197 protein-coding genes and 1 pseudogene (2 of these 198 cut by a window edge) are annotated in these 230,686 nt (G+C 63.7%); 96 read left to right on the top strand and 102 right to left on the bottom strand.

Annotated features, from left to right (window positions below; all coding sequences use genetic code 11):
• The 6 genes from OPIT5_12430 to OPIT5_12405 form a co-directional block, all read left to right on the top strand.
• Positions 1 to 651: the end of a hypothetical protein gene (locus OPIT5_12430; protein ID AHF94334.1), read on the top strand. 801 nt of this gene lie to the left of the window's left edge; only the last 651 of its 1,452 coding nucleotides appear in the window; its start codon lies beyond the left edge, outside the window; the stop codon is at positions 649 to 651.
• 64 nt (positions 652 to 715) lie between these two features.
• Positions 716 to 3,562, top strand: a complete 2,847-nt coding sequence (locus OPIT5_12425) for a hypothetical protein (GenBank protein ID AHF94333.1) — start codon at positions 716 to 718, stop codon at positions 3,560 to 3,562.
• Between the two features lie 117 nt (positions 3,563 to 3,679).
• Positions 3,680 to 5,155 (top strand): beta-N-acetylhexosaminidase, encoded by a 1,476-nt coding sequence (locus OPIT5_12420; GenBank protein AHF90894.1) that lies wholly within the window; start codon positions 3,680 to 3,682, stop codon positions 5,153 to 5,155.
• Between the two features lie 35 nt (positions 5,156 to 5,190).
• Positions 5,191 to 6,795: an ABC transporter substrate-binding protein gene (locus OPIT5_12415; protein AHF90893.1), complete on the top strand. Its 1,605-nt coding sequence runs from the start codon at positions 5,191 to 5,193 to the stop codon at positions 6,793 to 6,795.
• 22 nt (positions 6,796 to 6,817) lie between these two features.
• Positions 6,818 to 7,006, top strand: coding sequence for a hypothetical protein (locus OPIT5_12410; GenBank protein AHF94332.1), 189 nt, complete (start codon positions 6,818 to 6,820; stop codon positions 7,004 to 7,006).
• A 238-nt stretch (positions 7,007 to 7,244) separates the two neighbouring features.
• Positions 7,245 to 7,784 (top strand): GNAT family acetyltransferase, encoded by a 540-nt coding sequence (locus OPIT5_12405; protein ID AHF90892.1) that lies wholly within the window; start codon positions 7,245 to 7,247, stop codon positions 7,782 to 7,784.
• 116 nt (positions 7,785 to 7,900) lie between these two features.
• Here the strand turns inward: OPIT5_12405 and OPIT5_12400 are convergent, their stop codons facing one another.
• Positions 7,901 to 10,036, bottom strand: coding sequence for a heparinase (locus OPIT5_12400; protein AHF90891.1), 2,136 nt, complete (start codon positions 10,034 to 10,036; stop codon positions 7,901 to 7,903).
• 35 nt (positions 10,037 to 10,071) lie between these two features.
• Positions 10,072 to 10,800, bottom strand: coding sequence for an N-terminal cleavage protein (locus OPIT5_12395; protein ID AHF90890.1), 729 nt, complete (start codon positions 10,798 to 10,800; stop codon positions 10,072 to 10,074).
• A gap of 172 nt (positions 10,801 to 10,972) precedes the next feature.
• Between OPIT5_12395 and OPIT5_12390 the strand changes: the two genes are divergently transcribed.
• Positions 10,973 to 11,260 carry a transcriptional regulator gene (locus OPIT5_12390; GenBank protein ID AHF90889.1) on the top strand — a complete coding sequence of 96 codons (288 nt, stop codon included), beginning with the start codon at positions 10,973 to 10,975 and terminating at the stop codon, positions 11,258 to 11,260.
• 126 nt (positions 11,261 to 11,386) lie between these two features.
• On the opposite strand, the gene OPIT5_12385 is transcribed toward OPIT5_12390, so the two are convergent.
• Positions 11,387 to 12,310: an anchor protein gene (locus OPIT5_12385; GenBank protein ID AHF90888.1), complete on the bottom strand. Its 924-nt coding sequence runs from the start codon at positions 12,308 to 12,310 to the stop codon at positions 11,387 to 11,389.
• A 532-nt stretch (positions 12,311 to 12,842) separates the two neighbouring features.
• On the opposite strand from OPIT5_12385, the gene OPIT5_12380 reads away from it, so the two are divergent.
• Complete coding sequence (locus tag OPIT5_12380) at positions 12,843 to 14,255, top strand: 30S ribosomal protein S12 methylthiotransferase (protein AHF90887.1); 1,413 nt, start codon at positions 12,843 to 12,845, stop codon at positions 14,253 to 14,255.
• Between the two features lie 101 nt (positions 14,256 to 14,356).
• Here the strand turns inward: OPIT5_12380 and OPIT5_12375 are convergent, their stop codons facing one another.
• Together OPIT5_12375 and OPIT5_12370 are read right to left on the bottom strand one after the other, a co-directional pair.
• On the bottom strand, positions 14,357 to 15,763 hold the full coding sequence (locus tag OPIT5_12375; GenBank protein ID AHF90886.1) for a hypothetical protein: 1,407 nt from the start codon (positions 15,761 to 15,763) through the stop codon (positions 14,357 to 14,359).
• Complete coding sequence (locus OPIT5_12370) at positions 15,760 to 15,963, bottom strand: hypothetical protein (GenBank protein AHF90885.1); 204 nt, start codon at positions 15,961 to 15,963, stop codon at positions 15,760 to 15,762. Before OPIT5_12370 ends, OPIT5_12375 begins: the two co-directional genes overlap by 4 nt.
• Positions 15,964 to 16,068: 105 nt before the next feature.
• Between OPIT5_12370 and OPIT5_12365 the strand changes: the two genes are divergently transcribed.
• Together OPIT5_12365 and OPIT5_12360 are read left to right on the top strand one after the other, a co-directional pair.
• Entirely contained in the window at positions 16,069 to 16,737 is a 669-nt protein-coding gene (locus OPIT5_12365; protein ID AHF90884.1) for a hypothetical protein, read from the top strand.
• 22 nt (positions 16,738 to 16,759) lie between these two features.
• Positions 16,760 to 17,650 (top strand): hypothetical protein, encoded by an 891-nt coding sequence (locus OPIT5_12360; GenBank protein AHF90883.1) that lies wholly within the window; start codon positions 16,760 to 16,762, stop codon positions 17,648 to 17,650.
• Positions 17,651 to 17,721: 71 nt separating this feature from the next.
• Here OPIT5_12360 and OPIT5_12355 read toward each other — a convergent pair whose 3' ends face one another.
• The 4 genes from OPIT5_12355 to OPIT5_12340 form a co-directional block, all read right to left on the bottom strand.
• Positions 17,722 to 21,891: a hypothetical protein gene (locus OPIT5_12355; protein AHF94331.1), complete on the bottom strand. Its 4,170-nt coding sequence runs from the start codon at positions 21,889 to 21,891 to the stop codon at positions 17,722 to 17,724.
• 145 nt (positions 21,892 to 22,036) lie between these two features.
• Positions 22,037 to 22,717, bottom strand: a complete 681-nt coding sequence (locus OPIT5_12350) for an N-terminal cleavage protein (protein AHF90882.1) — start codon at positions 22,715 to 22,717, stop codon at positions 22,037 to 22,039.
• A gap of 101 nt (positions 22,718 to 22,818) precedes the next feature.
• Entirely contained in the window at positions 22,819 to 23,526 is a 708-nt protein-coding gene (locus tag OPIT5_12345) for a hypothetical protein (GenBank protein AHF94330.1), read from the bottom strand.
• Between the two features lie 62 nt (positions 23,527 to 23,588).
• On the bottom strand, positions 23,589 to 23,861 hold the full coding sequence (locus tag OPIT5_12340; GenBank protein AHF90881.1) for a GntR family transcriptional regulator: 273 nt from the start codon (positions 23,859 to 23,861) through the stop codon (positions 23,589 to 23,591).
• Between the two features lie 358 nt (positions 23,862 to 24,219).
• On the opposite strand from OPIT5_12340, the gene OPIT5_12335 reads away from it, so the two are divergent.
• From OPIT5_12335 to OPIT5_12325, 3 genes are all read left to right on the top strand, one after another.
• Entirely contained in the window at positions 24,220 to 25,593 is a 1,374-nt protein-coding gene (locus tag OPIT5_12335) for a transcriptional regulator (GenBank protein AHF90880.1), read from the top strand.
• A gap of 257 nt (positions 25,594 to 25,850) precedes the next feature.
• Positions 25,851 to 26,078, top strand: a complete 228-nt coding sequence (locus OPIT5_12330) for a hypothetical protein (protein AHF90879.1) — start codon at positions 25,851 to 25,853, stop codon at positions 26,076 to 26,078.
• On the top strand, positions 26,075 to 26,344 hold the full coding sequence (locus OPIT5_12325) for a hypothetical protein (protein AHF90878.1): 270 nt from the start codon (positions 26,075 to 26,077) through the stop codon (positions 26,342 to 26,344). The genes OPIT5_12330 and OPIT5_12325 overlap by 4 nt, the downstream gene beginning before the upstream one ends.
• A gap of 83 nt (positions 26,345 to 26,427) precedes the next feature.
• Here OPIT5_12325 and OPIT5_12320 read toward each other — a convergent pair whose 3' ends face one another.
• From OPIT5_12320 to OPIT5_12295, 6 genes are all read right to left on the bottom strand, one after another.
• Entirely contained in the window at positions 26,428 to 27,477 is a 1,050-nt protein-coding gene (locus OPIT5_12320; protein AHF90877.1) for a LacI family transcriptional regulator, read from the bottom strand.
• 196 nt (positions 27,478 to 27,673) lie between these two features.
• Positions 27,674 to 30,196 carry a hypothetical protein gene (locus tag OPIT5_12315; GenBank protein ID AHF90876.1) on the bottom strand — a complete coding sequence of 841 codons (2,523 nt, stop codon included), beginning with the start codon at positions 30,194 to 30,196 and terminating at the stop codon, positions 27,674 to 27,676.
• Between the two features lie 98 nt (positions 30,197 to 30,294).
• The gene (locus tag OPIT5_12310; protein AHF90875.1) at positions 30,295 to 30,969 is read right to left on the bottom strand and encodes an N-terminal cleavage protein; all 675 of its coding nucleotides are present in this window, start codon (positions 30,967 to 30,969) and stop codon (positions 30,295 to 30,297) included.
• A gap of 34 nt (positions 30,970 to 31,003) precedes the next feature.
• On the bottom strand, positions 31,004 to 31,690 hold the full coding sequence (locus tag OPIT5_12305) for an N-terminal cleavage protein (GenBank protein ID AHF90874.1): 687 nt from the start codon (positions 31,688 to 31,690) through the stop codon (positions 31,004 to 31,006).
• A 49-nt stretch (positions 31,691 to 31,739) separates the two neighbouring features.
• Entirely contained in the window at positions 31,740 to 34,889 is a 3,150-nt protein-coding gene (locus OPIT5_12300) for a hypothetical protein (protein ID AHF90873.1), read from the bottom strand.
• A 30-nt stretch (positions 34,890 to 34,919) separates the two neighbouring features.
• Positions 34,920 to 35,744 (bottom strand): glycosyltransferase family 1, encoded by an 825-nt coding sequence (locus tag OPIT5_12295; protein AHF90872.1) that lies wholly within the window; start codon positions 35,742 to 35,744, stop codon positions 34,920 to 34,922.
• Positions 35,745 to 35,895: 151 nt separating this feature from the next.
• On the opposite strand from OPIT5_12295, the gene OPIT5_12290 reads away from it, so the two are divergent.
• The gene (locus OPIT5_12290; GenBank protein AHF90871.1) at positions 35,896 to 36,915 is read left to right on the top strand and encodes a LacI family transcriptional regulator; all 1,020 of its coding nucleotides are present in this window, start codon (positions 35,896 to 35,898) and stop codon (positions 36,913 to 36,915) included.
• A 58-nt stretch (positions 36,916 to 36,973) separates the two neighbouring features.
• Positions 36,974 to 37,339, top strand: coding sequence for a hypothetical protein (locus OPIT5_12285; protein ID AHF90870.1), 366 nt, complete (start codon positions 36,974 to 36,976; stop codon positions 37,337 to 37,339).
• A gap of 58 nt (positions 37,340 to 37,397) precedes the next feature.
• On the opposite strand, the gene OPIT5_12280 is transcribed toward OPIT5_12285, so the two are convergent.
• Positions 37,398 to 38,879, bottom strand: a complete 1,482-nt coding sequence (locus OPIT5_12280; protein ID AHF90869.1) for a tryptophanase — start codon at positions 38,877 to 38,879, stop codon at positions 37,398 to 37,400.
• 403 nt (positions 38,880 to 39,282) lie between these two features.
• On the opposite strand from OPIT5_12280, the gene OPIT5_12275 reads away from it, so the two are divergent.
• Together OPIT5_12275 and OPIT5_12270 are read left to right on the top strand one after the other, a co-directional pair.
• Positions 39,283 to 40,152 carry a haloacid dehalogenase gene (locus tag OPIT5_12275; GenBank protein AHF90868.1) on the top strand — a complete coding sequence of 290 codons (870 nt, stop codon included), beginning with the start codon at positions 39,283 to 39,285 and terminating at the stop codon, positions 40,150 to 40,152.
• A 134-nt stretch (positions 40,153 to 40,286) separates the two neighbouring features.
• Positions 40,287 to 41,516, top strand: coding sequence for an MFS transporter (locus OPIT5_12270; GenBank protein AHF90867.1), 1,230 nt, complete (start codon positions 40,287 to 40,289; stop codon positions 41,514 to 41,516).
• Positions 41,517 to 41,596: 80 nt separating this feature from the next.
• Here the strand turns inward: OPIT5_12270 and OPIT5_12265 are convergent, their stop codons facing one another.
• From OPIT5_12265 to OPIT5_12245, 5 genes are all read right to left on the bottom strand, one after another.
• Positions 41,597 to 45,121 carry a glycoside hydrolase family 2 gene (locus tag OPIT5_12265; GenBank protein ID AHF90866.1) on the bottom strand — a complete coding sequence of 1,175 codons (3,525 nt, stop codon included), beginning with the start codon at positions 45,119 to 45,121 and terminating at the stop codon, positions 41,597 to 41,599.
• A gap of 209 nt (positions 45,122 to 45,330) precedes the next feature.
• Entirely contained in the window at positions 45,331 to 45,777 is a 447-nt protein-coding gene (locus OPIT5_12260; protein ID AHF90865.1) for a hypothetical protein, read from the bottom strand.
• Between the two features lie 164 nt (positions 45,778 to 45,941).
• Positions 45,942 to 46,046 carry a hypothetical protein gene (locus OPIT5_12255; protein ID AHF94329.1) on the bottom strand — a complete coding sequence of 35 codons (105 nt, stop codon included), beginning with the start codon at positions 46,044 to 46,046 and terminating at the stop codon, positions 45,942 to 45,944.
• The gene (locus tag OPIT5_12250; protein ID AHF90864.1) at positions 46,043 to 47,167 is read right to left on the bottom strand and encodes a hypothetical protein; all 1,125 of its coding nucleotides are present in this window, start codon (positions 47,165 to 47,167) and stop codon (positions 46,043 to 46,045) included. Before OPIT5_12250 ends, OPIT5_12255 begins: the two co-directional genes overlap by 4 nt.
• A 335-nt stretch (positions 47,168 to 47,502) precedes the next feature.
• Entirely contained in the window at positions 47,503 to 47,697 is a 195-nt protein-coding gene (locus OPIT5_12245; GenBank protein AHF90863.1) for a hypothetical protein, read from the bottom strand.
• A gap of 191 nt (positions 47,698 to 47,888) precedes the next feature.
• Here OPIT5_12245 and OPIT5_12240 point away from each other — a divergent pair, with 191 nt between their 5' ends.
• The 6 genes and pseudogenes from OPIT5_12240 to OPIT5_12215 all read left to right on the top strand — a co-directional run bounded on the left by OPIT5_12240 (position 47,889) and on the right by OPIT5_12215 (position 53,634).
• Positions 47,889 to 49,313, top strand: a complete 1,425-nt coding sequence (locus tag OPIT5_12240; protein AHF90862.1) for a hypothetical protein — start codon at positions 47,889 to 47,891, stop codon at positions 49,311 to 49,313.
• 164 nt (positions 49,314 to 49,477) lie between these two features.
• On the top strand, positions 49,478 to 50,368 hold the full coding sequence (locus OPIT5_12235; GenBank protein AHF90861.1) for a hypothetical protein: 891 nt from the start codon (positions 49,478 to 49,480) through the stop codon (positions 50,366 to 50,368).
• Between the two features lie 37 nt (positions 50,369 to 50,405).
• Positions 50,406 to 51,190: pseudogene (locus OPIT5_12230) on the top strand (N-terminal cleavage protein).
• A gap of 140 nt (positions 51,191 to 51,330) precedes the next feature.
• A complete protein-coding gene (locus OPIT5_12225; protein ID AHF90860.1) occupies positions 51,331 to 51,435 on the top strand; it encodes a hypothetical protein in 105 nt (34 codons plus the stop codon).
• A 151-nt stretch (positions 51,436 to 51,586) separates the two neighbouring features.
• Positions 51,587 to 53,296 carry an acetolactate synthase gene (locus tag OPIT5_12220; protein ID AHF90859.1) on the top strand — a complete coding sequence of 570 codons (1,710 nt, stop codon included), beginning with the start codon at positions 51,587 to 51,589 and terminating at the stop codon, positions 53,294 to 53,296.
• Between the two features lie 53 nt (positions 53,297 to 53,349).
• Positions 53,350 to 53,634, top strand: a complete 285-nt coding sequence (locus OPIT5_12215) for an acetolactate synthase (protein ID AHF90858.1) — start codon at positions 53,350 to 53,352, stop codon at positions 53,632 to 53,634.
• Positions 53,635 to 53,825: 191 nt separating this feature from the next.
• Here the strand turns inward: OPIT5_12215 and OPIT5_12210 are convergent, their stop codons facing one another.
• From OPIT5_12210 to OPIT5_12200, 3 genes are all read right to left on the bottom strand, one after another.
• The gene (locus OPIT5_12210; GenBank protein AHF90857.1) at positions 53,826 to 54,590 is read right to left on the bottom strand and encodes an alpha/beta hydrolase; all 765 of its coding nucleotides are present in this window, start codon (positions 54,588 to 54,590) and stop codon (positions 53,826 to 53,828) included.
• Between the two features lie 169 nt (positions 54,591 to 54,759).
• On the bottom strand, positions 54,760 to 56,961 hold the full coding sequence (locus tag OPIT5_12205) for a thiol:disulfide interchange protein DsbD (GenBank protein ID AHF90856.1): 2,202 nt from the start codon (positions 56,959 to 56,961) through the stop codon (positions 54,760 to 54,762).
• An 88-nt stretch (positions 56,962 to 57,049) separates the two neighbouring features.
• On the bottom strand, positions 57,050 to 58,519 hold the full coding sequence (locus OPIT5_12200; protein AHF90855.1) for an excinuclease ABC subunit C: 1,470 nt from the start codon (positions 58,517 to 58,519) through the stop codon (positions 57,050 to 57,052).
• Between the two features lie 315 nt (positions 58,520 to 58,834).
• On the opposite strand from OPIT5_12200, the gene OPIT5_12195 reads away from it, so the two are divergent.
• Positions 58,835 to 60,169 carry a hypothetical protein gene (locus OPIT5_12195; protein AHF90854.1) on the top strand — a complete coding sequence of 445 codons (1,335 nt, stop codon included), beginning with the start codon at positions 58,835 to 58,837 and terminating at the stop codon, positions 60,167 to 60,169.
• A 15-nt stretch (positions 60,170 to 60,184) separates the two neighbouring features.
• Here the strand turns inward: OPIT5_12195 and OPIT5_12190 are convergent, their stop codons facing one another.
• The 3 genes from OPIT5_12190 to OPIT5_12180 form a co-directional block, all read right to left on the bottom strand.
• Positions 60,185 to 61,306 carry a 50S rRNA methyltransferase gene (locus tag OPIT5_12190; protein AHF90853.1) on the bottom strand — a complete coding sequence of 374 codons (1,122 nt, stop codon included), beginning with the start codon at positions 61,304 to 61,306 and terminating at the stop codon, positions 60,185 to 60,187.
• A 256-nt stretch (positions 61,307 to 61,562) separates the two neighbouring features.
• The gene (locus OPIT5_12185) at positions 61,563 to 63,146 is read right to left on the bottom strand and encodes a copper transporter (protein ID AHF90852.1); all 1,584 of its coding nucleotides are present in this window, start codon (positions 63,144 to 63,146) and stop codon (positions 61,563 to 61,565) included.
• Positions 63,147 to 63,260: 114 nt separating this feature from the next.
• A complete protein-coding gene (locus OPIT5_12180; GenBank protein AHF90851.1) occupies positions 63,261 to 63,431 on the bottom strand; it encodes a hypothetical protein in 171 nt (56 codons plus the stop codon).
• Between OPIT5_12180 and OPIT5_12175 the strand changes: the two genes are divergently transcribed.
• A complete protein-coding gene (locus OPIT5_12175) occupies positions 63,430 to 63,588 on the top strand; it encodes a hypothetical protein (protein AHF94328.1) in 159 nt (52 codons plus the stop codon). The genes OPIT5_12180 and OPIT5_12175 overlap by 2 nt on opposite strands.
• 147 nt (positions 63,589 to 63,735) lie before the next feature.
• Entirely contained in the window at positions 63,736 to 64,062 is a 327-nt protein-coding gene (locus OPIT5_12170; GenBank protein AHF90850.1) for a membrane protein, read from the top strand.
• A 78-nt stretch (positions 64,063 to 64,140) separates the two neighbouring features.
• On the opposite strand, the gene OPIT5_12165 is transcribed toward OPIT5_12170, so the two are convergent.
• Entirely contained in the window at positions 64,141 to 65,061 is a 921-nt protein-coding gene (locus OPIT5_12165) for a ribosomal protein L11 methyltransferase (GenBank protein ID AHF90849.1), read from the bottom strand.
• A gap of 316 nt (positions 65,062 to 65,377) precedes the next feature.
• Here OPIT5_12165 and OPIT5_12160 point away from each other — a divergent pair, with 316 nt between their 5' ends.
• Positions 65,378 to 66,604: an argininosuccinate synthase gene (locus tag OPIT5_12160; GenBank protein AHF90848.1), complete on the top strand. Its 1,227-nt coding sequence runs from the start codon at positions 65,378 to 65,380 to the stop codon at positions 66,602 to 66,604.
• A gap of 65 nt (positions 66,605 to 66,669) precedes the next feature.
• On the opposite strand, the gene OPIT5_12155 is transcribed toward OPIT5_12160, so the two are convergent.
• Positions 66,670 to 67,740 (bottom strand): LacI family transcriptional regulator, encoded by a 1,071-nt coding sequence (locus tag OPIT5_12155; protein ID AHF90847.1) that lies wholly within the window; start codon positions 67,738 to 67,740, stop codon positions 66,670 to 66,672.
• Between the two features lie 90 nt (positions 67,741 to 67,830).
• Here OPIT5_12155 and OPIT5_12150 point away from each other — a divergent pair, with 90 nt between their 5' ends.
• From OPIT5_12150 to OPIT5_12120, 7 genes are all read left to right on the top strand, one after another.
• A complete protein-coding gene (locus OPIT5_12150) occupies positions 67,831 to 68,577 on the top strand; it encodes a hypothetical protein (GenBank protein AHF90846.1) in 747 nt (248 codons plus the stop codon).
• A 314-nt stretch (positions 68,578 to 68,891) separates the two neighbouring features.
• Positions 68,892 to 68,999, top strand: a complete 108-nt coding sequence (locus OPIT5_12145) for a hypothetical protein (protein AHF94327.1) — start codon at positions 68,892 to 68,894, stop codon at positions 68,997 to 68,999.
• A 414-nt stretch (positions 69,000 to 69,413) separates the two neighbouring features.
• Positions 69,414 to 70,061, top strand: coding sequence for an N-terminal cleavage protein (locus tag OPIT5_12140; protein AHF90845.1), 648 nt, complete (start codon positions 69,414 to 69,416; stop codon positions 70,059 to 70,061).
• A 43-nt stretch (positions 70,062 to 70,104) separates the two neighbouring features.
• Positions 70,105 to 71,991 (top strand): hypothetical protein, encoded by a 1,887-nt coding sequence (locus tag OPIT5_12135; protein ID AHF90844.1) that lies wholly within the window; start codon positions 70,105 to 70,107, stop codon positions 71,989 to 71,991.
• A 344-nt stretch (positions 71,992 to 72,335) separates the two neighbouring features.
• Entirely contained in the window at positions 72,336 to 74,441 is a 2,106-nt protein-coding gene (locus OPIT5_12130; protein ID AHF90843.1) for an anchor protein, read from the top strand.
• A 46-nt stretch (positions 74,442 to 74,487) separates the two neighbouring features.
• Positions 74,488 to 75,126, top strand: coding sequence for an RNA polymerase subunit sigma-24 (locus tag OPIT5_12125; GenBank protein AHF90842.1), 639 nt, complete (start codon positions 74,488 to 74,490; stop codon positions 75,124 to 75,126).
• Complete coding sequence (locus OPIT5_12120; protein AHF90841.1) at positions 75,123 to 76,259, top strand: hypothetical protein; 1,137 nt, start codon at positions 75,123 to 75,125, stop codon at positions 76,257 to 76,259. The genes OPIT5_12125 and OPIT5_12120 overlap by 4 nt, the downstream gene beginning before the upstream one ends.
• Before the next feature lie 145 nt (positions 76,260 to 76,404).
• Here OPIT5_12120 and OPIT5_12115 read toward each other — a convergent pair whose 3' ends face one another.
• The 6 genes from OPIT5_12115 to OPIT5_12090 form a co-directional block, all read right to left on the bottom strand.
• Positions 76,405 to 77,232: a 16S rRNA methyltransferase gene (locus OPIT5_12115; protein ID AHF90840.1), complete on the bottom strand. Its 828-nt coding sequence runs from the start codon at positions 77,230 to 77,232 to the stop codon at positions 76,405 to 76,407.
• A 244-nt stretch (positions 77,233 to 77,476) separates the two neighbouring features.
• Entirely contained in the window at positions 77,477 to 78,388 is a 912-nt protein-coding gene (locus OPIT5_12110; protein AHF90839.1) for a lipoyl synthase, read from the bottom strand.
• Positions 78,389 to 78,485: 97 nt separating this feature from the next.
• Positions 78,486 to 79,412 (bottom strand): hypothetical protein, encoded by a 927-nt coding sequence (locus tag OPIT5_12105; GenBank protein AHF94326.1) that lies wholly within the window; start codon positions 79,410 to 79,412, stop codon positions 78,486 to 78,488.
• A gap of 82 nt (positions 79,413 to 79,494) precedes the next feature.
• Complete coding sequence (locus OPIT5_12100) at positions 79,495 to 81,186, bottom strand: hypothetical protein (protein AHF94325.1); 1,692 nt, start codon at positions 81,184 to 81,186, stop codon at positions 79,495 to 79,497.
• 173 nt (positions 81,187 to 81,359) lie between these two features.
• Positions 81,360 to 82,091, bottom strand: a complete 732-nt coding sequence (locus OPIT5_12095) for a lipoate--protein ligase (protein AHF90838.1) — start codon at positions 82,089 to 82,091, stop codon at positions 81,360 to 81,362.
• Positions 82,092 to 82,289: 198 nt separating this feature from the next.
• Positions 82,290 to 83,321 (bottom strand): D-lactate dehydrogenase, encoded by a 1,032-nt coding sequence (locus OPIT5_12090; GenBank protein ID AHF90837.1) that lies wholly within the window; start codon positions 83,319 to 83,321, stop codon positions 82,290 to 82,292.
• A 114-nt stretch (positions 83,322 to 83,435) separates the two neighbouring features.
• On the opposite strand from OPIT5_12090, the gene OPIT5_12085 reads away from it, so the two are divergent.
• On the top strand, positions 83,436 to 84,341 hold the full coding sequence (locus OPIT5_12085; GenBank protein ID AHF90836.1) for an AraC family transcriptional regulator: 906 nt from the start codon (positions 83,436 to 83,438) through the stop codon (positions 84,339 to 84,341).
• Positions 84,342 to 84,761: 420 nt separating this feature from the next.
• Here the strand turns inward: OPIT5_12085 and OPIT5_12080 are convergent, their stop codons facing one another.
• Complete coding sequence (locus tag OPIT5_12080) at positions 84,762 to 85,910, bottom strand: transcriptional regulator (GenBank protein AHF90835.1); 1,149 nt, start codon at positions 85,908 to 85,910, stop codon at positions 84,762 to 84,764.
• A 266-nt stretch (positions 85,911 to 86,176) separates the two neighbouring features.
• Between OPIT5_12080 and OPIT5_12075 the strand changes: the two genes are divergently transcribed.
• The 7 genes from OPIT5_12075 to OPIT5_12045 all read left to right on the top strand — a co-directional run bounded on the left by OPIT5_12075 (position 86,177) and on the right by OPIT5_12045 (position 98,868).
• Entirely contained in the window at positions 86,177 to 87,088 is a 912-nt protein-coding gene (locus OPIT5_12075) for a hypothetical protein (protein AHF94324.1), read from the top strand.
• Between the two features lie 127 nt (positions 87,089 to 87,215).
• Positions 87,216 to 90,836 (top strand): hypothetical protein, encoded by a 3,621-nt coding sequence (locus OPIT5_12070; protein AHF90834.1) that lies wholly within the window; start codon positions 87,216 to 87,218, stop codon positions 90,834 to 90,836.
• Positions 90,833 to 91,504, top strand: a complete 672-nt coding sequence (locus tag OPIT5_12065) for an N-terminal cleavage protein (GenBank protein ID AHF90833.1) — start codon at positions 90,833 to 90,835, stop codon at positions 91,502 to 91,504. The genes OPIT5_12070 and OPIT5_12065 overlap by 4 nt, the downstream gene beginning before the upstream one ends.
• A gap of 19 nt (positions 91,505 to 91,523) precedes the next feature.
• Positions 91,524 to 93,518 (top strand): sodium:solute symporter, encoded by a 1,995-nt coding sequence (locus tag OPIT5_12060; GenBank protein AHF90832.1) that lies wholly within the window; start codon positions 91,524 to 91,526, stop codon positions 93,516 to 93,518.
• 71 nt (positions 93,519 to 93,589) lie between these two features.
• Positions 93,590 to 96,157: a glycosyl hydrolase gene (locus OPIT5_12055; protein ID AHF90831.1), complete on the top strand. Its 2,568-nt coding sequence runs from the start codon at positions 93,590 to 93,592 to the stop codon at positions 96,155 to 96,157.
• The gene (locus OPIT5_12050; GenBank protein AHF90830.1) at positions 96,154 to 97,494 is read left to right on the top strand and encodes a membrane protein; all 1,341 of its coding nucleotides are present in this window, start codon (positions 96,154 to 96,156) and stop codon (positions 97,492 to 97,494) included. The genes OPIT5_12055 and OPIT5_12050 overlap by 4 nt, the downstream gene beginning before the upstream one ends.
• A 15-nt stretch (positions 97,495 to 97,509) precedes the next feature.
• The gene (locus tag OPIT5_12045) at positions 97,510 to 98,868 is read left to right on the top strand and encodes an acyl-CoA thioesterase (GenBank protein ID AHF90829.1); all 1,359 of its coding nucleotides are present in this window, start codon (positions 97,510 to 97,512) and stop codon (positions 98,866 to 98,868) included.
• Between the two features lie 276 nt (positions 98,869 to 99,144).
• Here OPIT5_12045 and OPIT5_12040 read toward each other — a convergent pair whose 3' ends face one another.
• From OPIT5_12040 to OPIT5_11995, 10 genes are all read right to left on the bottom strand, one after another.
• Positions 99,145 to 100,173: a 2-hydroxyacid dehydrogenase gene (locus tag OPIT5_12040; GenBank protein ID AHF90828.1), complete on the bottom strand. Its 1,029-nt coding sequence runs from the start codon at positions 100,171 to 100,173 to the stop codon at positions 99,145 to 99,147.
• 45 nt (positions 100,174 to 100,218) lie between these two features.
• The gene (locus OPIT5_12035) at positions 100,219 to 101,226 is read right to left on the bottom strand and encodes a dehydrogenase (protein ID AHF90827.1); all 1,008 of its coding nucleotides are present in this window, start codon (positions 101,224 to 101,226) and stop codon (positions 100,219 to 100,221) included.
• Between the two features lie 48 nt (positions 101,227 to 101,274).
• A complete protein-coding gene (locus OPIT5_12030) occupies positions 101,275 to 101,943 on the bottom strand; it encodes a hypothetical protein (protein AHF90826.1) in 669 nt (222 codons plus the stop codon).
• 20 nt (positions 101,944 to 101,963) lie between these two features.
• Positions 101,964 to 104,297, bottom strand: a complete 2,334-nt coding sequence (locus OPIT5_12025; protein ID AHF90825.1) for a heparinase — start codon at positions 104,295 to 104,297, stop codon at positions 101,964 to 101,966.
• Positions 104,298 to 104,355: 58 nt separating this feature from the next.
• The gene (locus OPIT5_12020) at positions 104,356 to 105,876 is read right to left on the bottom strand and encodes an MFS transporter (GenBank protein AHF90824.1); all 1,521 of its coding nucleotides are present in this window, start codon (positions 105,874 to 105,876) and stop codon (positions 104,356 to 104,358) included.
• Positions 105,827 to 106,948, bottom strand: a complete 1,122-nt coding sequence (locus OPIT5_12015; GenBank protein ID AHF90823.1) for a D-mannonate dehydratase — start codon at positions 106,946 to 106,948, stop codon at positions 105,827 to 105,829. Before OPIT5_12015 ends, OPIT5_12020 begins: the two co-directional genes overlap by 50 nt.
• 20 nt (positions 106,949 to 106,968) lie before the next feature.
• The gene (locus tag OPIT5_12010) at positions 106,969 to 107,982 is read right to left on the bottom strand and encodes an aldo/keto reductase (GenBank protein ID AHF90822.1); all 1,014 of its coding nucleotides are present in this window, start codon (positions 107,980 to 107,982) and stop codon (positions 106,969 to 106,971) included.
• A gap of 115 nt (positions 107,983 to 108,097) precedes the next feature.
• On the bottom strand, positions 108,098 to 108,943 hold the full coding sequence (locus tag OPIT5_12005; GenBank protein AHF90821.1) for an anchor protein: 846 nt from the start codon (positions 108,941 to 108,943) through the stop codon (positions 108,098 to 108,100).
• 128 nt (positions 108,944 to 109,071) lie between these two features.
• Positions 109,072 to 110,160, bottom strand: coding sequence for a LacI family transcriptional regulator (locus tag OPIT5_12000; GenBank protein ID AHF90820.1), 1,089 nt, complete (start codon positions 110,158 to 110,160; stop codon positions 109,072 to 109,074).
• 116 nt (positions 110,161 to 110,276) lie between these two features.
• Positions 110,277 to 111,629, bottom strand: coding sequence for a beta-glucosidase (locus tag OPIT5_11995; protein AHF90819.1), 1,353 nt, complete (start codon positions 111,627 to 111,629; stop codon positions 110,277 to 110,279).
• 235 nt (positions 111,630 to 111,864) lie between these two features.
• Here OPIT5_11995 and OPIT5_11990 point away from each other — a divergent pair, with 235 nt between their 5' ends.
• From OPIT5_11990 to OPIT5_11980, 3 genes are all read left to right on the top strand, one after another.
• Complete coding sequence (locus tag OPIT5_11990) at positions 111,865 to 113,346, top strand: FAD-linked oxidase (protein ID AHF90818.1); 1,482 nt, start codon at positions 111,865 to 111,867, stop codon at positions 113,344 to 113,346.
• Positions 113,347 to 113,494: 148 nt separating this feature from the next.
• Positions 113,495 to 113,605, top strand: coding sequence for a hypothetical protein (locus tag OPIT5_11985; GenBank protein AHF94323.1), 111 nt, complete (start codon positions 113,495 to 113,497; stop codon positions 113,603 to 113,605).
• A 37-nt stretch (positions 113,606 to 113,642) separates the two neighbouring features.
• On the top strand, positions 113,643 to 113,903 hold the full coding sequence (locus tag OPIT5_11980) for a hypothetical protein (GenBank protein AHF94322.1): 261 nt from the start codon (positions 113,643 to 113,645) through the stop codon (positions 113,901 to 113,903).
• 30 nt (positions 113,904 to 113,933) lie between these two features.
• On the opposite strand, the gene OPIT5_11975 is transcribed toward OPIT5_11980, so the two are convergent.
• Positions 113,934 to 114,989 carry a LacI family transcriptional regulator gene (locus OPIT5_11975; protein AHF90817.1) on the bottom strand — a complete coding sequence of 352 codons (1,056 nt, stop codon included), beginning with the start codon at positions 114,987 to 114,989 and terminating at the stop codon, positions 113,934 to 113,936.
• A 112-nt stretch (positions 114,990 to 115,101) separates the two neighbouring features.
• On the opposite strand from OPIT5_11975, the gene OPIT5_11970 reads away from it, so the two are divergent.
• The 10 genes from OPIT5_11970 to OPIT5_11925 all read left to right on the top strand — a co-directional run bounded on the left by OPIT5_11970 (position 115,102) and on the right by OPIT5_11925 (position 126,715).
• On the top strand, positions 115,102 to 117,132 hold the full coding sequence (locus OPIT5_11970) for a heparinase (protein AHF90816.1): 2,031 nt from the start codon (positions 115,102 to 115,104) through the stop codon (positions 117,130 to 117,132).
• Positions 117,133 to 117,161: 29 nt separating this feature from the next.
• A complete protein-coding gene (locus tag OPIT5_11965; GenBank protein ID AHF90815.1) occupies positions 117,162 to 119,099 on the top strand; it encodes a heparinase in 1,938 nt (645 codons plus the stop codon).
• 294 nt (positions 119,100 to 119,393) lie between these two features.
• Entirely contained in the window at positions 119,394 to 119,711 is a 318-nt protein-coding gene (locus tag OPIT5_11960; GenBank protein ID AHF90814.1) for a plasmid stabilization protein, read from the top strand.
• An 87-nt stretch (positions 119,712 to 119,798) separates the two neighbouring features.
• Positions 119,799 to 121,223, top strand: a complete 1,425-nt coding sequence (locus OPIT5_11955) for a polysaccharide pyruvyl transferase (GenBank protein ID AHF90813.1) — start codon at positions 119,799 to 119,801, stop codon at positions 121,221 to 121,223.
• Positions 121,224 to 121,301: 78 nt separating this feature from the next.
• Positions 121,302 to 122,240, top strand: coding sequence for an anchor protein (locus OPIT5_11950; GenBank protein AHF90812.1), 939 nt, complete (start codon positions 121,302 to 121,304; stop codon positions 122,238 to 122,240).
• 14 nt (positions 122,241 to 122,254) lie between these two features.
• Positions 122,255 to 123,010, top strand: a complete 756-nt coding sequence (locus tag OPIT5_11945; GenBank protein ID AHF90811.1) for a type II secretion protein — start codon at positions 122,255 to 122,257, stop codon at positions 123,008 to 123,010.
• Positions 122,923 to 124,302 carry an N-acyl-D-glucosamine 2-epimerase gene (locus OPIT5_11940; GenBank protein AHF90810.1) on the top strand — a complete coding sequence of 460 codons (1,380 nt, stop codon included), beginning with the start codon at positions 122,923 to 122,925 and terminating at the stop codon, positions 124,300 to 124,302. Before OPIT5_11945 ends, OPIT5_11940 begins: the two co-directional genes overlap by 88 nt.
• Positions 124,303 to 124,453: 151 nt before the next feature.
• Positions 124,454 to 125,116, top strand: a complete 663-nt coding sequence (locus OPIT5_11935; GenBank protein ID AHF90809.1) for a metal-binding protein — start codon at positions 124,454 to 124,456, stop codon at positions 125,114 to 125,116.
• Positions 125,113 to 126,015, top strand: coding sequence for a hypothetical protein (locus tag OPIT5_11930; protein AHF94321.1), 903 nt, complete (start codon positions 125,113 to 125,115; stop codon positions 126,013 to 126,015). Before OPIT5_11935 ends, OPIT5_11930 begins: the two co-directional genes overlap by 4 nt.
• A 43-nt stretch (positions 126,016 to 126,058) precedes the next feature.
• Positions 126,059 to 126,715 (top strand): lysine transporter LysE, encoded by a 657-nt coding sequence (locus tag OPIT5_11925; GenBank protein ID AHF90808.1) that lies wholly within the window; start codon positions 126,059 to 126,061, stop codon positions 126,713 to 126,715.
• Positions 126,716 to 126,737: 22 nt separating this feature from the next.
• Here OPIT5_11925 and OPIT5_11920 read toward each other — a convergent pair whose 3' ends face one another.
• The 6 genes from OPIT5_11920 to OPIT5_11895 all read right to left on the bottom strand — a co-directional run bounded on the left by OPIT5_11920 (position 126,738) and on the right by OPIT5_11895 (position 130,953).
• The gene (locus tag OPIT5_11920; GenBank protein AHF90807.1) at positions 126,738 to 127,574 is read right to left on the bottom strand and encodes a shikimate 5-dehydrogenase; all 837 of its coding nucleotides are present in this window, start codon (positions 127,572 to 127,574) and stop codon (positions 126,738 to 126,740) included.
• An 82-nt stretch (positions 127,575 to 127,656) separates the two neighbouring features.
• Positions 127,657 to 127,761, bottom strand: a complete 105-nt coding sequence (locus OPIT5_11915) for a hypothetical protein (GenBank protein AHF94320.1) — start codon at positions 127,759 to 127,761, stop codon at positions 127,657 to 127,659.
• A gap of 31 nt (positions 127,762 to 127,792) precedes the next feature.
• Positions 127,793 to 128,896, bottom strand: coding sequence for a peptidase (locus tag OPIT5_11910; protein ID AHF90806.1), 1,104 nt, complete (start codon positions 128,894 to 128,896; stop codon positions 127,793 to 127,795).
• Between the two features lie 133 nt (positions 128,897 to 129,029).
• Positions 129,030 to 129,623: a LemA family protein gene (locus OPIT5_11905; GenBank protein AHF90805.1), complete on the bottom strand. Its 594-nt coding sequence runs from the start codon at positions 129,621 to 129,623 to the stop codon at positions 129,030 to 129,032.
• Positions 129,624 to 129,741: 118 nt separating this feature from the next.
• Complete coding sequence (locus OPIT5_11900; GenBank protein ID AHF90804.1) at positions 129,742 to 130,497, bottom strand: hypothetical protein; 756 nt, start codon at positions 130,495 to 130,497, stop codon at positions 129,742 to 129,744.
• Positions 130,498 to 130,662: 165 nt separating this feature from the next.
• Positions 130,663 to 130,953: a calcium-binding protein gene (locus tag OPIT5_11895; protein ID AHF90803.1), complete on the bottom strand. Its 291-nt coding sequence runs from the start codon at positions 130,951 to 130,953 to the stop codon at positions 130,663 to 130,665.
• Positions 130,954 to 131,035: 82 nt separating this feature from the next.
• On the opposite strand from OPIT5_11895, the gene OPIT5_11890 reads away from it, so the two are divergent.
• From OPIT5_11890 to OPIT5_11875, 4 genes are all read left to right on the top strand, one after another.
• The gene (locus OPIT5_11890; protein AHF94319.1) at positions 131,036 to 131,272 is read left to right on the top strand and encodes a hypothetical protein; all 237 of its coding nucleotides are present in this window, start codon (positions 131,036 to 131,038) and stop codon (positions 131,270 to 131,272) included.
• Positions 131,273 to 131,537: 265 nt separating this feature from the next.
• Complete coding sequence (locus tag OPIT5_11885; GenBank protein AHF90802.1) at positions 131,538 to 132,305, top strand: HAD hydrolase; 768 nt, start codon at positions 131,538 to 131,540, stop codon at positions 132,303 to 132,305.
• Positions 132,306 to 132,535: 230 nt separating this feature from the next.
• Positions 132,536 to 133,300, top strand: coding sequence for a hypothetical protein (locus OPIT5_11880; protein ID AHF90801.1), 765 nt, complete (start codon positions 132,536 to 132,538; stop codon positions 133,298 to 133,300).
• Between the two features lie 106 nt (positions 133,301 to 133,406).
• Positions 133,407 to 133,631 (top strand): Hydrogenase expression/synthesis hypA family, encoded by a 225-nt coding sequence (locus OPIT5_11875; protein AHF90800.1) that lies wholly within the window; start codon positions 133,407 to 133,409, stop codon positions 133,629 to 133,631.
• 15 nt (positions 133,632 to 133,646) lie between these two features.
• On the opposite strand, the gene OPIT5_11870 is transcribed toward OPIT5_11875, so the two are convergent.
• A complete protein-coding gene (locus OPIT5_11870) occupies positions 133,647 to 134,690 on the bottom strand; it encodes a LacI family transcriptional regulator (protein AHF90799.1) in 1,044 nt (347 codons plus the stop codon).
• A gap of 118 nt (positions 134,691 to 134,808) precedes the next feature.
• On the opposite strand from OPIT5_11870, the gene OPIT5_11865 reads away from it, so the two are divergent.
• The 3 genes from OPIT5_11865 to OPIT5_11855 all read left to right on the top strand — a co-directional run bounded on the left by OPIT5_11865 (position 134,809) and on the right by OPIT5_11855 (position 140,141).
• A complete protein-coding gene (locus OPIT5_11865) occupies positions 134,809 to 135,687 on the top strand; it encodes an anchor protein (protein AHF90798.1) in 879 nt (292 codons plus the stop codon).
• Positions 135,688 to 135,722: 35 nt separating this feature from the next.
• Entirely contained in the window at positions 135,723 to 136,475 is a 753-nt protein-coding gene (locus tag OPIT5_11860; GenBank protein AHF90797.1) for a hypothetical protein, read from the top strand.
• A gap of 123 nt (positions 136,476 to 136,598) precedes the next feature.
• Positions 136,599 to 140,141: a hypothetical protein gene (locus tag OPIT5_11855; protein ID AHF90796.1), complete on the top strand. Its 3,543-nt coding sequence runs from the start codon at positions 136,599 to 136,601 to the stop codon at positions 140,139 to 140,141.
• A 190-nt stretch (positions 140,142 to 140,331) separates the two neighbouring features.
• On the opposite strand, the gene OPIT5_11850 is transcribed toward OPIT5_11855, so the two are convergent.
• A complete protein-coding gene (locus OPIT5_11850; GenBank protein ID AHF90795.1) occupies positions 140,332 to 141,279 on the bottom strand; it encodes a glycosyltransferase family 1 in 948 nt (315 codons plus the stop codon).
• An 89-nt stretch (positions 141,280 to 141,368) separates the two neighbouring features.
• Positions 141,369 to 142,466: a LacI family transcriptional regulator gene (locus OPIT5_11845; protein ID AHF90794.1), complete on the bottom strand. Its 1,098-nt coding sequence runs from the start codon at positions 142,464 to 142,466 to the stop codon at positions 141,369 to 141,371.
• Between the two features lie 89 nt (positions 142,467 to 142,555).
• On the opposite strand from OPIT5_11845, the gene OPIT5_11840 reads away from it, so the two are divergent.
• The 3 genes from OPIT5_11840 (at position 142,556) to OPIT5_11830 (ending at position 147,695) form a co-directional block, all read left to right on the top strand.
• Complete coding sequence (locus OPIT5_11840) at positions 142,556 to 143,326, top strand: N-terminal cleavage protein (GenBank protein AHF90793.1); 771 nt, start codon at positions 142,556 to 142,558, stop codon at positions 143,324 to 143,326.
• Positions 143,327 to 143,521: 195 nt separating this feature from the next.
• Positions 143,522 to 145,465: a hypothetical protein gene (locus OPIT5_11835; protein ID AHF90792.1), complete on the top strand. Its 1,944-nt coding sequence runs from the start codon at positions 143,522 to 143,524 to the stop codon at positions 145,463 to 145,465.
• Between the two features lie 115 nt (positions 145,466 to 145,580).
• Positions 145,581 to 147,695, top strand: a complete 2,115-nt coding sequence (locus OPIT5_11830; protein AHF90791.1) for a 9-O-acetylesterase — start codon at positions 145,581 to 145,583, stop codon at positions 147,693 to 147,695.
• Between the two features lie 198 nt (positions 147,696 to 147,893).
• Here the strand turns inward: OPIT5_11830 and OPIT5_11825 are convergent, their stop codons facing one another.
• Complete coding sequence (locus tag OPIT5_11825) at positions 147,894 to 148,877, bottom strand: dehydrogenase (GenBank protein AHF90790.1); 984 nt, start codon at positions 148,875 to 148,877, stop codon at positions 147,894 to 147,896.
• 98 nt (positions 148,878 to 148,975) lie between these two features.
• Positions 148,976 to 150,022 carry a LacI family transcriptional regulator gene (locus tag OPIT5_11820; protein AHF90789.1) on the bottom strand — a complete coding sequence of 349 codons (1,047 nt, stop codon included), beginning with the start codon at positions 150,020 to 150,022 and terminating at the stop codon, positions 148,976 to 148,978.
• 11 nt (positions 150,023 to 150,033) lie between these two features.
• Between OPIT5_11820 and OPIT5_11815 the strand changes: the two genes are divergently transcribed.
• Positions 150,034 to 151,122: a glycosidase gene (locus tag OPIT5_11815; GenBank protein ID AHF90788.1), complete on the top strand. Its 1,089-nt coding sequence runs from the start codon at positions 150,034 to 150,036 to the stop codon at positions 151,120 to 151,122.
• 124 nt (positions 151,123 to 151,246) lie between these two features.
• Here OPIT5_11815 and OPIT5_11810 read toward each other — a convergent pair whose 3' ends face one another.
• From OPIT5_11810 to OPIT5_11800, 3 genes are all read right to left on the bottom strand, one after another.
• Positions 151,247 to 151,936, bottom strand: a complete 690-nt coding sequence (locus OPIT5_11810) for a hypothetical protein (GenBank protein AHF94318.1) — start codon at positions 151,934 to 151,936, stop codon at positions 151,247 to 151,249.
• 129 nt (positions 151,937 to 152,065) lie between these two features.
• Positions 152,066 to 152,890, bottom strand: coding sequence for a hypothetical protein (locus tag OPIT5_11805; protein AHF94317.1), 825 nt, complete (start codon positions 152,888 to 152,890; stop codon positions 152,066 to 152,068).
• Positions 152,891 to 152,949: 59 nt separating this feature from the next.
• Positions 152,950 to 156,471, bottom strand: coding sequence for a hypothetical protein (locus OPIT5_11800; GenBank protein ID AHF90787.1), 3,522 nt, complete (start codon positions 156,469 to 156,471; stop codon positions 152,950 to 152,952).
• Positions 156,472 to 156,555: 84 nt separating this feature from the next.
• Between OPIT5_11800 and OPIT5_11795 the strand changes: the two genes are divergently transcribed.
• Together OPIT5_11795 and OPIT5_11790 are read left to right on the top strand one after the other, a co-directional pair.
• Positions 156,556 to 156,828, top strand: a complete 273-nt coding sequence (locus OPIT5_11795; protein AHF94316.1) for a hypothetical protein — start codon at positions 156,556 to 156,558, stop codon at positions 156,826 to 156,828.
• A 23-nt stretch (positions 156,829 to 156,851) separates the two neighbouring features.
• The gene (locus OPIT5_11790) at positions 156,852 to 157,010 is read left to right on the top strand and encodes a transcriptional regulator (GenBank protein ID AHF90786.1); all 159 of its coding nucleotides are present in this window, start codon (positions 156,852 to 156,854) and stop codon (positions 157,008 to 157,010) included.
• A 113-nt stretch (positions 157,011 to 157,123) separates the two neighbouring features.
• Here the strand turns inward: OPIT5_11790 and OPIT5_11785 are convergent, their stop codons facing one another.
• Positions 157,124 to 157,879 carry an exodeoxyribonuclease III gene (locus tag OPIT5_11785; GenBank protein AHF90785.1) on the bottom strand — a complete coding sequence of 252 codons (756 nt, stop codon included), beginning with the start codon at positions 157,877 to 157,879 and terminating at the stop codon, positions 157,124 to 157,126.
• A 193-nt stretch (positions 157,880 to 158,072) separates the two neighbouring features.
• Between OPIT5_11785 and OPIT5_11780 the strand changes: the two genes are divergently transcribed.
• From OPIT5_11780 to OPIT5_11765, 4 genes are all read left to right on the top strand, one after another.
• Positions 158,073 to 158,630 (top strand): hypothetical protein, encoded by a 558-nt coding sequence (locus tag OPIT5_11780; GenBank protein ID AHF90784.1) that lies wholly within the window; start codon positions 158,073 to 158,075, stop codon positions 158,628 to 158,630.
• A 142-nt stretch (positions 158,631 to 158,772) separates the two neighbouring features.
• On the top strand, positions 158,773 to 160,398 hold the full coding sequence (locus OPIT5_11775) for a peptidase S8 (protein ID AHF90783.1): 1,626 nt from the start codon (positions 158,773 to 158,775) through the stop codon (positions 160,396 to 160,398).
• A gap of 278 nt (positions 160,399 to 160,676) precedes the next feature.
• On the top strand, positions 160,677 to 162,254 hold the full coding sequence (locus OPIT5_11770; protein AHF90782.1) for a Cys/Met metabolism pyridoxal-phosphate-dependent protein: 1,578 nt from the start codon (positions 160,677 to 160,679) through the stop codon (positions 162,252 to 162,254).
• A gap of 121 nt (positions 162,255 to 162,375) precedes the next feature.
• Positions 162,376 to 162,546: a hypothetical protein gene (locus tag OPIT5_11765; protein ID AHF94315.1), complete on the top strand. Its 171-nt coding sequence runs from the start codon at positions 162,376 to 162,378 to the stop codon at positions 162,544 to 162,546.
• A gap of 14 nt (positions 162,547 to 162,560) precedes the next feature.
• Here the strand turns inward: OPIT5_11765 and OPIT5_11760 are convergent, their stop codons facing one another.
• Positions 162,561 to 162,746 carry a hypothetical protein gene (locus OPIT5_11760; protein ID AHF90781.1) on the bottom strand — a complete coding sequence of 62 codons (186 nt, stop codon included), beginning with the start codon at positions 162,744 to 162,746 and terminating at the stop codon, positions 162,561 to 162,563.
• A gap of 14 nt (positions 162,747 to 162,760) precedes the next feature.
• Here OPIT5_11760 and OPIT5_11755 point away from each other — a divergent pair, with 14 nt between their 5' ends.
• Positions 162,761 to 162,883: a hypothetical protein gene (locus OPIT5_11755; protein ID AHF90780.1), complete on the top strand. Its 123-nt coding sequence runs from the start codon at positions 162,761 to 162,763 to the stop codon at positions 162,881 to 162,883.
• Entirely contained in the window at positions 162,880 to 163,572 is a 693-nt protein-coding gene (locus OPIT5_11750) for an alanine racemase (protein ID AHF90779.1), read from the top strand. The genes OPIT5_11755 and OPIT5_11750 overlap by 4 nt, the downstream gene beginning before the upstream one ends.
• A gap of 116 nt (positions 163,573 to 163,688) precedes the next feature.
• On the opposite strand, the gene OPIT5_11745 is transcribed toward OPIT5_11750, so the two are convergent.
• Both OPIT5_11745 and OPIT5_11740 read right to left on the bottom strand, forming a co-directional pair.
• Positions 163,689 to 164,858: a molecular chaperone DnaJ gene (locus OPIT5_11745; protein ID AHF90778.1), complete on the bottom strand. Its 1,170-nt coding sequence runs from the start codon at positions 164,856 to 164,858 to the stop codon at positions 163,689 to 163,691.
• An 84-nt stretch (positions 164,859 to 164,942) separates the two neighbouring features.
• Positions 164,943 to 165,626, bottom strand: coding sequence for a molecular chaperone GrpE (locus OPIT5_11740; protein ID AHF90777.1), 684 nt, complete (start codon positions 165,624 to 165,626; stop codon positions 164,943 to 164,945).
• A gap of 161 nt (positions 165,627 to 165,787) precedes the next feature.
• Here OPIT5_11740 and OPIT5_11735 point away from each other — a divergent pair, with 161 nt between their 5' ends.
• Complete coding sequence (locus OPIT5_11735; protein ID AHF90776.1) at positions 165,788 to 166,540, top strand: methyltransferase type 11; 753 nt, start codon at positions 165,788 to 165,790, stop codon at positions 166,538 to 166,540.
• A gap of 273 nt (positions 166,541 to 166,813) precedes the next feature.
• Here OPIT5_11735 and OPIT5_11730 read toward each other — a convergent pair whose 3' ends face one another.
• The 10 genes from OPIT5_11730 to OPIT5_11685 form a co-directional block, all read right to left on the bottom strand.
• Positions 166,814 to 167,269: an acetolactate synthase gene (locus OPIT5_11730; protein AHF90775.1), complete on the bottom strand. Its 456-nt coding sequence runs from the start codon at positions 167,267 to 167,269 to the stop codon at positions 166,814 to 166,816.
• A gap of 244 nt (positions 167,270 to 167,513) precedes the next feature.
• Positions 167,514 to 167,921, bottom strand: a complete 408-nt coding sequence (locus tag OPIT5_11725; protein AHF90774.1) for an ATP synthase F1 subunit epsilon — start codon at positions 167,919 to 167,921, stop codon at positions 167,514 to 167,516.
• 57 nt (positions 167,922 to 167,978) lie between these two features.
• On the bottom strand, positions 167,979 to 169,418 hold the full coding sequence (locus tag OPIT5_11720; protein AHF90773.1) for a F0F1 ATP synthase subunit beta: 1,440 nt from the start codon (positions 169,416 to 169,418) through the stop codon (positions 167,979 to 167,981).
• 59 nt (positions 169,419 to 169,477) lie between these two features.
• Complete coding sequence (locus OPIT5_11715) at positions 169,478 to 170,383, bottom strand: ATP synthase F1 subunit gamma (GenBank protein AHF90772.1); 906 nt, start codon at positions 170,381 to 170,383, stop codon at positions 169,478 to 169,480.
• A 47-nt stretch (positions 170,384 to 170,430) separates the two neighbouring features.
• Positions 170,431 to 171,960, bottom strand: coding sequence for a F0F1 ATP synthase subunit alpha (locus tag OPIT5_11710; protein ID AHF90771.1), 1,530 nt, complete (start codon positions 171,958 to 171,960; stop codon positions 170,431 to 170,433).
• Positions 171,961 to 172,019: 59 nt separating this feature from the next.
• Entirely contained in the window at positions 172,020 to 172,412 is a 393-nt protein-coding gene (locus tag OPIT5_11705) for an ATP synthase F0F1 subunit delta (protein AHF90770.1), read from the bottom strand.
• Between the two features lie 26 nt (positions 172,413 to 172,438).
• Positions 172,439 to 173,008, bottom strand: coding sequence for an ATP synthase F0 subunit B (locus OPIT5_11700; protein ID AHF90769.1), 570 nt, complete (start codon positions 173,006 to 173,008; stop codon positions 172,439 to 172,441).
• Between the two features lie 148 nt (positions 173,009 to 173,156).
• A complete protein-coding gene (locus OPIT5_11695; GenBank protein AHF90768.1) occupies positions 173,157 to 173,366 on the bottom strand; it encodes an ATPase in 210 nt (69 codons plus the stop codon).
• An 88-nt stretch (positions 173,367 to 173,454) separates the two neighbouring features.
• A complete protein-coding gene (locus tag OPIT5_11690; protein ID AHF90767.1) occupies positions 173,455 to 174,330 on the bottom strand; it encodes an ATP synthase F0 subunit A in 876 nt (291 codons plus the stop codon).
• 184 nt (positions 174,331 to 174,514) lie between these two features.
• On the bottom strand, positions 174,515 to 175,177 hold the full coding sequence (locus OPIT5_11685) for an S-adenosylmethionine-dependent methyltransferase (protein ID AHF90766.1): 663 nt from the start codon (positions 175,175 to 175,177) through the stop codon (positions 174,515 to 174,517).
• Between the two features lie 178 nt (positions 175,178 to 175,355).
• Between OPIT5_11685 and OPIT5_11680 the strand changes: the two genes are divergently transcribed.
• The 5 genes from OPIT5_11680 to OPIT5_11660 all read left to right on the top strand — a co-directional run bounded on the left by OPIT5_11680 (position 175,356) and on the right by OPIT5_11660 (position 178,565).
• Complete coding sequence (locus tag OPIT5_11680) at positions 175,356 to 175,736, top strand: 30S ribosomal protein S30 (protein ID AHF90765.1); 381 nt, start codon at positions 175,356 to 175,358, stop codon at positions 175,734 to 175,736.
• A gap of 361 nt (positions 175,737 to 176,097) precedes the next feature.
• Positions 176,098 to 176,256, top strand: a complete 159-nt coding sequence (locus tag OPIT5_11675) for a hypothetical protein (protein AHF90764.1) — start codon at positions 176,098 to 176,100, stop codon at positions 176,254 to 176,256.
• 57 nt (positions 176,257 to 176,313) lie between these two features.
• Entirely contained in the window at positions 176,314 to 176,961 is a 648-nt protein-coding gene (locus OPIT5_11670) for a hypothetical protein (protein ID AHF90763.1), read from the top strand.
• A gap of 82 nt (positions 176,962 to 177,043) precedes the next feature.
• Complete coding sequence (locus OPIT5_11665) at positions 177,044 to 177,361, top strand: hypothetical protein (protein AHF90762.1); 318 nt, start codon at positions 177,044 to 177,046, stop codon at positions 177,359 to 177,361.
• Positions 177,362 to 177,395: 34 nt separating this feature from the next.
• The gene (locus OPIT5_11660) at positions 177,396 to 178,565 is read left to right on the top strand and encodes a ribosome small subunit-dependent GTPase A (GenBank protein AHF90761.1); all 1,170 of its coding nucleotides are present in this window, start codon (positions 177,396 to 177,398) and stop codon (positions 178,563 to 178,565) included.
• A 47-nt stretch (positions 178,566 to 178,612) separates the two neighbouring features.
• Here the strand turns inward: OPIT5_11660 and OPIT5_11655 are convergent, their stop codons facing one another.
• A complete protein-coding gene (locus OPIT5_11655) occupies positions 178,613 to 179,500 on the bottom strand; it encodes a cobalt-zinc-cadmium resistance protein (GenBank protein AHF90760.1) in 888 nt (295 codons plus the stop codon).
• A gap of 315 nt (positions 179,501 to 179,815) precedes the next feature.
• Here OPIT5_11655 and OPIT5_11650 point away from each other — a divergent pair, with 315 nt between their 5' ends.
• Positions 179,816 to 181,099: a flavoprotein gene (locus tag OPIT5_11650; protein AHF90759.1), complete on the top strand. Its 1,284-nt coding sequence runs from the start codon at positions 179,816 to 179,818 to the stop codon at positions 181,097 to 181,099.
• A gap of 59 nt (positions 181,100 to 181,158) precedes the next feature.
• Here the strand turns inward: OPIT5_11650 and OPIT5_11645 are convergent, their stop codons facing one another.
• Positions 181,159 to 182,343 (bottom strand): UDP-N-acetylglucosamine:LPS N-acetylglucosamine transferase, encoded by a 1,185-nt coding sequence (locus tag OPIT5_11645; protein AHF90758.1) that lies wholly within the window; start codon positions 182,341 to 182,343, stop codon positions 181,159 to 181,161.
• 188 nt (positions 182,344 to 182,531) lie between these two features.
• Between OPIT5_11645 and OPIT5_11640 the strand changes: the two genes are divergently transcribed.
• Positions 182,532 to 183,497, top strand: a complete 966-nt coding sequence (locus OPIT5_11640; GenBank protein ID AHF90757.1) for a UDP-glucuronate 4-epimerase — start codon at positions 182,532 to 182,534, stop codon at positions 183,495 to 183,497.
• A 145-nt stretch (positions 183,498 to 183,642) separates the two neighbouring features.
• Here OPIT5_11640 and OPIT5_11635 read toward each other — a convergent pair whose 3' ends face one another.
• Positions 183,643 to 184,917 carry an Alginate lyase gene (locus OPIT5_11635; protein AHF90756.1) on the bottom strand — a complete coding sequence of 425 codons (1,275 nt, stop codon included), beginning with the start codon at positions 184,915 to 184,917 and terminating at the stop codon, positions 183,643 to 183,645.
• Between the two features lie 283 nt (positions 184,918 to 185,200).
• Between OPIT5_11635 and OPIT5_11630 the strand changes: the two genes are divergently transcribed.
• Entirely contained in the window at positions 185,201 to 185,302 is a 102-nt protein-coding gene (locus tag OPIT5_11630; protein AHF90755.1) for a hypothetical protein, read from the top strand.
• Positions 185,303 to 185,626: 324 nt separating this feature from the next.
• On the top strand, positions 185,627 to 186,478 hold the full coding sequence (locus OPIT5_11625; GenBank protein ID AHF90754.1) for a metal-dependent hydrolase: 852 nt from the start codon (positions 185,627 to 185,629) through the stop codon (positions 186,476 to 186,478).
• Here the strand turns inward: OPIT5_11625 and OPIT5_11620 are convergent.
• From OPIT5_11620 to OPIT5_11595, 6 genes are all read right to left on the bottom strand, one after another.
• The gene (locus tag OPIT5_11620) at positions 186,473 to 187,045 is read right to left on the bottom strand and encodes an Iojap family protein (protein ID AHF90753.1); all 573 of its coding nucleotides are present in this window, start codon (positions 187,043 to 187,045) and stop codon (positions 186,473 to 186,475) included. The genes OPIT5_11625 and OPIT5_11620 overlap by 6 nt on opposite strands.
• Positions 187,000 to 187,632 carry a nicotinate-nucleotide adenylyltransferase gene (locus tag OPIT5_11615; protein ID AHF90752.1) on the bottom strand — a complete coding sequence of 211 codons (633 nt, stop codon included), beginning with the start codon at positions 187,630 to 187,632 and terminating at the stop codon, positions 187,000 to 187,002. The genes OPIT5_11620 and OPIT5_11615 overlap by 46 nt, the downstream gene beginning before the upstream one ends.
• Before the next feature lie 501 nt (positions 187,633 to 188,133).
• Positions 188,134 to 188,895 carry a Dimethylmenaquinone methyltransferase gene (locus OPIT5_11610; GenBank protein ID AHF90751.1) on the bottom strand — a complete coding sequence of 254 codons (762 nt, stop codon included), beginning with the start codon at positions 188,893 to 188,895 and terminating at the stop codon, positions 188,134 to 188,136.
• A gap of 183 nt (positions 188,896 to 189,078) precedes the next feature.
• Entirely contained in the window at positions 189,079 to 189,870 is a 792-nt protein-coding gene (locus OPIT5_11605; GenBank protein AHF90750.1) for a short-chain dehydrogenase, read from the bottom strand.
• Positions 189,867 to 190,838 carry a mannonate dehydratase gene (locus tag OPIT5_11600; GenBank protein AHF90749.1) on the bottom strand — a complete coding sequence of 324 codons (972 nt, stop codon included), beginning with the start codon at positions 190,836 to 190,838 and terminating at the stop codon, positions 189,867 to 189,869. The genes OPIT5_11605 and OPIT5_11600 overlap by 4 nt, the downstream gene beginning before the upstream one ends.
• Before the next feature lie 154 nt (positions 190,839 to 190,992).
• Entirely contained in the window at positions 190,993 to 191,751 is a 759-nt protein-coding gene (locus tag OPIT5_11595; protein ID AHF90748.1) for a transcriptional regulator, read from the bottom strand.
• Between the two features lie 321 nt (positions 191,752 to 192,072).
• Here OPIT5_11595 and OPIT5_11590 point away from each other — a divergent pair, with 321 nt between their 5' ends.
• The gene (locus OPIT5_11590; GenBank protein ID AHF90747.1) at positions 192,073 to 193,833 is read left to right on the top strand and encodes an ABC transporter; all 1,761 of its coding nucleotides are present in this window, start codon (positions 192,073 to 192,075) and stop codon (positions 193,831 to 193,833) included.
• The gene (locus OPIT5_11585) at positions 193,820 to 195,694 is read left to right on the top strand and encodes a multidrug ABC transporter ATP-binding protein (GenBank protein AHF90746.1); all 1,875 of its coding nucleotides are present in this window, start codon (positions 193,820 to 193,822) and stop codon (positions 195,692 to 195,694) included. The genes OPIT5_11590 and OPIT5_11585 overlap by 14 nt, the downstream gene beginning before the upstream one ends.
• A 32-nt stretch (positions 195,695 to 195,726) precedes the next feature.
• On the opposite strand, the gene OPIT5_11580 is transcribed toward OPIT5_11585, so the two are convergent.
• Positions 195,727 to 196,518, bottom strand: coding sequence for a transcriptional regulator (locus OPIT5_11580; protein ID AHF90745.1), 792 nt, complete (start codon positions 196,516 to 196,518; stop codon positions 195,727 to 195,729).
• 93 nt (positions 196,519 to 196,611) lie between these two features.
• Here OPIT5_11580 and OPIT5_11575 point away from each other — a divergent pair, with 93 nt between their 5' ends.
• Entirely contained in the window at positions 196,612 to 197,802 is a 1,191-nt protein-coding gene (locus tag OPIT5_11575; protein AHF90744.1) for a glucarate dehydratase, read from the top strand.
• 43 nt (positions 197,803 to 197,845) lie between these two features.
• Positions 197,846 to 199,246: a glycoside hydrolase family 28 gene (locus OPIT5_11570; GenBank protein AHF90743.1), complete on the top strand. Its 1,401-nt coding sequence runs from the start codon at positions 197,846 to 197,848 to the stop codon at positions 199,244 to 199,246.
• A gap of 23 nt (positions 199,247 to 199,269) precedes the next feature.
• Here OPIT5_11570 and OPIT5_11565 read toward each other — a convergent pair whose 3' ends face one another.
• The gene (locus OPIT5_11565; protein ID AHF90742.1) at positions 199,270 to 200,235 is read right to left on the bottom strand and encodes an anchor protein; all 966 of its coding nucleotides are present in this window, start codon (positions 200,233 to 200,235) and stop codon (positions 199,270 to 199,272) included.
• Positions 200,236 to 203,489: 3,254 nt separating this feature from the next.
• Positions 203,490 to 204,137: an N-terminal cleavage protein gene (locus OPIT5_11550; GenBank protein ID AHF90741.1), complete on the bottom strand. Its 648-nt coding sequence runs from the start codon at positions 204,135 to 204,137 to the stop codon at positions 203,490 to 203,492.
• A gap of 89 nt (positions 204,138 to 204,226) precedes the next feature.
• Between OPIT5_11550 and OPIT5_11545 the strand changes: the two genes are divergently transcribed.
• Positions 204,227 to 205,273, top strand: a complete 1,047-nt coding sequence (locus tag OPIT5_11545) for a LacI family transcriptional regulator (protein ID AHF90740.1) — start codon at positions 204,227 to 204,229, stop codon at positions 205,271 to 205,273.
• Here OPIT5_11545 and OPIT5_11540 read toward each other — a convergent pair.
• Both OPIT5_11540 and OPIT5_11535 read right to left on the bottom strand, forming a co-directional pair.
• Entirely contained in the window at positions 205,268 to 206,410 is a 1,143-nt protein-coding gene (locus OPIT5_11540) for a hypothetical protein (GenBank protein AHF90739.1), read from the bottom strand. The genes OPIT5_11545 and OPIT5_11540 overlap by 6 nt on opposite strands.
• Before the next feature lie 9 nt (positions 206,411 to 206,419).
• Positions 206,420 to 207,292: a hypothetical protein gene (locus OPIT5_11535; GenBank protein AHF94314.1), complete on the bottom strand. Its 873-nt coding sequence runs from the start codon at positions 207,290 to 207,292 to the stop codon at positions 206,420 to 206,422.
• On the opposite strand from OPIT5_11535, the gene OPIT5_11530 reads away from it, so the two are divergent.
• A complete protein-coding gene (locus OPIT5_11530) occupies positions 207,285 to 207,386 on the top strand; it encodes a hypothetical protein (protein AHF94313.1) in 102 nt (33 codons plus the stop codon). The genes OPIT5_11535 and OPIT5_11530 overlap by 8 nt on opposite strands.
• A gap of 12 nt (positions 207,387 to 207,398) precedes the next feature.
• Here the strand turns inward: OPIT5_11530 and OPIT5_11525 are convergent, their stop codons facing one another.
• The gene (locus OPIT5_11525) at positions 207,399 to 208,043 is read right to left on the bottom strand and encodes an N-terminal cleavage protein (GenBank protein ID AHF90738.1); all 645 of its coding nucleotides are present in this window, start codon (positions 208,041 to 208,043) and stop codon (positions 207,399 to 207,401) included.
• A 59-nt stretch (positions 208,044 to 208,102) separates the two neighbouring features.
• Here OPIT5_11525 and OPIT5_11520 point away from each other — a divergent pair, with 59 nt between their 5' ends.
• Positions 208,103 to 209,125 (top strand): LacI family transcriptional regulator, encoded by a 1,023-nt coding sequence (locus OPIT5_11520; GenBank protein ID AHF90737.1) that lies wholly within the window; start codon positions 208,103 to 208,105, stop codon positions 209,123 to 209,125.
• A 75-nt stretch (positions 209,126 to 209,200) separates the two neighbouring features.
• Positions 209,201 to 209,665, top strand: a complete 465-nt coding sequence (locus OPIT5_11515; GenBank protein ID AHF90736.1) for a hypothetical protein — start codon at positions 209,201 to 209,203, stop codon at positions 209,663 to 209,665.
• A 67-nt stretch (positions 209,666 to 209,732) separates the two neighbouring features.
• On the opposite strand, the gene OPIT5_11510 is transcribed toward OPIT5_11515, so the two are convergent.
• From OPIT5_11510 to OPIT5_11490, 5 genes are all read right to left on the bottom strand, one after another.
• A complete protein-coding gene (locus tag OPIT5_11510) occupies positions 209,733 to 211,268 on the bottom strand; it encodes a glycoside hydrolase family 37 (GenBank protein ID AHF90735.1) in 1,536 nt (511 codons plus the stop codon).
• A 121-nt stretch (positions 211,269 to 211,389) separates the two neighbouring features.
• Positions 211,390 to 212,094, bottom strand: coding sequence for an N-terminal cleavage protein (locus OPIT5_11505; GenBank protein ID AHF90734.1), 705 nt, complete (start codon positions 212,092 to 212,094; stop codon positions 211,390 to 211,392).
• An 18-nt stretch (positions 212,095 to 212,112) separates the two neighbouring features.
• A complete protein-coding gene (locus OPIT5_11500; protein AHF90733.1) occupies positions 212,113 to 214,185 on the bottom strand; it encodes a glycosyl hydrolase family 39 in 2,073 nt (690 codons plus the stop codon).
• A gap of 24 nt (positions 214,186 to 214,209) precedes the next feature.
• Entirely contained in the window at positions 214,210 to 215,067 is an 858-nt protein-coding gene (locus OPIT5_11495) for an anchor protein (GenBank protein AHF90732.1), read from the bottom strand.
• 170 nt (positions 215,068 to 215,237) lie between these two features.
• A complete protein-coding gene (locus tag OPIT5_11490) occupies positions 215,238 to 216,272 on the bottom strand; it encodes a LacI family transcriptional regulator (GenBank protein AHF90731.1) in 1,035 nt (344 codons plus the stop codon).
• Here OPIT5_11490 and OPIT5_11485 point away from each other — a divergent pair.
• From OPIT5_11485 to OPIT5_11475, 3 genes are all read left to right on the top strand, one after another.
• Positions 216,271 to 217,263 carry an NAD-dependent deacetylase gene (locus OPIT5_11485; GenBank protein AHF90730.1) on the top strand — a complete coding sequence of 331 codons (993 nt, stop codon included), beginning with the start codon at positions 216,271 to 216,273 and terminating at the stop codon, positions 217,261 to 217,263. The genes OPIT5_11490 and OPIT5_11485 overlap by 2 nt on opposite strands.
• Before the next feature lie 264 nt (positions 217,264 to 217,527).
• A complete protein-coding gene (locus tag OPIT5_11480) occupies positions 217,528 to 218,679 on the top strand; it encodes a DNA alkylation repair enzyme (GenBank protein AHF90729.1) in 1,152 nt (383 codons plus the stop codon).
• Between the two features lie 212 nt (positions 218,680 to 218,891).
• Entirely contained in the window at positions 218,892 to 220,217 is a 1,326-nt protein-coding gene (locus tag OPIT5_11475) for a hypothetical protein (GenBank protein ID AHF90728.1), read from the top strand.
• A gap of 248 nt (positions 220,218 to 220,465) precedes the next feature.
• Here the strand turns inward: OPIT5_11475 and OPIT5_11470 are convergent, their stop codons facing one another.
• The 6 genes from OPIT5_11470 to OPIT5_11445 form a co-directional block, all read right to left on the bottom strand.
• On the bottom strand, positions 220,466 to 221,779 hold the full coding sequence (locus OPIT5_11470) for an ATPase AAA (GenBank protein AHF90727.1): 1,314 nt from the start codon (positions 221,777 to 221,779) through the stop codon (positions 220,466 to 220,468).
• Between the two features lie 237 nt (positions 221,780 to 222,016).
• Positions 222,017 to 223,573, bottom strand: a complete 1,557-nt coding sequence (locus tag OPIT5_11465; GenBank protein AHF90726.1) for a hypothetical protein — start codon at positions 223,571 to 223,573, stop codon at positions 222,017 to 222,019.
• A gap of 90 nt (positions 223,574 to 223,663) precedes the next feature.
• The gene (locus OPIT5_11460; GenBank protein ID AHF90725.1) at positions 223,664 to 225,292 is read right to left on the bottom strand and encodes a hypothetical protein; all 1,629 of its coding nucleotides are present in this window, start codon (positions 225,290 to 225,292) and stop codon (positions 223,664 to 223,666) included.
• A gap of 45 nt (positions 225,293 to 225,337) precedes the next feature.
• Positions 225,338 to 226,843, bottom strand: coding sequence for a transporter (locus tag OPIT5_11455; protein ID AHF90724.1), 1,506 nt, complete (start codon positions 226,841 to 226,843; stop codon positions 225,338 to 225,340).
• Between the two features lie 95 nt (positions 226,844 to 226,938).
• Positions 226,939 to 227,658 (bottom strand): N-terminal cleavage protein, encoded by a 720-nt coding sequence (locus tag OPIT5_11450; protein ID AHF90723.1) that lies wholly within the window; start codon positions 227,656 to 227,658, stop codon positions 226,939 to 226,941.
• A gap of 95 nt (positions 227,659 to 227,753) precedes the next feature.
• The gene (locus OPIT5_11445) at positions 227,754 to 228,674 is read right to left on the bottom strand and encodes an AraC family transcriptional regulator (protein AHF90722.1); all 921 of its coding nucleotides are present in this window, start codon (positions 228,672 to 228,674) and stop codon (positions 227,754 to 227,756) included.
• An 8-nt stretch (positions 228,675 to 228,682) separates the two neighbouring features.
• Between OPIT5_11445 and OPIT5_11440 the strand changes: the two genes are divergently transcribed.
• Positions 228,683 to 230,020, top strand: coding sequence for a glycosyl hydrolase (locus tag OPIT5_11440; GenBank protein AHF90721.1), 1,338 nt, complete (start codon positions 228,683 to 228,685; stop codon positions 230,018 to 230,020).
• Positions 230,021 to 230,168: 148 nt separating this feature from the next.
• Here the strand turns inward: OPIT5_11440 and OPIT5_11435 are convergent, their stop codons facing one another.
• Positions 230,169 to 230,686, bottom strand: the 3' portion of a protein-coding gene (locus OPIT5_11435) for a glutamate synthase (protein AHF90720.1). It continues 4,162 nt past the right edge of the window; the window shows 518 of its 4,680 coding nt (coding positions 4,163–4,680); its start codon lies beyond the right edge, outside the window — the gene reads right to left on this strand; it ends in the stop codon at positions 230,169 to 230,171.

Below are 230,686 nucleotides of genomic sequence, written 5' to 3'. Positions count from 1 at the left end.
AAATGGATCGAGCCCGAGAATACCCGGACCTACACGGAGTATCTGAAGCGGCTGCGCGCCCAATTGGCGGAGAAGGGGCAGGGTCGCATCGGATTGACGGTGCTGGAATGGAACATCGCGCTGCCCAAAGAACCGGAACCCTCCATACCGCCCGCCGTCAGGGCGCTGGCCCAGGGCGAGATGTTTTTGCAGATCGCCGGAGGTGACGCCCATATCGCCTGCATGTGGCCAATGTTCTGGCAGGTGGAGGCGCCTCCCGGCCTTGAAGGCGGGGTATCCTATCCGCCGACACGCCCTCGCCGCTGGCGCGGTCTCTTCGAGATGACCCCGCCTTACCGGCCTACGCCCGGCTATGAGGTGTTCCGCCTGTTGAAAGACCTGCCCGGCTCGCGGTGGGTGGACGCAAGCAGCTCCGACCCGGCGGTGATCGTCTCGGCGGCGCGCGATGGGCAGGGCGCGCTGCACGCCTGGGTGCTGAACAAGTCCGGCGAGATCAGGACGGTCGCACTGGAGAAAGTCCCGGACGGACGGCTGGAAGTCGCTGGCTCGATCGACGAGGCCGGCAATACCGGCGGAGCCGTCGCCACCGGCCCCTTTTCCTCCTCCCTGCCTCCCTGGTCGCTGACGCATCTCCGCGTCCTCCCCCGATAATCCTCATCCGTATCGCCGAAAAAGCGGAGGCGACCGCCGATCTGAACTCGTAGGGATTCTTGATATGAGGCATCTCTTTTCCATTTGGTTTGGCGTGGTGGCCTGGGCTTCCGTCCAGGCCGCCACCGACATTCCCTTTCCCGATCCCGGCTTCGAAAACGGCCCCGATGGCTGGATGGTGGCGGCGGCGGACAAGGGAATGAGCCGGATCATTCCCGAAGCAGCCCACAGTGGCAGGCTCGGGCTCCGGGTAACCGACGATGACGAGACCAGCGGCAGCAGCCTGTTTTCCCAAAAGCTGCCCGTCACGCCCGGCAACGACTACAAACTCACCTTCCATGCCAGAATCGTGCAGGGCGCCGGGATCGGAGTTTATCTGCGTTTCTTCGACGCGAAGGGAAACCGGATCGACACACCAAAACAGTTCGTGAAGTCGATCCCCGAGTCCGCCGGATGGGCAACTTATTCACTCGTGGCGATCGCTCCCGAACAGGCAACACGTATGGCGGTCTGGATACACTCCTTCGATCACGCCAAAGTCGTTGCCGATTTCGATGATTTTTCCCTGATCGAAAATCCGGACACAGCCTCCTCCGCGGCAATCCGGACTGCGTTCGCGCGGGCCAGTCAACTTCACACGCTGGAGACCGATCGTATTCAGAACAGCCGCCGGGAGGCCGGCCCCGATTTCGATCTGCTGCTCGGGCGTCTGGATGACCGCGCCCGCCTTTTTATCCAAAACCCGCTCCCTCACATCACTTCGGAAGGACTACACAAGGGACGCGAAGGCTGGACCATCGCCTACCGGTGCGTTGACCTGCATGCGATGGTGATAGCTGCCGTCACTCCCGGAAGCCGTTTTTTCCAGAAAAACGAAGCCATCGTCCGGGTCAGGGAAGGCGTGGACTGGATTCTCTCGCACTATGGAGAACCGGGCACCCTGCGCACACCCGATCCGAATGTTGACCGGTTTGTCCTGCCCAATTTTTTTGACACGGTCATTCTTGCCTGGCCATTGCTGACAGAGGAGACACACGAGAAGTTCGCCCGGCTTTACTGGCGGGCCTGTGCTTTCCAGAAAGAGACATATGGGCGGGAACTCGTTTTTGGTCGCTTTGCGGGCTACCCGAACATGGACGCCGCCTACCTCCTCATCCTCAGGCAGGCCGCCGAGTTGTTTGACGACGCACAACTCCGGGCGGAGTCCGTGGAGAGGACTCGTCTTCTCGGCCAGTGTTTCACAGGGAGCACCTGGGACTATCTCAAAGGTTGGCCGCCGGCGCCCCATTACACGAAAATCACGCTGCACTACCTGGGACGGTATTGGCAATTGAGTGACGACCCCGAGGCACTCGCGCAGATCAAGCGACACCAGGAGTATTACGAAAAGTTTCTCGAACCCGGCGGCATGATGGATTGCGGCATGTCGCCCTACGCAAAACACATGTGGCACACAGCGCCGTTCTCCACCAGCAACGCCGCGCTCGAACTGGTTTTTCAGGCGACCCGATCCCCCCTTCTCAGAGGGCGCATCAGGGAACTGCGCAACTACATCGAAAAATCCAACCGGCGGGTGGTTGACCCCTTGTCCTTTTACTGGCTGAGCAGCGCCCGGGGACTCGTGGAGCCAATCCCCACAAATTTCCTGCGTCCGGCTCCGGAAACCGCCGGATGGCAGATGCGGCAAACAACGCCCCTGGGGACATGGACGGTCAATCTCTCCGGCCGTCATTCATCACTGGATACACGGGTGTCGGCCCTGACGACGCCGGATCGCCCCGATGACGGTCTTTCATCAGACGATATTGATGCCGCTCCGTCCTCCGGTTTGGCGGGTGTGTTCGTGGAACTTTTTCAGAACGGGCAATCCTGGTTCCTTGGCGAGATGGCTCCCCACATTGACCAGCAAGCCAGCAAGGATGGACGGACGGTGACCATCACCACCCGGCAAACCCGCATGTCGGCTGGACAGACCGCCCGCCCGATGCTGTTTGGCCGGCCTGTGGGCAAGATAACAGGGGGCACATGGTCGGGGGGGCTCCCCGCCCGGCTTCCTGTCGAAACGGTCGAACGTTGGACGCTGGGCCTCGGACGTCTCGACGGGGAAATCACAGTGACCACAACGGAGGCCTGCCATCTGGACGATGTGCGGCTGTCTCTTGCCCCGGTTTTGCCGCGAGTGGATGAAAAACGCCTCAACGGGCGCACGCTGTCCGCCCGTTACGGTTCGCTCTGCGTGGGCGTCACGGCGATGACGGGCGCATGGAGGCCGGAAGCACCGGCGGGAACGGAGAATCAGGCCCCCCTTCATTTCCGCATGGATCTCCCCAATGCCTCTTACAATGTTACGCTGGTGAGCGGCGATGCCGACAATGAGACGGCTCCGTTTCGGATTGATGCCAACGGCGTGGACCCGGGCATCCTCGTCAAGGCGCGGGCAGGCGAGTTTGCCGAACGGACATTCCCGGTTGTTGTCCGCGATGGCTCCCTCCGTTTGCGATTCAAACCCTCTCCCTCGCAGCATTGGAAGGTCAACGCACTCATCATCACCCGCGTCGCGGACGGCGCCCCGGTCCGGTTGTTCGACGTGGGCCCTGCGAACATCCAACCCGCCGCCGGCTATGAACGCCTCTCCGGGAGCATGGTTTACAACAAAGATTCCGGTTTTGGATGGATGAAGAACCATGCGAACGACGAACGGGTTCGCAGCACCACGGCGGGAACGCGCGATGCGACCTTGATCACCTCCGGAGACGCCGGACCGGTTGAATCGCCCCTGCTCGTCCTGACGGAAGCCCCATCGGAAGCTGGCGGACACTCCGCGCGTGCGAGGCCTGCGGGGGAGACCTGGCGGGCCGTCATACGTGTGCGTCAGGCTGCCAGTCTGGATGATTTTGAAAAACTCCCGTAGTCATTGATCATGCAAAACCGCTCCGACAGCCGTGCCGTCTGGCTATGTTCCCTCCCCCCCTTGGCCTGATTATGACCGGACACTCGTAATTTCAGTATCAATACTGACGATCCTCTCATGACAACCATACCGCTTCCGGTTTCCTCCGAATCACGTGAAGGCAGCTATGCCCTGCCGTCCGCCCATGCCGATATTCCGACCGCCGACATTCATTGCCGGCTCATGTCAGCCGCTTCCGACGACCTGGCGTCGGACGAGGCCTACACGCTCGAAATCACTCCTGATGCTCCCGCCACCCGCGGTCGCATCACGCTCGCCGCGAGCACCGAACGCGGTCTGTTTTACGCTCGGCAAACCCTTCGGCAACTCGTCGCCAACGCCCGGGCTGCCAATGCCACCGCACTCCCTGCCCTGTTTATCGGCGACCAGCCACGCTTCGCATGGCGTGGCGTCCATGTGGATGTCGCTCGTTACATGAAGACTGCGGATGAGCTCAAGCGCTTCCTCGACCTGATGGCGCTGCTCAAGTTCAACGTTTTTCACTGGCACCTCACCGACGACCAAGGCTGGCGCATCGAGATCAAAAAATATCCCCGCCTTACCGAAGTCGGCGCATGGCGGGCCGAGTCGCCTCTCCTCCACGACCGCACGCAGGGCGACGGAAAACGCTACGGTGGTTTTTATACGCAGGACCAAATCCGCGAGATCGTCGCCTATGCCGCCGAACGTCACATCACTGTAGTGCCCGAGATCGATATGCCCGGCCACGCCTCCGCCGCCATCGCCGCCTACCCCGAGTTCGGCAACCAGGACGCGCCGGACTTCAATCCCGCCGTGCAAACCCGCTGGATCATCCACCGCTACACCTTCGCGCCAACCGAAGCGGTTTTCCGATTTCTCGAAAACGTGCTCGACGAGATTCTCGACCTGTTTCCCTCCCCCTGCATCCACATCGGTGGCGACGAGGTGCCGAAGGACCAGTGGCTCGCCTCCCCGACCGCGCGCCGCGTGATGTCCGCGCACGGGCTCGCCGATGGCGACGCCCTGCAAAGCTGGTTCGTGCGCCGCATCGAAACCTTCCTCCGTTCGCGCGGCCGCCAACTCGTCGGCTGGGACGATATCCACGAAGGCGGCCTCTCGCCGACCGCCGTCGTGATGTCCTGGCGCGACGACACCGCCTGGATGCAGGTTGCGTTCGAACAGGGCAACCCCGTAGTCATGACCCCGTCCAGTCACTGTTATTTCGACTACGCTCAGGGCGACCACGCGACCGAGCCACCAGCGATGGGCTCGCACATCACCACATTGGAAAAAGTTTACGGCTATGAACCTGTCCCTGCCGGCCTCGACCCCTCCCGGCACAACCTCGTTCTCGGCGTGCAGGCCTGCCTCTGGAGCGAGCTTGTTCCTGAGTATTCCGATCTCGAATACATGGCATTCCCGCGTCTGTGCGCTTTGGCGGAAGTCGCCTGGACAACTCCCGGGCGGAAAAATCCGGCCTCCTTTCGGAACCGTCTTCGCACCCTGCTCGCCAGTGATCTTTTCCAGGGCGTCAATTACCGTCCCTTATCACCTGATCCGACAGATGAGTAATCCGGAGCTTTCAAACGAAAGCCATCCTCTTCTCGATGAAACGCGAAAACCTCGGCAACATTATCGGCCTCCTCCTGCTCCTCGGCTGCTTTTCCTTTGCCCTCTTCAAAGTCTTCGGACGCGCCCGCGCCGGGGCTCAAGGCGGCGAGATCATCCGCTTCGCCCACTGGCAGCTCGAAGGCGGCCTGCGCAAGGCGTTCGACGCCCTCGCCCGTGACTACGAAAAACTCCACCCCGAAGTCAAAATCGAACAACTCGCCATCCCCGAGCGCACCTATGCCCAGTGGATACAGACCCAACTCATCGGAGGCACCGCCGCCGACATTCTCCAGATTGGCGGCCTCTCCGCCGGCGAGGATGAAATGCTCTCCCGCTTTTTCCATCCGCTCTCCGATCTCGTCGAGCAACCCAACCCCTATAACCAGGGCACCGACCTCGAAAACACCGCATGGCGCGACACCTTCATCGACGGCCTTGTCGGAGGTTACCGTCCCAACCTCCTCGAATACTATGGCGTCGGGATGTCCATGCACACCGTTCGCGTCTATTACAACGCCTCCCTCTGGAGACGCATCCTCGGCGACACCCCCGTCCCCGCCGACTTCGACCAGTTCATCGCCATCTGCGACCGTGTCCGCGACTACGCCGGGAAAACCGGCGCCAAGGTCATCCCCGTCGCCGGTTCCAAGGCCAACGGTCCCCATCTCATCGACAAACTCGCCGCCAGCCAGACCCAGCGCCTCGCCCGTTCTGTCCTGCGCAATTATTCCATGAAGCAGGACCCCGCCGAGGTTGGCATTGGCTATCTGCGTGGCGACTGGTCCCTGGACACCCCTGCCATCGAAAGCATGCTTTCCATCACCCGTGACGTCGGCCTGCGTCTTCAGCCCGGCTATATGTCCGTCACCCGTGAGGATTCCGCCTTCTACTTTGTGCAAAGCCGCGCCCTCATGATCGCGGCTGGCAGTTGGGATGCCCCCAGCTTCCGTCAGCAGGCGTCCTTCGAAGTCAAGGTATTTGAAATCCCGATACCCTCGCGTTCTCATCCCGAATACGGAGCCCATGTGTACGGCCCCGCTTCCGAAGCCGCCACTACCGTCAGCCTCAGCTTCGGCATCTTGCGCCAATCCCGCCACCGTGAACGCGCCATCGACTTCCTCCAGTTTATCACCTCCAGGACCTCCAACGCCAAATTCACCCGGTTGAGCGACTGGCTTCCCGGCATCGTTGACGTGGAGGCCCCGCGCTTCGTCCAGCCTTTTCTCCCCCGCACCAACGGCTACGTGGACGGCTTCAACATCCGCACCATCGGTGGCAATACCAGGCGCATCCTCGAAAACGCCAACAACAACCTCGTACAACCCTCCGGCTCCGTCGAGGAATTCAAGTCCATCGTCAATCCTCGCCTGCCCGCCGCCGTTCGTCAGGACCTCGCCCGCCAGATCCACATCGCCCGCCTCAACATCGGGCGCCAGGACCTCATCCTCGCGGCCAACAACGAACTCCTCTTTTATCCCGGCACCGACAACAATGTCCTCCTGCGTCACATTAGTGAGACCATTGAGGCGCAAAACCAGCAGGAAGGCACCCGCGCCTGGATACAAAGCGAGCTCGACCGCAAGTCGGGACGTGCTAAATGAAAAATGCCCGTAGTCATTGATCATGAAAAACCGCTCCGACAGCCGTGCCGTCTGGCTATGTTCCGCCCGCCCCGGCCGGATGTTCCATTACCTCGACAAGCCCGCCAGCAGCAAGGCCGCCTCCGCCACCCCGCCAGGCGAATGGAACCGCCGCGTGGACAGTCTCGACGTCCCGCGATTTGTTCGCCTGGTGCGCCAAAGCGGAGCCTGAGCCATCTCGGCGACGGGTGGGGACAGGGGGCTCCGCGTTTTTCCGATGATCTGGCCCGTGCGTGCACACGTTCTGTCTGCGATGCGGAGGCGGCGTTGACGCGGGATGTTCCCGTTACCCCTGCAGGCGACATCCCGTCTGCCTTCCTGCATCAGCTCGATCGCATCGGTAGTTGAAAACGAAAACGTTTTTCACCCGGTCTTGACAGACCGGTTTCGCGTCACCCTGCATCACGCGGATGTCATCCGCCACCACGTCCAACCCTCCCTCCCCTGCCCTGCGCCAATGGCGCGACAATGACTTCGATTCCTTCGCGGCAATGTGTGCGGATGCGGAGGTGATGCGGTTTTTCCTGAAACCGCTCACGCACGAGGAAAGCGGTGCATTCATGCAGCGGATGCGCAACGACATCGACCGCCGCGGCTGGGGACTCTGGGCCGTCGAGGTGGACGGCGAGTTGGCCGGGCTCACCGGCTTGAACGAGCCGGCGTGGGAAACGCACTTCACGCCCTGCGTCGAGATCGGCTGGCGTTTCCACAAAAAATTCTGGGGCCGCGGCATCGCCTTCGCCGCCGCCTCCATGGCGATGACTTATGCACGTGACACGCTGCGCCTGCCGGAGCTGGTCGCGTTTACGACTGAAAGCAACTTCCGCTCGCGCCGCCTGATGGAGCGGCTCGGTTTTTCCCGCAACCCGCACGACGATTTCCCGCACCCCGCCGTGCCGGAAAATCACCCGCTGCGTCCCCATGTGCTGTATCGCAAGCGGTGGGAGTGACCCGACATCGCGGACAGCAGCGCCGCGCCGGCCGGCCGGCAAGACGAGCGTTGCGGGCCCGAGGATGGCGGCGACAAAGATGGCAAGGGAAGGTCGGACTGGCGGGAGGTGTTTTGTTAGCGGGTCTCCGAAACGGTGACGGGGGTGTCGGGATCGGTGCCGGAGGCGAGCGAAAGGATGCGGCCGTCGGCGAGGGTGACGCGAACGGCGCCGCCACCGGCAGGCTCGATGGTTTTGATGATGGGATTGCCGGGCCCGGCATCGGCGCGAAGCGGCAACAGCAGCGTGAGGAACGATTGCCGACCGGAACCGCGCCGCGTGTGCGTGACGGTGGTGGCGGGGACGTTTTGCGGAACGGTGTCCTTGCGCACATCCCAGCCGAGCAGTTCGGGCTCGGTCTGGCCCGAAACGGCGGCGACTTCGAGCCCGTCGGCGAGGAGCGGGACGATGGCGAGATTGGGCTGGCCGGCGTCGGCGGTGACGACCGCGCCGGCGCCGGCATCGCGACGGGTCTGCGTGGTGAGCAGGTGCCAGCGCGCCTGATACGTGTGCTCCGCCGTGTCCGCCGGGGTCAGCGTGTCGGCCACGACAAAGACGTCGGGCTTGTGAAAAGACACCCGGCGCACATGCGTGGCGATGCGGTCGGTTTCGTTGCCGTAGCCATCGCTGTAAACGCCGCGGGCGTAATCGTGCGCCGGCGTGCTTTCCCAGCCGACATCGAGCGGCACGCGGGAGACATTGGCCTCGCGGTTGCGCGTCGGTCGCCGCTGCGGCTTGCCGTCCACGAGAACGGTGTTGTGCGAAAACGTATCCACTCCATAGCTACGCCAGCGGCTGCGCTCGTAGGAACCGCCGCCGCCGTCGAACAACAGTTCGCGGCCCCACGCCCACAACACCAGGTTGAGCTTGTCCTGGTGCACATGGCCGTAGCCGAGGGGACCGGCGTCGAAGAGCGCATAATTGGCGTCGGTTCCCCAGCCGGAACGCATCACGAAATAACCCGCATACGGCAGGGCGTGCGAGGCGAGGTTGTCCGGAGAAGGCGGGCGGCCTTCGCGCCCGTCGGTGGCGATCCAGCGAAAATCGTCGCGTTGCGGAAAAAACTCCCGCGCTCCGCGCAGACTGGAGCGGACATTGACCGGCCAGGAATCGTTGAGCTCGGGCAGGGAGCGGTCGGGCGTCATCATCCGGAGATTAAAATCGTAAGCGCGCTCCGTCTGCGCGATGTAGTCCGCCGGGAATTCGTCGCGCCGCCCCACCGTCTGGCCGGTGCGCAGCAGGCCGACGATGTTGCCCAGCGCCACCTGATGATAGCCAGGCGTCAGTTCGTAGTGCGCGCCATCGGGCAGGAATTGCGTTTGCACCTCGGCGTGCAGCCGGTCGATGGCCTGCCGCCGCCAGGAGGCGGCTTCGGCGAACTCGGGAAAGACGACACCGATGGAGTAGAGGCCGTTCATTTCCATCGTCAGCCAGTTGCCGCTGGTGGGAAATTTTTCCAGGTAACGGGCGTGCTCCAGGCTGGCGTGCAGGTAGAGCAGCAGGTCCTCGTCGCTGACGGAGGGGCTGAGCAGGAAACTGTGAAACGCCGCCGGCCAGGAACCGGACATGCGGATGCCGCACTCGATCGTGCGCCAGGCGGAGCCCTGCCCGTTGCGCTGGCGGTCAGGTGCGGGGCATTGCTCGATAAAGGAACGGAACTGCGTCACCCAGGCGCGGGCGTAACGCTCGTCGCCGGTCGCCCGGTAGGCCGAAGCAAGGTCGCCCCAGAACGCCATGCGGCAAAGCTGCCATTGCCACTCGGGATTGAAGGGTACGGCCTCGCCGTGTTCGGCGCGGACGCGGGTCTCGTTGCGCAGCCAGTCGATGCGGTTGCCGGGAAAATTCGCTTCGAGGGCGACGAGTCCGCCGACCACGCGGCCTTCGGCAGCGGCGTTGGCCCGGGCAGCATTGTAGCGCACGGAGGCCGCATCCGGATACGGAGCGCGGTGCGGCACGATTTGCCACGTCCGCAGCGTGCGCGTGCGCAGATAACCGGCCAGTTCGCGGCGCGCGGTTTCGTAGTTTTTTTCGGTTACGGCGGCGTGCACAGGCGCGAGGGCGGGCCATGCGGGATCGAGCGCGGCAAAGAGGGCTTGCTGTTTTTCCTCGGTGAGCAGCGGCGTCTTCGCGTCCGCGACTGCCTCCGTCGCCGCCGGGGCGGCCGGCATCGACAGGGAAAAGAGCAGGAGGAAAATCAGGGGGAATGGGCGCATGTCGGAAGAGGATAGAAGGCTGCGACGGGAGAAGATCAATCACCGGCGAGGAAATTGCGGCTCCGGAGCGTTCCTTTTTTGAAGGCGCGGACGCTCGCATCGACCATGACGACATGCGTGCTGTCGCCGCCGTGCCGGTAATCGATCATGGAATCTCCGTAAGTTACGGAAACCGCCTGATCGGGATCGGAGGTACTGACGTTCAGGCCGGCGCCGCCGGTCTCCAGGACGGCATGCGCCTGGGTGTTCACCTGATCGGTGCGGAGACAGCCATCGGCGATCATGACAACCAGGCTGCGATTTTCCACACGATCCATGCCGAGGGGACTGTTGCTGGCGGAAAACAGGAGCTTGTTCGCGCTGTATTGCGGATCGGGTGTGTCCGGCTGGACGGCGGACGAAGGGCAGACCACGAGCCAGCTTCGTTGCGAATCTTCGTAGTTGGTTTCGGCGCGGCCCAGGTAAGGGATGAGGGCCTTGTCCCAGGTGATGCGGGGGATGCCGTTGACGGGATCGGGGGCGATGTTTCCGCCGGGGAAGAAATTTTTGTGTTCGCCGGCATAGAGATGCACGGCCACGCCGAGTTGGCGGAGGTTGCTCTTGCAGCGCACGTCGCGAGCCGTCTTGCGGACGGCGCCGACAGTCGGAATCAGGATCGCGGCGAGGATGCCGATGATGGCGATAACGGTGAGCAGTTCGACGAGGGTGAAGGCGTGACGGACACGAGTCGCGGCAGGGAGCCGGATGCATGGGGAGGGTTTCATGAGGTTCGAGGGTTGGGAAAAGGGAGAGCAGGTAGCGGATTCCGGAATAAACAAATGGGATGGCCGAATCAGTCGGGCAGAATCAGCCAGACCTAAATACAGTGATCGGTCAAGGTGTTTTTCACGATGCCACTTCATTACGATTCCGGCAATGCCATCCGCTTATCCTCTCATGCGACGTATTGCCCGAACCTTGCGCGAAACGCAGGGCCTGACGCAGGAAGAATTCGCGGAGAAAGCGCAGCTCGACTACAAATATTACCAGCTTTTCGAAATCGGCCGCACCGGCTCTCCTTCGATCCGGATGCTCGAGAACCTGGCCAAGGTGCTAAACCTGAAACCATGGATTCTGCTTTGTGACGACATCCCTCTGGTTTCCAAGCTCACAGGAATTTCCGCAACGGAGTTGACCCAGCGCATCAAATCCAAGCCCGGCAGGCCCCGGAAAACAGCCGACTGACCTGCCAGCAGTTTCCGATCTCCCTTTGCCTGATCCGGGTGCCTGCCCACAGGATGGTCACAACTCCGGACTCTTCCCCCTGTCCAGTGACGTGGAGAACAACCCGGACCAACGTTCCCGGTCCACTCAGATACGGCGTGCGCGTCCGGCCCTCCAGCCTCGCCGCGCACAGACCAGAGCCAGCACAAGCGCGCCCGCCATCATGCCCACGGTAGCCGGCTCGGGAATGGCGGCGGCGGTGGAGAAATTGATATACTGCCCAAAGCCGGAATCGTTGGTCACAAGTCCATGGAAAAGCAGGTCGCCCGTATCCGAGTAGCCCTCCAGCCACGTCTCCGACCGCATGTGAAAGTCGATACTGAGGCCATAGCTGCCGCCGGCTACCAGATCGACGCCCGACAGATCGATCTCCAGGCGATCTCCGTTGATGGTCGCGAACAGTTGCTGCGACTGGCTTCCGTCCCACAACCAGATCTGGAAGTGATCGGCCAGCCACGGATCCATGTAACCGCCGCCGTACATCTGGAATGACAACAGGCTCGTGTCGGCGGACAGAGGCTCGCTCTCCAGCCAGCTCGTATCGAGGCCGTGGAAGAAGAAACCCTCCTTGCCGGTTCCCCATACATTCACATGGCCAACCGTGACCGGACTGCCGTCCCGGGTCATGCTCCAGTTGGCGCCGTTCCAGAGCTCCGAACTGACCAGCCAGTTGTAGTCCCACTGGTACGGACCGCTCGCTCCGATGCTTCCGGGCGCGTTGATATCGAGCATGCCATCTCCGCCCCACGGGTCCGTCAACCGGAGCGAAACTTCGCCGTCCCGGGACCATGCCCAGCCGTCCCCGCCGTACCAGCCGCCATGATAGTGCATTTCGAACTGGATGAGCGGTTGCGCCACCAACCCGCCCGCAAACACGAACGGGATCAGGGCCAGCGCCATCCGCAACCGGCGAAAATCGCCGGTATGGTTTGCGGCGCGGCAGGGATGCGCAGCCGGCGCAGGGCACGGCGTGACGTGATCGATATGATCGGAGACAAGAGGCTGTTTCATGAGTCGGTTTCTGTAACGGATCTCACATTACCAGCACCGGATGCATACCGGATAGTCGGGTAAAACCCGTATTCTTCCCCCGATACAAGTCCGGATCATACCCCCCCGACTGTCTCCCGTCCGCGGCGATTTCCGGGGACGGGAAACGAACCCCTGATTCCCCCAATCCTTTTCAGATTAAATAGATAAAATGAAATTCATATAGAAAGGACGACACCGCCGAGGCAGGCGGGTGACAACGTGAAACGGACAAGGCATGCCGTCGCGCTTGACTCGGCAAATCCCCTGCGCCCTCCTTGCCGCTCGCTCCGCGGCCCGCGATCCCGCATCGCGCCGGAAACCGCCGCCGGAGCCCGAACAACGACCACGACCGCCACAGGACCACGCTCAACGACCAACACCACACGCCAGTACGGTCTCCCGATCTTTCCGGGAACCGCGGCCCTCCGTAGCCGCGGTTCTTTTGTTTTTCCGGTCCCGCCCGTCTTCGGTTTCCCGCCATCGCTCACTGCCGGCACCCGCCTTTTCTTCCATGCTCAAAGTCAGTCTCGTCTCACTCGGTTGCGCCAAGAATCTCGTCGATAGCGAGATCATGGTCGGCCATCTCCACAAGGCCGGCATGACGGTCGTGCCCGAAACGGAGAAAGCCGACGTCGTCATCGTCAACACCTGCTCCTTCATCGACTCGTCCAAGGAAGAATCGATCAACCACATCCTCGCCGCCCACCAGGCCCGCGGCCTCTCCAAACGCCGTTCGGGACAAAAACTCATCGTCGCCGGCTGCATGTCGCAGCGCTTTTCGAAAGAGCTGCCGTCCGCCATGCCCGAGGTGGACGCCTTCATCGGTCTCGACCAGCTCACGCAGGTCGCCCCCATCATCGAGGAGATCACCGGCCTCAAACGTGGCAGGAAAGACGCTCCCGCCAACTACATCCAGGGCCGCTCCACATACATTCCCGACTACGACACGCCGCGCTTCCGGCTCACCCCCAAACACACCGCGTACATCAAGATCGCCGAGGGCTGCAACCACCCCTGCGCCTTCTGCATCATCCCGCAAATCCGCGGACGCCACCGCTCGCGCACCGTCGAAAGCGTCGTCGCCGAAGCCCGCCAGCTCGTCGCCGAGGGCGTGAAGGAGATCAACCTGATCTCGCAGGACACCACCTACTTCGGCATGGACACCTGGGAGCAGCGCCCCAACCCGCGCACGCCCGTCGATTCCTCGCGCGGCACCGCGCTCACCACGTTGCTCCGCGAGCTCAACGCCATCGAAGGGGATTTCTGGATACGCCTCCTTTACACGCACCCCGCGCACTGGAGCGACGAACTCATCCGCACCATCGCCGCGTGCCCCAAGGTCGCCCGCTACATCGACATCCCGCTCCAGCACATCAGCGACCACATGCTCGGCCTGATGCAGCGCGAGACGAGCGGCGACTACATCCGCGACCTCATCGCCCGTATCCGCGCCGGCATCCCGGGTATCGCGGTGCGCACGACCTTCATCGTCGGCTTCCCCGGCGAGACGGAAGACGATGTCGAGGAGCTGTGCCGGTTTATCCGCGACACGCAGTTCGAGCGCCTCGGCGTCTTCCGCTACTCGCAGGAAGAAGGCACGAAGGCCGCCCGCATGGCCGACCAGATTCCGTTCAAGGAAAAGGACGCCCGCTGGCACCGGACGATGAGCCTGCAAAAGGAAATCGCCGCGCAGGTCAGCGAGCGCCATGTCGGCCAGAAACTTCGCGTTCTGGTGGAGGAGCCCGGCATCGCCCGCGGCGAAGCCGACGCGCCCGACATCGACGGCCGCGTGTACGTGCCGCGCGAATTGCCTGTCGGCGAATTCGCCGATGTCACCATCACCGGTTTCGCCGACTACGACCTGCTCGCCCTCCCGCAAGGCGAAGCCCCGCGCGAACGCAAGGTGGCGAAGCAGGCGCAGTGATTCCCGGCCGCAATGTGGCACGGGCATCCCTGCCCGTGAACGTTGCCTCTCCGCGTGGCACGGGCTTCCAGCCCGTGTCTGGAGTTTGGCGGACCGGAGAGTCAGTTATGGGAGTAGAACAGGGCGGAGGCGAGGTCGGTGGAGGGTTTATGCGACTTGGTGTTCGAGGAGGAGCGGGAGCAGAAGTGGGATAAACTCTCGCGGCGGAGGTGGCGGGCCCAGAGTTCGACGCGCAGTTGGTTGATGAGCAAGCCGGTGGTGGCGCGGCGCGGGGGCTCGCGGCGGCGCCATTTGGCCAAGGGCACCGACGGGGGCAGTTTGTCCGCGCCATAGGTGTGATGCGCGGCAAGCAGCAAAAGGGCATACGCGGCCACCGCGCAGGCAGGCTGGCGGCGCACCGCCTCCGGCTCCCTGACCTGTGCCTCGCTTACGCCCAGCAGACACTTTTCATCCCGGAAGTTCACCTCGATGTCCCAGCGCCAGAGGTATTCCTGCAGGATGTCTTCGAGCGGCACGTCCGGGTTGGTGCAAATCAGGCAGGCTGGCTGGCGGTAGAGCAGCTTGCCTGCTTTTTTCAACCGGTAGCCCAGGGGGGCGATCACCATCACCCGGACCAAGGTATCGACTCCGGTGATACGGGCCAGCACCGGCCCCAGTGTTTTGATCTTGAAATCGTGGCGCTTTTCCGCCGCGAAGGCCGGCACCCGGCTCCACCCGACGGTCTGGTCGGTGCGCAACTGTTCCGGCGTGGGCAGGGTGTCGCCATACTTGCGGGGGCGTCCCTTTTTGCCGGGCCGCGCCTGGCAGGGCGCGTAGAGCACGGTGTCTTTGCGCACCCGGCCGATCAGGACGGTGTTCTCCGGCAGCTGGCGCAACACCGTGCGGTTGGTGAAGCGTCCGTCGCTTACCCAGTGGATAGGGCGCGCGGTCGCGGTGCGCAGGTGCGCCATCCGCCCGGCGGCGACTTCGTTGATGTTGGCCTGTTTGCGGGCCTCGACGTAGGCCTTCTGCGTTCGGGTATCGGCGTGGCGCGAAGGTTTTTTGGGCAGCGGGGCCTCCTGCCAGTCCACCGGCACCAGCCGGGCCGAACCGTCGGCGGCGGGGAGGGCCGCGCAGAACTGCAGCACACGCTGGCCCCAGACAAAGTTGAGGTTGAACGGCGGGCCGAGCGGATCCTTGCGCCAGCCGCAGCCGGGGATGCAGCGGCCGGTTTTGCGGGTGATGGAGTCATCCAGCGCGACCACCCAGGGCCGGGCGGCATCGGTGGCCGCCAGCGCCTCGTGTTGCACGTGCGCGAAGACCGGATCGACCGGCAGGCGTTGCAGCAGGCGATACTGCGCCGACCAGTCCCGGTGTTGCGCCCCGGCCGTGCTCAGGGCTCCGGTCACCGTGTGGCGACCCAGATTAAGCAGACCGGCCAGCCACTGGGTGCGCGCCCGGGTAAAATCCCCGGGCGAGCCGAAGGCGGGGGCCAGCCCGTCGAGCAGGGAATCGAAGGCTTCGCTCAACGACGCTTTTTTTTTACCGGGACCGGATCGGGCGGAACCTCGCGCCGGGAAACGATCAGGTGGCCCTTGTCGTGGATCGTCCACTCGACCGTCTCGCCCTTGGCGAAGTCCATCGCCTGCGCGATGGGGGCGGGGAAGTTGATGTAATACTGCGCGGTTTCCTTGCGCTGGATGCATTGAACTTTGGTTGGATAGCCCATAAAGGAAACTAGTATTATAACTAGATATTTAATCAAGCCTTTCCTGCTGCAAAACTAGTCAGCGCCAAACTCCAGGCACGGGCTTCCAGCCCGTGTTCCGAACACATGGCCAAGATGGCCATGCCACGCAAACCCACGGGCTGGAAGCCCGTGCCACCCCTCGCGTTCATTATCGCCAAACGCAAATCCTTCCGCGCACAATCCGCACCCGTCCTTGCCGGAATGAAAACCGCCCTCACCATCGTTGTCACCTTCATCGCCACCAGCCTCTTCTGGCTGGCAGGCATCGCGCTCTGCACGTTCCTGTTTCTGGTTCCCTTGCTCCGGGAGGCCGGCGTCATGCCTTCGCTCCTGTTTTCATCGTCCGATGATCCGCCTTCGATCGTCGCGTCCGATTCCGGCCCCTCCGCCGACCTGCCTCCCTTCCAGGTGCAGGTCGATTACCCCGCCCGCGTCGCCCATGGAGAGACATTCAGGCTGGCGATCCGCACGGCCAATCCGCACACCTCCCGGACCACACTCGAAAGCATCGACATCTACGACAGCCTCCTGTCGGGCTTCGAGATTGTCGAGGTCTCCCCGGCTGCGGAAGCCCCGCAAAAGACGCTCGATTTCCACTCCTTCTATTTCAACCGTCCGCTGCCGCCGTCCGATTCGCTGGACGTCGTTTTCACGCTCAAGGCGAAACGAAAAGGTTTCCACGGAGGCGATATCGACGTCTGCACCCCCGCACAGGATTTCGCCACCCTCTCGACCGGCATCGTGGTGGAATAAAAGCATCAGCGCCTGTATCACAATGGTCTTTGCCGACGACACCCCCGCGACTCCCTCCGCCTCCACGATTACCGACGAGATGCTCGGCGGGTTTCTCGGCTCGCCCGCCCCCCGCGAAATCCCGCCGGCGCTGCGCAAGGCCGCGCTGCGCTCCTCCGCTCCGCTCGCCGTCGGTATCCTCGGGTTGATTTTCTTTCTCTTCGGCCTGCCCTTCCTCTGGCTCTTCTTTCCATGGACGCTTCCCCGCGAATGGTCGCTGGCACGCTCGCACGTCGAAACGCGCGGCAAGGTTGTCGGCGTCGCCGAGACGAGCATGAGCATCAACGACGTCAAGGTGGTGCGCTACACCTTCGAATTTTCTCCCGCCCCCGTCCTGCCGGAGAAACCCGGCACCGGCGGCAACAGTCCAGCAGCCCCTGCCGCCGAAGCTGCGCTTCTCACCGGCGAGTGTTTCACGACCGGCCAACGCTGGCAGCCCGGAGCCGTTGTGACGGTGCGTCACCACCCTGCCGACCCTTCGCTCGCCTGCATCGAGGGCGCGCGCCTGAGCCAGGGTAGCGCGGCATCAGGCTTTGTCGTCATTTTCCCGGCTGCCGGCGCGTGCTTCATCTGGTTCTGCATTCGGTCCCGCCGCCGCGTGCTTTGGCTGCTGCGCCACGGCACGCTCGGCGATTTCCGGATCGCCGCCATCGACGGGACCAACACCCGCATCAACAACCAGCAAGTCTTCCGCGTCACACTCCGGCCCGAAGATCGCCCGGATGCGCCCTCTTCCAGTCTGCGTCTTTACCTGGAAAAACCGCTCGCCTTCGTACGCACCCGCAAGGAGTCAGGCAAACCGGTCTTCGGCCTCTACGATGCCCGCCGCCCGCGCAGCAACCGCGTCCTCCTGCCGGAAATGTGGCTGGAGTGAAGTGCGGCGAAACGTCCGCCGGCCTTTGTCCTGTCGGTCCGCCCCGCCCCAAACCCGGTCCGGTCGGGGGTTCATTCTATTTTCAGAAAAACCGGTGTCATCGGCAGCAATTCGATGCGCCCCGGATCCACCGGTTTTCCGCTGACCAGGTCGCGTGCCGAACCTTCGAGTGACAGGCGCACAACCTGCGGCTCACGCAACAGATTGGTCAGTGGCACGAGAAAGCCGTCCGGCGTCCTGACGATTCGATACTCGATTCCCCAGGCCAGTGCTCCGGTTTCCGAACGAAGTCCGGTTTTGTCAGCCTCGTTACTTCCGCCGCCGAACGCGTCGCGCAATGCATGCATCAGCCGTTCATCGGAACCCTCGCCTCCAACCCGGACAATCTGTTCGTCGAATATCTTCGGAAGGCTTTGCGGACGTGCGTACTCATCGTACGCCAGATTGCCCGGGCCCACCGCCACGAGCTGACCGCCATCGCGCACGAACGTCTCCAGCCCGCGAACCGCATCAGCCGACACGTGCGTCGCGTGCGACACCACGATCCGACGGGCATATGCGTTGGCCGGGGAACGGATGCCACCGGCCAACTGACGTTCGCTGATGAACGTCACTTTCTTTCCCATGAAGGTCAGGGCCGTGTAGGCCGATGTGAGGGCGTCGATGTAGTCCGGATTCCAGAACGTGGATGGCATCGAATACAACAGCGCCACCTCCGCCTTCGCCTGATTGACGGCGGCGAACGCGGGAGCGAGGCGATTCATGTCGAGCATCGTTCCGGCAGCGGCAAACGTATTGGCCGGCCGCAGCCAGATGCTGCCGGAAAGCGCGGGGGTACGCGGTTGTTCCCATACCCACAACGCCGTCGCCCATTGATGATGCAAGCCGCCCTGCCAGATAACCGTGCGTGTATGCTCCGGCGGCACATGGCGCGCCGGAAAACCGTCGGGGATGAAGTGGTTTTCCGAGTTAAAGACCGGCTGACCCCGAAACGAATGCAGCAGATCGTACCACATTTGCTGACGCTGCCAGGCAAAAGCATATCCGTAACGGGATTCAAAATACGAAGAAACATCGTTGCCGGCGATGTCGGTAAACTCCGCAAACAATTCGGCATCGATGCCGTCCACCAGCCGGCTGCGCTCAAGCATCACCGGCATCAGTTTCGCGTGCAAGAGCACGTCCGGAGCCATCTCCCGGATAACATTCGCCATCCATTGATGCCAGGCGGCAAAGTTCACCTGGTTGAATCTGACCCAATCGTAAAACGCCCGGCGTGCCTCGACGCCTTCAGGCATCGTCAGCGCAGGAACGGGAACTTCGTCAAAATCACGCCACGAGGTTCCGTAAAGCGTATTTAACGAGCCGATGCTTTTATGCCGTTTGCGCAACCATGCGATCCATTGCGGGCGGCTGTGAGCATCCTTGCCGCTGAAAACGTAGGCGGGTTCGTTGGAAATGCACAGGCCGAAAAGCGCCGCCGAATCCTTGACTGCGGGAACAATGGTCCGCAGCCATTGTTCGATCACCCGGCGCGCCTCCGGGTGATCGATATTGAACCGAATAAAACCCTTCGAGTCGGCGGAACGCAGACGGATATCCGGATGCGCGTCGAGCACGCGGCGTGGAAAATAGTGAGGAGAAAGCAACAGGTCCACCATGACGCCGGTCGATTCGGCTTCCCGCAGGGTTTTCACGATCGAATCCACACCGGGGCCCGGCCTGCCATCCGCCAGCAAGTCCGATGGGCCACGTTCCTGCTGGATCAGCCTCGCGCCGATTCCTGCCAGAAATGGCAGATCGCGTGCAACCGCGTCAAAGTGTCCGAAGCCGTTAAAAAAAGAAGGTCGGGATGCATCCGGAATGCCATCGGTCGTACGGACCAGAACGCCGTCGCTGATTCCGGTTTTTCCGACAGCGGGTGACGGCATCTCGCCTTTTCCCTGCTGCGATGACATCGCCGCGATGCTCTCGCGGTTTCGTTCTTCAAGCTCATCCAGAATAGCCTGCACCTCTTCCAGTTGCAGAAGGCTCCATTCCTTGTTTTTTTCGAAGTGATGCTCCTCCTGCTCGCCCGAAAGACGGCGCAGAAAATGTCCGGCGATGCTGTCACCGGCATTGAAATACAGGTCATCCCGCTGGCCGGGCTTTCCCGTTTTTTCATGCCGTGCTTTCACCGTCTCGAACAAACCGGCCAGCCGGTCGCGCATGTTGATGCGTCTCAAATCGGCTTCCGCCAGCACGGGCGTTGCCGTGCGCGTCACATCCCTCCCGCCTGCCTTGCGCGCGAACACCTGCCACGCGCCCTGCCGGTCAAACTGCGCGTTGCCTGCCGAAAAAAAAACACTGCGCGCCTCGCCTTGTGCCACGGCAGGCAGCACCACCTCGCCAACAACAACCGGGTCTTCTCCCCGGGCGGATCCCGCTGCCTCCGCTGGCTCGCTCGTCACCCGCCGCGCCCCGAGCACCACCTTTTCCGACACCAGCGCCTGATGCGCGTATTCGATCAACGTCCCGGAAACCCGTTCGCCGGCGTCGTGAGTGGTTTTGTCGAGGCGAAGCAAGGCCACCGACGGCATCCGGGATTGTTCCAGAAGCGCGATTGCGAAGGCCGCCGGGTTTTTCTCGTGCGCGATGCCCGGAGTCCACTCGGCGGCCTGACGCACGCCGCCTTCGCCTTCACTGTTGAAAACGACATTCAGGCCAAGCACAGGAGGCGGGTTTCGGGCATCCACCTTGAGCACATGCCAAGGGATGGTTGTGGTAATGCGATAACCGCTCTCGGTTCGCACGCCGGTGGTGGTGGCGGCGATGGAGGCGTAATCGAAATCGGGGTCCTGGCCGGTACGCCAGGCATGGATGCCAACCTTGCCGGCCGGCAGAAGCGCGAATCCGATCTCATACCATGGCGCAGTGCTGCCATCCGGCCGCTCGGCGGTTTTCAGGTCGATGGCGACCTGAACGCTGTCGCCTCGCCACATGGATTCGCCATCAATGACTTCCCCTCGATGTTGTCCGGATGCATCGAATACAAAATGCAGGCCGAGTGTATCATGGGTGATGCGAACCGTGCCGCCGCCGCTGCCATCGCGTCCGGCCTTGTCGGGCAGGAGAGTGAGCGGTGGGGCGGAAGCGGAAGCAAGGGCATGCTGAAACACAGGGTAAAAGGCGAGTGACGGAGCAAGGTTGTCCCACACGGCGGGAGGGGAAATACGAGGGACGGTGGCAGTCTGGTGGACGTCGTCGAGGGCAATGATTTCCACGTCGTCGATCCACAATGCCTGCGTTGGCCCGGCGGCAATGACGATGACCTGAAACGCGGTTTTGCGGTCGGTGGTAAAATCGAAGGAAAACTCCTGCCAGTCGTAGGTGCGGGCGGGGATATTTTTGCGCATCTTCCAGCCTTCCCCGAGGGCGACCACGCATTTGCTGACAGACTGCCCTTTGATCCACATGCGGAGGCGGTACTTCCGGCCGGGCTCCAGACCGTCCACGAGTTGGCGGAGACGGCCGTAGGTGTTGCGGGTTTCGGGTGTCTGGTTGGTGATCCTGAAGGAGTGGCGTCCGCTGCGTTTCACGGAGGCATCAAGGTCGCCGCTCGCCTCGGGCGCAGGCTTGCCGGCCAGCGACCAGTCCCACCAGGCAAGACCAGGTTGATCGAATCCGCCGTTGCGCAGGCCAGTGCGTTCGATGGGGCCTTCGACGGCCTCGACCTCGGCTGTCTCGACGAGTTCGATGTCGTCCACCCAAAGCGCCCCTACGGTGGAATCCGCGATGACGATGACATTGAAATCGCCCGGGGAAGAACCGGTCTCGAGATCAAACACAACGCGGCGCCATCCATACGTGCCGCGAGGCAAGTTCATGCGTTTGTCCCACCGGACACCACAAACGAGAACAGCACTGGAGACATTCTCCCCCTTGACCCAAAGGCGCACCTGGTAAGCAGTGTCGGGCTTCAAACCCTTCACGATCTGGCGGAGGCCTCCATAAACGTCGGGAGCACGAGGAGTGGCGTTGGTGATCCTGAAGGAGCGATGTCCGGAAAAACGGGTTTCGGAATCGGGTTCACCCGAGGCTTGAGCCCCGCCGGAGGTCGCCCAGCGCCAGGGAGCGACGGATGTAGCCGCGGATTCGAAATCGCCGTTCTGCAGGTGATTTGTCACGGAGGTGACACTTTCAGCGGCAGTGGCGGCAACTGACCCGGGCGATGCGGATAACAGACCGATGGCCGCAACCATCAGCAGGGAAAGAAACGCGCCTCGTGCAGACGGGCCAGCGCATGGTCGTATTGTTCTCATTGCAAATTGGAGGGATGGAGATAATCGAAAGCCGGATCACCCTTCGGTGGACAAGAAACGGAGGCCGGAAGAGACGGCCATCATCTTACCGGTCATACTCCGCCGTGGCGAAGTGTTGGGTTTCGTGCCCGTTGGTGTAGCTCGGGGTGCTGCGGGTGAATTGCGCCCAGGTCATCTGGCTCACCAGCCATGCTTCGACATGTCCGTCGAGAAAACCGACGTTGATTTTTTTGTTGTGAGGTTTGGGAACGGCCTTCCGCAAATCGGCTTCGCCGGTCGAGCTGCTCAGGGTTGTCGCATTGATCCAGCGGCTTTTCTCGTCGATGATATAGGCGAGGCGCGAGGGTTCGCTGATTTGGGACAAGGGCAGTTTGCTCACGTACGAGTTGAAACCGTAGATCCAGCTATCGACGGCACACATCTTGTCCTTGGTCATGTTGAAGACCTTCCATGATGCTACGTCAGGCGGGATCGAAAACATGTAAGGCGCCAGGATAACGCGAACCTCCACGACGTTGGTAGCGTTGTCAGGGTTGTCGGGATCCCGGTAAGTCGAGACGGGCAGGCGTCCGCCGTTTTCGATCGCGTAGAGGGGCACCGCGTTGAGGAAACCGCGCATGTGCGTCGTGCATTTTGCATGACGTGCCTTCTGGCGAACCATGCCGACCGTCGGAATGAGGATGGCTGCGAGTGTGCCGATGATGGCGATGACGGTAAGGAGTTCGACGAGCGTAAAAGCCGTACATTGGCGGAAGTGTGTTTTCATGGGGAAAAATCGAAAAGCCGTACTGCCGGGAAAGTCGGGGCGGGAATCGCCGCCCGTCCCTGTTTTCGGATGAGCAGCCACGCTGGCAAGCGCCGGCATGTTCAGCGCAAGCGACGGCCAAGGCAAAGAGCGACGAGAAGAACGGAGAGTCCCGACAGGAGAGCGACCGTTGCAGGCTCGGGAACGGCGGCGACATCGAAGGTGACGGTGAACGGATTGTCAGTCGAATTGATACGATTCCATTGATAACGCGTGCTCGCCGTTCCTTTTTCCACATCAAACACGACCTTGTACCAGAAGGTTTCGGCAAGTTCCGTAAGGGTGATGCTTGCGGCGGTGTTGTACCCCCGGTTTGTCGTTGAACCGGTGAACCCTTTATTGTCGGAGCTTGTGATCAAGGTCCAGTCGTCATCGTTTCCGGTCAGGCTGTAATAAATCGAAACGGTGCCGACAATGTTTCCGGTGGTATCTCCGAAAAGCCGTCCCGTACCCGCTATATCTACTTTCTCGATACGAAAATTCGTATCACTGAAATCGAATTTGTAGATGAAATTCGCCGAGGTGTCTATCGCGCGAACATATTTCCAGTTATCTTCCGTCGAGAGCGCAATGTTGCTCCAAGACCAGACGTCCTCGAAAAATTGGCCCGTGGACGGGCTTGTCGTAGTCATGTCTGCGAAGGTCAGGTCGTATATGTACTTGCCGTCCTGAATGTCCGCATCGGAGATGGAGAGAGCGGCGTGGAGCACCGCAGGCAGTCCCATGAGGACGGCGAGCAAGGTGGCGATTTGGATGAATCGGGTCTTCATATGATTCTGGTTGGGTTGGAACTCGGGTTTTCGAGACAGGTACTCAAGTATCGGTTATTAAACTACGAATTTCCTTCCATGTTCGTCCTGTTGCTCACATATACGCCTTTGCCCTGGACTCCGCGAAGGAGTCCCTCTTCGATCAGGACCTTGAGGACGCGGCGGACGGTGGGCCTGCTGATGTCATTGCAGAAATGGGCGATGTCGCGCGCGGTGGGAAGCAGGTCGCCCGGTCCGTAACGTCCCGTGTTCAGCCAGGTACGGATGAGGGTTTCCACCTGTTGGCGGGGCGGAAGCTCGGCAAGCGTGTCGGAAGTGACGGTAGTGGCGGACATCGGAAACGGTGATGGAAACAACAGGGAAGCGATGTGACGGGGAGGTGGTGAAGGTTTCCGCAAACCTGCCCTCGTCTCCCGGAAAATGAAAGCGTCATGATACTGGACACGTCCACTGACCAGAGGCACAACTCCGGTTACCCTTATCTTGTCTTGTCCCGATTTGTCGGAGTCCGCCAACAAGCACCAGAGACTGCCGCCCGCGCAGCCACCGCGTCCTCCTGCCGGAAATGTGGCTGGAATGAAGTGCGGCGAAACGTCGCCCCTGCTCTTCGGCCCGCCGGTCCCCCCCCCCGGACCGGGCCGCCCGACTCGGAAGGCTTGACGCTTCCGGGCTTCCTAGTTCCATTTCCTAGTTATGGACATCGCCGCACTGCTTCGCCAACCCGAGGGCAAGACGCTGGAATTCAAGCGCGACCTGTCTTCGCCCGACAACGTGCTCAAGACGATCGTCGCCTTTGCCAATACGGCCGGAGGCATCATGCTTGTCGGTGTTGACGACAAGACCAGGAAAACCGGAGGCCTCGCCGATCCGCTCAAGGAAGAGGAACGCCTCGCCAGCCTGATCGCCGACCGCATTTCCCCGCGGCTCGTTCCCACTCTCGAAATCCTTTCGTGGCGCGGAGCCCAGCTCATGCGCATCGAGGTTTACCCTGGAAACAGCAGCCCCTGCTTCCTCAAAAACCTCGGTCCGGAAAACGGCGTGTTTGTCCGCCTGGGTTCCACCAACCGCAAGGCCGACATCGCGCTCATTCGGGAAATGCAGCGCCTGTCCGCAAGCGAAACGTTTGACGAGATCCCCCTCCCTGAATTCGGTCGCGCCGATCTCGACCTCGAAGCGGCCGCAGCCCTGTTTTCCCCCCGCATCAAACTCACCTCCGCAACGCTCCAGACCCTCCGGATTCTCGTCCGGCACGCCCGGCGCGAAGTTCCCTCTACCGGCGGTTTTCTTCTCTTCGGGCGTGACCACACACGCCGCTTTCCCGACGCATGGATTCAGTGCGGGCGTTTTTCCGGAACGGACAAAACCCGGCTCGCCGATACGCTCGAATCCACCAAACTCCTCCCGCAGGCGCTCGAGGAGGCATACGGTTTCATCCGGCGGCATTCGAACCGCCCTGTTCGCATCGACGGGCTGCGCAACACACCCGGTGAAAGCATTCCGCTGCGCGCCGCCCGCGAATTGCTGGTCAATGCCATCGTGCATGCCGATTACTCACAGGCAGGAGCGCCCGTCCGGGTGTCGCTGTTCGACGACCGCCTCGAAATCGAGAATCCCGGGATTCTCCTCGCCGGCCTCACCATCGAGGACATCACGCAAGGAGTCTCGCGCCTCCGCAATCGCGTGATCGGACGCGTCTTCAAGGAACTCGGCTACATCGAGCAGTGGGGCAGCGGCATCCAGCGGGCCGTAGCCGCATGCGCAGACGCCGGCCTGCCTCCGCCGCGCTTCGAGGAACTGCCCTTCCGTTTCCGGGCCATCCTCCCGCTTGTCCCGGTTGCGATGACGGCTCCGGCGCTCGATCCCGCAGGGGAACAAATCCGTCAACTCCTCATCTCTCATGAAGCTGCCGATGGCCTGGCGCCGAAGGAAATCGCCACTGCGCTGGGTGTCACAACCCGCACGATCCGTACCCGCATGGCCAGGCTGGAGCGGCTGGGCCTTGTCATTCCCGTAGGGAAAAACAACCGCGATCCCCGACGACGGTATGTCTGGAAAAACCCGGCGTAGCCAAAACCGCCATTCCCGCTTTTACCTTCATTTTCGGGAAAACCGGTGTCATCGGCAGCAATAACGCCCGGAGCGGAGAACTCCCGGGGGCGTAAACGAATGGACCGGAGACGGGGAGCAAAGGCGGAATGAGCGCGCACGGGGTGGAGCAGAACACGGACAGCACAGGCGGGCAATGGCAGCCGGTTCGGGTTCGCGCGACCCTCCCTCCCGCCCGGCCTCTTGACCCGTCCACTGGCGCTATCATACTTCGCATCATGCCAACCGCAACGATCACACTCAAGGTCTCCGACAAGGAAAAAAAGCGTCTGCAAGCGCAGGCACGCCGCGCCAAAAAAAGCTTCAACGCCTACGTGCTTGGCAAACTGGCCGGAGCGGGTGTCAGCCGCCGCAAGGGCAAGGTCGATTACGACAAACTCACCGCTCACCTCGCCGGACGCTTTGAGGGCGAAGAAGCGTGGCGCATCATCCCCGGCCGCGAATGAGCGCCTGTTTTGACACCTCGGTCCTCGTATCACTCTACATGCGGGACGCCAACTGGCAGGAGGCTGTCTCCCTTGTCTCCGCTCACAAGGGCGCTGTCTGGACCCCCTGGCAACGGCTGGAATTCAACAACGCCGTCCGCGCACACGTGGCCCGCGGCAACATCGACATCGCCGCCGTCCGCAAAATCGAGGAGACTATCCGGCTCTCTATCGAAAACAGAGACATGATCCCCCGCCCCCTCCCCGCCGGGTGCGATTCAATCTGATGTCAGCGTAGCTGCCCGTAGGGGCGGGACGCTGCCGCTCCATTACTGCCCCCCCCTCCAACCCTTCCCGGATTTGGCAAGCATCATCCACGACGCGCAACCGTACGCCCGTCGGACCAAGCGGCGTCCATGAGGATGATCTTGGGGCTGGCAGGGATGCCGCATTCGTTGCGGCTGATTCCCGCCGTGACCAAATCCACGGCTCCGGCTCCGACGGCGTTCATATCCTGCAATGCTCCCGCCACCACACCCTTTTTCCAGAGATCGAGATCGATGTTGGCGTAGCTTGTCTGCCGGGGAACGCTGATGCCGGCTTCGCGCATCCAGTGCAGGGGATTGTCGGGTCCGATGCCGAGAACGGCATCGGGCTTGTGAGCGCGATACCATTTCAGGAATTGCTTTTTCGAATCCGGATGACTCTCCCAGTGTTCCAGCCAGAGAGGCGGGATGGCCGAGCCTCCGAGCACTTGCTGGCTCGTGCTGAAACCGCCCAGCCACAAATGTTGCACGCGATCATCCGACTCCTTTGTAATCGCCAGACCGATACGACGATGCCCGAGACGCCATAGATTATCGTAGCAAAGCCGGATGATGTTGAAATGGTTGTTGGTTACGCGGTCGAAGTTCTGCTGCGAAAAGGAATAGCCGACGGCGACGGCACAAAAACTGTTCCAGTCAAATTGCAGCGTTTCGAGATCGAGCGGCATGGGGCCGATAATGGCGCCGCGTACAGCACGGGCGCGCAGGATGCGGGCAATGCGGGCGGAGTCGCCACCACGCAAGCCAAGCCAGAAGGGTTCGACGCGAAAGCCGAGATGCCCGGCGCGGACGCTGGCGCCCTGAAGAATCCGGTCGTGCGGGTTGGCGTCGATCCATTCTTCCCGGGTTTTCCAGGCGCTGAAAAAGGCGATGGTCTCGCCGCTGCGCTTCACCCGACGGGTGCGGATTTGCGACATGAGAGCGGTGACCAGCGCATTGGGGCGATAGCCGAGCCGCTCCGCCTCGGCCTGCACGCGCTGTCGTGTCTTTTCGGATATGTGCGGATGATTCCGCAGCGCCATCGACACGGCAGTCCGGCCCAGCCCCAGCCGGGCAGCGAGATCACGGATGGAGATATGGGCGGGTTCGGCCATTTGCCATCTCACAAACAGCCGAAAGCCGGAAATGCAAGCACCCGGCCAACGGGAGAAGCGTCTTTATGATATCCGGCCCATGCCTCACTCCATGATTTTCCGGGGATGACCGGGATGGCGCACCGCATCGTCGAGGCCGCCGAAGCCCGCTGATTCCCCTCACCCGTTTCGGATCTGCCATCGGAGGTCGTTCCTGTCATGGCACATGAAGGTAGTGTCCCGAGTTCTGGCCGGCAGTATCGGAGTAATACAAGTTCAGGTACCACGATACGGGCGCCCACGCGCCGCCCTGAATCACGTGACCGGGGGAGAGCGGCACGATGCCACTGACGTAGTTCATGTTCATGACCGCCACATCGGAGGTAACCGCCGCAGCGTCGCCCCCGCCGATCTCCACCGAGCGGATCGGGTGATCGTCCTGGATCAGGTCGTAATTATCGATCGTCAGTCCCTGACATTTCGCCAGCAGGAGCGCCCGGGCGCCCGCCTGGTTGTTGCGATTCGGGTACGTGACCGCGATCGAGCTGACCGCCGGATAACCCGCCGGCTGGACCACGTTCTGGAAAATCACGCCATCGGTCGGTGCATCCCGAACCTCGAGCGAACCGACAGTAAAACCCCGTCCGTTTTGCACAAGGAGGCTGCCGCCGGTAACCACGATGTCATCGAGCGCAATGTCGCTGTCTGGCAAATCGCCGAGGTCGGGTGAAATCGTCGTGGCGCCGATAACGGCAAACGAGGCACCCTCCAGCGAGATGTCCGTCAGGGAACAGTTGCGACTGTTGCGGACGCGAATCCTGCGGCCGGCGGCCTCGACTCCGGCAATGCGAACGCCCCCGGTTATCTGTCCGTTGTCACCTGGAATGGCGGCACAATTCCAGAGGTGGATCGAATCGTTGGCCGCCCCGCTGATCGTATTCGCCCCCGTCACTGTCACATCGAATCCGGACCACACCGGATCGGAAGAAAGCGGGTTGGTCGCAGGGTTGTAGTGCACGAGCAACCCCGTGTCGCAGTTCAGCAGCGTCAGATCGGAAAGCGTGATTCCCCGGGAAGCCAGATAGGTCCACCTGACGTTCATGCCATCGGCCCGGGCGCTGTCGATCACGACGCCGCAGGACGCTTTCCCATCCACGTAAACGTCGGACACCGTGATGTCGCGGCCTCCGGAAATACGGACGCCGTTGGCGGCACCGCCGATCGACGTGATGCCGGTAGCCGTCGAGTGGGCATTATTCCAGACCGGATTCAGATCCGGCTGGTTGTAGTGCGACTGATCGTAGATGAGAACTGGATCGTAGTACGTCACGAAAGCCAGCGTGTCGTCGCCCGTATTGATACCGGTCACCGTGTCAACAGTCACCGAGTTGCAGGCGTTGAAATGGAGTCCGTCGGCCAGACTGTCCTCGACATAAAAATTCCGGACATCGACCGTCGCGCATCCCAGAAATATCGCACCCGTTTGCGGACTGCGTTCCGTGCGGCAGTCCCGAAAATGCAGATCCTCGAGTATATTGCCCTCCTCTCCGGGATACCCGAGAAAACGAAATCCGTCGCCCATGCTGCGTGCCCCGGCCAGCTCCGCCCACCGGACATGCACACCGATGAACGAGAGGCGCGCACCCGGGCCTTGCACATACACGCCGTGCCCTGAACCCACTTTTTTCCCGTTTTGAATAACCAGATTGTCCATCACAAGGACGGCATCCGGCGCAAACAGCACCGTGGTATCGGAAACGCCGTTGAGGACGAGACCGTGCCCGCTGCTCCCCCGTCGGTAGCGGCCGTCCGGGAAATAAAGGACACCGGCGAGGCCCGCTGATTTGAGCGTCGCCACGGCGGAAGCGATGGCGGCTCCATCATCGGCGATGCCATCACCCGCCGCCCCGAAAGCCTTGACGTTATAGACAACCGCATCGGTCTCCGCCGCCACGCGGAGGGTAATGTTGTCCAGGTGAAGCGCACCGCCGGCAGTACCGGCAACCGTATCCTGGGAAGCCAGCACCGCCAGGCTGACGGGCGTGTTAAAGAAACCGAAACCGGATGCGAGCACGACGAGCGGTCCCGTTTCGCCATCGGCGGCAAGGGACGCCACCGCCACATCATAGGTCCTCGTCTCCAGACGCACCGTCACCTCCACATGATACCAAGTCCCGGCCGCGACAGCCAGCAACGGCACCAACGAGGAACCGTTGCGCGCTTGCAGGTAACCGCCTCGCCCGAGGAAAAGCTCCGGCCCGATAACTCCGCTGGCCAGATTCTGCGCGAGCCGGATGGAGAACTCGGTCGAGTCGGGCGCACCCTCCGGAATCCGGTACTCGAATGACCACAGGAGCGTGCCAGAAGAGCCGCTTCCGCACGCCTGGGCTACAAAACTTCGGGACACGCGCGGGCCGGTATTTCCGGAAGTACCGTCATCGGCATCGTGAAGCAGCAGCGAGCCGGCACCGGCCGAAAAAGGTGACTGGACGGCAGGATCGATCGCCACCGCAGAGGCACCGGCGAGCAAACTGGTGGACCATCCTGGCGCCGGCAGGGAGCCCGCATCGAAACCACCCTGCCCCGGATCGATCAGAAATGTGCCCGGTTCCGACGCTGGGTATCCGGATAACGGGATCAGCAAGAACAGAGCGATCAACAGGGCGCCGGCGCGAACGGAAACGACGCGAAAGACAGGAAACGGTGGCCGACGGGAACAGGAGCAGAATGGAAGGTTCATGATACGGGGGTTACGGGAGTGACGGAACAGACAGACGCGAAGAGGCTTCACGCTGTCCGGAAGAAAAAGGGTGGTTTGCAGGCCGGTAAAAAGAAGGCTTACCGGAACACTGACCCGGGGCTTTTCACAAAACGCACCGAACCGTCGAGATAACCGAAAACGGCTGATTTCTCGTCGTCGGCTCCAGGGGCAGAATGATGCTTGTTCATTTTCTGCGAGGGGTTGTCGCCTCGCTGGTCCCAGACCACCGGGATTCGGGCAGCATCGGACTCATCGAGCCGGGTCGGCGTGTCGACGCGCCCCGCCGAGCTTTCCCAGGAAACATAAATTTTCCGGCAGGCCGAATAATGACACTCCCAACTCGCGCCACTTGCCGGATTGACAAGAGGAGTGGCTCCGACGGATTTGCTCACCGGGCATATCAGGATTTTTTCCTCACCCTTTGTCATCAATCCGATGCTTTTGAGCGTTCCGGAACTCTGACCCGTCATCAGGAGTTGAATACGCGTTATCTCATCATTTCCTCCGCCATCCGTCCGGTCCAGCAAACGACCCTTGTTCTCGTTCGCGCCGAGGACCATGTAATTGACGATCTGGCGGATGTTGCTGCGGCATTGGGTGGCACGCGCGGAGAAGCGGACGCGTGACACCACAGGAATCATGATGCCGGCGAGAATGCCGATAATCGTGATAACCGTGAGCAACTCGACGAGCGTGAAACCGCGCGTGGCGGCAGCAGGGGAAGAGAACCGTAAACGTGTGAGGCAACGCATGGCGAGAGGAGCGGATGTAAACCCGCCGGCAGAGTCAGGGCACCACTTTTTCCGGATGCTTCAGGAAGCGGACCGAGCCGTCGGTGAAGGCAAAGGTGGCGGAGTTTTCACTGTCAGGCTTTGAGCCCGGGCTGGAGTGATGGGAACTCCGCGATGTGCCCGAGCCCTTGTCTCCGCGCCAGTCCCAGACCAGCGGCAGGCGCGAGGCATCGGGATCATCGAGCCGGGTGGCCGTGTTGACCCGCCCGGTCGTGGTCCAGTTCGGATACACTTTCCGGTTGGCCACATAATGGCACTCCCAGGAGGATCCGTGAGCCACCGGATCGACGAACGGGTTGCCGTCCGCTTTGTTGACCGGACAGATGAGGATGCTCTCTTCGCCTTTTTTTAGCAGACCCGCGGTGGTGATGGCTCCCCAGTCGTCGTGGTACTCCATGATGTACTGGATGCGGGTATACTCGTCGTTGGTATCGGTATCGCCCCAGAATTTGCCCCGGTTGTCGTTCGCCCCGATGATGATGTAGGTGGCAATCTGGCGAAGGTTGCTCTTGCAGGTGGCCGCGCGCGCCGAGTGGCGCACACGCGAGACGACGGGGATAAGGATGCCCGCCAGCACGCCGATGATGGCAATGACCGTGAGCAGTTCGATGAGCGTGAAACCCGCAGGACGCGAACGGCGGATGATGCGGGACGAGATATTCGGAGATATGGATGTTTTCATGGCGGTTTGGGGAGAATGCGCGGCGATACGAAGGAAAGAACGGGCGGGATCAGTCGAGGGTAAGGCTACGGATGTTTTTCTCCTGATCCGCCGCGATCCCGATGTCGGCGCGACCGAAGGTATTGCCGCGAAGAATGAGCGATTCTATCGGGCGTTTCGCGGACAGGGCAAGGAGGGTGACCGCGGGCTGGTCGGCGGTCCGTTGCCAGCGAGTGTCTGTGATTTCCAGGTGCGTGAGCGCGGTGCCGAACAGCGTGATGGCTCCGCGTGTGGGAGAAAGCTTGCCGGTCGCGCAGTCCTCGATCGTGTTGCCGGAAAGCGTCGCGCGGCCGATGCGCGGCAGAAAACCCTGTTGTTGCCAGAAGGCGATGGCCGACTGGTAGGTTCCTCGTATCGTATTTTTAGTCACACGAATATCGTTTCCGGCGCAGAGGGCGATGCCGAAACCTTCACGGGTTCCGGTGATGGTGTTGTTCTCGAAAACGACGCCCTGCGAAGCGCGGGTCAGGCCGCCGGTCTGGTCGATGCGGAGGCCGGCATCGCGGCTGTTTTCCAGGTGGCAGGATGCGACGCGCACGGCGTCGCTCGATTCGATGGTCATGCCGAAGGTGCCGGCGCCGCGCACCGTGCTTCCGGTGATCGTGACATCGCGGCAGGTGTCGATACGGATGCCGGGGCCGCCGGAATCGATGGCTGTCACGCGGTCGATGGCGAGTTGCGTGCAGCCGGCGGCGTCGAGCAGGGCGCGGTTGTGGCGGACGGCGACAGGCGAGGCGGCGGGAGGCGTCAGGCGGAGTTCGAGATCGCTGATCGTGACACGTTCGCTGGCGACGAGACGCAGACCGATGGCATCGGGATTCTCGAAAAGGAGAACGGCGCCGGGTTCGCCCGGTTCGCCCTCGATCCGCAGATCGGTCTTGCCGGCGACGAGCAGGTGGCGGTCGAGGGCGCTGAAGAGCGTGGCGCGATCGGATGCGGTCGTGGCGATGCGGTAACGGCCGGCGGGAATGCGCAGGATGCCGCCTGCCGCAGGCATGGCGTCGAGCGCACGCTGGAGGGCGGCGGTGTCGTCCGTGGCGCCGTCACCGCGGGCGCCGAAATCGCGGGCATTGAGAACGGTGTTCGCGGAAGGGGAAACGGAGGCGATGACGGGAGCGGGGGCGTGAGAAGTGGCGGGGGATAGATTACGGACGAGGCGGTAGATGTCGTAGAAGCGAGGGGCAGCGGAGGAGCCGGTTGTGCTCTCTCGAATAACGGCACCGGGGGCTTCGCCTTCAATGGCGAGGTCGCCGTCGTGGTTGGCGACAAACGTGTTTTGCTCCAGGACGAGGCCGGTGACGACCGGCCCGCGGGTGATCCGAAAACCGTAGCCGGTGCTGGCCTCGATATGGTTGTTGCGGAGGATCACGCCGCGGGGATCGAAGACCTCGATTCCCGTTTTGTATTTTCCGGTCGGATACCGGTGAAAGTTGATGCCGTCCCCGCCGGTGGCGTAGAGGGCGTTGTTTTCGATGAGCGCGTCCCGGATGTTGAATTCGCCGAGGATGCCGCCGGGATAGGCGGCTTTGGAAAGGTTCAGGTTGTTGCCGACGAGGATGTTGTTGCGCAGGACAGGGCGGAGCACGGGATCGCCGTCAACAGGATTGTGACCGTGACCATGCAGGAAAATCGCCGGAAGCTGGGAGCGTTCGATCCAGTTGCCTGCAACCTCGATATCGGTGCCGCCGACGGCCACGCCGCGGCACTGGGCGGCGATGAGCGTGTTGTGGAGAAAGCGGTTGGCTGTAGCGGGGCGTTTGACGCTCTGCACGGAAATGGAGGCGAGCGCGTCATCGCCGGAGTATTCGACGAGATTGTACGCGGCGGTGATGCCGGAGGCGGTGTCGAGGTGGATGCCGTCGGCGGTGGTGTTGCGCACGCGGCAATCGACGACCCACGAATCGGTGCAGCCGCGCCGGAAAAGCGGACCGATCACGCTCTGGTCAAACGTGACGCGGAGCATCTGCACGCCGGAGACGCGGCGGGCGTCGGGCGAATAGCTGCCGAACTGGAGCGCATACATGCCGCGAAACAGGCCGGTGCCGCGGGCATTGTAGAAGGGGAAGATGCTGAAGGAGAGGTCGCGCAGGGTGACGTTTTCCGCGCTGCCGAAATCCCACGCATACGTCGCCCCCCATGAACCGCCCGCGAAAGAGCGGGGTATGCAACGGATCTGCGAGGCCTCGCCTTCGCCGACAAAGTGGATGTTGCGCAACGGCTCGTCCCAATCGCCTTCGAGCGTCCAGGTAGCCTGGCTTTTTTTGTTATGGAACGCATAGGTGCCGGCCGGCACGTAAAGGACGCCGCCACCGATGCGTTTCAGGGTTTTCAGCGCTTTTTCGAACGCGGGCTGGTCGTCGGTCTCCCCGTCGCCGGTCGCGCCGGCATCGCGGACGTTGACGACGGGGAGCGCGGCATAATCGACGGGCGGCAGCTTTTCCAGGCCGGGCCGTTCGTAGAATGCAGGGGGGATATTGGAAATCCTGACGGACGAAAGCGGCACGTTGCCGGCGGGGGCGACGGCGAGGCGACCGGCGAGCGGGGCGAAAAAAACCTCGCCGGCGTCGGCGGCGGTGAGCCCGTCGATGGTGATGTCGATCTGCGTGATTTTTGCCCAGTCGATCGGGGCGGCTTCCGGCGGCGCAGCCGATCCCCGGAGTGCAAATGTGAAAGCGTGCAGGGAACCATCGTTGGCAAGATTCCTTTCGAGCGCACTGTCGAGTGGAATGCTGGCGATGACGCCGGGCGAACGGACAACGAGGAACAGGCGGTGCCGGCCCTGCGCAGGCGCGGCGAATCGCCAGCCGAGGCGCAGGGTGAGCGACTCCAGGTCGGTCCAGTCGGCAGAGCCGAGGCGTTTGACCAGGCGGAGAACATTGTCGTTTTTTCCTCCCTCCGGTATCCGGACGATGGTGACAATCGCGCCGTCGCCGCCCTCCGGCGCCGGCAAGGCGCCGAAACGGAGCCCGCCTCCGGAGGAGGAAGCCGCGCGGCGTTCGGTCCGCCAGGAGGCATCGCTGTCCCCGGTGGCCGTGGTGCGAATGACCGTCACCTCGCGTCCGGGCCCGTCAGTGCCTTGCGAGGCAAATGCGGCCCTCGTCAGCAGGCAGGCAAGGACGGCGGAGCCGAACAACGCAGCGGATTTGGGAAAAGACGGCATGGTTTGAAAATGCAATGAATCGTGGTCGTTTCAGGCACGGGAACGGAAGCGGCGAATCAACGCATACCCGACGACGCCGGCGCCAAGCAGCGCAGCCATCGCAGCAGGCTCGGGGATGGAGGCCGGAGCGAGGTTGAAATCGACCTCGAAGAAGTTGGCGTTGTTGGCTCCCGTGATGCCGTTGAGGCGGTTCCAGGATTGTTCGCTGCCGAGGGTAGTCGTGCCGTTGAGCGATTCGAAGAGGACACGATAATAAACGATCGATTCACCCGGCGAAAGCGTGATGGTTGACGAAGTGCCGCCGGTGAAGGTGTTGCTTCCACCGGCCAGCGAGGTGGTGGAGCGCAGATCCGTCCAGTGGGTGCCATCCAGGCTGTACTGGGTGGTCACGGATTTCATACCGCTCCAGTAACTGTTGGCGCTGGTGGAAAAGAGAATGTCTTTCACGGTGAACGAGGTGATCTCGTAACCGGCACCGGTGAAATCGAACTTGTAGGTGAAGGACGACTGCGCGGTGCCGCCATTCGCAAAGATGTAGCCGTTGGTCCATGCTCCGCTGGATGCTTCCATCTTCTGGTAAATGTTCGCACTGATCGAAAACACGTCGTCGAAGAGTTTCCCGCTCTGGAGATTCACGTTGCCGCCAGCCGGATCCTTGTCCGCTGCCGTGGCGGCCGCCGTGAGGTCGGCATAACCGAGGCTGTAAGTGTAGCCGAAGGCACCGGCGTTTCCGGTGACGTCCGTGGCCTTGATTTCGAGCGCAGCGCTGGCGGAGGGCGCGCCGGTGAGGAGGATGGCAGCGGCAGTCACGGTAACCGCAGTGACTGCAAAGATGGATCGGTGAGGTTTCTTCATGGCGGAATGGTGATCGGATGTTGGCGGGTCGGGATCGGGTAAGTGCGGGCGGACGATGGCCCCTGCCCGCTTGCGTCCGCAACCGGCTCGTTGTTTAACTGATTAAACAGCGCCACGACTGACAGACGCCCGCGCCGGCTTCCTCCTCGCCATGAGCATGACCCATCGCACCACGTTGAAACAGATTGCCGACGCCGCCGGCGTCACGGCGGCGACGGTGAGCATGGCGTTGCGCAATTCGCCGCGCATCTCGCTGGCGATGCGCGAACGGCTCCAGACGCTGGCGGCGCAGATGAATTACCACCCCGATCCGCTCATCGCCGCGCTCGCCGGGCGGCGCAGCGGCCGGCGGCGGGGCGAGGAGATCGGCACCATCGCGTGGGTGACGGCGTACCCCGAACGCCAAGGCTGGTACTGCACCACTTTTTCGCCTGGCGCATATGCGGGCGCCCGCGCGCGGGCCGCGCAGCAGGGCTATCGCGTGGAGCATTTCTGGCTGCGCGAACCGGGCATGACGGCGCGGCGGCTGAGCGAAATCCTGCACAGCCGCGGCATTCGCGGCGTATGCGTGGCGCCACTACCGGAAGGTTTCGGCCACATGCGCCTGCGCTGGGAGTGGTTTTCGTGCGCGGCCGTGGGATACTCGATGGTCCGGCCGTCGCTGCACCGGGCATGCCCGCACCAGTTTCAGGGCATGCTGCACACGTTGAAGACGCTGCGGAAGCGCGGCTACCGGCGGATCGGCGTGGCGCTGGAAAAACGCGTGAGCCGGATCGTCGTTCATAACTGGCTGGCGGCGATCCTCGTCTTCCGGCAAATGCACGGCGCCGCTTCGATCCGCCATTTCACCTACCCGACGCCGGACCGCGCCGAAATGGAGCGGTGGATCGGCCAGAATCGGCCCGATGCGATGGTGGTGCCCGATGTGGCGCTGCTCGGATGGGCGCGGGATGCAGGCCGGAAGATTGCCCCGGAAGGCATCGGCCTGGCCACGCTGGAGCGCTATTCCGGATACGCCGGGCTGGACCAGCGTCCCGAAGTGGTCGGCGCCTCGGCCATCGACCTGGTCATTGGCCAGATCCAGCGCAATGAAACCGGCATCCCCGCAGACCCCAAGGTCGTGATGGTCGAAGGCGTCTGGGTGGACGGACCCTCGGTGCGGCTGAAATAGGGAACATCGGATCGAGCCGGCGCTTGCCGGACGGGCGGCGAGGGGTTTGTTGCTGCGCATGAAACCGACTCTCACGCCCGCAACGTTTCGCTCGCTGTCCGGTGCCGAACTGGCTGCCGCCGGTTTGTCGCTGCCGCTGCAAGCCCTGCATGCGGATGCGCAGGGCGACTGGGACCGCGCGCACGAACTTTGCCAGCAGGGCGGCACGCGCGACGGCGACTGGGTCCACGCGTACCTGCACCGCAAGGAGGGCGACCTCGGCAATGCCGGCTACTGGTACGCCCGCGCCGGCCGGACGATGCCGGACCGCGGCATCCCGCTCGATGACGAGTGGACCGCCATCGCCGCCGTATTGCTCGGGCACGGACATGAAAAAGCAGAACGTTACACAAAGAGCACGAAGGACGCGAAGAAGGGAGGATAGCCCCTTGGCGATCCTTGCGCCCTTGGTGCAAAAATCCGGAGCGTTCGGACTACCGGCACTACAGACTGTCGCCAAAATCCTTCCGGAATTTCGCCATGAGCGTTTCCGGCCAGTCGCTCGTCGCGCCGAGGCGACCCATGAAAAAGCGCAACACCGGCGGCTCCTCCACAAACTGCACGCCGCCGATCAGGTCGCGGTTCCGGTAGAGCCACGCGAGGCGGTCCTCCACGTAACGGACCTGCGAGAGCGTGAACACGCGGCGCGGCATCGCCAGGCGCATGAGCTCGGCGTCGGCGAGCACGTCGTCGCCGTTTTCGTCGCGCACGCTCGACATCGTGCCGCGCTCCATGCCGCGCACGCCCGAGGCGATGTAAAACGCCGCCACCAGCGCCGCCGCCGGATACTGGCGCTGGTCGAGGTGCGGCAGGAAGCCGGTCGCGTCGATGTGGCAGCCGAGTCCGCCCGCCGGCGTCACCACGGGCACGCCCTGTTTTTGCAGGCGGCCGACGAGGTGCTCGATGAACGACGGGCTTTGCGAGATGACCGTCTCGTCCGTCGTCTCGCGCAGGCCGACGGCCATGGCCTCGATCTCGCGCACGGAAATGCCACCGTAAGTGAGAAACCCTTCGTAGAGCGGCACGAGGTGTTTCATCCGGTCGAGCAGGTCGCGGCGGTTGGTGCAGATGCCGCCGCCGCGCGAGGACGTCACCTTGCGGGCCGAGAAATAAACGATGTCCGCCAGACCGCACATCGTGCGCAGGATCGTGGCGATATCGGCGTGGCGGAACTCTTCCTCGCGGCGCTTGATCCAGTACGCGTTCTCGCCGATGAGCGAGGCGTCGAGCACGAGCAGGAGCCGGTGCCGGTCGGCAATGGCGCGGATCTCGCGCATGTTGCCGATCGAGAATGGCTGCCCGCCGATGAGGTTGGTGGACGCCTCCATGCGCACGAAGGCGATTTTGTCGGCGCCGTGTTTTTCGATGCTCTTGCGCAACTTGTCCGGATCGAGGTCGCCCTTGAAGGGCTTGGTGCTCTCGACCTCGAGCGCGTCGTCGGCGACGAGTTCCTCGATCGTGCCGCCGTTGAGGTGGATGTGCGCGTGCGTCGTGGTGAAGTGGTAGTTCATCGGCACGATGGTGCCGGGCTTCACGAATGTCTGGGCGAGGATGTTCTCGGCGGCGCGGCCCTGGTGGACAGGAAGCAGGTATTTTTTGCCGAACACGTCCTCCACCGCCTGGTTGAGGCGCACGAAACTCTGCGAACCGGCGTAGGCGTCGTCGGCCTGAAACATGGCGGCCGTCTGGTTGTCGCTCATGGCGTTGGTGCCGGAGTCGGTGAGCATGTCCAGGTAAACGTCCTTCGTGCCGAGCAGGAAGCTGTTGAAACCGGCTTCGCGGATCGCCTCGAGGCGGCGCTCGACGGGCACGAGGTGGAGTTTTTGCACGACACGCACCTTGTGCATTTCCAGCGGGAGGCTTTCGCCGCTGAAAAACCTGACGTTGCCGGAAAGACCGGAGGAGGAGGGCTGAGGGGTGGCCATAATGAAGGATAAAGGCCAGAAAACGCCGGATAACCGCACCTGATTCAAGCCTGAAGCAATAAAATGGCAAAAAGAAGGCCGGTCCACACAGGGAATGGCGACGACCTGCCACTCTCAGGTCTGCCAGCCGTAATATCAGGTTTCTGACAGCCCGGGCTGGCAGGCACTGGAACTGGCGTGCTTTTTGCGGTAGGGTGCGGTCGTACACAATAACAACACGCATCAACACACAGACACCGGTCATCACCACGCACACCAGGCCAACGCATCATTCGGGCACCCTGCGCGCGCCGCGCCGACGCCTCCGCGACACTCCGCGAAGACGATCCCCCGCGAGCCTGCCGACGCCACACCGCCACACACGCTCCCCGGATGACCGGTCCGACGAAACAGAAAGCACATCATGACAACCATCACACCGACCACGCTCCCGTTCGAGCTCCCGCGCGACTACCTCGTCGCCAGCGACTTTGACCAGACGCTCAGTTTCAACGACTCCGGCCAGGTTCTCGCCGAGATGCTCGGCATCACCGATTTCGACAAGAAGGTCCAGGGTCTCTCGCAGTCCACGCTCGTCAACCAGGGCGCGGAGCTCGCCTACCTGCTCCGGCACGATCCGCAGTTCCGCAGCGTGCGCCGCGAGGACCTCATCGCCGCCGGAAAACGCGTGCGCTTGAAAAACAACGTCGACCTCTTCGCGAAAATCCTGCGCGAGGGCATCGGCGGAAACCGGTTCCGTTTCTACGTCATCTCGGCGTCGCCGCGCGAGGTCGTGCAGTCCGCCCTCGAGGGCATCGTGCCGCCGGAAAACGTGCTCGGCACCGAGCTCGACTACGATCCGCAGACCGGCGAAATCGCCCGCATCCGCCGCGTGACCGCCGGCTACGGCAAGGTCGCCACGCTCCAGGATCTGGAAACCCGCCTCAACGCCAGCCCCGACCGCACGATCTACGTCGGCGACGGCAGCTCCGATCTCTACGTGATGCACCACGTCAACAGCCGCGACGGCCACACCATCGCCGTGTCCGCCGCCAAGCCCATCGGTCGCATCGCCCGCCGCACCGTGCTCAGCGACAACGCGCTCAGCGTGCTCGTCCCGATCCTCGAGGACATCCTCGAATGGGACGCCCGCCAGATCCGCGAATTTTTCAGCACGCACGGCCTCGCCCTGCGCGACTGGGACAAGATCCGTACCGACTGGCTGACCTTCCACGACGAAAGCGGCGGCAAACCCGCCTCGCCCGACGCGGCCCGCGGCGCCGCCCTCCCGTGAGCGGCCTTTCCCCTGCGGCTGCGACCGGCGGCGTTTCCGGCCCTGCACCGTCCGTCAGCGAATCCGCTCCCGCTGCGGATGCTCCCTCCGGAGGCGCAGGGGCGGCGGGCGCGGCGGCCACCCTGACCGCAACCGTGACGACAGCCGCCTGGCTCGGGAGACCGCGGCGACTGCGCAGCGCGTTCGCCGCGGAGCGACTGGCGGTGTCGGTCCTGTTTTTCTGCAACGGCGCGCTCTTCGCGACCTGGGTGTCGCGCATCCCGGCGATCCAGACGCGGCACGCGCTCAGCCACGCCGCCCTCGGGCTGGCGTTGCTCGTGATGGCGCTCGGAGCCGTCATCGCCATGCCGGCCGCGGGCATGCTCATCGGCCGGTTTCGCAGCGCGCCCGTCTGCAAGGTGGCGGCAACGCTCTACTGCCTGATGCTGCCCTGCCTGGCGCTCGCCCCGGGGCACGTCACGCTGGTGCTGGCCCTGCTCTGCTTCGGCGCCGCGCACGGCGCGCTCGACGTGTCGATGAACGCGGAGGCCGTGGACGTGGAAACCCGTTACCGGCGCCCGATCATGTCATCGTTTCACGCGCTGTTCAGCCTCGGGGGACTCACGGGGGCCGCGGCGGGCGTGGCGCTCACGCGACTGTCCCTCGCGCCGCTGACGCATTTCCTGCTCGCCGCCCTCCTGCTCGGCGCGGCGGCGATGGTGATTTTTCCGAAACTCGCGTCCCACCCGCTTCACCTGACACCGGCCGCGCAACCCGATCCGCGGACAAAACCCGCCGGACGCCGGACGGCGTTCCCGTGGCCGTCGCGCGGGCTGCTCGCGCTCGGCGTCGTCGCCCTGTGCAGCATGGTCGGCGAAGGCGCGATGGCCGACTGGAGCGCACTCTTCCTCCGCGACGTGCGCCACACCTCGGAGAGCTTCGCGGCGGCGGGCTACGCGGCGTTTTCCGTGGCGATGGCCGCAAGCCGCTTCGGCGGCGACTGGCTGACCGCCACGCTCGGGGCCGTGCGCTTGGTGCGCTGGGGCGGACTGACAGCCACGGCCGGCACGCTGGTCGCGCTGCTCCTGCCCGGCGCGGAGACGGCCCTGATCGGCTTTGCCTGCGTCGGCCTGGGGCTGGCGACGATCGTGCCGGCGGTCTTCAGCGCGGCGGGACGGCTGCCCGGCGTCGCACCCGGCACGGCGCTGGCGACGGTGACGACGCTCGGTTATTTCGGTTTCATCGCCGCGCCGCCGCTGATCGGGCTGGTCGCCGAGCTGATCGGCCTGCGCGGCGCGCTCGGGAGCATCGTCCTGACCAGCGCCGGCATCGCGCTGCTCGCCCCGGCACTCGCCACGCCTGCGCCTGCAAACCGGGAAACGTAGGGGCCACTTCACGTGCGCCCGTTCGCAGGATGGCGCGACAAACGCCGTTCGCGGGCGCACGTGAAGTGCGCCCCTGCGAGTTACGACGCCCGACCGAGTTCGAAGGCGAACGCATACGTCCCCTTCTCCCGGAGCCGGTATTTTTCGTGCACCGGCAACCCCCAGCTCGAATCGCCGCCGACGCCGATCTGGAAACCGTCCACATTCACCGTGATCGCCTCGCGTCGCGGCAGCTCGTGGTGATGCGTCGCCGCCTCCAGATCCTCCGGCGTGTACGGCCACGCCGTCACGCCCACCAGCGGACGCCCGTCACCGGAAGCGGCGCGGATTTCCAGACCCGCGGCGCTGCCGTTTCCGCCGCCCGCCGCCGCATCGAAAAATCCGATCCGGCGGATATCCGTCCGGTTGGCGTTGTCCTGAGGGCGTGAATACGGCGTGATCCATTCGCTCACCCGCGCCTCGTACCGGCCGATCGCCGCGCCGGTCTTGCGGTCGCGGTAACTCTCGTGCGGACCGCGCCCGTACCAGCGGACGACATCGAGCGCCGCCGGCAGGGCGAATCGCACGCCGACGCGCGGCAACTCCGGGACCGCCTCGCCGACGACGTCGAGCTGCATTTCCACCCGAAGCGTGCCGTCCCGGCGCAACCGGTACGCGATTTTCACTTCGCTCTTCCCGAGCGCCGGCACCGCGGCCAACGACCATCCCGCCGCCACGCAGCACACCTCCCCCGCCTCTGCGTCCGGGGCGACGGCCGCGAACGTTTCCAGTGTGGCGTCACGCGCGCCCGTTTTCCATGCGCCCATCTTTTCCGGCACGCCCCAGCCGAGATCGTTATCGGTCGGCACGCGCCAGAAATCCGGACGCAGCGGCGCGGCGAGATACTCGCGGCCATCCACCGCAAACGAAGCCAGCCACCCGGTGCGATGATCGACCCGGATCACCGTGCCGCCTGCGGATGCGGTCACATCATCGGAGCGGCGGCATTCCTGCCGCTGCGACGAGGCGCCACGCGCCTCGCCCCTTGCCGATGCGAACCACGGATTTTCCAGAGAACCTCCCGAGCCCGAACCGGGCGACGCTTCGCGTCGTCGCAGCGGCAGGAATGCCGCCGCTCCTGCACGCACCGCCAGTTGATCCCACGCCACCACGAACCCCGCCGGAGCCCACGCGGTGTCCGCCCGCAGCGAGAATTTCACCGTCAGGAAATACTCCCCCCCCGGCTTCCACGCCGGTGCGCCCCAGGGGATCGTCACGACTTTCTCTTCGCCCGGCGCAATCTCCAGCGCCGCCTCCGGCAGCCCGCCCCGGGCGACGGCGCGGCCGTCCTCCTCCAGTATCCATTCTCCGGCGACACCTGCGCCCGCCACCTCCGCCAGCGAAGTGTAATAATACCCGTTGCGAATCCGCACCGCCGGCGCATCAGCCGCGACAACCGCGCCGGCATCTCCCTCCCCGCCGCCCCCGGCGCCGGCCGCCGTCACCCGGATCCACTGAAACACCTTCTTCGCCTCGTAATAATGCGGGCGCGGCACACGCTCCGCATCGACGAGGCCCTTGACGCAAAAATATCCGCTGTTGGGCACGTCACCGAAATCGCCGCCATACGCCGGAAACCGCACACCATCCACGCCGGTTTTCCAGAGCGACTGGTCGCACCATTCCCAGATAAACCCGCCCCACAGCATCGGGTGCGCGTCAAAGACGTCCTGGTAATCCTGAAGATTGCCGAGGCTGTTCGCCTGGGCGTGGGCGTATTCGTTGGTGAAAAACGCCTTTTCCGACGGATATGCGCCGTGCTGTTCCGGACTGCCGAGTTCGCCGTGCTCGCCCTTGCGCACGGCCTTGCCCGCGACGTGGTCGCGCAGCCACTCGACCATGGGATACGTCTGGCTGTCCACGTCGGCGGCGAGGTTCATATCGGCATACTGGATCGGTCTCCGCTGCGGATCGGCGGCGAGCGTGGCCTCGCGCATGCTCAGGAAAACATTGCCGTAACCGGCCTCGTTGCCGAGCGACCACATGACGACGCACGGGTGATTGCGGTCGCGGATGACCAGCCGCCGCATCCGGTCCAGGCAGGCCGGCTCCCATGCCGGATCGTCGCCGGGCAGCACCCGCTTGTGATAACTGAGCCCGTGGCTCTCGACATTCGCCTCGTCGAGCATGAACAGGCCGAGGCGGTTGCAGATCCCGTACCAGCGCGGATCGTTCGGGTAATGCGCGCCGCGCACGAAATTCAGGTTGGCTTGCCGGATGAGGCGCGCGTCCGTTTCCATCAGCTCACGCGAAAGCGTGTATCCGGCTTCAGGACACATTTCGTGCCGGTTGACGCCCTTGATTTTTATCGATCGCCCGTTGATGAAATATTCCTGCTCGCGAATCTCGATCCGCCGGAAACCGGTGTCCACGCGCCGCGCCTCGACGGTGCGGCCGGTGGCGGCCTCCACCAGTTCGACCAGCGCATCGTAAACATGCGGCGTTTCGTTCGACCAGAGAAGCGGCGGCTCCGGCAACGGACGCGGCGCAGCAACCTGCTCCGGCCCGATTCCCCCGGCCCCAACCGCTCCGGCCGGCACCGGCTCGTCCATAAAGACGCCTCCGCCGACAGGGCTTCCGTCCGGCGCGCGCAGACTCAGCCGGATACGAAACGCCCCTGCCTCTCCGTCTCCCCCGTGGCGCAAGGCATACCGCAGCCCGACGGTCGCCGTCCGCAGATCGTCCGCCAGCGAGGCATCCACAAAAAAATCCCACACCGATACCGCCGGCGTATGGACCAGAAACACATCGCGAAAGATTCCGCTCAGCCGCCACATGTCCTGGTCTTCCAGATACGAACCATCGCAATACCGGTAAACCTCGACCGCGAGCAGGTTTTCGGCCTCCGGCTCCGGACGCAGGAACGGCGTCACGTCAAACTCCGCCGGCGAGCGCGAATCCTGGCTGTAGCCGACTTTGTGGCCGTTGACCCACACATACATCGCCGCGCTCACCCCGGCGAAGTGCAGCAGCGTGCGCCCCCCCCTGCCCCACGCCGCCGGCACGCGAAACATCCGCCGGTAGCACCCCACCGGATTGCGTTCGCGGAACGTCGTCCAGTCCGCCGGCGGCTCGTTCATGACCCGCGGAGCGTCGGGCGGGAACGGATACGTGTAATTGGTGTAGATCGGCGTGCCATAGTCGGGTTGCCCCGCCGGTTCGGTCCGGAGACCCTCCAGTTCCCAGCACGAAGGCACGGCGATCGGCCGCCACCCGACGGCGGGCGCCGCCACCGGGCGCGACGGATCGGCAACATAATCCGGCTCGTGAAACCCGACCGGGCGCCAGCGCGGATCCGGCGACCAGTGAAACAGCCATTCGCCGCCACGGTTTCCGCCGTCGCGATCACCGGCATCCGCATTGTCCGCGCCGCTGTTGAGCGAGCGCACCCACGGCGAGTGGTCGTAATCGCTCGCCCACCCGGAAGCCGCATCCGGGCACGGCCAGGCGGAGTTGCGCGGCGGCAGCTTGTTGACCCCGAAAACGAGCGGATTCTGCCAGTCGGCTTCGGCGTAGTCGTCCGGATTCAGGTCAGGCAGTGGCGCGGCGGGAGAGCGGGAGGACATGGAAACCGGTGACTTTCCCCGGCCCGCCGGAAGCCGTCGAGCCTGCACGCGACGAAAACGTTGTCAGGGATGCCGTCGCCGCTTCGGACGTGGCACGGGCATCCTGCCCGTGAGCGGTGAGCGTTGCCTCTCCGCGTGGTCCGTGTTTTCGGGGGGGCACAGCGGGCGGCGCTGCGCGCCGTCCACGGGCAGGGATGCCCGTGCCACTTTCAGCGCCTGCCGTCCCGGTCGGCCTCCCCGTTCGCCGGTGCCTGATCCTGAACCGGTTCCGCGCTGCCTGCGCGCCTGATATCGCTCACAAATTCCGGCCATGCCTTGCGCCCCGGTCGCGGCGGATCGCTGGTGAAGAAGTCCACGCTGGACCATTGCCGGCTCATCACGGTCAGCCGCTTCAGGGCCACATCGACCCGGCCCGCCTCCAGATCCGCCCGCGTATCGTCGAGCACGCTGCCCAGCTCGCGTCCCGGTCCCGCGTAAAACCCGTTTTCCGCAAAAATGCGCCCCGCCGCGATGCCGATCTGCACCGAGGCGAGGCAGGCAAGGACGAGGATCAGGAACATGAAAAACATCCGCGGCCCTTGCGCGCGGGGACGCGTCAGCGCCCAGAGCACGGCCACCACGACGATGAGGAGCAGGGGAAGAAGCAGGGAAATCACGGCCTCTGTTTTCAACCCTTCCCGTCCCTGAATCGCAAGGATTCCGTTCTTGCGGACGGGGAATCTTTCCGGGTGACCGGCTCACCGCCGGTATCCGGACGAGCTTCGGGACAACTCCGGTGCTGGATAAACCAGACCGGAAATCGACCTGGGCATGGGCGAGTTCAGCCGAAATGTCGGAGAAATTCCTGTACGAGTTCGAATGCGCGGCGGGCAGCCTCGGTCTGCCGGTTACCGTAATCGTTGCGCTGGCGGGGTTCGGACTTCACGCAGGCAGTGCAACCGCTTTCCAGGCTGGCCTCAAGTATTGTTCCAGCAACGCTTCTGCCGCCTCCTGACCGCGTCCGCCACTGTGCCAGAGGTCCACATAGGTCTGGACCGCGTTGGTGCAGGGCAGCCTCGGATTAGCCGCCGTGCCACCATCGGACAGGTAGAAAACGCCATTGTCGGCCGGAATCAGCACGACCAGATTTTCTCCCGAATCGACCGGCTTTGCGGCGACCGCCTGTTCGAAGGCGGGCAGGTCTTGCGCCCGGATATAGAGCCATGTCCTGGGCTGGCGCACGTGCGGCGCCTGAAACTCTGCGGCGGAAAATGATGCGTAGGCGGCGCGGCCCCCGGTCAAAGCGTCCAGCCCCTCCAGCGCCTCGCGCAGTTTCTTGCCTTGCAACAGGGTGAAGTAATGACGCCGTTCGTGCCGGTCGAAACGATAAGCGTCGCGCCACGCAGACAGGAGTTGCCCGGGATCGCGCAGGCGGAAACCGCCGTCCGGCGCCTCCTCGATGAACGCCTCGTCGCGCAGGTGGCGAACGACCTTGTTGACCAGCCCGAGGCTGACGCCCGGCTGGCAATGCGCCTGCATCTCGCGCTGCGTCCACGCCGCGCGGGCATTGTCCGCAGCCAGCAGCGCCCGGATCACCCGCCCGGTTTCCGCAGTGCCGAGGTTGGCCACCGGACGCGGGCGGGCATGCACGGCCTTCTGTCCCGTATAATGCAGAAGCAGCAGGCCCGGCACCTCCAGACGACAGTTGCCCGCGAGGTCAAACCAGCTCCAGCCGTGCTCCGCGCACAGTTCGGCAATCCGGGGTGACACGAACGGCAGGGCCAGCACCGGCACCACCACCTTGGGCCGACCGCCGGGCGAAAAGGTTTTTTCCGCCATCTGCCGGAACATGCCCGGTCGCAGCTCGCGTTTGCACTCGACGCACAGGGCTGCCCGTCCGCCGTCTGGCAACGGCCCGGTGGCAAGCAGGTCGAATCCGGCCTCCGCGGCGGTATCCGGGATGCGCACTTCCCATTCGTGCAGCCAACCCGCTTCCCCAAGCAGGGAGCGAAAGCGCGCCGCCAGCTCCGAAGCAAGCGTGGCAAAAGATATGGGAGATTTGTTCACGATTTATGCAATGTTCATGTATTCGTGAACATTGCTATTTCTGTGAACACAGACAATCCCAAACGATCGGAAATATCCCCGGACCAAGCGAAATCTGTCCGGTCTCCAGGCAGCGCCGGGGAGGGGGGGCGATCAGTTCGGCGAGTTCTTTCGGTGCTCTGGCGCTGATGTAATACCAAAGCCTTCAGATTTTTACACCAAGGCCGCAAAGAGCGCAAAGGATTGCCAGTTACCTTCTTCGCGTCCTTTGCGGCCTTTGTGTAAAATCAAAAACATTCGGGACGCTGGTATAAGCCCTGTCTTTGCCGATTGTTCCCACGGGATCAGAACGTGCGTCAGTTACTGGCCTTCTTTTTTTCGAGCACACGCTTTTCTTCGGCGGTCAGAGGCGGGGAACCTTCCCCGTACCACCAGCGGATGATGTCGGCAGCGTATTCGGTCGGGTTGCCTCCCAAGGCCTTGCTGCGGCGTTCCAGTTCCTCGGCCACATGCTCGGGAAGGGAGATGGTAAAGCGTCGTTTCTCGGCCATGGGCACAAGGATGCGAATCCGGGATTTTTTGCACTTGTGCTTTTGGAAATCATATGCTGCTAATAGCTGCTAAATCCTGATGTCCCCAAGCTCCAAACGCCCATTCGTCCTTCAACTTTCCTCTGATCGAACCTCCCCGCTGCCCCACGTTCCTGATTGAACCGCCTCTTTCCCGACCCGACACCCATACCATGAAACCCAACCTCAACTCCCTGCTCTCCACCTGCGGCACTTTTGGCCTCGCTCTCGGCCTGGCGCTTTCCTCTCCGCTCCTCGCCGCCGAGGTCCGCATCAAACAGCGCCTGCCCGTTTCCCCCGTGTGGGCGGGGCATCCGGTCGGCTTCGCGCTCCTCACCGATGCGCCCGCCAACCGGCAGTATGCCGCGTATTATGACGCCGACCGCAACATGGTCGTTGTCTCCCGCGCCCTCGATGCCGGGGTGTGGACGAAAAAAATCCTGCCGTCGAAAATCGGGTGGGATTCCCACAACTACATCACCCTCGCCCTCGACCGCGACGGGCAGCTTCATGTGGTCGGCAACCTGCATGTCACCCCGCTCATCTACTTCCGCACCACGGCGGCGGGCGACATCACGACCCTGGCCGCCATCCCCCGCATGACCGGAGACCGCGAGCAACGGATGACCTATCCGCGGTTTATCGAGGATACCGATGGCAGCCTGATCTTTACTTACCGCGATGGCAGCAGCGGCAACGGCTCCAATCTCTACAACCGTTACGACGAAAAAACAAAATCGTGGTCGCGCCTGCTGGACCTCCCTCTTTTCGAAGGACGGCGTCCGGCCGGAATGCCGCGTCCTCCCCATGACACCGACGACATGATGAACGCCTATGCCGACGGCCCCAAACGCGGCCCCGACGGCTTCTGGCACCTGTCCTGGGTCTGGCGCGACACCCCGGCAGCCGAAACCAATCACGACCTGGGCTACGCCCGCTCCCGTGATCTCCGGCATTGGGAAACCGTGGACGGCCGCCCGGTCACGCTGCCGATCTCCCTGCAAACTCCGGGCGTGATTCTCGATCCCGTGCCGGCCAACGGCGGCATCATCAACGGCAGCGGCAAGCTCGGCTTCGACGACAAGGGCCGCGTGATCGTCGCGTATCACAAATTCGATGACAAGGGCGCGACCCAGCTTTACCTTGCCCGGGCCGAAAACGGCGCCTGGAAAATCAGGCAGGTCACGCAGTGGACGTATCGCTGGGAACCGCGGGGCGGCGGCTCCATCCCCTTCGACATCCGGCACTCCGGCGTGCAGCACGATCCGGCGCTCGGCCTTTACATCTCCATCCACAATGCCCGGCATGGCAGCGGCGTGTTGAAGGTCGATCCGGATACACTCAAGCTCGGTGAAAAGATTCCCGCCGCGCAGGTGCCCGGCCGCCTTCCTCCCGAACTCGGGCACGGCGTCCGTGCTCCGCTTGGCCTGCGCACCGCCGCCGATACGGGAACCGCTCCGGCCGGGCTGCGCTACGTGCTGCGCTGGGAAACGCTGCCGGTAAACCGCGACCGGCCGCGTGAAGGTCCTCCGCCTGAGCCGAGTGCGCTCGAACTCATCGTTCTCGAAACCGCCGCCTCCGCCACACCCGCCCGGTAACCACCCTCCGCTTCCTCCATCGCGCCGGCGACGGCGCGCCCTCCCGCTCTCCCTTTCGACCTTTCGCGTGCGCCCTGATCCGCACGGCCGGGCCTTGCCTTGCCCGCGTGCAGACTGCGGCCCTCCCCCCCCCCGTTCCAGTTCCTTTTTCCTCCCAACCCGTCATGAAAAATAAATACAACATAAAAAAAATCCTGATTCGCCTCCTGTCCGCATCGCTCTGCCTTGTCCCTCTCGGCGCCCGGGCGCAAACGCTGCTGCTTCATTACGATTTCAACCAGCCCGTCGTGGACGGCACGGTGCCCGATCGCTCCGGCAACAACCGCGACGGCACGCTGGCCGGGTCGGCGACATGGGGCGCGGACAAGACCGGCGTCAGCGGCGCGGCCGGCGATCACGCGTTCGACAACACGGCCTCCACCATGGGTCTCAATACCGCACCAACCGGCGGCGGCAGAGTGGGCTACACGCAATCCTTGGACAGCCTCACATCGTTCACGATTTCGATGTGGTTCAAGACCGACGGCGCGCAACCGCTGGCGAGCAGCGCGCGGCTGTTCGACGCCTCCAACGGATTCCTGCTGGCCGGCACAAGCAACGGCAAGTTAAGTTTTAACTACTCCGGCACCGTGCTGGCCGCGAACGCCACCTCCGACCCGATTCTCGCCGCGCAGGATGAATGGGTGTTTGTCGCCGTAACCTGGGATGGCAGCGTGGCGGGCCAGAGCACGGTGAAGATTTATGCCGGGTCTTCCGCGCAGACCGTTTCACTCGTCGCATCGGGCACATCCGCGACCATCGTCGGAGCCCAGAGCCTGGCGGCGCTTTCTTTCGGCGCCACCGGATCGCTGGGGCGCGCCTTTGACGGATGGCTCGACGATATCCGGGTCTATGGAGAAACCTCCGGCGCATCCGGCGCGCTGTCGGCCGAAGCACTCGACGCGATCCGCCTGGCCGGCCTCAGCCAGATCCCGGAGCCGGCAACCTCCGCGACGGTCGCCGGCGGCGTTGCGTTGCTGGTTCTCGCAATGTGCGCGTGCCGCCGGCGGCACTGAGTAGTCAACCCGCGAATACCCGAAATCCATCAACCCGATGCCGGCTCTCCGGACGCCGGCCCTCATTCGCCTGAAAACCATGAAACCCGAAACACCCCGAACTCCCGCCGCATGTGACGGGCTCTGCCCGGTCGCATCTGCCCCGGCCTTTACCCTGATCGAGTTGCTGACGGTCATCGCCATCATCGGCATCCTCGCCGCCATCCTGTGATCCCCACCGTGTCGAAAGTGCGCGAATCGGCCAGACAATCGGTCTGCATCAGCCGGCTGCGGGAGCTGGGCACGGCTTTCCAGCTCCACGCCAACGACCACAAGGACCTCCTGCCCCAGCCCGAAGCCACCGAAAAAACCCGCTGGCCTTTCCATGTGGCGCCCTACGTCGGGCCATGGCAGATTCGCTGGACGGACGGCAAGATGGACGGCCTGGTCGATGTGGACATCAGGCTTTTCTACAAGGAGCCTGTCTTCCGGGACCCGGCCAACGCCTATAACCCCGACAACTCCGCATCGGGAACTTTCGGATACAACATCAACCTTGAAACCCGATCCGTCCGCGTGAGCGACCTGTCTGCGCCGGGTTATTTTCCGGTGATGAGCACCAGCCAGGGCGATGTCGGCGGGGGGTTGCGGATGAATCCGGGCGGACCGTCACCCAAGGCGACGAAACTCGGCTACACCGGCACGACCAGCCAGTTCGGACCGGCGCCCAACTACGGTCGCAAGGCGGTGTTCCTCTTCGCCGACTGGCATGTCAAGGCGCACGATGTCTGCGACGCCAGCGCCTGGCCATGGAACGATCCCGATGCGTTCGCGGTGAAATAGCGGCGGCAAATCGCGAAGCTCCCGGAAACCGGCAACCCTCTTTGCTCCGCCCGGTTATCCCCTCTCCATCGCAGGCCTTTTTTCCATGTCTTGACATGCTCCGCGCATCTGTGCATCCGTTTTCGCCTCGACAGAAACCAATGAAACTCTCCGGCACCAACGCCCTCGTCATGATCCTCGGCCTCGTACTCGTAGCCGTCGTCGTAGTCGTCGTGCCCGCCGCGCGCCGAGAGGGTTTCTGCTAAAACAGATCACTTTTGCCCCCTCTGGCGTCACCGCCGGAGGGGGCTTTTTTTCGCCCCAAAAAACTCCGGCGACGACGGCAAGGACGGCATCCCGCACCACACGCACCGCGAAACCAACGCCTGCCATCCTCCAACACCAACGTCACCGAAAATGAACTACACCGGAGCCACCCTCCTGACAAAATTGCTCGAACGCCAGGGCATCACGCAACTGCCCGGCATCCCGGGCGGCGCGATCCTGCCCTTTTACGACGCGCTTCACGACAGCCGCATCACCCACATCCTCGCCCGCCACGAACAGGGCGCGGGTTTCATCGCCCAGGGCATGGCCCGCGTCACCGGCCGCGCCGCCGCCTGCGTCGCCACCTCCGGGCCCGGCGCCACCAACCTGCTCACCGCCATCGCCGACGCGCGGCTCGACTCCATCCCGCTCGTCGCCCTCACCGGCCAGGTGCCGCAATCGCTCATCGGCACCGACGCCTTTCAGGAAGTCGATACCTACGGCCTCACCGTCCCGATCACCAAACACAATTTCCTCGTGCGCGACGTCGCCGAGTTGCCGGAAATCGTGCCGCTCGCCTTCGAACTCGCCGAATCCGGCCGCCCCGGCCCCGTGCTCATCGACCTGCCCAAGGACGTGCAGACCGCCTCCATCGCCATCGCCGACGATGCGCTCCCCGCGCCCGGCGGACGCATCGCGGCTCCCGCCTGTCCGGAGGCCCGTATCGACGAACTGGCGACGCTGCTCGCCTCCGCCCGCCGTCCGGTTCTCTATTTCGGCGGCGGCATCATCGCGGCCAACGCTTCCGGCGACGCCCGCGAACTGGCCCGCCGCCTCGCCGCGCCCGTGGTCTGCACGCTCAACGCCCTCGGCTCGATCGCCGCCGACGATCCGCACTTCATGGGCATGCTCGGCATGCACGGCACCCGCGCCACACACACGATCCTCGACGAGGCCGACGTGCTCCTCGCCATCGGCGCGCGTTTCGACGACCGCGCCACCGGCAAGGTCGCCGAGTTCTGCCCGCGCGCCACCATCGCGCATATCGACATCGACCGCGCCGAGATCGGGAAAATCAAAAAACCTTTCCTCGGCCTCGAAGGCGACGCTGCCGACATCCTCCGCCGCCTGCTCGCCCGGCTGCCGGGAAATGCCACCCGCATCTCTCGCGAACGTGCCGCCTGGCTCGCCCGCGCCGCCGCCCTGCGCGACGCGCATCCGCTGCACCATCCGCCGCGGGAAACCGAGCCGCTCCATCCGGTCAACCTCTGCCGTTTCCTCGGCGAAACCCTGCCGCCCGACGCCATCGTCACGACCGATGTCGGCCAGCACCAGATGTGGGTGGCGCAGGCCTGGCCCTTCCGCGAGCCGCGCACCTTCCTCACTTCCGGCGGACTCGGCACGATGGGCTTCGGCCTGCCCGCCGCCATCGGCGCCGCGCTGGCCGCGCCCGGCCGCCGCGTGGCCTGCGTCAGCGGCGACGGCTCGCTGCTCATGAACATCCAGGAACTCGCCACCCTCGCCGACCACGACCTGCCGGTGGCCGTCCTCGTGTTCAACAACGCCCACCTCGGCCTCGTCCGCCAGCAGCAGGAGCTGTTTTTCAACCGGCGCTACGCTGCCTCGCGGTTCGACACCGGCCCGGATTTCGCGGCGCTGGCGCGCGCCTTCGGCGTGCGCGGCCACCGCATCGCCGCCAATTCCCGCGACCCGCTCGCCGAGATCGCCGACGCGCTCTCGCGCCCCGGTCCCTGCGTCATCGACATCCCGATACATGATGCGACCAACGTGCTGCCGATGGTGCCGCCCGGCGCCGCCAACCGCCAGACGATCGAGCACCATCATCTGGCGACGGCATAACGCAGGCCCGCGCATCCTCTCGCCGCCATACCGAACGACAAACCGTCATCACCATGTCTTCCATCATTCTCGATCTCCGTGTGCGCAACCATCCCGGCGCCATGTCGCACATCACCGGCCTGTTCGCGCGCCGCGCCTTCAACCTGGAGGCGATCCGGTGCGCGCCCGTCGGCGACGGCGCCGAAAGCCGCATGTTCCTGCTCGTGGCCGACACGCCTCGCCTCGAACAGATCGAACGCCAGCTCGCCAAACTCCACGACGTGCTCGCCGTCCGCCCGCGTCCGGATTTGCCGGCGACGTTTTTCCGGATCGAGGAGGCGGCTGCTGTCACTCCGTGACCGGACCGCCGGTTGTTGAATGGCCACAAAAAACACGAAAAAACAGGCCGCGCATGAAACCCTCCATCGCGCCTATAGGCGCACGGGGGACTCCCGCCGGGCAAAAGAGAAGTTTTGTGTTTTTTGTGGCCATTCCTTCGGTTTCGGTACTCTGCGGCCTTGTGTAAAAAACACGGCGAGCGATGCCGGTACTAAAACCGTCCCGTCCGCAAAAACGCGTTCACCGCGGCCAGCGTGCGTTTTCGCCACATCAGCCAGGTGTGCGAGTACGGCAGCACGAGGTGCGCCGCCTCGCCGTCGAGGTGCGTGCGCGCCACGGCCACCTTGCCGTCGTCGTCGCCCGGAATCAGCGACGAATAAAGCGGGTTCCACGAAAAGCTCCCGGCAATCACGCCGATCTCCACGCCGGCCGGCGCGGGTCCAAGCCGGGTGACGATGCTCGCCTCGCCCGTCGCCGCGGTGCCGAGCTGGCCGCCGGCCGGGCCGTTGATCCATTGAAAAAGCCGCCAGTCGCCGAGCCGGTCCACGATTTCGCTGCCGGTGTTGGGTGGAGCCAGCATGACCACGCGTCCGAGCCGCGCCGGCACGCCGTGGACGGCGATGTACTGCCGCAAAAGGATGCACCCCAGCGAATGCGCCACCACATGGATGCGCCCGCCGCTGGCCGCGTCTTGCGCCGGGTCCACACCGCCCGCCGCGCTTTCGGCAAACACGGGGCCGAACACCTGCTCCGCCAGTTCCTCGACGGTCGCCCCTCGCGAGGGATAACCGGGATTGCGCACCGTGTAACCCTCGGCCCGTAGCGATCCCGCAATCCTCGCCATCGACGGCGGATGCCGCGCCAGCCCGTGCAGCACGATCACGGTATCGGCAGGAACAGAAGAGGCGGTCGCGGCGAGGGTACTCATAAGGAGGAGAGTGAGGGCGAAAACACGTGACATCGGGAGCGGCGGCATGGTTGCCGCTGCATGCGGGCGCGGCAAAGTTTTTCGTGAAGCGTAAGTCCACCGGGACTCCCTCGGCATTGAAATCGGCATGGCAGGAGCCGTAGGGGCGCACTTCACGTGCGCCCGTTGATGATCATCGGAGCGTCGTCCCGCAAACGGGCGCACGTGAAGTGCGCCCCTACGACTCCTGCTTCGCCCCGACCGCCTTCAGCACGATGTCGGGCGTGAGCAGCTCGGGCAGCGGCTGCGGCGCGTCATGGCCGGGCAGATACACGAGGTTGAACGGCACCGTGGCGCGGTTCCAGCGCGCGAGTTCTTCGGTGATGCGCTGGTCCTGGTTCGTCCAGTCGGCGCGCAGCGTGGCGATGTTTTTGTCGCGGAAAACACGCAGCACCTCGCCGGAGCCAAAAACGAGTTTTTTGTTGGTCTGGCAGGTGAAACACCAGCGCGCGGTGAAATCCACGTAGATCGGGCGGCCTTCCTTTTGCAACTCGGCCACGCGTTCCGGGCTCCATTCTTCCCAGACGATATCGGTCGGCGCGGCAGGGCGCGGCCAGCCCAGCGCGGTGCCGGCCGCGAGCAGGAGCACGCCGCCGGCGATGCCGATCCGCACGCGCCGGGAGGGTGCGCCGGGCGCCGCGTAGCGTCCGTAAAACCACACCGCCAGCGCCACCGTGGTGAGCCCGAAAATCGTCATCAGCAGCGCCTGTTCCTCCACCTGCCCGGCCAGCACCCAGACGAGGCCGCCGACCGTCGCGTAGAGCGGGAACGCCATCACCTGCTTGAACGTCTCCATCCACGCGCCCGGCCGCGGCAGGAGTTTTATCGCCTCGGGAAACGCCGAAAGCAGCAGGTAGGGAGCGGACAACCCGAGCGCGATGGCGGTGAACAACAGAAACGACGGCCCCGTCGGCAAGGCCAGCGCCGCCCCGAGCGCGGGCGCGAGAAACGGCGCGGCGCACGGCGTGGCCACGACCGTGGCGAGCAGCCCGGTGAAGAACGACCCGGCACTGCCGCCCTTCGATTGCAGGCGCGCGCCCACGCCCGTCGCCGAAAGCCCGAACTCGAACACGCCGCTCAGGCTGAGCGCGAAAACGAGCAGCACCACCGCCATCACGAAAATGAACACCGGCGATTGCAGCTGGAAGCCCCAGCCGAGCTGTTGTCCGCCCGAACGCAGCACCGCCAGCACCGCGGCCAGCGCCCAGAACGAAACGAGTACCCCCGCCGTGAAAGTCAGCCCATGCACCACAACCTTGCGACGGTCGGAGCCGGCCTGGTTGACGAAACCGAGGATTTTGATGCCGAGCACGGGAAACACGCACGGCATGAGGTTGAGGATGAGTCCGCCGAGAAACCCGAGCGCGAGCTGCGCGCCGAAGGTCGGCACCGCGGTCGTGGTGACGCCGCCGCTGCCGACGATTTCCAGACCGCCGGTACCGACGACACCCGCCGGGGAGGTTTCAATCGGCACATCGACAAGGAAACCCGCGACGGCTCCGTCCGCCCCGGTGGTGCGGAGCACGCCCTTGAGCCGCTCGCCGGTGCCGGGTTCGGCGGCGGGGGAGACCTTGAGAGCGAGCGTCCATTCGCGTTTGCCGCCGGCCTTGCCGGAATCGGCGGCAGCAGCACCGGAGGTGGCAGGCTGCGGCTCCTCGTAAGCGATAAAACCGTCGTCCGAGAAAAACCAGAGCCCGTCGGATGACGGCCACGGGCGGGCGGCGTCGGCGGTGGCGGAGAGGCGCAGGCCCACGGTGTTGCCGGCGCGCACGGCCGCCACGCTCCAGCCTTCGGGCAACGCGCGCGGCAGGTCGGCGACGGCGGCCGTGACCGCTTCACCGTATTCCGGATCGGGCGCGGGCGGTTCGGCGCGGACGGGGCGGGCAAGTTCGAGCGTGGCCTCGCCGGGTTTGCAGACGTCGGCGCACATCAGCCAGCCGGCCTTGACGCGAAGCGTGACGGTTTCTCCCGGCTTCAGGTCTGCGGGCGGGGTGAGCGTGACCGGCAGGTACGCGACTCCCTCGTAGCCGTTGCCCGTGATGTCACCGGCGGTGGTGCGGGTGAGTTGCGGCGTGGGCCAGCGGATGTCGCCGGCTTTCCAGCCCGCGGGCAGTTGCCATTCGAGGGAGGTCGGGTAGCCGGTGCCGGGGTTGATCCAGTAGGTGTGCCAGTGCTCCTCGTGTTCGAGCCGGAGCGCGACCGTGAACGGCTCGCCCGGCCGGATCGAGGCATCGGCGGCCACGAGGCTGGCCTTGACCTGGGCACGGGCCGCCGGAAGTGCGGCGCCCAGGGCGATGACGACGGCAAACGCGATGGCAAAACCGGAAAACGGACGGCGCAGGCGGAACGGGTACGGCAGGCAAGACGGACGAGACAACATTTGCGCGCACGGTAGCCAGTTGCGGACGCGATGCAAACGCGGGCGGCGCAGAGCACATGACGGAGCGGCGGCATGAATGCCGCCGCTCCTACGAATGCAGCCACGCATGCAGCTCCGCCGCCAGCTTCGGGCCGAAGCCGGGGACCTCGCGGATCTGTTCCTCGGTGGCGGCGCGCAGGCGGTCGATGTCGCCAAAATGCGCGAGCAACGCGGCGCGGCGCACGTCGCCGAGTCCCTCGAAATCGTCGAGCACGCTCTCGCGGATTTTTTTCGAACGCAGGTCGGCGTTATACGTGTTGGCGAAACGGTGCGCCTCGTCGCGCAGGCGCTGCAGGAGGCCGAGCGCGGGGTGCGCGAGCGGGAGGTTGAGCGGGGGGCGCTCGTCGGGGAAGATGATCGTCTCGTGTTTCTTCGCCAGGCCGATGAGCGCGGGCGGCTCGGCCTCGATGAGCGCAAAGGCCTTGAGCGCGGCGCCGATCTGGCCGCGTCCGCCGTCGATCACCACGAGATCGGGAAACGGTTTTCCTTCCTCGCGCAGGCGGCGGTAACGGCGGCCGACGACTTCCTCCATCGCCCGGAAATCGTCGTTGCCGATGAAACTTTTTATCTGGAAACGCCGGTAGTTGTTCTTGTCGGGCCGGCCGTCGGCGAAGTGCACCATCGAGGCCACGACAAACGTGCCGCTGATGTGCGAGATGTCGAAGCACTCCAGCGTGCGCGGCGGGGCGGGCAGGCCGAGCGCCTCGCCGAGCGCGCGCATGGCGTCGGTGTCGGTGGCGACCACGGGGTGGTTGCGCTCGAACTTGCGCGTTTTCTGCAACGTGCCTTCGAGCGCGAAAACGATGTCGCGCAGCTCGGCGGCTTTTTCGAATTCGTGCTTCCCGGCGGCGGCGGCCATCTCCTCGCGGAGCTGCGCGAGCCATTCGCGGGATTTGCCGTCGAGAAACGCGCAGGCTTCCTCGACGCGCGCGCGGTAGTCGGCCTCGGTGACTTCGTTGGGCCAGCCGTAGAGTTCCTGGCGCACGTCGTCGTAGAGTTGCCAGCGTCCGTCGGGCAGGAGGCGCGGGGTGGCGTCGCCGAGCAGGATGCCGAACTGGCGGCGCATCTGCGCGAGCGTTTTCCGCAACAGGCCGCTGTGGGCGAAGGGGCCGAAGTGGCGGGAGCGGGTGTCCTTGCGCAGGCGCGTGAGGCGGAAGCGCGGGAGCGGCTCGGCGGGATCGACGCGGACGAGGAGGAAGCGTTTGTCGTCGGTAAAGTCGGTGTTGTATTTGGGCCGCCACTCCTTGATGAGCCGGCCTTCGAGCAACAGCGCCTCGGGCTCGGACTTCACCTCGATGGTGTCGAAATTGGCGATGAGGCTGATGAGGGTGCGGATTTTCGGATGCAGCTCGCGGGCGGCGCGCGAGGGCATGAAGTACGACGACACGCGCTTCTTGAGGCTCTTGGCCTTGCCGACGTAGATGATGCGGCCGAGGCGGTCGCGCATGAGGTAGACTCCCGGCTTGTCGGGCAGGTGGCGGACCTTTTCCTTGAGGTTGACGGGCTCGGCTTCGGGCATCGGACAAAGCTGAAGGCCGAAGGTCGAAGGCTGAAAGCCGAAAAAATCACCGGCGGGCGGCGTCCGGAGCGCAGAGGGGATGGCCACAAAAAGCACAAAAATCCCGTTTGCCCGGCGAGAATCCCCCCGCGCGCTTATAAGCGCGATGGAGGGCTCCATGCGCGGCGTGTTCTTTTATGTTTTTTGTGGCCATCCCTTTGGACGCAGCAGCTCCGGGTCAGAAAATGCCCACTGATTGGCAAACGAGGCGGCGGGTTGGCCTTTGCCCGGCGGATACCGGACAGGCTCTGATTAGCAGACCTGATTTCCCGGATCATGACTATCACTGTACAAACCCGTCTCGCCGCCATCGCGTTTCTGGCGTCGGCCCTTCCCGCCGCACCGCTCGCCGCTGCGGAGGATCCGGCGGCAGCGGCCGCGCCGGTGGCCGCCGCCCCGTCATGGACCCTGAAGATCACCGGACAGGTCCGGTTCTCCTGGGATTCCAACCTCTATCTGCAAAACCGCGGCACGCCCGCCAACCCCGCCGTCGCCGCCCCGGCCAAGGCCGACGCCTTTGCCGGCTCCGTGCTCGCCGGCATCGGCACGACGCACCCGTTTTCCGGCCTCGGGAAATTCGAGGCCGGCTACTCGGCCGAGTACACCGGCTACTCCGATTACCACGACGAAAACCACACCGATCACCGCCTCCACGCCAGCCTCGCCGGCAAGGACGGTTTCTGGAAATGGGATGTGCGTGCCAGCGCCCTGCTCACCGACGGCGCCGACCGCGGTCCCGTTTACGACCGGCCCGGCGGCAGCCCCGCCATCGGCGCGGCCACGGTTCGCGACCGTCGCGACCAGCTCGTGCTCCGGACCGACGGCAAGCTCACGCGCGAACTCGACGGCGGCTTCGTGCGCGGGGTGTTCGCCGCCATGTATCAGGATTTTTATACCAGGAACATCCGGCCGGCGGTCCTGCCCGGCTACTGCAACTACGTGGACCGCGCCGAAGCGTGGGCCGGGATCGAGCGCGGCTGGACGCTTCCGGGGACGCGGGATTTTGCGCTGGTGGCCTCGCTGCGCGGCGGCGGCCAGTGGCAGGACGAGTTGTCGTGGGTCGATGTCAATTCGTCCAACCTCTTCCTGCGTCCGCTCGTCGGCGTGGAAGGAAAACTCTCGCCGACGCTCACGCTCGGCCTGTTTGCCGGTCCCGATTTTCGCCGTTACACGAGCGACATGCCGCGCACGGGCGACGACGACCGCCACCCCGTCCTGCCCTACACCGAAGGCAACCTGCGCTGGGAAGCCACGGAGGCGGACACGCTGACCGTGAAGCTGAAATCCCACCGCTGGGTGAGCGCAAGCGGCAGCACGGCGTATGACTATACGTCGCTCGATCTGCAATGGACGCACCGGTTCGACGAGCGCTGGAGCGCGCGGGCCGGCTACTGGTTCCAGTCCGGCGACTGGCGCGACAGCGTGGACGCGCCCGCAGCGCGCAACGACTGGATTCACACGGTGACGGCGGGTGTCACGCGCACATTTGCCGAAGGCACCACGCTGGATTTCTCGGTGCTGTGCGACATCGGCGATTCGCGCGTCGCCGGCAATCCCGGCCGCGAATACGAGGACTGGCAGGCTGCGGTGACGCTGCGGCATGCGTGGTAAGCGGGGGCGGAAGGATCAGCGCTGCGTCGCCAGTTGGCCGCAGCCGGCGCCGATGTCGATGCCGCGGCGCTGGCGGACGGTGCTGGGCAGGCCGTAGTCCGCAAGCACGGACTGGAAACGCTTCGCCGCCTCGACGCGCGTCGGTCCGCCGGCGTATCCGGAAGTCGGATTCAGCGGGATGAGGTTCACCTGCGCCTGCAACCCGCGCAACAGCCGGCCTACGGCGTGCGCCTGGTCGGGGCCGTCGTTTTTGCCCTCGATCAGCGTCCATTCGAAAAAGATGCGGCGCTGCTGTTTTTCGACGTAGTAGCGGCACGCCTCCATCAGCGCGTCGAGCGGCCAGGCGCGGGCGGCGGGGACGAGCGCGGCCCGTTCCTCCTGCGTCGCGCCGTGCAGCGACACGGCGAGGTGGACGGGGCGCTCTTCGTCGGCGAGGCGGACGATGCCGGGCACCACGCCGACCGTGGACAGGGTGATCTTGCGCGCGCCGAGGGCGAGGCCGTTGCCGTCGCGCAGGATGTCGAGGGCGCGCATGACGGCGTCGTAATTGTGCAGCGGTTCGCCCATGCCCATGAGCACGATGTTGCGGAGGCGTTCGTGGCGGTGGTGCGGGGAGGCGTTGTCCGGCTCGGCGAGCGCGGGGGCTTCATCGCGGCCGGAAAGCGCGGCGGCGGCCGTTTCGCGGAGCACGCGGTCCACGTGCATCACCTGCGCGACGATCTCGCCGGCGGTGAGGTGGCGCGTGTAGCCCATCTGGCCGGTGGCGCAGAAGACGCAACCCATCGCGCAGCCGACCTGCGAACTCACGCATGCCGTCACGCGGCCGGTGTAGCGCATGAGCACGGTCTCGATCTCGCGGCCGTCGCGCAGGGCGAGCAGGTATTTTCGGGTAAACCCGTCGGAGGAATGCGTTTCGCGGGCGACGGCGAGACGGCCGAAGGCGGTTTCCGCTTCCAGACGGGCGCGCAGCCGATCCGGCAACTCGGGCATGGCGGCGAGGTGGTCCGCGCCTTCGAGGTAGAGGTACGACCAGAGCCGCGCGGCATGCACCGGGCTGATGCCCCACGACTCCACCCGCGCCCGGAGTTCCGGGCGGGTGAGATCGTAGAGGTTGGTCGGTTCGGTGGTGGCGGTCATCGGTCGGGCGTGGCGGACGGTGGTGTAGTTGCGGAAACGGCACGGAAGCAAACGCAGAGAGCGGGGATTTTGATTCTTCGGGCGTTTCGACGGGAAAGCCGGGAGGTCCGGAGCCGGAAAATTGAACGAATACTCCCGCTAACCGGATGCCCGGAATCTTCCGGATTTTTACACAAAGGCCGCAAAGAGCGCAAAGGATTGCCAGTTATCTCCTTCGCGTCCTTTGCGAGCTTTGTGTAAAAAGGACATCGCGGCCTTACCCGCGCCGCTCCAGTCGCAGGCCGCTGCGGAGCAGGTCGAGGGCCTTGCCGCGAAACACCACGACGTCGGCCCGCGTGCGCGCCTGGCCCTGTGCGCGCCAGCAGCCGTCGGCGTCGAGTTCGTCCTGGTCGATGATGGAGCCGGCCGGGAGCACCCGCGCGGCGGACGGGCCCTCCGCCGGCACGAGTTCCAGTTCGCCTTCCGTCACATAAAAAAACGCCCGGCACCGGTCGCCGCGCTTGAAGAGCAGTTCGCCCGGTTCGAGGTGGATCGAGCGCAGGATGTCCTCGGGCGGCGGCAGCAGCAGGCTCAGGTCGCGCGGGAAAACGAGCTCGAACGTCCAGTCCACCATCACGCGCAGCTTGCGCAGCAGGCCGGGGAGCTTGGCGAGGTAAACCGAACGCCACATCCACCAGGCGATGAATCCGCTGAAATGAAACCCGAATACCTCCGCCACGGCCTCGCGTTCGCCGATCGTCGCCATCTGCCCGAGGTAGCGGTAGGTGAACGGACGCAGCGCCGGCTCCGTGCCGGAGGGCGCGCGGAGCACGCGGACGAGGTTGAGCGCGAGTTGCCGGCCCTGGCGCAGGGCGAGTTGTGCGGTGGGCGGGGCGATTTTCTGTTCGCCGCGGTCGTCCCAGAGCACCGAGGCGCAGTCGCCGGCCGTCCACAGGTGCGCCTGCCCGCGCACGCGGAGCGTCGGCTCGGCAGGCACACGGCCGCGCTCCAGGGGCAGGCCGATCTGCCGGCAGAGGTCGCTGACCACCGGGTGCGTCGCGTTGCCGATGGTGGAGACGACGGTGTGCGCCTCGATCTCGTCGCCGTTTTCGAACATCACTTTCGAGGCCGTCACCGCCGCCACCCGCGTCGAGAGCAGCACCTCGATGCCGCGCCGCCGCAGCACGCGTTCGGCATGGGCGCCGAGCTTGGGCCCGATCTCCGCGAGCAGGGAATCGTGACTGTGAACGAGCAGCACGCGCACGCGCGAGGCGCGCAGGTTGGCGTAGAAGCGGAGCGACTCGTGGATAAAATCGAAGAGCTGGCCGGCGGTTTCCACACCGGTGTAACCGCCGCCCACGACGACGAAGGTCAGCAGCCGCTGCCGGATGGTGTCGTCGGCCACGAGGTTGGCCTCCTCCAGGCGGTTGATGAGGGCGGCGCGCAGGCGCAGGGCGTCGGCCACGGATTTCATCGGCCAGCCGTGCTCCGCCATGCCGGGCACGCGGCTCAGGTCGGTGACGCTGCCGAGGGTGAGCACGAGGTGGTCGAAACTCACCTGGTGGTTGCGCGTGAAACGGCCGCCGTCGAGCGTGAGCGTGCGCGTCGGCCAGTCGATGTGGTTGATCGCGCCTTGCAGCACGTCCACGTGGCGGCACATCTGGCGGAGCGGCTGCACGACGTCCGCCGGCATGAGCGACGAGCCGGCGACCTCGGCCAGCATCGGCTGGAAAACGAGGACGTTGCGCTCGGCGATCAGGGCCACCCGTTTCACCCCTTCGGCGCCGAGAGCCTTGCCGAGGGTTTTTGCACAGTAGGCGCCGGCGAATCCGCCGCCGGCAATCACGACATCGTAACGCATGACGTTAACCGGTAACGCAACACCGCGACAAGGCGAGCCGCCTTGCCAAAAGATACGGCAAGGTCGTCAGGGAGTTCTGTACGCCGCCTCCCCTGCCTGCGACGCCGGCCCAGCTCATGTGCAACCGCGCAGGAGGAAAAAGATGAGCAGCACGGGCAACGGCACGCCCAGCAGCCAGAGCAGGATCCAGCCGATCTTGCCGGCGTCGGAGCGCCGGGAGGTTCGACGGCCGTTCTGGCTGGCCGGCGGGTTTTCCGGGGTCTCGGGTGGGTGCAGGGTATCCATGGTCGTCTTCATGATGGCCTTCCGGTTTCGGATTGCGGGCCTGACGTGGCAGGTGTTCTGGCGGGATTGCCGGCTCCGGAAACAAACCCGTCCTGAGTTTTCAGCGTATCATCCTACCGGTTCGGGCGGCATGTGCAACTATCAGGACCAGATATAGCTGTCGCCCCTCTTCCCTCTCCCTCCTCTTCTTCTGTCCGCCCGGTTGCCGGGCACCGGCCCGACTGCGCGGGGCACGTTGCGAAATGCACGCTTCTGCGTAGCGGTGGCGGACAACCATCACAAATTTCTCTCCCTGTTTCCAGCCATGAACACACTCAAGACTACCACCGGCCGGCTGCGGATTGCCGGCTGGCTCGAAGGCATCTCGTTTCTCCTGCTGCTCGGCGTGGCCATGCCGCTCAAGTACCTCGCCGGCCAGCCGCAGGCGGTGCGCGTCGTCGGCATGGCGCACGGCATCCTGTTCCTGCTCTACGTGTGGCTGGCGATCCAGGCCGCGCTGGAGCTCAAGTGGACGTGGAAACGCACGGCGGTCGTCCTCGTCGCCAGCCTGCTCCCTGCCGGCCCGTTTGTCGTGGATGCGCGGATACTGCGTGACGAGGAAAGGGCGGAAGCGGCGAGGGCGGTTTCGTAGGGGCGCACTTCATTCACGTGCGCCCGTTCACGAAATGAAGCTCCGGTGATCATCAACGGGCGCACGTGAAGTGCTCCCCTACGCTTTCTGCGCCGGCCGCGTCAACGCCACATCGCTCCACTCGCCCATCACGCGGTGCTCCGTCCGCCAGCCGCCCGTTGCGGGGGCGAAGGCCGCGCGCACCTGCTCGTTCTCGTGCGCGAGGATGCCGCTGAGCACGAGCAAGCCGCCGGGCGCGACCGCCCCGACGAGCGGTTTGACGAAACGCATGAGCACGTCGGCCTGGATGTTGGCGAGCACGATGTCGGCCGTCCGGCCGGCGAGCCCGCTGACGAGGTCGCCCTCGTAAAACCGCACGGCTCCGGCGAGTTCGTTGAGCGCGGCGTTTTCCCGGCTCACGCGGATCGCTTCGGGGTCGTTGTCGAACGCGTCCACCTCGCGAAATCCCAGCCGCGCCGCCGACAGCGCGAGGATGCCCGACCCGCAGCCGGCGTCGATCACGCGCCTGCCGTCCAGGCCGCTGCCGTCGGCCGCGGCAGCGGCGTATGCCTCGGCCTGGCGCACCAGCCGCTCCACGCAGAGGCGTGTGGTCTCGTGGTTGCCCGTGCCGAAGGCCAGCCCCGGATCGAGCCAGATCGCGCCGTCGCCGGCCGGCAGCGTGTACCGGTCGCGTTCCCAGACCGGCACCCAGTGCAGCCGGCCGAATTGCCACGGGTGGAAATGCGCCTTGTAGCTGTCGCGCCAGTCCTGGTCGGCCAGCGCACGGATCGCCGGTTCCTCCGGCGCGGCGATATCGCGGACCAGCGGCGCAAGCTCCTGCCAGCGCGCGCGGGCCTCGGCTTCGGAGTCCGACAGAAAAATGCCGACGATCCACGCCCGGTTGACGATCACGTCCTGCAACAGGCTCCAGCCTTCGACGCCCAGTTCGAGCAGGATGTCGTCGACGGCATCGGCGGCTTCGGGGCGAATTGCGGTTTTGATTTCGTAAAGGGCGCTCATGGAGGAAAGGGCTGAACGCTCAACGCCGAACGCTCAACTCCCAACATTCAGGTCCCGCCGGGAGTGGCACGGGGTTTTACCGCCAGGCAGCCGTGACACGTCAGAGCGGAGAGGCAACGGTTGCGGGCGGGACGCCCGCGCCACACGGAGAGGCGCCGTCCACGGGCAGGGATGCCCGTGCCACTTTTACCGCCAATCTGCCAATCCGGCTGCCACCCCTTCCGGTTACATCCCCGCGCGCGGGCCTGCGTTCATTCGCGTTGATTCCCGGCCAAACGCTGTCTTTGATGCGCGTTTCCCGTTTTCCGACAAAACCATGAAAATCGTCCTCGCTTATTCCGGTGGTCTCGACACCTCCGTCATCGTCAAGTGGCTTAAAGAAACATACGACGCGGAGATCGTCACCTTCGCCGCCGATGTCGGCCAGGAAGAGGAGTTGAAGGGCCTCGACAAAAAGGCCAAAAAGACCGGCGCCTCGAAGCACTACACCCTCGACCTCGTCGAGGAGTTCGCCCGCGACTACATCTACCCGATGATCCGCGCCAACGCGATCTACGAGGGCCAGTACTACCTTGGCACCTCCATCGCGCGCCCGCTCATCGCCAAGGCGCAGGTGGACATCGCCCGCAAGGAAAAGGCGGACACCGTCGCCCACGGCGCCACCGGCAAGGGCAACGACCAGTGCCGCTTCGAGTTCACCTACATGGCGCTCGCCCCCGACCTGACGATCATCGCTCCCTGGAAGATCGACGCCTACCGCGAGGCTTTCCCCGGCCGCGCCGAGATGATCGCCTATTGCCAGAAGCACAACATCCCCGTCGAGGCCTCGCTGAAAAAGCCTTACTCGATGGACCGCAACCTCCTGCACATCTCCTACGAGGCCGGCATCCTCGAAGACCCGTGGTTCGATCCGACCACGAAGGAGAACAAGGCGATGTTCAAGCTCTCCGTCTCGCCCGAAGACGCGCCCGACAAGCCCGAGTACGTGGAACTCGATTTCGAGAAAGGCGATTGCGTGGCGGTCAACGGCAAGAAGCTCACGCCCGGCAAGGTCCTGAAAACCCTCAACAAGCTCGGCGGCAAGCACGGCATCGGCCGCGTCGATCTCGTGGAAAACCGCTTCGTGGGCATGAAGAGCCGCGGCGTGTACGAGACGCCGGGCGGCACCATCCTCATGCACGCGCACAAGCAGATCGAAAGCCTCACGCTCGACCGCGAAGTGGAGCATCTGCGCGACTCGCTCATCCCGAAATACGCCGAACTGGTTTACAACGGCTTCTGGTTCGCGCCCGAACGCGAGGCGTTGCAGGCGCTCGTGGACCAGAGCCAGAAATTCGTGACCGGCACCGTGCGCCTGAAGCTCTACAAGGGCAACGTCATCACCTGCGGCCGCAAGTCGAAGTACTCGCTCTACGACGAGAACATCGCCTCGATGGAAGGCGTGAAGAGCTGGTACAACCAGAGCGACGCCACCGGCTTCATCCGCCTCAACGGCCTGCGCCTGCGCGCCCGCAACCTCGCCCAGGGCGGCCCGAAGGTCTGAGCCGGCGGCACGCTGCCCGTTACCGTCACACACAAGGACGCACTCGAAGTGCGTCCTTTTTGTTGTCAAGACGTTCGCGGCGGAGCGGTCGCCCCATCCTCCCAGCATCCCTTGATCAGTACGCAACGCGGCACGGCGGGCAACCCGCGCTGGTTTTGTAACAACTGCCCCACGACCAAGTCCACGGCGACGCTTCCGTGGAGTTCGTGCCTCTGGTTGAATCCGGCAATGTCCGGCCAGTCCGGCAGCCGGTCCACACTGATGAATGCCACATCCCGAGGCATGCGCCACCCCATCGCATTGATGGAACGCCACACGATGTCTTCCCCCAACACGATCTCCGGACGATACCGGCGCAGCCAATCCTGGATACGAGGTATCTCGCTCTCGTCGGGCCGGGGGAAACAGAACGTTTCGATCGTTTGCGACCGGGGCCAGTGCTGCTGGGCATAGGAGGTGGGAAACAACACGCCGTGGTCCACCCGATGATCATAGGCATGCGACACGACCACCGCGATTTTCCGGTACCCCAGTTCCACCGCGCGATGCAGCATCAGGTCGAACCCATGCGTGGTTCGCACCGCCACCCGGTCAATATCAGGTTCGGTCAAGGAGAACCCCAAGGCCACGGCGACCACCCGCGACCAGTCAAACTGGCCGAACAGTGGTGTTGGTTTGAGAATACCGGGAATAATCACCCCCGGGATATTGCGATTGCGCAAGACGCTGTTGAGCCGACGCCCGCTCATCCCCGGTTCATGCAACCAGATCGGTTCCAGCGCATAGCCCAGCTCTTCCGCCCGCTCACGCGTGCCGTTGAAATGCCGCCTCATGTAGATCGGCAAGTCCTTCACATGCGGCGAGCCGGCATGAGTGGTCAGGAAGGCCAAAGTCGCTTGATAGCTCGGGAGGCGCTGTGTGCGCAGATGCGCCATGTAGGCCGAGGCAAAGGCATTCGGACGCCATCCCATGCGCCGTGCCACTTCCTGAATTTCGCGCCGCCTCGCCGGTGAGATGCGCGGGTGATCGCGCAGCGCCTGCGAGACAGTGGATTGGTTACACCCGCAGGCCGCTGCGATCTCACGTGTCGTCGGCGGGCGTCCGGATTTTTTCAGATTTTCAGCGCCACTGCGCATCGTGATGGGCAAACAATGCCTTCTCGTTCGGAAGCTCAAAGCTAAAATGCCACCCACATCATTTACCTCACTGATAACCCTGTCCACGCCATGCGCCCATTCCCATTCATCCCAATTTTCAAAGCGGCCTCATGTGTCCAAATTCAACTCATCAAGGGTGCTGCTTTCTTTGTTCTGGCGACACTTCATTTGGGAGCAGCCGCACTTTTTGAAGACTCGTTTGATTACTCCGACTGGGATGCCGGTCCCCGCCCCATGTCCGCCACGTGGGAGTCCTGGCAGCGCAAGCCGGTTATAGAAGAAGGAGCCGACCCTGTGTATCCGGCCCGTTACCTCAAACTGGCCAACAGCATCGTTTCAACGTCCCTCAGGAAACCCGTCGATTCCGATTTTGTTCTGACCGTGCAACTTTTGAGCACCCACTATGGCCGGCTTCACTGGTTTGGACTTTCCAACGAGGACGGGACTGACGGCTATTTTGTCGCATGGGACACCGGGCTTGCTTCGCAATTTTCGTCCCAAGGCCGGGTTGCGATTGGCAAGATCGACCTCAAGCCCTCGGAACGGCTCGGCTACCAGCGGCCGGGTCCCTTTATCACCAAACCGGCCACCTCCGGACACAACAGTTCAAACACACAAAGCGCGGCGATTTCGCCTCCCTTTGCGACACTGGCTCTCAAGTGGAGCAACGCCCAAAAGCGGCTCACCTTGCTGGTGAACAATATCGAAATCGCGAGCGCGGACGACGTTTCGCCGGGCTCCCTGTCACGCCTCCTCCTGGCCGGCAACAGCGCCGCTCTCATCTCCTCCGTCAAACTCGAAACCCCAATCCGATAAAACACCACACATGAAATCCAGATTATATCTGCTTGCTACCATTGCCCTCGTTACCGCAGTCGCCGGGCTGCAACAAACCCACGCATCCGTCATCGTATTTTCCGAAGACTTTACTTATGATGGATGGAACACTGGCGACAACAAGATGAATGCCACGTGGACATCCGTGGTGAATACGCCCGCCTTGATGAACGGGAGTGGAGCATGGCCGGAAACCTATTTGAGATTAAACAATTCAACCGTTTACACGAGCGCAGGCGACACGATGATCACCGACGATTTCTCGCTTACGGTCACCATGTTCTGCGAAAGCTATGGACGATCAAACTGGTTTGCGATCACGGATGCAACCGGAACCAATGGATATTATGTCCGTTGGGATGGGGCAGCGGACACTCAATATAATGGAGAAGGTAGAGTAGGCATCGGCAAAATCACCGCTACCATTGCAGGATACCAAACAAATCCAGGCACGCTACTTTCCTCGCCACAGTATGTTCAATCCGGGCATCTTGCCGCTGGCGGTAACACCGTTCCATTCGCCACCGTCACCCTGTCATGGATTGCCGCAACCAATACGCTCGAATTATGGGTCGATGGAGTTAATAAACAGTCTGTTGTGGATGCCTCTTTTTCGTCCTTCTCGCGCATCTATCTATCGGGCAATGCGAATGGACTTTATGGATCGGTCAACCTGTCAACCGTTCCCGAACCGGCCTCGGCGGTTGCGATTTTTGCCGCCGCAGGCTTGCTCGCCTGCGCAATTCGGAGTGCCAAAAGACGCAGGGTTTCCTGACCAGCCCAACCTGCTATCCTGCTGCGCAACCCCTTGCTCCATGATCATGAATACGGCCAAACATACCCCTTCCCCGCGTGGGTTCACCCTTGTCGAATTGCTGACGGTCATCGCCATCATCGGGATTCTTGCCGCGATCCTGATTCCCGTGGCAGGCAAAGTCCGCAACTCGGCCAGGCGAACGGAAGCAGCGTCCAACGTCCGGCAATTGATAACCGGATTGCTGCTTTATTCCTCCGACCACAAACAGGTGCTCCCTCCTCCCAAACGGCCAGACGGAAGCGTTGATGAAACATGGCGTTTGCGCGTTCTATATGACGATGGCTATATCCGGGACACCAAGGTTTTTATCAACCCGTTCAACGCCGTGGGAGGCAGGCGTGGCTTGGGTCAAAATATTTTTGGAGGGAACAGGGACTGCTACTTTTCCGCCAACTATATCGTTTCCACCACCTGGGACGGAAAAGCCAATGCCTTCACCTATCTCCGGATCACCGAGGATACTCGAATTCCCGTTGTGTGGGATCAGCGGGCGGACAATGAAAACAGCACGACCAACCAGATGAAAACGGCGGATGGCCGTTTTGGCGGATATTTTGGTTATATCGACGGAACCGTAAAATTGCTCGGGAAACCTGACCAGGTCATCCGGGGCGGTTCCAGACAAAGCGATTTTCAGGCTCCATAACCCGCCCCCCCGGGGGGAGAACCCAATGACAAAATCAACCCATTTGCTCACCCTCCTCCTCGCCTCCGGCCTCTCCTTGCTGACGTCAGACGGAAGTGCCAGGGAAGTCCCCACCTACCCGGGCCAGGACGCGGTTCGACTGATCAAGAGTGCCATCGACGCGTACGCAGCCGAAGTCGTCCTCCCGTCAGGGATATACAAATTCGGGCCGGACGAGAGCCTGACGCTTTCCCGATATAAAAATCTGCGCATCGATGGCGCCGGCTCCACCTTCCTGTTCAATCGTCGGGGGAAGTTTTCGGTTGTCGAATGCAAGGGCCTGACCATCGAGAATATCACCATCGATTATGACCCGCTCCCCTTTACCCAGGGGACCGTGGCGGGAGTCGATGAGGCGGAAAAATGCATTCAGGTTCGTTTCGACCCCGACTTCAGCGCGCCGGGAGATCCGGGTTTTCCTATACAAATCAAGAACGGCGGAGAGGCGCGTGGCGGTATACGCTTTTTTAATCCGGCTGGCGACCGCATGCATGCCATGCTCTGGGAGGCGGCCACTTCAATCCGGGATGTCGGGCGCGCTGTCTATGAGCTGACCTTGCAGCATGGCCGCCTTTTCCGTCCGGGAGTGCAACCCGGCAGTCTGAAGGCGGGGGATCGCTTCACGCTTTTCCCGAATTCGGGCATGGCGCTCGAAGTGAGCGAATGTGAGCAGATAACGTTCAATAACATAAATATTTATTCAGCGCCGGGTTTTGGAATCGGAGAACACGGGGGGCGGGGCGGCAACGTTTTCAGGAATTGCCGTCTGATCCCGAAGCCGGGCAGCGGACGATTGATGAGTACCAATCGGGACGGGTTTCATTCCTACATGATGAAAAAGGGACCGCTCCTGGAGGGATGCGAAATCGGCTACACGGCGGATGACGCCATCGCGATCCACGGTTTTTTCAGTCCGGTTCTCAGGACGGCTGGACTGCGGGAGCTCTATATACTTTGTCTGTTCGGGCAGAATCTGGATGTCGGCGATGTGGTGTCGTTTTACTCCCTGAAAGACGGGCGGCCTCAGGGAAGCAGCACCGTTCTGTCTCTTGAGAAATTATCCCGCGTGGATGGACAGAGGGAACTGTCCGCATGGCAGGCGGCCCGTGCAGAGGCAAGACTGGCGGGCGGACGCAGCATTCCCGCAAACGAATGGGTCGTAATCAAAGCGCAGCTGGATCAGGATGTTGCCGGCGAGGAATTCATGCTGGCCGACTCCAAAACGTTTTCCGGCGCGGGTGCGGAAATCCGCGGATGCCATGTGCATGACTCGGCGAGCCGGGGCCTGTTGATTCGCTCACCCGGCACGAAGATTATCGGCAACCGGATCGAGAGAACGGTGCTGGCTCCGGTTGCACTGATGCCTGAACGCTATTGGCTGGAGTCCTCGTTTCTGGACGGAGTGGAGATAGCCGATAACAGCGTCATCGACGCGCCGCTGCCCGGGCTGGACACGCGGCACTTCGATTACGGATTCGCCGCCATCCAGGTTTCGTCCATATTTGGAGCCCGCTACTTCAATCCTCCTGAATTTACGCCCTGGCGGCAGAATCGGGACATCAGGATACTCAACAACCGGATCGTTCGCCCCTCCGGGCCGGCGATAGCGGTCTTGAATGCGGAGGATGTCGTGATTTCCGGCAACCGGATTGAGGCGCCATTTGCCGCAGGTATTTCTGGCAACCCGCTGAATCTCCTGCGAACGCTGGCACCATCCGGTCCGGTTCCAACGCCCGAGCAAAGCGAGGTCGCCGCCAAGCCTTGGTATGGCATTTTGTTGATGGCCACCCGGACGGCGAAGGTAACGGACAACACGACTGCTGCCACGACCCCGGAAGTCCTTGGCACGGCAGGAGTTGGACCGTGGTCCGAAGATATTTACATTAAATAGTCCTACTTCGGTAAAATGGATTTTTTTGGAGAGGGTTCGCCGGGATTTGCTGCGATGCCGGTCCATGTCGCGTTTGCGTGAGCGGTGGCGCTGCGTCGATGCGACGCAGCATCTGCTGTGCGTGGCGTGGCCGGGCGAGGCAGGCAGATTTCCGGCAGTTCGGTCAGGTCGCGTCCCGACAGGAACGAGGGAAAGCCCTGGCCAGCCTTCGCTCCGGCAGGATGAAAAGCCGGCGTTCCCCTCACAAATCGGGAGGGTGCGGCCGTCGGTCGCACTAAATCCTGACGAAAAATAAGGTGTTTACCTGACTATACGCGGACCTTTCTGGCGGGATATCATTATCCATGCTTATGAAAAACATTCTGCTATACCAGATCACCCCGATTCGACGGTGGCCGGGTGTCCTGCTCTCCGGGCTTTTTTTGTCCGGCCCGGGTCTTGCGCCGCTCCCTGCCGCCACGCCGGTTGCCGCCGGCAGCGACCTGACAATCACGCTGAACGCGGCAACGGCCACGAATTACACCTTCGACCTGCTGGGGGACGTCTGGCTGGGAGCAGCTTTCGACATGAACGGCACTACCCGGAAAACCGTCATCATCGATGGCGCTTACGGGGAAGACGGATCGCGGGCCGTGATCGAGAGACGCGGGGCCGGCTACCGCTTTAACGTCAACACCGCCGGGAACACGCTCGCCATCCGCAATGCCGTGATCACCGGAACCGCCTCGTCGGGCGGAGCCGGGGCCATCCATGTCACCGCCGGCAATTCCACCCTGGACCTGCACAACACCACGTTCAGCGGAAACACGGCCGGAGATGTCCTCGGATACGGGGGAGCCCTCTCCGTCATGTCGAACACGAATACCACCGTGCAGGGGAATGTTTCCTTCACCGGCAACCGGGGAGCCGGCCAGGCCTCCGGCGCTGTCGGCGTTTATGGCGGCGGCGCATCCATCCGTTCCACCCTGACCTTCACCGGGGAGACGACCTTCGAGGGGAATTCCACGACCTATTACGGAGGCGCGGTCACCATCAACTATTGGGCGGACGCCGTTTTTGAGGAAAAGGCCGTTTTCCGGGGCAACTACACCACGCTCTACTTCGGCGGAGCGCTGGATCTGTATGGCGGCGACTCGCACGCCACCTTCAAAAAGGATGCCGAATTTACCGGCAATTACGTCAAAAATACAGGAGCCCATGCCTACGGGGTGCGCGGCGGCGCGGTGAATGTCGGTTATATCACCGGCACCGATACTCCCCAGCTCGATTTCCGGGGCACGACCACTTTCACGGACAATTACGTGTGGGGCAACTCCACCACCAAGGCCTACGGAGGTGCGCTCAGCATCATGTCGGGCGAGACCAATCCCGACACGGCAGCCCCGCCAGCGGGCAGGGATTACACCGTCCTGATCAACAAGGGCATCTTTGAAAACAACCTCGCTTACAGCGACAGCGGCAACGCCTACGGCGGAGCCATCTACGCCAAGACACAGAACAACACGCTCACCCTCGGCTCCGGCTCGCGCTTCACCAACAACTACGCCAGGACGCTGGGCGGCGCCATCTACTTCGACCAGGGAACCCTGAACCTCAACGGGAACGTCGTCTTCGAAGGCAACCGTCACGGCGCCGGCTTCAGCACGACCGGAGGCAAGCTCTCGTATGTCGCCGGCTCCGGCACGCCCAACGCCATTTACTTCGGCGTGAGCAGCAATACCGCCACGCTCAACCTGAACACGGCTGCCGGCGAACAGATCCGGTTCCACGACCCGATCGCCGCCGCCGCAGGCAAGACGGTGACGGTCAACAAGACCGGCGCCGGTGAGGTGGTCTTTTACGAACACGACTCCGCCCTCCTCACCAGGACCACGGTTTCCGGCGGCACCTTCAGACTCGCTGACGGAGCCCTCTTCGGCCTGAAGGGCACGACGGCCAACAGCACCTTCACCGTCGGCGCAGACGCCACGCTCCGGGGCGGCGCGGGCAGCACGCTCCGCACCTCCCTGCTCGCGGTAAACGGAACGCTGCGGGCCGATGCCGGCGCCTTTCATATCGATACCGACAATGCCGTCACCTTCGGTGCCGATGCCGTGCTCTCGGTCACCATCGTGGATGCGGACACGTTCAGCCAGATCGTGTTCGACACCCCCGCCAGCCTGCTGCTGAACGGGGCCACGCTCGAAATCAACGCCTCCGGTTACGTGCCTTCGCTGGACATGTCCGATACCTTCACTCTCGTCACCGGCCTTTCGCAACAAGCGGCCGGACAGTTTGCGCAGGGTGAGTCCATCACGATCAACGGGGCCGAATTCACGATCGTCTACAATAACGACAGCATCGTCCTGCAACAGCTCACGGCCGTGCCCGAACCTGCCGCGCATGCGGCGCTGGCCGGATTCGGACTGCTGGTCTTCACCCTGCTGCGCCGCCGCTCCCGGCCTCTTTGAGTTTGCCTCTCGCGGCGTCCTGACCAAGGTTTGGCGCTCCTTCGTCATGTCGGACAGCGCCACCAGAATCATCGCGAGGCCGCTTGCGGCTTCACCCGACCGCCAGCAGGAGGCGGATGCGGACTGGCGTATTGTCCAGCAAGTGCAGGCTGGCGACGTCCAGGCATTCGACACTCTCGTCCGGCGTTACCGCGAACGCGTGCTCGGCGTCGTCTACAACCTCACCTCCAACCGCGAGGACGCCGCCGACCTCACCCAGGATGCCTTCCTGAAGGCGTTCCAGTCCATCAACCGCTTCCAGGGCCAGTCCTCCTTCTTCACCTGGCTCTACCGGATCGCGGTCAACTCGACGCTGTCGCACCTGCGCAAAAGCAAACTGCGCTCGTTTTTCAGCTTCGAGAAGCTCCAGGAAGACCCGCCCGTCGCCGAGATTGTCAACCAGCTGACCGACAAGAACGGCGCCGACCGCAGGCTGTTCCTTTCCGAACTCCAGGAAAAATTGAACGAGGCGCTGCAAAAACTGTCTATCCGTCATCGTACCGTGATCACACTCTTCGAGATAGACGGACTCAGCCATGAGGAGATTGCCGAGATTGTCGGCTGCTCCACCGGCACCGTGCGCTCTCGTCTCCACTACGCCAAGCAGCAGTTGCAAGCAGAGTTACAACCCTACCTCCGCGCATGAAACCCGAGCAGAAAAAAACCGTGGTGACTGTTGAGGATCTGTTGCGTCTGAAACGCGCCGAGCGCCCGCCCGAGGAATTCTGGGCGCGCTTCGAAACCGAGCTGCGCACCAAACAGCTCGCCGCCAGCATCGAACCCCGCCCGTGGTGGCTGGGTATTGCCCTTCTCTGGCGCAAGTCCGCCCCGTTCGCCCTCCCGGCCGGAGCGCTGGCGGCCCTCGCCCTCACTGTCGTCGGCGTCCAGCGTGTGGCGTTCGCCCCCGCCGGCTCCGGCCCGTCGCCCGCCATCGTCGTTGCCAGCCAGGACACCCGACCACAGGCCGCGGCCACCGTGGCCGCCACCGCCAGGCCGGCCTCCTCCGCACCGGTCTCTGACGCGCCGCCCAAAGCTCCGGTACAGGTGGCTGCGACGGAGACACCGGCGCCCTCTTCCCCCGGTGATTCTCCGGCGGCGTCTGCGCAAGCCGGCCAACCGGCCACCACTCCTCGCCCGGAATCCGGGTCTGACGAAGCAATTCTCGTGGCCGCGGCTTCTGCGCCGGATACCGCGCCTTCGCTCGCTCCGGTAGCGGCTCCCGCGCCCCGTTCGCGTCCGGCGACAACGCCGTCCTCGATCCTGCCGCCGGCGGTTCCCGTCCGCGGCCCGCTTGTCGCGGTGGCGGCGCTCGACGGCATGTCTCCCGCCTCGCCTCCCCTTTCCTCTTCTGTCGTGGACGTCCTGGGCGTTCTTGATCAGCGCAGCTCCGGCCTGGTGATCTCTCCCGGCGGCAGCCAGACCCTGGCGCCCGACGCCGACGACTGGGCAGGGACGGAACACGCCAGCTTCGGTTCGCTGCTCGCGGCGGCGGCAAGCCCGCTTTCCGGTCAGCCGGCGCCTCTGCTGGCCTCGGCCGGACACGCTGCGACGCCCGGAGGCAGTTCCGAAGCGTCGCTCGCATCGGTGCGCGGCGATTCACGCGTGGCGCGGCTTATCGCGCTGGCCGCAGATGCCGAATCCTATGCCTCCTCCGACGGCACCGGTTCGCAGGATGGGGTTTCGCGCAGTCAGCTCCGCCGGGTCAACGATGACGATGTGCTGCCGTCTGCCGTCCGTCGCCTTGTGGGCGGTGGCGACCGGGTGTCGTTCCGGTTCTGAGGGAGCGATTCCGGAAACCGCAGCAGAGGGAACCGCTAAAGGGCGCTAACGGACGCTAAACAAAGCCATTCCCTGGCAGGATCAATCCGTTCATTTTTAGCGTCATTTAGCGTTCTTTAGCGGTTTCAACTTCTGAATCCAGGGTTCAAAGCACCTCGTGATTGAGTATGGCGAGGGCGCTGGTGGCGGCGGTGTCGCAACGCAGCACGAGCGGCCCGAGTGTCACCGGCTGAAATCCGGCGGCAAGGGCGGCAGCGATCTCCTCCGGCGTGAAATCCCCCTCCGGCCCGACCAGCCAGACCGCACGGGCCGGGGTATGGCCGCCGGCAAGAGTGCGGGCTTCGGCCACCACCTCGCGCAAGTGGCGCGCCCCGGGATGCAGGCTGGCGACGAGGCGCAGTTCGCCACCGCCGTGGCTGTTTTCGTTGTCGCCAACAGTGGCGGCACCGGCGGCGGCAGGAAGAGAGGCGGGCGTGAGCGCCGCGAGAAAGGCCGCCAGCGTTTGCACGGGTGCGATGTCGGGAAGCCAAGGGTTGCCGCACTGCTTGCAGGCTTCGAGGGCGGCGGCGCGCCATTTTTCGAGTTTTTTCCCGGAGCGATCGGCTTCGAGGTGAACCTGGGTGCGCGCAGTTTCCAGCGGCACGATGCGCGCGACGCCGAGTTCGGTGGCGTGGCGCACGATGTCGTCCATGACGGAGCCCTTGGGCAAGGCCTGCGCCAGCGTCACGGCGCAAGGCAGCGGCACGGCGCGGCGGTATTCTTCGCGGACGGCAACGACGGCGGCGCGTTTGCCGGCATCGGCGAGCGTGCCGGACCATTCGCGTCCGCGGCCGTCGAAAACGACGACCGGATCGCCGGCCCGCGCCCGGTTGACGACGACGAGGTGATGCGACTCGGCGGCATCGAGACGCAGTTCGCGAGGGGCGGTTTTTTCAGCCGGACCAGTCGGACAATATGCGCGGAAATCGGGCATGGCTCATTTGAACAGAAGGCAACGAAGGGAACAGTGTTTTTCCGTTCGTTTTGCTGCCCGGCAAAAGGGGTCATGCCAACGTCTCCAAGCCTCCGGATTCTTACACAAAGATCGCGAAGGCCACAACGATCTGTTTTTCAGCAACTTCGCGCTCTTTGCGACCTTTGTGTAAAACCGGAAACAGCCGGGATACCGTTGTCGGCCCGCGGGAGTGACGGTGCTGGCGGTGAAATCCGCTCCCGGATCACGCAGCGTTGACGAGGGCGTTGACGCGGTTGAGGTGGGCGTCGCCGGTGTACTTGTGCGACTGCTCGTCGGCGTGGTAGCTGGAACGCACCATCGCGCCGCTCTCGACCACGCCGAGACCCGCGGCGAGGCCGAATTCTTTCCAGTGCACGAACTCCCCGGGCGTCACCCAGCGGTCGATCTTCCAGTGCTGCGGCGTGGGTTGCAGGTACTGACCGATGGTGAGGATGTTGGTGCCGTCGGAAGCGATGTCGCGGATCGTCTGTTCGATCTCCTCGCGGCGTTCGCCGAGGCCGAGCATGATGCCGGTCTTGGTCGTGAAGCCGCGGCTTTTGGCGTGGCGGAGCACGCCGCGCGAACGGTCGTAGCGGGCCTGCACGCGCACGGGGCGCTGGAGGCGTTCGACGGTTTCGACGTTGTGGTTAAAAATATCGGGCCGCGCATCGAGGACGATGTCGATGTGTTCGGTGCGGCCCTTGAAATCGGGCACGAGCACCTCGATGGCGGTCTGCGGGTTGCGGTGGCGGATGGCGCGGATGGTGGCGGCCCAGACGGAGGCGCCGCCGTCCTTGAGCTCGTCGCGGGCGACGGAGGTGATGACGCAGTGGCGGAGGTTCATCGCGGCCACGGCGTCGGCGACGCGGGCGGGCTCGGCGAGGTCGAGTTCGGTGGGGCGGCCGGTCTGGATGGCGCAGAAGTTGCAGGAGCGCGTGCAGATGTTGCCGAGGATCATGACGGTGGCGGTGCCGCGCGACCAGCATTCGCCGAGGTTGGGGCACTGCGCGCTCTGGCAGACAGTGTGGAGCTTGTTGTTGTCCACCATTTGCCGCACGGCGGCGTAGCCGGGGCCGGTGGGCAGCCTGGCCCGGAGCCAGGAAGGTTTGCGCGTGGTGTCCGTGGTGTCGGTCATCGGTCGGAAAGAGAGCAAGGGAAGCCACCGCGGGCGGAATCACAACTTTTGTTTTTTCCGGGCGCGGGGAATATCCTGCCCGGAAACGTCTTCGCGGCTATTCCGGCTTCTCCGCCGCGCCGGTTTCGGCGGCACGGACTTCGGCGCTGATCTTCATGTAAAGCTCCAGCTGGGTAATGCCGGCTTTCTGGTGCCCGGCGATGGCGTCGAGTTGGGCAAGAGTGAGCAGGGGCGCCATGTCGGCCAGGATTTTCGGGTTGTTGGTATTCCAGCGTTGCTTGAGCCCGAGGACAGAGCGGACGAGCGCGGCAGACTGGCCGGCGGTCAAAGTCGGCAGCATCTGGTCGCCCAGAACACTGTCGATTTCGGATGCAAAATCGCGGGCCCGGTTTTCGTGGTAAACGTCCTTGAAGGCACTGAAACGCTCGGGGCCGAGGAGGGTTTTGATGTCCTTTTCGACATCGTCGGCTGCGCGGCTGGCAAGGCGGTCGGCCGTGCCGCTGTCTTCATCGATGCCGTGTTCGACCGCGATCTTGCGGGCGTCGCTCATCGAATCGCTTTTTTCGATGATGAGTTCTTTCAGTTTTTCGATCTCGTCGGGGGAGAGATTTTGGCGGGCAAAAAAACCGCCGTATTCCTCCTGCACACGCCAGCGGGAATGGCGATGGGCATGACGGCGGTAGTCGGGGTCGGCCCTGAGTTTTTTCATAAGGCGTTCATGGTCGTGCATCGTGCTGCGTTTTTCGGCTGAAGGTCCGGTGGAAACAGTGCCGGCGCCGGTGGAGGCGGATTGTCCGGACGGGATGGCAGCGAGGTCGGCGGTGGCGGCGTCGCGAGCCTGTAATGCTGTGCGGATACGCTCTTCGATGCGATGGCGGCGGTTTTCGTTTTGGGCGGTTGCATGGTCGCGGGCAACCGCGAGGCTGGCGATTTCGACGCGGGCAACGACGCAGGCGGCGGCAAGCGCCAGGCAGAGAACAAGGTTGAGGCCGAGCCAGAGGCGAAGAAGGCGACGGTGTTTCATCGGAATGGAGACAGTCAATGCGGAGGCAGTTGATGGAGGCGGTGGCTGGAATGGCTGGCGCGCAGGAAACCGGGAGGGGGGATTACGGAGAAGGCGAGAGGCTTTCTCTGGTTTTCCAAATGAGTAACCGGTACTCGCGTTCGTCCGCAAAATACCGGCGGATGAGTTCGCGTTGCGCCGGAGTGAGAAGCGCATCGGCGGCGGCGCGGGCGAGGACGGCGTGTTCATCCGCGCTCAGCCCGCCGGTGGTGGCGGCAGCTTCGGCCAACGCCCCGGCCAGGGAATCCGGAGCGGGCGGTTTTTTTGCGTAGATTTCCTCGTAGATATAGCGGCTGATCCGGGCTTGCTGGCCGGGATCGACGGGCTGGCCCGCGTCGGCCAAAGCAAGGCCGATATTTTTGGCGGCCAGGCTGTCCCCGTAGCCGGATACTCCGTTGATGATCCGGTATTCCTCGAGCGCGTCGAAGGCCGCGTCGCCGAGAACCTCGCGTATCTTTTCATCGAATACGGATAGGATTTCCCGGCGTTCGGCGTCGGGAAGAGACCGCCCCTGGTAACCGGCTTCTTTTGCGGAGCGCACGACTTCGTCGCGCGAATCGGCGAGGATTTCCTTGAGCCGGTCGCGGGTTTCGCGGTCGAGGTCCAGTTGGTCGAAGAAGTTTCCGTAGTCTTTTTGTACGGACAGGCGGCTTTGCCTGCGCTGGAAGGCGGCGTATTCGGGATTCGCGTCGAGAGCTTTGCCTTCGGCGGAAAACTTGTCCGCAAGCGTACGGACGGGAGGGGGCGGCGGCGGGGGCGTGGCTCGGGCGGAACGGGCTTCGGCAAGCTTGCGAAGGGCGGCATCGCGGTCGCGTTCGGCGGCGTCGAGGCGGGCGCGCAGGCGCGGGAGTTCCGGGTCGGCGGCGGCGATGGCGGCGCGGAGGCGGGTGAGTTGCGCGTGTTGTTGCGTAACGACGATGGCGAGCGTGGCCGAGCCGGCTGTGGTAACGGCGGCGGCAAGGGCGAGGCCGAGCGCGCCGGTTTTGAGTTTGGTCATGAGGGCGAGCGGGACAAGGGTGGCGGCAGTCGTGGCGGTGGTGGCTGTTGCCGCCGAGAGCGCGGCATTCGTGACGCCGGCAGCCAGGCTGGCGGGCGTGGCGACCGTCGCGTGCGTGGTGAACGCCAGGCCGAGCGCGCTGGCGGTCGAGGTGATGCCGCGGCGGGCGAGGTGGCGGCGGAGTTTTTCGAGAGCACGATCGGCGCGCTTGCGGACGGCGTCGTCGGTCAGGCGAAGTTTTTCCCCGATGGCGGCGAAGGTGTGATTTCCGAAAAAGCGCAGGAGAATGATCTCGCGGTCGCGGGCGTCGAGGCGGTCGAGCGTCGCGTCGATCACGGGGCGGAGTTGCTGCCAGTCGGCATCGGTGGCGCTGGCGGAGTCGGCGATAGCGGGGTGCAGGGTATGCGGCGTGGTTGCAGTGTCGTTGTCGGCCATGGCGCTGGCTTCCTGTTCGCGGTGCTGCCGGCGGTATTCGCTGCGCGTCACCGAGGCGGCGGCGTAGCGGGTGCTGGTGTGCAGCCAGCCGGCCAGCGTCGGGTGGCGGGAAAGCGCGCGGGCCTTGCGCGCGAGGTCGGTAAAGACGATCTGCGTGACGTCCTCGGCGCGGTGGGCATCGCCTCCGGTGCGGCGCAGCGCGGCAGAATAAACGAACGCGAGATGACGGCGCACGAGTTCGGCGAAGGCGTCTTCGGCGCGGGTTTCGGCGTAACGGCAAAGGAGAGCGGCGTCGTCCGGCATGGGTTTCGTGGCTGTCTGGATAACAGCCACCGGAGCAAAAAACCGGACAAAAAACAGAAGGGCGACCCGCGAAACTCGCGAAAGGACACGAAAAGAAAGACAGAAATCCGATGGTTCGTTTTTCGTGTCCTTTCGTGTGTTTCGTGGGCTTTTTTCCGGCCCGGGCAGGAAAATCAGCCTCCGCCGGCGCCCAGGTACCTGGGCCAGAGGGCGGCGAATTCGTCGGCGAGGAGTTTTTTGACCTCGTCCATGTCGTGTTCACGGCCGAGTTCGGCTTGCAGGGACGTGACGGTGCCGTCGGTCGCGGAGATGCCGCAGGGGACGATGCCGCCGAAGTGCTGCAGGCGGGTGTTCACGTTGAGCGCGAAACCGTGGTACGCGACCCAGCGTTTCACGGCCACACCGATGGCGGCGATCTTGCGCGGGCCGATCCAGATGCCCGTCTTGCCCTCGCGGCGGCTGGCCACGAGGCCGAGCGCGCCGACACTGTTGATCAGGACTTCCTCGAGAAAACGCAGGTAGGCGTGCAGGTCCTTGCGCGGCGCGAGGCTGACGATCGGGTAACCGACAATCTGGCCGGGACCGTGGTAGGTGATGTCGCCACCGCGGTTGGTCTTGACGACCTCGATGCCTTCGGCGGCGAGGGCGGCTTCCTGCCAGACGAGGTGTTGTTCGGCGCCGCTGCGCAGGCCGATCGTGTAAACGGGTTCATGCTCGGTGAACACGAGCGTGTCGGACGCATCGCCGGCAATGCGGCGGGCCACGAGTTCGTCCTGCGCCCGCCAGGCGGCTTCGTAGCGGGTGCGGCCCCAGTCGAGCACGTCGATCGGAGCGGGCGCGGGTTGTCCTGCGCCGGCAGGCGTGACGGAAGCGGCGGCGGGAGGCACGGCGGTTTGCAGTGACAGCATGACCGGGAGTGAACGCCGGTTCGGGCATGATCGCAACTCCGGGAAGCTGACGCCGGGCAACCGGCCAGGGACCCGGAGTTTCCCGAAGCCGGCCCGGGAAAACGGGAGAATTGCCCGGCGGTGTGCCGCTCCCCCCCTGCCCCGCCGCCCCTCCTTTTTCCCGAAGCCGGTTCGGGACGGAGCAGGCTGACCTGCTCACGCCGTCGCCGGGTGGCTGCCACCGCGCGCGGGCACCGCCGGCGCGAGCGCGTGCGGGCATGATTCACCGCACGCGAACACCGTGGCGCTCGACAGCGTGCTCTCCGCGATCGCCTCCATCGCCTCCTGCGTGAAAAAGCCCTGATGGCCCGTGACGATGACGTTGGGCATCGCCACCAGCCGTGAAAACACGTCGTCCCCGGAATCCTGCCGCGAATGATCCTCGAAGAGCACACCCGCCTCGTCCTCGTAGACATCGAGGCCGAGCGAACCGAGACAGCCGTTTTCCAGCGCGTCGGTCACCACCGGCAGGTCCATCAGTCCGCCGCGGCTGGTGTTGATCAGCATTGTACCGCGCTTGCACCAGGGCAGCGTGACGCGGCTGATGAGGTGGCGCGTCGCCGGCACGAGCGGACAATGCAGCGAAATGATATCCGCCTCCGAAATCACCTCCTCCAGCGAGCCGAACGTAAAATCCGACTCCGCCGCTTCCGTCGAGGGCGAGGGATCGTGCGCGAGCACCCGGCAGCCGAATCCCTGGAGGATGCGGCCGACGATCGCGCCGATGCTGCCCGCGCCGATGATCGCCGCCGTCTTGCCGTGCATGTTGAAACCGAGCAGCCCCTCGATGGAAAAATTCCCCTCGCGCACCCGGATGTACGAATGGGCGATGCGCCGGTTGAGCGCCAGCATCAGGGCCACCGCGTGCTCGGCCACGGCATGCGGCGAATAGGCGGCGGCGTGCGTCACCACCATGCCGAGCCGGGCCGCCGCGCGCAGATCGACGTGGCTGTAGCCGGCCGAACGCAACAGCACGAGCCCGATGCCCGCTTCGCCCAGCCGGGCCAGCACGCCGGCATCGAGGCGGTCGTGGACAAACACGCAGATCGCATCAAAACTGTGCGCCAGCGGCACGGTGTCGCGCGTGAGACGCGCCTCGAAGTAAGTCAACCGGTGACGATGCCGGACGTTGGCCGCATCGAAAAAGCGCCGGTCATAAGATTTTGCGCTAAAAACAGCAATTTTCATGTGGCAGCGGGTATTAGGGTTCCACCGGGAAGGCTATCAGGTGGCGTATCATTTGCCTTCCATCGTGCAGATTTTGTTGCCGATTTTTGGACAAAAAACGAGGATATATCCTTTATGTCGTCATCGGATACGCCCGCCAAACGCAGCAGGGAGCTCGTCGAACAGCTCAAACGATCGCAGATTTATCGCGATTACGAGCAGGCGTTTCGGGACACGACCGGCCTGCCGCTCAACCTCCGCCCGATCGAAGCCTTTGACCTGCCGCATCATGGGGATCCGAACGAGAATCCGTTCTGTGCCCTGATGGCCACCACCAACCACACCTGCGCCGCCTGCCTGCAACTCCAGCGCAAGGTCGAGGAGGAGGCGCAGATGGAGCCGAAAACGTTAAAATGTTTTGCCGGCCTGTGTGACTCGGCTGTGCCGATCCGGGTGGGGGAAAACCTCGTGGCCTTCCTCCAGACCGGCCAGATCCTGCTCCACAAGCCCGACAACGAGCAGTTCGCCAAAACCACCCGCCAGCTCCTGAAATGGGGCACCGATGTGGATCTCAAGAGTTTGGAGGAGGCGTATTTCCAGACGCGGGTGGTCACGCGCAAGCAGTACGATTCGATCCTCCGGCTGCTGACGATTTTCGCGCAGCACCTCTCGACGCTGAGCAACCAGCTCGCCGTACGCGAGGAGAACGCCGAATCGCCCACCATCGCCCGCGCGCGCGCCTTCATCGCCGACAACCACACCGACGACCTCTCGCTCGACGAGGTGGCCAGGGCCGTGAACATGAGCGCGTTCTATTTTTGCAAGATGTTCAAGAAGGCCACGGGCATGACGTTTACCGACTACCTGGCGCGTGTGCGTGTGGAAAAGGTCAAGAACCTGCTGCTCAACCCGCACAAGCGGATCAGCGAGGCGGCGTTCGAGGCCGGTTTCCAGTCGCTGTCGCAGTTCAACCGCGTTTTCCGCAAGATCGCCGGCGAAGCCCCCACCGCCTACCGCGACCGCATCCACGGCGGCAACTGAAGCCGGTTCTCACTCAAAGACCTGAAAACCGAACGCCCCCGGACGCCGCCTTATACCGGTTCCCTGAACGTTCTGGATTTTACACGAAGATCGCGAAGTGCGCGAAGAAATTAGTGGCGCGGGCGTCTCGCCCGCAGACGGCGAAGCCGCCGGATCGCGTGGCACGGGCTTCCCGCCCGTGTTCTGCGGGCGTCTCGCCCGCAGGTAGGGGCGTCGCTTGCGACGCCCGCGCATGCCTATTGATGCCGCCTCCTGCATACGCGGGCTTCGCAAGCGAAGCCCCTACGTGTGGCGCGGGTAGTCTCGCCTGCATCTCTGGAGGTGCCTCTCAGTCTTGTCTCGGGGCGGCGCTCCCGCGCCGTCTGCGGGCGAGACGCCCGCGCCACGACGCTCCGCGTCACATCCGTCAAGATCTGAAAATTACAGCGCCGGCCGCAACGACACACAGGAACCGCGCTTGATCAGGTCGGGCACGATCAGGATTTCGTGCTGCGGGGGAGGCGTGCCGCGATTCTGCGGTGCGCCAAGCTGCGCCGCCAGCCGGGTGATCGTCTGCACGAGATCCGGCAGGTGGATGTCGAACGTCGTCAGCGGCGGATCGAGCTCCGCGCTCATCGGCAGGTTGTCATAGCCGATCAGGCTCACGTCGTCCGGCACGCGCAGGCCCGCCTCGCGTGCCGCCTTGCGTCCGCCGAGCGCCAGCCAGTCCGAAGAAAACACCATCGCCGTGGGCCGGGCCGTTGCCTTCTTCGTTTTCAGCAAAGGCAGCAACGCCGCTGCCGCCCCGTCGCGGTTGCACTGCGCCTCGGGCAGCGCGATCAGCCACTCCTTGCGCACCGGAATCCGGAATTCCGCCATCCCTTCGACAAAGCCCTCGCGATATCCCTGGAACGGCGTCTCGACCAGCGGCCCCGTAACGAGCGCGATCCGTTCGTGTCCGAGCGCCGCCAGGTACTGCACCGCCGTGTTGCCGCAGTGCCGCGTGCTCGGCAGCACGCACACCTGCGACGCGTACACCGACCGTTTCGAATACAGGATCGACGGCAACCCCACCGCGTCCACGGCGGCGAACGATGCCTCCTCGAAATGCCCGAAAAACACGCCCACGTTGACCGTCTTGGCCTGCATTTTCAGCTCCTCGTCATCGCCCCGGTAATGCAGCACCTGCAACTCCATCCCCTGGCTGCGCATGAACACGCGCAACTCTTCGATGATGCCCAGCGCTGCCGGATTGATTTCGCCCTGAGGACCGTAATACGGCGCGAAAAACATCCCGACCATCAACGATGGTCGCGCCTTCAACTGACGCGCCGCGCCATTGGGCACGTAACCGTAACGCCGCGCCGCCTCGATCACCCGCGCCTTCGTCTTCGGGTTGACCCCGTAGCGGTTGTTCAGCGCGCGCGAGATCGTGCCGACACTGATGCCGAGCACGTCGGCGAGCTGCGTGATGCCGATGGGGGAGTTCCCGGTCCGGCCTCTGCGTTCCCCTTCCTGCTCCGTAACGCCGGTAACGGCTTCCCATTCCAGACCGGCATCCCCGGTATCGACTGATTCGGACGATTTCATTGTCCGGTAAAGAATCCATCTTCAAAAACGTTTACAACTTCATTTACGAAGAAATTCGTCCGACGGAGACAAGGGTGTTCCGGATCTCGGGAGGTACCCGGCTGAACGGGAGGGAGAGTCGAGACAAGGATCTCGCAATGTTCCCCGCACACCCGATCCGGAAAACAGGGAAAGCTCCCTCCGGATAAAATTTTTGCTTGCAATATCGTAAACCTTTACGAAATTTTCGACACATGAACCCGTTGCCTCCACCTACACCCTGCCGGTTGCCCCGTATCTTCCTCGCCACCGCAGCCCTGTCCTCCCTGCTCGCTCCCTCGCTCCAGGCTGTCGAAACCCTCTTCTCCCTTCCCGACGCCGTTCTCACCGGTGGCGTCGAAAACGGCCAGAACGTTTTCCTGCCTACCTCCCCCACGGGCGGCGGAAAAGGCGGAACGGTGACGATTAACCCCGCGAGCAAAGACCTCGTCTTCGACAATGGCGCCTCTTCGGCCACCTACGACTTTTTCATCGCCAAGTTTGACGAGACGATCCTTGAGGTCGGCAAGAAGCTCACGCTCTCTTATTCCCTCACCGGAACCGGTCTCAACCAGGCGGGTCGCGCGTTCCGCGCCGGGCTTTACTGGATCGGCCCGCAAACCTCGGGCAACAGCACCGCGAACCTTAATGGCCAAAATTATTTCAAGCAGGCCACCGGCTTCCGGGTTGACCTCGGCACAAACGACTCGGGCAACCGCATCTACAGGAAAAACCAGCACAATTCCTATCCGGATCTGTGGAACTCCTCCGCTTACGCCACTCTCGACCACGGCGAGCACTCCGCGCAGTCGGACTACACGATCGCCATCGCCACTGGCGGTATCGCGACGATCACCGGCTCGTTGAGCATCGAACTGCTTTCCGAAGACGCATCCAGCGTCACGTTGCGGATCACCTCGGTCGTTGGCTCAAACGAGGCGTGGATTGAGACAACGCAAACAAACGCCTGGTACAAACAATTCAACGCGATCGCCCTGGGCAACGTTGCCACAACCAGCGGCGGCAGCTCCCTGACTTTCTCCAACCTCACGGTCACCTACGCCGCTGTTCCCGAGCCTGCCGTGACGACTGCGTTCATCGGCGTGTTTGCGTTTCTGGGCATCCTGTTCTGCCGCCACCGCGGTCGCCGGACTGGATGAACATCGTCCGCAGACACGCGTGTTCGACGTTGAGCGTTGAACGTGCGCATTTGCGTGGCGAAGCCAAACCACGCCGCGCAAGCGAGCCCCCTCCCCTTCCCCGCTGCCCATTTCCCCTTCTCTTGTCATGACACGACTGCCCTGCCGAAACTCCCTGCGCACTTGTACCCTGCTCTGCACACTTTTGTTTACATTGTTTGCCGGTAAAACCCCCGCGCAGACGGATTCGCCGCTGCCAAAACTGAGTAAACAAAATACGCTGGTTCTGGAACCGGAGAAATTTGTGTCCCTTGGCGCCTGGCAGAAAGAGGGCGGGTTCATCCGTGCGACAGGCAAGCGAGGCAGTGTGGCGTTTACCGGCTTCAACGTGCCTGAATCGGGTGACTATCACGTTTGGACACTGGCTCCCGATTTCCCGAAAAACGGACCGGCGACACGGCGTTTTCTATTAAAGATTGATGGCGTTGGAGGACGCGAATCCGGCCAGCACCGTCAGGAAGGCTGGCGTTGGGAAAAGGTGCTCACGCTGCGGCTTGAAGCGGGCGATCACCTCGCGGAAATCGAAGACGCGGGCCTCAACTGGGCGCGTTGCGATGCGGTGATCCTGACGAGCACCGCGCTCGACCCGAATTCCCGCGCCGCGAAAGGCGGCAATACTGCCTTTCGTTCGCGCTTCATCGCCAGGCTGGTTCAGCCGGAGCGTATTTATGAGGGCGCGCATGCCGCCGAAGCCCTCCCTCCTCCCCCCGCTGACGCCGGACGCGATCTGGCCGCTCCACTGTATTTGAAAAACGGTGACATCACGCTGGTCTTTCGCACGGTTCGCGCCGCCGACGGCTCGCCGCGCATCTGGCGCGAAATCTCCCTGCCGGGGAACGCCGGGAAAATGACTGCCGGGCTTGAACCGCTGTTCGTTTTGCATTCGGAGAAAAATCCGCGGCGCACGCTGCTGGCGGATGATTATTTCGCGATGTGGAAACCCGCGGTGACGACCCGCTGGCGGATTGGCGCGCGTGTGATTGAACCGGAGGGCGACCCCAAAGACCCGTGGACCGCTGGCGTTTTGCGGCGTCTGGCTCCTGTTTCTGTGCGACGCGTATCGGAGCGGGCCGTCGCGCTTGTCTATCGGGAAACAAACCCCGTGCCTGCCGCCGTCGCCGGTTCAAAAACGCTGGCGCGACCACTTGAGGCGACCCTCACGTGGACGCTCCCCGAACACGGCCATGCGACCCGGTTGGACGCGGTGTTCACCGCGCCGGAAACGGCCTGGTATTCGCTCGCGTTCGCGGCTGGACCCTCGCCGGGCCCCGCTGAAATCAGCGCGGTGCAATTGCCCCCTCTGTTTCAATTTCACCGTTTGCCGGAAGCTCCCATGATGCTCATGTCTGTCGAAACTCCGCATCCGCTCGCGGTCGTCGAAAGCAGAGTCGGGACGAAAAAAACAGCGGACGAGACGGCTGTTTTGGTTACGCACGGAGTTGTCGCCGCGCGCGATGCGACGCTGATTCCCGAAAACAACGCGGCTGGCGGCGGTTCGGCTGGCTCGCCTGGCCCATCCCCAAAATGGTTCGGACGGGACAACTCGGCTTGCGGATTTTCGCTCACCGCTCCGGACGGCGGAACGCAACCCGTATTGTTCACGCCGATCATGGGCTTTGAAGATTCACAGGTCGCGAAGTCGGCCTCACTGCGGCGTTCATGGTGGGTGATAACCGCGCCCGGCCCCTGGGCCTCCGCGATGCGCGAGGCCGACCTCTCGATTTTTGCGAATCGTGATTACCGCGAACCCGTATCCGTGTCCCTCACCGAGCAGGCGTTCAACCTCATGGACCTGCTGGGCGATGAAACGGCGGCAGGCTGGGACGCCCGCCTCAAGGGGCCGCTCAACATCGAGAGCGTGAAAACCGCCACGCACGCCGCCCCGCTCGCCTACCTGTCCGCGGCAAACCTGACGCGCGATGAAGATTTCTACGCACGCCGGGTCCTGCCAACCGTGGAGTTTTTGCTGACGCGGCCTTCCACCCATTTCGGGCTGAAAAACACCAGTTATGTCAGGGAAAACGAGGCCGGGCTTGACTTTGAAAGACGCCCCTACAGCTCCGCCGTCTGGCAGGGCGTTGACGTATTGCTTGGCGAAGGCGCGAATCCGTGGCTGGCGCGTGATTACGCATTTCCCGGAGGCGACATTCGCAAAGTCACGCGCTCCCCCAGTCGCGCCCCCGAGTGGTCGGATTTGCTCGCGCTCTACCGGCACGCTCCCACGCCGGAACTGCTCGCAAAAATCCGTGCTGATGCGGACGCCTGGATTGCCCGGCGCTTCTCCGCCGCTGCCGAAACACGGCCTGTGGGCGCCGGTCCGTTTTACAACGCAGGTAACTTTTACCCACCCTGGTGGGACTTGCCCGACCTTTACGAACTCACCCGCGACCAGCGTTACCTCGACGCCGCCATGCGCGGCGCAGAACTCACCATCGCCGGCTTGTGGACGCATCCCTCCCCCCCCTCCCCTGCGGAACTCGTTCGCATCCATCCTGGAGGAAAAATCGCCAACAACTACCATGTCTGGTTTCTGCCAGACGGCACAGTCGGCCGCCTGGGCTTCCCCAAAAAGCCCGGCGCGAAACTCGGCGACTGGCAGAGCGCGGTGCTTTCGATTCCCGAAAAAACCGTTCCCGCCTGGACCGTCTCGCCTGTCGGTCTCGGTCTCGAACAACCCATCACCTTCGTTCGCAACGCCGGAGCGAGCGGCTCCTACCACAACATCCTCCTCTCCGTCTGGGCCGCGAATCTCCTGCGCGTTGCCGCGTATTCGAATGATGACTACATACGCGCCTTCGCCCGCAACACGCTCATCGGACGCGGTGGCAGTTACCCCGGCTACTACATCGCCGATTACAGCGACCTGCTCCAGAATCCCGCCTACCCGCGCACCGGCCCGGAAATCAACACCTTTTACTGGCACCACATCCCTGTGCACCTGGCGATGGTCCTCGATTACCTCTTTACCGACGCCGAGATGCGCACAGGCGGAGCCGTCAGTTTTCCCTATGCAAAGCAGCAAGGTTACGCCTGGTTCTCCGCCCGCATTTATGGCGGAAAACCAGGCCGTGTGTTTGACGATACGAACTGCCGTCCCTGGCTCGACAAAACACGCCAACGTTTCCGCGTCGAAACCCGCATGGTCGATTACATCGGTGCTCGCAGCCGGGACAAATTTCACCTCGTCCTCCTCAACCAGTCCCGGTCTGCCGTTAGCGCTCCCGTCTTTGTTGCAGCGGGTGAGTTTGGCCGGTCCGCCCGGCTGCGCACCGCAGAAACCGACATGAAGCAGGCCTTTAATGCTGACGGGCGTGCAACCATCAGCCTCCCGAAAAACGGTTGGGCAGTCCTCACCTTCGACGCCGCACCCGACACCGGGCGATTCGCCTCTCCTCCGCGTCCGCTTCCCGATTCTGCCGCCCCGCAAACCCACCCGCTCCCTGATCCGTGGGGACAACTTCGTGCCTTCCGCATCCGTTCCCCGTTTGGCAAGGACGCTCTCTATTTCGCCTTCTCCGGCAAAATTCCACCCGGTTCCAAAGCCGAGCTATTGTTGGGAGGAAACACCGCAGCCGCCGTTGATCGCGCCCCCTACGAACTCAGCGTGTATCCATATGATCAGGATGAAACAGCCGCCTTCCGTATCCGCCTGACCACGGCGGACGGACGGCAAAATACCACCCAAACCTTCAAACTCCCCGCTCGATGAAAACCCGCCCCGTCGCCACACACAACACCCCCGCCGCGTTTACGCTCGTTGAACTGCTCACCGTCATCGCCATCATTGGCATACTCGCAGCCATCATTATTCCCACCGTCGGCAAAGTCCGGGACGCCGCCCGCTCCGCTCAATGTGTTTCCAACCTCCGCCAGCTCGGCGTCTGTGCGCAATTATACACAGAGGACAACAAGGGTTACGCGCCGGACAAACGATTCGCATTTTACAAGCAACTCTGGCCTTACTCAGGCTCAAACATCAAGTGGGACAGCGATCCAAACCCGTGGGGCAATCCGCCGACACGCTGCAAGAACACCATCTTTGAATGTCCCTCGGTTTATAAAGACCCTTTCACCAATTTGCGTTCCTACGCTCCCAACTATCACGGCCTCAGAAGCCCTTTCCCTCCGGGGAAAAACGCGACTTCGGGCATACCGGTCTCCAAACTCACCGCTCCCTCGAAAACAATGTGGTTTGGCGAAGTGTGCAACGGTTCTGATCTGAGCCCAAACACCAACAAAATCAACTGGCGCCATAACAACAAAACAAATGCGCTCTTTTTCGATGGCCACGTAGCAACACTGAAATACGACAAGGAGATAGAGGTGCCCGCCAATATTTACGACTCACTGTTCTGGATCGGCGGCTCATGGCTGTAGGCCCTCCCCCCATCCCCGCATGAATCTTTCCCTCCTCGACTGGGGCATCCTCGCCGCCTCCCTCATCGCCCTGGCCGCCATTGCCATCTGGATACGAAGCTACACCAAAAGTGTTTCCGATTTTCTCGCCGCCAACCGTAGCGCCGGACGTTACCTGCTCACGCTCTCCGAAGGCATGGCCTCCTTCGGCGTCGCCAGCCTCATCGCCAACTTCGAAAAATTTTACCAGGCCGGCTTCGCCGCCTTCTGGTGGGGCAAGATGCTCGCCCCCGTGGCCATGATCGTGGCCATGAGCGGCTGGGTCGCCTACCGGTACCGCGAAACCCGCGTCCTCACCATGGCCCAGTTTTTTGAAATCCGGTATTCCAAAAACTTCCGTATCCTCGCCGGCATCATGGGCTGGGTGTCGGGAATTTTAAACTACGGCGTCTTCCCCGGTATCGTCGCCAATTTTTTCATCCACTTCTGCGGGCTCCCCGAAACCGTCGCCATCGCCGGCCTCGAAATCCGTACCCTCATGCTCATCATGAGCGTGTTCATCAGCCTCGCCCTCGCGCTCGTGTTTTTTGGCGGGATGGTTGCCGTCATGGTCACCGACTTTTTTCAGGCGCAGTTCATGAACATCGTCTTCTTCATTCTGCTCGTAGCCATTTTCTGGAAAGTCGGATGGGGCCACACGGTCGAAGCCCTCTCCGACACACCGCCCGGCAAGTCATTGCTCGATCCCTTCGACCAGCAAAAAATCAGCGATTTCAACTTCTGGTTTTTTGCCATCTTCATCTTCAAGGCTGTTTACAACTGCCTCGGCTGGCAGGCCGCGCAGGGCTACAACGCCGCCGCCCGCACTCCTCACGAGGCCAAGATGGCGCGTGTCCTCGCCGAGTGGCGCAACGGCGTGACCTACCTGCTCCTGATGATTCTGCCCATCGGGGCCTATGTGGTCATGCACCACACCGGCTACGACAGTATCAAGGAAACCGCTACCGCCACCATCGGCGCCATTTCCGAGCCGCAAATCGCCAAACAGATGACCGTGCCTATCACGCTCGTCTCTCTCCTCCCGGTCGGCGTGGTCGGCCTCCTTGCCGCCGCCATGGCCATGTCCTCCGTTTCCACCGACGACTCCTGCCTCCACTCCTGGGGATCGATCTTCGTGCAGGATGTCGTCCTCCCCTTCCGCAAAAACAAGCCCCCGCTCTCCCCTCGCGCCCACATCCGGCTCCTGCGCAGCTCCATCATATTTGTCGCCCTCTTTGCCTTTTGCTGGAGTTCCTGGTTCCCCCTTCGCGACTACATCCTCATGTATTTCCTGCTCACCGGCACCATCTACCTCGGTGGTTCCGGAGCGGCCATCGTCGGCGGCCTTTACTGGAAACGCGGAACGACGGCCGGAGCCTGGACGGCCATGATCGCAGGCTGCGCCGTCGCTGTCATTGGCATCTCCCTGCAATCCGCCTGGCCGCACATCCCCACACTTGTTTCCCTCGCACCCAAATTCCCCGTCAACGGTGCCTGGCTCGCCATGATTGCCTACACCACCAGCATCATCGGCTACATCGTTGTCTCGCTCGCGACCTGCAAGGAACCCTTCAACCTCGAACGCATGTTGCATCGTGGCCCATACGCCCTTGCCGGCGAGGAAGCCGCCCCGCAACTCCACAACCTGCCCGCCTGGAAACGTCTGCTCGGCTTCACCAGCAACTTCACCCGCGGCGACAAAGCCATCTACTTTTTCAAGCTCGGCTGGACTGCCATGTGGACCCTCATTTTCATCGTCGGCACGGTCCTCGGTCTCACCATTGGACTCAGCAAAACCACCTGGGCCAACTACTGGCTTTTCGTCATCCTCCTCAGCGCCGTCGTCGGCACCGGCACCATCATCTGGTTCCTCTGGGGCGGCTTCAAAGACCTCGCCGCCCTCCTTCGCCTCCTACGGGAAAAACAACGCGACATCGCAGACGACGGCCAGGTCCATGAGCCGGAAAAAACCGGAACCGGAAAAGCTGAAAGCTGAAACCGGACAATCTCAAAACCACTCGACAATCCACACACGCCGAAGTCCGGATTCCAGTTTTCAGCGTTTCCATGAAAGACATCCTCGTCATCCCTCACAACCACTTCGACCTGACCTGGCGCCGCGCCTTTGATCGTCCGGCCACGAAACACGGTGTCACGATCCGTAGCTACTACGAAATCGAGGAACTCTGCATCGAACGCTGGCTCCCGCTTGCCGAAAAAGGTTACCCCTTCAGCGATGGTCAAACGGCCATCTGGCGCAAATACCTCGAACGTCACCCCGAACGCCTCGACAGCCTTCGCACCCACGCCAGACGTGGCCTCCTCGACCTCATGCTCGCCGGCGAAACCGTGCAGGACACCAACCTCCCCTCCGCCGAAGGCCTGGTCCGTAATTTCCTCGTCGCGCAGGACATTTACCGCGAACTCCTCGATGACGACACGGACCCGGACGAAGGTCACCTCGCGCTCAAAATGGCCTGGATGGAAGATGCCTTCGGCAACAGCGCCAACTATCCGCAGATCCTCAAGGGTGTCGGAGCCGAGGTCGCGATCGCCACGACCTACAACAAATGCCCCGACCCCGTCTGGACGGGCATCGACGGCACGCAACTCCCCTGTCTCGACCAATATCCCAAATTCCGCCCCGCTTTTGTAGAAAAACACCGACCCTGCCCGGCATGCCACGGCACGAAAAAAACCTCAAAAAACGGAACCTGCCCCGACTGTAATGGAATGGGAATGACATTGATCGACTCCTTCGATCACGCGCAGATCGAGGCTTTCATCGACGAAGCCATTGCGCACAAAGGCGAGTGGGCCGTCGTTTACATCCTCACCGAAGAGAACCTCCCCGACGCCACGCTCCAGACCTTCATCACCACCTGGAACCGCAGACACTCCGCACGCCGCCGCGCCCGTCTCCGCATCGCCAACGTTGCCGACATCTACCGGCGTTACCTCCCCGAGCTGCAAAAAACCGTCGCCTCCGGTTCCTGGAAAAAACCGACCATCGAACTCGCCCCCGCCTCCCCCGGTTGTGCGGTCACACGCATCCGCACCAAGCAGCGCACCCGTGCCGTCGCCTATAAACTCATCCAGGCCGAATCCGCGCTTGCCGCCGACGTGTGGCGACGCAACGACCCGGTACCTGCCACCGATCTCCGGCTTCGACTCGCCGCCCTGCGAGACGCATGGCGCAAGGTCTGTTTTAACCAGTTTCACGACGCCATCACCGGCACGCACATCGACGCCGCCTACGACGAACTCATGCAGATGCTCGACGAAGCCGAGTCGATCGCCGACAGTCTCGACGTGACGCGGCCTCCCCGTGGCACGGGCATCCTGCCCGGGATTCCGGCGTGGCACGGGCTTCCAGCCCGTGATTCCGGCGTGGCGCGGGCGTCCCGCCCGCTTCGGGAATCCGCCGCATTTCTCCCTCCCCCCATCACCTTTCCTGCGACTCACCGCCTCGGCGATTTCACCCTCACCTGCGACCTTCACGGCATCCTCGACATCCGCCACGCCGCCTCTCCGAAAACCGATCTCTTCGGAAAAATCCCCGGCTTCACGCGTGCCGACCGTCCCCTTCGCATCGGCGAACTGTTGCTCGAAGCCGATTTCGGCGACGCCTGGTCGCAACGCATTCCCCCCTTCGCCAGCATCGAACGCGACGTCTCCCGCGTCCCCCTCGGCCGCTTCCATACCCGGGTCGAAGTCCTCTCAACGGCTCTCAACGCCAAGCCCCGAACCCTGAACACCAAACCCCAATCAGCCGCCGCCATCCGCTGGCACGGCCGCTACACCGGCGGCGACCCGAAAGTCAAAACCCTCGCATGGACGGTCACCGTCGCTCCCTCCGCCGACGGACGCCGTCTCGATTTCGCCACCGAAGTCGACTGGGACACCGCCAGCCGCCGTCTCCGCGTCATTTTCCCCGTCAACAGTCCCTCCGACACCGCGTATTACGAAATTCCCTACGGTTTTGTCGAACGCCGCTACGATCCGCAAAAACTCGATTACAGCCAATGGCGCGCCCACACCATGGAGTATCCCGCTCTCCACTGGGTGCACCGTCCGGTTACGGACACCGCCGGTGTCGCGCTCCTCAACAAGGGACTTCCCTGCTGGCGCTGGCTTCCCGGTCGCTTCGATCTCTCGCTCCTCCGTTCACCCGAATGGAGCTTCTGCGCCGTCGAAGCCGGCAATTACGAATTCTGGGACATCGACGGCCAGCGCGACACCGGCCATCACCATTTCGAGTATTCACTCATTCCCTACGCATCCTCTCCGCTCACGCCGCATGACCTCACCGTCGCAGGCTATGCCTACAACAACGCCGCCCCTCCTCTCGCCACGCTACCCCTCACGCTCGAGGGCAATGCCATCGTGACAGCATGGAAACTTGCCGAAGACCTTTCCAATGCCTGGGTCCTCCGCCTCCAGGAGACTGCCGGCCGCGCCGGACGCGCCACGCTTGCTTTCGACGAACCGGTGTCGCTCGCACCGGCCAACCTTCTCGAAAAACCCCTCACACCCGCAATCGCCCGCCAGCGCCGCCCTCGCATCAAGACCCGACACACGGTAAAACTCCACCGACACGGCATTGTCACCCTGCTCGTCCGTCGGCGCCCATGAAATCTGCCTGTGAGACCTCTCCTTTCCCATTCCTGGATGTTGTGGTGATCGGCGGGGGCCCGGCGGGCCTGGTCGCGGCCACCCAGGCCGCGCGGGCCGGAGCCCGCGTCCTGCTCGTCGAGAAATCGGGCATCCTTGGCGGCGCGACCACCCTTGCCGGCGTGGCGAGCCCCGGTCTCTTTTACGCCCGCGGTCGCCAGATCATCGCCGGCATCGGATGGGAACTCGCCACGGAAGCCCTTCGCATGTGTGGACAGCCCTTGCCCGATTTCTCCGACTGGAAAAACCTCCGGCATTGGGAACTGGCCCTGCGGGTCAACATCCCCGTCTATGCCGCGCTCGCCGACCGCCTTGTCACCCGGTCCGGAGCCGCACTCCGGCTCCACACCATGCTCGCCGCAGCAGACTACGACGAACGTCACGCCTTCTGGATTATTCGCCTGTGCCAGAAAGACGGTCTGAAAACGCTTCGCGCCGGAGTGCTCGTTGACTGCACCGGGGACGCCAATGCGGTTGCCCTCGCCGGCCACCGGCTTCGTCGCAACCCGGAACTCCAGCCGGGAACGCTCTCCCTCCATGCCGGAGGTTACGATCCCGCCCGCCTCGACTATCCCGCTCTCGAGGCCGCCTTTGCCTCGGCCGTGGCTGCCGGGACCCTGCTGCGCTCCGATTTTTACCCGGCGACAACTCCCGTCACGCAGTTTCTCCGGAACCGCGGCGCCAACACCATGCACGTCACCGGCATCGACGCCGCCACCAGCGAGGGCAAAACGGGAGCCGAGCTGGCGGCGCGCGAAACGCTTCTGCGCATCATCCTTTTCCTGCGCGCGCAGCCCGGGCTGGAGAACTTCACGGTCGAACACATGAGTTCCGAATGCGGCATTCGTGAAACGGTCACCATCGATGCGGAGCACCGCGTATCCGGTCATGAATACGCATCGGGATGCGCGTGGGAGGACAGTCTCTGCCACAGCTATTTCCCCATCGACCTGCACAACAGCGCCGGCGGCGGAGTCCACACCCGCCCGCTCGAAGCGGGCGCCGTGCCCACGGTTCCGCTGCGCGCCCAGCTTCCCTCCGGCAGCCGCCGCCTGATCGTCGCGGGGCGCATCATCGGCAGCGACCGCGAGGCCAATTCCGCCCTCCGCGTGCAGGCCACGGCCATGGCCACCGGCCAGGTCGCCGGAGCCGCCGCCGCGCTCGCCGCCACCCGCAACCGTGACATCCGCGCTATTCCCCTGACTGAAATCCGCGCGCTCCTCCGCGCCCACGGTGCCATCGTTCCGGATACTCCTGCTCCCCCCTCCGGAGAGGCGACATGCCGGGAATCCCCGTAAAACGTCCTCCCGCCAGTGAACGCATTCACCAAACATCTCCGTGCCGCTCACCGGCCGCGGTGGCATATCCCGAAGATCCGCATCATGAAACTCCGCCCTTTCCTCGCGCTTGTCCTTCCCGTCCTGTGCGCACGCCTTGCCTCCGGCGTTCCCGCCACACTCACCGAACTCAATCCGCGCGACGGGCTTCCCGTTTTCCTTGCCAAGGCCAACGCCGGCAACAAGGCGGAACTCCGCGTCGCCTTCCTCGGCGGCAGCATCACGGCCGCCAATGGCTGGCGCGTCGGCACGCTGGAAGTCCTTCGAAAAACTTTTCCCGACACCCGGTTCACCGAAATCCAGGCCGCCCTTCCCGGCACCGGCTCCGACTTCGGAGCCGCCCGCCTGCACGAAAACGTTCTCGTTCACCAACCCGACCTTCTCTTCGTGGAGTTTGCGGTCAACGATCTCGGGAAACCCGCCTCGCAGATCGAACGGACCATGGAAGGCATTGTCCAACAAGCCCGCCTCGCCCTGCCCGATCTCGACATCTGGTTCGTCTACACCCTGTCGTCCGCCGGCCTGGCCGACATGAAGGCAGGACGCTACCCGTCGTCCGCCCGCGCCATGGAAAATGTCGCCAGCCACTACGGTATTCCCTCGCTCCAGTTCGGCGTCGAAATCCTGCGCCGTCTCGAAAACGGCAGCCTTGTTTTCCGCGGACCACCCGATGATCCGAAATCCTTCACCGGCGACAACGTTCATCCGACCGCCGCCGGTCACAGGATCTATACCGAAGCCGTCGCCCGCAGCTTGCCCGGCCTCGCCTCCGCCAGCGCCGGCAAGGACGCTTCTGCAAGCCGCTCCCTTCCCCCTCCGCTTCATCCAGACAACTGGGCCGACGCCCGCCTGGTCCCGGCCGAACGTATCCTTAAAATGGTTACCGGCTCCCCTGCAGTCCGGCTCCCGGATTCCGACCATCGCTTCGCCGCGATCCCCGAAAACCTGCGCCGTCCCACCTGGCAGATCACCCGGCCCGGCGACGTGCTTTCGTTCGAGTTTGAGGGAAGCGCCTTCGGCCTTGCCTCGCTCAAGGGCCCGGACGCGGGCAGCTTTCGCGTCACCGTCGACGACCGGCCGCCCCGCGACGTCACGCTTTTTGACTCGTTCTGCCAGCCTCGCCGCTATCGGGTGCGCCCCTGGTTTTATCCGGAGACGCTCTCTCCCGGCCGCCATCGCGTAAAAATCGAACTCCTGGCCGCCGCTCCCGACAAGGCCCGTATCCTGAAAAAAGGCGACAAGATCGCCGCCCTCCTCGCCGCCGATCCCGACTACGCGCGCAATGTCCTGACCCTCTCCGACCTCCTCCTCTCCGGCCGCTTGGTTACTCCCTGAACACATTGCCGGATATCCGCTTGCGCTCCGTCATTCCGGTTTTCCGGCCCACCGGTTTCCATGTTGCGACAAAAACCACGGCACGCTCATGTGTGTGCTTCCATGACCCAAGGTGGACTCACGTACACTGACCGCCCCCCCGACCCTGCTTGCAACGGTGCTCGCAACGACACGCACGAACCGCGCTTGATCGGGTCGGGCAAATGGATGTCGAACGTCGTCAATGGAGGATCCAGCTCCGCGCTCATTGGCACGACTGGAGAGACCGTGCGCGAACTATGTGGCGCGATCGTACAGGTCGAGGGAGACAAGATTTCCTAACGGCCTGCCAGCAAGGTAATTGATGAGATTTTCCAAGGCGGCGGCCCCGATGCGGGGCATCATGTCACCCGTGGGGCCGGCGATGTGTGGTGAATAAATCGCTCCGGGTTGCACCCGCCAGGGGGAATCGGCGGGCACGGGTTCGACAGTCAGCACGTCGAGCGCGGCCTGCAGCCGCCCGGAGCGCACTTCACGCAACAAGGCTGTCTCGTCCAGGAGTCGACCACGAGCCACGTTCACAAAAAGCGCCCCATCGGGCAGACGGGCCAGCATGGCGGCGTCAACACACAATTCGCTGGCAGGCGTGAGCGCCTCGCATTCGAAGAGGATTTCTTTTCCGCCAAACAACTCCGCCAGCGAACCAGCCGGGCGCATCCCGGAGGCGTGGACAACGTCATCGGGCACTCCCGCCGAAAAACAGGCAACATCGCATTCAAAGGGGCGCAGCAAGGCGGCGAGTTTGCGCGCCACGCTCCCGCAACCGTGCACGCCGATTCGTCGGCCGAAAAGCGTGCGTGTATCCAGATCACCAATGCGAATCATGCGGACCGGTGGGCCATTTTCGCCACCCAACCACGCGGGGGCGCGACGCAAGGTGGCGAGGGCAAGCAGCAGGGCGTGTTCGGCCACCTGCGCGGCAGCTTGCCCACCCCAGTTGGTGACGAGGCCGCCGCGTTCGAGAAACAGGCGCGGCACTTTTTGACGCACACTGCCGCCAAGGTGACAGAGGTAGCGCAGTGGACACGGGGCCGGGCTGTCAGCCGCGATCCAGTCAGCGGGAACGGGGGGCGTGGCCCACGCCGACACGATCACATCCGGTCGGGTCTCTTCGAGCAAGGCGCGCCATAAACCGGGTTCCGATTTGGCCGGCAGGGTATCCGGCACCACGCATTCCGCTTCATTGAGCGTTTCGATTGCGTAGGCAAGGTGTGGCAAAAACATGTTCCGGTCATATCCGGAAAGAGCGAAGAGCACGCGGGGCATGGAGCCGCCGCTGCGGAAACTGTGAACAAAGTCAGACGGCATGTCCTACGAGGAATGTTGTTGTAGCCTGGATACATCCGTCCTTTCGATTGAAAGATGTATTGGTTTTTCCGATTTTTGTATCATGGATTCCATGATAGCGATGGTTGTCCGGCAGTCGGAGAGGAGCCAGATGGCCCCTGGCAGGTCATCCCCGTCGAGGGCATCGACAAACTTCCGGAAAGCCGGCGCATAACCCATCTGCTCAAGGTCGTCGCCCGGCACATCGGGAATGCGCGCCGCCGAAGAGGGTGCCGCCCTTGTTGTTCGCAGGAGTTGGCCTCGCGGGAATGCGCTGGCGGAATTGGGGAACTGGATTTCCCAGGTATGGGCGCTGCCTTCAATCACCAGCGATTCGCAATATTCGCCGCTCGCAGGGAAAAGCTCGAGATGACAGGTAGCTCCACCGGCCCATGCACCTCGCACGCTCCAGTGCGGAGACGGCGAATGGCCGAAAAGAACCTCCGCTTCGGAAAAACGGGAGCCGGTATAGAATTGCACGGAATCGATCAGGTGAATGGCGGTGTAAGGGAAAATTTCCACAACACGCCGCCGCCGTTCCATACGTCCGCGAACGCAATGCATGGAGGTGGAAAAATCGACACCGGCAAGGAGGGGGGTGTGCCGACGGTTGAACGCTGTGTAAAGTCGGCCACTCGCTTTCGTTTCGCACTCCAGCAGCCAGTCCAGCTCCTCCAGGGATATGGCCGGCGGTTTTTCCAAAAAGACATCCAGACCGGCCTGCAGTGCGAGGGATGCCATTCTGGCGTTGGCGTGCACGGAGGTCAAAACCATGAGGGCATCCAGACCGGCGGATTCGACGAGCGCTTCCGGGTTCGCATAGGTGCGGGCTTGCGGGAAATTCCGCGACGCCGTTTGCAGATTTTCCGGCTTCAGGTCGCAGAGCGCGGCGACCTCCACACGGTCGGAGAGTTTTTGGATGATGGGGGTGTAAACATCCCGCATGATCCATCCGCAGCCAAGAATGCCGATTTTGTGTTTTTCTTTTTCCATGATGAACCAATGACAAATGAAGAAGGGGGAGGACGGTGCGGTGCGGAATCAGGATTCGCCTTTTTTCCCGGTGACTTTGCGGGGGCTTACGTGCCAGTCCCAATGCAAGACGTTGCGGTGGCCGCCGTGAACGGGACGGGGCGGGGCTTTTGTGAGGTGATCAGAGGTGGGCAGTTCGTCGTCCATGTCGATCATGGCAACTGTTTCGCGCCAACGTTCATCGGCAATCACGGTTGCATAGAGCCAAGGGCTGGAAGTGTTCCAGCCGTAGGGGAAAAAATCCGAGTCTTCCGGTCTGCGCAGCATGTAGACTTCGCCTCTCTTGGCATTGGGTGTTGCGCGAACCCAAGCGGAGCAAATGTAAGCATCGGGAACGATGCCTGAATCGTGGTTTTTGAGGGAAACATAGGGGGCGAGATAGCGGAAAAGATGACGGTTGCCGGTATCGTCCGGGTTGACGGGATCCAGTTGCCGTTCGATGTAAACAGGACATGGGCCGGGCAGGCGCCCCTTGTTATCGTCGATATAAAGTTGCATGGCCATGCCCCACTGGCGCAGGGAGGTTTTGCACTGGGCGTCATTGGCCATGCCGCGCACTTTCCCCACTGTCGGGATCATGATGGCGGCGAGGATGCCGATAATCGCAATGACGGTGAGCAGTTCGATCAGCGTGAAGGCGGCGCGCCGGGCGGCGCGTGGACGGGATGGTGATTTCATGTGTTTTTTGGGGGGAGGTGTCAGGGTTTGGGCATGACGATTGTCTGGCGTCTGCCGTTGATTTGAAGAACTGCTCCCGACTCGGGAGCAATTGAAGCAGGAAATGTCGCTGAACCTGCGTGCGTATTCATGTCTTCGATACTCCATGAGCCGACATCGGGATCGAGGTCCAGGGTGACGGCCCCGATTTCGCTTTTTCGCGTGATGGAAACATCGGGGGTTTTGAGTTCGGCGCCGTGGAGTCCTGCCGAGATGGCAACACCCCGCGGGTCACGGAGAACATAGGCAAACGATCCCCGCAGCTCGGCGCTGTTTCCGATCCACACGGTGCAGGAGCCCGCTGCGTCGGACAGTTCTGTTTTTCCATCGAAGACTTCCCTCGCATGGAAGTTTCGCGAGTCCGCATCCGATGACTGAATGTTCATGGCAACGAGAAACCGGGCGCGCGCGGTTCGCGGGGATTTTAGCGCGAGGTGGTGGCCGCGTTGTTGCGGACGCGAGCGTGTTTTGAATTCGAAAAGCTCGGTTTCCACGATGGTCGGCGACACGCCCGCCGACGCCACGGGGAGCAGGTTTTTGATGACAAGGCGACCGGGGCCGTTGGTCATGACGAAACGCCCTTGATCGTCTTTGACGGCAGCCTGATCGCTGTGCAGGCGCCATTCGTATTCGTGGGGAGACGACGCACCCATCCGGTCAAGAATCACCAGGTAGCGTCCGTCGATCATGACGAGGTGCCGGCGCATTTCAGTCAGGCCGAGTGCATCATCGTAGGCGGCGGCGAAATTCGCTGTGCCGGCGATTATCCTCCGACCAAGCCAGACGTTTTCCATGCGGATACGGTTCAGTTTCTCGTAGGGAACATTTTTGAAGGTAAGGAAAGCCGTGCCTTCCTCCACCTGACCGGCGCCATTCACGAGGATCGAGTTGTGCCAGGCGGTCTTCTTGACTGCATAGCCGGTATCGTTGGCGAGGAAAACGCCCTTGGAAAACAGAATGAACGAGCCGGCATCCGGATGGGCATGACCAAGGGAGGGCTTCCAGTCGGGAAACTGGCGCAAGAGCGAGGTCATGGCGTGGCCGCCGGGAGGACCGGACTTGAACGCGATGGCCGTGGCGCCGGAATCACTCCAGTTCTCCCGCCAGTGGATTACTCCCATGTCCTCGAAATAGTGGCAGGGAGGATATGGACTCAGGTCGGCAGACGTCCTGCCCTTCTGGACGGCGGGCAGTTGCAGCAGGGAACCGATAATGCCGTTCAGGCCGACATCACTTGTGCGGCGTCCTTCCAGAAAGGCATCCAGCAGCGGATGGGAGCGGGCGCGATTCAGGAGAGAAGGAATGAATGTCGGGATTGTCGTCGGGTGCGTATGCCAAGGCCGATCATAACCGCGTTGGGCAGTGGTTCCATCCTGGTTCACCCTTGGCCCCCAGTCGGCGAAATCAAAAACGAAGTCAGGGTTCGGGAGGAAGTTGTGAGCGAGATACGAGGGGCTGTTTTTTAGCGAGGGTATTTCGAACAGGCTTACGCCGGTCACGTGCTGAAGCGCATAGGCGGCGGTAACGGGGAATTGCATCGTATATCCCCAATAATTCATACCCTCGAAAAACCAGCCGTCGGGAGAAAGCGCCTCCAGGCAGCGGCGGAGCGCATTGGACGACCAGATTCCCCAGGCGGAGGCATCGGCCTCCTCGTCCAGAAGAGCAAGTGAGGCGACAAGCAGGCCGCCCACCGGAATGGAAAAGTGGTTTTGTTCGTAGGGATAATGGCGGATGGCAATCAGGTCGGCCCAGGTCTGACGGGCCTGGGAAACAAGATGGTCGCGGAGGGCGTTTTCGACTTCGGCAGGCACGCGCCCTTTCAGCACATCGTAAGAGATGGCGAGCCCCGTCAGCATCTGCCCGCAAAAAAGATCCGCATTATCCCTGCTGCCAATGCTACGGATTGTGACGGGACTGGAGCCCTGCATGAAAGTCAGCCAAGCTCGAAGTCGCTCCAGATAAACCGAGTCGCCGGACAGGGCGTAGGCGACTGCGAGTTTCCCGAGCACCGTGCAGGGCAGAGACCTGTCGCGCAGATCAACGGGGCGGGGAACGGTGCCAAGCTCAACGCCGCGCGGGCGGAAATAATGCTTTCTCCACGTGTCGTCGGTTTGGCAGCGATTGATTGCGGACTGAAGTTCCCTTTCGGAAACGAATAGTCGCGGATGCTTGCCGCGTAGTTCCGGTCGCGCGACAATCGATCCGGAAAAAAGTCCCGCGTTGGCCGGCTCGGTGTTACTGCGGACTTCCACCGTCGCCATTTTGAGGACGACAGCGATGGATACTACAATCAGGACAGGATGAAATGTCATGGGGCTGGAGGGGGAGTGGAAGATTGATCGGGTTTGTTGCTGTTTTCAATCGGCAGGTTTACTCGGGCGCAACGTAGCCTTTGGGGCCACCCAGTTTCATGAACTTGCCATAAACGTAGAGCGCCGCCGCCAGCGCCACCAACGTGAGTGTGCCGCCAGCCAGGAACGTGTAGCGATAGATCATCCCCGTCCAGTCGATCACCACCCCGAGTAGCGGTCCTAATCCCATCGTGCAGATCGATGTCAGGATACCCGCCGCCGAGGCGAACTGGGCGAACCGGGAATGTGGATACAGCCGCTGCCCCAGCGACGCTGCGCTGGTGTAGTAGCACCCGGCCAGCACGCCGTGCAGCACATACGCCACCGCAAACCGTTCCGGTGTCGTCGCGAAAAACCAGCCGAACAGCGTCACGAAAAAATACCCGATCAGCGCCACCATGCATGTCCTGATCGGGTGAAACACATCCGCCAGCCAGCCGAGGAAATACGCCAGGCAGAGCGACGTGAGGAACGTGGCCGCCGTGCACTTTCCGTAAAAATCCATGCTCATCTCCAGGCTCCGCGCGTAGGGGATCGCAAAGGTGTTGACCGGCATGAACGCCAGTCCTCCGCTCATCAGCATCACAAAAACGGATACATAGTATGGATTCGTAAAACACTCGCGAAAGTAAAGACGCACACCCCGCCCAAAACCCGCAAACACGCCTTGGTGGAAAGCCGGCTTCCACGCCGACCGCGATCGTCTATCCCCGGCTCCCGGCCATTCCTTCCCCGGCTGCTGGACGTTCGTATCCACCGCAGGCGGCGGATACCTCCCCTCCTTCACCTTGAAGCAAACCCACATGAATGCCATCCCGTAGAATACGCCGATGATCGCCAGGATCAGCGTGAAATGATCCGGCACCTTGCCCATAATCCAGTAGTTGAAAATGATGCCGTCGATCAGGCTTACCGCCCGGAACAGACCGTAGAACCGCCCGAGCATTTCCTTCGGCACCACATCGTTGATCAAACCGCCGAACACCGCCTGCCCCGCCGTCGTCGCAAGCTCGAATGCCGCCCAGAACACCCCGAAGCAGGCCACCGCCACCAACAATTCGCTCGCCTCCGGGAAAAACCCGTGCACCCACCGCGCCATATACGGGGTGAACGCGATCCCGATCATGCCGCAGGCCGCCATCGGCGTCGTCACCAGCAGGAACGGAATCCTGCGCCCCCACTTTCCCCGATGCCGGTCCGACTTCACGCTGATGATCGGCCCGAGGACCAGCGTCACTGCCGCCGGGAATGTGCTCACCAGCAGCCCGAATACCAGGTTTGAGACGCCCAGGTTTTTCAAATACCAGGACGCCATCGGTCCCACCGAGCGGTCGCGCATCGACCAGGCAAAGTCGCCGAACAGCAACCAGCAGAAAAGAACGACGAGTCCGCCGGATGTGTAGGTCAGCGTGCCGACCGTCCAGATTTTTGGAGTTTTTTTCGATGTGTCCGGGACGGCGTTTCCGGAATCCGGTACCGCGGGAATCGCATCAAGAGGACTCGCCGAGGGCACAGAGGAAAGGGTGTTGACTGATTTCATGTTCGGTGAGGAGCCGTGATTGCCTGCACGTCGAATGGCCGGAATCCGGTTTTGCGGGATGTTTTCCGGAACAGGCGCCCCGCATGAATCCGAGAGCGAAGGCCATGCCGGTGTCCCAAGGGGCGTCGCTTGATACGATCGGGGTGTGGTCGGGAATGAGCAGTCCATCGAATCCGCATTCCTGGTAGAGACGGAGCGCCTTGCGCATATCGACGTAGCCGTCGTCGATGAAGACTTCCGAGTAGGCGGGCAGCGTGCCGCTGGTGTTGCGAAAATGAACGTAGCCGATTTTTCCCCCGCTGGCGAATTCCCGGATCGCCTCGTAAATATCCACGCCGGGCATGGTGGAGACCGTGCCCTGGCAAAACTCAAGACAGTTGCAGGGGCTGTCCACGAGCGAGAGCAGCTTGCGATGCCCCTCCAGATTGCACAGCGGGCGGGCCATCCCGCGCAGGACGGGCACGGGAGGATCGTCGGGGTGGGCGCAAAGCCTGATGCCTGCCTCCTCGGCAACGGGCAGGATTTTTTCCAGAAACCAGTGAAAGCGTTCCCACATTTCCTGCTCGCCGACAGGGGGGATGGTGCCGGTGGCGGGCCGGCGCTCCAGGGTGGTGTTGAACCAGAATTCGCGGTTTGGCGGCGGAGTCCAGTCCGGGGGCAGCCTTCCCGTGTCGAAACACTTGATACTCGACAGTCCGCGACCGGCCGTGTTGTTGTGTTCGGTATAATAACCCTGCACTCCACAGACACTGAAACTGTAGCCCCAGTGGCGAATGCCGGCCCGGGCGGCATTTGTCAGGGTCTGGCAGAGGTTGTCGATCTGCCGTTCCTTGCCGGGCTCGCCCAGAACGATGTGATCCCAGTGGCCGGGATGGAAATTCTCGATGGTGGAGAATTCCAGTCCGGCGCGATCCGCGTCCTCCCGGAGACGGAGGAGGTCGTCGAGGTGCCAGATGCCGTCGCCTTCCGGCAGGGGCACCCAGGCCACGACGCTTTCACAGCCGAGTTGCCGGGTGAGCTTGAGGCGCTCCGCAGTCCAGAGGTGAGGTTTTAAGCCAAGGCCGAGTTTCACTGTTTTTCCTTTGTCTTTTTTTATTGGATACGCGATGGCGTCAGCCAGGGGTCGATTTCAGGACCGATTTCCTGTTTCAGGGTGTCGGTGGCTTCGTAAAGTCTGCGCACCATGGAGGGATCGAGGCGGGTGGTGAGCACGCGGGCATTTTCCCGAGACTGGGTGGCATTGCGCGCTCCCATGATGACGGAGGCGACAACGGGTTCGGCGAGCAGGGCGGCCAGAGAGGCGACGGACATGGGCAGGCGGAGCTCACGGCAAACCGCGGCGAGTTTTTTAATGGCCGCGAAGGTGGTCGCTTCATGGCCGGGTTCGCCGTGTTTGATCCTGGGGCGGTCTTGCGAGGCGAAGTGTTTGGTGCGCGCGCGGCCTTCGGGCACATCCGCGGCGGTGGCAAATTTTCCTGTAAGCAGACCTTGCATGAGCGAACTGTAAGCGAGGAGGCGGATGCCGAGTTTCCGGCAGAGGGGAATGACCTCAAACTCCACCCCGCGCCAGAGGAGGCTGTAGGGCATCTGGTTGGTGGCGATGGGCATCACCCGGACGGCCTCGGCAAGATCCTGCGGTCCGAAATTGCAAACTCCGATGGCGCGGATTTTGCCTTCGTCCTTGAGCGCAAGCAATGTCTCGGCGGTGCGGGCGATGGGGGTGGCGCGGTCGGGCCAGTGAATCTGATACAGGTCCACGTAATCGGTTTTCAGGCGGCGCAGGCTGTCTTCGAGTGACTGACGGATATTGGTGTCCGTGAGAGGGGCGCGAAACTTGGTGGCCAGGTAAATGTGCTCACGCCGTGACGATAGCCTGTCCCCGAGGAGAGATTCGGAAGAGCCATCGCCATAGGCGGGGGCGGTGTCGAAGGCGGTGATGCCGGATTCGAGGCTCGCTTCGATGGCGGCCTCCGAATCGGCGCGACTTTGCTGGCCCCAGTTGGCATCGCCAATCAGGGACCATGAGCCCAGCATGACGGGGGTAAGCAGGGCGGGATGACCGACTGCTGTGTCGGAGGAAGGGAGGCTGGCTTGGTGAGCAGGCATGGTGGATGAATCGAGGGCGGAAGGAGGAAATGAGGGGACCGGATATCGCCGGGTGATGTGGCCGGGGACGCCTTTCCGGTTTTTGTGATTTTGTCGTTTTACCTGAATACGCCTTTCAGGAGCGCGACCTCGGCCGGAGCCTGCGAACCAGAACAGTCAGGCCGACCAGGATGCTGCCAGCGAGGGCGGTGATTCCTGGCTCCGGAATGGATGTGATGCTGATGGTGTCGCTGACGGCCACATCGTCGATGCAGAGGGTGCCGACCGATCCGTTTTTGGCCGTGAAGTTGATTCCGTTGATGATTGCGTTAGTCGCAAGTTCGCCGGACTTGGCGACGCCAGATGCCACGAGAGTGCCATTCAGCCAGACATCCATCGTGTTGGCGACAAGGCTGCGTGTCCCGTCGTAAGTGACATTTGAGGTGGAGTTGTTGAAGACCACGGTGAGCGTGTGGGCTGTGGTTTGTGAGTAGGTCGCCAGCGCGCCGCCGACCCCAACGCTCGCGCCAGTTGTTGCGTAGAGGGTTCCACTCTGGAAGGCCAATCCGAAGGCGGTGCCGCTGTTTGCCGTTGCCCCTCTGCCGATGCGCAGAATGAAGCCGCTGCCGGTGGCGGCGGCATCCACCGGCTCATAAAAGCGCAGGGATATCTGGCCGGTCGTGGCGATGTTTTGAAAATTGGTGGCCACATTGTGATAGGTGCTGCTGGTGGTGGCGACGGCCTGGAAACGCAGGTACTGGTTGGCGGTGCCGGAGCCGAAAAGATCCAGGGTGTCGGTTTCGACCCGGGTGAAGATATTTTCACCATCGTCGAGACGGTTGGCGGCGGCGGTTCTCCAGACATCAGGCAGGTCGCCGGTCGGCAACACGGATGCCGGAGTGTAGCTTTGGAAATCATCACCGATGGTGACGGCTGCTTGCAGTGCGCAGCTTGCGGCCAATGTGGAAACGATCAGGGCCAGGGTTTTTGCAGGGAGTATTTTCATAAGCAGGCGTAGCCAAACGGCCTCGCTCACCGGGGCAACGGGGCCGCCATGCACACAGTTGAATGAAGAACCGGATCATTATCCGGCTACCGGCTTTTGTACGCTCAGGTCTGGAGGGGCCTAGCCTGTCGGCTTTCGCGTTTTCCACGCACTGTCTTTTCTGGAGCCGCCCGGACAGAGAGACCGGCATGCCAGCGGCCTTCGACATGAAGCCGCTGGGGATAGTCAGGGATGCCGCGTTCGTTGCGGTGCACCATCGCCACCAGAAAATCCACTGCCACTTCGCCGATGTGAAAGGAAGGCTCCGCCACACCGGCCAGAGGCGTCTCCGTGGAACGGAGACAGGGACAGGCGACACCGATTTCATCGGGGATTCGCAGGCCGAGGCGTTGCAGTTTTTCGAGGAAGCCGGTGCTGCCGACAAGCAGCGCATCGGGCTGGCAGGTTTTCAGCCATCTGGAGAGAGAGCTGTTATCCTGGGCGTCTTCGATCCAGGGCGGGATGGGCAGCGTGCCTTGCCGGGCGAGGACTTCATCGACGAGATAGCCGGCAAGGTAATTGTGATCGGCGCGCAGATCATGCTGGCGTGCCATCATGCAGCCGATGCGACGGTAACCGAGCAGACGCAGTTCGCGCATCACGGTGAGCGCAGCGCGGTATTGCGTGGAAACAACGGTGTGCAGTCCGGGCTTGCTCAGGGTGTAGCCAAAGGTGACAGCGGAGAAGTGTTGCCAGGGGAACTCGAGCTCGGTGCCGGGGGAGGGTTGCGGGCAGAGAAGGATACCGGAAATATTCCGGGCCCTCAGAATCCTTGCCAGCCGGTCGGGCGTCATACCGGACGTGTGCAGGTCGTGAATTTCCAACTGGAAACCGTAACGGCGGGCGCGCTCTTCGGCCCCTTTGAAATAGCAGGAGAAATAAGGATGGTGCTGCCAGTCGAAGTGATTCGCGGTGTTGACAAGCCAGGCAAGGTTGCCGTGGAAGGACACAGGGCGCTGCCGCTCGCGGTAGGTGGCGAGGGCCGAGAGCATGGGGTCGGGTTCGTAACCGAGTTCAGTCGCTATTTTTTGTATACGCGCGCGTGTTGCCGCCGGAATGCAGGGAAGATCGCGCAAGGCCAGCGAAACCGTGGCGCGGTGGACTTTGGCTCGTTCGGCAATGTCGCGCTGGGTAACTCGTCGGGAGGCATCCATGCCGGCCATGGTCGGCGGTGTTTCACCGGACAGCCAGGCTCAAATGAGCGTATCCATCCGGATTTTGGGGCACCACGGAAAACAGGGGGCCAGAACAGGCCTGGACCTGCTCCGTGCTATGGCAGGCAATTTTTGCGCATGACTTCCGCATACCAGCGGGCGCTGAGCTTGGGCGTGCGTTTTTGCGTAGCGTAATCGACATGCACGATGCCAAAACGCCGCCTGTATCCGGCGCACCATTCAAAATTGTCCATGAACGACCACAGAAAATATCCGTTCACAGGCACGCCTTCCTCGATCGCGCGATGCAGTTCGGAGATATAGGTGCGCAGCAATTCGCAGCGGTGCAGGTCGAAGCACTCGCCGTTGACCACCGGTTCGTCGTCGTAACCGCCGCCGTGCTCGGTAATGAACATCGACGGCACCTTGTAAATTTCCGACGCCAGCCGGGGTCCCCAATAGAGCGATTGCGGGGTGAGGTATTGCCAACTGCTGGCCGCACGCGGGTATTCGGAGGGGAACGATAATTTCTCAGGTGCTCCGTCGCGGCCCGCCCGCACGAAAGCTCCCCAATAAAGATTCAATCCGAGGAAATCGGACGGCAGGGAAATCAGCGGGAAATCGCCGGGCTCAACGTGTGGAAGGGTCGGGCCGACTTCGTTTCGCCAGATGTCGGAGTAGTGGCCGCGGAACACCGGATCGAGCACCCGGACATTGTCGCGCACAAACCATTCGCGCGCCGCAACAAGATCGGGCTCGGAACAGGTCAGCGGGATGGGAACCCTGGGGTTGTCGACAAGGCCCACGCGGCTGCCGGGGCGGCCGCGTTCGCGAACGGCGCGCACGCCGTGGCCGTGGCAAAGCAGGGCATGATGGTAAGTCTGGTTGACGACATCGTCGCTTTCCCTGAGGCCGGGGGCGTTGCGGCCAATCCCGTAGGCATTGCGGGTGAAGGCGACGATTTCATTCAGGGTGATCCAGTTTTCCACTTCATCGCGGTAGTGGGTGACGATGGTGTCGGCGTAGCGGGCAAAGGCATCCACGGTGCGGCGCGAACGCCAGCCACCAAAGCGGTCTTCAAGTGACTGGGGCAGGTCCCAATGGAACATCGTCACCCAGGGAGTGATGCCGTTTTCGCGAAGCGAGGACAGCAGGCGGCGATAAAAGTCGAGACCCTTGGGATTGGGTGCACCGTCGCCTTCGGGGAAGATGCGGGGCCAGGCAATCGAGAGCCGGTAGTGTTTGATGCCAAGTTCGCACATGAGGGCGAAATCTTGCGGGTAACGGTGGTAATGATCGCAGGCGGTATCCGGTGTATCGTTGTTCAGAATACGTCCCGGAGTGCGGGCGAAGCGATCCCAGATGGACTCGCCTTTTCCGTCAGTCCGGGAAGCGCCTTCGATTTGCGGGGCGGCGGCGGCGACACCCCAGATGAAGCCTGGCGGGAATATTTTGCGGGTTGTGGACATGGAAGAAACAGGGCGACAAGCCCGGCACAAACGAAGGAAGGGAAATATCTGTTGGTTCCGCAGGGCGAGAGTCTGTCCATTTACACAGTTGAGTGCATCGGATGCCGCTCGCATTCATATGCAAGGATAACGCCCGCCGCACCAGGTGAAAACTCGCCGGATCTGGCAGCCGTGACCACTTTCCTGATTGATGCGAAGGCCGGGGCGCGCTCATGTGCCTGTTCCACGACCAACGATGGACACACGCACCCGCGCCTCGCGCACCACACCGCCCGCTTCCGCCGCACCGTTTTCCCGCGCCACCGCGCTCCTCAAACGCCGCCTCGGCGCGCGCGTGGTGCTCACCGACGATGCCTCCCGCTACGCCGCCTCCTTCGACAGCAGCCGGCTGTCCTTCCTGCCCGCCGCCGTCATCAAACCCCGCCGCCATGAGGACATCGGCATCGTCCTCGAACTCGCCAACCAGCACAACGTCCCCGTCACCCCGCGCGGGCGCGGTACCACGCTCATGGGCTCCGCCTCGCCACGCGCCGGCGGCTGGGTGATCGACCTGCTCGGGCTCGATAAAATCACCATCGACGCCGAAGCCGGCCTCGCCCACGTCCAGGCCGGCGCCACCGTTGCCGCCATCCAGGACGCCGCCGACGCCCTCGGCTGGTTCTACCCGCCCGACCCGTCCTCGAAACAATACTGCACCATCGGCGGCAACATCGCCTGCAACGCCGGCGGCATGCACGGCGGCAAGTACGGCGTGACCCGCGATTTTGTCGTCGCGCTCAAGGGCTACCTGCCCACCGGCGAACGCGTCGAGTGGGGCACCGCCACGAAAAAATTCTCCGCCGGCTTCAACCTCCGCGACCTCTGGATCGGCAGCGAGGGCATGCTCGGCGTCGTCACCGACGCCATCCTGAAACTCATCCCCAAACCCGCCGCGCGCTGGACGCTCCTCACCAGCTTCGCCGACGAGCCGGCCGCCTTTCGCGCCGCCCGCGCGCTCTTCGCCGCCCGCGTGCAGCCGGCCATCTGCGAATTCCTCGACCGCTACAGCGTGCAGTGCGCCGAGAGCGCAATGAAGACCACCATTTTCCCCGGCCAGGCCGGCCGTCCCGTGATCCTCCTCGAACTCGCCGGCACCGCCGCCGAAGTGCGCGAAACGAAGGCCACTGTCCTCGCCTGGGCGCGCGAACATGCCGTCGGCCACCGCGCCGCGCGCAACCGCGACGAGGCCGAAACCCTCTGGGCCGTGCGCCGCAAATGCTCCGGCGCGATGTTCCAGATGGGCGACGCCAAGCTCAACGAGGACATCACCGTGCCGCTCCGCGCCTACGAGCCGTTTGCCCGTTTTCTGGAAAAACTTCGCAAAACCTCGAAGCTCGCCATCCCGACCTTCGGCCATCTCGCCGACGGCAACCTCCACGTGAACATCATGTATCACAAGGAAAACCCGGCCGAGTGCGCCGCCGCCGAGAAGGCAGTGGTCGCGCTGATGGAGAAAGTCGTGTCGCTCGGCGGCGCGATTTCCGGCGAGCACGGTATCGGCCTGGCCAAGACACCCTTCCTGCGCATCCAGCACAACGAGGCGCAGGTCCGCGCCATGCGCGCCGTGAAAGATGCGCTCGACCCGCGCGGCCTGCTCAACCCGGGGAAAATGTTCGACGTATTCGAAGTGTGGAAACACCCGCGCGTCACGGCATCGTTCCCGTGGGACCACAAGTAGCGCCGGATATTTTTAACGGAACTTCTAAAAATTGAACAGAAGGCAACGAAGAGAACGAAGAACAACCAAGGGCGCCTGCTATTCACTCCTGTTTAACTTTTCTGAAATAAATAACCGGGAACTCCTGAAAAACGCTTTTTAACCGCGAATGGACGCGAATCCGGAAAAAACCGATTATCTCCATAATCATTCAACTCCAGGCTTCTTGTATTTTTATTCGCGTTCATTCGCGCCCATTCGCGGTTGGTTTGTTTTTTAATTTTCAGGAGTCCCCAACTTATTATTCAGGGTCTTCTTTGTTTTACCTTCGTTTCCTTGGTTTCCTTCTGTTCAAAAATGAATTTTCAGAACTTCCCTTAACGGGCTGGCTGCGTCGAATCCGGAAGAATTGGCCGCAAAAGGACGCAAAGATCATTCTGCCCGGCGAAAATCTCCCGCGCGCTTATAAGCGCGATGGAGGGTTTCATGCGCGTCAGGATTTTTGCGCTCCTTCGCGGCCATCCGGTCTGGAATCCGTGGCCCTCATATCGGAGGGCAAAAAAAGAAGATTCCGGTAACGCGAGCTGCCGCCTCTCTTTCGCAGCCTGTCAGTGCTCCGGAAACGATTCGCCCGGAGTCCAGTGCCCGCGAATGGCGATCATCCGGGGAAACGCCGGCTGCCCCAGATGGTTTCCCTGCAACAACGACACCAGCAGGTCCACCGCCGCATGCCCCACCTCGGCGGTGTGCGGGTCGATGCCGGCCATGCCGGGTTCGCCGCGCTGCACCAGATTCACGATCCGCACGTCCTGCGGCACCCGCACGCCGGATTCCCGGAGCAGGTCACGCACCGTCGTGCCCGCCGACAGGATCACTTCCGGACGCTGTTTCCGGAACCAGGCCGCCAGTTCCTCCCGGTCCATGTCGCGATGTCCGGAAAGCAGCGGCGCCACGCGGTCGCGCGGCCGCACGCCGTGCTGGTAAAAGAGAAACCGCGACGCCCACGCATGGTTGGCCGAGGCATCCACGTTGGCCGGCACCGCCAGGCCGATCCGCCGGAACCCCGCCCCGCGCACGTGGGCCAGCGCGTGGTCGATATCCCAGGTGTAGTCCGACGCCACCTGGTGCAGCCCCTCGTGCGTTGTCCTGAAACCGATCAGCACGGTGGCGAAGCAGCGCCAGTCGAGCGCCGGATATTCGTGGTCCGGTACCTTCTGATCCGAGCCCGGGAAAAAGAGAACGCCCTGAATCCCCCGCGCCCGCAGGATGCCCGAGAGCCGCGCATCCGACACCGGATTTTCGCCGGTGAAAAATTCGTCGATCCCGTATCCGTGCGCCGCCGCGCTTTCGGTGATCGCATCGAACAGCGGCCGGTAAAATGTATCCGGAAACCGGTGGCGCGCGACCGACTGTGCGAAACGGCTGATCAGCGCGATCCGCCCCTCCTCGCGCCCCGGCCGGCGTTCGCGCAACTGCGTCATGAGCGCCGCGATCATCGGATTGGGCCGGTAGCCCATCGCCTCCGCCGTCTGCCGGATCAGGTCGCGCGTCGCCTGCCGGATGTCCGGATGATTTCTCAACGCCATCGACACCGTCGCCCGGCCGAAGCCGGTGCGGTCGGCAATATCCTGCAACGTGGGGCGCCGGGCGGATGCGGAACTCATGACAGCCTCCAGCACGCTACATCCCGGTCACCCATGCGAGCCCGGATTTTTTGAACGGGTTCAAACGGCGTGCCATTGAGGCAAACCTTCCCCATCCTCCTCCTTTCGCCACATGGACAAACCCGCCCCGCCTTTCCTTCCCCTCGCTTTCCCGATCCTCCTTGCCCTTCTGCTGGCGCTGATCTTTCCCGGTCCGCCTTCCGCGGCCGCATCCGCACCGGCCTCCGGCTTCGCCGCCCAGGTCGACGCCCTTCGCGACCGGCTTTCCGAACCCGATATCGCCGCGATTCTTGCCCGCGCCGACGCACTCGCGGGCAGCCCTGTCCTGGAGCGTTCGTTCTCGATGGCACAGATGGCGGAGCTCTCGGCCGCGTCCGACCGTCGCACCTCCGACGCCCGCTCCAAGGGCGAGGCCGTCCGCGGCCGGCTTTCCGATGCCGACGCGGAAAAATTCGCCATGGCCTCCGCCGACATGGGCATGTCGAGCAAGATGCTTCAGGAACTCCCGCTCCTCGCCGCCGCCTGGCGCCTCACCGGCAGGGAACCGCTCCGCGACCATCTCGAACGCCAGCTCCGCGAGCTTGTCACCTGGAAACCCTTCCAGCGTCCCGGCTGGACGCTCTCCGCCCGCAAGGACCCGCTGCCGGCGCGCGGCGACGGCGTGTGGCTCGCCACCGGCACCCTGCTCCAGGCGCTCGCCATCATGCTGGAAATCCTCCCGTCCGACACGCTGCCCGCCGATCTCGACGCCGCCGTCCGCCAGCGCATGGCGGAGGAAATCCGCCTCTCTTTCAGCGACTGGAAGGACGAAGTCCCCTGGTACGTGAAGAGCGGCAAGGCCAACTCCAACCAGTGGGTCGTGCCCGCCAGCGGCATGCTCGTCGGCGCCGCCGCGCTCGGTCGCGACCGGTTTGCCGACGCGTATCGGCTCGGCGCGGACAGCCTCCGCCGCAGCCTCGCGCTCGCCGGTGACGACGGCTCTCTCAACGAAGGTTATACCTACGGCATGGCCTGGACGAGTTTTTCGCTCCTGCTCGCCCGCCACTTCGCCCTGCAGGCCGGAGACGACACGTTTGCCGGCCAACCCTTTTTCAGGAATTTCCCCGACTGGATGGCGCTCAACTTCCAGCCCGGCGGCAACCCCGTCAATGCCTTCGACGGGTTCAATGCCCAGCGCGGCAACCGCGCCCTCAACGATCTCACGCGGCTGGCCGGCGTTTCCGGCAGCGCCCCGCTCGCCTGGGCCGTACGGCACGAACTCGGCTCCATCCGCCGCGATTTCTTCGGCCTCATTGCCCTCGGCGAGCTCGCCCGCGCCGGCGACCGGATCACGCCGCCGCCGACCTCCGGACTTTTTCAGCGTTCCCACATGTTTGTCTGGCGCCAGTCATGGGATCGCTTTGCGTCCGGCCTCTGGGTGCGCGGCGGCGACGCCGAGGATTTTCACACCCACCACGACCGCGGCCACGTCAACTTCATCGTCTCCGGGATCCCGGTCCTCATCGAATCCGGCACACCCGGTTATTCCAGCAAACGCAAACGCCCCGACTACGACTCCACCCTCGGCCACAACGTCCTCACGCTCGACGGCGATACCTTTCCGCTGGCCGCGCCCGCGCCGGTCACCGTCTCTCGCAATACGGCCGACGGCGGCGAACTGGCCGTCGACCTCCGGCAGGTTTATCCGAAACTTGCCGAAGCCCGTCGCGATGTTCGCTGGACGCCGCGCACCCTGCACGTCACCGACACGCTCGCCGCCTCCTCCGGCGCCTCCCCGGTGACGCCTGCCTGGCGCTGGCACTTCGCCAGCGCCGAACCCGCCCGGATCGAACGCATCGACGAACGCCGTTACCGCATCGGCATCCCGGCCGGCCGCATCGTTTTTCCCGGCTGGATCGGTCCCTGGCAGGACCCCGATTTTCCGCGTCCGGAGGCGGACGACATTCTCCTCACCGCCGCCGTCACGATGGAAATCGCCGCCACCGCCCCGCTCACGATCGAATCCATCACCCATCCCGACCACACGCTCAAATTCCGCCGCACGGAAAACCCGCACACCACGCTCGTCGTCCGCACGCCGGAGGCGGTCGGCAACCTCACCGTCACCACCACCATCGACGTCACGCCGCCCGCGCAACCGTAGCCCTCCCCGCCCCCGCGCAACCTGCTGCCATGCATCGCCTCTCCGTTCCCGTTTTCGCGCTCCTCTGCGCCACGGCGTTATCGTCGTTCCGCGGCGAGTCCGCCGACCTCGCCGCCTTGCCGCTCCAGCCCGTCGGAGCACTCCTCGATCGCGCCGCCAACGACTCCGATCCCGCCGTCGCCGGGATTCGCGAAACGCTCATCGCCCGGGCGCGCGCCGACGCCGCCAAACCCGTTATCCGCCGCGCCCGTTCGATCGCCGATATCGAAACCTCGCGCGTGGCTCTCAAGCCCACGGTCGCCAACGCCCGCCCCGAAAACCGCGAGACCTTCGCGCTCGCCATGTTCGACGCCGACTCCGGCAGCGCCCTCTCCACCGAACTCCCGCGCCTCGCCGCCGCGTATCGGCTTACCGGTGACACCGCCCTGCGCGACCGCCTCTTCGCCCAGCTTGCGGAGCTTGCCACCTGGAGCCCTCTGCAACGCCCCGGCTGGACGCTCGGCAGCGCCGGCAGCAAGCCGCTCCCGCCCGGTGGCGACGGCATCTGGCTCGGCACCGGCTGGCATCTTCGCGGCATCGCCGACGCGCTCGACCTCCTTCCGTCCGACGAAATCCCCGCCGACCTGCGCACCGCGCTCGATGCGCTCCTCGACCGCGAGATCGCCACCATCCTCGCCGACTGGCGCGCGCAGCGCCCGTGGTTTGTCAAGAACCCCGCGCCCGCCAGCAACCAGTGGGTGCTCCCGGTCGAAGGCCTTGTCCGCGCCAGCCTCCATCGCGGCGCCCTGCGCGAGGATGCCCCGCCTGCCCTGCGCGACGCTTACGACTTCGGCGTGCACTGCCTCATGCAATCGCTCGACTCGCAAGGTTCGCTCGGCGAGTTCCGCGAAGGGCTCACCTACGCCGCCATCACCGTCAAAGGCCTTCTTTCCTCCGCCCGCGCCATGGCCCGCGCCGGCGACGACCGCGCCCTGCGCCACCCGTTTCTGGCCAACACCGGCACCTGGTTCGCCCACCATATCCAGCCCGGCGGATTTCTCGTCAACGCCTTCGATACTCTCAACGGCGCGCGCGACCAGCTTCGCATCTTCGACAACGTCTTTGCCGAGATTGTCGTCAGCACCGGCAACCCTCATGCGCTCCAGGTGCAGCGCACCCGCGGCCTCACCGGCAACCACACCGACGCCCTTATTGCCGCCACGATTCCCGGCTCCCTTGCGCAGCCGCCGCCGCTTTTCGCCGCGTACCCGACGGCCGCGCGCATCGTCTGGCGCAGCAGTTGGGACGACTCCACGGCAACCGGCGTCTGGATACGCGGCGGCGAGGCCGGCGACCGCCACGACCACCAGGACCGGGGACACGTCAACTTTATCATCGGCCGCCAGCCGCTTCTCATCGAGGCCGGTGCGCTCAACTACGCCACGCCCGGCTTCGGCGTCCGCTTTCGCGGCGTCCCCGGCCACAACGTCCTGCAAGTCGGTGATCCCTCCCCTGAGCAGATGACCGTGGCCTGGCTGGCCCGCGCCGGCCAGATCCTCGACGACGCGCACCGCTCCGCGCCGCTCACCGTGCACCGCCTCGACGCCGACGGCGGCGGCATCACCATCGACGCCAGCCGCTGTTACGCTGCGGATGTCGTCACGCGCTGGATACGCCGCGTCGAATGGAGCGGCGAGCGGATGCGCGTCCACGACGACGTCGTTCTCGCGCAGCCCGACATTGTGCTCTTCCGCTGGCACACTGGCGAGGCGCCTGACGCTCCGGTCAGCCAGCGCAAGGACGGCCTCGACATTGGCCCGGTGCGTCTGACCTGGGAAACGGACGCCGCCCTGGTGACTCGCGTCGAAGCAGCTCCGGATGCCACGCTGCGCGCCCGCACGATTTCCGAACACGCGGTCGCCATCGTCCGCAGCCGCGAGCCGGTGACGGAATTTTCCCTCACGACCACGGTGGAGCTGGCGCGATAGCATCGATGACAACCTTGCATGATACCCATGTCATCGTTTCTTTCGGACTACACCCGCATAAAAATCCTGGCATATCTTCTCTTGCGCGCCTGCAAACGGTGACCAGATTGTCACCGTGCTCGCAACCGATATCATCGAACAAATCAAGGCGCTGCCTGCAGACGAACAGCAGAAAGTTCGCGAATGGGTGCATGCGCAGGAACTGTCCGAGACTCCGGAAATGCTCGCGGCTCTTGATGCCGCTGCCCGTTCCGCTGACACGCGAGGAACCACCCCTGTCTCTACAGTCGCACAATGGTTGCCGAACTGGATTTCAAAGTCGGCCTGACCGAGGAAGCCATTGCCGATCTTGCCGGAATCGTAAAATTTATCGCCCGGACAAGTCCCGATATGGCCAGTCATGTTGGTGCACGTTTGCTTGCCGTCGCCGACTCGCTCGCGCACCTGCCGCACCGAGGGTCTCCGGTTAAAGCGAGGAAGGACATGCGCAAGGTTTTCTGCTGGAGCTACGCCCTCTACTATCGAATCAGGACTGCGGAACGGTTGGTCGAAGTACTGCGCATCTGGGACACACGACGAAATCCGGATGAATTGATCCTGCCGCGCAAGTGAGCCGGAGGCGTTTTGCCTCTGCCTTTTTGAACGGATTCAAACCCGCCTCCTTTGCCCCCGCCATGCGGCTGCGTCCATCGTGCGTCCATGCCCGTCATCACCGACCCTCCGCCGTCCGCACACCACCCGACTGTCGCTGCCACACCGGCCGGAGACACGACCGCATCCGATCCGTACAGGGGCCTTCACCTGCTTCTCCGTTCCTCCTGGCAAACGGTCAACATCGGCGATATCGGACATTCTCCGGGTGTCCTCGCTCTCCTCGAAAAACACTTTCCCGGCGCCACCCTCACGCTCTGGCCCGACCAGCTCGACCGCGGTGTGCGTCCCATGCTCCTCCGCCGCTTCCCTCGCCTGCGTATCGCGGAGGGCACGATCGATCCCGATACCGGCCGGCCCACCACACCCGTGCTCGCCGCGGCCATCGCCGACGCCGACCTGCTTGTCCATGGCTCCGGTCCCGGCATCGTCGCCCTCCCGCACCTCGAAGCCTGGATCCGCCTCGCCGGCGGAAAACCCTTCGGCATTTACGGAATCACGGTCGATCCCCTCGGGGCGGGACCGGCGCACCAGGCCATTCCCGACGAAGGCGATACCATCGCCCGCCAGCGCCGGCTCGTTGCCCGGCTCCCCGCCGATCACCTCCCCGCACGCGAACGCCGCGTGCTCGACTCCGCCTCGTTTGTCTTCTGCCGCGATACCCTCACCCTCGATTACCTCCGCACCCAGAATCTCCGCCAGCCCCGCCTCGACTTCGCGCCCGACGGCGCTTTCGGCATCGACCTGCGCGACGATGACAGCGCCGCCACCTTCCTCCGCAACCACCGCCTCCGCGAACGCGAGTTCATCTGCGTCATCCCCCGTCTGCGTTTCACCCCGTATCACGAAACTCACGACACTCCGCCCACGCCGCGCGACGAAGGCCGCGCCCTCGTCAGCGCTCGTCATCGCAAGGCCGACATGGAAAAACTCCGCGTCCTCATCACCCGCTGGGTCCGCGCCACCGGCCTCAAGGTGCTCGTCTGCCCCGAAATGACCTATCAGGTCGAGCTGGGCCGCGACCTCATCCGCCAGAATCTCCCCGAAGATGTCCGCAACAACGTCGTCTGGCGTCCCGGCTACTGGCTGCCCGACGAAGCCTGCTCCACCTACGCCCGCGCCCACACCGTCGTCAGCCTCGACAACCATTCGCCCATCTTCGCTCTCGCCGTCGGCACCCCGACTCTCTTTGTCCGCCAGCCCAGCGACACCACCAAGGGCCAGATGTGGGCCGACGTCGGCCTCGGCGACTGGTATTTCGAGATCACCGAAACCACCGGCCTCGCCCTTGCAGAGCGCCTGCTTGAAATCCACCACAACCGTCCCGCCGCCCTCACCCGCGTCCGAGCCATCATGGACGGTGTCCGCGCCACGCAGGAGCGGAGCATCCGCACAATGCACGAAGCCGTTCCCGTCCTCGGCAAATTTGAACGGGTTCAGAAACCCGGACTTTGCACCTCCTCCGTCCCCTGACGCACCTTTCCCTCATGCCTTTCCCCGGGTCTCGCCAGTGCGAACCCGTCATCAGTCAACCCGAACCCGACCGCCTCAATGCCCATGAAAATCTCCATCAACCTCCTCCCCCTTGCCAGTCTCGCCGCCGGCCTGTTCACACTCCCGACGACAGGTCTTCAAGCCGCGATCCTCGCGTATGACGGTTTTGATTACGAAACCGGCTCCATCATCACTCCAAGCAGCACCGCCAACGGTAACGGAGGAACCGGCTGGACCAGCCGCTGGAACAGCGCGGCCGACAATCCCGCCACGGTCGTGACCACCGACAAGAACATCAGCTACACGGCCGAAGGCGTGACCTATGGTGGCGGCAACGCCATGAGCGTCTCCGGAGCGAACACCGTTCGCGCCGCCGAAAGAGTATTCAGCCCCACAGTCGTGACCACAGGTGCGGACATCTATTTCAGCTTCGTGATCCAGATCACCGGCGGCACCGCTGGCGAAGCCGTTTCGGGAGGTTTTCTCAGCGTGTCGCTGTTCGACACCGGTTTTAGTGCCGTCCAGGACAATGGCATCACCTTCAGTGGAGCCAATGCAGGCGCTCGCGTCGACAACCAGACGAAAAATGTCACCACCGCCCTCACCTACGGCACCACCTACCTGGTGGTCGGCAGGTTCAGCGGATGGGACGCCGATTCGAAAACCTACCAACAGACCTCGGTCTGGCTGAATCCCGCATCGGACGGTTTCATCGATACACCCGTTGGCTCGATCGTCACCACCTCCAGCTACGCCTCTGTAAGCACGGATACCGGCGTCGGCTCGAACGGTTACCGGGGCGTCATCCTGCGCACCAACAGCCTGGGCTCCAATGTCTATATCATCGACGACATCCGCATCGGCACCGGATGGGATGACGTTGTTCTCACCACAGTTCCCGAACCCGCAACGGCCGCATTTCTTTCCGCGCTCGGCGTCTTCGGGGTCGCCATGATCACCCGCCGCCATTTCCTTTCCCGCAACACCGCCAACTGAATCCTCTCCCCGCCATGCTACCCCGACACATACGCATCGCGTTCCCGTCTGCCCTTCTTGCCGCTCGTCCTGGCGGATGCGAACGGCGCCGCGCTTTCACGCTCGTGGAACTCCTCGTCGTCATCGCGATCATCGGCATTCTCGCCGGTATCATCATCCCCGTTGTCGGCCGGGCGCGTGACACCGCCCGGGGGACACAGTGCCTCACCAACCTGCGCACGCTGGCCATGGCCCACGCGATGTACCGCAACGAATTTCGCGGCGATTCCCCGCCCGGTACCGCCAACCCGGACCATCCGCTCAGCGAAAATCACAACGTGCCCGGCATCCAGCTTCTCCGTCGGTACTACAAACCGGGACCCAACTACATCTTCGGCGCCGGCCCCGTCTTCATTATCGAAAAAACGGAGCTCTGCCCCATGGCCGTGCCCACTCACTCACAGGCCAATTCCACCAATCCGGAACGCGGTCCCGATTACGGCATGCTGGCCCGTGACGAGAAATACGATGCGTTTTACGAGATTCCCTCCCGCACGCCCCTGTTCTGGGACGGCTGGAACCAGACATGGAATTCCAGCCGTCGCATGCCTCCGCGCCACGGCGGCGGCAGCGGCATCAATGTAGCCTTCCTCGATGGCCACACCGCTTATCTGCCCGGCTCTGACCAGCGGCTCTATACCGAATGGTGGTCCACCGCCATCACCAGGACCCAACCCGACGACTCGAAACTGGGCTCGGGCGATTTCCTCCTCGTCAAAACCCGTCCATGATCATCTCCGGGCGCTCCGGCTCCCCGCCGTCGCTTCTCTTCCGGCTGCTGGCCATCGCGCTGGCGACGATCCTCACGACGGCGGCAACCGGTGCTTCCGGCATATCTTCCCCTTGGCCGCAACGCTGGTCCGAACACCTCGACCGCGACGTCCTGCCCTTCTGGCTGGCAGACAACGAACGGACGCCATCTCCGGCCCTGCCGGAAGCCCGCATGCAAGACCGGGTTTTCTCGCTGCGACTCCGCGCATTGTATGTCCTCGCAGTCGCGCTTTCCCGGCAAAAGGACGAAGATGTCCGGAACCTTCTGCGGATGCGATTCGATCACCGGTACGCCGCGCTCGTCTCCCGTTTTTACGATCCGCAGACAGCCGACTGGCTTTCGACCGCCGACGCGGATGTACCGATCCCCGACCTGTCCCGGCAGAAGAGGGACACCGCCGACCAGGCGTGGGCCATTCTGATTCTGGACGATATCCACAGGCTCGCCGGCAAACCGGATGCGCGACGCCTCGCCGGAGAAACATTCCGGCGGATCGATTCACTGGCGCATGATGACCTGTACGGCGGTTATTTTGTCGATTACGACAATCCCCCTTCCGCCGCCTCGGCCCATCCCGACCGCGATCCGGAAAGCGTGCGCAAGCATGCCTCGACCCAGGTTCATATGATGCTCGCTCTCGCCCGCCTGCTCCGGGTCGATCCGGGGAACGCGGCCATTCGCTCGCGACTGGAAGAGCTTGTCTCGCTCGTCCCGCGCTTTGTATCCACGGAGACCGGACATGTCCGCTGGGCGCTTGGCCGTGACTGGCTCCCCGCCACATTCGCCCGCCCGATCAACAACCGGACGCTCTACGGACTCAATGCCGAGACCATCTCGTATTTGCTCAATGCCAACGACGCCCTCGGCCGCCCGCCGTCTGCCGTTCTTCCGCTGGTCGAATGCATTGCCCGGGGATTGCTTCGGGACGGAATCAGTCCGGATGGCGCCGTGTGGTACGTCGGCCCGATGGAAGGCTCCGCCGACGACCGGCGGGTCTGGTGGTGGCCGCAAGTCGAAACGGCGGCGGCGATGTGGAGTCTTTTCCGGCTCACCCGGCGCGACGATTATCTCGCCGCATTCGGGAAAGTCAGCGCGTGGGCCCATGCGCATCTCGTACCGGCCGAAACTCCGGGCCGCTGGGTCACGGTCTGCACGGCGGACGGCCAACCGCTTCCGCACACTGCCGCCGCCCACGAGATACAGACGGGCTTTCATGTCGCCCGCTGCGTTCTGGCGATAGAGAAGAACTGACGCATCGTCAGGAGCGCCCGCGAAAATCTTTTCTGGCATGATCCGGACATTCCCCGGCGCATGACCGAAATGCCGCGCGTGCTTTTCATGAGATTCCATGGGGTTTTGCTGATTGTCCGGACACCGGATTTGCCAAAAGATCCCGGTCAGCATGCACCGATCGTCCCTTTTCGGCACATTCCTGATCCAGGTGCGCGAACTGCCCTCCGCGCGGCTGCTCGATTACAGCGAGCAGGCCTACTTCGCCGCGCTCTGCGCGCAGTGCCCCAACCATGCGACCAACCACGCCTGTCCGCCGTTCGACTTCTCGCCGCGCGATTATATCGGCGGATTCCGGACAGTCTATGTGATCCGCACGAAAGTGGACACAGGGATGTATCTGAAAAATCACGACAGCAGAAGCGGCGACGCCATGGCAACGGCATTCGGGATCATGGATGACGCGAAGCAATGGCTGGGAGCATCGCTCATGGCCCTGGAAGCGGAGCCGGAGCTTGCCGGCGCGCGCGCCTCGCTGCCGGGCGCATGCAACATTTGCGCCCCCGCGCCGTGCGCACGCCAGGCCGGCCTTCCCTGCAAGCTCGGCCGGCCGCGCTATTCGCTGGAGGCGCTCGGCATCAACCTGGCGCGGCTCACCGAAGACCTCTTTGCCGAAAAAATCCTCTGGATCACCGGTGGCCGGCTGCCGCCCTGGCTCTCGCTGATCTCCGGTATGTTTGCCGACACGGAAGGCGTCGGCGACGGCATCGGACGACATTTGCAAGACGACGGATACCGGCGGCAAGCCGGCGTCTCCGGGAAGGATGCCCCATGAAAAATTCCGGATTGCGGACACCTTCCCGTTCCGGCCCGTCTTCCGGCCGCGCGCCACGCATCTGGGGCCGGCCGGACGCATGGGAACTGCGCGAGGCGCGCGGCAGCCAGGCGTGTTACCATGAACATCTGCACGACACGCTCTCCGTCGGACAAATCCTTCGCGGAGAAAGCATCTGTCGCATCACCGGATCCGAATACGGTCTCCGCACAGGCAACATCGTCTGCATCCCCGCCTTCGCGCTCCACGCCTGCAACCCGCGTGATGCGCGCATCTGGAGCTACCGCATGCTGCACGTCGCTTCCGGCTGGCTCGCCTCGCACAATCTCCGCCAGCCGCAAGGCGCGGGACCCGTCGCCGATGCCCGCACCACGGGAGCATGTTTCGCACAACTCGCGCAGGTGCTCGGCCGGGCCGCAACCGGCGCCGCAGATGCGATGCGAAACACGGAAAATGCATCTGGCCTGGCCATCGATGCGGCGCTGCTGAAACTGCTGCATTCCCTGAAAGTGCTGCCGTGGGCCGACACCGCCCTCGCGGAGAAGCCGGCGACAGGGCCGGCCTTGCGGGTCGCGCGTGATTACCTGCAAGCCCACGCCTGCGAACCGGTCGGGCTCGCCGAACTGGCGGCGATCGCGGGTCTGGATGCATGGCGATTGCTGCGAGGTTTCCGACGCGCGTTCGCGGTGACTCCGCACGCCTTGCAGCAGAGTCTGCGTGTGCAGCAGGCGCGGCGCTGGGTACAGCAGGGCATGCCGCTCGTCGAGGTGGCGCTGCGCGCGGGATTTTCCGACCAGAGCCATTTCTCTCATGTGTTCAGGCGGCACACCTCGCTCTCGCCGGGACGCTACCGCAATGCGCTGCGCCCGCATGGTCATACGGACGCCGTCAGGAACTGAACGTTGCAATTTTTTACAAGAAAAACGGACGCCCTTCCGTGGCATGATGGCCGGCGACGCGCACTCGCGCCTTCGCCGCATGTTCCGTGAATTTCTGCTCATCTCCTCCGCCCATTTTCTCGCCCTGCTAAGCCCGGGGCAGGATTTTCTTTTGCTGGTGCGCACGTCTCTGCGCCACGGCTTTCGCGTCGCCGCCGGCGCCTCGGCCGGCATCGCGCTGGCCAATGCCGTGTGGATCGGCGTGGCGATTTTCGCCATCGGGCGGGTTCGCGAATGGCCGGTGTTCATGCGCCTGCTCCAGTGGGCGGGCGCGGCGGTGCTGGTTTACATGGGCTGGCATTTCCTTCGGGTGCAGCCCGCCGGCGCGGAAACGTTGTCCGGGGAAAAACAGGCTTACGGTGAACCGGGCTGGAAAAAGGCTTTCGTGCCGGGGCTGCTTTCCGGTCTGGGCAATCCGAAAAACGGACTGTTTTACGCGAGTCTTTTTTCCGTCGGCCTGTCCCCGGAAACGCCGCTGGCGTGGCAGACCGCTTGCGGAATCTGGATGGTCGCAGTCGTTTTCGGATGGGACCTCTTCATCTGCGCGCTGACCGGACGCGAGGCCACGCGCCGGGCGCTCGCACGCTGGCAATGGCGGATCGAACAGGCGGCGGGGGCGCTGCTCATCGTTCTCGGCGTAGCCATGGCGCTCTCGTCATGAGCCGAAGAAAATCCGGGAAAAATCACCCCCGCGCCCAGGCGGCGGCGCGGGCGATCAGGTCCGCCTCCGGCCGCACGCCGGTGTAGAGCACAAATTGCTCGACGGCCTGCAACACGATGACATCCGCGCCCGAGATCGTCGGTTTGCCAAGCGACGTCGCCAGCCGGATGAGCGGCGTCTCGGCCGGGATCGCCACCACGTCGAAAACGAAATTTGCCGCGCGCACCTGCGCCTCCGGAAACGCAAGGTCGTCCGCTCCGGGACCGCCGGCCATGCCGACGGGGGTGACGTTGACCAGCAGTCCCGCAGTCGCGGCTGTGCCTGCATCGTCCGCCGCCCGTTCCGGCTGCCAGCGATAGCCGTAGTGCTGCGCGAGCGCGGCCCCGGTCGCCTCGTTGCGCGCCACGATCACGCCGTCGGTGAAACCCGCGTCGCGCAGCGCGCAGGCCACGGCTTTCGCCATGCCGCCGCTGCCACGCAGGACAAAAGGCGTGGCGGGCGGGATGCCGCGGGAGGCGAGGAGGGAGGCCACGGCCTGGTAGTCGGTGTTGTACGCTTTCAGGTGGCCGTCCGTGTTGACGATGGTGTTGACCGACATGATGCCGCGCGCCGACGGGGCAAGCTCGTCGAGATGCGGGATGCACGCTTCCTTGAACGGCATCGACACCGCGCAGCCGCGGATGCCGAGGGCGCGGATGCCGCCGATCGCGGCCGGGAGATCGTTTGTCGTGAAAGCCTTGTAAACGAAATTCAGTCCCAGCTCCCGGTAGAGGAAATTGTGAAACCGCGTGCCGAAATTCCCCGGCCGCCCCGAGAGCGACATGCAGAGCCGGGTGTCCTTGTTGATGGATGCGTCCATGAGGCCGGAATGTTGAGCTACCGGAAGGGAAGTTTGAAGTTTGCAGTTTGTTTTCCGCCGGCGGGTGAGAGTGCGTCACCTGTTACCTGTTGCGCTTTTCCCAAACCGGATGGCCGCGAAAGGGCGCAAAAGGGATACCGCGGATGGAACGTTGCGTGGCGCTTACAAGCGCCATGGAGGATTTCATTCCGCTTGAAGGATTTTGCGCCCTTTTGCGGCTACTTCTCCGGCATCGGCGGCGGCGCGGCGGGTGTGGCGCCGGCTTCGGGTTTTTCCGGACGGAATCCGGTATCGATGGCCTGAATACGTTCGGCGAGTGGCGGATGCGTGTCCCACAGGCCGGCGAGGCCGGAGCGGAAACCCTGCGCGAAGAAAAAGTGCTCGATCTGCTCGCTGCGGCCGCTTTGCAGCCGCGAACCTTCGGCGAAACCGCCGATCTTTTTCAGCGCGCCGGCGATGCCCTGCGGGTTGCGCGTGAACTGCACCGCAGAGGCGTCGGCCAGAAACTCGCGTTGCCGCGAGATCGCCGCCTGGATCAGCCGGCCGAAAAAGTAGCCGATGTAGCCGAGCACCGTGAGCAGCAGGCCGGTGACCACGATCACCGCGATCAGCCCCGCGCCGTTGTTGTTCTTGCCGCCGCCGGAAGAACGCACGCGCATGTAACGCATGTTCAGGAGCACCATGCGGCCGATGAGTCCGATGACGAGGATGCCGAAAATCACCGTCGTGAGGCGCAGGTTGAACCGCATGTCGCCGTTGAGGATGTGGCTGAATTCGTGGGCGACCACCCCCTGAAGCTCGTCGCGCGAAAGCTGGTCGAGCGTGCCGCGCGTTACGGCCACCACGGCGTCCTCCGGCGTGTGGCCGGCGGCGAAGGCGTTGATCGCCGGCTCCTTGTCGAGCACGTACACGCCAGGCACCGGCACGCCGGAAGCGAGCGCCATCTCCTCCACGACATTGAGGAGCTGGCGTTCCTTCAGGTCCGTGGTGTGCGGATCGATGGCGCGTCCGCCCACCATGTCGGCCACGGCCCGGCCGCCGGAGCGGAGCTGCGTCCATTTGAAAAGCGAGGCGAGCCCGACCACCACACAGGTGCCGGCGGCGATGCCGGCGAGGAGTTGCGGGTCCCACCAGGAGCGGACGGTCGTATCCGTCTCGATACCGGCGGTGTAGCCGTCACCGCCCTGCGGGACGAATTCGCGCAGCACGGCGATGGTCGAAAAATAGCCGACCGCCACGAGGCCGGTGAGGGCGCAGATGAAAAGGACGACGAGCCGCGCGGTGCGGCGGCGGGCGCGGGCCTGGGCTTCGAAAAAATCCATGGTATGGGAAAAATGCAGGGATACATACACCGGCGGCGCTCCGCGCCGTCCACGGCCAGGATGGCCGTGCCACTCCGGATGCGGGCGAGACGCCCGCGCCACGCGCAAGCTACGCCCCTTGTTGCAATAAGGCTCAGGTGAAGCTCACCTTGGGGGCGTTGCGTTCGGTCGGGTCTTCGATCCTGAACAGCTCGGCGGGCGTGAAGCCGAAGGCGCCGGCCAGGATCACTGTCGGGAACGTCTCGCGGCGGGTGTTGTAGGTCATCACGGCGTCGTTGTACGCCTGCCGGGCGAACGAGATCTTGTTCTCTGTGGAGGTGAGCTCTTCGGTGAGCTGCATCATGTTCTGGTTGGCCTTGAGATCGGGATACCGCTCGGAAACGACGAGCAGGCGGGAGAGCGCGCCGCCGAGACCGGCCTCGGCCGTGAGGAGGCTTTTCATGGCGTTGGGATCGGCCGGATTGGCGGCAGCGGCCTGCGCGGCGGAGGCGGCGATGTTGCGCGCCTTGGTCACGGCTTCGAGCGTCTCGCGTTCGTGCTTGAGGTAGCCCTTGGCGGTCTCGACGAGGTTGGGGATGAGGTCGTAGCGGCGCTTGAGCTGGACGTCGATCTGCGCGAAGGCGTTCTTGAAACGGTTGCGCAGGGTCACGAGCCCGTTGTAGATGCCGACGACCCAGAGGACGAGGATGAGCAGGATGGCTCCGATGACGATGAGCGGAATAAGCATGGCGGTTATGTGGTGGACGGATTGACGGACGGGTGGGTGAAGACGGACAGCATGAGGGCAAGAGCGGCGGGCATTCAACATCAACCCGGCGCCTTCTCCGGCCTTCTGCGGCGCTTGCTCAGGCCGACTCCAGCGCGGCGAGCCGGGCCCGGGCGGTTTTGATCCATTCGGCGTTCATACGGCGATAGCGTCCGTCCGCGCGGCGCGCGTGCTCGACCGTCTCGGCAAACAGCGCGCGGGCTTCGTCCGTGCGTCCCAGACGCTCCAGCAGCAGGGCGTAACGGCAACGGGCCTCCTGGCCGGAAGCGACCTTGAGCGCCTCCGCATAAACCGCATCGGCCGCCGCGTGGTCCCCCAGCGCCTCGTGCGCGCGGGCGGCGAGCAGCAACCGGCCCGGGATGTCGTGCCGCCAGCCCTGCGCGGCGAGGGGCGCCAGGGCGGCGAGCGTCTCGCGGTAGTGTCCGGCGGCGAAGTGCGCCCGGGCCAGTTCCCAGGTGAGCAGCGGATCGTCGCGCAACGTCCCGATGGCTTCATCGTGGCGACCGGCCGCCGTGTAGCACTGCGCCAGTTCCACGCGCTTCTCGATGGTGTTGGAAAACGTGAGTTCGTCCTTCAGTTTCGCGATCCGGCGCGCGGAGGTCTGCGGGAGTTTCAGCGCGACCCCGCCGCCGCTCCGGCGACCGGCACGCAGGCCGGGCAGGATTTCGACAAAAAAATAAATCAGCACGCCGGCAAACGGCAGCAGGAGAATCACCCAGAACCACAGGTAGCTGCGGCCGGTCCGGATGAGATGGACGATGCAGGCAGCCTTGGCCGCGAGCTCGATCAGCGCGGGGATGGAATAGAGGCCGGAAGAGATGCCGAGGGAATCCACCCTCCACCGGATAGCTTTCGCAACCCCGTGCCTGCAAGCCGGTTTTCGGAGCGGTCCGACAGATGGGTGTAATCGGAAATGATGGGCAGGAGGGGTGTTTCGCTTGGGATTGTAGCAACAACGGGCGCACGTGAAGTGCGCCCCCACACAGATGCGCAACATCAGTCAGTAATTGGGATCCCGATGGATACGGTGAGCCTTGATTTCGCTCACGGTGATCTTGCCGTCGCCGTCCGTGTCGATGCTCCGGAACAGGGCGACAGGATCGCCGGAACGGGCCGCGACGAGCGTATTGCGGAATTCCGACAGCGACAGATAGCCGTCGCCGTCGGTATCATAGGCTTCCAGTTTGCGTTCCACCGTTGCGTTCGTTCCCATGCAACCTCCTGACAGGCCGCAAGCTGCAAGGATGACAAGAAGCGACAGACAGCGGCGGATAGCGAAGTGGTTTTTCATCTTTCTCGTTGGTGACAGAACGGTTCTTGTGAACAGGACAGATCCTTGTTCGTAAAAGCAAATTATCGGCTTGTCCCGACATTTGTTTACGGGCGTCGCCGGAAACGCTCGTTCCGGAGGCAGATTTTTCGCGGTGAAAAAGGAACATCCGCAGTCATGCGGCGGCCCGCCGGCTTTGGAAAAGTTGAAAGCTGAAAAGCCGAAAGCCGAAAAACAGACCTTCGGCAATGGTCGCGCGTCCACACCCCCGCCGGTTTCATTTCAGCTTTCAGCCTGGATTCAGAAATTGAAACCGCTAAAGGGCGCTAAAAGTCGCTAAAGGAGAACAGGTTGATGATGAAATCAGGAGACCGTGACATTCACCTGCCGGGTGAAGGCATCGTCGGATTCTCCTGCCTGACAATGTCTTTGTTTAGCGTCCTTTAGCGTCCTTTAGCGGTTCCCTCTGCTGCGGTTTTCAGGTTCAGTGTTTCAGCTTTTCATCTGCGGACATCTTGCCCGCTTCCTCCGGTTTTCAGCTTTCCGCGCTTCCGGCTTTCGGCTTGTTTCCCGCCATGCTGCCACCTGCCCGCGACGATCTTGTGATCGGCTTCGATGCCGATGACACGCTCTGGCACAATGAATCCCTCTTCGAGGTGATGCACACGCGTTTCCGCGAGTTGCTCGCCCGCCACCATGACGCCGACGCCGCCACCGTGGAACACACGCTCTTCGCCACCGAGATGCGCAACCTCGATCTCTACGGCTACGGCGTGAAAAGCTTCACCCTCTCGGCCATCGAAACCGCCGTGGAACTCACCGCGGGCCGGATCAGCGCGGCCGAAATCCGCCAGATTCTCGAACTCGGCCGCGACATCCTGAAGCATCCTGTCGAACTCCTCGAAGGCGTGGCCGAGACCCTCGCCGTGCTCGCCGGCAGCGACCGCGTGGCGCGCCTGCTCGTCATCACCAAGGGCGACCTCCGCCATCAGGAGCAGAAACTCGGCCGCTCGGGCCTTCTCGATCTTTTCGCCCACACCGAGATCGTTTCCGACAAAAACGAGGCGACCTACGCGACCGTACTCCGTCGTCACGACATCGCGCCCGACCGTTTTCTGATGGTGGGCAACTCGCTCAGGTCCGACATCCTCCCTGTCCTCGCGCTGGGTGGCGCCGGGGCGCACATCCCGTATCCGCTCCTCTGGGCGCACGAACACGCCGAACCGCCCGCCGCCGAAGCGAGCGCGGGCCGTTTTTTCGCTCTCCAGTCCATCCGCGAACTTCCCGCCGCCGTGGAGACATGGGCGGCCGCCTCCGCCGCCGCTTGCGGCGGCAGTTCGGGGTTTGGAGATCAGGGAACTTCTGAAAATTGAACAGAAGGTAACAAAAAAAACGAAGAACAATCAAGGGTGTTCGGCGCTTATTTTATTCACAACATGTTATCAATAAATGAGTTTCAGTTCAAAATCTTCTTTGTTTTATCTTTGTTCCCTTCGTTTCCTTCTGTTCAAAAATGAATTTTTAGAACCTCCCTTTAGTTTCGCATTCGCCCTGTTCCGGTTTCCAGACTCCGGACTCCAAACCCTGAACTCCAAACCCTGAAATGTGTTGCCGTTTTGCCCTTCAGAAAAATCACGCCCGGACTGTTCTCGCCAAACTCGGAATCCTCACTGCCGCCTTCGCCGCGGGTAGCGAAGACGAGGATAACGATGCAACCCTGCCCGCATCGCGCTACAACATCGCTCCCGGCACCGCCCTCCTGGCCCTGCGCGCCACCGGTGATGCTCCCCGTTCAGGCTTCGACCTCCGGCTTTCGGCCTTTTTTCCTCGCTGGGGCCTGATTCCCGGCTGGGCGAAAGCGCCCGGCAATCCGCCGCCCGCCAACGCCCGCGCCGAAACGCTGGCGGGAAAACCGGCCTTTCGCGACGCCTTCCGGAGCCGCCGCTGCGTCGTGCCCGCCAGCGGTTTTTACGAATGGGAACGCTGCGGACGCGACCGTCTCCCGTGGCTGTTCCGGCGGCGCGACGAGGCTCCGGTTTTCTTCGCCGCGCTGCACGAAACCTGGCGTGCGCCCGACGGCGCCGTGCATCAGACCTGCGCGCTCGTCACCACCGCTGCCAATGCCGTGATGGCGCCCGTGCATCATCGCATGCCGGTGATGCTGGACGGCGACGACGCCCTCCGCCGCTGGCTCGATCCGCGCATCGCGGAGCCCGTGCAACTCGCCCCGCTGCTCGTCCCGTGGCCCGACGAACTGACCGCGGCCTTGCGCGTCTCGACCCGCGTCAACAGCGTGCGTTTCGACGGACCGGACTGCTTCGCCCCGCCCGACCCCGAGGAAGGCGCGCAGTTGTCGCTGGGCCTGTAGCGGGCGGGAACTCCGGTCTGCCGACCGGCATTTCCGTACTTTTCGGTGGCAACCGCCGCAGCGCTCCGCGTAGCGTTTCCGTTCCGCAAAACCTCCACTCCCGTTCATGGACCTCAACATCGCCACGGCCATTTATTGTTTCCTCGTCGCCGGGGTGTTCCTTGGCCTGTGGATCTATTACGACCGGCGCGACCACGCCCGCTTCGAGGCCGAACGCCGGCAGGTGTCGTTTCACTGCACGAAATGCGGCCACCTCTACGCCATCCAGGGCGAAAGCGAACAGGGCCGCTGCCCGCATTGCGGCCACGACAACCGGCGCCTGCGGTTCTGAAGGGGCAAGGGAAAGTCAGACGGCCCGTGTGGTTCTCCCCTGCACCCAACGACCGGCAATGGTAAGAACCTTGGGGTTTTCCGGGAGGCCGATTTCGTTGCTTTCCAGTTGTTCGATGACGAGATCGACGGAAGTGGCTCCAAGCCGTTCCGGCTCCGGATCGATTCCCGAAAACTCCGGGGCGCTCGGACAGCGGTTGAGCACTGCCACGCTTGTATCCTCCGGCACACGCACACCGGCTTTCGCCAGCCAGCCGGGAATATCTCCCCAGTCAAACGTCAGGATCGCATCCGGCCTTTCACTACGGAACCACGCCATGAATCCTTCCTCCGTCCATTGGCCGGCCGGCGGGATGAACACGGAAGGAAGCCCGGCCACGGCAGCGACATCCCGCTCGCCATGGGCGAGGGAAAGGAACCGCTGCCAGGCCGCCGTGATGTGAAAATACGCGCTCCGGGCATTTTTGCCGTTGTAGGCCAGGCCGATCCGCCGGCAGCCGCTTTCCCACAGGTGCGTCATGGCGGTGGCGGTGTTAGCAAAATAATCCTCGGCCACCCGGTGAACGAGCGGTCCGGCGATGAAATCATTCTGGGTGGACACGGCGAAGTTTTCCCAGTCGAGCCGGATGTCGAGCTGCGACTGGTGATACACCGCGAGCACAATGCCGCGAATGCCGCGCGCCAGAAAAATCCCGTTGATGCGCTCCGGCGTGTAGTCGGGATCGTTATACCAGAAAATCTCCGGCCGGTAGCCCCGTTCGGCCAGCCGCCGTTCCATGCCCTGAAACCGCCGTCTCACGAATACGATGTGCTTGTTGGCCGTCCGTGAAGGATGCGCGAAGAGGATGCCCACCGTCGCCTTTTGCGGAATCTCCCTTCCCTGCCGGATGTGTCTCATCAGAGTGGATACATGCGGATTGCGGCGGTAGCCGAGCTTGTCGGCGATGGCGCGGATTTCGGCTTTCTTCGCCTCCGACACATTGGGCGCGCCGCGCAGTGCCAGAGAGACGGCTGCGGTCGTGACGCCCGCTTGCTCCGCGATCTGTTTCAGGGTGATCATGATTCGGAAAACACTTCAGTTAACGATTTAACTTCCGGGCTCCTTGTCGATGCTATTCAAGCCATGCACTGTTACCCCGATCACCCGACACCTCCGTAAAAATCCCGCGAATACACCCATGAACACTCCACTATTTCGTCTCCTTGCCATCCGTGCTCTTCGCCTGTCAGGTGCCAGCGCCCTGCTGGGACTGTCACTCTCCCCGCTGCTTGTCCGGGCGGACTCCGCCACAATCGAGCCCACGACCTGGTATTACTCCGGCCCTTCCAGCGCCGTAACTTCGGGGGAAGACGGATTGACATTTACCACGAAAGCTACTGCTGACTATCCAACCAGCATCCGGCACGTTCTAACGTATTTCACGTCAACAACCTTGGCGAATTCCGGCGATTCGCTGAGCGTGTCGCTGACGTTCTCGGGGCAACTCAACAACCCAACGAATTATGCCTTCAATTTCGCATTCTATGATTCGGGTGGCAGCCAAATCCCGGAAAACGGGCTTGGTCAGGGATCGGGCAGTTCAAGCCCCTTCTTCAACTACACCGGCTACCGGGTAGGTATACGCGCCCAGGCAAGCACCACCACCCAACCCTTCGAGCTGCGCACCCGATCCGTCGCCAACGCCGTCCTCGGAAGCACCAGTGCCCATACCGGCGAGACTGCCGGTGGTCCGGCAAGCAGCACCGCGCTGACGTCCGGTGCCTCTTACAACATCACTTATACCATCACTCGCATCGACCCCGCGAATCTGGGTATTTCCATTTCCGTTACGGGAGCGGGCCTAGGTGATAATTACAACGGTTCGTGGACGGTAGCCTCAACTTACACCACCTTCGATACCTTCGCCATCACCATCGGCGGCGCCAGTGCGTTCGATTCCATCACCCTGTCGGACGTGGTGATTACCACTACGGCCATCCCCGAACCCTCCACGGTCTCCGTTCTTCTGGGCGCGGGCGGGCTGATCGCCGCCCTTGTCTTCCGCCGCCGGAGGTAAAATCCTTTGCACCGTTATCCCGCAAGGCCCCTCACATGAAACCCGTCCGCACATCCTGTATTTCCGCGTTCACCCTGATCGAGCTTCTCACGGTTATTGCCATCATCGGAATCCTCGCCGGCATCCTCCTTCCCACGGTAGGAAAAGTTCGCGAATCCGCCCGCATGGCCCAGTGCAAAAGCAACCTCCGCCAGCTTGGCGCCGCGGTCCACCTGTATGCCACCGACAACCGGAACACGTTCCCCCCCGGGGACTATAAGCCCTACACCTGGTATCTTGAGCCCTACCTGACGCCGCGCGAAGGCAACTCAAACGACAAGCAGCAGGGTAGCCTCGTGGACGAATGCCCCTCGCGCGCTTTCAGGATCAATGGCAGGATCACGCGCTCGTATTCGTGCAACCCCTTCGTCTTCGTCCGTGGCCCCGAAGCCACGAACAACAGCGGCCAGCCTCTCAACGAGAAATCGGTCCGCCCTGAAGACATCGTCCGGCCGACGGAAATCATGATGTTCGCCGATGCCATCCAGCGCGCCACGACCGAGAGCAACTGGCCCGGTTGCGCGGGCTTCCGCCTCACGGGCCTCCACGGCGACGTGATTGATCTCCAGAGTGCCAGCCCCTCTACCGCCGACGACGCGCTGCCCGACGGCCCCGACACCGAACCGGAAACCCCCAACTACTTCCGCTTCCGCCACGGCGGGAAACTCAACGCCGTGATGGTTGACGGCTCCGTCCGCGCTTTCGCCAAGGGAACCATCCGGCAGCGCAACCTTGTCATCACCTACTGATACCGACAACGATGCTGGCGACGCGCGCCACTCCTGTGCGGTCCTGGCTTCGTATCCCGACTCCGTATTCGCCCCCCCCGCTCCGGCGTGCCCTCATGGCCGCCAAGACATTCCCGCCACGTCATGCCCAGACCGTACCCGTCCATTTCCGTTTCCACATCCGGCCATGCCGCGCTCCCCGCACGCGCCCTGTTTTGCGTCGTGGCGGCGTTCTCCCTCCTTCCGCTCCGCCCGGCGGGCGCCGCCGCCGCCACTGCCGCCCAAGCCTCCGATATCCCGGCGGCGGAATTCGCATACCGGAAAAACGGAGAGTTCACGTTCGACGGCATCCAGGTTGTCGCCGGTTACTTTTCCCCCGACTGGAAACGCGTGGACCAGACTCTCTCGCAACCGGCCCCCGGATATCCGCGCGTCCTGGGAATCGACGGCGAGGAGGACTATGAAACCCGGATCGTCTTTCGCCGTGGCGGCGGCGTGTCCGGCCCGCCCGCGCTCGAGCAACGCCTCCGGCGCACCGGCCCCCACGCCTTGCAGCTCGACAGCGAGATCACCCATCCGTCCGGGATTTCCGTGCGCGAGGCGTTCATCGAGTTCAACATCCCCGCGGCGACCGGTATCGGGAGGGCCGTTACGATCGACGGCGCGCCGCACCCGCTCCCGGAAACGTTCGCCCAGGCCCGGATTGTCGCGGCGGCGTCCGTCCGCCCCCGCGTCCTGACCCTGCCCTCCGCGACCGGCACGCTAACCATCTCCGGCAATTTCAGCCTGCTCATCCAGGACGCCCGCCAGTGGAGGCGGAATGTCTTTTCCGTCCGCCTCCGCTTCCCGCTGAACAGCGGCGAGCCGCTCATGCGGACCTCCCTGTCGCTCGCCTTGCGCCACGCCCCTTCGGACAACATGCCCCTCCTCCTGGGCGAGGCGGCCAACTCCGGTTTCCGCGACGAAATCGCCGGCGACCGGCGCGGCGGGTGGACCGACCAGGGAGACCAAAACGATCTGCGCGTCCTCGCCCCCGGTCCGCTGACCGTCTCCGGCATCCGGTTCGAAATCCTCGACGAAACCCGAAACGACGGCCGCGCCGCCATCGTTCTCGGCAAAGCCGGCCAGGATTTTCTTCCCAAAAAACGCACGCTCGCGCTGCCGCCGGAAACGGCCGCGCAATCGGCCGGCTGGAACAGCCTCTACCTCCTCCACGCCGGAGCCTGGCTTTCCGGAAAAGTCGCCGAAGGCCCTCCGGTCGGGCGCCTCACGGTGCGCTATGCCGACGCGACCGAAACGACGCACGAAATCCGCAACGGACGCGACATCGGAAACTGGTGGAATCCGTATCCGCTGGCCAACGCCGCCGTCGTCTGGACAGGGCGCAACCCAAGCAGCGAAGTGGGGCTCTATCTCTCCCGTTTCGACCTCCGCCAAAAACCCGTCGCCTCGCTCGACTTCGAGACCGGCGGCCCCTCGATGTGGATGATCGCGGCCGTCAGCGGCTCCGACCTCCGCATCACGCCGGCGACTCCCCGGCGCGCCTGGACGGCCACGGCCGATCGCGACTGGGCCGCCCACGACCACCGGATGGAGGTCGAGATCGGGAGCGTATTCGATTTTTCAACGCAACTCGACGCGCCGGCCGGGAAACACGGCCCGGTGATCGTGACCCCGGAGGGACATTTCGCCTTTCGTGACCGTCCCGCAGAGCGCGTCCGGTTCTGGGGCGTGAATCTCTGCTTCTCGGCCAACTACCCCACCCGCGACGAGGCGGAGCTCCTGGCGGAGCGCCTGGCCCGGTCCGGCTACAACAGCATCCGCATCCACCACTACGACCGCGATCTCCAGCGCAAGGGCGGCGCCTCGCACGAACTCGACCCGGAAAAACTCGATGCCCTCGACTACCTGTTTGCCGCGTGCAAACGGCGCGGGCTCTACATCAACCTCGACCTCTACACCAGCCGGACCTTTTCGCCGGAAGAGTTCGCCGCCCTCGGGTTCGACGCCCCCGGCAAGCATTCGGCGACGGCGAGCGGCGACATGCACTGGCGCTTCAAGGCGCTCCTGCCGGTATCTGACGCGGCCTTTGACACATGGGCCAGCTTCGCCCGGAACCTCCTCACGCACACCAATCCCCACACCGGAATCGCCTGGAAGGACGACCCCGCCATCGCCGGGATCTGCCCCGTCAATGAAAACTCGCCCGACCACCGCATCCACAGCGATCCGGTCATCAACCGCCATTACCGGGCGGCCTTCGACGCCTGGCTCGCCGAGCCCGCCAACCGCGGCCTGCTGCCGTCAGGTGCCGCAGCCGACGACGTTGCCGGCCGCCGCGATGTCGTCTTCAACCGCTTCATCATCGAGGCGCACCGCCGGCTCGACCAGCGCATGGCCGGCTTTCTCCGCTCCCTCGGCGTACGGACTCCGCTGACCGGCGTGAACCATCGCCAAGGCCAGGAACTCACGTATCTGAGAGAAAACTACGACTATGTGGACAACCACCGCTACTGGGATCACCCGCGCTTCCTGCAGGAGCGCTTCAAGCTCCCCTTCCGCTTCAACCAGGCAAGCGCAACGGAGGCCGCGGCCGCGCTTCCCCGGGAGCTGATGCCATCCCGCATTTTCGGGAAACCGTATGCCGTGACGGAGTTCAACTACGTGCGCCCCAACCGCCACCGCTCGGAGGCGCTCGCCCTCATGCCCGCCTACGCCAGCCTGCAGGACTGGGATGCCATCTACAATTTCGACTACGCTTCCAGCCGGGCCGCCCTTGCCGCGCCCGGACGCGGCGGCACCTTCTCCATCGCCGACGACCCGATCGGCCAGTTGGGCGACCGGCTCGCCGCCGTGCTTTTTCTCCGCGGCGACATCGCGCCGGCCGCCACGCGCATCGTTTTTTCGGTGCAGGATTCCACGGCGTTCGGCCGGATCAACCAACCCTTCCCCGACGGCTTCTCCCGCATCGGGCTCGTAGCCCGCATCGGTTCCCTCACCGAAAGCCCCGCGGACATTCTGCGCGGGCGCGCGCCGGCCGCCATTGTCGTCCAGGAACCCGCCAGCCCGCGTGCGGTCGATGGGGCTCTCGCCGGCCGTGTTTTTCCCGCCAACGAAAACCTTGCCGTCCGGCTGCAATCCGAAGGCATTCTCCCGCCCGGATCGGTCAGCCCCGACAACACGCGCTACCAGAGCGACACCGGTCAGATCATTCTGGATACCTCCGCCGGCACGCTCCGGGTTGCCACCCCGCGCAGCGAGCTGTTTGTCCTTCCGCAGGACGTGCGACTCGAAGGGCATTTTGCGGCAGTCCGGAACCGGGGAGACTTTGCCACGCTAGGCGTGATCTCTGCCGACGGGCGCGATCTGGCCGACAGCCGGCGGGTGTTGGTCGCGTACCTCACCGATTCGCTCCCGGCCGGCACGCGCTTTTCCTCGGCCGACCGGCAGACTCTCGAACAGCGGGGAAAACTCCCCCATCTGGTCCGGCGCGGCGCGGCCGAGCTGACGCTGCGCCTCGCGCCCGGCGTGTCGTGGCAAGCATGGGCGGTTTCGGCGAGCGGAGCGCGCCTGCGCGAAGTCCCGCTGAGCCAGGGCGAGGAGGGCGCATGGCATCTGCGCGTGGAAACCGTGACAGAGGCCGGCACGCAACTGGCTTACGAGATCGTTCCCCCGGCCGGAGATTGAGACGCATGGTGCAGACCGGGCCTGTTCTCAGGCCGTCAGAAACCCCGGGATATACGATGACGATTCCTGTCACCTGATTCTTTCCCCGGTCACTCACCATGCGCGTCTTACGGATGCGGGCTCGCCTGTCGGGGAATCCGGAGACGTGATACATCGTGGCCGCCCGTATTGCGTGGCTTGCCTGCCTCGTTCATTCAGCGCACGCGCGCCGCAACCGGCGGAATCCGGTCACGCCCGCAAGCGCCGCGATACCCGCCAGCAATGTCAGCGTGGACGGTTCGGGGATCGAGGAAAGCGCAGTGCCAGGCGCGAGTGAAAGGATGTTGGTACCGTTGACGGTATCCGACAGCGAGTCCCACGCGCCGAAGTTGTCGAGCCACATGCCGTAGGCGGAACCGACCACCGAGCTGCTGAGCGAAAACCCCGTGGCAAAACCGGCGGTGATCGAGCTCCAGCCGACGCTATTTTCCGCACCAAGGGAGATACCGGAGTAACTTGTGCCGTCGAAACGATAAATCGCGGAACTACGATTATCAAGCGTGCCGAGCGTGTCGGGAAGGGTGATGGTGGCGCCGGAGCGGTTGATAACGATGGTGACACGATAGGGCATGGAGGCCACCGTGCTGGCGCTGAAAAGACTGGTGCCATCGCGTCCGCTGGCAGTGCGCCCCTCCCCGGAAATGCTGACTTGCGAGGCGCTGTCACTGAAAACGTCAAAACTGACGACGAGGACGCCGCCATTGCCCGTCATCGAAGCGATGGCGGCTTGCTGAAGCTGGAAATTGATGGAAGCCGCCGTCGAGGCGCCACCAATGTAAAGCGCATTGCCCGACATGAACGCGGGCGCGCCGCTTTTGCGCACCTCCGGCGAGACTGTGCCAAGGTTGCTTGGAGACGTTGCAGTAAACGTATCATTATTACCCGTACTGTTGATCGTGAGCGCCGCCGCGCCGGCCGACGTGTTGTAACTTTCAAAATCCGCCTGCCAGATCAGTGAGGCTTGCACGGCAGGGACGGACAACAGCGCGGCGAACAGAAAGGCAGACGGACAGAGAGCCAATCGGGATACGGAAGACCGGATGGAGCGAGGTTTCATGGTGATGAGTAAATCAGGGTTGCGTTTTGGTGACTGAAACAACGGACAGATGCCGTTTTCTTCCCCACCAATCCCCTTCCCGCTCCCCTGCTACAATGCAGACGGATTTTAACCCGTTAAAATCCGCCCCGTCAAACCGGCGCCCTCGCCGGACGCAGCGTCGTGCCCTCCACAAAATCGCTCGCAATAAGAAGCACCCGCGGCTCCGCCTTCTCGCACTGCACGTTGCCCTCCACCAAGCTTGCCAGCAACTCCGCCGCCGCGATGCCGAGCCTGGTCGTGTTCTGGCACATGCCGGAAAAAATGCCGCCGCGCTGACAGTCCAGATGCAAAAAGCCCAGTTCGTCCGGGATGCGCCTGCGCAGTCGGCGCACCCAATCCCACACCTCAAGCGTCAGGCCCACGATCACCTCGGGCTTCCGGCGGGCGAACCAGGCGCGAAACGCCTTCTCCGACCACTCGCCCCAGCCACCCGTGCCGCCGCCCCGCCCGCCTGGGGACGCGCTCCACGGAAACTCCATGATTTCCAACTCCGGCATCTGCATCCGCGCCACTTGCAGCCCGGCGGACCAGAGCATGTTGACCTGCCGGGTGTCGTTTTCACTGATCACCGCGCCAATCCGCCGGTAGCCGCGCGCCGCAAGCCGGCGCATGGCCGTATCCACCGTCTGGATATGGTAGTTGCACACGCGCGGCGGATTCGGCTGCGCCAGCGAATAACCGAACGTCACCACGCTGAAATCCTCCAGGTTGATGTCGCGCAGCGCGCGCCACCATGTTCCGGTCCGGTCTTGCGGCAGCGGGGGCACCAGCACGCCCCGGATGCCGCGGGCGCGCAGCACCTGCTCCAGCCGGCCGGGATGGTTTGCATAATCGCCAAGCCAGAAATGCTCCAGACGGTAGCCCAGTTCCAGACCACGGCGCGCGGCACCCTCGAAATACTCGGGATACGTCAGGTAGGTTTTCCAGACATCGCGCTCGCGAAACACGGTGATGAATCCCAGCGCCGCCTGATACGTGACCTCTCGCTGCGCGCGCAGGCTCGTCATGAGCGCTCGCACCATCGGATTGGGCCGGTAGCCCAGCTCCTGCGCGATCCGCTGCAACCGCAACCGCGTAGCCGCCGCCACCTTCGGAGAGTTGCGCAACGCCATCGACACCAGCGCCCGCGTGACGCCCGCGCGGTCGGCGACGGTTTGCAGGGTAACAGGTGTGTCAGGTGGCGGCATCGTCGGAAAGACAAGCGACGGGCCGGATTTTAACGAGTTAAAATTGTCGCCGGTTGCGCCCTCCTGCCCTCCTGAGCGATTGTCCTGTCATGTTTCCCAAAGCCATGCCCAATCACCAGCCTTCCTCTCCCCGGTCCTCCCCGTCCTTACGCTCCGGTTTCACCCTCATCGAGTTGCTCACCGTGATCGCCATCATCGGCATTCTCGCCGCGATCCTCATCCCGACCGTCGGCGCGGTCCGCGACAAGGCCCGCGCAATCGAAGGCACCAACCAGATGCGGCAACTCGCCATCTCCGTTCTCAGTTACACTGCCGACCAGCGCAACGGCACGCTCCCCGGCCCGCTCTACATGGACCAGACAATCCGTTACTGGAACTCCAACCCCGAGTCGACGGCTTACAATCAAGGTCTGCTTTTGACCTTCATTCATCCCTACCTCGGCCTCGCCACTCCCGCAGGCTCGGGACAACGCGACGCTACTTCCATTCTGACTGGCGCCCAGCGCGCGTGGGAGGCGCGCAAACCCTACACGGGTTTGACCGTCTTTTTCACCGTCCCGCAATCCAGCAACGACCAGTGGGGAGCGAAGGACAGTCCTTTCGGCAACAAGAACAAGGGCTGGCCTCCGCACTCCATCAACAGCATCGAAAATCCGACCGCCGTTGACACCTCCAACATGCCCGTGTCGCTCCGCGACAACTCGCGCACGATGCTTCGTTCCGCCGACAAGGACTCTATCTTCGTCTCCGCCGGCAAGGATTGCCCCGACCGTCCGATCCACGGCGGACGCCGCCACATCGCAATGTTCGACGGCTCCGTCCGCTCCTTCTCCGCCGCCGAAACCAACCGCGTGCCGTGAAAAACAACAAGGAGCGTAGCTTGCGACGGTATCTGCTTGGCCAGCACGCCCCCTGTAGCTGCGAACGTAAGTTCGCAGCTACGCTAAACGCTTACTTGCGACGCCTCGCGCCTGCGGGACGAAGTCCACATTCCTCACAGGCTTCGTAAGCGCAGTCCCCGCAACCCCCCCGCTCCCTCTCTTCCATCCGTTTTCATGATTCTGCGCAGCCCCCTCCTTTTCATCCTCGCATTCGTTGCCGGCGCCAGCCTCGGCGCCGGCGTTTTTGCCATCCCCGCGCGCGCCGCCACCTGGCATACCGACGCCGCCGGCGGGAGCGACACCCACAGCGGGCGCACCCGCGCCGCCGCCTTCGCCACCCTCCAGCGCGCCATTGATGCCGCGCAACCCGGCGACACCGTCATCGCGTATCCAGGAATATATTACGAACACGTCGTCCTCCGCCGCGGCGGCACGGCGGACGCCCCCATCCGCATCATGGCCGACCGCGTCGAACGCGACCGCGTCATCATCACCGGCGCGCAACGCGGCATCCGCGAGAAACAGGTCCCCTGGGAACTCGTTGACCGCGAACTCGGCCTCTGGCGCATCCCCCTCGGCTACCGCCCCGCCCGCGTCCTCACCAACCGCGCCGATCTCCTCGCGTACCCCACGCTTGCCGACTTGCGCGCCTTCCGTTTCCTCGCCGACGACTACCCCGGGCACAAACACGGTTTCGCCTGGGACCCCGCGACCAGGCACCTCTACATCCGTCTCCGCGCCGACGGACGCTACGGCCCCGTCGATCCCGGCGACGCCACCATGGCCGTCTCCCCGCCAACCGGCGCCGGCAGATTCGGCGTGTATCCGAATCGCCCGGACAACCATAACCTGACTCTCGCCTTTTCCGGACCGGCCCACGTCATCATTGACGGTTTCACCTTCGAGACACCGGGCATCGCCGGCGTCCGCACCGACGCCTCCGACCTCACCCTCCGCAACAACTGGTTCTACGGCTGCCGCGTCGGCATCTCCGCCCCGCGTGACGATGAACCCGGCGCTCGCAACCGTCCCCGCGCCGACCGCGTTCTGGTCGAGAACAACTACTTCACCCAGTTCCCCGCCTACGCCGACATCGAGGACTTCACGCCCGCCGAGCTGGCCGCCCAGCGCGCACGCTCCGAATGGTGGCAAAAAATCATCCACTGGCAGCGCAAGGGCACCCTGCCCCTCCCCAACCAGGGCCCCGGCTATGCTTACGGTTACGAAGTCGGCGCCTTCCACGGCATCGGCGACGCCTGGGAAATCCGCAACAACCACTTTTACGACATGTTCGAAGCCATCAACGGCGGCGGCTCCGGTCACAGCACCAACGCCAATATCCACCACAACCGGTTCGAACGCATCTGCGACAACGCCATCGAAGCCGAGCCCCGCGCCCGCAACCTGCGCATCCACCACAACCTCGTCCTCGACACCTTTGAGCCGTTCTCCTGGCAACCCCTGAGCGGAGCGGATGCCGCCGCGCTTCCAGGCCCCATCCTCATTTACGACAACATCATCCTCCAGACGCCGGACGCGCAGGCCTCGTCCCCCGCCAACACCGGCGCCGTCTTCAAACTCGGCATCAGCAAGGACGACCGCTGGTGGAAAGCCCCGGCCTCCACCTCCGCACACACTGACGCTCCGTGCCTCGGAGGCTTCTGGGTTGCGCACAACACCGTGCTTACCCCGTCGGGCCGCATCCTCACGCTCCTCAACCCGCCCGACCGTCCCCTGCGCGACTTCTACTTCGTCAACAACATCCTCCTCGCCCACACCCTCTCGCCCCGCGCCGGCGACTCCGGCATCATTTTTGACAATAACCTCGCCGCCTTCAAGGGAGGCTTCCCCAGTGTCCTTGCCCAAACGACCGTCGCCGCCCTTGCCGCCACCGCCGCCGGTCCCCACGGACGCGGCCTGCCCGCCAACGCAATCACTGCCGATCCGGACAATCTTTCCCGTCTCGCCGCCGCCCACCGCCTCGGCCTCGACCGCCTCGCGCTCGCCAAACTCGCCGCGACGCTCCCTGTCCCCGACGAAATCCCCACGCGCCCCGCGCCCGGCTCCGTCCCCCTCGACTTCCCCGTCGGTCCGCAGCCGCGCGACGGACATCCGTGAACGGAAAGCACGCGTCTGAGAACGGTTGCTTCGCGGAATGGCGTGACAGACAGGCCGATCCCGGCCTGAATGCCGCACGATTCCAGTAACCCGACCCTTTGCCCGATCACTCCTCATGCGTTTCTCCCGTATCGTCACACTCGCCCTGCTCCTGATCACGTCCGCCGCTGCGCCCCGTTTCGCGCACGCCGACGTCACGCTGCCCTCCGTGTTTTCCGACCACATGGTCCTCCAGCGTTCCGCCGCCACGCCCGTCTGGGGACGCGCCGCACCCGGAGAAAAAATAACGATCACCCTGGCGCCCTCCGCCGCCGCCTCTTCATCCGTCGCTCCTTTGGCCACCGCGAGCACGACCGCCGGCGCCGATGGCCGCTGGCGGATCGATCTCGATCTCTCCGGCGTCGCCCGTATCCCCGCCGGTCCTCACCGGCTCGTCGTCAAGGCCGCCAATACCCTCGCCATCTCCGATGTCCTCGTCGGCGAAGTCTGGCTCGCCTCGGGCCAGTCCAACATGGCCCGCACCATGAGCGCCAGCGCCTCCAAGGACGAAATCGCCGCGTCCGTCAACAACAGTATCCGTTTCTTCACTGCATCGCGCAAAACCTCGCCCACGCCGCTTGCCGACGTCGCCGGCAAATGGGTCGTCGCCGCGCCCGATACCACGCCCGGTTTTTCCGCCGTCGCGTATTACTTCGCCCGCCAGCTTCAGGCCGAACTCGGCGTTCCCTTCGGCGTCATCCATTCGAGCTGGGGTGGCACGCCCGTCGAGGCCTGGACCAGCCTCGACGCCCTCAAATCCGACCCCGCGATCAGCCCCGCCGCCACGGCGCAAGTGACCGCCTTTGCCGATTTCCCCGCGACCAAGGCCGCCTGGCTCGCCGCCCTCAAACCCTGGCTCGCCGCCAGTCAACGCGAAGACCGCCCCACCCCGCCCGACGCTCTCGCCGCCTTCACCACCGGCCCCGCCACCGACGGAGCCGACGGATGGACAAAAGTCCGTCTCGCCGGAAAACTCCCCGGTGAGCGCATCCTCTGGGTCCGCCGCGACATCACGGTTCCGCCCGCCGACGCGGGCAAACCCCTGACTATCGACATCGACGAAATCGTCGGCATCGACACCGTTTACCTCGACGGGAAAAAAATCGGAGGCCGCACCCTCGAAACCTTCGACGGCGAGGGACGTTCCCGCCTCAATTCCCGCCGTCAGTATCGCGTGCCCGCATCCGACGCCACCGCCGGCCGCCACACCCTCGCCATCCGCATCCATGCTCCGCTCGGCGAATCCGGCATCAACGCCGGCTACTTCACCGCCGGCTCGCAAAAACTTTTCGGCGACTGGCTGCTCAAGACCGAGCATGCCTTCGCTCCGCTCACGCCCGCCGCCCGCGCCGCCAGTCCCGGTCCGCTCAAGGCTCCGCTCCGCCCCTGGAACGTCCCCGCCTCGCTCTACAACGGCATGATCGACGCGCTCGTGCCCTACGGCCTGCGCGGTTTTATCTGGTATCAGGGAGAGAATGACGCCGGCAATCCGCTCCGCTACCGCGCCACGTTCCCGCTGCTCATCAACGACTGGCGCGCCCGCTGGGCCGGCTCGGGACTGGCCACCGCCGCCACGCCGCTTTCCTTCTACTGGTGCCAGCTTCCCAACTTTCAGGAAAAAACCGACGACCCGAATGCCTCCCCCGGCTGGGCCGGCATTCGTGAGGCGCAGACGCTGACCCTCAAACTCCCCCGCACCGGCCAGGCCGTGCTCATCGACGCCGGCGAGGCCGGCGACGTTCATCCGAAAAGCAAACACGAAGCCGGCGCGCGCCTCGCGGCGCTGGCTCTGGCTCATGATTACGGCAGCCCCGTGGAGTATTCCGGACCCGTTTATGATGCGATGACGATCGAGGGCCCGGCGATCCGCGTCCGGTTCAAACACCTCGGCGGCGGCCTCGTGGCCCGTCCGGTTCCGGCCGAATACCTTTATCAGAGCGTGCCGCAACGCGTGACCAGACCGCTGAAACGCAACAGCCCCGACAGCCAGCTCGAAGGTTTCCTCATTCGCGGCGCCGGAGGGAAATGGGAATGGGCCGACGCCCGCATCGACGGCGAGACGGTTATCGTCTCCTCGCCCCGTGTGCCGAAGCCCGAGGCCGTCCGTTATGCCTGGTTCCCGAACCCGACGTGCAATCTCTACAACGCCGCCGGCTTCCCCGCGTGTCCTTTCCGCACGGATACGGATTGAGCGACCGGCTGGCGTGGCACGGGCTTCCAGCCCGTGGGTTTGCGTGGCATGGCCATCCTTGGCCATGTGCTCTGAAATCATGGGCTGGAAGCCCATGCCACACGGAGAGGCGCCGTCCACGGGCAAGGATGCCCGTGCCACCTCCCGTCCGCCGCCTGCGACCCACTTCAAACTTCAAATTCCCAACTTCTCCAACCCTCACACCACCCGGTCGAACATCCCTTCGCCACCGGCTTCGAACACCCGCAGGTTTTTCAGGAAATGGTCTGCGATGGCTTCGTCCTGATCGCGCCGACCTCCGGCCGAGTGCGGCGTGATGTAGCAATTCGGCGCCGACCACAGCGGATGTTCCGGCGGCAGCGGCTCCTGTTCGAACACGTCGAGATACGCCCCGCCGATCCGTCCGCTCCCCAGCGCCTCCAGCAAGGCGCGGTTATCCACCGTGGTGCCGCGGCCGATGTTATAAAAACGGGCGCCCGGCTTCACTGCCGAGAGCCGGCGCGCGTTGATGTAGTTGAGCGTGGCCGCGTTGTCGGGCAGCACGTTGACCACGTGATCCGCCTCGGCGAGGACGGCCGTCAGCTTTTCTTCGGAGATCACATGCACGCCGCGCTCGCTGTAGGCCCGGCGGCGCACCGCATAGATTTTCATGCCGAACGGCGCGAGCAACTCCACCAGCCGCCGGGCGATCGCGCCGTATCCGAGCAGCACCACCGTCTGGCCGTTGAGCAGCACGCAGCGGCGGCGCACCTCAAGAAATTTCCAACCGCGCTCGCCGAGCTGTTCGGCATGCGCGGGCAGCAACTCGCGCGCGAACGCCAGCATCATGGCGAGCAGATGCTGCGCGCACGGTTCGGCAAACACGGACGACGCATTCGTGAACGCGATGCCGCCGGTCTTGAGCGCGTCCATGAAGGCGGGCGTGTCGTAACGCGTGTAACCGGCGCTGGTCAGGGCGATCCAGCGCAGGCGTCCGCCGTCGAGGCACGTCGCCGGATCGGGCTGGCCGAACGCGATGGTGGCCTCGCGCAATGCCGGATCGGGCGCACTCGCCGTGAGGACCGATGCGCCCGCTTTCGTGGCAAAAATCACCCGATGCGGCGCGGCGGCTTCGAGGAAGCGGGCGCGGGTGGCGTCGTTGAACACATAGTTGCACCAGATGGTTTGCGTTTGCGGCTGCATGAGAAAGCCGAAGCCTTGCCCGTTTCCCGCGCCGCCGCAACTTCCTTGGGAAAGCCGATCGGGAGATCGGTGTTCCCGGGTTACTTCCGCCGGGTTTTTCACGTCGCGTCGTGCCAGCGCCCTTCCACGAGGATCGTTTGCGGCCGCAATGCGGCGGCGGTCTGCGGGTTTTCCAGCAGGGAAAACAACAAAAACGCCGCCGTCCGCCCCACGCCTTCGCCGTCGATGAAGATGCCGGGCCAGGGCGTCCGGTCCGTGTAGTTGGCGAGGCTGACAAACGCGCAGGCTCCGGCGCGGCCGGCGGGCGGCAGCAGGGACGGGATTCCCCGGTCCGGCGAGAGCACCACGTCCGGGCGGTGCCGGCGCAGCCACGCGCGGAGCCAGCCGACGCGGTCCTCGCCGGCCGGGACCAGCAGCGGCGGCGGCGCTTCGGGAAAATCCCGATGCGTGCGCGCGAGGTAAGCCCCGAGCCGCATCTCGCAGGTGCGCTCGTTGTTGAGCGGATCGAGAACCAGTCCCGGCCGCCGCCAGCCGGCGGCTTTCACGCGGGTCAGCGCGGTCAGCATGTCGGCCGAATGGTGGTCGGCCACGCGATGAACAGGCACGCCGCGGATGGAAAGATCGAGCGCCACGCCGAAAAACCGCGACCAGTCGAGCGGCAACGTCCAGCGGCTCGTCCTGTCGGCAGGCATGAGCAGCAGTCCGCGGATGCCGCGCTGGTCGAGGATGCGCCGGAGGCGGGATGCGTCGGGATCTCGCGCCTCATCCCAGCGGAGCGGGTCGATCGCATAACCGCGGTCTGTCGCCACCGGGCGGATACCGCGCAGGCACAAGCCAAAGTAGCTTTCTCCTTCGGCGGGCAGCGACGGCCCGCCGTAAACCAGCGCGACGGTGGCATCCGTGCGCATGCTCCGGCCCGTCCGCCGCGCCTGCATGAAGGCCGCCAGTTGCGGGTTGGGCCGGTAACCCGCCTGCGCCGCCACCGCCGCCACATGCTTGCGGGTCGCTTCCGACACGGTGGGATGCCCGCGCAACGCATACGATGCGGAAGCCAGGCTCACGCCGGCCGCCTTCGCCACGTCGCGCAGCGTCGGCGATTTCGCCGCCGGACGAGGCCCGTGCGCGTCGGATATGAACGTGTTCATATGCGGACACATTGCCTGTTCCGGCGCGGCGGGCCAGTTCTGTTCTCCGGTTTTTTTCCGCACCCGTTATTCCCCGTTCTTCTATCATGCTCACCCGTCATCCCGCCAATCCCGTCCTGAAACACACCGACTGTCCCTTCAAGGCCACGACGGTGTTCAACGCCGGCGTCGCCAGATACCAAGGGCGCTACGTCATGCTTTTCCGCAACGACTACGGCACCTGGGGTCAACCGCCGCCCTTCGAGGGCACCAATCTCGGGCTGGCCTGGAGCGACGACGGCATCCAATGGACGGTGGCCCCGCAGCCGGTGCTCGACGAGGAGCGCGCCCGCGTGGCGCTGGCCGGGCTCTACCACGTGTCGCGTTTCGGTCCGCAGGAAATCCGCCGCGTGTACGATCCGCGCATCACGGTGGTGGACGGACGGCTGATCCTGTGTTTCGCGGTGGATACCGCCCACGGCGTGCTGGGAGGGGTGGCCACGACGGAGGATTTTTCGTCGTTCGAATTTCTCAGCCTCTCCGCGCCGGACAACCGCAACATGGTCGTCTTCCCGGAAAAGATCGGCGGCAACTATGTGCGCCTGGAGCGTCCGTTCCCGATCTACGGCCGTGGCAAGCCGGAGGCGTTCGAGATCTGGGCGAGCCGCTCGCCCGACCTGCGTTACTGGGGAGACACGCGGCTGGTGCTGGGCAGCGAGGAGGTGCCGTTTGCCAACAGCAAGATCGGCCCCGCCGCCCCGCCCGTGCGCACCCGCGCCGGCTGGCTGACGCCGATCCACAGCGTGTTCAAGGATGCTGAACATCCGCTGAAAGGCTGGGAGAAATCGCCGTGGACGAAGCGTTACGATGCGGGCCTGATGCTGCTCGACCTGGACGATCCGACGAAGGTGATCGGCCTGTGCCGCCAGCCGCTCCTCACGCCCGAGGCCGACTACGAACTCGACGGTTTTCGCGGCAGCGTGATTTTCCCCTGCGGCCTCATCCTCGAGGACAGCGGCGAGGCGCGCCTCTACTACGGCGCGGCCGACACGGTGGTGGCGATGGCCAGCGCCCACGTGGACGACCTCATCGCCGCGTGCGAACCGCTGCCGGGGGTGTGAAATCTTGCGGGACGGGGCACGGGCTTCCAGTCCGTGTCCCGGAGGGCGTGAGGGCCGTGGCCGTGCCACTTTTCCCGCCAATCCCGTTCACGTCGCCTACGGCTACGGTTCAACCTGAAACGCTCTATTGTTTGTTCCAGTGCGCCGTGTGCCAGGGTTTTCCCCAATCATGGATTTTGACGTCGTATTTGATGATTTCGACATGGCCGTCAAAAAACCCATACGCCGTTGCCGTGCGTCCCATGTGAAGCTTCGCGGCGTCGGGTGAACCGACGATTTCCATGCAACCGGTGCTCGGCGTGCCGTCGTTCGGAATCACGCTCCACTGGACCGACACCCGTTCAGCCAGCAAAATCATCTGCGAGGGCCTTTCCGGATTATACCACTTTTTCTTCGCAAGGTTGAAATCAACAACTGCGTTCCGGTTGATCGAATAACTGCGTTTTTCTTTTTCGGGGTCCTTGCGAACGGTGTTGTCCGCCGGACATGCAAAGGCGCCGCGACCACGGAGGGCTGGCCAGGTTTCCCGCAGTTTTTCGATCCAGCCGTCAATGTTGCCGGAGCGTCCGGCATCGGGAAACGCGCCGCGGTTGTCGTCACGGTTGAGCAGGAATGCGAGGGCGATTTGACGGACGTTGCCGCGGCATTGGGCGGCACGGGCGGCGTCCCTCACTTTACCCGTCACGGGCAGGATGATCGCCGCAAGGATTCCGATGATGGTGATAACGGTCAGCAGTTCAACGAGGGTGAATCCGTCCGGGGCGCGGCGGGCACGGGTGCAGGGGTCGGTTTGGAGATGCGGATGAGTTGTCATGGCTATGGCCAAGATAAGCGAGCACAGCGGGGCGCGGGGGGAGGGAGAAAACGGGGGAGGGACGGCGGCGTTCGACCTGGTTGAACGAACGCGGGCGTCCCGGACGAAATGATTGTAGTTAAATCTAAATTACAAATGGAATGGCTTGCGTATTCCGCGGAGGCGAAACGCGGTCAGGATTAGCATGGGGAACGCGACGAGGAGCGCGGTGGTCGCGGGTTCGGGAACGGGAACGAGGCCGGTCTCGATTTTGATATTCCTGATCGTGGCATCGAATCCGCCGTTGTATTGACCAAGTCCCGACATCTGGAAGGCAACGTTGCTCATCACGAGCGAGGCGGGCATGATCTGGTCAAAAATAACGAGGCCTCCGGCGGGCACAGGCGTACTGGCTGTGCTGTAATTTCCGGCCAGCTGGGTGATGAGGAGTCGTTGCGTGGTCGCATCGTATTCGATCTGGAGTGACGCGGTGCTTGAGAGGACGGGGGCGTTGGTGAGGTTGTAAGCGGCGGTGTTGTAATAGACCCGGCCTCTGCTGCCGGCGACCAGATTGCCGTTCGAAGTCAGTTGCAGTTTCAGAGAGTTGCCCAGTCCGATCACAAATGACTCTACGCCGGGGTTGATGCCTGTGGCGAATGTGAGGTCAGTGAGCGTGATGCGCCAGGAGAGGGCGTCGCCTGTGGCATTGACCGCAGAGAATGTCTGGTTCGAACGGAGCACGAAATTCGCCTGAGCGTTAGTTGTGTTCGCCATCTTGATGCCGTTGGCGGCATCGGCGGAGAGCCGGGTTTCCGGCAGATCGGCGATGGAAGCTGTCCAGTTGGCGAGCGAAGTGGTCTCGTTGTCAAAGACCGTTGTCCAGACGACTGCCTGGGCGGTGGCGGCAGCGGGCGCGCAGGCCAGCAGGAAGGCGGCGGCCAGCGGAAGGAATGTGCGTTTAATGTGAGCGTTCATGGTTTTTTGGATACGGGTGCTGTTGATCTTTCAGATGCGGTCGGTGTGATGTGGCGTGGTTACGGGAATTGCAGTTCCACGCGGCTGTCGCCGGCGGGGAGCGCGAGTTGGATTTGTCCGCGAACGGAGAGGACCGCGTCGGCGGGAACGGGGGCGCCGTTGATGCGAATCGCGTTGGGCGTCGCCGTGACGGCGAGTGTGAGCGTGAGCGGTTGCGTGCCCGAAAACTCCAGGTGGGCGCGCCGGGCGACGCGGTCGAACCCGGCTTCTTTCACGGCGGCGCGACCCCACGAAACGAGCGTCACAGGGAAATCGCGCCCGGCGATCATGGCATAGAGGGCGGCATTTTCCTGGGCGACAAGCGTCCCTGGTTCGAGCCCCCATTTGCCCTGCCGGGAGAGTTCGTCGAGGAGTTCGGATGTGGGGGCGCCGAGGAGCCCGCGCAGGTAGAGATGGGCGGCGATGTTGGCGGGATGATTGTTGCGGTTGCCGGGATGGTCTTTGCGCCAGTCCTGCATCTTTTTCTCAACGAAATCCTGTTCGAACCATTGCCAGAAATCGCGTCCCAAACCCTGGAGATGGGCGTGGTAGAGTTCGGGGAACTGGCCGACCCAGGAAAGGGAGAGGGCGATTTCGCCGGAGGCGTGGTCGGGGCCGCCATGACGAGCACCAAAGGTGTCGAAGCCGGCAAATTCGCTGAAACCGACGCCAACACTTTTCCATTGTTCGCGCGGAAGGCCCGGACGGGTCCATGCGGGGCCGAGCCAGCGCATGCAGGCGGAGAGCGAGAGGCGAGCCATGAGGAGGCGTCCGAGAGCGGCCTCGTCTGCGTACCCGAGTTCTTGTGACATGGCGGCGAAGGCGACGGCGCCCTCGTAGCCGATGCCGTCCATGTCGATGGCGGAGGAGCCGCTGTGTTCGCGGGCTCCCGTCTGCATGTTGTTCCAGTCGTGCTGGACGAGGTAGTATTCGAGGGCGCCGCGGATGGCCGGCCATTTTTGTTCGATGAAGGGCCAGTCGCCACCGGAACGCGCGTAGGCCCATGCACCGTAGAGAGTGGCCCCGATGCCGGAGTTGACGTCGCCAAGGGTGCCGGTGTTGCGCTCGATCCAGCCGAAGGAGACGGGGTAGGCGGAGCGGCTGAAGGGTTCGGTGCGCAGGAACCAGGCGTTGGGGCGCAGGGTGTCATCAACGCGATGCCGCCAGGCGGCGAGGAAGTCATGGCGCTGCGTGTCGTTGAGAAACGGAAGGGCGAGGCTGGAGGAGGCGCGCCGGAACCACATGTTCAGGCTGTCGACCTGGAGGCTTTGGGGAGTGGTGGTGACGAGGTGCGGAAAAGCCGTGCTGGCAGGGATGGTTTTGGCAACGTGGTCGGAGAGCGGGTCGGGGCCGGAGGGGCGCAAGTAGAGGCGCGTGCCGAAGTCCGGGACGGGGAGGCGCCAGGTGACGGCGTTGCCTTCGACGGCGGTGTAGGGGCCGGTCTTGGTGGGCCAGTCGAAGCCAGGCAGGAAGCTGGAGGGGAGTTTGACGGGGTAGCCTTGATCGGCGGCGAAGCGCGCGAGGGGAGGGAGAGGGGCAATACGGCGGGAAGGCTCCTCCCAGTCGTTGGTCCATTCGAGGTGGCGAATGGTTTCGCGGATTTCAACGGTGTCGGGTGCGTCGGCGGGCGTGCGGAATTCCTGCGTCGCCGACAGCGGGTAGGCGCGGAGGATGGCGGCGATCTGGCGGGCACGCCCGGCGAGCGTTTCGTCGGTGGAGGTGGCGCCCGCGTTTCCGGAACCATGTTCGTAATATCCCGATGGATACGAAACGCCGATGCGGCCAAGCGGGCCGCCGAAGGTGATTTCGAGCGCGGCGCCATCCGTTTTGATGGAGACGGGCTTCCGTTGAAGGGCAAGGAGCAGCGGAATGCCGTCGAGGCCTGGCCAGGTGACGATGATCCAGCCTTCGGAGAGGGCGGCGCCGGGGAGCGGTTCCCTGGCGGAGGGGGTGAGCCAACGCAGGCCGGTGGCGCCGGAGATCAGAAGGCGGGGGGAGGCCGGGACGGGGCCGGTCGTTTTTTTGTCGGGGGCGGGTTCGATGACGATGAGGCGGTCCATCGAGTCGAGCAGGAATCCGGGGGCGAGCACGCTCGCGGTCACGATTTCGGGGGGAAAACGGCGTTCTTCGCGGAGCAATTCAGGAGCCTTGGCTTCGAGTTCGTTGCGCATTTCAGCCGTGAGGTCGTGATGGGTCTGGTGGCGCACGGAGACCCAGTCGGCGGTGGTGCGGGTCCAGTTTTGCACGGTGGCTTTGCCGAAACGAAAATTCCAGGTGGCGGTCTGCTTGCCGCCGTTGCCGTCGATGGCGGTGGCTCCGAAACGACCGGGAGCAACACTGCCGACGAGGAGCCCGCTGTTTTGCACCCAGCCAAAACGCCCGAAACCGTCGGAGGGGATGCCGGGGCGCCAGCCTTCGGAGTTGGCGGCGAACTGGCGTCGCGGGATTTGCTCCCATGCGGGGAGGGGGATCGTGGCGGAGCGGCGCTGGCCGGGCGTCTTGATGAAAGACCATGAAGTGACGGTGATATCACCTTCGTTTTTATCGAGAGAGTCGGCGCCGATAAGGAGCGTGTGAAAGTGTTGCGGGGAAATGGGAGCGAGGGGCGGGATGCCCGGGCTTTCGATTTCGACAAACTCCTCCCAGCACACGCGGACGCGGTTTTCACCGGGAACAAGGGGCGGGAGCGGGGCTCGCATGGAGGTCGTGCGACGGAATTGGCGGACCAGAGCGGTGAGGTGCAGTCCGCCGCGGGACGCGGACGCGGTGGAAGAAGCGGGGGACGCGGCGGGGGACGTGGCGGGGGCGAGGTTGAGCGTGAGTTCGACGCCTTCACTGTCGGAGGACACGCCGCCGACGGGATTGAGGTCGATGCTGACGGGGGCGCTGGTGTAACCGCAGACTTTGAGGATGCCGTGTTTGTTGCCCGTGGTTTCGGTCTTCTCTACGGTCACGCGCAACTGGCGCACGGAGCGCGGCTGGCCGAAGTCGATGATGTCGGCGGTGACGATGGGCGGGAAGTCCGGGCGTTGGGGTTTGCCGGTGGCGGGACTGTGCCGGGGGGCTTTGAGCGCGAAGCGTCCGAGGTTGATGCCGTCGGCCTCGATGCTGATTTCGGACGGCACGGCCCAGTCCTTCCAGCCAACCCGGGGCACGGCCAGCCCGCGCAGGGTGGCGCCGGCGGGGAAATCAACCGTGAGCGTGGAGCCGGCGAGGCTGGACAGGACGGGGGCTTGATTCAGCCCGCCATTGTTGGCGTCGGCGGCGTTGGCGCCGGCCTTGGCGGGGGCAGGATGGAGAGAGATACCGGTGGCCGGAAGCGGTTCCAGATAGACATCCTGTATGGAAGCAGAAGGCGTGGCGGCAGTCGGGCGCACGCTCCATGCCGGAAGGGAACAGAGCAGGGCGAGAGCAGCACGGACTACCGGGCGGGTAACGATCATGGGATGACGTGCGGGTTTCAGAGAGGGAGGGGACAGGAACGGAGATAAGAGGTTGTCGGGTCCGGAAGTCTGGCCGGTGGTGCCTATACCAACCTGCAAGACGATTCATCCGGATGAGATAATACCTAAGATACTTAAAGTATCCTTCGCGCAAGCTTTTTCTTTCACTGTTTTCAGTTTGGCATGCCCGCCAAAGACACTCCGGAACCGCTTTTCGATGCCCAGATCAACGTCAAGATGTCGCAGGAGTTGAAGGCCCGGTTGCGCAGGATTGAAGCGAAACATGGCACCCCCGTACCCGAGATTTTGCGGCGACTCGGTGCGGCTGCCGCAACCTTCTTCGATGAAAACGGCTATCTGACTTTCCCGGTCATCATCACGCCGGAAACATTTTCGCCTCCTGCCGGAACCGAAATCTCCAAAGGAAAAGTGGTCAAATCGACAAAACGAACCTGAACTGCGGTTTCTTTTTTGGAAACTTGAAGCTGCCCGTTCACAAAAAACTCAAAGGCCGAAACTTGATTGGCCAAAATATGCAGCGGGTCCGTTATGCGAATAATCCCGTGGTGACTTTTGAGGTTTTGGAAATTGCCGAGGCGTTGCGCATCCCGATCACGCAACTTTATGGGCACAAGTGACCGAGGTTGATATCCGGCAAACAGGGACGAGAAAAGCGAGGACCCGAACCGGATCAGTCTCATGCCGCGGTGAGCGGGAGAGAGAAACGGGATTCCATGCCACTCCGGCCCCCCTACTTTAGTTCCAGCCCGACCGGGCAGTGGTCGCTGCCCATGACGGTCGGTTCGATCCAGGCGCGTTTCAGGCGCGGGCGCAGCGCGGCGGAGGCGAGGAAGTAATCGATGCGCCACCCGATGTTGCGGCCACGCGCACCGGCGCGGTAGGTCCACCAGGAATAGTGGCCGGGACCCTTCTCGAATTCGCGGAACGTATCCACAAATCCGGCACGGAGCATCGTCGAAAAGTCCTCCCGCTCCTCGTTGCTGAAACCGGCGTTGCCCACGTTTTCCTTCGGCCGCGCGAGGTCGATCTCCTGGTGGGCCACGTTCATGTCGCCGCACACCACCACCGGCTTCTTCTTTTCGAGCGAGCGCAGGTACGAGAGAAAATCCGCGTTCCAGCGCCGCCGGTAGGGCAGCCGCACAAGCTCGTGCTGGGCGTTGGGAACATAGACGTTGACCAGATAAAAGTCGGCAAACTCCGCCGTGAGCACCCGGCCCTCGTTGTCGTGGTCGGGCAGGCCGAGCCCGCAGCTCACGGCCACCGGCTCCACGCGGGAAAAAATCGCCGTGCCGCTGTAGCCCTTTTTCTGCGCGGCGTTCCACCAGGCGCGGTAGCCGGCGGGCCATACCACATGCTGCACGTCGCCCGGCTGGCATTTCGTTTCCTGCAGGCAGATCACATCGGCGCCGGAGGCGGCGATGTAGTCGAGCAACCCTTTTTGCAGCACGGCGCGCACGCCATTGACGTTCCAGGAAACAAGTTTCATCGGGCCGGAAAGTCGCGGGGCGGCGCGGCGGTTTCAAGTTTCAACATCGCGGCTCCGGACGACACCGCTGTCAGGACGCGCGCAACATTTCCCGCAAGGACGGCGTCATCGGGAGACGGCCATGACATCATCCGTTTCATCACGCCGGTTATCCGGCCTGTCCCGGTTGTGCGGACCGGGGCTGCTCGTTTTCATGCTGCTCGTTGCCGGCTGCGCCCATCGCGGGCCACGCCCCGGCGAAGGTCCGGACATCCCGGGACCTCCGCAGCCGACGTTGGCCGGCGAAGGTGTGTTTTTCGGGGGAACATTCGTGGCCTCCGCCCGCGTCCGCGCGCCGCAGGCCGGTCCGCATCCCGGCGGAGGTAAGGGCCCGGGCCTTGGCGGCGGCGGGGGACCGCGGGGAGGCGGCCCGGACAAGCCGGGCGGGGAGCGCGGATCGCAGGGCATGAGGGTGCCGGCCATGCCTCCCCGCCAGGAACTCGTGGTCAGTTTCCGCAACACCGGTCCGGCGTCGGTCGACGTGCATGTCGTCGAGGTGAAGTCGATCATGGGGAATTTCGTCCCGGTGCCCGGAACGTTTTCAGTCGACCCGGGCCGGACGCAGACGCTCGAAGGCATGCGTTCCGCACTGGACAACCTGGGCAGGCTCGACCTCTCGCTGACCCTGCGCTCCGGGGAGGTGCGCGAGCAGCAGGTCATCGTCCTGGAGATAGCGGAGGAGCCGGCGGACACGCGGCCGCCTTCGCCGTAAGACCGCATGCCGGCGGCGGGACCGGAGACGACTTCGGACAACGACGACGTTGCCCGTCGTGGTCCGCCCGGGTTCCCGGCCGGTATTTTTTCGGAACCCACATCATCCCTTTACAAACAGGGAGCATGCTGGCCCGCGTATCATGCGCACCTCTTCATCGGGCCACCACATCGGACTGCTGACCTTGTCTCTCCTCGGTTCGTCGCTGGCGAGCCCGGCGGCTTTTGCCACGACGGCGGCGGAGATCGCCGGACTGACGGGAGCCACCGTCTTTTACGAAAATGGCATCACCGGAGAAAACGCCAGCGTGGCCAATATCGAGGCCGGGCATTTCTGGACGGGCCACACCTCGCTTTCATGGGTGGAGGACGATGCCCTGTACACGCCGTCGGGAGGGCGGGGGCCCGGCGCATGGAGCGCGACCGACGACGCCACCGCTCACGCGACGGCGGTCGCGCAGATCATCGCCGGGCGCGATTCCGGCAGCACCGGCTCGACGAACTGGAACGGCATCGCTTACGGAGCCAGCCTCTACTCGGGCTCCATCGCCACGGATGGCTCCATCAGCGGGAACAATTTCAGCACCAGCTCTGCCATCATCCGGGCGGCGTATGAGTATTATTTCCAGGCGGGTGTCGATGTCATCAACAGCAGTTGGGGCGGCGAGGTTACTTCCTCCTCTGCCTGGATCACGGGCATCATCAACGGCCTTGCCGGGCAGTACACGAGCACCACGGTGGTGGTAGCGGCGGGCAACGACGGCTCTCCGGCCGGATCCTCCACCAGCACGGTCGGCACGCCGGCGGTCGGCCTCAACGTCATCTCGGTCGGCGCGCTGAACGCGGCCGGCACCGCGGTGGCCAGCTACAGCAGCCGGGGCACCGTGGACATCGCCGACTCTTCCGGCAATGTCGTGGGCACCCATGTCGCCGTGCAGATCGTCACGTATGGCACCGATGTGACGGTGGCCTCCACAACCAGCAATTCCACGGGCAGCTCCACCGGCTCGGGCACGAGCTACGCGGCGCCGGTCGTGGCGGGCGCCGCCTCCCTGCTGGTCAGCGCCGCGAAAAGCAATACCTCATGGAGCGATGACACCATCGCCGACGCCACCGATTCGCGTGTCATCAAGGCGATCCTCATGAACTCGGCCACCAAGATCGAGGGATGGGACAACGGGCAGACGGCCGTCGAATCTTACACGTTCAACGGGACCTCGTATTCCAACGTCATCGTCACCACCCGGGCGCTCGACACCCGTTCCGGCGCCGGTGCGCTCAACCTCACGAGTGCCTGGAGCCAGTATATCACCAACGCCTCCTGGACGCTCGCCACCATCGCGAGCGGGTTCACCGACACCTACACGTTCGACGCCTCGGTGTCCTCGCAGTCGGTCATCACGGTGACGCTGGCCTGGTACGCCGGCTACAACAGCACCGACTATTCCATCTCCGCGCTGACCGATCTCGACCTGCAAATCTGGACCACGGACGGGGACGGCAACCTCCTCGCCCTGCTGGCGACTTCGGCCACCGCTGCCGATACGACCGAACACCTCTCGTTCCTGCTCGATACGGATACCGCCACCTCCATCGCCATCTGCGTGGTGAGCAACGGCACGGTAATCGGCACCGAAAACAGCGTCACCTATGCGCTGGCGTGGGATCTGGAGTTTGTGACCTCCGCGATTCCCGAACCGGCCGGCGTGGCCTTTGCCTGCGGGACGGCGATGCTGATCCTCGTCGTGTGGCGGCGGCGGGCGACCTGACGGCTTCCCGGCGGTTCGCCGCCGGATCGGCGTGGCACGGGCTTCTCCCTCGACAGGCCCGGAACCCTGAGTTTGCCGAACGGGCAGCCCGTGAATGGTGCCTCTCCGCACACAGGCGGCGCTGCGCGCCGTCCACGGCCAGGATGGCCGTGCCACACCGGGCGCGCCGGCCAGTCCCCGCTTTGAGTTACACCCGGAACGAAAGCCGCCGCGCCTGCGCAGTTGCCAGCCGGCCAACGCATGCGCATGGTTTTCCTCTTCCGTTCTCAAGACCTGCCATGCCGACGACGCTCACGCACCTGCCACCGGGCACCCGCATTCCCGACCGCCTTCACGGCGTCTCCTGCAGCCTGCCCACCATGCGCGCGGTCATCGGCTACGAGGAAAAGGACCCGGAAATCACCCGGCACATGACGTCCGGCTACCCGCGCTTTGTCGTGCATCCGCTCATCCGCCAGGCCGCTGCCCACCTTATGCAGCAGCGTGGCGACGACACGCACGACGTCTGGCTCGCCTCCTCGCTCTGCGCCGCCACCGCGCTCATCGCCTGGCTCGACGATCCCCGCGCCACGCTCCTCGCCGACGCCCCCCTGCCCGGCGTCCTCGTGCCTCGCGACCGTGATCCCGAACTGGGCCGCCGCGCCAAGACGTTCCTGCAAAACACCGGCATGTTTCTCTCCTCGCGCGCCGCCGAAGATTATCTGGTGCGCGAAGGCGTGCTGCCGGCGGCAGAGCCGGAAGCGTTGTTCGGAAGAGACGAAAAGGACGCAAACGACAGAAGGGACGGCAGGGACAGCGAGACCCTCGCCCGCGCGGCGGAGCATCACGTGATCGATACGCTCGCCGGCTACTATGAGACCGCGCCGGACGATGTCTTCCTCGCGCCAAGCGGCATGAACGCCATCCACTCCGTGCTCGCCATCGCCACGCGTCTCCAGCGGGCGCGCGGTCGCCGCAAGTGGGTGCAGCTCGGCTGGCTCTACCTCGACACCATCGCCCTCCTCGAAAAGTACCATGCCGCCGCGCCCGGCGACCATATCACCCTGCCCAACGCCGCCGACTCGGCCGCGCTCCGCGAGCTTTTTGCGCGCGAAGGCGGCGCCATCGCCGGTGTCCTCGCCGAGGTGCCGACCAACCCCCTCGTGCAGACGCCCGACGTGGCCGCGCTCGCCGCGCTCTGCCGCGAACACGGCGCGCTCCTCGTCATCGACACCAGCGTCCTGTCGCCGCTCAACCTGAACGTGCTCCCGCATGCCGACATCGTGGTGCAGTCGCTCACCAAGTACACCGCCAGCGACGGCGACGTGCTGCTCGGCGCCGTGGCCATCAACGATCGTAGTCCATATGCAACTACATTCCGCGAGGCGCTGCCCGAGACGCTGGAGCCGGTTTATTCGCGCGACGTGGCCCGCCTGGCGGCCCAGATCGGCGAGACGCCTGAAGTCATCGCGCAGATCAACCGCACCGTGCCGGACGTCGTCGCGTTTCTCGAAAACCATCCCCGCGTGGATCGCGTTTACTGGTCGGGCCAGACCGACGCCGGATCGGGCGCCCACTATGCGGCCATCGCGCGCACGCCGCAATCGGCCGGCGGCATGGTCAGCTTTTCGCTCGCGGCGGATTTTCCGCTGGAGCGTTTCTACGACCGCGTGCGCCTGGCCAAGGGGCCGAGCTTCGGGATGAAAACCACGCTCATCTCGCCCTTCATTTACCTGGCGCACTACGACCTCGTGACGAGCGAGACCGGTCGTGCCACGCTCGCCGCCGCCGGCATCCCCGTCGGATTGCTGAGGCTCTCCATCGGCTGTGAACCGGCTGGCGAAATCATCGAAGCCCTCGCCGAGGCCCTCGCCTGACGGCGAGAGACTATCCTGACCGGTTCGTCAGATCGGGCTCTCCGCGCGCCCCATGCCAGAAACGGAGCACATAAACGGCGCCCTGCGGTTCGAGGACTTCGTAAATAATCCGCCAGGCGCCATGGACGATTTCCCGAACCTCCGGATCGCCGGATTCGGGTGTTATTTTTCCTGCATGAGGGAATTCCCCGATCCGGAGCGCCCGGTCGATCAGGGTGTTGCCCAGATCGCGAGCACGAACCCGGCTGTCCCGGGCCACATACCGGACGATTTCCTTCAGATCCGCCTGTGATTGCGGAGTAAGGATTACCCGGAGACCCATGATTCAACCAAGGAGCGGGCTTCGCTTGCGTCCAACCCCTCGCCCCGCCGGGCTTCGGCGCGGGCGGATTGCAGGCCGGCAAGAAAATCGATCTCGCGCACGATGTCCGCCAGCGGCATGTCTTCCGGCAGCCGGGACACCAGATCGATGACCATTTCACGATTGCTCATGGACCAAATGTCGCATGGATGCGGGCAAGAGGCAAGCCGGCTTCGAGACGCTCGAAAGCATCCTCTGCCAGACTCTCCGTTTTTTTGACATTCCGGCATTCCGGCTGTCGACTGACGGCTTCGCCGTTTGCTCATGATCACCTACGAACAATTTTCCGCCAATGTCGCCCGCGTCGAGACGCAGATCGCCGCCGCCTGCTCGAAGGCCGGCCGCCTGCCCTCCGAAGTCACGCTGCTGGCCGTCACCAAGACGCATCCGGCCGAGGCCGTGGAATACGCCGCGCGCTACGGCCTGCGCTCCGTCGGCGAAAACCGCGTGCAGGAGGGCGTGGACAAACGCGCGCACTCCACCGCGCCGATCCGCTGGGAGCTCATCGGGCACCTGCAATCCAACAAGGCCGCGCTCGCCGCCGCGCATTTCGAGCGCATCCAGAGCGTGGATACACCCAAACTTCTTGCCCGGCTCGACGCTGCCGCCGCCGGGCTCGGCAAGACGCTGGCCGTGCTCCTGCAAATCAACGCCGGGCGCGACGAGGCGAAATTCGGCGCGGAAATCGAGGATGCCCCGCGACTCCTCGACGTGGCGCTGACCCTGCCCCACCTGCGCGTGGACGGCCTCATGACCATCGCGCCGCTGAGCGACGAGCCCGACGTGGCGAAACGTACGTTCGAGACGCTGCGCTCGCTGCGCGACGAACTGGTCGCCAGCCGCGGCGTGCCCCTCAACGAGCTGTCGATGGGCATGAGCGGCGACATGGAGGCGGCGATCGCCGCCGGCAGCACCTGCGTGCGCATCGGCACCGCGCTCTACGGCGCACGGGAGTGACTGCGTGGCACGGGCTTCCAGCCCGTGGTCCGAAGCACATGGCCAGGATGGCCATGCCACGCAAACCCACGGGCTGGAAGCCCGTGCCACGCCGCCGCCGCTCCGGTTTTTACCTCTCAGAAAAACTTCTTCGCCTTGTCGAACCAGCCTTGCGAGGTCGGCTGGTCGGCGTCGCCGCTCACGCGGGCAAATTCTTCCAGCAGCTTGCGTTGCTCGCCGGTCAGCGTTTGCGGCACCTCGACGTGCACGCGCACGAGCTGGTCACCGGTGCGGCCGCGCTGGTGGAGCGAGGGCACCCCCTTGCCGCGCAGGCGGAAGGTCGTGCCGCTCTGCGTTCCGACCGGGATCTTGAGCGAGGCGCGTCCGGAAAGCGTCGGCACCTCGATCGAACCGCCGAGCGTCGCCAGCGTGAACTTGATCGGAATCTCGCAAAACAGGTCGTCGCCCTGGCGCTCGAAAAGCTCGTGGGTTTTCACCGTGAGCACGATGTAGAGATCGCCCGGCTGGCCGCCGCCGACGCCGGCCTCGCCGTTGCCGCTGGAGCGCAGGCGCGTGCCGGTATCGACACCCGCCGGGATGCGCACGTGCACCTTGGCCGTTTTCTGCACGCGGCCTTCGCCGTGGCAGACCGAGCAGGGTTTCTCGATCCGCTCGCCCGCGCCGCCGCACGTCGGGCAGGCCTGCTGCGTGACGAAGGGGCCGAGCCGTGTCTGCACCCGGCCGCTGCCGTGGCAGGTGGGGCACTTCACGCGCTTCGAGCCGGGCTCGGCGCCGCTGCCGTGGCAGTGGTCGCACGTCGAGGCCTTGCGGAACGTGATCTCCTTTTCCACGCCGCGGGCGGCTTCCTCGAGCGAGATTTCGAGGTCGTAACGCAGGTCGTCGCCATCCTGACCTCCGCCGCCGCGACGTCCGCCGCCTCCGCCGAAAAATTCCTCGAAGCCGCCCATGCCGCCGCCCCCGCCGCCGCCGAAGACTTCGCGGAAAATGTCGAACGGATCGTGAAAACCGCCGCCGCCCGCGCCGCCGGGGCCGCGCGCTCCGCCCATGCCGCCGCCGGGCGCGAACGCGGCATGGCCATAGCGATCGTAGGCCGCGCGTTTCTGCGGATCCTTGAGCGCTTCATAGGCCTCGGAGATCTGCTTGAATTTCTCCTCGGCCTCCTTGTTGCCCGGATTCTTGTCCGGGTGATACTGGATGGCCTTTTTGCGGTAGGCTTTTTTCAGCTCGTCGTCGTTGGCGTTTTTGGAAACGCCCAAAAGGTCGTAATAGTCTTCCTTGGCAGCCATCTGGGAAATGCGGATTGCGGAATGCGAAGTGCGGAACGGTGAGTGTGAAGCGTGATGTGTGCGAAGGGAGAGACGGGGCCGGTCTCAGATAACGGTTTCCTTGTCTTTGGCGGAATCCTGTCCGCCTGCGGTGTCTTTCACGGCGGCCGGGCCGCTGGAAACGACCACGGTGGCCGGGCGCAAAAGCCGGCCGTTGAGCGTGTAGCCGATGCGGACGACGTTCATGACGTGTTCTGCGGGCACATCCGGGCTCGGCAGGTGGGAAACGGCCTCGTGCAGGTTGGGGTCGAAGGCCTGGCCGACGGGGTTGATGTCTTTCAGGCCGTGGCCGGAGAGGGCGTTCCTGAACTGGTCGGCCACGAGCGCGAAGCCGGAAACGACGCTGGCGGGCGTGGCGTTGGGCGCCTGCGCGGCAGCCAGGCCGAAGCCGAGATTGTCGAGCACGGGCAACAGGTCCTCGAGGACACGGCTGGCGGCGAACTGACGCAGCTCGTCCTTCTCGCGGATGGTGCGGCGGCGGAAGTTTTCCAGGTCGGCCATGGCGCGCATATAGCGGTCGTGGTTGGCCGCAGCCTCCTTTTTGGCGGCGACAAGTTCCTGGGCCAGAAGGGTTGCCGGATCAGCGGGAGCACCGCTGCCGGTGGCCGCGGAGGCGGAAGATTCGGCGGCGGGCGGCGCGTCGGCGGCAGCGGACGGTGAAGCCGGAGACGGCGTGGCCGGATCGGAAACGGAAGAGGATTGCGGTTTTTCGTCAGACTCCTGGTTCATGGTAAACGGACACTAAACCCGAGGTGGGCGACGGTTTCAAGTCGCATGGCGTGACCGGGGGGACGAATCATCCCTTGCCGTGCGTGCCGTCCGGCTTTTTTCTGGTCACCATGGCAGCACAGCACACACCCGCCTCGCCGACGCCGTCGGCGTTTACGGAAATGAACCGCGCCTACTGGGATGCGATCGGCGAAAACTATGACGGCGAGATCTTCAGCGTCCGCGAGCACGACACCGACGGGCTCATCGAGCGTCACATCCGCGCCCTCGCCGACCCGGAGGCCACGGCGGCCGACCTGGGCTGCGGGGTGGGCAATTTCACGCCGCTGCTCGCCGAGCACTTCGGGCGCGTCCATGCCTGCGACCTTTCCCCCCGGCTCCTCGACCAGGCCCGCGCCGCTTGCGACGGCTTCGACAACATCGTTTTCCGGCAAACCGACCTCGCGCGCGAACCGCATCCATTCGAACCGGTGGATTTTGTCCTCTGTGTCAACGTGCTCATCATGGCTTCGCTCGACGTGCGCATGAGCGCGCTCCGCGCCGTCACCGCCCAGGTGCGGCATGGCGGGCACCTGCTGCTGGTGGTGCCGTCGACCGAATCGATGCTCTATACGCAATTTCGCCGCATCGACTGGTGCCTGCGCGACGGCCTCGATTGCACGGCCGCCATCCGCGACAGCCTCCCTGCGCGCGGTTCGGTGCGAGCCCTGCACCAGGGCATCCGCTCCCTCGAAGGCGTGCCGACCAAACACCACCTCAAGGAAGAACTCGAAGTGCTGCTCGCCGGCCATCAGATGGAGGTGCTGGAGGTCGACAAGATCACCTATCCGTGGTCCACCGAATTCCACAATCCGCCCGACTGGATGGGAGACCCGCTCCCCTGGGACTGGCTGGTGCTGGCTCGCCGCCGGTAGCGAGTGATTCCAACCGATGTTGCGCACTGATGTTGCGCAGGCAGGGGAAGTGGCGCGGGCGTCTCGCCCGCAACCAATCGTTCTCGTTCTCTTACTCATTCTCATACTCCGGATCGTTTTTCTTACTCGTTCTCCTTCTCCTGCTCTTCGGACAGGAGAAGGATCAAGAGAAAGAGAAGGAGGACCGAACCGGAGGGATGAGAATGAGAACGAGAAAGAGAACGATTCCAGACCTCCCGGAGCGGGCGAGACGCCCGCGCCACTTCCAACCGGTCAGCGCGAGATGTCGCCTTGCGAGAGGATGCTGAAACCGCGGGTGCAGAGGGCCTGGACGGCCACATCCATGTCCTCGATGTTGAGCACGAGGCCGGCCTTGCCTTCGGGGCGCTTGATGAAGCTGTACACGTAGTGGATGTTGATCTCGGCCTCGAGGAGCGCGGCGAGCACCCCCTTGAGCGCGGATTCGTCGTCGATCTCGACGGCGAGGACAGTGCACTCGGTGTAGGGAAAATCATTGTTGATCATCAGCTCGCGGGCCTTGTCGGGATCGTCGACGATGAGGCGCAGGATCGAGCTGTCGGTCGTGTCGAGCACGGTCACGGCGATGATGTGGACGTTGTTGTCCTTGAGCAGCGTCGTGAGATCAAAGAGGCGTCCGACGCGGTTTTCCGCAAAAACGGAGAACTGTTTGACCGGGTCGGTGGCGATAGCGATGTCGGCAGAAGCCATGGGAGGAAGCAGGCAGGCTGCCGGAGCGTGCGGACGGGGTCAACAGGACAACAAGGCGAGCGCCTCGACGGGAAGAAACGACGCTTCGCGCCGTCACCCCATGCCAGAGAGGCATGGTAACCGTTGAGCGTAGCTGCGAACGTGAGTTCACAGGCAATCGTCCCCCCCGGAGCCTGCGAACTCACGTTCGCAGCTACAGGGCGCGGGTGGCTGCGGGGCGCATGCGTTTTTTTCGTTCCCTCGCTCAGTGGCGGGGACGCTTGATATTGAGCTGGGCCACCGCGAAACGCACGAGGTTCTCGTAGTGGTCCTTCTCGGCCGGATCGAGCTTGCCGGGATTCTTCAACGCCTCCTCGGCCCGCTTCATCGCCTCCTCGGCGGCACGGGTGTCGATTTTTTCGGCTGTGATGGCGTTCTCCGCGAGAATGGAAACCGTGTCGCCCTCGACCTGCGCAAAGCCGCCGCTGACGATGAGGTGCTGCTCCTTGCCGTCCTTCGTCACCCGGAGTTCGCCGTCGGCCACCTGCGTGAGCAGCGGCATGTGGCCGGGCAGGATGCCGACCTCGCCCATCACGGTCGGAATAACCACCGTGTCGATCGTGTCCGAATAGACGCGGGCTTCGGGGGTGATGATTTCAAGCGTGAGTGGCATCGGATAAATGCGGAGTGCGGATTGCGAAGTGCGGAAATGAAACGGGATGTCCGGCGCTCAGGCCTTGGCGGGCGCGGCTTTCTTGCCGGAGACGGCGATGACTTCCTCGATGCCGCCTTTCATATAAAAATCGCCTTCGGGCACGTCGTCGAGTTCGCCGTCGAGGATCATCTTGAAGCCGCGGACGGTGTCCTTGACGGAAACGTACTTGCCGGGCGTGCCGGTGAAGACTTCGGCCACCGCGAAGGGCTGCGAGAGGAAGCGCTGGAGCTTGCGGGCGCGGTAAACGGTGAGCTTGTCCTCGGGCGAGAGTTCATCGAGGCCGAGAATGGCGATGATGTCCTGGAGATCCTTGTAGCGCTGGAGGACGCGCTGCACCTCGCGGGCCACGGTGTAGTGCTCTTCGCCGACGACGGCGGGTTCGAGCGCCTTGGAAACGGAGGCGAGGGGATCGACCGCCGGGTAGATGCCGAGCTCGGCGATGGAACGCTCGAGCACGATCGTGGAGTCGAGGTGGGCAAAGGTGTTGGCGGGCGCGGGGTCGGTGAGATCGTCGGCGGGGACGTACACGGCCTGCACGGAGGTGATGGAGCCTTTTTTGGTGGAGGTGATGCGCTCCTGGAGGAGGCCCATCTCGTTGGAGAGCGTGGGCTGGTAACCGACGGCGGAGGGCGAGCGGCCGAGCAGGGCGGACACTTCGGAGCCGGCCTGCGAGAAACGGAAGATGTTGTCGATGAAGAGCAGCACGTCCTGGTTTTTCTCGTCGCGGAAGTACTCGGTCATGGCGAGGGCCGAGAGGGCGACGCGCATACGGGCGCCCGGGGGCTCGTTCATCTGGCCGTAGACGAGGGCGACCTTGGACTTGGAAAGGTCCTTCTGGTTGATGACGCCGGCCTCGGACATTTCGTGATAGAGGTCGTTGCCTTCGCGGGAGCGCTCGCCGACGCCGGCGAACACGGAGTAGCCGCCGTGGGCCTTGGCGATGTTGTTGATGAGTTCGAGAATGACGACGGTCTTGCCGACGCCGGCGCCGCCGAAGATGCCGGCCTTGCCACCCTTGATGAAGGGGCAGATGAGGTCGAGGACCTTGATGCCCGTCTCGAGGATCTGCGTGTCGGTGTCCTGGTCGGCGATCGTGGGCGCGGGACGGTGGATGGGGTACTTTTTGTCGAACCTGACCGGGCCGCGGTCGTCCACGGGATCGCCGGTGACGTTGAAGATGCGGCCGAGGACGCCTTCGCCGACGGGCACGGAGATGGGGGCGCCTGTATCCGTAACGGGCATACCGCGGCGGAGGCCTTCGGAGGACGACATGGCGATGGTGCGGACCACGCCGTCGCCGAGGTGCTGCTGGATCTCGAGGGTGAGGACTTCCTTCTTGCCGTTGACGTCAAACTCGACGGTGAGCGCCTGATAGATGGCAGGGATCGCGTTTTCCGCGAACTGCACGTCGACGACTGCGCCGATGACCTGGACGATTTTTCCTGTGTTGCTCATTTGTGAAAGGTGCGGACGGGTGGTTTTGGAAAGGTGGATACGGGTGAATCCTGCGTGCGCTACGCCGCGGCGGAGGCGGCGGCGAGTTCGAGGATTTCGTTGGTGATGGCGGCCTGGCGGGCCTTGTTGTACTTGAGGGTGAGATCGTCGAGGAGGTTGGTGGCGTTGTCCTTGGCGGTCTTCATCGCCACCATGCGGGCGCTGTGCTCGGAGGCCTTGGCGGAGAGCATGTGCTGGTAGATGATGCGGTTGACGTAGTAAGGGAGCAGGGCGTTGAGGGTTTCCTGCGCGCCGGGCTCGAAAATGATGTCGCGGTGGTCGTCGGGATTGACGCTGGGGGCGTCCTTCACCTTGAGCTTGCCGGCCTGGATGTCGGCGCGGATTTTTTCAACGAAGTCATGGAGCTCGCCGAGCGGCAGCACGGGGAGGAGGACGGGGTCCTGGACAAGCGTGTTCCTGAAACGCGCAAAAACGAGCTCGATGGTGTCGATGGTGCCGTCGAGGTAGTTTTTGACCATGAGCCCGACGGCGGCGCGGACTTCGGCAAAGGGCACGCTGTCGTGTACGGGAAAATCGGCGACGAGATCACGCCGGGTGCGGGCGAGGAACTGGGCGCCCTTGCGTCCGATGGAGAAAAATTTGACGGGCGTCTTCTTGTCGAGTTCGCCGACCACCTTGAAGAGGTTGGAATTGAGCGGTCCGCAGAGGCCCTTGTCCGTGGTGATGAGGAGCACGCCGCGTGTCCTGACCTGGCGCCGGGCGAGGAAGGGATGCTCGATCTCCTCGAGATGCGGGGCCAGCGAGGCGAGCATGGTGGTCATGAGCTGCGCGTAGGGCCGGCCGGCGAGGGCGGCCTGCTGCGCTTTCTTCATCTTGGAGGCCGCCACGAGCTCCATCGCCTTGGTGATCTGGCGGGTGTTTTTGACGGATTTGATCCGTCGGCGGATGTCGCGGGTTGAAGGCATCGGTTGAGTGGTGCTGGGTGCGGATCAGGCGGGCGGAACCGGCGGCTTCAGGCGACGAAGGTGGGTTTCCACTCGTTGAGGCCGGCCTCGATTTTCGCTTCGAGATCCTTGTCGAGCGCGGCCTTGGTGCGGATTTCCTCGAGCAGCGGCGCCTTGCGGGTGGCGAAAAACTCGCGGATCGAGACGGCGGCGGCGGTGACCTTCTTCAGGTCGAGCGAATCGTAAAAACCCTTCTGGATGGCGAAGAGGGTGACGACCTGCTGTTCGATCGGGATGGGGTTGAAGGCGGATTGCTTGAAGAGCTCGACGATGCGGGAGCCGCGGTCGAGCTGGGCCTTGGTCTTGGCGTCGAGGTCGGAGCCGAACTGGGCGAAGGCCGCGAGTTCGCGGAACTGGGCGAGCTCGCCCTTGAGTTTGCCGCCGACCTGCTTGGTGGCCTTGATCTGCGCGGCGGAGCCGACGCGCGAAACGGAGAGACCGACCGAGACGGCGGGGCGGATGCCCTGGTTGAAGAGATCGGTTTCGAGGAAGATCTGGCCGTCGGTGATCGAGATGATGTTGGTCGGGATGTAGGCCGAGACGTCGCCGGCGAGGGTTTCGACGATGGGGAGCGCGGTGAGCGAGCCCTTGCCTTCGAGACGGGCGGCGCGTTCGAGGAGGCGGCTGTGCAGGTAAAACACGTCGCCGGGGAACGCTTCGCGGCCGGAGGGGCGCTTGAGGATGAGCGAGATCTGGCGGTAGGCGACGGCGTGCTTGGAGAGATCGTCGTAAACGATGAGAGCATCCATGCCGTTTTCCATGAACCACTCGCCGATGGCCGCGCCGGCGTAGGGGGCGAGGTACTGGTTGGCGGGGTTGTCGGCGGCAGGAGCGGCGACGATGATGGTGTACTCGAGCGCGCCGGCGGCCTCGAGCGCGCCGAGGGTGCGGACGATGTTGGAGTTCTTCTGGCCGACGGCGACGTAGATGGAGTAGACGGGGCGGAAGTCGGGGTTGCCGGAGGCGAGGCCAACCTTGTTGATCTTGGCCTGGTTGATGATCGTGTCGACGGCGATGGTGGTCTTGCCGGTACCGCGGTCGCCGATGATGAGTTCGCGCTGGCCGCGGCCGATGGGGATCATCGAGTCGATGGCCATGATGCCGGTGAAGAGAGGCTGCGAAACGGATTTGCGGGCGATGATGCCGGGGGCGATGCGCTCGACGAGGTAGTTTTCGGTGGCGCTGATCGGGCCCTTTTCGTCGAGGGGATTGCCGATGACATCGATGACGCGGCCGAGAAGGCCCTTGCCGACCGGCACGGAGAGGAGCTTGCCGGTGGTCCGGACTTCGTCGCCCTCCTTCAGATGGGAGACGTCGCCGAGGACGATGCAGCCGACTTCGTCCTGCTCGAGGTTGAGCGCGATGCCGGTCACCCCGCCGGGGAACTGCACCATCTCGTTGTACATGACTTCGGAGAGGCCGTCGATCTTGGCCACGCCGTCGGCTACGGTGCGGATGACTCCGGTGTTTTTGCGGACAGCCTTGTGGCTGAGTTGGGCGATCTGCTGTTCAATCTGGTCGAGGACCGGGGAGCTCATGCTGGAAAGGTGGGTGTTGGTGTTGGATGTTTAAGAGTGGTGGCTCGCGGGAGGGGGGATCAGGAGCTGGCGAGAGCGGCCAGCTGGGCGGCGACGGTGGATTCGTAAACGTCGTCGCCGACGCGGATGCGCAGACCGGCGATGAGGGCCGGGTTGGGCTGCGCGCTGGCGGTGACGGGCCGGGCGTAGCGCCGGGTGAAGGCGGCGCCGATGGCGGCGAGCGTGGCCTCGCTGACCGGGCCGGCATGCTCGACGACGGCTTCGTGGCGGGCGAGGGCGGCGGCGACGAGCCGGCGGTAGGCCTTGAGCACGGCAACGGGATGCGGGGGCGGCGTCTTGTCGATGAGAGTGAGGACGGCGGTCACGCGTTCCGGCGAGACGCGCCCGTCTTCCGCCAGGCTGACCTGGTAATACTGGCGGGCGAAGTGGGCGATTTGTTTTTTGCCGGTCATGGAAGCAGACGGATAACGGGTGGGGCTCAGACGTTGGCGAGCTCGTGGACGGCGGCCTCGTTGTAGGCGGCGCGGTCGGCGTCGGAAAGTTTCTTGGCGAGCACCTGCTCGGTGGTCGCGACGACGAGGCGGGCGATCTCGCCGCGGGCCTGTTCGAGCAGGCGCTTGTGCTCGAGTTCGTTGGCCTGGCGGGCCTTTTCAACGATGTCGGCCGCCTGGGCGCCGGCGTCGGCGCGGGCTTTTTCCTCGAACGCCTTGGCCGCCTGCCGGGCGGCCTCGAATTGCTGGCCGGCCTCGACACGCGCCCTGGCGATGAGAGCCTCGGCTTCTTTCTGCGCCTCGGCGAGCCGGAGCGCGGCGGCTTCGGCGTCCTTGAGGCTCTGCTCGATCTTGGCGTTGCGGGCGTCGAGGGTGGCGAGAACGGGCTTGAAGGCGAACTTCCAGAGCAGGACCGCGACGATGGTGAAGCTCAGCGCCTGCGCGAGGAAGAGCGGCGCGTCGATGCCGAACTGGTTGAAAAGTTTGGTGATGCCACTGGCGGATTCACCGGTGGCTTCGGGTCCGTGGCTGGCGGCGGCAAGCAGGATGGAAAACATGGTCGGAAGCAGGAAGCGCGGAAAGGCGCTGGCGGACAGGAGTCGGACGGAAAAAAGATCGGAAAGGGAGGGGGGGAACCGGCCGGCAGGCGACCGGTCCCCCGGAATGGCAGCGGGAAGGCTTTTCGGACAAGCCGGACGAGCCGGATTACTTGCCGAGGAAGAGCGCGTAGAACGCGACGGCTTCGGCGAGCGCCATGCCCAGAATGGACTGGACGAGGATCTTGCCGGAAGCGCCGGGATTACGGCCGACGGCCTCGACGGCCTTGGTGCCGATGATGCCTACGCCGATGGCGGCAGCGAGGCAGCCGAAGGCGCCCTGAATGTCACCAGTGACTTGTGCGAGGATGTTGATCATGGGATTTCGTATGTGTGGTTTCTGTGTTTCTGGTTGGACTGCCGCCGTGCGCGCAGCATGGGCACGCTCCCGGCGGTAAAGTGCGCGATCAATGGGCGGCGTGAGCCTCCCCGTGACTGTCGTGACCCTCGTCGTGGTTGCAGATCAGGCCGATGTAAACGGCGACGAGGAGGGTGAAAACCAGCGCCTGGACGACGCCGATGAGCAGTTCGAGAAGGTAAAACGGCGTCGGCAGGAGCCATTTTTGCATGCCGAACATGGCGTGCAGCAGATTTTCGCCGCCGAAGATGTTGCCGAAGAGACGGAACGAGAGCGACACCGGGCGGAAGACGATCGAAATGATCTCGATCAGGCCCACGCCGAAGAAAATGAGGAAGAGGAAATAATAGATGAGACCCGGGATCTCGCTCCTGTCGGCCTTGTTGCCGAACCAGTCGTGCAGGATGAATTTTACTCCCGCATACTTGATGATGAAATAGACCCAGGCGACCATCGCCACGAGCGCCAGGCCGATGGTGCCGTTCATGTCGGCATTGCCCGGGCGGATCAGGTCTCCCCAGTGCCCGCCGGCTTCCTGGATCTTGATCGAACCGACGCCCGGCAGGAGGCCGCTCCAGTTCTGGATCAGAATGAACACGAACAGCGCGATGAGCAGCGGAAACGCCGGCCGCGCGACCCGGGGGCCCACGATGGGCGAAAGCATGTCGAACAGCCCCTGCACCAGATTCTCGACGATCGCCTGCCCCCGGCCCGGCACCAGTTTCGGCCGGCCGACCGCCAGACGCACGATCACGATCAGCGCCAGCGCCACCACCCAGCTGGTCACCATGCTGTTGGTCACCGGAATCGGCCCGACGTGGAAAAGTGGTTCGGCTGCAACGGAAATACCGTGCCCATCCCCCGCAGCCAGCACAGGCACAGCCGTGCCCGGAAACAACAAGGAGGCTTTTTGGAAGCAGGTCATGGAAACAAAATGCGCGGAGGGTTTAGTCAGAGAAACGGCCGACCCAGGCAAACGCCGACTCACTCGTCAACACATGAAGTAATCATCCCTAATGCGACAAATAATCAGTAGTTCTCGCCAGCCGGATGCAGCAAAAGCTGAATGAATTCTGATAAGGCAGCGAATCAATTCGCTGTGTGCGGCTCTATTTTTCCCCGTTCCGCCTCGCCACGAGCGACTGGAAGGAGGGCGCCCGGCTCTGGAAAACCGTTTCCACCTCGAACGGCCATGCGTCGGCGGTGCGGCCGGTGCCGCCCGGTCCATCCGCCGCCACCAGCTCCCAGGCCGGATGCGCCGCCACCCCTTCCCGCGCTTCGGCAAAGTAGGGCGCATGGTCCGTGCGGAAACACAATTCGCCCCCGGCGCGCATCCGCTCCGCCAGCGTGTCGAGAAACGCCGGCCGGAGCAGCCGGTTTTTCCAGTGCCGGCGCTTGGGCCACGGGTCGGGGAACAGCACCCACACGCGCCCCAGCGCGCCGGCGCCGCCGTCGGGCAAAACCCGCATCGCTTCGAGAAAAAGCTCCGCCTCGGCCTGCAACCACACGACGTTGGCCAGACCGGCGGCCGAGGATTTGCGCCCGGCGCGCTCCAGCCGGTCGGGCAACAGGTCGATGCCGATGCAGAACTCTTCCGGATAAGCCGCCGCGTAGGCGGTGAGGAAATGCCCGTGGCCGCAGCCGATCTCCAGCGTCACGCCCCGCCGGGCAGGCGCCGCCCCGGCGACGGGCCCGGCCAGCAAGGCGGCGAGCCGGTCACGCAGGCTGTCGAGACGTTGCGCACGAACCGCAAGAGCTTCTTCCAGAGGCATGATCCGCGCGTGTTGCCCGGTTGCCCGCGGCCCGGCAACCGAAAACGGCGCGAACCGGTTCGCAGCCAGTTCACATCCTGATGATCTCCAGCAGTCCTTCTCATTTCCGGCTGCAAAATCACCGGCAAGGTCATTTTGACGGAAACAAAATCCGCCCGCTGGTGTATAATACCGACGTATGCCAAACACCCCAGCTATCCAAGTCGGCACGAAGCTTCTGCTTCGTGGAGTCCACCTCAACCTCACCGACGCGATGAAGGCGTCTATCGAGGGGATGGTGGAAAGGTTGGTAAGACACGAGCCGCGCATCGACCGCATCCGCATCGATGTCGAGCTCGACCACGTTCACAGTGGTCCGCAATTGTTCATCGCCAAGGGGATCATCGAGTTGCGCGGGCCGGACATGATCGCGTCCGTCTCGTCCGACGATGCCTACAAATCGGTGCACCTGCTCATCGAGAAACTCGATCGCATGATCCGCAAGCGCGACTCCGCCCTCAAGGGCCGGCGTCACGCCGACGAGCCCATCGCGGTCGTCGCCGCCGCTCCTGACGAGTGATCCCCGGTACCAGGGCTCTCCCGGTGTGCTACGGCTCGCCTGGATCCGCCCCGGTTCTGCCCTCCACCGACCCCGCGCTTTCCCGCGCGGGGTTTTTTTGTCGCGAAAATGTTTGCCAGATGCAGACCTCTGGCATGCAGTAAGCTCCTCTTCACGCATCCAGCACAACTGCTAACAGCATCATTTCTGTCATCACTACCGATTCACCATGCAACACTGACGCCATCCAGCGACGCACCCCGGTATCCCGAAATCGCCCGCGAGTTCCAGCCCTCCCGCGCGCTTTTGCCGACAGACACAACTGACAACATCGCCCGGTCACCTCACGGGCTTCAGCTACCACACACGACAGCGAGGTTTTATGTTAACGACTCTTGGAATACTCGGGCTCCTCTGGATCGCCTCCGGAGCCTTCATGTGGATGGAACTGCGCAAGACCTCTTTTTTCGAGCGTCCGCAGGATCATCGCAACACATCCGCCGCCACCGCCGAAAAGGCACCCGTCCCTTCAGCATCCTGATTCAAACCGCCGGAGCGCGCTTGACGCCGTGCATTTCCCGCAAGCTGCTTGCGGGTTATGTTGCATGGCCAGTTTGACCTGCCGATCTGGTTCGACCTGATGGCGACGTTCGCATTCGCGCTCACCGGCGCGCTCGCCGCGATCCGCCGTCACTACGACATCGTGGGCATCTTTTCGCTGTCGCTCATCTGCGGCATCGGAGGCGGCCTCATCCGTGACGGCATCTTCATTTCCAGCGGGCCGCCGGCGCTCGTCACCGATCCGCGCTACATCGAGACCGTGGCCCTCGCCACGGGTCTCGGCATCCTGCTCGCGCCGCGCATCCACCGTTTCAACGGCGTGATTCTCGTGGCCGACGCGATCGGCCTGGGCACCTACGCCGTCTTCGGCACGCAGAAATCCCTCGGCGCCGGCATCAGCCTGCCCGCGGCCCTGCTCGTCGGCGTGATCAACGCGGCCGGCGGGGGCATCCTGCGCGACGTCCTTTCGCGCGAGGAACCGATGGTTTTCAAGCCCGGCGAGTTTTACGTGCTCGTCGCGCTCGCTGGCGCGGTGACGTTTGTGAGCGTCGGCATGTTCGCCCCCGTTTCCGCCTCCGTCGCCGCGATCATTGCCATCGCCGTGACCTTCACCCTCCGGATGCTCGGCCTGTGGTTCAACTGGAAAACCACTGCGCCGGTTCGCCTCCTGGCGCCGAAGGATTGACCGCGTGCGCCCCGCTCCGCATCCCGTTCCGCCGCGTTCCGGCATTGCCGCCCGCGCTCCGGCCTGCTTCGGGTGAGGGCGCATGTACGAATTTTCGCTCACGGGCGCGCAACGCACCCGGCTTCGCGGCCTCGGCCAGACACTCGAACCCGCTCTCAAGATCGGCAAGGGCGGTCTCTCGCCCGCGTTCTTCACGGAACTGCAACACCACCTCGACCACCGGGAACTCGTGAAACTCCGCTTTGCCGGCGCCGGCCGCGACGAACGCGCGGCGCTCTGCGAGCAGATTGCCGACGAAGGCCGCTGTGTGTGCGTGGGCGCCGTCGGCCACACGGCGCTGTTTTACCGCGAGCAGGCCGACCCGAAACGCCGCGTGGTGCGCATCGGGCCACGCGAATGATCCCGACCCGCCCGCCCCGCACCGCTGCCCCGTCATGAGCGACGACTCCCCCACCCTCCGCGAATTCGGCTGGGACGACGCCTGGGACGCCGCCTTCGCTCCGTATCTGAAGGAAGGATACGAACCGGCCCGCGTCGTCGTGGAGTTGCGCCGCCATTATTACGCCGTGCAGACCGCCGCCGGCGAACGGCTCGGGGAATGCACCGGGCGTTTCCATCACCAGGCCGCGACCGCCCCGCGCGGCGCAGCCGGCGTGTCCGCGATGGCCGTCGCCGCTTCCGCCAACGCCGGTTATCCCGCGGTCGGCGACTGGGTGGCCGTCAGCCGGCTGCCCGACGGACGGGGGGCGCACATCCACGCGCTGCTCCCGCGCCGCACCGTTTTCTCGCGCCGCGCCGCCGGCGAGGAGGAGGCCGAGCAGATCATCGCCGCCAACATCGACACCGTGTTTCTCGTCAGCGGTCTCGACCGGAACTACAACCCCGGCCGCATCCAGCGTTTCCTCGTCGCCGCGAAAGAAAGCGGAGCCGAACCGGTCGTCGTGCTCAACAAGTGCGACCTCGCCGGCAACGCCAACGCCGTGCGCAAGGAGATCGAAGCCCTGCTTCCCGGCGTCACCGTGCTCGTCACCAGCGTCGAGACCGGCAAGGGCCTGCGCATTCTCCAGCGTTACGCGCGCCCCGGCCGCACGCTCGCCTTTGTCGGGTCGTCAGGGGTGGGAAAATCCTCGCTCATCAACGCGCTCGCCTGCGATGCGGGCAACGAAGACGACGACGCCCTCCCCACCGCCGATGTCCGCGAGAAGGACAGCAAGGGGCGCCACACCACGACGCGACGCGAACTCGTCGTGTCGCGTTCGGGCGCGCTCGTCATCGACACGCCCGGCATGCGCGAACTCCAGCTCTGGGATGCGGATGCCGGTATCGAGGAGGCCTTTGCCGACATCGCCGCTCTGGCCGTGCGCTGCAGGTTCGGCCGCTGCCGCCATGAAAACGAACCCGGCTGCGCCGTGCGTGCCGCCGTCGAATCCGGCGCGCTCGCGCCGGAGAGGCTCGCCGCCTGGCGCAAGCTCAAGGCCGAACAGGCCGCCGCCCGTCCCCGCCAGAAAAAACCCTCCGCGCTCGCCAGCAAACCCGGCTGGCGTCGTCGCGCCGCCGAAGGCGACCGTCCCGCCCGCGGCCGCCGCGACTGGAGCGAGGAATAATACCCGCCCTCCCCTTCGCCGGTTCACCGCCGGTCACTGCTTCGCAGCTACGGGCAGTTTTGATCCGGATACGGTTCGAGGTGCGTGACCACGTCGCTCACCTGGGGAAGCGCCTCGCGGATCGCATCCTGGACCGCATGGGCGACACGGTGGCCGGCTTCCACCGTCATCGTCCGCTCGACCTGGACATGGATATCCATGGAGTAGCCGAGGCCGATTTTTTTCATGCGCAGTTTCTCGACGAAGCGCACGTCGGGGACGGCCCGCGCCACTCTCAGCACCGCCGCCTGCAGTTCGGGAGGCGGCGCTCCGTCCATGTTTTCGTGCAGCGCGGAACGCAGCAGCGAGATGCCGTTAAACCCGATCACCAGGCAGCCGACCAGCGCCGCCACGTCGTCCGCCTTTTCGTAACCCGGCCCGCCGATCAGGGCCACGACAATGCCGAAAAAGGCGGCGCCCGAGGTGATCGCGTCGGAGCGGTGATGCCAGGCGTCGCCCCGAAGCGCGGAGCTGGACGTTTCCTCGCTCTTTTTCAGCGTATAGCGGGAAAGCAGCTCCTTGGTGACGATCACCAGCAACAGGACAGGCAATGTGAACCACGCCGGCGAATGATGCCGCTCGAAGAGATTGCGCGTGCTCTGGAAGGCGATGGTGCCGCCGGCGGCGAGCAGCGAGATGGCGGAAAAAAGCGCGCCCAGTTGCTCCGCCTTGCCGTGTCCGTACGGGTGGTCCTTGTCCGGCGGTTTTCTCGCCAGCTTCAGTGAAATCAGCACCACGCCGGAAGACACGATGTCGTTGATCGACTCGATGCCGTCCGCGACGAGCGCATACGAATTCCCGATCACGCCGGTCACGATCTTGACGGCGGCAAGCGAAGCATTGACGACAATGCTCTTGAGCGCGGTGCGAATGGCGATGGAGGCGGGCTCTGGCACAGGAAGGAAGCGGAGGCGGGAGGCGATTTGTTTCTGACCGGTGGACTGCCGGATTAGGGTCCATCGCTCCCGATGTCAAAATCTCCGGCCACGATCGCGGCCGGAAACGGGTATAATCGGAAGTAGTGAATGCCGGACAGGCAGAAAAAGTGGCACGGGCATCCTTGCCCGTGGACGGCGCGAAGTGCCGCTTTCCGGAACACGGGCTGGAAGCCCGTGCCACCTCCACTTCCGATTACACTCCCCGGACACGCCGCCGCTTGCAGAACGGGACTTGTGCCGCCCGGGCAAGCGGTCTTCTGTCGCCGGCAACTCATGTCCTTGCGAGTGCTCATAGTCGGTGGCGGGGCGGCGGGATTTTTCGCCGCGATCCGGTGCGCGGAAGCGCATCCGCAGGCGCGCGTCGTGCTCTACGAAGCGGGCGCGCAGCCGCTGGCCAAGGTCCGCATCTCGGGCGGCGGCCGCTGCAACGTCACCCATGCGTGCCCGGAACCGCGCGAACTGGTCAAACGCTACCCGCGCGGCGCCCGCGAGCTGCTCGGGCCGTTTCACAAATGGGGTCCGCGCGAGACCATCGCCTGGTTTGCCGCCCGCGGCGTGGAGCTGAAAACGGAGTCCGACGGCCGCATGTTTCCCGTCACCGATGACTCCGCCACCATCGCCGGATGCCTGCTGCGCGCCGCCGACGAGGCGGGCGTGCGGGTATTCACCCGCATGGGTGTGCGCGGCATCGTGCGCATGCCGGCGGCCGCCACGGCAGCGGCCGCCGATGGCGCCAGGTTTGACGTGACGTTTTCCGACGGTTCGGCCGGCGAGTTCGACCGCGTGGTGCTGGCCACCGGCGGCGGACGCGGCTCGGCGGGGCCGCAGATCGCGGCCTCGCTCGGCCACACGCTGGAACCGCCGGTGCCGTCGCTGTTCACGTTTCATATCGACGATGCGCGCATCCGCGGACTGGAAGGCGTGGCCGTGCCCGACGTGGCGACGTCGGTGAAAGACACGAAGCTGCGCGAAACGGGCGCGCTGCTCGTCACGCACTGGGGCATGAGCGGCCCGGCCATCCTGAAACTCTCGGCCTGGGGCGCCCGCGAACTGGCCGCGCGCGATTACCGTTTCACGCTCGGGGTCGCATGGGCGGGCGCCGGGCGCACGGCGGACCAGGTGTTTGCGGAGCTGGGCGCGGCCCGCGCCGCCAATCCGCGCAAGCAGGTCGTCACGTGGAACCCGTTCGCCCTGCCCGCCCGGCTCTGGGAACGGCTCGTCGCGGCGGCCGGCATTCCCGACGGCGCGGTCTGGACCGGCGTATCCAACAGCCTGTTACAGGCGCTCGCCGCGCAACTGGCGGGCGGCGAATTCGAGGTGGAGGGGAAGAGCCTCAACAAGGAGGAATTCGTGACCTGCGGCGGCGTGCGTCTGCGCGAGGTGGACTTTCGCACGATGGAGAGCCGCGTGTGCCCCGGCCTGTTTTTCGCCGGCGAACTGCTCGACATCGACGGCGTGACCGGCGGTTTCAATTTCCAGGCGGCGTGGACGACCGGCTGGCTCGCCGGGACGAGCGCGGCCCGCCCGGCGGGCCGGAGTTCAGGGTCCGGCGTTTAGTGTTCAGGGTTCCGGTTGCGCGATGGCTCCCTTCAACAACGAACCCTGAACTCCAGACCCTAAACTCCGGACTCTGCCGCCGGATCGTCGGGACGGACGCAGCCTCGCCCGGCGATCCATCGGCAGATGTCCTCGGGCCGCCCCGGCGGACGCGCCGCCAGCAGGCGGGCACGTTGCGCGGCGAGTTCGCGAGGGTTGTCCAAAAGAAAAAGCGCCTCGCGGGCGATGTCGCGGGGCGTGCTGCCAAAGCGCGCGCACGCGTGGAAGCGGCAGTATTGCACGGTGATCAGCTCCTGCGGCATCACGCCGCCGATGCCGTTGTGGATGAGCGGCGCGCCGAGCAGGATCGATTCGCTGGTCGCTCCCGTCCCCGGCCGCGCCACGACGACCGACGCCAGCCGCATGAGCCCCGGCATTTTTTCCGTGTGGCCGAGCGTGCGGATCGCGAGTCGCGGATGCCGCTGCGCAAACGCCTCGATGCGCCGGCGCGTCTCGTCGTTGCCCCCGCACAGTGCGATGACCTGCAGGCGCCGCCCGCTTGCCGCGAGGTGCCGCAGGATCGGCAGGTGGTTGTTGGCGCCGGCGAGGCCGGTGTTGAGCAACAGCGTAAACACGGACCGGTCGAGGCCGAGTCCGGCGGCGAGGGTGTCCGCGTCACGCTCGATCCCGGCTTCGGGCTCGTAGAAGCGGGGGCGAAGCAAAAATCCGCCGTTGAAAATCGCCGGCGCCGGCGTGCCCACCGCCGCGGCCGCCGCGCAGGTCTCGGCCGTCGCTCCGATAAAACCGTCGGCGCGCGGGTTCGCCCAGTGGCGGCTGAAGCCGTAGCCGCCGTAAAGCTCGCCGCAATACGTGATGCAGCGCGGCCGGTCCGCGCCGCCCAGCGCCGCGTGCGCGAGATCGAAAAACCCGTGGTTGGTGTGCGCATGCACGCTGATGACGCGCGACGGCCGCCACTCGCGCACGAGCGCCGAAAACCGGTCGCCGCCCATGATCCGCGCGCCCCGCCGGTGCATGCCGGCGATTTCGAGGTAGTTGAAATAGAGGTGATGCAGCCGCGGGCAGTTGCGCTGGATGAAATTGTAGAGGCCGACGCCAAACCGGTAGAGCCGGTGCGTGTTTTCGAGCGTGGCATGGACGCGTGTCTCCACCGCGCCGCCAAAAACGCGCTCGCTCCACTGCCGCAAGGAATCGGCGCGCATGTTGTGGCCCGTGCCGGTGGAGGAGGTGAGTATCAGCCAGCGCATGACGGCACGGGTTGCGGGAAAAAGATCGGAGGGAGAGAAACGTTCACGGAAGCGGATTGGCTCGTCGGTAAAATCTGCAAACGGCCACTGGATGCAAAAAAAACCGTCATGCCAATCGCAGGCTTCGGCGAATTTTTTGACAGATGCGGTTTTGACACAATCCCCCGCCGCCTCCTCCCTCCTCGGCCATGAGAGTTCTTGTTACCGGAGGCGCCGGGTTTATCGGCACGCATACGCTCGAGGCCCTGCGCGCGCGCGGCGACGACACGGCGTTGTTCGACAACTTCAACGCTACCTGCCCGGTCGCCATCAAACGCGCCAATGCCGCCCTCTCCGGCGCCCGTGTCTACGAGGCCGACCTCTGCGACCGCGCCGCCGTGCGCGCCGCGCTGCGCGATTTCCGTCCCGACGCCGTCATCCATCTCGCCGCCCGCGCCGGCGTGCGCCCCTCGATCGAGGCCCCGCAACTCTACATCGACAGCAACATCACCGGCACGCAGCACCTGCTCGACGAATGCCGCGCCGCCGGCATCAGCCGGATCGTCGTCGCCTCGTCCAGCTCGGTTTACGGCGACAATACAAAACTCCCCTTCGCCGAGGACGACGCCCTGCTGGCTCTCGCCTCGCCCTATGCCGTCACCAAACTCGCCGCCGAAGGTCTCGCCCGGATCCATGCGCAACTCCACGGCGCCGCCGTCACCGTCCTGCGGTTTTTCACCGTCTACGGCCCGCGCCAGCGCCCCGACCTCGCCATCTCGAAATTCGTGCGCGCCATCTCCGCCGGCAAACCGGTCGAGCTTTACGGCGACGGCAGTTCGAGCCGCGACTACACGTACGTGACCGACATCGTCGCCGGCACGCTGGCTGCGCTCGACCGCCTGCAACCCGGCTTCCGCATCTGCAATCTCGGGGGCGACCGGCCCGTGACACTGGCCGCGCTCGTCGCCGCGATCGAGCAGGCGGTCGGACGCAAGGCCGATATCCGCCGTCTCCCCGAGCAACCCGGCGATGTCGCCCACACCCGGGCCGACCTCACCCGCGCCCGCGCCCTCCTCGGCTACGCCCCCGCCGTCACGCTCGCGGAAGGGCTGGCCCGCTTCCGGGAATGGCACCTGGCCGAGGGCAGCCGCCCTCCGTGGACCGGGTGTCATTGAAACGGGATGGCGGCATGGGCTCCTTGCCCGTGCGTGTACCGGGGGGGAGCGGCGGCATGGCGGGCTGTCGGCCTTCGGCCCCGGTGCCTGCCACTGCTGACGACGTGAAGCGTCGCCTGTCGGGATGTTCGTGGATTCCCCGGCCTCAGTCCGGGTTGACGCCCGGCTTGATTCCGGAGGCAAACAACTGCCAGCGCTCGCGGGCAAATTGGCCGTCGTTGCGGAGCCGGCTGATCTCATCGAGGAAAGCCGGTTCATCGTCGCCATAGGCAATGCCGGCCAGCACGAGCAACATGCGGATGCCCTCGCGATCGGCAGGTTTCAGGTCGGGTTTTATCCACGGTCTGGCGGGCCCGGCAAAGGGAGCCAGAAAACGGATCGCCTGACGCAGGCTGCGTCCATCGGGCGTCGTGTGATGCCACCAGTCCACGCCGACATGGGTGGCCTGGCGGGCGAGTGTCATCAGGCCGGCGAGATTCAACGTCGAGTAAGTGAGCGAGAGCGTGCGCGCCAGTTCGTGCGGCTGGCTGCCGTCGGGCTCGACCTGCGTGGCGAGCCGGGTCCGGAGCGCGGAGGCAAGCACGTCGCGGGCGAGTTCCGTGCGGCCAAGGACGAGCGCGAGTTGCGCCACCTGCGCGTCATACCAGGTGCCGTGGTTGTTGTGCTCCCGTTTTTCGTCGAGACCGTTTTTGCTGCCCTGCAGCCACTCAAGATAAGCGCCGAGCCAGGCGCGGAGTCCCTGGTCGTCGGCGGGCGTCCATGCCGGGGAACTGGCGATAAGGGCAATGCCGTCGGTGAGGTCGATCAGGGCGCGCGTTTCGATGATGCCGATGCCGCGTCCGTTCGTGCGACCCGGGATGGCCTGGCCATAGTCAAGATGTGGATTCATGCGCGTGGCCGGATCAAGAAACCAAGTGCGGACCAGGCGTGCGGCTTGCGCGGCGTAGGGTTCGTGGCCGGTGAGATACCAGGCGAGGGCGAGGCGCTCCACCGCGCGACACATGCCGGTGAAGGCCGGGTAGTCGGTGCCTTCGTTGCGTTCGGGATTGTGCTGTCCGTCGCGGCGGATGTAGGGGAGCCCGTCGGGTGTTGCCGGATCGGGCCACCAGTAGGGGCCAACGCTGAAATAGTCGTGCTTGTCGCCGCTCGCCGCGACCCTGGTTTTGTCCATCACCGAAGGCGGTTTCATCGTCAGCGCCGTGTCGGCCTCGGAGCGCAGCCCGGCCAGCGCCTCGCGTACGAGCGGGTCGTTGGCTGCCACCCGTTCACGAGCGGCGGCGAGGGCGGCGCGCGGAAGGGCAAAGACGTTCGGTGAAGGATCCGCGACGGGCGCCGCCGGCGCGGGTGTTGTCATCGAGGCATTGATACAACAGGCCGTGGCGCAGAGGGCGGGCAGGGCCGGGGAAAGGGGAGTTTTCACGGGGCGCCACGGTAGGGGGAAGGCGGAGAGTGTGTCAAGTATGGCACCGCGTGCGAGTTATCCGACATCCCCCCTGCCGCGGCGGCGGGAATGCCGTCGCCGGCCGCTTCCCCCGCCTGATGGATACTCGCGCCGTCCACGGGCAGGATGCCCGTGCCGCTTCCCGGCCATTCTCCCCATCCGGTCGCCCCCCGGCAGGCGACCTCTCTGCGAAATGAGCTTTACAGGAGCCCTTCCAACCTGTTTTGAAGACCCTTTTCACTCAAACCAAACACCTCTCCACATGGGCAACCTGAAGAAGAAACGCCGCCTCCAGATGAACAAGCACAAGCGCCGGAAGCGCTTGAAGTCCAATCGCCACAAGAAGCGCACCTGGCAAAAGTAAGCCGGTCGCGTCCCCGCGGCCCCGTCCGGACCCTCCGGGCGATGGCTTTCCTGTCCCGGTTCCTGACAGCAACTTTCAACAGCCCGCCTTACGCCGACCGGCGAGGCGGGCTTTTTAGCATGGGGAGACAACGTGGCGCGGGCTTTTTCTGCCAAACGCCCGCTTCCGGAGTGGCACGGCCATCCTGGCCGTGGACGGCGCGGAGCGCCGCCGGTGTGTTTGCAGCCGCTGCGGAGAGGCAACGGAGGCGGGCGGAACGCCCGCCGCGCCACGCAAACAACGCTCGCCCTGCAAACGTTGGCCTGTTTATTCGCCCTCCCCAAGGTGAGCGCAGTGCAGCAGAGTTTTTTTGATTTGTTCGGCCTGGAGACGGTCAACGCGCCGCCGGCGCGCGCCGCCGCTTCGCCATTTTTTCCGCCAGAACCGCCGGAACCGCCTGCGCCCGCCAGTTACGTGGCGGACCCGGAAGCGCCGGCCGGGGATCTGGAACCCGCCGAAGCGGAAACCGCACCGCCGCCCGTCCTCTACGAACGCAGCGCCCGCGCCCGGAATTACCGGCTGACGCTGCGGCGCGATGGTGTCGCCGTGGCCACCATCCCGGCCCGCGGCAGCGAGCGCGAGGCGCGCACCTTCGTCGAGCAGCACACCGCCTGGCTGGAACGCGCCCGGGCCCGCCAGCGCACGCGTCCGCGCGGCGCCACCGTCTGGCCGGTCGGCACGCATGTGCTCTGGCGCGGCGAGCTTGCCGAAATCCGCAAGGCCGTCGAGGGGGCGCGCCCGCAAGTCTGCCTCGGTGCGGATGTGTTTCGCGTGCCGGCGTTCTCCGGAGACCTGCGGCCCACGCTGGAAGCGCACTTCCAGCGACTGGCGAGGGTGGAGCTGCCGGCCCGCACCTGGGAACTGGCGACGGTCACCGGCATGCCGGTCCACGAAGTGACGGTGCGCAACCAGCGCACGCGCTGGGGCTCGTGCACCACGGGCGGCGTGATCTCGCTCAACTGGCGCCTCATCCAGACGCCTGAAAGCGTGCGCGACTACATCATTTACCACGAGCTCATGCACCTGAAGGAGATGAACCACTCCGCCCGGTTCTGGGCGCGCGTGGAAGAGGTCTGCCCCGGCTGGCGTGCCGCCGAACTCTGGCTCAAGCGCAACGGCTCGCTGCTCGGGTTATAGCGGAGCGGCCTGCTTCTTCTTCCCCGCCGCGACCTTGGCCTTTCCGGCGGCCGGCTTTTTCGTCGCTCCGGAGGTTTTCGCGGCCTTCACCGCCCCTTTCTTGACCGAAACTTTTTTCGCCGGCGCCTTCGCAGATTTCGCAACGCCGGTTTTTGCCGCCGGCTTTTTCGTCGCTTTCGGTGCTTTCGGCGGGGTGACGAGTTTTCCGATGTCAACGACTTCGGCATCCTTCCAGAGGCGTTCGAGCGCGTAGTTGGCGCGCTGCTCGGCCGTGAAAAGGTGGATCATGATCTGGTAGGCGTCGACCACGGTCCAGCCGCTGCCGTAGCCGCCCTGTTCCATGCCGGCGATCGGAGCCTTGGCCGTGTCGAGAATGCGCTCGGCCTCGATGCGCAAGGCGCGCAGGTGCGGGTCGGAATTGCCCGTGGCCAGCACCAGGTAATCGGTAATGTCGGACTGCGTGACGTGGAGAACGGCAAGCTGCTCGGCCTTCTTGTCGGCGAGCGCGATGACGACGTTTCTCAGGAGTTCGCGGGTGGTATCCGGGCGGGTGCGGGTGTTGGACATGCGTCGCGATAGAGGCCGGTTTTCCGCAGATACTCAATCGCGTTGTTCGGCATCCATGCCTCCACCGGTTCTCCCCGGGCGATCCGAGCCCGCAATTCCGTGGAACTGACATCCACCGGCGGCGTATCCACAAAATGCACCCGCAGGCCGGGAACCGGCGGAGGCGGCGGGAGGGCATGACCCGGACGCGTCACGCAGACAAACTCGGCCAGCTGCACCAGTTCGCCGGGTTCCCGCCACCGCGGAAGCTGCGCAAGCTGGTCCGCCCCGAAGATCCAGAACAGCCGGTTGCTCTCCGGCGGGTACACCGTGCGCAGGTGGCGCAGCGTATCGACCGTATAACTGACCCCGCCCTTCCGGAGTTCGAAATCGCAGATTTCAAGGCCGGGCGTGTCGCCGATGGCGGCGCGCAGGAGAGCCAGCCGGTCCTCCGCGGAGGCGCGGACGGCGGACGGCTTGAGCGGCGCCTGGGCTGCCGGTATGAACAGCACACGGTCGAGCGGAAACCGCGCCAGCACCTCGCGCGCCACCGTGAGGTGGCCGTTGTGGACCGGATCGAAACTGCCGCCGAGAAGGCCGATGTTCATGATCGCCCACTCAACACACGAAAGGATACGAAATACGACACCGTTTGACGGAATTTTTAACCACAGAGGCACGGAGACACCGGTTGGCGGCGCCCCGCGTCTGCATTCATTTTCCCCACGGATTGCCTGGAGCGGCTACGCCGTAGCCAAAGGGACGGAAAGAATGGCCACGAAAAACACGAAAAAACACACCGCGCATGAAATCCTCCATCGCGCTTATAAGCGCCCGGGAGATTCCCGTCGGACAGAAAGGAATTTTGTGTTTTTTGTGGCCATCCCGGTTTGAATCCGGAACGCATCCGCACTGAGGGAAATCATACGCTTCCGCGTACGATTTTTCAGGGTAGCTTTACGGATCTTCGGAGATTACACGGATGGGAGGATACCTGTTTCCCCTGAAAATCCCTGCCTTTATCCGGTTTTTATCCGTGCAATCCGTGGTTAAAAAAGAACCCGGTTTTGGCTCCGTACCTCCGTGGTTCATCCGGCATCCGGAGTCGCTCAGAAATACCCGCCCTTTTCCGTGATCTGCTCCAGCGTCTGGCCTTCGGCGACCCACGAAAAAATCTTTTTCTCGTTGCCGCGAATCTCCTCGGCGCGGAGCAGCACCTCGTACGCGATATCGCGCGGCACGACGACCACGCCGTCGATATCGCCAAGGATCACGTCGCCGGGGCGGATAACGGCGTCGCCGATCTTGATCGGAATCTGGTAATGCGTGATCAGGCAGCGACCGAGCGAGCCATTCGGGATGCGATGCTTGTAGAAGAGCGGGAATTTCTTTTCGAGGATCTGGTGCGTGTCGCGGATGCCGCCGTCGATGACGGCCCCCTTCACACCGAGGCCGACCGCCGTCGCCGTCATGACGCCGCCCCAGAGCGTGGCTTTCTCGTCGCCGGAAGTGTCCCACACGACGAGACTGTCGGGCTTCAACTCGGTGAGCATCTGCGTGCGGTAGGTCATCTCGCCGGTGATTTTGACGTTGGGCGCGCTCTTCACCGTGAAGGCGATACCCGCCACGGTAAGTTCGGGGCGCAGCGGCTTCAGGTGACCGGGCAATGCCTGGTCGAGCAGCGCGTGTTCCCGCAACACGTCGCTCACCGCGCCCGTGTAGAGCTGTTCGTAACGCGCCAGCAATTCCTTTTCGGGAATCGGCAACGGCTGGGTCGAGATGTATTCGCGCTGCGCGATCAGCTTCTCGAGGTTCATCATGCCCACTTCTTTTTTGTAGGCGTCGATATCGGCATTCAGGTCTTTGCTCATGGTTTATGTCGTGATGCGGTTATTGTTCTGGCGGGTGAAAAAGTGGCGCGGGCGTCCCGCCCGCGTCCGGCATGCACAGAGGCATGCCGCTACGTAGTGGTGACGGCGCCAGGAGCGCCGCCTCCGGGATCTCGGTCTTTCAGTTTTCTGTGGGCAGGTCGGGCATGGCGTTTCCGGTTCGCCTCAGGCCAGCCCGAACCCGCCATCGACGAAGAGGTTTTGCCCGGTGATATAGCGCCCCGCATCGGAACAGAGCAGGAGCGCGACGCCGGCGCAGTCGGCGGGCGTGCCGAAGTCGGCGACCGGAATCGAGGCGCGGACCTTGGCGGCGTAGGTTTCGTCGGCGAGGCGGCCGGTGTTGCGGTCGGTAAGGATGACGCCAGGCGCGAGGTTGTTGACCGTCACGCCATGCGGCGCGAGCTGGCGGGCGAGGTTCACGGCAAGCGAGGTCTGTGCGCACTTGGTGGCGGCATACACGACCATGTGCGGATGCGGACGCACTTCCTGCACGCTGCCCACGGTGACGATACGGCCCCAGCGTTGCGCCGTCATCGCGGGCGCGGCGAGCTGGCAAAGCTCCAGGCTCGCGTGCAGGTTGACGTTGACCTGTTGGTCGAACTCCTCGCGCGGGATGGTCAGCCAGTCGGAGCGCGGGAGTTGCACGGAGGCATTGAGAACGAGGATGTCGGGCGCGCCGCCGAGCGCCTCCACCGCTCCGTCCCAAGCGCGCCGGGCGCCGTCGACCTCGCCGAGATCGGCCTGCACCACACCGGTGCGCACGCCCAAGGCGGCCGCGCGCGCGGCCACATCGCGCGCCTGGGCGGCGTTACCCGTGTAGTGGATCGCCACATCCGCGCCCGCTTCGGCGAACGCGAGGGCGATGGCGGCGCCGATGCCGCGGCTGGAACCGGTGACGAGAGCGCGGCGGCCCTTGATCCGGAAGCGCTCGAGTGTGGAGGAGGATTCGGTGCTCATGAGTAGGAAATGCGATGTGTATCCAGAATACCTTTCATATAGCCGATGGCGAAGAGCCGGCCGAGCGTGGCGTAGCCGTGCGGCAGGTCTTCCTCGCCGGCGAGCGAAGGCACGTGATCGACGCGGATCGGCACCCGCAGGCCGAGTTCCTGGCCGTAGAGACGGAGCATCGCCGGCATGTCGGTGGGGCCGTTGTCGTGAAAGGTTTCGGTGAAATTTTCCCGGGTGCCGTTGATGTCGCGGAAATGGACAAACACGATGCGGTCGGCGAAGCGGTGCGCGGTGGCGACGATGTCCTCGCCCATGGCGAGGAAGTTGGCCTGGCAATACGTGATGCCGTGCGCGGGCGAGTCGCTGAGTGACATGGCCCACGCGAAGGCGTCGGCGGAAGTAAAGATTCGCCCGACCCCGCGCAACGGCGAGAGTGGCGGGTCGTCGGGATGGAGGCCCATTTTCACACCCGCCTGCTCGGCGACGGGGAGAACGCGGGTGATGAAGTACGCATAGTTTTCGCGTAGTTTCTCTTCAGTTACGCGCTGGCCTTCGGGAACGGGAGCCGGGTCGAGGCGGGAGGCGTCGAAGCGATTGGTAATGGCACCGCCGCGGGTGACAACATGGGTGCCGGTGCGACACCAGCCGATGGTCGCCATGAAGTTGTAGCAGAGCAGACCGATGCCGAGTTCGCCCATATTGCGGAGCATCTGCTGATAGCGGGCGATATCTTCATCGCGACCCGGCAGGCCCAGCTTGATGCGTTGCATGTCGAACTCGTCGCCTTCGAGCCCGGCGAGCGTGAGGCCGGCTTCGCTAAAACGGTCGCGGATCGTGCGCAGCGCGTCGATGTTGTCGGGCGCGGGCAGACCGGTGAGCTCGGGCGCGCACTTGCAGATCGCGTGCGTGACGCCGGCCTGGCGGGCGAATTGCCAGGAACGGTCGGGTTTGGCGGGGAGAAAATCGGCGAGAATCATCGGACGGGGAATTTTTACACAAAGATCGCGAAGAACGCGAAGATTATGAGGCGAAATGGAGTTATCATATTTAACTAATTATAAACAGGTTGTAATCCTGATCTTTGGATTGTGTCCTTCGCGTTCTTTGCGTCCTTCGTGTAAAAAACCGGAATCAATTCCCGGTGCCTGCGAGGAGCCGGTTGCATTGCTCCGCGCAGGCGAGCAGGTGACGCGAGGCGGCCTTGCGTGGCGCGGGTTCGAAATCCTGCGGGAAACCGATCACCGTGAGCGCGGCAACGATACGGCCGGAGCGGTCGCGCAGCGGAGCGGACATGGCGGAGTGATCGGTGCGGTAGTGACCGAGATCCGAGCAACGTCCGTAACGCGCCAGTTCGCGAAGCCGCGCGGCGATGTCGGCCGGTTTCTGGTTTTGCCAGCAGTCGGCGGGGGCAGCGGCGATGATCGCCTCGCGCTCCGTCGCGGACAGCGGGCTCATCAACACGCTGCCGGACGAACCCAGCACGAGGTGAAACGCCGCGCCAATCTTCACGTTGACGGACGTGGCGCGCGGCGACTCGACCCGGAAAATCGTAATGGCGTTGTCACCCTGGCGGACGGAAATCTTGGCGGTGAGTCCGGTCTCGCGCGCCAGTTGGCGGAGCGGTTCGCGGACGGTTTCGATCAACAGTTCGTGACGCGACAGCGGCTGGAGCAGCGGCAGCAACCCGAACGAGATCTCGTGCTGCCCGGCGGCGGAGGCGCGCACCCAGTCTTCGGCGAGAAACGTCTGCAAAATCCGATACGTGCTGGAATGCGGCAGCCCGAGCGTCTGCGCCAGCGCCTTGGTCGTGGTCGCGTCCCCCTTCCCTTCCGCCACGGCACGCAGCACGGCGATGGCTTTTTTCAGAATGGGAACGGTGTGGGCGGACATGGGGACAGGTCTGGAGGTTGGCGCTCGGATTCGTTGAACGGGGTAATCCTGCGACGGAAAGCCGGATCGCTCAAGTCGCCTATTGGATTTTGTTTTTCAATACAGAAAAAACAACGGACGCACTTTCCGTCGGAGGTGGCACGGGCATCTTGCCCGTGGACGGCGTGAACAATTTCCCGTCGCATTTTTCCCGGCGCCGGTTTGAGATCCGGTGTCATATGTTCATACGCACCGGCTGTTACGCATCCTTGCTCCCGTCGCCTTCCCGGCCTTGTCCAGGATGCGCTTCCTGGCCAGATTCGTCTGCGTAATACGCCGCCGATGCGCGCCTTGCGTCAGCTCCTTCCCTGCCTTCGCGGCCACTGGCTCCCCATCCTCATCGCGCCTCTGCTCATGACGGGGGAAGTCGTGCTCGATCTTTTGCAGCCGCGTTTCGTGCAGCACATCATCGACCAGGGTATCGGCCAGTCCGACCTGGCGACGGTCACTCACACGGCGTTTTTCATGCTGGCCGCCGCCGTCGGCGGCCTGGTCTGCGGCGGCGGTTGCGGTTTTTTTGCCGTGCGCGCGGGCCTCGGTTTTGGCGCCAGCCTGCGCCGGTCGGTGTTTCACAAGGTCCAGTCCCTCTCCTTCGCCGATCTCGACCGGCTCGAAACCGGCCCTCTCATCACGCGCCTGACCAGCGACGTCAACCAGGTGCAGGACATGGCCGTCATGCTCCTGCGCGGCATGGTGCGCACGCCGCTCCTGCTCGTCGGGAGCATCGTCATGGCGGTGCTCACGAGTCCGCGGCTCAGTCTGCTGTTTCTTGTCATCATCCCCATCCTGGTGACGGCGCTCGTCATCATCTCCCGCAAAACCTTTCCGCTCTACCGCCAGGTGCAGCAAGGGCTCGACGACGTGAACACCGTCCTTCAGGAAAACCTCGCCGGCAGCCGCGTCGTCAAGGCCTTCGCGCGCGCCGGCCACGAGTCGGAACGCTTCGCCCGGGTCAACCACACGCTGGTGCGCCGCACGGTCGAGGCCATCCGCACCGGCGCCCGGCTCCAGCCCTTCATGATGCTCACGCTCAATGTCGGCATCGTGGCCGTGCTCTGGGCCGGCGCCCACCGCGTCCGGACCGGCGACCTGCAGGTGGGCGAGATCGTGGCCTTTATCAACTACCTCATGCACGCCCTCATGTCGCTGGCCTTTTTCAGCTTCATGGTCGTCCAGATGTCCCGCGCGCATGCGTCGGTCCGGCGCATCGCCGAAATCCTCGAAGCCAGGCCGAGCCTGAAACCCGCTTCCGCCTCGCCGTCGCGCGCGCTTCCTCCTCGCGTCGAGGGGCGCGTCGCCTTCGAAAACGTGAGCTTCAGCTACGCCGGCGAAGGAGGGAATCCGGTCCTGAAAAACATCAGCTTCACCGCCGGGCCCGGCCAGACGGTCGCCATCCTCGGCGCCACCGGCTCGGGCAAGTCCACCCTCGCGCACCTCATCCCGCGTTTTTACGACGCGACCGAAGGCCGCGTCACGCTCGACGGCGTGGACGTGCGCAACATCCCCGAGGCCGACCTCCACCGCCACGTCGGCATTGCCCTGCAGGAGCCGGTCCTCTTCGGCTCCACCGTGGGGGAAAACATCGCCTTCGCCCGGCCCGACGCCCCGCCCGAACTCGTCGCCGACGCCGCCCGCACCGCGCAGGCCGACACCTTCATTTCCCACATGCCGGAGGGCTACGCCACCGCCGTCGGCCAGCGCGGCGTCACCCTTTCCGGCGGACAGAAACAGCGCCTCGGCATCGCCCGTGCCCTCCTGCCTCGCCCCGCCGTGCTGATCCTCGACGACAGCACCAGCGCCGTTGACCTGCGCACGGAGTCGCTCATCCGCGACGCCCTCTCCGCGCAGGACTTTTGCCAGACGCGCATCATCATCGCCCAGCGCATCAGCACAGTCGTCGACGCCGACCGGATCCTCGTGCTCGACGAAGGCCAGCTCGTCGCCGCGGGCACGCACGCCACCCTGCTCGAAACCAGCCCCGTTTACCGGGAGATTTACCAGTCGCAGATCGAGAAAGGAGCCACGCCGCATGAAGGCGAATGACCCGCAACGCCAGCCCTCCGCCGAGGACCGGATGCCGCCCATGCCGGGACGGCGCGGCGGTCCCGGAGCCGGCTTCCAGGCGCCCGTGGAACGCGCCAGGAACGCGACCGGCACCGTCCTGCGCCTCTGGGGTTATCTCCGCCGCGAACGGCTCGCCCTGATCCTCACCGGCCTGCTGGTCGCCGGCTCCGTGGCGTTCGACCTCGCCGGCCCCCTCCTGCTCGGCCGCGTCATCGACCGCCACATCGTCCCCCGCGAACTCGACGGCCTCGCCCGCACCCTCGGCCTCATGCTGCTGGTCTATGCGCTCTCGGCCGCGTCCGGCTTCCTCCAGGCCTGGATCATGGCCGGCGCCTCCCAGCGCACCCTGCGCGCCCTGCGCATCGATCTCTTCGACCGGCTGCAACGCCTGCCGCTGCGCTTCTTCGACCGCCGCGCCCACGGCGAACTGATGGCCCGCGTCACCAACGACGTGGAAAGCATCAACCAGGTGCTCGGCAACAGCGTGACGCAGCTCGTCTCGGGCGCGCTCAGCACGGTCGGCGTCGCCGTGGCCATGGTTCTGATCAATCCCTGGCTGGCCCTGGCGAGCGTGTTTTTCATCTCGCTCTTCACCGTGACCGCCAACCGCTGGCTCGGCGCGCGCATCCGCGCCCGCTACCGCGTGCAGCAGGCCGCCCTCGGCCGCCTCTACGGCTTCATCGAGGAAAGCGTCGGCGGCCGCAAACTCGTCAAGGCCTGCGGGCAGGAGGCCGCCATCGTCGCCCGCTTCGACGACATCAACCAGGCCAGCCTCCGCGCCGGCGTGCAGGCGCAGACCTTCAGCGGCGTGACCGGCCCGCTGATGAACATGGGCAACAACCTCGGCCTCGCGATCGTCGCCGTGCTCGGCGGCTTCATGGCCATCCGCGGCCTGGCGACCGTCGGCACCATCGCCACCTTCATCAACTACACGCGCCAGTTCGGCCGTCCCCTCAACGAAATCGCCAACCTCTACAACCAGATCCAGTCCGCCATGGCCGGGGCCGAACGCGTTTTCGAGATCATCGACGAGCCGCCCGAGGCGGACACCCCCGGAGCGCAACCGCTCGGCCCGGTCCGTGGCGACATCGTTTTCGAGGACGTGCATTTCTCCTACCGCGAGGGCGTCCCCGTCCTCAAGGCCATCAACCTCCACGCCCGCCCCGGCCAGACCATCGCGCTGATCGGCCCCACCGGCGCCGGCAAAACGACGATCATCAATCTCCTCACCCGCTTTTACGAAATCGACCGCGGCCGCGTCCTCCTCGACGGCCGGGACCTGCGCGACATCGCCAAGGACGACCTCCGCCGCCACCTCGGTATCGTGTTGCAGGATACGTTTCTCTTTTCCGGCACGGTCCGCGACAACATCCGCTACGGCCGGCTCGATGCGACCGACGCCGAGGTCGAGGAGGCGGCGCGCCTGGCCAACGCCGATCCCTACATCCGCCGCCTGCCGCAAGGCTACGACACCTTCTTGACGAGCGGCGGGGGCGGCAGCCTCAGCCACGGCCAGCGACAGATGCTCTCCATCGCCCGCGCCATCCTGGCCGATCCGTCGATCCTGATTCTGGACGAGGCGACCAGCAGCGTGGACACGCGCACCGAGAAACACATCCAGGAGGCGATGGCGCGGCTGATGCACAACCGGACGAGTTTCGTCATCGCGCACCGCCTGAGCACCATCCGTAACGCCGACCAGATCATCGTGATCAACCACGGCGAAATCCAGGAACGCGGCACCCACGCCGGGCTGCTCGCGCAACAGGGCTTCTATTGGCGGCTTTCCGGCAGCCCGGAGCCCTCCGCCGCGGTCGATCGATCGACCGCGGCCGGATGAATATCCGCTGACGCCGGATCATCGTGCCCGCCTCAACCGGTGCCGGCGAGCTTGCGCATCGTGCCGGCGCAGCGCTTCAGCCGGCGCAGCAATTCCCGCTGGCCGAGCGTTTCCCGGAAATCCTCCGGCCAGCCGACGACGGTGAGAGCCGCCAGTTCGGAATCCGTCAGCGGCAACGCCACCGACATGGCGTGGATTGCCGGATTGCGCGTGCCGAATGCGCTGCCGAAACCCGACCGCCGGGCCGCCGCGATCTCCTTCAACCATTGCGGCTCCTCCCGCTCCGGCAACCGCTCCCCGTCCTCTCTCGCCGAATGCAGCACGCGCAAGACTTCCGGACGCGGCAGTTGCGCCAGCAGGATCGTGCCGACCGATCCCGCCTCCAGCAGGTGCATCCGGGAACCCACCGGAGAAGAAATCGAATTCGGACGCCGTGACTCCGCCCGCAGCGCCGTCACCGCCTGCAACCCCTCGCGGATCGAAATCTTCGCCGACAAGCCCGTCTCGTGCGAGAGTTCGCGCAACGGCCCCTGCAACAACCCCAGCACGTGTTCGAGGCGCGCATACGACCGCGTCACCTGCGCCAGTCCGAAAGCCAGCCGGAACTCCCCGCGCCGGCTTTCCCGCAGCCAGTTGTTCTTCACGAGGGTACGCAAAATCCGGTATGTCGTGGCCGGTGCGATACCGAGCTCCATCGACAGTTGCTTCGCACCGAGGCCGCCGCCCTCGTTCGCGGCAATCGCGTGAATCACATCCAGGGCTTTTTGCAGAACGGGTATCGTGTTCATCGTTACAGCCAGCCACAGAATCCGGGATTTTACCATAACAGATAATTTTTTATCCAATACGGAATTGATCCGGCGGAGGTCTCCGGGGATCCTTTCGGCAGAAAAACCCGCAAACAGACCGCCTCCGTCATGAAGATCATTGACCTGAAAGTACGCACCGTCGCCATCCCCCTCACCTGCCAGCTCCGCCACAATACCGGCGTCCATCCCGGATATTTTCTCCGTACGATCCTCGAACTCGTCACCGACGAAGGCATCGTGGGTCTCGGCGAGGTTGGCGGAGGCGACCAGCGCGCCGCCCTCCTCCGGCTCAAACCCCGCATCGTCGGGCTGGATCCGTTTCACCTCGAAACGATCAAGCTCAAGGTCCTCCGCTCGATCTACTACCTCTCCAACGCCCGCCTCTACGCCGCCATCGAAATGGCCTGCCTCGACATCATCGGCAAGGCGGTCGACCGCCCCCTCTGCGACCTGCTCGGCGGCCCCGTGCGCGACGCCATTCCCATGATCGCGTATCTGTTCTGGCGCTACGACCGGCCCGGCGGGGGCGACGACACCTGCGCCGGGGACCTCGCCGACTGGTGCCAGGAACTCTACGAAACGCTCGGCGTGCGCGCCATGAAGCTCAAGGCCGGCGTCATGGACCCCGGCGAGGAAGCGCGTGTGCTCGAACTGTGCCGCGAACGGCTCGGCCCCGATTTCGGCCTGCGCATCGACCCCAACGGCGTCTGGTCCGTGCCCACCGCCGTCCGCATCGGCCGACGACTCGAACCGCTCGGCATCGAGTATTTCGAGGACCCGTCCTGGGGGCTCAATGGCAATGCCGAAGTCCGCAAACAGATCCGCATTCCGGTGGCCACCAACATGTATCCGGCCCGCTTCGACGACCTCGCTCCGGCCGTGAAACTCGGCTCCGTGGACATCGTGCTCACCGACATCCACTACTGGGAAGGTCCCCGCGGTGTGAAGGACCTCGCCGCCGTCTGCCGCACCTTCGGCCTCGGCGTGGCCATGCACAGCGGCGCGGAGTTCGGCATCGAGCTGGCCGCCATGCTTCACACTGCCAGCACGATCCCCGAGATGACGTTCGCCGGCGATGCGCATTACCACTACCTCACCGACGACATCATCGAGGGCGGCCTCATGAAATACCGCGACGGCTGCCTGCCCGTTCCCCGCGGCCCCGGCCTCGGCGTCACACTCGACGAGGAGAAAATGCAGAAATACGAACGCGAATACGAGAAGCGCGGCGACTACTACGCCCGCTTCCACCAGGATCCCCGCCGCCCCGACTGGTTCCCCATCGTCGGCGGCGTGTGAGCATTGCTCCCCGCCTCCCCCCTACCCCCACAACAAGCCCATCATGCGCATATCCATCACGGAAACCGGCGCGATCGCCTCTCCCTCGGCAATCAACACCCGCGCCATCCAGCAGGCCATCGACCGATGCGCCGACGCCGGTGGCGGTGTGGTTTATTTCCCTCCGGGAACTTTTTTAACGGGAACCCTGTGGCTGAAAACCAACATCACGCTTTATCTGGAGGCCGGCTGCACCCTGCTGGCCTGCCCCGAGCGCGACGAATACAACGCGATCGACTGCTTTCCCGAACAGGACGTGGTCGCCCATCAGGCCGCCAACGGAACGCACCTGCTGATCGCCTACCGATGCGACAACGTGACTCTCGCCGGTCGGGGAACCATCGACGGCAATCCCTCCGCGTTTTTTAATCAAGGCGTCATCGCGCGCGACCCGGAACGCGAGGGAAGCCACGACCATTACAAGCTGCCCGACGAGCGCCCCGGGCAAATGCTGTATTTTGTCGGCTCCACCCACGTGCGACTGGAAAACGTTTCGCTGGTGAACGCCTGCTTCTGGAGCGTTTACCTGCTCGACTGCGACACCGTGAAGATTTCCGGGCTGACCATCCGGAGCGACCGGAAGATTCCGAACTCCGACGGACTGCATTTCAACTGCTGCCGCAACCTCGTCGTGGACAATTGCGACATCGACACAGCCGACGACTGCATCGTGCTGCGCGGGCACTACAAGGTGCTGGGAGACGCGGACGTGCCAATGGAGAACGCCATCGTTTCCAATTGCATCCTGCGCACCCGCTGCTGCGCGCTGCGGCTCGGCGTCGGCGACGGCACCATTCGCGACTGCCTGTTTTCCAACCTCGTCATCCGTGACACCCGCACCGGGATCAGCATCTGGCCCGCTTACTCGGACCGCTATCCGCGAGGAACCGATATCGACAACGTCCGGTTCGAGAACATCGTCATGGATGTCACCACGCCGGTGAACCTGACGCTCGGCGTCGGGGCCAAGGCCGCGGTCGGCAACATCGTCTTCAAGGGTCTGTCCTGCCGGGCCACCAAGTCCGTCTATATCGTCGGCGAGGAAACCGTGCGCGTGTCCGACATCGATTTCATCGACTGCGTCTTCCGGTTCTTCGGCCACAGGTTGCAATCGCCGTTCGACGCGGAGTCCTGCGCCCTGGAGCACCCCTGGAAAGAAGCGGTCACGAATCCGCCCGCCTGCGGTATTTTCGTCCGTTACGCGGATCGTGTGCGGTTCCGCAATGTCCGGCTCGACTGGACCCGCGCGGAAGGGCAACGCTCCGAATCGCTGTGCTGCATCGATTGTGATGACATCAGCTTCGACAACATGGACTCCGTGGACTTTGCCCGAATGGGCATCCCGTCCGCGTTTCGACTGGTGCGATCTTCCGTCTCAAGACCCGATCGATCGCCGGATCCCTGACAACGCGCTTCCTGACCAATGATTCACCGGCGTGAGCGCTTGCGAAGCATGACCGCGATTCCGAATGCGGCGGCGCCGATCAGCACCGCCCATGTGGCAGGCTCGGGAATGGACAAGGGGGTGACGGCATCGAAAGAGTCGCCAAATCGGAGCGCGTCGAACGTGACGTCGATGAGTCCCGTCTCCCCGCTGGCATTGAAGACAACAAACTGGAGATAGCTCCCGGTTATGGTGCTCGTCCCGGAAGAGGATTCAGAATAGGTCTTGGCCGCGACATCGGCGGCGGTAGCCGCATTGAGCGTTGCGAAGTTATCCGTCTTGTAAGCGTTGAACTGGTCAAGGGTCAGATACCAGGTCGTAAGCTTGCCTTTGGCTGAAGCCGACAGGGTGTCGCCAACGCGCTCATATCTGGAGAGTGCAATGTAGGTTTCACTGGCCAGAAGCGTGCCCCATCCGCTGGAGCCGACACTGCCGTTGAACCGGGCATCAGGTGTGCCCCCAAGTGAGGCACTGCCATCAGGTGAAACGGCAAACCGGGTATCGGAACTGCCATCCTGCGTACTGCTCATGCGGATACCAGAAAAAGACGCCGCGTTCGAGGTGGAAAGGGTGTCGAACCGGAATACGAATGCGGAATATACCGTGCCGGCGAGCGATGCGTCCACCCTGGCGCCAATGACAACGGATTTGTTGGCCGCAGTCCCGTAGAGGCGAAGCGATCCTCCTTCGTTGGCCAGATCGCCAAATGCGAGGCTGGCGGATTGCACGTCCGCATAAGTATCCGTTACTGCATTACGCTCCCAATTTCCCGAGAGTCCGGCACTGGCCGATGACGCGCTCTGGCCGCCTAATGATCCGGCAACGTATCCGGAAAAGGTTTCCTCAAGATAGACAGTTGCGTGAGCGCCGGCAGTCGCCAGGGCCAGACCGGCAGCAAATGAGAGCGGGAATAAACGGGAGGGCATTGTCAGGGATTTCATGCCCTGCATCTTGCCCGCCCGGGGAACGGGAACGAGAGATTGCTGCTGGAACAGTTCCAGTCGTAGTCGCGGCTACACGACAGTATTTCAAATCAAGTTGCTGACTGATGTTACGCGGACGGCCCTGAAGTGGCGCGGGCGTCCCGCCCGCTGACGGCGAAGCCGCCGGATCGTGTGGCACGGGCTTCCAGCCCGTGAGCGTTGCCTCTCCGCGTCGTCCGGAAACAAACCGGCGACGCTTCGCGCCGTCCACGGGCAAGGATGCCCGTGCCACGTCGGAAGCGGGCGAGACGCCCGCGCCACACAAACCGGCGACGCGCAGCGTCACCCGGTTCAAGGGGGGGGCGAGACGCCGGCGCGCCTCGTCCGGCATGCAGGGAGGCATGCCGCTACGTTCTGCGGATGCGGCTTTCTAGCCGACCGCCGCTCAGTTCGAGAGACTCTGGTGAGGCAGAAGGGCCCGAATCTGCGCCATCGTTTCGCGCTGGATACCGCGAACCCGGGCCATGGCGGCGGAAAGTTTCGCCCGGGCTTCCGTCTCGTTTTTATGCATACCGACGAGCTCTGTCGCAAGCGTTTCTCCGGTCACGTCCGGACGGTCGAGGTTGAGCATCCAGTCGCCGAGGCCGATGTCGGGCCACATCTGCCCCTTGGACGTTTCGGTCGCGGTAGGCAGATAGAGGGAGGGGGTTCCGGCGGCGGCGGCGATGATCGGCGAGTGGCACTCCATGCTGAGCAGTGCGACCGCATCGCGGTAAACGGCGGCGGCCTCGTCGGGCATCCAGTAGCTGTCTTTCCAGACGACGCGGGAGCGAATGCGTTCGGGGAGTTTGTCGTAAATTCCGGTTTTCGCCACTTCGACCTCAAAGGTCATTTCGGGGCAAAGAACGACCTTGAGACCGGTTTGCTCAACGAAACGGGTGATCGCGTCGCGGATCTTGCCGAGGTCGTTTTCGATGTGCTGCTCGTTGTAGGCCTCGCGGGCACGATCGTTTTCGGTCGGAGCGTGCTTGCGAATCTTGTAATAGGGAGCGAACCGGGTGCGGCCGATCACGCAGATGTAACGGTCTTTTTCGAGCGCATTGGCACGGAGCCAGGCGTTGGCGCGGGCGGTATCGTACTGATCGACGCCGAAAACGGCGTCGGGTGCAAAGGCAAGGACCGGCGTCTTGACGTTTTCACGGCGAAGGTAGTCGAGGCTGGTCGTTTCCCGCGTATAGACGAAGGCGGCGTGATCGAGCAGGTCCCGCTCGGACGGAGAAAGGGGGCGGGCTCCGACGAATCTGGCGAAGGCGGACTCGCGGTCCACGGTCACACCGTAAAAGCCGTAGGGATGGTGGCCGATGTCGGCAGCATGGTATTTTCTCCAGGCATCGAAGACTTTGGTCGCGACATGGATGTCGGGGGCGGAACTGCAAATGAAGAGACCGGCGCGGTCGAAGGCGGAACGGACGGCGGGAGTGTCGGGAAAACCGGCGGAATCGAGGCCTCCGTGGACAATCTCCACGTCGGGGAATTGCCGGCGGAGAAGCGGTTCGACGTCATCGCGGATGTCGGCGGGCCAGAGAATGAGACGGGCTTCGGGGATGTGTTTCCGGAGAAGGGTCAGGAGCCCCGGGGTGTGGGCGATGTCTCCAATATTGACAGTCTGCCAGCCGGAGCGGACGAGGATGACCGGCACCGGGGATACGGTCGTTGTGGCGGCAGCGACGGAATCGGGAAGGCGGGCAAGGAGGCTGGCACGGTCTCCGGTTTTCTGTGCAAGATAGCGGGTGGCCTCGATGAGTTCGGGTGTGCGAAAGGCAGCGGCAGCCTGATAAAAAAGAGGAAGGGCGGCAACCTGAACAGCCTGCTGTTTGTCGAGGTGTTTGCGCGGCCAGGCAGCCTTGTCCGTCAGAAAGGGAATGAGAGCCTCGAAGGCAATTTTGAGGGAAGGCGCCTCGGGTGTTTTCGGGTTGCGCCAGGCCCAGAGGTCATCACCGGCAGCGGAGGCACATCCGGCAAGCGTGGTGAGGGCGCGGAGGCCGTAGAGCGTATACCACAGGGAGCGGTTGCGGTTAAGTTCATGGGGAAGACTTCCGTCGGCGGCGATCTGGGTGGCGACAAAATGGCGGGCCATTTTCAGGGCGCCGGCAACGCGGTCGGCATCGCCGGCATAGAGGGAAAACGCTGCGACCTGGGCGGCATGCCAGGCGCCGTGGTTGTTGACCATGGCGGCTTCGGCTTTTCCCGGAGGGCTTTCGAGAAGCCATGTGGTATAGGCGCGAAACCAGTCTTTCAGGGCGGCATCGTCGGCAGGGGTCCAGGATCGGGAAAGCCCCAGCAGCTTTACGGAATCCAGCATGCGGATCAGGTCGGCTCCCTCGATGATGCCGATAGCCATGCCGTCGTGAACGCCCGGCTGCGCCGAGGCGTAGTTGAAATTCGGATTCATCCGGGTTTCCGGCGTGATGAACCAGGTGCGGAGAAATTCGGCCGCCTTGGCCGCATATTTTTCATCGCGGGTATAAAACCAGGCCAGGCCGAGCGTGGTGACATTGCCGCGCATGCGCCCGTAGCGGGTCAGGTCATACTTGCCGGTCCAGCAGTCGGGATTGGTGTACCCGTCACGTCGGACCCAGGGCATGCCGTCGGCGGTGTCGGGGTTGGGCCAGGCGTATTTGCCGATGGAGTGGAAGTCGTGAGGGTCGCCGGAGGGCGCCACGATTTTTTCCGGGTCGGTGACGGTAAAGGCTGGCTGGTCGAGAAGCTTGTCGGCTTTGGCGGCAAGCGAGGCGACGGCTTTTTTGAGGGGAGCGTCGCCGGAGTCGGCTTCGGCCCGGTTGGCGAGGAGATCAGGGTAACGGATCTGGATCAGGACGGGAGGAGGAGGGGCTGCCTGCGCCGTCTGTGACCGGCCATCGAAAGCCTGGCAGGTGAATGCTCCGGAAACGAGAAGCAGGACAAATATCCGGAACAGCCGGAATCGGGTGCAGGGGGTTTTCATCGAGGAATGGATTGCGTGATTAAAGAGGCGGAACGGTTTCGGGCAAGACGCGTCCCGGCCGGGCATCCGGCGCGAGCGAGTTTGTCAGCCGACAGCAAAACCTTAGCGACAAGCCGCGGAGACCGGGCGGGCAGGATGGACAACCCGATACGGAGAGCGCGGGCGGCAGAGGCGCCGCTGCGGCGCGGCATCTTCCCGACCCGCCTGCGGTATCGGTCGGATCGATTCCATGGCGCCGGACGTCCCGGAAAGGGATCGGATCGTGGAGACCTGCCTCTCACCACCACTTCCATCGTTCGTCGGTTTTCTGGAGCGGTCCCTTGAGCGTTACGACATGAGCGTCGACAAAAAGGACGTTGGCAGTGTTGCCGGGATGACGATACGCAAACCGGGTTGTGGAGTCATAGGACACGGTTTCCGCAGCGGCATCGATTTCGAGTATGAAAAAGGTCCGGGACGGATCAGGCACGGCGCCGCGCCGGTAGAGCCACGGCTTGGTGGTTTCATGGATGAAGTTGTTGTAGGCGTATGAAGTCCTGGATTCGGAGTTCCAGGGATCAAACTTCGGATCGGGACAGGCAAGAACACCAACAGACTTGGGTTTGGGTGGCGCGCCAAGCTGGTTGACATTGATACTCACATAGGGCGCGAGTCTCCACATCCATGGCGGATTTTCGGTGTCACCCATCGAACCCCGCGCGGGAAACATATCCCTGTTTTCGTTGGCATAGAGATGCAGCGCGAGGCCGATCTGGCGCAGGTTGGAGGCGCAATGGCTGGCGCGCGCCTTGCTGCGCACGACGCCGACCGTGGGAATGATGATCGCGGCAAGGATGCCGATGATCGCAATCACGGTGAGAAGCTCGATCAGCGTGAAGGCGAAACGGGAAGGATGCCGAAAATGCGGGTATGGGCGGGGGTTCATGGAAGGAAAGTGATTGGATTGCCTTTCTGGACCTGAAAGAAACTTCAGGCTTTTCCGTTACTCAACCGATGTTTAGTGGAACAGTTCCAGTGAGGACCAACCTGAGAGCGATTGCGAAGGAGGCGGGGGTGGGCGTGGCGACGGCGTCGCGCGCCATGCGCGGGCTGGCCAACGTGTCTCCCGCGGCCCGCAGGCGCGTGGAGGAAGCGGCGCGCAAGCTCGGATATGTGCGCGATCCGCAACTTTCCAGCGCGCTGGCCTTCGCCCGGCGGCCGGAAAAACCGGTTTATCGGGAGACGTTCGCGTTTCTGGGGGCCTTGCCGGAATCCGAACACGCGAAAATACCGTGGTTGCGAGGAATCCATGCCGGGTTCTGCGAGCGCGCGGCAAATCTGGGTTACACGGTGCGCTATATCACGACGCCGCGTCAGACGCGGGCGCAGCGCGTGCTTTCGCGGGAATTGCATTCGCAAGGTATCCGCGGACTGGCGGTGTCGTCGCGACCGGAGTGGTCGCCGTTTTCGATGGAGCTGACGTGGGAGCATTTCGCGGCCGTGGAACTGGGAAGGGCATTGTGGTCGCCGTCATTGCCGCGTGTGGATCGCGAGATCACGGACGATTTTTTCGGGATGTTCGCGGAAATCCGGCAAAGGGGCTACCAGCGCATCGGGCTGGCAATGAGCCACACGGACGAGGTGCGGCGGCGGTGGAGCGTGCTGGCTACGTATTTGCTTTTTCAACACCAGAATCGGGATCTTCCTGCGCTGCGTCCGCTGGAGGAGGAGGATGGCCGCGATTACTCGGCGAAAGCGCTGGAGCGGTGGATCGAACGGGAGAAGCCTGACGTAATCGTGGTAAACGGGTCGGAGCCGCTGGACTGGCTGCGCGAAGCGGGATGGCGGGTACCGGAGGATGTGGCGTTGTGCCGGATCGACTGCCTGCCGGACCGGCCGGAAACCGGGCTGGCGGGGAACTACGAACAGATGGGCGCGTCGGCAGTAGATTTGCTGAGCAGCGCGCTGGAGCGCGGTGAGCTGGGATTGCTGACTTATCCAGGGGTGCACAGCACGCCGAACCGTTGGCACGAAGGGGAAACGCTGCCGGCTCTGAAAGGGCAAGAGCGAGGGGTGTCATGAAGCTTCCATTATGCAGTTCCTCCCGGCGCGGGCGGATACCGGATGAATGCCGTTGGAGGCAGGATGCGATTCGGGCTGCTGGCGGGCGAACCAGCGGCGCATGACGTCGGCGGCAGGTTTGCCGTCGAGTGTGAAGCCGGTGTCTCCCGCCGGGTCGGCATGATAGTGGGGGCGGTATTGCTGCTCCTCCCATTTCCACCAGTAAAAGCCGCGCCACCAAAGTTCATCCCAGAAAAGTGTGCACATGGCGTCGAGGAAGTTGGCCTGCTCGTCGGGAGCGTAGGGGCCGGTGTTGCGGTATTCGCCGGGGAGAATAGCGCCGCCACGGACGGAGCGACAGCCTGTTTCGCCAAAGATGATGGGGAGGCCGCCGAGTTTTTCCGACGCACGACGGAGGATGGCGACGGTAGGGCGGAGTTTTTCGATCATTTGCGGGATGGTCGCTCCGGGGGCGTCGGCGGCGGAGGAGTAGTAACTGATGCACACGGCGTCGAGCGAGCGAAGCCAGGCGGGAGGCTCGGCGAGTTCGAGCAGGGTGGGCGGTTGCACGTCATAGCAAATGGGGCCGGTGTAGTGTTTCCGTGTGGTTGAGATGAGGTGATGCCAACGGTCGTTGTTGTTGGCCTGCTCGGCCCCGTAGAGTTCGCAACCGATGCAATACATCTCGCAACCGGTGCGCCGGGCGAGGCCGGCGTAGTGAACAACGCTTTGGGCAAGGCTGGCAAACCAGGTGTCCCAGTAGGGCGTAACGCGGCCCTGGATTTGCTGGTCGCCGTCAGGGAAATGGATGCGCCCGCGCCAGGAACTGTCGAGACACTCGACCATGGGCTTGAGCATCACGCGAATGCCGCGGGCATGGAAACGGTCGATGATGGCGGCAAGCTCGTCATCGGAGGGAGTGAATTCAAAATCCTGATACAGACGCGTGCTGCTGAAAGTTTCCTGGATGACACTGGTCATAAGCGCAACCCAGGTGACGCCGAGCGCGGCCATGCGGTCCACCTGGGCGGCGGCCTCGGGTGTGGCATAGTAGCCGCGTTTGGCAAGGTAGCCGAAGCTCACGCCACGGTGGAGCTCGTTCAGCGAATCGGCAGGCGTGTTCCGTACCGGGGACACGTTGTCGGGCAGGCGCGTCATGTCCGGGAATCAGGACAGAGGGTTGTTGCGGCGATGACGGCGAACCTGCCAGAGGCCGGTGGCCAGCATCGTCAACGCGAGAATGAACGCGGCGGATGCGGGTTCGGGGACCGCCGTTGTCGCCGTGCTTCCCGTCAGGACAAACTGATCGAGATAAACATGATGGGCGCTGCTGGGGTAAGTTGATCCATTCTGGGAGGCAAAGATGTAGAGCCGGAATGTCACCGACTCCCCGATCTCCTGAAATTTGTCGCCGAAGCCTGAAAAATCCACGTCGAGCGTGCCGTTGTTTTTCGAGGACCCGGTGCTGGTGGAAACCGCCTTGCTGCCGAGAATGTTACTGGTGCCGAAACCATCCACGCTCGAGCAAAGAAAGATCGTGGCGGTAAAGGGCCTGTTCGCACCGGAGTTGCCATCGTAGAGACCGAGCCACGCGGAGAACCCCGCCAAGCTCACCGTCCCGCCGTTCTCGGGCGCCACCGTAAACTCGACATACGAACTGGTAGCGATCGCGGTGGCGGCGTCCGTCGAAACGATGACAGGAGAGCCTGGTATGTCTCCCGTTGCTTTCAGGCGAACGAGAAGACCGCCTGTAGCGTCTTTGCCGGAAGAAGAAATCCGGCCGTAGCTGCCCGGACTGGTGGCGCCACCCTGCCCCACACCATTGAAGGCATCCGGGGCGAACGCCACATCCCCCGGAGTTTTCAAGCCAGAGTCCCAACCTGCTGCCGGAGAAAAGGTGTTGGCATTGGGACCTCCGGAGTCGGTGTCAAAATTGTATTCGACAAGGGTCGCGGCCCCTGACGGTGCCGGCAGGGCAAAGAGCACGCCGGCCAGTGCGACCGGCGCCATGATGGCAAAAGGCCGACGCCTGATGCGCATGACTGTGGATGCGATGATAGTCTTCATGATGTTCATAATGTTTTTTTGGATCGGGTGGTTGTTGGCGAGGGGGGGGGACCTCGTAGTATCCTGACTATAATTACACTTACGGCAGCCATCGGGGATCGGTGCTTTCGACAGCCTCCCTGAGGCCGCTGACGTGGCCGTCGGCAAAGAGGACGTTGCTGATGTTGCCGGGATGACGGCGAATCAGATCGCCGGCGTCGCGCGTCCTGTCCTCGCCATCCTTGCGCATCTCCACCACCAGAAATGTCCTGCTCGCCGCCGGAAGAGCGCCGCGCCGGTAATCCCAGGCAGTGCTTCTGATATGCCAGTTGTATCCGTAGGATACTACACGGCCTTCGGCTTTCTGGTCAAACACCGTGCAAACGAATATCCCGGCAGCTTTGGGCAACGGGCTCGGTCCCATCAGATTTTCGGACATGCCGACATAGGGAGCGAGTTTCCACATCCAGGTTTTTGTTTCGTCCGCGCCGTTGGTGCTGTCTCCGTAACGACGCGGGAAGCTGTCCTTGTTTTCATCGGCATAAAGATTCATCGCCAGGCCGATCTGGCGCATGTTGGACAGGCACTGCGCGGCCCGGGCCTTGCCGCGGACGGCGCCGACAACAGGGATGAGAATGCCCGCCAGGATGCCGATGATCGCGATAACGGCAAGAAGTTCGATGAGTGTGAATCCACGTTGACGGAGGCGTGTGCTCGGAGCGGAAACGCAAGGGGCAGAATTCATGACGGAAAGGTGAATTCACTCTTTGCAGGAGCACAATCATCACGTAATGGAACCGTTCCATGCGCGCCAATCTTCGTATGATCGCCCGGGAGGCCAGGGTGGGCCTGGGAACGGTATCGCGAGCCCTGCGCGGGCTGGCAGGGGTCGATCCGGAGACGCTGGCCCGGGTACAGGCCGTGGCGGACCGGCTCGGCTATGTGCGCGACCCGCAACTCGCCAGCGCGTTCTCGTTCGCACGCCGGGCAGAGAAACCGGTTTACCGGGAGACGCTGGCGTTTCTGGCGGTGGAGCCGGAAACACGTTACGGAAGGCTGGCGTGGCTGCAGGGACTCCACACGGGGTTTGCAGAGCGGGCGGCAGGGCTGGGTTATGCCGTGCGGTGTATCGTGACTCCGCGCGAGGCGAAGGCGCAACGGGCGTTGTCACGGCAGTTGCACGCGCAGGGGATTCGTGGTGTGGCCGTGTGCCCGGTCACGGACTGGACGCCCTTCGAACTGGATCTGGAATGGAAACGCTTCGCGGCGGCCGAACTCGGGCATTCGTTATGGCGTCCGGCATTGATGCGCGTGGAGCGTGACCTGGCGGATGATTTCGCACTGATGTTTACCGAGATCCGGAAGCGCGGTTACCGGAGGATCGGGCTGGCCATGAATCGCGATGACGAGGTACGACGGCGTTGGGGCGTGCTGGCGGCGTATTTGCTTTTTCGGCACCGGAACGCGGATCTGCCTGCGTTACGCCCGCTGGAGGATGTTTCAGGTTATACGAAACGAAATTTGCTGCGATGGGTGCGCCAGGAGAAACCGGAGGTCATCGTGGTCAATGGCTCCGAGCCGCTCGACTGGTTGCAGGAAGCGGGCTGGCGTTTTCCGGAAGACATCGCGGTTTGCCGCATCGATTGTATACCCGGCCGGCCGGAAACCGGGCTGGCCGCGGACTACGAACAAATGGGACGCGCCGTGGTCAACCTGCTGAGCAGTGCGCTCGAACGCGGCGAACTCGGCCTGCCGGAACGCCCCGGCGTGTTGAGCATCCCCAACCGCTGGAACGAGGGCAGCACGCTGCCCATGGATGTGCGGTGAGCGAGATTCCCGCTGCGACAATCCCTGTTTGGCGTCTTGCCTCCGCGAGGTCGAACGATCAGAAATCTTCACCCTATGAAACTCCTCAAGACCCTCCTCGTTCTCGCCTCCCTCGTCCCTGTCGTCGCCTGCGCCGAAAATCTTTTCAAGAACAGCGACATGAACGGCTCCGGCGGATGGAAGGGAGACAGGAAATACGAAACGGTCGATGGCAACCGCGCCCTTTCCCTCAGCGCCGAAAAGAAGAAAATCGTCTCGTTCTCCCAGGACGTGAAATCCAAAGGCATAACGGATCTCGTTCTCAAGTTCCGTTACAAAACCTCCGACTACAAGGGACGCGGGCTCGAACTGCGCGGCAAACGCGACGACGGTTCCTCGACCTTCCGCACCAGCGACCTCAAAGCCGACGACAAGTGGCACGCCTACACCTGGAACTTCTCCCATGTCCGCGGCAGCGAGACGATCCTGTTTTCCATCGAATTGCTGGAAGGTGAAGGCAAGGTCCTCTTCGACGACATCACCGTCGAGCCGAAAGGCTGATTCGCCACATCTCATATCCGGGGATGGGTGATACGCGAGGATACTCCCGCCGCAGTAGAGAGGCGCACTAAATCCGGAATCGTTGAGTGCCCTGCCGTATGTATTGCACATGGCCGTTGATATGGAGGCGGTAGGGACACGAGGTTTTTACGAAAAGGGAGCCATCTTCTTCGTAAACGATATCGGTTTCAATATCGCCAAATCGCAGTCGCCGAATCCCGTGTCGTCCAGTCTGGTGCAGCCGCCAATGTACCTCGCGCTGCGTGGCCGAAATTGCGTGAAAACCCAGCACATGCTCGATGAACAGCGAAATCGGCCCCAACGCCGACCATCCGCAAAAATCCGGTCGAACCAGACTTCCGCGATGAGTTGAAGGACGCGGAAGATTGGGATCATAGCACTCCCATATCGTGGCAGGCTCATAGTTTTTCCATGTTCGATACATGTGAGACAACACGCGCTCCGCCGTCTCGTCGGCCAGCGCGCCGTGGCCGTTTTCCGAGAGCGCCTTGATTCCCATGTAGGCCGTGGGCAACCACACCGCACCGCGCCAGTATTCGCCCGTCGCGTTGTCAAAACCCGGATGCGAGCGCGACACCGAGGGCCACGGGATTTCTCCGCCCAATTCGTCCGCATTACGAACAAATGCAGCCATGCGCTCCACCTGCGCGGACGACGCCATGCCCGCCAGCACCGGCCAGAACGAGGCCGGCGTGCGCACCCGCGAGAACCCGCCCGCCGATCCGTCCGCCCGCGCCGCCCGATCGTAATAAAAACCGTCCGCCTCGTCCCAGTGGCGCGTATTCACTTCGTGGCGAATGCGCTCGTAGCGCTCCCCGTATTCGATAGCCAATGACAATTCGCCCGCCTCCCGCGCCAGCTCCGCGATGCATCGCGCCGCCAGTCCTTGCTGCGCGAGGGCGTCCACCACGAACGGATCGCCCTCCAGACCCTTCGAGCCGTTGAAACCGCGGGCGCCGTCCACCTCTCCGTTGGGGCCGTCGAAGCGCGGAGAGTTATCCATGCCCGCCGCCATGCCGCTCCACTGAAAGCCGGCGTGTCCGCGCCGCAATGCCGACGGGATGCGCGCCCACGGGAATGCATCGCCGCGACTCAGGTTGTCGAACCAATGGAAATGCTTTTGGAGTGCCTGTGTTTCGTGCAACAACCAGCGCACGCGGCGAAGGTCGCCGGTCAGGCGAAAGTTCTCGCGCTCGACCCAGGCGAACAGCGGCGGGTTGTCGGGATGCTGGATTTTGAGCGGTGACGAGAGACCGCCATGCATGGGGCCATAGAAATTTTCCAAACTTTCCACACCGGGAAACACGTCGGGCGCGTAACGACAGAACAGCGCCATAAAGCAGGTATCCCAAATCCAAAGCGTGTCGGGAGCGAAGCCTTCGTCCATGTAAGGGCTGCGCGGCATACCTGCGACCTCGACGACATGCGCCCGAGCCATGCGCAGTGCCTCATGATAAAAATCCACCCAGCCGGGCCGGGCGTCGAACACCGGTTCCGGCGCGGATTTTCCAGCGGATGTCGTGAGTCCGTCCGTATTCGTCTTTTCAGCCCAGACAGCGCCTCCGGCGCATAGTGTATCCATATGGGTGCAGCTTATTTTTCAGAGATCGAATCGAGTCCCGAATATGAAACTTAACAGGCTTGTCTCCGGAAGAGCCCAACCAAGCCGATTTATAGCCGTCTCGAAAACCACGGGAATCAGGTCAGGGGTTGATGTTTCCGTATTTCAATTTCCCATTCTCGATGGAAGCGGCATGACCATCAACGTACACCACGTTCATGAAACGATTGCCCCGATGGCGAAAACGCGGCTGTCCACCCCCCACCAGATCCTTGTTATCAAACGGGTCGTAATATTTTTCCGGATCCGCCCCGTAAGGGAGCTTCGTCGCGCTCGCCAATGGATTGGTGTAACCGTCCTCGTCCTGCTGCGCGCCATCCATGACGACGACGACCTGCGAGGGCCGGGTGACTTTTTCAATTCGCACCAGAGGATTCGGACCCGAATACTGGTTGTCGGGCATCAGGTTTCGATTACAGGAATAGGTGTTGGCAGGAGTGGCGGTTTTAAATGCTTTCGAAGGACAATCATACCACGCGCGGGCGGAACTTGTGCCAGAGGTGCTGAAATAAGGAGCGAGGACCGTTGTCCAATAGCCGGTAATTCCCTCGTAACCAAGCGCACCGGTTTTGGTGGCGCCAGGCGGGAAATAGGGATGCTCGCTTGTGTACAATGTGATTGCAGTGCCGATTTGTCGTAAGTTGGAGAGGCAAACGGCGTCACGCGCCGACGAGCGGACTTTGCCAAGCACCGGAATCAGGATGGCGGCCAATACGCCAATAATCGCAATCACAGTGAGCAATTCGACAAGCGTGAAGGCATGGGTTGATGTGTTTTTTGTCTTCATGGCAGGGGGGGAGGGGTATCAGTGATTTGAAAATGGCAGCGTAAGGAATGTCACGGAGTCGGACGGCAAACCAAGTTCGGCGTTGCGTAATTTGGCAACGGTGACGCTTCCGCGCCAAAGGCCGTCTTCGGCGATTCGCGCGGTGCTCACAGGAAGATCAGCCACGTTTTTGTTCACGCCTATCCCAAAGACATCATCGGGCAGGATTGCGGTTTGCGTCTCACCGGTGCGGTTGACGAGCACGAGACTACGCCGCTCTCCTTGTTGCTCGACAGCGAAGGCCACGACCATGCGAGGGATTTCGCCCGAAACCTTCACGGCACGCCCGACAAGCCAGTTGTTGAAATAGTGGAATGCCCGTCCCGCCGGACGGATCGCGTATCCATAATCGGCTTTGCCGTAAGTGCCATCGTGGTCGTTCCATGCAGCGCCAACGTCAAGCCCGCTGCGCACGGCCTCGATAAAAAACAGGCTGTCGAAAACCGCTCCCTTGTGGTTGGCCATGCGTGGATCGCCGACGTTCCAGGCCCAGTTGACATTGTATTCTGTAAGGTGAATTTCGATACGACGATTCGGGCTCAATTTATCCAGCATTTTCCGATGGGCTCGAATCATCTCCCCCATCTCCGCAATGCCGTCATAGACTTTGGAGTCGGATGTGTCGGCGGAGCCGGTTGGGTAGCAATGAAACGAGAAGAAATCCAGCCAGGGTAGCGCCACCTGAGCAAACTCGCGGTGAAATGATTCCGTCAGCCATGGTTCGCCCCGACAAGAAGCGGGGCCGCCGAGCTTGATGCTTGGGTCAACCGCACGGATTTTTTTCGCGACGGCGACAAACAATTCGCCAAGCCCTTTGGCGTTCGTCGGTTCGCCCGCCTTGGCGCGGTTGCGCCAGTAGGCGAAATCGTGCTCATTAGTGATTTCAAAATACTCAAAGCCGCGTTTCTGTTCGATATTGATGATACGTGCGAGGTCAGCGCACAGGTCCCCGAATTCGTCGTAGTGTCTGGGGTCGAGCCAGCCGTATTGGTTATATTCGAACCAACCGGACTTTTGGGGATTATCCGATTTGCGCGGCGCGCCTGAAATGTTCAGCATGCGCCCGACGCTCGCATTCCCGGTCGCAGGGGGCGTCCAACTGTCGAGAGCTGCCTTGATTTTTTCGCGATCCCACATGCGGTTCTGATAATCAAACCACAGCGCGAACGGTTTTCCGCCCGCGTGGTAACGTGCAAAACCCGGATTAAAATAGGTCAGATTTTCTGAATACAAACGTTTTTTCTCTCCAGTCCTCGCCTCGAAATCCGTCATCAAGTTCAGCCCGAATTGTCGGCGCGTTGCCTCTCCAAGCGTCTCCGCCCAGTCAATGGAAAGCCGGGCTGCCCCGCGAGAAGTGGCCGCGCCGCCATCCGACTTGTTGCTTCCCATTTCATTTTGTTTGCCGTCCGGGGCGGCCAGCGGGGCGTTCAGGTCGCCAAGCGCCTGAACGGTTTTGGAGGAAGCGCTGCTGTTTGCCTGCCCTGTCTTTTCAGGCGAAGCACCGACCGGTCCGAAAAAAATCGCATCAAGCCCCGCCCCTTCGCTGCTGTTGTCGCGTCCGCGCATCAGATGGATGTGGTCCCCCAGAGTTTCGCGCCGCCAGGTTCCCAAACGCCGCCACCCCCATTCGTGCGCAGCGGGATTGGGCGCGCCATCCTTCAGGGTATCGCCTGGCTTCCAAGTCCATGCGAGTTCCTTGCCCGGCTTTTTTTTCACGGGATCAATCTCCGCCTTCAACGCGATCGAAAGGCCTCGTGTGTGAATCCACACGGCGATGCTTTCGTTGGATTCGGCGGATGGCACAGGCACGCGGACGAGTGTCGTCCACTCCTTCGACGAGGTGACATAGACTCCGCCGGAAGCGGAGGCATCCGGGACCTTCTGGACAGAGGGAAGAACGACGTCCTCCGCCTCAATGATTTGCGGACAAAGAGGCGGGATTTGAAAAAGATCAGCCTCAGCCAACATGCGGCTTGGAGCGGCCAGCATGAACGCCGGCAACACAAGCACACTGGCCCAAACCGCCACGTTGATTACCCTGGAAACAATCATGTGATCTTTTGAATACGGCGTTCGTCAATTTCCCATCGATCTCCTCGCACGAACAATACCAAGCGCGAGCAATGCGAACACGCCGGTAATCAAGACGCAGGTTGCTGGTTCAGGCACGGTTTGGGTTTTGATCAGTTGCAAGGAGACGTCGTCAAAAAGACCGATATGTCCGCCGCTAGTATTGCCATCGGTGCCAGTGGTCTGAAGTTTCAGAAAAGTTGGGAATGCCAATGATGGATCGATAGCAATCGCGGGGGAAGTGTAAGTCACAGACCCGCCTGTAACGGTGAAGGAATACGTATGCGCGGTAAGGTTTACCAACACGTCAAAAGTATAAACGGTATTCCGCGCAGGAGTCGAAAACTCCGCCTGTGACACCATCACTGTCTCGTAAGCACTGCCGTTCCACGAATCGTAAGTAAGGCTTGTGTGCCAACCACCCACGTTGGAGCGAGACATTCCAATGTTCACAAGGGAGCTTGCCGTTGCCGCATCGTCGCCGGAAAGCAATGCGGCACCTGCGACAAGGTCGGTGCCGGTGCCCGACCACTCTTTCCACGAAAACGTGATGGTGTCTGCCTGGCCGGCATAAGTCTGGTCTATCGCATGAGCTGCCCAAAGATGTGGATTTGCCCCCCGCTGCCTGAGAGCGTTGGTGCCTTTGGAACTGGTAATCACGGATTGGTCAGTTGTTGAAGCGATCCAGCCATTTTTACCGTTAATAGTAGTGTCAGCCGTGATGCTCTCAAAATCTTCCGAAAAGGTGTAAAGCACCTCGGCCGCGGCCCGGGCGGGAACAGACGCCGCCAAAAGAGCCGTTGTCATAAGAGCCAGCAGCATGCAGGGCAGGAACAAACCAGTGCGAATCGATGATGTTTTCATACGGGTACGGGGAATGGGATTATGGATTACAGTGTAAACGAGACTCCCCGACCCAATCGCGCGTCTATCATTCGGCAAGAAGCTCGAACGTTTACATAAACGGGCATCGTCTTTCGCCTTTCAACGCCACGATTCGCATCATCGCTGCGTCTGCCATGCGATCAACCCGGCTACGGTTTTCGTTGTGCTCTCCTCACTTTTGGGGACGGCGTTTTCTGCGTTTTCACCGGCTTGGGAGTGAGCAGCGTCCGGCCCGGATGCCAGCGTCCCGTGATGCGGACGTCATGACTGGTTTTGGGGAGGCCAAATGAATTGTTGTGCAACTGGGCGATGACCAGTTCGGCGGTCGCCGCTCCGATTTCGCGTTTGCACGCCCACACGCCGGCCCAACTGGCGCAGTCGTCTTCGAGCGCCATGTGCACCACGCCGATATCCTGCGGCACACGGTACCCCTCCGCTTCCACCCAGCGGACGAGTTCGCTGTGCTGCCCGACGACCACATCAGGCTGATGCTCGCGCAGCCATGGCCTGAACTCCGGGCCGGGCTCATTTCTTGCCTTCTGCATCAGCACCGGCACCCGCTCCTCCGCCGGCGTCTGTAGGTGAAAATACGCGACCGCGCCATGGCATGCGTGATACGATCGCGTGTCGCTCCACGCCGAGAGAAACACCCCGATCCGCCGATACCCGAAACGCCGCAGATGTTTTAACGCCAGCATCGTATTGTAGTGGTGGTCTTGAGTCACCTGATGCAGGCGAGGGGCGACTAGGGATTTTTCGAACGACGCCACGGCAAAATTCCCCCACGCCAGACCAGTGTGAAAAATCATGTCGAAAGGAGTGACGATCACGCCGCGAATGCCGCGATTGAACAAAATCTGCGACATACGGCGGCCCGTCATTCCCCGGGCGCGAAGCCAGAACTCGTCGATCAGACGGTATCCCAATTCCTCGCACCGTTTCCGGGCTCCCTCAAAATACGGAATCAGATCCTTCTTCCGATGCCACACATCCTCGTCCTTGTCAGCGTTGAGCCAGGCGAGAGGCACAAGTTCGCGAACCTTGCTCGCCCGCACCTGCGACATCCACGAGGTGATGCGCGCGTCGGGCTGGTATCCAAGTTTCCCTGCCACCGCCATCACGCGCTTGCGCACGGCCTCGCTCACGCGCCCCGGCTGATTTCGCAGCGCCAGCGATACCGTCATGCGCGACACTCCGGCAGCAGCGGCGATGTCGCCGAGGCTGACGGCCCTGGAGGGCGCTGGCGAATGGTTCGGGGAGATCGGGGGAGTCGGCATGACGCGTCCGGAAATCGCGCAAGGCGCCGCCGGCATCAATCCCGAAGTGTTTGCACAAGCGTTAACCCTGCAACTCGTGCCGGGCATCCTGAGCGCAGGACGCGAGGAGCACTCGCTGCAGCAACCGGCGTCTCTGCTTCCTTGCCTCCATGCCAAAACACACGGTACTCCCTCAGGCATGAAATCCTGCGCCACATTTGCCCGCCTCGCCGTCCTCACCGGCGCGGGCATGAGCGCCGAGAGCGGCATCCCCACGTTTCGCGGAGCGGACGGGCTTTGGGAAAACCACCGCATCGAGGACGTGGCCACACCCGGGGCGTGGGCTCGCAATCCGGAACTCGTGCTGCGTTTCTACAACGAGCGCCGCCGCAAGATGCTCGCCTGCGAACCCAACGACGGACACCGCGGACTCGTCCGCCTCCAGGACCGGTTCGACGTGCGCATTATTACCCAAAACATCGACAACCTCCACGAACGCGCCGGCAGCCGTCATGTGCTCCACCTGCACGGCGAACTGACCAAACAACGCAGCTCGGTCGATCCGCGCCATGTCCGCGAGGTCGAGGGTTGGGAAATGAAGCCCGGCGCCCGCTGCCCGCGCGGCTCGCTGATGCGTCCGCATATTGTCTGGTTCGGCGAGGATGTGCCGCTGATCGGCGAGGCCGCGCGAACCGTGCGCGAGGCCGATATTTGCGTGGTCATCGGCACGTCGCTCGCCGTCTATCCGGCGGCCGGGCTGGTTGACCTGGCGCCGCCGGATGCGCCGGTTTATCTGATCGACCCGGAACCGGTACACCTGCGCGCGGGAAACGCCCGCCCGGGTGTGAGGCATATTCAGGCCGGAGCCTCGGAAGGCGTGCGGCGACTGGAGGCGTTGCTCGCGCAATCGCGAACGTAAAAGTGGCGCGGGCGTCTTGCCCGTGAGTGTTGCCTCTGCGCGCAGGCCGGGCTGAATGCGAACCGGCGGCGCTGCGCGCCGTCCACGGGCAGGATGCCCGTGCCACGCCGGAGAGGCAACGTTCATGGGCAGGATGCCCATGCCACGTTGCGGGCGGGACGCCCCCGCCACGTCGCTCCGCGTAACATCAGCGTCAACCCGCACAAATGGGTGGTTTGAAAACGGCATGCTTGCCCGGATGCAGTTTGCTGGAACAGTGCCCGCATGCCTGCCGCCGAAACGGAAACGGGAAATCCGGCCCTCAAGGAGATGTTCGATGCGAAACGCTTCCGCTTCGTCGCCTCGGAACTCGCCCGAATCGATCCGCAGTTCAATTCGAGGCGCTTCCTCACCCTCGCGTTGCGTGATCTCGACGGCCTCTCGCTCATGCAGCGGTTGCGCCGGATGACAGAATGCCTGCACGCCACGCTGGCGACCGCCGCCGATGCCGGCCGCAACGGACAAGGTGGCCGCAGTTACCGGCACGTGATCGGCATCCTCCGCCAACTGGCGCCACGGATCGGTCACGGATTTGTCTCCCTGGTGCTGCCCGATTACGTGGGTCTCTACGGACACGCGCCGGATGATTTCGACGTGTCAATGGACGCACTGAAATTTTTCACCACGTTCGGCTCGTCGGAATTTGCCATCCGCGAGTTCCTGCGCCGCGACCTGACGCGCACGCTCGCCGTGATGGAAACGTGGTCGCGCGATAACGACGAGGCCGTCCGCCGCCTGGCGAGCGAAGGCTGCCGCCCCCGTCTGCCGTGGTCGTTCCGGCTGGAGGCGCTGATGGCGGACCCCTCGCCCGTGGCGCCGATTCTGGAAAATCTGCGGGCCGACCCGAGCCTCTACGTGCGCAAGTCGGTCGCCAACCATCTCAACGACATCACGAAAGACCACCCCGAATGGGTGCTCGACCGGATAAAAGGCTGGCCGGCGGAAAACCCGCACACCGCCTGGATCGTGAAACGCGCCCTGCGCACCCTGATCAAGAAAGGCGACCGCCGCGCGCTCGCCGTGATCGGCGCCGGCGACAAGGCACGGGTGCGGGTAAGCGATTTCCGCGTGGAGCCGCGGCGTGTCGCGCTCGGCGGCCGCATCGCCCTCTCCTTCCGGCTGGAATCGACCGCCCGCCGCGGCCAGCGCCTCGTGGTGGATTACGCCATCCACTATGTGAAAAAATCCGGCGGCGCCTCACCCAAGGTCTTCAAGCTGAAGGAGCTCACGCTCGGCCCCGGCGAAACGGTGGAGATCACGCGCAGCCAGAGTATCCGCGATTTCACGACGCGCACCCATCATCCCGGTCTTCACGCGGTGGAGATTCTGGTCAATGGCGAGAGCCTGGCCCAAGGCGGTTTTCACCTCTCCCGCTGAGGCTGCATGGGCATCCTGCCCATGAAGTGGCACGGGCTTCCAGCCCGTGTTCCGGAAGGCGGCGCCTCGCGCCGTCCACGGGCAGGATGCCCGTGCCACTTTTACTGCCAATCGACCAATCCGCCATTCACCACGTCCGAATACACGCTCTCATTGCCTGTCAGGTAGTTTCGACTTTCTTTGCCTGCCTGCCCGTGTTTTCATTCCCCGTCATGGCCTGGCGCATTGAAGAACACGTCGTCCGCGGCGAGATCGACAACCGTATCCGCGGGAAAGTGACCGCTCGCCTCTGGTTTTGCGGACACGAGGACACGCCGATGGAGATTGTCCTGACCGGCAATGCCCATCCCGACCTGCACGGACGCTTTATCACGTTTACCAATCCCGACCCCAAGCCCGGCTTCCCCGCCGGCCTCCGCATGGCACAGCGCGGCACGGCCGGCGACATCACCGCCTCACGCAAAGTCAAGATCCCCGACGTGCCGATCGACCGGATCGTCGATTACTACAAGACCGGCAAAAAGCTTCCATATCACTGGGGCAATGTTCTCTACCTCGAATGGTACAGCGAGACCAACGGCCGCATCGTCATCGAGGCGCCTTACGATCTGCGCCTCTCGCCCGACGCCCCCGCCTGGGAGCTCACCCCGGAGGAAAAGGCTGCGCGCGACGCCGAACTCGCCGCCGCCGAGGCCGAAACGCTCGCCGACAGTGTGGATGGCGACGGTTTCGCCACCCTCATCCGCAATCCGGATTTCGCGGAGGAGGAAGACACCCGGGACGCGGGCGACCGCGAGACCGGCGCCGGCGCCGACGAGGACGATGACGAATGGCGGCCGCCGACCGAGGAAGAAGCCGAGAAGATGCAGGCCGACTCCGACCTGCTGGTCGACCGCATCATGGCACGCATGGAGCGGGAAGGCGACGATGCCGACTATGAAAAAATCCTGGAGGAAGAACTCGAACGACGCCGCAAGGAACGCGGTGAACCCGACCCCACGCCGGAGGAACTGGCCGAGCGGGAGCAACGCATCGAGGAGTTCAACGCCGCCACCGAAGAAGTGATGGCAGAGATGGAGGCGGAAAAATGGAAAAAAGCCGCGGACGATGGCGATGTTTCCCCGGACGACGGAGACGACGACACGCATCCGCTGGTCCGCCGCGCACTGGATTTCGGCATGCGAGTGCATCACGACATCGAGGAGCGTAACTGGCTGCCCGGAGATGCCCACCGGGAGCATCCGGTATTTCTGCTCTCCACCGGCCTGATGTGCGTGGGACCCAAACTCGGCGGCGCCCTGGACGGCGAGGAGGACTGGCCGCCGCCGCTGCTGTTCACGGCCTCGGCCATCGTGCGTTTGAAGAAGGCTGCCGGCTTCATCGAGGATGCGCTCCTCGCCGCCGAAAGCTGCGCCGAACAAAACCTCGTCGATCCCGGCTGGCTGGCGGACGTCGTCCGCGAGACGAGAGAAATCGGCGCCGCCATCGACGCCCTCATCGCCGAACTCCGCGCTCACCTGAAACGCGGGCCGGAATAAACCTAAAGTCGTGGCCGATCTTGACCACGGATTGCACGGATTTCTTTTGAATTTCGCGGATGGAGAAAAATAATCGATATTATCCGCGCTACGACGCAGCGCGTCGCCGGGTTCGGACGGCGAGGCGCGTCAGCGGCGACGCCGGCGAGCCGGCCTCCAGGAACTGGTTCGACAAGGGGAAGGAGCTTTTCCGAGCAGAGGGGGGGCGGTTGTCACGCACATTGCTTTGCGAGGGTCATCCGGCCCCGTCAAGCGAGCGTGTATGCGGAGGATTTGCCCCGCCCCGTCTTGCGGATGGTTCCCTTGGACAGCATCAGGCGCAGTAACAAAATCGCCGAGGCTTGCGACACGCCGACTGTTTCCTGCGCGTCCTTGCGAGTGATGGTTCCGCGCTCTCTCAGCAGCGACAGTATTTTTTCCTCGCGAGCGTCTGCCGATGGCACGGCGGCAGCGTTGCGCGTCCGGCCCGCAACAGCGGCATCTCCGAGATTCGGCAGGACGACCTTGAACGCATTGTCGGACACCGTGATTTCCGGCTGCGCCGCGCTTCCGGTATAACTGCCCATGATTTTCGCGATGCCGGTTCCGTATGCCTCGATGAGGTTCAGACGGTAAAAAATGTTTGCGAGTTTCGGGTTTCGCAGAGCGGACACGCCGAGAAGGATGTCGGAAAGCGAGACGCCTTTCACCAGCCCGCCCACGCTGACCACCTCCAGCCGGTCCGGGAATACGCTGACAAGTGTGCTCGCCGACAGCCCGTAGTCGCGGTGCACCGCCGCGTTGAGCAACGCCTCGCGCACCGCGCCGACGGGGTAATCCCTCGCATCCTCGCGCTCCAATCCCTTGTAGGACGAACGGAGCGGGTTGTGCAGGTCAATGAAGGCAAACGCATCCTCCACCTGCCGGAGCAGCGAACCGGAAAACTCGCGCCTGTCGCGGAACGAGGACTTGTCCGCCCCTCCGAATACGCCGACCTTGATCGAATGCGGGCATTGTTCCGATAGCAACAACGCGAGGTTGGCAAGCATCCCGTCGCTGCCGAGCAACCCAAGTGTTTTTCGCTGTGTGGCGCCAAACGCCACGCCCTTGCGCTCAAAATAGCCGGAGGCGTAACCAAGGTCGAGTTTCTGCTGAATGCTGCGCGCCGCTTCATAACTGTCACCCGCCGACTCGCGGAGCATCGAAAGGATGGACGTCTCCGAAGCGGGGACGCTGGCCGCGCCCTGCCGGACAAAGACGCCCTCCGGCCGGATGCCCTTGCCGACGAGGTAATAGGGCCGCGCCGTCCCGCGCTGGACGGTGACAGCCACGACCGACTTCCCGCCCATTTGCCTGACCGCGCAATCCGTGAACATCGTCACATCGGGGCGCACCGCGTCGCGAATGGCGTTCCCGACTTGCAGGATCACGGCGTCCGGCTTCTCGACACCGCAGACCGTTCCATCGTCGTCAATGCCGATGAGAATTTCGCCGCCATCCGTGTTGGCAAACGCAACCACGCTTTTCTTGATTCCGTCCGTGTATTCACGCTTGAACTCGTGCGTCTTGTCTTCCGTGAGCATGCAAATTTCTTGCTGATTGTTTCCAACAGAATCTAATATCAGTAACGGAATCTGATATTAGCAAGCGCCCTTTCCCGAAAACGGTCAAAGTTCTGCCACTCCTCGGCTACAGTGCTGGCAGCATTGGCTTATCGGTGCTTTGCAGCATGTGCGCAGCGGGCCACCTGCCATGCCGGGGAGAGGGCATCGCCATTCGATTTACACATAAAGGATCTGTGCTGCACTCTTCCAACGGTTTCACCTTGGCAGCAATCGCAGAAGAACCGGATGAGGCGGCACTGCGATGTCCTTGAAGAAAAGTTTTCCCTCCTTTTCCGTGGCGACGGGTTCGTAAATCCGGCCCGTCAGCAGGTCGAACGCCTCTGCGTGTATCTCTTCCAGGCTCACATCGATTTCCAGATCCGCGGGGCGAGGCGACTGGTCGCTGATTCTCTCCATCGACCAGAAGGCGATCACGGGACGTCCGGCGGCATCGGTAAACTGGTAACTGATGACGCGGTCGGGCGCACGAAGGCGGGTGCCGTCGCGGGCGGCGAAAACCTGGTGATCCGGGCGTTTGGTGGTGGCGGTCAGCGTGTAGCGGAGTTTGCCGCCAGGTGTGAGTCCGATGGTTTCGCGGGCCAGACGACGGACGGCGGCAAAGGCAGGCTTGGGCGTGCCGTCGTCTCGCAGCAGACCGAAATTGTCGTCGCTGAAGAACTCGCTCCGCTCAGGTGTGCGCCAACTGTTCCGGTTGTCGAGAAGTGAATACATGGTGCTGACCTCGACACCCAGGCCCTGCCCCTCCATGAAGCGCCGCAACGTATAGGCGGCCTGCGCCTCTTCGGTGAATCCTGAAAAATTGCTGCGTGTATCGACTGCGTCGCGCTTGGTGCTCCAACCCCATTCAGTGAGCCAGGTTTCCTTGGGCCCGTTGTGTTTCGCGGAAAATTCGCGCGAATAGCGGATGAGCGAGGCGAACGTGCCTTCCGTGTCGGCTGTCTGACGTCCACCATTGCGTTTGAAATTCTCCTCCGAAGTTGCGTAAGGGACGATCTCCGGGGTGATACGGTAGCTGTAAGGATGCAGGGTGATCCCGTCCACTTGAGAGGAAAGCCCCATTGCAATCATTCGCATGTTCATCGCCGGGAATCCTCCCAGGCCGATGACCTTCATGTCGGGGTTGGCTGCTTTCACCGCCTCGGCCGTTTTGTTGAGCAACACGACGTAGCGCTTCAGCCAGGATTCCTCCTCCCCGTTCTTGTCGCGCCCATAGAGGTCGCCGCCGAGCGTGGTACCCTCGCCATAGGCTTTCGCATACCAGTGATAGGGTTCGTTCAGCACTTCGATGGCGTGGAGCTTCCCTTTCAGCTCGGTTGCGAGAAAAGCCGCCGCCTTTGCATAGGCGTCGGGATCATAAGGATCTTCATAGAGCTTCCCGTTGCTTGCGGAGAGCGTCAGGATCACCTTGATTCCGTGGCGCTCGGCAAGGTCGAGCCACTTGCGATCCTTGGCGGGGATTTCGTAGTTGCCTCTGGATTTTTCCATCCATGCCCAGACGATTTCGTCGCGCACCCAGCCCGCACCGAGGTCCGCGATGAGCGGGATGTAAACGTCCGGATCCCAATGCTGAAACGCCTTCATTTTTCGAACGAAGTGCGTGGTGACTCCGATATGCGGATTGAGTGCTGGGGAGGAGGTTGCAGTGGAAGTCGTCCCGACCGGGACGGCGGTCACGGTCAGCGGCAAGGCTGCCAGAGCGGCAAACCATGACAGACGAGGGAAAGAGAGGGGAAAACGGAAGTGGGAGAACATGGGAGAGTCCAGCGTTGGTGTTGGTCACGGCATAAAGCCTGCCGCCGGCATAAAGAGGATAAAGTGAAGGGCCGCCCGAAGGGTCATCGTCTATTTCGACTGCAACCGTATCAGCACGGGATGCGGAGAGAGGCCGAAGTCCTTGAGGAAGAGGTGGCCGTTTTTCTCGCTGGTCAAAGGTGGATAAACACGGCCTGTCATCAAATCGGTGGCGGACACGGCGGTGTCGGGTTTCACGGCGATTTCCACGTCGGCAGGACGCGGGCTTTGGTCGCTGATGCGTTCCATCGACCAAACGGCAATGACGGTGTTTCCGTCGTGGTCCTTGAATTGGTAACAAGCCGCGCGATCCGGCGCATGGAGCACCGTGCCATCCCGGGCATGGAATGCCTGCCCGTCCGGTCGTTGGGTGGGCGTGGTGATGCTTACCTTGATGTCGTTACTGACCACGAAACCGGCTGTTGCCCGAGCGAGCCGTTGCACGGCGGCATAGGCGGGCTTGGGCGTGCCATCCGATTTGATGAGACCGAAATTATCCTCGCCGTTAAACTCACTCGTTTCCGGCGGGTTGTTGCGGTCATCCATAAATGAATACACAATGCTGTTTTCCACTCCAAGGCCGAGGCATTCCATGAAACGGCGCTGGATGTAGGCGGCCTGCGCCACCTCGGTGAAACCGGCAAAGTTACTCCGCGAACCAGCCCGGTCGCGCTTGGTGGTCCAGCCCCATTCGGTGAGCCAGGTTTCCTTCGGGCCGTTATGCTTCACGGAAAACTCGCGCGAATACCGGATAAGCGAGGTGAACGTACCCTCCTCGTCAGCAGTCTGGCGTCCGCCGTTGCGTTTGAAATTTTCGTCGGATGCGGCGTAGGGGACGATTTCAGAGACGGTGCGGTAGCTGTAGGGGTGCAACACAACGCCGTCCACCGTGGGCGAAATCCCCATTTCGATCATGCGCATGTTCATCGCCGGGAATCCGCCGAAACCGATCACCTTTATGTCGGGGTTGGCGGCTTTGACAGCCTCCCCCGTCATGTTGATGAGTTTCACGTAACGGCCCAGCCATGACTCGGGCTGGCCGTCCTTGTTCAGCCCATACAGATCGCCGCCCCGGCTGGTGCCCTCGAAATAAGAGCGGGCATACCAGTTGAAAGGTTCGTTGATGACTTCGATGGCCCGGACTTTATCCTTGAGTTCGCGGGCGAGGAAGGCGGCGGCTTTCGCGTAGGCTTCGGGTTCGTAGTCGTCGGTGCGACCGTAAACAAGCGAGTTGCTGCCATTGAGGGTAACGATGATTTTTAACCCATGCTCGTGGGCGAGATCGATCCATTCCCGATCGGCGTCGGGCACCTTGAGTTTGCCCTGCTCCACTTCGAGCCGGTTCCACATGATCTCGTCGCGAATCCAGCCGACCCCGAGGTCTGCAATCAGCGGGATGTATTTCTGCGGATCCCAGTGAAGCATCTTCCGCTTGCGGACGAAATGGGTGGCGACGCCGATATGGTCGTTGTGAACGGAGACATGAGGCGATGGCAATGGCGTGCCGGTCGTAACGGAATTTCTATTACTGATCGATTCCTTCGGCGGCCTCTCCTTTTCGACGGAGGCGGCTTCCCTCAGAGCTGAGGGAAGCCAGGTATCTTCGAGCGCCGGGGCGCTCACCGCAAGAAACAGGGACGAAAAAAGAAGTGCCGGGATTTTTACGACAGACGAGATCATGGAGGAGATGAACGGGTGGTCTTGCGCGCCGCGTATGGAGTGCGCTCAGCGTTTGGCACCGGGCACCGGACGGGAAAACCGGCGACGCGCGAGGAAAGCAACGGCAAGCGCACCGACTCCGGACAAGGCGGCCAGCGTAGACGGTTCGGGGACCGCTGCTCCCGCCACCGTGAGCACGATATCCCGGTTGCCGTTGGCAAAGGCCAGTGCCACTTCGCGTCCGTCCAGCACACCGGCAAGATTCGCGCCCAGCGTGCCGATGATGGATTGGGAGGAAGACAACAATGTATAGGTCCCCTCTTCCAGCGAGCCCGGGACGGTGAAGGAGAAGCTGTCGAGCCCGAGGAGACCGGTCCCGATGTCAATCGAACCGGTCGTGAGGACGATCCGGTCGCTCTCCGCGATAGAGCCGAGGTCGAAAAGAAGCGCGCCGGCAGAGGAGAGGGCTTCCTTGATGTCGAGTTTGCCGGTTCCCAAGGCGAAGGTGAGCGTGCCGATACCGGAACTGACAGTCGGGTCGCCCGCCTCGAGCTTGCCGCCAGCCTTGATGACCACGTCCGCGTCAGCCGTGGTGATCGTGCCGATACCGCCGAGCAAACCGCCGTCGTTGACGGTGTAGGTTCCGGCACCCGTTGCGACAGCCGTGCCGGTGTCAGTGACGGTTCCGAGATGGGAGCCGTTCACATAGAGTGCGCCGGCGTTGACCGTCGTGGTGCCGGTGTAGGTGTTGGCCCCGGACAGGTGTTGCGTACCCGCGCCGTCTTTGACCAGGGAGAGCGTGACGACGCCGCCAGAGGAACCACGATTGACGATGGTGCCACCGAAGGAATAGGCAGCGCCCGCAGCAGGGTCGAGTGTCAGCGTGCCGTCCACATATTGGGTCGTGAGGCTCGCATAAATCGTGCGCACCTGGCCGCTCGTGCCGGAGAGACCGGCCACGGTGGCGCCGCCCGTGTTGTGGGATGTACTGCTACCACCCCTGTTTGCATAAATTTCGAAAGCCGCCGTGCCGGACAGGCTCACCTCGTCGAAAACAGCTGTCGTAGCATTGGCGTAGAGGATGGCGCTTCCCGAAACCGTAGTTTTCCCGGTTACGATCACACTGTTTATCTTAACGGCAGTGTTGGCCTCACCCAAGGCCAGACGCGATGTTGTATGGGTAATCGAACCGATCGTCAGGTTGAGCAGAGAGCTATTGTTCGCCGAATTCGAAATGTAGAGATATCCGCTTCCGCCTTTGACGAGGCTGTCGATGGTGAGCGAGCGCGTCGCGCCGTAAGCTCGGATATTCCATGTCCCCGAAGTGGCCAAGGAAGCGGTGAAACTGCCTATCGAAACATCGGTATCGAGGTTGAGTTGCCCGTAGCCGGTCGGAGTGAGCAACGCAATATCGTCGCCGCTCGGAGCCACGCCGCCGACCCAGTTTGCGCCGTCGCTCCACAGGCCGGTGTCGGTGGCCGACCAGGTGAAATCGTCCGCCTTCGAGGATGTGCAGAGGACAAGAGCGGCGAACACGCCCCCGGCAATTACAGACAGTATCGTTTTGTTCATGGCAGGTTATCGTTTGGTATCCGTTACCGGACGAGGTTCATGGTTGATTGACAGAAAGGGGGCCACGGTCGCCGCCGGAGCATGTGTGTGGAGAGTTACAGGCTGCTGTGTCCGAAGACGTCGTCCTTGTTGCTCTTGAGATCCTGAAAAACGATGGCCTTCACATGGCCGTCCACGAAGCAGACATTGGTTTTCCCGTTGTGCAGAGGATTGGCTTCGGCGGTGTTTCCCCAGCCAACACATTTGGGACACGAGAGGCTTATCCATGAGGACGGGGGCGTATTGTTTTTCCGCCACACATCACCGATCATGAAAATCTGCGCGGGGCGTGAAAATTCGTCCAGACGCCTTGCATTGTCATCCGCCATGACAACGTGATTCCTGTTGGTCCCATATCCGCCTCCCCATGACAATTCTTCTTCTTTGAGGGATGGGCATTGCCAGACGCCGCCGCGGGCGTTGCCCTTGGGCTTGTCTCTCCACCAGGCGGGCGGCGCGTAAGGAGCCAAGAGATTTGGATAATACCAGGCCGGACTCTCATTTGCCGCTGAATGCTCCTTGGGCAGGAGCCCCCGATTGTCGCTGGCATACAGATGAAAGGCGGTGCCCAACTGGCGAAGGTTGGACCGGCAAACGGCCTCGCGTGCAGTCTGACGTGCTCCGCTGACCGCTACTAGAATGATCCCGGCAAGGATACCGATAATGGCGATGACGGTGAGCAGTTCGATCAGGGTGAAAGCGCGAAGGGCGACGGCTGGTCTTCCGTCTGGCGAAAGCCGGGAATGCTGTCCGGGGGAGAGGAAACGGGGTTTCATGCTGGCAACGATTCCAGCAGGGGCGGTTACCCGCTCAACCGGAAAGCCATGCAGAATCCGTTCATTTCATTGTCCGATCCGGTACTCCGGAGGGCTTACCCGAGCGCCCGCCGGCGGTATTCGCCGGGCGACATGCCGGTGATCTGCTTGAAGCGGCGCGAAAAATAAAACTCGCTCCCGAAGCCCGAGGTCAGGCCGATGGTCTTGACGGATTCATGTCCCGAGATCAGCCGGTGGCAGGCCAGTTCCACCAGATGCCGCGAGCGAAACAGCGTGGGGGTGATGCCGCACAGGCGCCTGAATTTTTTCCGGTATGCCTGCTCGCCGATGCCAAAGCGGCGCGCCTCCTTCACCAGATCGAGCGTCTCCTCCGGCGGCATCGCCAGCAGGCGGGCGCGCGCCCGTCCGGCCCACTCCACGTCGCCGTCCTGGCGCGGCGTCTGCCAGGTGGCGCACATTTCCGCAATCAGCGCCACCAGACGCCCCGCGTCGCGCAGCGTCTGCTCGGCTCCGCGTTTTGCCAGCGGCTGCACCACGTCGTAAAACCGCCGCATCCACACCTGCGCCGGTCCGATCCGGCGCACCGGTTGCGCCGGATCGAGCAGGCCGACTCCCATCCACGCGTCGAAAACGGGACCGGAGAACTCCAGGTTGATCTCGTTCCACCGTTCGCCCGCCGGCGGGCCGTAGGCGTGCGCGATGCCCGGAAACAGGCAAATCACATCGCCTGCCGACACCGGCAGGTCCGCCTTGTGGCGTTCGTCACGAAACCGGCCGCCACCTTCCGTCACATAGACCAGCGAGTACCCGGCCAGCGTGCGCCACGCGCCCTCCGCCAGTTGCTGCTGCATCGCCCAGCTCCGGTGAATCTGCGCGCTGCGCGTGATGCCGCCCGCCACCGGGGTATGGAACGACTCCATGATGAGCCAGTAATCGCGCGTTTCACCCGGATTGATACCGGATTGGACAGTGTATTTACCGCCATGTGCACGGCTCAGGGCTTTCAGGGTTCGCATGGGAGACGATGATTGCCGGATATCTCATCATGCCTGCAACGCAAAACACCGTCGGTCTTTCGAACAACGGAGCGGTGGCTTTTTCTGTCGAACCGCCACCGGACGCGCATCAGCGCGCCCACGCCCCTCCTCACGCGCATACCCCGGTGGCAGGGCTGCGCGTTCCGTTCGGCGACGGGGACGTCGCCGCTCCTCCGGGCCGCATCATCAGCCACATCCGGCCCGACATCGGCCAGTACGTCGGCTCGCCCTCCATCGCAATCCTGCCCGACGGCGCTCTCGTGGCCTCCCACGATCTTTTCGGCCCCGGCACCAGCGAACACCGCAGCGCCACGACGCTCGTGTTTCGCAGCGAGGATCGCGGCGAAACGTGGCGGCAGGTGGCCCGCATCGAACCCGCCTTCTGGAGCAATCTCTTCGTCCACGACAACGGCGACGGCCGCGGCGCCGCTCTCTACCTGCTCGGCCCCACGCACCACCACGGCCTGCTCGTCATCCGCCGCAGCGACGACGGCGGTCATACATGGACGGAGCCGCGCGACACTGCCACCGGCCTGCTCACTCCATACGGCCAGTACCACACCGCGCCCATGCCGATGCTCGTGCATCGCGGGCGCATCTGGCGAGCGATCGAGGACGCCACCGCCGGCACGCACTGGGGCCGGCGCTACAACCCGGTGCTCATGTCCGCCCCTCTCGGCGCCGACCTGCTGCGGCGCGACGACTGGAGTTTTTCGGAGATGTATCGGCAATCCCCTGACTGGCTCGGCGGGCGCTTCGGCGGCTGGCTCGAAGGCAATGCCGTGGCCCTCCCCGACGGCCGCATCGCCGACATCCTGCGCGTGGACTACGCGCCCGGCGGCAAGGCGGCCCTCGTCACGCTCGGCGACGACGGGCAGAGCCTGGAATTTTCACCGGAAACGGATTTTATCGATCTGCCTGGCGGGCCGACCAAATTCACCCTTCGCCGCGATCCGCGCTCGCCGGAGGGCGCGCCGGTTTACTGGACGCTCGCCAACGCCGTGCCGCCGCGCCACGCCTGCGACAAGGCCAACCACGCGGCTATCCGCAACACCCTCGCCCTGCTGCGTTCCGCCGACCTGCGCACCTGGCAACTGCGCCACGTGCCGCTCTGGCATCCCGATTCGAAGCGCCACGCGTTCCAGTATGTGGACTGGCTCTTCGACGGCGACGACCTCGTGGTCGCCAGCCGCACCGCCTGGGACGACCGCCACGGCGGCGCGCCCAACGAACACGACGCGAATTTCCTGACCTTCCACCGTATCCGGGATTTCCGCACACGGACGATGGTGAATTCGCCGGTCGATCCGTTCGCCGGGACCTGAGTCCAACTCCTCAAGACATTCTGATTTTTACATAAAGGACGCAAAGACCACAAAAAATTGCTTGTTAAGTTCTTCGCGCCCTTCGCGATCTTTGTGTAAAAATCCGGAACGCTCAGGGAGCAGGCCTGAGTCCGGGCAAACGGCTTCTTCACACCGCCACGCCTTCGGGCAGGCGGGCGCGGTCGAACTGGTAGACGGGCTTCGGAGCGTCAGCCACGGGCGGGTGCGGGATCACCTTCCAGAACTTGTGCTTCTCGTTGTCCCAGTCCTCCGTGAGTGACTGCGCGTGCAGGCTGCTCGTGGCGCGGAAATGCGTCGCGATCAGGTTGCGCAGGCTTTCGGATTCGTTGTCGTCGGTGAGGCGCTCCAGGCCGATCATCGCCGGGTTGATCTTCTTTTCGAAGTCACCCTTTTCGTCATACACGAAGGCAAGGCCGCCGCTCATGCCGGCGCCGAAATTGATGCCGGTCGATCCGAGGATCACGATGAGGCCGCCGGTCATGTATTCGCAACCGTGGTCGCCCACACCCTCGACCACCGCGGTGGCTCCGGAGTTGCGGACGGCGAAGCGTTCGCCGGCGCGGCCGGCGGCGAAGAGGAAGCCGCCCGTCGCCCCGTAGAGGCAGGTGTTGCCGAGGATCGACTGGTGGCGCCACACGAAGGTTT

It is taken from the genome of Opitutaceae bacterium TAV5 (assembly GCA_000242935.3).
Classification (GTDB): domain Bacteria; phylum Verrucomicrobiota; class Verrucomicrobiia; order Opitutales; family Opitutaceae; genus Geminisphaera.
This window is presented reverse-complemented; position numbering and strand designations above follow the sequence as displayed.

Bases quoted from the DNA above. Each gene is read 5' to 3' on its own strand.
- OPIT5_12360 (AHF90883.1), top strand. From the start codon at position 16,760: ATGGTCTTTGCCGACGACACCCCCGCGACTCCCTCCGCCTCCACGATT.
- OPIT5_12335 (AHF90880.1), top strand. From the start codon at position 24,220: ATGGACATCGCCGCACTGCTTCGCCAACCCGAGGGCAAGACGCTGGAA.
- OPIT5_12165 (AHF90849.1), bottom strand. From the start codon at position 65,061: ATGAGCGCCCTTTACGAAATCAAAACCGCAATTCGCCCCGAAGCCGCC.
- OPIT5_11540 (AHF90739.1), bottom strand. From the start codon at position 206,410: ATGACGCGCCTGCCCGACAACGTGTCCCCGGTACGGAACACGCCTGCC.
- OPIT5_11440 (AHF90721.1), top strand. From the start codon at position 228,683: ATGATTGCCGGATATCTCATCATGCCTGCAACGCAAAACACCGTCGGT.
- OPIT5_11590 (AHF90747.1), top strand. From the start codon at position 192,073: ATGCGCGCCTTGCGTCAGCTCCTTCCCTGCCTTCGCGGCCACTGGCTC.
- OPIT5_11615 (AHF90752.1), bottom strand. From the start codon at position 187,632: ATGAACATCGGCCTTCTCGGCGGCAGTTTCGATCCGGTCCACAACGGC.
- OPIT5_12265 (AHF90866.1), bottom strand. From the start codon at position 45,121: ATGTCCTCCCGCTCTCCCGCCGCGCCACTGCCTGACCTGAATCCGGAC.
- OPIT5_12425 (AHF94333.1), top strand. From the start codon at position 716: ATGAGGCATCTCTTTTCCATTTGGTTTGGCGTGGTGGCCTGGGCTTCC.
- OPIT5_12325 (AHF90878.1), top strand. From the start codon at position 26,075: ATGAGCGCCTGTTTTGACACCTCGGTCCTCGTATCACTCTACATGCGG.
- OPIT5_11950 (AHF90812.1), top strand. From the start codon at position 121,302: ATGCCCATGAAAATCTCCATCAACCTCCTCCCCCTTGCCAGTCTCGCC.
- OPIT5_12085 (AHF90836.1), top strand. From the start codon at position 83,436: ATGTCGTCATCGGATACGCCCGCCAAACGCAGCAGGGAGCTCGTCGAA.
- OPIT5_11750 (AHF90779.1), top strand. From the start codon at position 162,880: ATGATCACCTACGAACAATTTTCCGCCAATGTCGCCCGCGTCGAGACG.
- OPIT5_11995 (AHF90819.1), bottom strand. From the start codon at position 111,629: ATGTCCACAACCCGCAAAATATTCCCGCCAGGCTTCATCTGGGGTGTC.
- OPIT5_11975 (AHF90817.1), bottom strand. From the start codon at position 114,989: ATGAGTTCCGCATCCGCCCGGCGCCCCACGTTGCAGGATATTGCCGAC.
- OPIT5_11475 (AHF90728.1), top strand. From the start codon at position 218,892: ATGGCCTGGCGCATTGAAGAACACGTCGTCCGCGGCGAGATCGACAAC.
- OPIT5_12185 (AHF90852.1), bottom strand. From the start codon at position 63,146: ATGCGTTACGATGTCGTGATTGCCGGCGGCGGATTCGCCGGCGCCTAC.
- OPIT5_11760 (AHF90781.1), bottom strand. From the start codon at position 162,746: ATGAGCAATCGTGAAATGGTCATCGATCTGGTGTCCCGGCTGCCGGAA.
- OPIT5_11825 (AHF90790.1), bottom strand. From the start codon at position 148,877: ATGCAGCCGCAAACGCAAACCATCTGGTGCAACTATGTGTTCAACGAC.
- OPIT5_11650 (AHF90759.1), top strand. From the start codon at position 179,816: ATGTCCTTGCGAGTGCTCATAGTCGGTGGCGGGGCGGCGGGATTTTTC.
- OPIT5_11840 (AHF90793.1), top strand. From the start codon at position 142,556: ATGTTTCCCAAAGCCATGCCCAATCACCAGCCTTCCTCTCCCCGGTCC.
- OPIT5_11860 (AHF90797.1), top strand. From the start codon at position 135,723: ATGAAACCCGTCCGCACATCCTGTATTTCCGCGTTCACCCTGATCGAG.
- OPIT5_11465 (AHF90726.1), bottom strand. From the start codon at position 223,573: ATGTTCTCCCACTTCCGTTTTCCCCTCTCTTTCCCTCGTCTGTCATGG.
- OPIT5_11520 (AHF90737.1), top strand. From the start codon at position 208,103: ATGCGCGCCAATCTTCGTATGATCGCCCGGGAGGCCAGGGTGGGCCTG.
- OPIT5_12100 (AHF94325.1), bottom strand. From the start codon at position 81,186: ATGCCGGACGACGCCGCTCTCCTTTGCCGTTACGCCGAAACCCGCGCC.
- OPIT5_11775 (AHF90783.1), top strand. From the start codon at position 158,773: ATGCGCACCTCTTCATCGGGCCACCACATCGGACTGCTGACCTTGTCT.
- OPIT5_11600 (AHF90749.1), bottom strand. From the start codon at position 190,838: ATGATTCTCGCCGATTTTCTCCCCGCCAAACCCGACCGTTCCTGGCAA.
- OPIT5_11445 (AHF90722.1), bottom strand. From the start codon at position 228,674: ATGCGAACCCTGAAAGCCCTGAGCCGTGCACATGGCGGTAAATACACT.
- OPIT5_11525 (AHF90738.1), bottom strand. From the start codon at position 208,043: ATGAATTCTGCCCCTTGCGTTTCCGCTCCGAGCACACGCCTCCGTCAA.
- OPIT5_11755 (AHF90780.1), top strand. From the start codon at position 162,761: ATGGATGCGGGCAAGAGGCAAGCCGGCTTCGAGACGCTCGAAAGCATC.
- OPIT5_11820 (AHF90789.1), bottom strand. From the start codon at position 150,022: ATGAACACGTTCATATCCGACGCGCACGGGCCTCGTCCGGCGGCGAAA.
- OPIT5_12120 (AHF90841.1), top strand. From the start codon at position 75,123: ATGAAACCCGAGCAGAAAAAAACCGTGGTGACTGTTGAGGATCTGTTG.
- OPIT5_12080 (AHF90835.1), bottom strand. From the start codon at position 85,910: ATGAAATCGTCCGAATCAGTCGATACCGGGGATGCCGGTCTGGAATGG.
- OPIT5_11550 (AHF90741.1), bottom strand. From the start codon at position 204,137: ATGAACCCCCGCCCATACCCGCATTTTCGGCATCCTTCCCGTTTCGCC.
- OPIT5_11960 (AHF90814.1), top strand. From the start codon at position 119,394: ATGGTTGCCGAACTGGATTTCAAAGTCGGCCTGACCGAGGAAGCCATT.
- OPIT5_11845 (AHF90794.1), bottom strand. From the start codon at position 142,466: ATGCCGCCACCTGACACACCTGTTACCCTGCAAACCGTCGCCGACCGC.
- OPIT5_11495 (AHF90732.1), bottom strand. From the start codon at position 215,067: ATGAAAACATCATCGATTCGCACTGGTTTGTTCCTGCCCTGCATGCTG.
- OPIT5_12355 (AHF94331.1), bottom strand. From the start codon at position 21,891: ATGGTTGCGGCCATCGGTCTGTTATCCGCATCGCCCGGGTCAGTTGCC.
- OPIT5_12370 (AHF90885.1), bottom strand. From the start codon at position 15,963: ATGGGCTATCCAACCAAAGTTCAATGCATCCAGCGCAAGGAAACCGCG.
- OPIT5_11785 (AHF90785.1), bottom strand. From the start codon at position 157,879: ATGAAACTTGTTTCCTGGAACGTCAATGGCGTGCGCGCCGTGCTGCAA.
- OPIT5_11740 (AHF90777.1), bottom strand. From the start codon at position 165,626: ATGAACCAGGAGTCTGACGAAAAACCGCAATCCTCTTCCGTTTCCGAT.
- OPIT5_12150 (AHF90846.1), top strand. From the start codon at position 67,831: ATGCGCCCATTCCCATTCATCCCAATTTTCAAAGCGGCCTCATGTGTC.
- OPIT5_12190 (AHF90853.1), bottom strand. From the start codon at position 61,306: ATGACCGCCACCACCGAACCGACCAACCTCTACGATCTCACCCGCCCG.
- OPIT5_12110 (AHF90839.1), bottom strand. From the start codon at position 78,388: ATGACCGACACCACGGACACCACGCGCAAACCTTCCTGGCTCCGGGCC.
- OPIT5_12400 (AHF90891.1), bottom strand. From the start codon at position 10,036: ATGCGCCCATTCCCCCTGATTTTCCTCCTGCTCTTTTCCCTGTCGATG.
- OPIT5_11910 (AHF90806.1), bottom strand. From the start codon at position 128,896: ATGGATTTTTTCGAAGCCCAGGCCCGCGCCCGCCGCCGCACCGCGCGG.
- OPIT5_11690 (AHF90767.1), bottom strand. From the start codon at position 174,330: ATGACCTGCTTCCAAAAAGCCTCCTTGTTGTTTCCGGGCACGGCTGTG.
- OPIT5_11455 (AHF90724.1), bottom strand. From the start codon at position 226,843: ATGAACAAAACGATACTGTCTGTAATTGCCGGGGGCGTGTTCGCCGCT.
- OPIT5_11620 (AHF90753.1), bottom strand. From the start codon at position 187,045: ATGTCCAACACCCGCACCCGCCCGGATACCACCCGCGAACTCCTGAGA.
- OPIT5_12060 (AHF90832.1), top strand. From the start codon at position 91,524: ATGAATCTTTCCCTCCTCGACTGGGGCATCCTCGCCGCCTCCCTCATC.
- OPIT5_11660 (AHF90761.1), top strand. From the start codon at position 177,396: ATGAGCGACGACTCCCCCACCCTCCGCGAATTCGGCTGGGACGACGCC.
- OPIT5_11710 (AHF90771.1), bottom strand. From the start codon at position 171,960: ATGAGCTCCCCGGTCCTCGACCAGATTGAACAGCAGATCGCCCAACTC.
- OPIT5_12065 (AHF90833.1), top strand. From the start codon at position 90,833: ATGAAAACCCGCCCCGTCGCCACACACAACACCCCCGCCGCGTTTACG.
- OPIT5_12275 (AHF90868.1), top strand. From the start codon at position 39,283: ATGACAACCATCACACCGACCACGCTCCCGTTCGAGCTCCCGCGCGAC.
- OPIT5_12175 (AHF94328.1), top strand. From the start codon at position 63,430: ATGGTCGTCTTCATGATGGCCTTCCGGTTTCGGATTGCGGGCCTGACG.
- OPIT5_11565 (AHF90742.1), bottom strand. From the start codon at position 200,235: ATGCAGGGCATGAAATCCCTGACAATGCCCTCCCGTTTATTCCCGCTC.
- OPIT5_11645 (AHF90758.1), bottom strand. From the start codon at position 182,343: ATGCGCTGGCTGATACTCACCTCCTCCACCGGCACGGGCCACAACATG.
- OPIT5_12155 (AHF90847.1), bottom strand. From the start codon at position 67,740: ATGCGCAGTGGCGCTGAAAATCTGAAAAAATCCGGACGCCCGCCGACG.
- OPIT5_12390 (AHF90889.1), top strand. From the start codon at position 10,973: ATGCGACGTATTGCCCGAACCTTGCGCGAAACGCAGGGCCTGACGCAG.
- OPIT5_11795 (AHF94316.1), top strand. From the start codon at position 156,556: ATGCCCGCCAAAGACACTCCGGAACCGCTTTTCGATGCCCAGATCAAC.
- OPIT5_12395 (AHF90890.1), bottom strand. From the start codon at position 10,800: ATGAAACCCTCCCCATGCATCCGGCTCCCTGCCGCGACTCGTGTCCGT.
- OPIT5_11715 (AHF90772.1), bottom strand. From the start codon at position 170,383: ATGCCTTCAACCCGCGACATCCGCCGACGGATCAAATCCGTCAAAAAC.
- OPIT5_11830 (AHF90791.1), top strand. From the start codon at position 145,581: ATGCGTTTCTCCCGTATCGTCACACTCGCCCTGCTCCTGATCACGTCC.
- OPIT5_11925 (AHF90808.1), top strand. From the start codon at position 126,059: ATGATGGCCGGCGACGCGCACTCGCGCCTTCGCCGCATGTTCCGTGAA.
- OPIT5_11905 (AHF90805.1), bottom strand. From the start codon at position 129,623: ATGCTTATTCCGCTCATCGTCATCGGAGCCATCCTGCTCATCCTCGTC.
- OPIT5_11460 (AHF90725.1), bottom strand. From the start codon at position 225,292: ATGATCTCGTCTGTCGTAAAAATCCCGGCACTTCTTTTTTCGTCCCTG.
- OPIT5_11965 (AHF90815.1), top strand. From the start codon at position 117,162: ATGCATCGCCTCTCCGTTCCCGTTTTCGCGCTCCTCTGCGCCACGGCG.
- OPIT5_11575 (AHF90744.1), top strand. From the start codon at position 196,612: ATGAAGATCATTGACCTGAAAGTACGCACCGTCGCCATCCCCCTCACC.
- OPIT5_12365 (AHF90884.1), top strand. From the start codon at position 16,069: ATGGCCAAGATGGCCATGCCACGCAAACCCACGGGCTGGAAGCCCGTG.
- OPIT5_12215 (AHF90858.1), top strand. From the start codon at position 53,350: ATGTCTTCCATCATTCTCGATCTCCGTGTGCGCAACCATCCCGGCGCC.
- OPIT5_12000 (AHF90820.1), bottom strand. From the start codon at position 110,160: ATGGATGCCTCCCGACGAGTTACCCAGCGCGACATTGCCGAACGAGCC.
- OPIT5_11955 (AHF90813.1), top strand. From the start codon at position 119,799: ATGCCCGTCATCACCGACCCTCCGCCGTCCGCACACCACCCGACTGTC.
- OPIT5_11570 (AHF90743.1), top strand. From the start codon at position 197,846: ATGCGCATATCCATCACGGAAACCGGCGCGATCGCCTCTCCCTCGGCA.
- OPIT5_11835 (AHF90792.1), top strand. From the start codon at position 143,522: ATGATTCTGCGCAGCCCCCTCCTTTTCATCCTCGCATTCGTTGCCGGC.
- OPIT5_11630 (AHF90755.1), top strand. From the start codon at position 185,201: ATGGGCAACCTGAAGAAGAAACGCCGCCTCCAGATGAACAAGCACAAG.
- OPIT5_12090 (AHF90837.1), bottom strand. From the start codon at position 83,321: ATGAAAATTGCTGTTTTTAGCGCAAAATCTTATGACCGGCGCTTTTTC.
- OPIT5_12210 (AHF90857.1), bottom strand. From the start codon at position 54,590: ATGCCGCCGCTCCCGATGTCACGTGTTTTCGCCCTCACTCTCCTCCTT.
- OPIT5_12280 (AHF90869.1), bottom strand. From the start codon at position 38,879: ATGGCCACCCCTCAGCCCTCCTCCTCCGGTCTTTCCGGCAACGTCAGG.
- OPIT5_12035 (AHF90827.1), bottom strand. From the start codon at position 101,226: ATGGAAAAAGAAAAACACAAAATCGGCATTCTTGGCTGCGGATGGATC.
- OPIT5_11490 (AHF90731.1), bottom strand. From the start codon at position 216,272: ATGACGGTATCGCTGGCGCTGCGAAATCAGCCGGGGCGCGTGAGCGAG.
- OPIT5_11940 (AHF90810.1), top strand. From the start codon at position 122,923: ATGGTGGTCCACCGCCATCACCAGGACCCAACCCGACGACTCGAAACT.
- OPIT5_11670 (AHF90763.1), top strand. From the start codon at position 176,314: ATGTTGCATGGCCAGTTTGACCTGCCGATCTGGTTCGACCTGATGGCG.
- OPIT5_11470 (AHF90727.1), bottom strand. From the start codon at position 221,779: ATGCTCACGGAAGACAAGACGCACGAGTTCAAGCGTGAATACACGGAC.
- OPIT5_12415 (AHF90893.1), top strand. From the start codon at position 5,191: ATGAAACGCGAAAACCTCGGCAACATTATCGGCCTCCTCCTGCTCCTC.
- OPIT5_11580 (AHF90745.1), bottom strand. From the start codon at position 196,518: ATGGTAAAATCCCGGATTCTGTGGCTGGCTGTAACGATGAACACGATA.
- OPIT5_11585 (AHF90746.1), top strand. From the start codon at position 193,820: ATGAAGGCGAATGACCCGCAACGCCAGCCCTCCGCCGAGGACCGGATG.
- OPIT5_12130 (AHF90843.1), top strand. From the start codon at position 72,336: ATGCTTATGAAAAACATTCTGCTATACCAGATCACCCCGATTCGACGG.
- OPIT5_11895 (AHF90803.1), bottom strand. From the start codon at position 130,953: ATGAAAAACCACTTCGCTATCCGCCGCTGTCTGTCGCTTCTTGTCATC.
- OPIT5_11530 (AHF94313.1), top strand. From the start codon at position 207,285: ATGCGCATGACTGTGGATGCGATGATAGTCTTCATGATGTTCATAATG.
- OPIT5_11640 (AHF90757.1), top strand. From the start codon at position 182,532: ATGAGAGTTCTTGTTACCGGAGGCGCCGGGTTTATCGGCACGCATACG.
- OPIT5_12145 (AHF94327.1), top strand. From the start codon at position 68,892: ATGGACGATCAAACTGGTTTGCGATCACGGATGCAACCGGAACCAATG.
- OPIT5_12300 (AHF90873.1), bottom strand. From the start codon at position 34,889: ATGCCGTCTTTTCCCAAATCCGCTGCGTTGTTCGGCTCCGCCGTCCTT.
- OPIT5_11450 (AHF90723.1), bottom strand. From the start codon at position 227,658: ATGAAACCCCGTTTCCTCTCCCCCGGACAGCATTCCCGGCTTTCGCCA.
- OPIT5_11875 (AHF90800.1), top strand. From the start codon at position 133,407: ATGGACCTCAACATCGCCACGGCCATTTATTGTTTCCTCGTCGCCGGG.
- OPIT5_12245 (AHF90863.1), bottom strand. From the start codon at position 47,697: ATGGCCGAGAAACGACGCTTTACCATCTCCCTTCCCGAGCATGTGGCC.
- OPIT5_12305 (AHF90874.1), bottom strand. From the start codon at position 31,690: ATGAAAACATCCATATCTCCGAATATCTCGTCCCGCATCATCCGCCGT.
- OPIT5_11930 (AHF94321.1), top strand. From the start codon at position 125,113: ATGAAAAATTCCGGATTGCGGACACCTTCCCGTTCCGGCCCGTCTTCC.
- OPIT5_11610 (AHF90751.1), bottom strand. From the start codon at position 188,895: ATGAGCAAAGACCTGAATGCCGATATCGACGCCTACAAAAAAGAAGTG.
- OPIT5_12385 (AHF90888.1), bottom strand. From the start codon at position 12,310: ATGAAACAGCCTCTTGTCTCCGATCATATCGATCACGTCACGCCGTGC.
- OPIT5_12225 (AHF90860.1), top strand. From the start codon at position 51,331: ATGAAACTCTCCGGCACCAACGCCCTCGTCATGATCCTCGGCCTCGTA.
- OPIT5_11480 (AHF90729.1), top strand. From the start codon at position 217,528: ATGCCTGCCGCCGAAACGGAAACGGGAAATCCGGCCCTCAAGGAGATG.
- OPIT5_11685 (AHF90766.1), bottom strand. From the start codon at position 175,177: ATGCCTCTGGAAGAAGCTCTTGCGGTTCGTGCGCAACGTCTCGACAGC.
- OPIT5_12330 (AHF90879.1), top strand. From the start codon at position 25,851: ATGCCAACCGCAACGATCACACTCAAGGTCTCCGACAAGGAAAAAAAG.
- OPIT5_11920 (AHF90807.1), bottom strand. From the start codon at position 127,574: ATGGACGCATCCATCAACAAGGACACCCGGCTCTGCATGTCGCTCTCG.
- OPIT5_11695 (AHF90768.1), bottom strand. From the start codon at position 173,366: ATGATCAACATCCTCGCACAAGTCACTGGTGACATTCAGGGCGCCTTC.
- OPIT5_12205 (AHF90856.1), bottom strand. From the start codon at position 56,961: ATGTTGTCTCGTCCGTCTTGCCTGCCGTACCCGTTCCGCCTGCGCCGT.
- OPIT5_11745 (AHF90778.1), bottom strand. From the start codon at position 164,858: ATGGCTGCCAAGGAAGACTATTACGACCTTTTGGGCGTTTCCAAAAAC.
- OPIT5_11510 (AHF90735.1), bottom strand. From the start codon at position 211,268: ATGGATACACTATGCGCCGGAGGCGCTGTCTGGGCTGAAAAGACGAAT.
- OPIT5_12200 (AHF90855.1), bottom strand. From the start codon at position 58,519: ATGCCCGAAGCCGAGCCCGTCAACCTCAAGGAAAAGGTCCGCCACCTG.
- OPIT5_11985 (AHF94323.1), top strand. From the start codon at position 113,495: ATGGACGCGAATCCGGAAAAAACCGATTATCTCCATAATCATTCAACT.
- OPIT5_11505 (AHF90734.1), bottom strand. From the start codon at position 212,094: ATGAAGACAAAAAACACATCAACCCATGCCTTCACGCTTGTCGAATTG.
- OPIT5_12220 (AHF90859.1), top strand. From the start codon at position 51,587: ATGAACTACACCGGAGCCACCCTCCTGACAAAATTGCTCGAACGCCAG.
- OPIT5_11700 (AHF90769.1), bottom strand. From the start codon at position 173,008: ATGTTTTCCATCCTGCTTGCCGCCGCCAGCCACGGACCCGAAGCCACC.
- OPIT5_12025 (AHF90825.1), bottom strand. From the start codon at position 104,297: ATGACATTTCATCCTGTCCTGATTGTAGTATCCATCGCTGTCGTCCTC.
- OPIT5_12170 (AHF90850.1), top strand. From the start codon at position 63,736: ATGAACACACTCAAGACTACCACCGGCCGGCTGCGGATTGCCGGCTGG.
- OPIT5_11515 (AHF90736.1), top strand. From the start codon at position 209,201: ATGAAACTCCTCAAGACCCTCCTCGTTCTCGCCTCCCTCGTCCCTGTC.
- OPIT5_11915 (AHF94320.1), bottom strand. From the start codon at position 127,761: ATGAAATCCTCCATGGCGCTTGTAAGCGCCACGCAACGTTCCATCCGC.
- OPIT5_11935 (AHF90809.1), top strand. From the start codon at position 124,454: ATGCACCGATCGTCCCTTTTCGGCACATTCCTGATCCAGGTGCGCGAA.
- OPIT5_11680 (AHF90765.1), top strand. From the start codon at position 175,356: ATGCCAAACACCCCAGCTATCCAAGTCGGCACGAAGCTTCTGCTTCGT.
- OPIT5_12235 (AHF90861.1), top strand. From the start codon at position 49,478: ATGAAAAATAAATACAACATAAAAAAAATCCTGATTCGCCTCCTGTCC.
- OPIT5_12310 (AHF90875.1), bottom strand. From the start codon at position 30,969: ATGCGTTGCCTCACACGTTTACGGTTCTCTTCCCCTGCTGCCGCCACG.
- OPIT5_12315 (AHF90876.1), bottom strand. From the start codon at position 30,196: ATGAACCTTCCATTCTGCTCCTGTTCCCGTCGGCCACCGTTTCCTGTC.
- OPIT5_11880 (AHF90801.1), top strand. From the start codon at position 132,536: ATGTGTTGCCGTTTTGCCCTTCAGAAAAATCACGCCCGGACTGTTCTC.
- OPIT5_12405 (AHF90892.1), top strand. From the start codon at position 7,245: ATGTCATCCGCCACCACGTCCAACCCTCCCTCCCCTGCCCTGCGCCAA.
- OPIT5_12345 (AHF94330.1), bottom strand. From the start codon at position 23,526: ATGAAGACCCGATTCATCCAAATCGCCACCTTGCTCGCCGTCCTCATG.
- OPIT5_12285 (AHF90870.1), top strand. From the start codon at position 36,974: ATGAAACCGACTCTCACGCCCGCAACGTTTCGCTCGCTGTCCGGTGCC.
- OPIT5_11735 (AHF90776.1), top strand. From the start codon at position 165,788: ATGAACCGCGCCTACTGGGATGCGATCGGCGAAAACTATGACGGCGAG.
- OPIT5_11870 (AHF90799.1), bottom strand. From the start codon at position 134,690: ATGATCACCCTGAAACAGATCGCGGAGCAAGCGGGCGTCACGACCGCA.
- OPIT5_11725 (AHF90774.1), bottom strand. From the start codon at position 167,921: ATGCCACTCACGCTTGAAATCATCACCCCCGAAGCCCGCGTCTATTCG.
- OPIT5_12140 (AHF90845.1), top strand. From the start codon at position 69,414: ATGATCATGAATACGGCCAAACATACCCCTTCCCCGCGTGGGTTCACC.
- OPIT5_11705 (AHF90770.1), bottom strand. From the start codon at position 172,412: ATGACCGGCAAAAAACAAATCGCCCACTTCGCCCGCCAGTATTACCAG.
- OPIT5_11990 (AHF90818.1), top strand. From the start codon at position 111,865: ATGGACACACGCACCCGCGCCTCGCGCACCACACCGCCCGCTTCCGCC.
- OPIT5_12020 (AHF90824.1), bottom strand. From the start codon at position 105,876: ATGAAATCAGTCAACACCCTTTCCTCTGTGCCCTCGGCGAGTCCTCTT.
- OPIT5_11665 (AHF90762.1), top strand. From the start codon at position 177,044: ATGTACGAATTTTCGCTCACGGGCGCGCAACGCACCCGGCTTCGCGGC.
- OPIT5_11485 (AHF90730.1), top strand. From the start codon at position 216,271: ATGCGCGACACTCCGGCAGCAGCGGCGATGTCGCCGAGGCTGACGGCC.
- OPIT5_12055 (AHF90831.1), top strand. From the start codon at position 93,590: ATGAAAGACATCCTCGTCATCCCTCACAACCACTTCGACCTGACCTGG.
- OPIT5_12040 (AHF90828.1), bottom strand. From the start codon at position 100,173: ATGCCCCGCGTGCTCTTCGCTCTTTCCGGATATGACCGGAACATGTTT.
- OPIT5_11865 (AHF90798.1), top strand. From the start codon at position 134,809: ATGAACACTCCACTATTTCGTCTCCTTGCCATCCGTGCTCTTCGCCTG.
- OPIT5_11805 (AHF94317.1), bottom strand. From the start codon at position 152,890: ATGAACGCTCACATTAAACGCACATTCCTTCCGCTGGCCGCCGCCTTC.
- OPIT5_12160 (AHF90848.1), top strand. From the start codon at position 65,378: ATGAAAATCGTCCTCGCTTATTCCGGTGGTCTCGACACCTCCGTCATC.
- OPIT5_11970 (AHF90816.1), top strand. From the start codon at position 115,102: ATGGACAAACCCGCCCCGCCTTTCCTTCCCCTCGCTTTCCCGATCCTC.
- OPIT5_11535 (AHF94314.1), bottom strand. From the start codon at position 207,292: ATGCGCATCAGGCGTCGGCCTTTTGCCATCATGGCGCCGGTCGCACTG.
- OPIT5_12350 (AHF90882.1), bottom strand. From the start codon at position 22,717: ATGAAAACACACTTCCGCCAATGTACGGCTTTTACGCTCGTCGAACTC.
- OPIT5_12010 (AHF90822.1), bottom strand. From the start codon at position 107,982: ATGCCTGCTCACCAAGCCAGCCTCCCTTCCTCCGACACAGCAGTCGGT.
- OPIT5_11500 (AHF90733.1), bottom strand. From the start codon at position 214,185: ATGATTGTTTCCAGGGTAATCAACGTGGCGGTTTGGGCCAGTGTGCTT.
- OPIT5_12105 (AHF94326.1), bottom strand. From the start codon at position 79,412: ATGAAACACCGTCGCCTTCTTCGCCTCTGGCTCGGCCTCAACCTTGTT.
- OPIT5_12195 (AHF90854.1), top strand. From the start codon at position 58,835: ATGACTATCACTGTACAAACCCGTCTCGCCGCCATCGCGTTTCTGGCG.
- OPIT5_11780 (AHF90784.1), top strand. From the start codon at position 158,073: ATGCTGCTCGTTGCCGGCTGCGCCCATCGCGGGCCACGCCCCGGCGAA.
- OPIT5_12125 (AHF90842.1), top strand. From the start codon at position 74,488: ATGTCGGACAGCGCCACCAGAATCATCGCGAGGCCGCTTGCGGCTTCA.
- OPIT5_12050 (AHF90830.1), top strand. From the start codon at position 96,154: ATGAAATCTGCCTGTGAGACCTCTCCTTTCCCATTCCTGGATGTTGTG.
- OPIT5_11730 (AHF90775.1), bottom strand. From the start codon at position 167,269: ATGGCTTCTGCCGACATCGCTATCGCCACCGACCCGGTCAAACAGTTC.
- OPIT5_12295 (AHF90872.1), bottom strand. From the start codon at position 35,744: ATGAAGAAACCTCACCGATCCATCTTTGCAGTCACTGCGGTTACCGTG.
- OPIT5_12240 (AHF90862.1), top strand. From the start codon at position 47,889: ATGAAACCCAACCTCAACTCCCTGCTCTCCACCTGCGGCACTTTTGGC.
- OPIT5_11720 (AHF90773.1), bottom strand. From the start codon at position 169,418: ATGAGCAACACAGGAAAAATCGTCCAGGTCATCGGCGCAGTCGTCGAC.
- OPIT5_12290 (AHF90871.1), top strand. From the start codon at position 35,896: ATGAGCATGACCCATCGCACCACGTTGAAACAGATTGCCGACGCCGCC.
- OPIT5_12115 (AHF90840.1), bottom strand. From the start codon at position 77,232: ATGCCCGATTTCCGCGCATATTGTCCGACTGGTCCGGCTGAAAAAACC.
- OPIT5_12180 (AHF90851.1), bottom strand. From the start codon at position 63,431: ATGGATACCCTGCACCCACCCGAGACCCCGGAAAACCCGCCGGCCAGC.
- OPIT5_11770 (AHF90782.1), top strand. From the start codon at position 160,677: ATGCCGACGACGCTCACGCACCTGCCACCGGGCACCCGCATTCCCGAC.
- OPIT5_11855 (AHF90796.1), top strand. From the start codon at position 136,599: ATGCCCAGACCGTACCCGTCCATTTCCGTTTCCACATCCGGCCATGCC.
- OPIT5_12320 (AHF90877.1), bottom strand. From the start codon at position 27,477: ATGGCCGAACCCGCCCATATCTCCATCCGTGATCTCGCTGCCCGGCTG.
- OPIT5_12070 (AHF90834.1), top strand. From the start codon at position 87,216: ATGACACGACTGCCCTGCCGAAACTCCCTGCGCACTTGTACCCTGCTC.
- OPIT5_11675 (AHF90764.1), top strand. From the start codon at position 176,098: ATGTTAACGACTCTTGGAATACTCGGGCTCCTCTGGATCGCCTCCGGA.
- OPIT5_11945 (AHF90811.1), top strand. From the start codon at position 122,255: ATGCTACCCCGACACATACGCATCGCGTTCCCGTCTGCCCTTCTTGCC.
- OPIT5_12340 (AHF90881.1), bottom strand. From the start codon at position 23,861: ATGTCCGCCACTACCGTCACTTCCGACACGCTTGCCGAGCTTCCGCCC.
- OPIT5_12420 (AHF90894.1), top strand. From the start codon at position 3,680: ATGACAACCATACCGCTTCCGGTTTCCTCCGAATCACGTGAAGGCAGC.
- OPIT5_11595 (AHF90748.1), bottom strand. From the start codon at position 191,751: ATGTCCGCCCACACCGTTCCCATTCTGAAAAAAGCCATCGCCGTGCTG.
- OPIT5_11765 (AHF94315.1), top strand. From the start codon at position 162,376: ATGGACGATTTCCCGAACCTCCGGATCGCCGGATTCGGGTGTTATTTT.
- OPIT5_12410 (AHF94332.1), top strand. From the start codon at position 6,818: ATGAAAAACCGCTCCGACAGCCGTGCCGTCTGGCTATGTTCCGCCCGC.
- OPIT5_12380 (AHF90887.1), top strand. From the start codon at position 12,843: ATGCTCAAAGTCAGTCTCGTCTCACTCGGTTGCGCCAAGAATCTCGTC.
- OPIT5_11605 (AHF90750.1), bottom strand. From the start codon at position 189,870: ATGAGCACCGAATCCTCCTCCACACTCGAGCGCTTCCGGATCAAGGGC.
- OPIT5_12030 (AHF90826.1), bottom strand. From the start codon at position 101,943: ATGAAATCACCATCCCGTCCACGCGCCGCCCGGCGCGCCGCCTTCACG.
- OPIT5_11810 (AHF94318.1), bottom strand. From the start codon at position 151,936: ATGACAACTCATCCGCATCTCCAAACCGACCCCTGCACCCGTGCCCGC.